This window comes from Streptomyces incarnatus (genome assembly GCF_001027185.1).
Taxonomy (GTDB): Bacteria; Actinomycetota; Actinomycetes; order Streptomycetales; family Streptomycetaceae; genus Streptomyces; species Streptomyces puniciscabiei.
In genome coordinates this window covers 6,399,174-6,625,317 of record NZ_CP011497.1, presented here as the reverse complement: position 1 = coordinate 6,625,317, position 226,144 = coordinate 6,399,174, and the positions used below count along the sequence as shown (strand labels likewise).

The following is a 226,144-nucleotide window of genomic DNA, read 5'->3' as shown; positions in this document are numbered from 1 at the left end:
GCCTGCTGCTGCCAGCCCGGCTGGGGGGCCTGCTGCTGCGCGACCGCCTGGTGCGGTACGGCCTGCTGCGGGGCCGGTGCCTGCTGGGCCTGCGGCGGTGCGGCGGCCTGCCCCGCGGCGGGTGCCTGCTGCGGGGCCTGCTGGGCCCAGCCCGGCGCCCCGGCGCCCCGCGCCGCGTACGGCGCCGGCTGCTGACCGGCCGCGGCACCCGACAGGTTCAGCCGCGGTCCGTCGGTCGCGTTGCCGAGGTGCAGCGACGCCCCCGGCCCGATCTCCAACTGCTGGATCCGCCGGCCCTGCACGAATGTGCCGTTGGTGCTGCCATGGTCCTCGATGACCCAACTGCGGCCGTTGAAGCTGACCGTGGCGTGCCGCCAGGACACCCTGGCGTCGTCGAAGACGATGTCACCCTGCGGATCGCGCCCGAGGGTGTAGGGCCTGGACGGGTCGAGCGTCCAGGTCCGTCCGTTTGATTCCAGTACGAGTTCCGGCACTCCATGCCCCACTGAGTTGTCCCCCGAATTACCCCCATCACAGGGAGTCTAGGGATGTCGAACATCGGGGGGAACTATTTCAGGCCCGGCCCGCTGACCGAAACCCGGGCCTTGTCAACGGGCGCCCGCGCGCGCTTCAACTCACCCCGTTGACGGGGTTGAAACCGGGCCGGAGAGTGGTAATCCCGGCGAGGGGGACAAGCGTGGCTCCGGTGCCGCGCCGCCGATCGGGGGGTCTGCCATGAGGTCTGACACGAGTGCCGAGGCCGCGCGGCGCGCCACGGCGGTGCCCTGGAAGGAGGTTGTGCTGTCCGCGATCACCGCGGTGAGCTGGGCGTTGATCGGGATGGCGGCTACGGCCGCGCTGGGCCTGCACCTTCTGAAGGCGGACTCGGCGGGCGCACTGGGTCCCATGACGGCGGCCGTTGTGGCCCTCGGGGCGGGTGGTTCGGTCCAGCCGTCGGGCGATGTGTCCGTGTTCGGGCTGAAAGGCGCCGAGGCCCACACCGCCATCGACATCACGCCACTCGGGGTGAGCCTCGCCGGTGCCCTGCTGCTGTCGTGGTTCTTCCTGCGGTCCTTGCGTACGGCGGGAGTTGTGATCGCCCCCGCCGAACTCCTCGCCCGCGCGGGCACGATGGTCGCGCTCTTCGTCGCGCTGCTCGGTGGACTCGCCTGGGCCGGCCACGACATCGTCACGATCGACGGCGGCTCGCTCGGGCTGGACAAGCTGCCGGGCGCGGGCGGCGGGGGAGGCGGCGGACTGAGCATCCCCGGCCTCGGCGACGTGGGCGGACTGCTGCCGGACCGGATCGGCGGCCTCGTCCATGCCAGGGCGGCGGTCGGCTTCACCGTGGACCCGGCGGCCACGCTGTCCGGCGGCGCGCTCTGGTGTGCCGGCGTCCTGCTGATCGCCCTGCTCGCCTCCCGGCGCGCTCCCCTGCCACCGGGCTGGTCCGCCGTGCACCGGGTGGTACGGCCGGCGGTCTCGGCCCTCGTCACCGCGCTGCTGGTGACCGTGGCGGCGGGGCTCGCGGCCGCGGCGTACGCGGCGCTCGGCGACGACCGTCCCGGGCGGATCGCCGGCGCGGCCCTGCTCGGCGCGCCGAACGGGGTCTGGCTCGGCCTCCCCCTCGGTCTCTTCGTCCCCTGGGACGGCCACGCCTCGGGCGTACTCGGCCGGTCCCTCCCCCATCCGCTGGACCAGCTCCTCGGTGCGCACACCGATCAGCCCGTGACGCTGGGCCGGCTGGCCGGCCTCGACGGCCGCGTGTGGCTGCTGGCCGTGGCCGCGGCCCTTGCGATGCTGCTGGCCGGTGTCCTGACGGCCGCCCGCACACCGGTCGTACGGCACGCCGACAGCGCCCTGACGTTCGCCGTCCGGTGCGGGCTGCGCCTCGCCGTCACCACCGCGCTCGCCCTTCCCCTGCTCGCCTGGCTGACGGCCGTGTCCCTCACCGCCTCCCTCTCCGTCCTCGGCTTCGACGCCTTCGGCGCGGGCCTCGACCTGCACGGCCACCTCGGCCCGGCCCTGCTGCTCGGCGCCGCGTGGGGCGCGGGCGCCGGCGCGATCGGCGCGCTGACGGCCTGGGCGACCGGGGCGGCGGGGGCACGAGCGGCTTGGGCGGCTCGGGGGGCTCGGGGGACGCCGGGGATCGCGGCGGGCGGGGGTGCCGGTGACGGCGGGGGGTACGGCGGTGGCGGCGGACGTCCGGGGTACGGGGGCGGCGGCGGTGTCGAGGTGGAGGAGGTCGGGTATGGGGGCGCCGGGGGCGGTCAGGCCGGGTCGGTCGGGTACGGGGGCGCCAGCGGCGGTCAGGCCGAGTCGGTCGGCTACGGGGGCGCCAGCGGCGGTCAGGCCGAGTCGGTCGGCTACGGGGGCGCCGACGGCGGTGGGGCCGAGTCGGTCGGGTACGGGGGTGCCGGCGGTGGTGGGGCCGAGGGCTTGAGGTACAGGGGTGCGGCCGGGTCCGCTCCGTACGGGGGTCCCGGTGCCGGGGGCCCGGGGCCGGGCGGCGGTGTCGGGCCGTATGCGCCGGGCACGCCGTACCGGCCGCCGAACCCGGACACGAATCCGTATCTCCGGGTGCCGGAGGATGTCCAGGGGCCGCAGGACCCGGGCGAGGAGGCGCCGGGTGCCGGGCCGCCGGGCGCCGGGGACGACATGTACGGCGCTCCGACCGTCGCCCGGCCGCTCGACGCCGCTCCCCCTCCCGCCCGGCGCCGTCCCACGGCGCGGCGAGGTGATCGCCCGCAGGGGGCGGACAGCACCGAATGGCCACCGCCACCCCCTCCGCCGCCACCCCCGGCACCACCGGGGAAGCCGAAGCGCCACGGGTGAGTCGGCCGAGTCCCGTCCCGCCGCTCCCGCTGCTACCAGCCCTACGTCCCGCTCCCACGTGCCCCGGCCGCCCCAGCTCCGGGCTCGTCTGCATCCCGGGTGACCGCTGCCCCTGCCCGGACGGGCATCTCGTGGCACAGTCGTGGTGGAGCCGGGGAACGCCGTGGGCGAGCGGGCGGTGTCCTCCCGGTGGCAAGATCCCTGACACCGGCGGGACATCCATTGTTCCGTGTCCGTCAGTCGGACCTCGGCGGCGGACGGCACTGGGTGCCGGATACGGTGGTGACACCATGAGCGCTTCGCAGACCTCCGCTTCACAGACCCCCGAGGTCCCCACCCTCCTCGTCAAGATCTTCGGCAAGGACCGGCCGGGCATCACGGCGGGCCTCTTCGACACCCTCGCCGCCTACCTCGTCGACGTGGTCGACATCGAGCAGGTCGTCACCCGGGGTCGCCTGGTGCTGTGCGCGCTGGTGACGCAGCCGCCGGCCGGCCTGGAGGGTGATCTGAGGGCCACCGTGCACAGCTGGGCCGAGTCGATGAAGATGCAGGCGGAGATCATCTCGGGGCACGGCGACAACCGGCCGCGCGGCCTCGGGCGTTCGCTGGTGACGGTCCTCGGCCACCCGCTGACCGCCGAGTCGACGGCCGCCATCGCCGACCGGATCGCGAAGGCCGGCGGCAACATCGACCGCATCTTCCGGCTCGCCAAGTACCCGGTGACGGCAGTGGAGTTCGCGGTCTCCGGCGTGGAGACCGAGCCGCTGCGCACGGCCCTGGTCACGGACGCGGCGGCACTGGGTGTCGATGTCGCGGTCGTCGCGGCGGGCCTGCACCGGCGCGCCCAGCGCCTGGTGGTCATGGACGTGGACTCCACGCTGATCCAGGACGAGGTCATCGAGCTGTTCGCGGCACACGCCGGCTGCGAGGACAAGGTCGCCGAGGTGACGGCGGCGGCGATGCGCGGGGAGCTGGACTTCGAGCAGTCGCTGCACGCACGCGTGGCGCTGTTGAAGGGCCTGGACGCCTCCGTGGTGGAGAAGGTGCGCGAGGAGGTCCGGCTGACGCCGGGCGCCCGCACCCTGATCCGCACGCTGAAGCGGCTCGGTTACCAGGTCGGGGTCGTCTCCGGTGGCTTCACCCAGGTGACGGACGACCTGAAGGAACGGTTGGGCCTGGACTTCGCGCAGGCCAACACGCTGGAGATCGTCGACGGCAGGCTCACCGGCCGGGTCACCGGCGAGATCGTGGACCGCGCGGGCAAGGCGCGGCTGCTGCGCCGGTTCGCCGCGGAGGCCGGGGTGCCGCTGTCGCAGACGGTGGCGATCGGTGACGGCGCCAACGACCTGGACATGCTGAACGCGGCCGGTCTGGGCGTCGCCTTCAACGCCAAGCCGGTGGTCCGCGAGGCGGCGCACACGGCGGTGAACTTCCCCTTCCTCGACACGGTCCTGTATCTGCTGGGCGTCACCCGCGAAGAGGTCGAGGCGGCGGACACGCACGACGAGGGCTGAACCGGTCCGGATGTGTGAGGGCCCGGCACCGGGGCGGTGCCGGGCCCTGGCTCGTGGGCCAGGTCACTCGGCGGGCGCCCAGTAGTCGTCGAGCGTGGCCACGCCCGGCTCCAGGCTCTTCCAGGGGCCGTCGAAGGACAGCAGCACGAAGGCGGCGGCCGGGAACCCGCGGCGGTTCATCCGGTCGCGGGCGTCGCCCTCGGCGGTGCCGGACAGGATGTCGGCCAGGCCGTGGACGCCCGGGTTGTGGCCGATCAGGATCACGTTCCGCACGTCGTCCGGAGTCTCGTTCAGCACGGCGATCAGTTCGCCGGGCGAGGCCTCGTAGACCCGCTCCTCGTAGCTGGTCCTCGGCCGGTGCGCCAGTTCGTGGACGGCGAGTTTCCAGGTCTCGCGGGTCCGGACGGCGGTGGAGCACAGGGCGAGATCGAAGGTGATGCCGGTGTCGGCCAGCTTGCGTCCGGCGACCGCGGCGTCCTTGCGGCCCCGCTCGGCGAGCGGGCGCTCGTGGTCGGACACCTGGGGCCAGTCGGCTTTCGCATGCCGGAGGAGGACGATCGTGCGAGGTTCTGCGGCGCTCATGAGATCCAGCTTCGCATGAAACAGGCCATGCGGCGCAGGGAGTTGACATGCGGATTCACCGCGTACGGGGGCTTGTGATCAGCGCGTGAGGAGTTGGTGGGCGCGCTCGAAGAGATGCGTGATGGCCGGATCGCCACTCGCCGCGTGGGCGTCCGACGGGTTCAGTATCAGCGCCAGCAGTGCGAGGAAGGCGAGCGCGGGGAGGGCGAGGGCCCACCAGGGCAGCCGGATGTCGACGCCGCCCGTGGTCGCCGGGTGGGGCCGGAAGTGGGTGCGGGCCGACATGATCGCCTCCGTGGTCTTCGAGCGGGTCCGTGACCGTGTCGTGCGGTCACCTCTCGAAACTACGGAATCCGGGGCCGCCAACCCATCCGGACTTCCACCCAGTTGACCCTGAGCCTTTCCCCCTAGGGGATGGGGGGGTCAACCCCACCGTCCGCCGGGAGGCGCGGGCCGGACGCGGCCGTCAGGGGGATGCGAGGGTCGCGATGACGGCGATGATCACGAAGATGGCGAAGAACGAGCCGAAGACGATCAGCATCTTCTTCTGGCCGTTCTGCGGGTTCGGGTCGAGGACAGGCTGCATGCGCCCAGTCTCGCACCCCGCGCTCCGCCGAGGCGGACCGGGGGCGGCGGTCGCGCCGCGCGCCGACGGGGCCGGAGCGGCCGCGGCCCCGACCCGGTGGGCCGGGGCCGCGGTCGCGCACGGATCGGGCGGTGCGAGTCGGCCCAGCGCCATCAGCCGCGGTCTCCCCGGCCCCACGCGCCATCCACGCTCCCCCACCGCCCCCGGGGATGGAAAGCGCCCTTCCTAGCGCGTCGCCTCGTCCTCCACCGTGCGGTCACGGCCCGCCAGGAAGCCCACCGCCATCTGCGGCAGCATCAGGCCCGCCATGAGGGCGATCGGCAGGCCCCAGCCGCCGCTCTGCTGGTAGAGCACGCCGACCAGCAGCGGGCCGGGGATGGAGATCAGATACCCGGTGCTCTGCGCGAACGCGGACAGCTGGGCGACGCCCGGCCCGCTCCGGGCCCGCATGCCGACCATGGTCAGGGCCAGCGGGAAGGCGCAGTTGGAGACGCCGAGCAGCAGCGCCCAGGCCCAGGCGCCGGCCGCCGGGGCGACGTACAGCCCGGCGTATCCGGCGAGCCCGCACATGCCCAGGACCAGCACGATCGGCCCCTGATGGGGCAGCCGGGTGGCGACCCGCGGGATGACGAAGGCCAGCGGGACACCCATCACCATGGTGACCGCGAGCAGCACGCCCGCGGTGCCGGCCGGGACACCTGCGTCGCGGAAGATCTGCGGCATCCAGCCCATGGTGATGTAGGCGGCGGTGGCCTGGAGGCCGAAGAAGACGGCGAGCGCCCAGGCGGTGCGGCTGCGGGTGATGCGCAGGGGCGCGTGTTCCCCCGTGCGCTGCTCCCCGGCGGGCTGTTCCCGTGCCGCGCGCTCCCGCCTCCCCGGCTGTGCGGGCGCGGTGTCGCCGCCACGGTCCCGGAGGAGCGGCAGCCAGGGCAGGACGGCGGCACCCGCGAGCGCGGCCCACACGGCGAGGCCGGACCGCCAGCTGCCGCCGAGGGCGTCGGTCAGCGGAACGGTCACCGCTGCGGCGGCGGAGGTGCCGAGGGCGAGGGCCATCGAGTACAGGCCGGTCATGGAGCCGACCCGGTCGGGGAACCAGCGCTTGACGATGACCGGCATGAGCACGTTGCTGACGGCGATGCCCATCAGGGCGAGCGCGCTGGCGGCCAGGAAACCGGCGGTGCTGCCGAGATACGGCCGTATCAGCAGGCCGGTGGTGATGGCGACCATGCCGGCGCACACCACGGCGGCCGGACCGAAGCGGCGGGCCAGCCGGGGCGCGGTGATGCCGAAGACCGCGAAGCAGAGCGGGGGCACGGAGGTGAGCAGGCCGGCCACGCCGCCGCTCATGCCGAGCCCGTCACGGACCTCCTCCAGGAGCGCGCCGAGGCTCGTGATGGCCGGGCGGAGGTTCAGCGCGGACAGGACGATGCCGACGACCACCAGGCGGGGCGCCCACGCGCGCGTGCGGCCCGCGCCGGGCGTCGTCCCGGGCGTGCTCGTCGGGGCGGCCGTACCGCGTTCGGTCGGTGACATCGCCGTACGGGTCTGAGCTGTCCGGGTTTCCTCACGTGCCATGAGGCCATCATAGAATCATGGGATGATTGGTTGTCCATCCCCGTGGCGTCACCGCCCGGGCCTCGCGTGCGAAGGTGTGCCATGCCCCTGAGCCACCCGCGCCGTTCGGCGCTGTCCGAGCAGGTCATCGCCGAACTGCGCAACCAGATCACCTCCGGCGAGTGGCCGGTCGGCTCGCGCATCCCGAGCGAGCCGGAGCTGGTCGAGCAGCTCGGCGTCGCCCGCAACACCGTCCGCGAGGCCGTCCGCGCGCTCGCCCACAACGGGCTGCTGAACATCCGGCAGGGCTCCGGCACCTACGTGGTCGCGACGAGCGAGCTGGCCGGTGTGATGCACCGCCGGTTCGCCGACGCCGATCCCCGGCACATCGCCGAGCTGCGTGCCGCGCTGGAGTCGGCCGCGGCGAGGCTGGCCGCCGAGCGGCGCACCGAGAAGGACCTCAAGCAGCTGGACGCGCTGCTGGACCGGCGCGAGGTCGCCTGGGAGACCGGCGAGGCGGAGGCCTTCGTGGCCGCCGACGCCACCTTCCACCTGGCCGTCGTGGCCGCCTCGCACAACGACGTCATCACCGCGATGTACGCCGATCTGGGCGAGGTGCTGCGGGACTGGCTGCGCGCGGACGTGGGCGCGAAGCTGACGCCGGAGACGTACATGGACCACACGCGCCTGCTGGACGCGATCCGCGCCGGGGACGCGGAGGCGGCGGCCGCCGAGGCCGCGAGCTACCCGTTCCTGTGCCGGCCGGGCCGCTTCGGCGCCCCTGCCGGCGACTGATCCAGCCGGTTCGGCGCCCCCTGGCAGCGACTGGTCCAGCCGGTTCAGCGCTCCTTCTGGTGGCTGATCCAGACCGAGCGGACTTCCTTCCAGCACCGGCCGTTGAGCCGTACGGTCATGGCGGGAAGGGTGTCCACCGGTGCGCTGTCAGTGGCTAGGTCCCACCAGCGGGCGCACTTGATGTGCAGCCGTACGCGATCGGTGTCGACATAGGGATTGTGGCAGTAGGCCACCACATGGGAGCTGTGGACGGTCGTGCGGCAGGCGGCCCCGAAGAGGCTCGGCGCGGGAGGCTTTCCGTCGTGCACGCGCGCGTAGGGCATCGCGTCGTACGGCAGGGAGAGCACGAGGGCCACGGCCACGGTCACCGGGGCCAGGCTTCGGGACAGGCGCACAAGGGGACCTCCTCGGCCGGGCTGGGGAGGGACGCGCGAGGTGAACGCTCAGTCCAGGGTGCGCCGCCCGGGCCGGGTGGCGCCCGGCAGGTGGGCCGAACGGGTGACGCCCCGCTCCCCGCGCGCTGCGGGAAACGGGGCGTCACGTGCGAGGTTCAGGCGCCGATGGCGTGCAGACCGCCGTCGACGTGGATGATCTCACCGGTGGTCTTCGGGAACCAGTCGCTCAGCAGGGCGACGATGCCGCGGCCGGCCGGCTCCGGGTCCTTCAGGTCCCACTCCAGCGGGGAGCGGCTGTCCCACACGGAGGCCAGCTCGCTGAAGCCCGGGATGGACTTGGCGGCCATGGAGCCGATCGGGCCCGCCGAGATGAGGTTGCAGCGGATGTTCTGCTTGCCCAGGTCACGCGCCATGTAGCGGTTGGTCGCCTCCAGGGCGGCCTTGGCCGGGCCCATCCAGTCGTACTGCGGCCAGGCGAACTGGGCGTCGAAGGTGAGGCCGACCACCGAGCCGCCGTTCTGCATCAGCGGCAGGCAGGCCATGGTCAGCGACTTCAGGGAGTAGGCCGAGACGTGCATGGCGGTGGCCACCGACTCGAACGGCGTGTTCAAGAAGTTGCCGCCGAGCGCGTCCTGCGGCGCGAAGCCGATGGAGTGCACGACGCCGTCGAGGCCGCCCAGCTCCTCGCCGACGATGTCGGCCAGCCGGCCCAGGTGCTCGTCGTTGGTGACGTCCAGCTCGATGACCTTGGTGGGCTTCGGCAGCTTCTTGGCGATGCGCTCGGTCAGCGTGGGCCGCGGGAACGCCGTGAGGATGATCTCCGCGCCCTGCTCCTGGGCCAGCTTGGCCGCGTGGAAGGCGATGGAGGACTCCATCAGCACGCCGGTGATCAGGACGCGCTTGCCCTCGAGGATTCCGCTCATGGTGATCAGTGACCCATTCCCAGTCCGCCGTCAACGGGAATGACGGCTCCAGTGATGTACGAGGCGTCGTCCGAGGCGAGGAACCGCACCGTCGCGGCGATCTCCTCCGGCTGCGCGTAACGGCCGAGCGGCACCTGAGAGACGATGTTCTGGCGCTGCTCGTCGCTGAGCACCTTGGTCATGTCGGTGTCGACGAAACCGGGCGCGACGACGTTGAAGGTGATGTTGCGCGACCCCAGCTCACGGGCGAGGGAGCGCGCGAAGCCAATCAGGGCGGCCTTGGAGGCGGCGTAGTTCGCCTGGCCCGCCGAGCCGAGCAGGCCGACCACGGACGAGATCAGGATGACGCGGCCCTTCTTGGCGCGGAGCATGCCGCGGTTGGCGCGCTTGACCACACGGAAGGTGCCGGTGAGGTTGGTGTCGATGACCGAGGCGAAGTCCTCCTCGGACATGCGCATCAGGAGCTGGTCCTTGGTCACACCGGCGTTCGCGATCAGTATCTCGACCGGCCCGTGCTGCTCCTCGATCTCCTTGTAGGCCTGCTCCACCTGCTCCGGGTCGGTGATGTCGCACTTGACCGCCAGGCAGCCCAGATCCGTCAGGGCGGCCGGCGGCTCACCCGAGCGGTATGTGATCGCGACCTTGTCGCCGGCGTCGGCGAACGCGCGGGCGATGGCGAGGCCGATGCCCCGGTTTCCTCCGGTGACGAGAACCGAGCGGCTCAACGGATCACCCTTTCGATAGCGGTCTGCAGATGTCGGACAACCCGCCCGGACACCTGGATGACAGGCGGCTTCATCGAAAACCTATCGGTACGGCCGGGCCGGTGGGCATTCGGGCACCGACAGTGGCGGGCGGGAGTCACTGTCGGGTCCCTACAGAACCACCCCGGTCCGGGCTCGAAACGTGTGGTCCGCCGGGCCGCTCCCGCGACATGATCGGAGCCGACAGGCCACGACAGCAGGGAGACCTCCGTGCCTCATTCCATCGATGAAGCCTTCACGGCGCTTCCGCTACGGTCCCTCGCGGACGCCGCGCTGGCACGCGCGCGTGCGCTCGGGGCCGAGCACGCGGACTTCCGGTTCGAGCGGGTGCGCAGCGCGTCCTGGCGGCTGCGCGACGCCAGGCCCGCCGGCTCGTCGGACACCACCGACCTCGGGTACGCGGTGCGGGTCGTGCACGGCGGCTCGTGGGGCTTCGCCTCCGGGGTGGACCTGACCATGGACGCGGCCGCCAGGGTGGCCTCACAGGCGGTGGCCATGGCCAAGCTGTCCGCACAGGTCATCAAGGCCGCCGGGGCGGACGAGCGCGTCGAGCTGGCCGACGAGCCGGTGCACGCCGACCGGACGTGGGTGTCGTCGTACGAGATCGATCCCTTCTCGGTGCCCGACGAGGAGAAGGCGGGGCTGCTGGCGGAGTGGAGCGCGCGGCTGCTGGCCGCGGACGGCGTCGACCACGTGGACGCCTCGCTGCTCACCGTGCACGAGAACAAGTTCTACGCGGACACCGCCGGGACCGTGACCACCCAGCAGCGGGTACGGCTGCATCCGCAGCTGACCGCGGTCTCGGTCGACGAGTCCAGCGGCGAGTTCGACTCGATGCGCACCCTCGCGCCGCCGGTCGGCCGTGGCTGGGAGTACCTGACCGGCACCGGCTGGGACTGGGACGACGAGCTGGCGCGGATCCCGGAGCTGCTCGCCGAGAAGATGCGGGCGCCGAGCGTGGAGCCGGGGCTGTACGACCTGGTGGTCGACCCGTCCAACCTGTGGCTGACCATCCACGAGTCCATCGGGCACGCGACGGAACTGGACCGCGCGCTCGGCTACGAGGCCGCCTACGCCGGCACCTCCTTCGCCACCTTCGACCAGCTGGGCAAGCTGCGGTACGGCTCCCAGCTGATGAACGTCACCGGGGACCGCACCGCCGAGCACGGCCTCGCGACCATCGGGTACGACGACGAGGGCGTCGAGGGGCAGTCCTGGGACCTGGTGAAGGACGGCACCCTGGTCGGCTACCAACTGGACCGGCGGATCGCCCGGCTCACCGGGTTCGACCGGTCCAACGGGTGTGCGTACGCCGACTCCCCCGCGCATGTGCCGGTGCAGCGCATGGCCAACGTGTCCCTGCGGCCGGATCCGGCGGGGCTGTCCACCGAGGACCTCATCGGCGGCGTCGACCGGGGCATCTACGTGGTCGGCGACCGGTCCTGGTCGATCGACATGCAGCGCTACAACTTCCAGTTCACCGGGCAGCGCTTCTTCAGGATCGAGAACGGCCGGATCACCGGGCAGCTGAAGGACGTGGCCTACCAGGCGAACACGACCGACTTCTGGGGCTCGATGACCGCCGTGGGCGGGCCCCAGACGTACGTCCTGGGCGGCGCCTTCAACTGCGGCAAGGCCCAGCCGGGACAGGTGGCCTCCGTGTCGCACGGGTGCCCGTCGGCCCTGTTCAGGGCAGTGAACATCCTCAACACCACGCAGGAGGCCGGTCGATGAGCGCCCGCACGAACAAGCCGCACGAGATCGTCGAGCAGGCGCTCGGGCTGTCCCGGGCCGACGGCTGTGTCGTCATCGCCGACGAGCACTCCACGGCCAACCTGCGCTGGGCGGGCAACGCGCTGACCACGAACGGTGTGACGCGCGGCCGTACGCTCACCGTGATCGCCACCGTGGACGGCAAGGAGGGCACCGCCTCGGGTGTCGTGTCGCGGTCGGCGGTCACCGCCGAGGAGCTGGAGCCGCTGATGCGGGCCGCCGAGACCGCGGCGCGCGGTGCGGGGCCCGCCGAGGACGCGCAGCCGCTGGTCGGCGATGTGCCGCAGTCGCCGGACTTCACGGACGCGCCCGCCGAGACCTCCTCCGCGGTGTTCGCCGACTTCGCCCCGGCGCTCGGCGAGGCGTTCGCACGCGCGCGTGCGGGCGGCCGTGAGCTGTACGGCTTCGCCAACCACGAGCTGGTGTCGACGTATCTGGGGACGTCCACCGGGCTGCGCCTGAGGCACGACCAGCCCACCGGGACGCTGGAGCTGAACGCCAAGTCGCCCGACCGCACGCGCTCGGCCTGGGCCGGCCGCTCCACGCGGGACTTCAAGGACATCGAGCTTGGCGCGCTCGACGCGGAGCTGGCCGTACGGCTCGGCTGGGCCGAGCGGCGCGTCGAGCTGCCCGCCGGCCGCTACGAGACGCTGCTGCCGCCCACCGCCGTGGCGGACCTGCTGATCTACCAGCTGTGGTCGGCGTCGGGCCGGGACGCGGCCGAGGGCCGGACGGTGTTCTCCAGGCCGGGCGGCGGCACGCGCGTCGGCGAGAAGCTCGCCGAGCTGCCGCTGAACCTCCGCAGCGACCCGAACGAGCCGGGCCTGGAGTGCCCGCCCTTCGTGGTCGCCCACTCTTCCGGCGGGGACCAGTCGGTGTTCGACAACGGGCTGCCGACCCACGCGACGGAGTGGATCAGCGAGGGTGTGCTCAAGCACCTGACCACCACCCGGCACAGCGCGGGCCTGACCGGGCTGCCGGTGGCCCCGGTGCTCGGGAACCTGATCCTCGACGGCGGGAACGACCGCTCGCTGGAGGAGATGGTCGCGGACACCGAGCGCGGGCTGCTGCTGACCTGCCTGTGGTACATCCGCGAGGTCGACCCGGCGACGCTGCTGCTGACGGGCCTGACCCGGGACGGCGTCTACCTCGTGGAGAACGGCGAGGTGACCGGGCAGGTCAACAACTTCCGGTTCAACGAGTCACCGGTGGACCTGCTGGGGCGGGCCACGGAGGCGGGGCGCACGGAAAAGACGCTGCCGAGGGAGTGGAGCGACTGGTTCACTAGGGCTGCGATGCCCGCGCTGCGGATCCCCGATTTCAACATGAGCTCTGTCAGTCAGGGCGTATAACCTCGTAGGCGGTAGTCGCTCGACTGCCCGAGGACCATCAAGGAGATACGAGAACCGTGACGGACATCGTCGACGAGCTGAAGTGGCGAGGGCTCATCGCCCTTTCCACGGACGAGGACGCACTGCGCAAGGCGTTCGCGGACGGCCCCGTCACGTTCTATTGCGGCTTCGACCCGACCGCGCCCAGCCTGCACCTCGGCAACCTGGTGCAGATCCTCACGATGCGCCGCATCCAGGAGGCCGGTAACCGGCCGCTGGCGCTGGTAGGCGGGGCCACGGGTCTCATCGGCGACCCGAAGCCGACGGCCGAGCGCACGCTGAACGCACCGGAGGTCGTGGCGGGCTGGGTGGACCGGCTGCGCGCCCAGATCGAGCCGCTGCTGCACTTCGACGGGCCGCACGCCGCCGTCATGGTCAACAACCTGGACTGGACCCAGGGCCTGTCGGCCATCGAGTTCCTGCGGGACATCGGCAAGCACTTCCGGGTCAACAAGATGATCGCCAAGGAAGCCGTCTCCCGGCGGCTGAACTCCGACGCGGGCATCAGCTACACCGAGTTCAGCTACCAGATCCTGCAGGGCATGGACTTCCTGCAGCTGTACCGGCGGCACGGCTGCACGCTGCAGACCGGCGGCAGCGACCAGTGGGGCAACCTCACCTCGGGCACGGACCTGATCCACCGGGTGGAGCAGAACGCCGTGGTGCACGCGCTGGGCACCCCGCTGATCACCAAGGCGGACGGCACCAAGTTCGGCAAGACCGAGTCCGGCACGGTGTGGCTCGACCCCGAGATGACCACGCCGTACGCGTTCTACCAGTTCTGGGTGAACGCGGACGACCGGGATGTCTCGAAGTTCCTGCGCATCTTCAGCTTCAGGTCCCGGGAGGAGATCGAGGACCTGGAGCGGCAGACCGAGGAGCGGCCGCAGGCCCGGGCCGCGCAGCGCGCGCTCGCCGAGGAGCTGACGACGCTGGTGCACGGCGCCGACCAGACGGCCGCGGTGATCGCCGCGAGCCGTGCCCTGTTCGGGCAGGGCGAGCTGGCGGACCTGGACGGGCGGACGCTGGCGGCGGCGCTGTCGGAGGTGCCGCACATCCAGGTCACCGAGCTGGGCCCGGTGGTGGACCTGTTCGCCGAGGTCGGGCTCGTCGCCAGCAAGTCCGCCGCGCGGCGGACGGTGAAGGAGGGCGGGGCCTACGTGAACAACGTGAAGGTCGCCTCCGAGGACGCGGTGCCCTCGTCCGAGGATCTGCTGGACGGGCGGTGGCTGGTGCTGCGGCGGGGGAAGAAGAACCTGGCCGCGGTGGAGGTCGTGGGCGCCTGAGCGCCGTCGGGGCGTGGGGTGGGCCGGCGACCGCGGCTTCGTTGTGGCTTGTCGCGCCCCCGCGGCGGAGCCGCATGTCGACACAGCCCCGCGCCCCTTCAGGGGCGCTTCACCCCAGCTTGCTTTTCAAACCCCGACCCTCTCCTGCTTCCTCTTCCCCAGCGTCGCCATGTACAGGGCGTCCACGGCCGCGACGATGATGATCGCGGCCACCAGCTGGAAGATGTGGCGGCTCCAGTCGATGCCCCGGGTCGAGGCGACGCCGACGGCGCGGGCGACCGCGTTGCCGACGATGGCGCCGAGCATGCCGCAGATGGTGGTCAGCCAGAGGGGGCTGTGCTGCTTGCCCGGGATGACCGCCTTGGCGATCACGCCGAGCACGAATCCCACGATGATCGCCCACAACCAGCCCATGGCTGCCTCCTCGTACGGCCTCGACGTGAGCAGTACGGCCAGTGTGGGTCGGTGGGCCGTACGGCGCATGTCGGATTCACCCGTGCGCGGCAGGGCCGGGGGCGTTGCCGCAGGCAGCGGGCGACCCGGTCTCGTGGGCAGCGCGGCCGCGGCGTAACGTAAGGAGGTCGGGCAGAGCCGATGCGGGCGGATGGTGGAATGTGATGCGGAAACAGCACGGCGGCAGCGTCCAGGTGTTCCGGATCACCGGAGCCCGGACGGGACTCGCCGAGGACGTGCGGGGCCGGCAGCGCAGGTACGTCATCTCGATGACGATCCGCACGGTGTCGGTGATCCTCGCGGTCTCCCTGTGGAACGTCGAGCGGTACGTCGCCGTCGTGGCGCTCGTCGCCGGAGCGCTGCTCCCCTATATCGCCGTGGTGATCGCGAACGCCGGCCGGGAGCGGCCGCCGTCCCTTCCGTCGACGTTCATCACCGCGCCGATGCGGCCGATGATCACGCCGCGGGCGGAGGAGGCCGAGGCGGAATCCGTACCGGAGGACGCGGCGGCCCGACCGACGGGCGCGCATGGTGAGCGGGCCGACCCCGCGTGACCACGACGGGTACGCCGGAAGCGGAACGCCGCCGCCCGTCAAGCTCAAGAAAAGCTCAGATCAATCGTGTAGTTCCAGTGCCGGGCGGCGGGGTAACCGTGACATACTGCGTACGCGCTCCGCATCCCCCGTCGGAGCGACGGACCGACGCCGGGCAGCTCCCCCCGTGGCTGCTCGGCGTCGCCTTGTTCGGGCCCCTTCTGTACGACGAACCCGAGACGATCCTGTGAGTGACGAGACCCCCATCTGCTCCGCCAAGGGCTGCCGTGCCGACGCCGTGTGGGTGCTGGCGTGGAACAACCCGAAGATCCACACGCCGGAGCGGCGCAAGACGTGGCTCGCCTGCGAGGAGCATCGCGAGCATCTTTCGCAGTTCCTCGGGGTGCGGGGTTTCCTGAAGGACGTCGTGAAGTTCGCCGACTGGCAGGATCCCGAAGGGGCCTAGCCGCCGATCGCCGACATCGGCCGGTCCGGCTGCACGAACGACGGGTCGTCCAGGCCCGCCCCCGCCTTCTTCCCCCACATCGCCAGCTTCCAGATGCGGGCGATCTCCTCGTCGGGGGCACCGCTGCGGAGGGCTGCGCGCAGGTCCGTCTCCTCGGTCGCGAAGAGGCACGTGCGTATCTGACCGTCGGCCGTGAGGCGGGTGCGGTCGCAGGCCGCGCAGAACGGGCGGGTGACCGAGGCGATGACGCCGACCCGGTGCGGGCCGCCGTTCACCAGCCAGCGCTCCGCCGGGGCCGAGCCGCGCGCGTCGGCGCCCTCGGGGGTGAGGTCGAAGCGGGTGCGCAGGGAGGCCAGGATGTCCCCGGCGGTGACCATGCCCTCGCGCTTCCAGCCGTGCTGGGCGTCCAGCGGCATCTGCTCGATGAAGCGCAGTTCGTAGTCCTGCGCCACGGCCCAGGCCAGCAGGTCGGGGGCCTCGTCGTCGTTCAGCCCCGGCATCAGGACCGAGTTGACCTTGACGGGGGTCAGGCCGGCCTCGCGGGCGGCCTCGAGGCCTTCGAGGACATCCTTGTGGCGGTCGCGGCGGGTCAGGGTCTTGAAGACGTCGGCGCGGAGGGTGTCCAGGGAGACGTTGACCCGGTCCAGGCCGGCGGCCTTCAGGGCGGCCGCGGTGCGCCTGAGGCCGATGCCGTTGGTGGTGAGGGACAGCTGCGGGCGGGGGTCGAGCGCCGCCACGCGCTCGACGATGCCGACCAGGCCGGGGCGCAGCAGCGGCTCGCCGCCGGTGAAGCGGACCTCCTCGATGCCGAGCAGGCGCACGGCGATGTCGACGAGGCGGACGATCTCGTCGTCGGTGAGCAGGTCGGGCTTGGCCAGCCACTGCAGGCCCTCCTCGGGCATGCAGTACGTGCAGCGCAGATTGCAGCGGTCGGTCAGCGAGACCCTCAGGTCGGTGGCCACCCGGCCGTAGGTGTCGATGAGCACGTGGGCCCCCTCCCTCGAATCCCGGAACGATTGTCTACCGTCACTGCGAGCCTACGTGACACCACTGACAACGACAGCGGCCCGATCCGACGAGGTACGGCACGGCCGCGTCGTAGGACCGTACAGGCCCGGCACGACGCGGCCGTCGTACGAAGCTCAGTGTGCTCCGGTGCCGGTCAGGGACCGCACCTCCAGTTCGGCGTACTTGCCGGCGTCCGGGACCTCCTTGGACAGCAGGGTGCCCACGACGCCGAGCAGGAACCCGACCGGGATGGAGATGATGCCGGGGTTCTCCAGCGGGAACCAGTGGAAGTCGACGCCGGGGAACATCGAGGCGGGGCTGCCGGAGAGGACCGGGGAGAACAGCACCAGGCCGACCGCGGTGACCAGGCCGCCGTAGATCGACCACAGGGCACCCGAGGTGGTGAACCGCTTCCAGAACAGGCTGTAGAGGATGGTCGGCAGGTTGGCGGAGGCCGCGACCGCGAAGGCAAGGGCGACCAGGCCGGCCACGTTCAGGTCGCGGGCCAGGGCGCCGAGGACGACCGACACCGCGCCGATGCCGACGGTCGCCCAGCGGGCCGCGCCGACCTCCTGCTTCTCGGTGGCCCGGCCCTTCTTGATGACATTGGCGTAGATGTCGTGGGCGAAGGAGGACGACGAGGCCAGGGTGAGGCCCGCGACGACGGCCAGGATGGTGGCGAAGGCGACGGCCGAGATGGTGGCGAGCAGGATCGCGCCCCAGTCGGAGTCGACGCCGCCCAGATGCAGCGCCAGGAGGGGGGCCGCGGTGTTGCCCGCCTTGTTGGAGGTGATGATCTCGTCCGGTTTGATCAGCGCGGCGGCGCCGAAGCCGAGGGCGAGGGTCATCAGGTAGAAGGCGCCGATCAGGCCGATCGCCCAGATGACCGACTTACGGGCGGCCTTGGCCGTGGGCACGGTGTAGAAACGGATCAGGATGTGCGGCAGGCCCGCGGTGCCCAGGACCAGGGCGAGGCCGAGCGAGATGAAGTCCAGCTTGGTGGTGCCGGTGGCGCCGTACTTCAGCCCCGGCTCCAGGAACGCCGTGCCCTTGCCGCTGTTGTCGGCGGCCTTGCCGAGCAGGTCGGAGACGTTGAAGTGGAACTTCAGCAGGACCAGGAAGGTCAGCAGCAGGGCACCGGCGATCAGCAGGACCGCCTTGACCATCTGGACCCAGGTGGTGCCCTTCATGCCGCCGATGGTGACGTAGACGATCATCAGGACGCCGACCAGGGCGACGATGCCGATCTTGCCGCCGTCGCTGGTGATGCCCAGCAGCAGCGAGACGAGGACCCCGGCGCCGGCCATCTGGGCGAGCAGGTAGAAGATCGAGACCACGATCGTGGAGGTGCCGGCGGCCGTGCGGACCGGGCGCTGGCGCATCCGGTAGGCCAGTACGTCGCCCATGGTGTAGCGGCCGGAGTTGCGCAGCGGTTCGGCGACCAGGAGGAGGGCGACGAGCCAGGCGACGAGGAAGCCGATGGAGTACAGGAAGCCGTCGTAGCCGAACAGGGCGATGGCGCCGGCGATGCCGAGGAAGGACGCGGCGGACATGTAGTCGCCGGAGACGGCGAGTCCGTTCTGGAAGCCGGTGAACTGGCGTCCGCCCGCGTAGAAGTCGGCGGCGTCCTTGGTCTGGCGGCCCGCCCAGACGGTGATGACGAGGGTCGCGGCGACGAACACCGAGAACAGGGTGATGATCAGCGGCCGGTGCCGGCTCGCCTCCCCGGCGGCCAGCATGATCGCAGGGCTCATGCGCCGCCCTCCATCCGGGACTTGATGGCCTCCGCCTTGGGGTCGAGCTCGGCGGCGGCGTGCCGGGCGTACCACCACGCGATGAGGAACGTGGTGAGGAACTGGGCGAGGCCCAGGACGAGGGCCACATTGATGTTGCCGGCCACCTTGGTGCCCATGAAGCCGCCCGCGTAGTTGGAGAGCAGCACGTACAGCAGGTACCAGGAGGTGAAGGCGACGGCCAGCGGGAAGGCGAACGAGCGGTGGGCGCGGCGCAGTTCACCGAACTCCGCGCTCTGCTGCACCTCGGCGAACTCCTCGGTGGAGGGAAGTGGGGCCCCCGGTCGGGCGGGGGGCGGTGTCTCGGTGGCCACGGAGTCTCCTCGCGTTGCGGATGCGGTGACGAACGGGGAGCTCGATCGTGCTGGCGCTCCCTGCCCAAGGTCCACGGCGCCACGCGAGGACCGGTTCAAGTCCTATGAGTTGTTTCGCAAGCGGTCTTGGCAAGCCATTGCCAAGACATTGCTGAGAGGTGAGCCATGGGGTTAGCTTCTGCCTGCACCACGCGTCATGTACCTGCCCGAGCACCATCTGTGTCTCGGGCGGTTTCGTATCCGGATGAAGTGGAGACCCCATGGTTCATCTGCGTTCCAGACGCCGGCTCGCGCTCGCCGTGCCCGTCGTGCTCTCCCTGACCGCCTCGCTCGGCTTCCTGCCGGCGGCCGCCTCGGCCGCTCCCGCCGCGGCCGGCGCGGTGCGGACGGCGGACGGACCGAACCTCGCGTACGTGGTCAACACCCGTACGGATCACCGCACGATCGAGTCCGTGCAGCGGGAGATCGTCCGCAACGGCGGCTCGATCGTGGCCAGTTACGCCACGATCGGTGTGATCGTCGTCCACTCGGCGCAGGCGGACTTCGCCGCGCGGATGCGCGCGGTACGCGGGGTGGACTCGGCGGGCGCCACGCGCACGGCGCCGCTGAGTGCCGCGGGGACGACCGACGAGGGCGCGGTGCAGGTCCTGTCGAAGGCGCAGGCCGCGCGGCTCGCCAAGACCGCCGCGCCGGGCGAGGAGCCGCTCGAGGCGGACCAGTGGGACCTGCGGGCGATCGGCGCCGACCGGGCCGCGCGGATCAACCCGGGCAGCGGCAGCGTGACCGTCGGTGTCATCGACACGGGCGTGGACGACACCCACCCGGACATCGCCCCGAACTTCTCCGCCTCCCAGTCGGCGAACTGTGTGAGCGGCAGGGCGGACACGACGTACGGCGCCTGGCGCCCGGCGGACGCCGACCACTACCACGGCACCCATGTGGCCGGTGAGATAGCCGCGGCCCGCAACGGCATAGGCGTGGCCGGTGTGGCGCCCGGCGTGAAGGTCGCGAGCATCACGGTGGCCCAGCCCGACTCGACGCAGCTGTTCTACCCGGAGAGCGTGGTCTGTGCCTTCGTGTTCGCAGCCGACCACGGCATACAGATCACCAACAACAGCTACTACGTTGATCCATGGCTGTACAACTGCATGGACGATCCGGATCAACGTGCCATCGTTGACGCGGTCAACAGGGCCCAGCTGTATGCACAGCGCAAGGGCACGCTCAATGTGGCATCCGCGGGCAACTCCAACGACGACCTGGACGCGCACGCGCTCGTGGACGACTCCAGTCCCGACGACTCGGCGGCCACCACCCGCACGGTCGACCCGCACGAGTGCTTCGACGTGCCGACCCAGCTGCCCGGTGTGGTGACGGTGAGCGCGGTGGGCGTGAAGGGCGCCAAGTCGTACTACTCCAGCTACGGCGAGGGCGTGATCGACGTGGCGGGGCCGGGCGGCGACAAGTACCAGATCCCGGACACGCCGTCGAAGAACGGCCGCATCCTGTCCACGCTGCCGAACGGCCAGTACGGCTTCCTCCAGGGCACCTCGATGGCCTCCCCGCACGTGGCCGCGGTGGCCGCGCTGCTGAAGTCCGCCCATCCGCACGCCACTCCGGCCCAGCTGCAGGCCCTGCTGAAGGCCGAGGCGGACAACCCGGGCTGCCCGAGCGGGCCGTACGACGGCGACGGCGACGGGGTCGTGGACGCGACGTGCGTCGGCGGCAAGCGCGTCAACGGCTTCTACGGCTTCGGCGTCGTCAACGCGCTGCGCGCGGTCGAGTAGGCCGTCGCGGAGATCAAGTAGGGGCGGGCTTAGAGTTGATTGAATCAATATTGATCAATCAATGATGCATAGTGTAGTCATGACGGCTGACATCGAAGTGGCATGGACCGCACTGGGCGGCGACCCCGCCCTCGTCTCCCGCGTGACCACGGAAGAGCGCCCCGGCGCTCTTCCGGCGCGGCTTCCCGTACGGCAGCTGGCGCGCGCGTGCGTCGGCGTCTGCGCGCTGGCCGCCGCGGAACTGGCGGCCCGGCGCGCCGGGCTCACCGAGGTGCCCGGCGTCCGGGTCGACGACGGCGCCGTGGCGGCCGCCTTCCACAGTGAACGGAACCTGCTGGTCGACGGGCGCGCACCGGTCAGCTTCGCGCCGCTGTCGCGGTTCTGGCGGACGGCCGACGGCTGGGTGCGCACCCACGCCAACTACCCGCACCACCGGGCCCGGTTGCTCGGCGCGCTGGGCCTGCCGGCGGACGCCTCGCCGCAGGCGGTGGCCGGGCTGCTCGCCGAGCGGTCCGCGGTGGAGGTCGAGGGGGCGGTGTGCGGCGCCGGCGGCCTCGCCGTGGCCCTGCGCACCCCGACGGAGTGGGCGGCCACCGAGCAGGCCGCCGAGGTGGCCGCACGCCCGCTGGTCGAGCGCGAGCGCCTCGACTCCGCGCACGCACGCGTGCTCGCCCCGCTCGATCCCGCCGCCGCTGCCCTGCTGCCCGCCGCCGGGCTGCGCGTGCTGGACCTGACCCGGGTGCTGGCCGGCCCGGTCGCCACCCGCACCCTCGCCCTGCTCGGCGCGGACGTGCTCCGTGTCGATGCCCCCTGGCTGCCCGAACTCCCCGACCAGCACGCCGACACGGGCTTCGGGAAGCGGTCGGCGACGCTCGACCTCGCCTCCGGCCGCGACACCTTCGAGGAGCTGCTGGCCACGGCCGACGTGGTCGTCACCGGCTACCGGCCGGGCGCCCTCGACCGGTTCGGGCTCTCACCGAAGGCGCTGTGCGCACGCCGGCCCGGACTGGTGGTGGCGCAGGTCTCGGCGTGGGGTGCGCACGGCCCCTGGGGCGGGCGGCGCGGCTTCGACAGCCTGGTGCAGGTCGCGACCGGCATCGCCGTGACCGAGGGCTCGGTGGAGGAGCCCGGCACGCTGCCCGCGCAGGCACTGGACCACGGCACCGGCTACCTGCTGGCGGCGGCCGTGCTGCGGGCGCTGACCGAGCAGTCGTACGACGGGGGCGGCCGGTCGGTGCGGCTGGCGCTGGCCCGGACCGCGCGCTGGCTGACCGACGGGATCCGGCCGGCGGCGGCCACAGGTGCGCCGTACCAGGGCCCGGACGCCTGGCTGGCCGAGACGGACAGCCCGCTCGGCCGGCTGCGGCACGCCCTGCCGCCGGTGTCCTTCGCGGGCGGCCCCGCCGGCTGGGCGCGGCCGCCGGCGCCGTGGGGGTCGGACGGCGCCCACTGGCGGTGAGCGCGCGGGCGGCCGGAAACGCACGTAGGGCGCGTAGGGAGGGAATGCCGTACTGCCGGTTGGTCTCCGGGACTTGCCCGGTTCTGCGGCGGGCGGTGGCACGGCGATCCGGCCCGGGCCGCGCTGCTCGCCCGCTACGCGCGCGTGGCGGCCGTCGTGCTCGGCGCCATCACTGCGACGGGCGTGTGCAGTTCGCTGCACCGCATGCCGTCGGGCACGGTCCTGGACCGGTTGACGACGACGGCGTACGCCCTGGGCGCGGTCGTAGCGGTCCCGGGCCGCTCACCGCGCTGCCGCTGCCGATCCGCCGGAGCGGCGGGTCACCTGTCGCCGGTGACCAGGACCTTGAGGGCGGTGCGCTCGTCCATCGCCTTGTAGCCCCCGGGCACGCCCTCGATGTCCACGGTCATGTCGAACACCGGTGAGGGGTCGATCGTGCCGTCGAGGACGTCGGGGAGCAGGTCCGGGATGTAGGCGCGGACCGGGGCGACGCCGCCGCGCAGGGCGATGTTCCGGTCGAACATGACGCCGAGGTCGAGGCCGGTGCCGCTGCCGTGCGGCACGCCCACGAAGCCGATCGCGCCGCCGTCGCGGGTGATGTTGACGGCCGTACGCATGGACTGCTCGGTGCCGACGGCCTCGACGACGGCGTGCGCGCCCTGGCCGCGGGTGAGCTCGCGGACGGCCTCGACGGCCGCGTCCCCGCGCTCGGCGACGACGTCGGTGGCGCCGAAACGGCGCGCGATGTCGGTGCGGACCTCGTGCCGGCCGAGCGCGATGATCCGCTCGGCGCCCAGCCGCTTGGCGGCCAGCACCGCGCACAGGCCGACCGCGCCGTCTCCGACGACGGCGACCGTGGCACCGGGGCGGGCGCCCGCGCCGAGGGCGGCGTGGTGGCCGGTGCCGAGGACGTCGGAGAGGGTCAGCAGGGCGGACAGCAGGTGGTCGTCGGAGGCCGCGTCCTTGGGGAGCTGGACGAGGGTGCCGTCGGCGAACGGCACCCGCACGGCCTCGCCCTGGCCGCCGTCGTAGCCGACGGAGCCCCAGAAGCCGCCGTGCTCGCAGGACGTCGTCAGGCCCTCGCGGCAGTAGTCGCAGACGCCGTCGGACCACATGAACGGCGCGACCACCAGGTCACCGCGCCGGATGGTGCTCACCTCGGAGCCGGTCTCCTCCACGACGCCGAGGAACTCGTGCCCGATGCGCTGGCCCGGCTGCCGGGCCGCCTCACCCCGGTAGGCCCACAGGTCACTGCCGCAGATGCAGGCACGCAGCACCCGTACGACGGCGTCGGTGGGCAGCTGCACCACGGGCTCGGGGACGTCCTCCACGCGCATGTCGTACGGGGCGTGGATGGTGGTGGCGCGCATGGCGAGGGTCCTTCTCGTGCGGGTCGGTGCGGGCGCTCAGGGGGTGGTCGAGCGCACCTCACGGTACGCCGTCGCCGGCCGGGCCCGTGCGCCCAGGGTCCCCGGCCCGCGTGTCAGACCCCCGCCGCGCCCAGCAGCCGGCCCGCCGCGTAGGTCACGCCCATCGCCAGCGCCCCGCCCACCACGTTGCGCAGCACCGCAGGCTTCGGGTCGGCCGCGCCCAGACGGGCGCTGCTCCACCCCGTCAGGACGAGGGCGGCCAGCACGGAGAGCACGGTCACCGGGAGCCGCCAGCCGGCCGGCGGCAGCACGATGGCCAGCAGCGGCAGCAGCGCGCCCACGGTGAACGACAGAAAGCTCGCCCAGGCCGCGTTCCACGGGTTGGTCAGCTCGTCCGGGTCGATGCCGAGCTCCACGCGCGCGTGCGCCCTGAGCGGGTCCCGGGCGGTGAGCTGTTCGGCGGCCTCCCGCGCCACGTCCCGGGACAGCCCGCGTTCCTCCAGCAGCGTGGTCAGCTCCCGCAGCTCGGCCTCCGGCTGCTCCCGCAGTTCCTGTTTCTCCACGGCCAGCGCGGCCATCTCGGAGTCGCGCTGGGTGGACACGGAGACGTACTCGCCGGCCGCCATGGACATCGACCCGGCGAGCAGGCCGGCCAGTCCGGCGGTGAGCAGGGCGGCCCGGCTCTGGGTCGCGCCGGCCACGCCGACGACGATGCCCGCGGTGGAGACGATGCCGTCGTTCGCGCCGAGCACGGCGGCCCGCAGCCAGTTCAGCCGCGAGCCGAGCGCGCCCCCGTGGGCTTCGTCGTGGGTTGGCTCGGTCACAGGACCGAGGATGGCACCTTCCGGGCCGCCGGACCCGTACGACGCACCTCGTGCCTCACCACACCCGGACCGACGCCCCGCGGGCGAACACCGGGCTGGTCGCGTCCGCCGGAGGTTCCGTCAGGGGCTCGGCGACCTCGGCCACCGTGGGCCCCACCTTCGCCGCCAGGGGGTCGAGGAGCGCGAGGTCGAAGCCGTAGACGCGGGCCGCGTTGCCGCCCAGCATCGCCGCGACCTCCGCGCGCGGCACGCCCGCGTAGGCGAACCGCAGGGCCTCGCGGGTGTACGGATGGGTGCCCTCGTCGTGCGGGTAGTCGCTGCCCCACATGATCTTGTCGACGCCGATGAGGTCCCGCAGCGGCACCTCGTGCGGGCGCATGAAGCTGGCGCCGACGAAGCAGTGGTCCCGCCACACCCGCGAGGGCGCCGCGCCCATGCCGTCGGCCAGGCCGGCCCCGAACTTGGCCTCGGCGGTGCCGGCCTCGGTGGCCGCCGCGACCAGGCGGCCGTGGTAGTAGTCCAGCATGCCGAGCACCCCGGGGATCCAGCCGGAGCCCTGTTCGGTCAGGACCAGCCTCAGCCCGGGATGCCGGCGGAAGGCGCCGCCGAACACCAGGTGCCACAGGGCGCGGTGGGAGAACCAGGTCGTCTCCACCATGAACACCGCGCGGGCGGCCGGTTCCTCGCCGAGCGGCGGGGAGGCGGAGCCGGCGTGGTGGTTGACGGGGACGCCGAGCTCCGCGCACGTGGCCCAGATCGGGTCGTACGTCCGCGAGTACAGCTCGGGCAGCCCCGAGCCGGGCGGGGTGCCGGGCAGCATGAGGCCGCCCTTCAGGCCCGCCGAGGCGGCCCGGCGGATCTCCTTGACGGCCTCCTCGACGTCCCCCAGCAGGATCTGGAAGACACCCGCCCGGCGGCCCGGCGCGGCGGCGCAGAAGTCCGCCAGCCAGCGGTTGTGGGCGCGCAGGCCCGCCCAGCGCCGCTCGAAGTCCGCCGCGGTCGGCGGCGGGGCCATGAGCGAGCCGGACGGGAAGAACGGCGGGATGGTGTTCGGGAAGATCACCTCCGCGACGATCCCGTCCGCCTCCAGCTCCGCGAGGCGCCGCTCGGAGTTCCAGTTGCGGTCGGCGCAGTCGGCGAGCAGGTCCTCGTAGGGGTTGACGTAGGTGGCGGCCCACACGTCGAAGTCGTCGTGGTAGCGCTTCTCCAGGTACGGCCGGTAGTCCAGGAGATCGGCTCCCGCGTGGCAGTCGGCGGAGATCACCGTGTACCGGTCGCTCACCGCGTCACCCCCAGCACCGGGAAGTCCTGGCCGGTCAGCCAGTGCCGGCCCGTCTCGCGCGAGCGCGCCCAGGACGCCTCCACGGCCGTCTGGTCGGCGCTTTGGCCGAGGTCGGCGGGGGTCGGGCCGATGCGGCGGGCGAGCGGGGCCAGCTTCCCGGTGTCGAAGCCGAAGACCTCCGCCGCCGCCAGTCCGAGCATCCGGCGGGTCTCGCTCACCGGGATGTCGTGGAAGGTCCGGCGCAGCCACGCGCGCGTGTCCGGCCAGGTGCCCTCGGGGTGCGGGAAGTCGCTGCCCCAGAGGATGTTGTCGACGCCGATCTCGTAGCGCTGGGCCAGTTCACGCCGTTTGGTGTTGGTGGCGCAGACGAAGACCTGCCGGTCCAGGTACTCGTGCGGCGGGCGCTTCAGCTCCTCGAACGGGGAGAGCTTCTTGCCGCCGTGCGCGCCGAGGTAGAGGCGGTCCATGAACCACAGCAGGTTCGGCAGCCACCAGCAGCCGGACTCGGCGACGCCGAAGCGCAGCAAGGGGTGGCGTTCGAAGACGCCGGACCAGAGCAGGAACCACAGCGGCCGGGCCGGCCACCAGGTCACCTCGCTCACATAGATGCCGAGGTGGTCGCCGTACTCCTCGCGCGGGGCGGCGCCGGAGTGGGTGAGCACCGGCATGCCGCACTCGGCGGCCGCCGCCCACACGGGGTCGTAACGGCGGTCGTGGTACGGCTCCCGGTCCGCCCACAGGGCCGGGATCATCAGGGCACCGAGCCCGGACTCCCGGGCCCGGTGGATCTCGGCGACGACCTGGTCCACGGGGGCGGTGACGGGCAACAGGGCTACTCCGCAGTGCCGTTCGGGGTGCTCGGAGACGAAGTCCGCGAGCCAGCGGTTGTGGGCCCGGCGCCCGCCATGCCCAGTTCGGGGTCGTGGTCGCCGGTCAGGCCGAGGCCCACGCCGAAGGGTGCGGCGGTGCGGCTGTCGACGGCGTCGGCGTCCGGGAAGACCACCTCGGCGGCCACGCCGTCCCCGTCGAGTTCCTTCAGGCGCTGCGCGGTGTCCCAGCCGCCGCGCAGGCCTTCCTCGTTGTCCCGGAACCACCGGTCGGCGAAGGTCTCGTTGCGGATGCCGAGGCGGGTCATCTCCTCGCGGCGCCGGCCCTGGCCCGCGAGGAACTCGTCGAAGTCCCGGTGGAAACGGGACTCCAGGTACGGCCGGTACTCCTCGGTGAGCAGCCCGGCGTGGCAGTCGGAGGAGATGATCAGGTACGGGTCGTCGTATGCGCTCACCAGGGCCTCCTCTCGGTTCAGTCCAGGACGAAGCTTTCGAGGTACGACGGGTTGGCGCGGTCCAGCATCGACCGGGCCCGGGCGCGGATCTGCGCGTCGCTGTGCTCGCTCGCCGGAAGCAGCCAGAAGCGGTCCTCGCGGATGCCGGCCACGACGAGGGCGGCGACCTCCTCGACGGGCGTGAAGCGGACCTCTTGGCCGGCCTCGCGCATCGCCGCCTCCCACTGGTCGAGGCTGCGGTACGGGGTCCTGCGCGGGTGCTGTTTGGCGTAGCGGGCGGGGCGGTTGCGGTGCGACTCCCACAGGCCGGTGCGCAGCATGTGCGGGCCCGGGAAGAGCACCGAGGCGCCCACGCGCGCGTGCTCGGCCCTCAGATGGGCGTACAGGGACTCGGTCAGGGTGACGACGGCCGCCTTGGTGACCGCGTACACGGAGGCGGTCGGGAGGGGTGCGATGCCACCGTCACCGGAGGATGTATTGACCACATGACCGGGTTGACCCGACTTGATCATCCTGGGCACGAACGCCTGCACACCGTGGAAGACGCCCCACACGTTGACGGCGAAGGCCCACCGCCAGTCGTTGGGGTCGTGCTCCCACATCCGGCCCTCGGCGCCCGAGCCGACGCCCGCGTTGTTGCACAGGACGTGCACGGCGCCGTAGGTGTCGTACGCCGCCTCCGCCAGCTCCACGACCTGGGCGCGTTCACCGACGTCGACCACGCGCGCGTGAACCTCGGCGCCCTCGGCCCGCAGGCCGGCGGCGGCCTTGTCCAGGGCGGCCGCCTCCACGTCGGCGAGGACCACCTTCAGGCCCTCGGCGGCGAACCGCCGGGCCATCGCGAGCCCGATCCCGCTCGCCGCCCCGGTGACGACGGCGACCTGCCCGGCTTCGAGGTCCATCAGGCGCTCCCCTCGGGCGAGGCGGACTCCGGTGGGCCGTCGAGGATCTGCAGCGGGTCGTCGTAGCGTTGATGGATGTACGGCAACAGGGCCCGCGCGTCGACCCGTTCGACGACCCGGCCGCTCTGGTCGCTGGTCTTCTCGCCGATGGTGATCTCGCGCAGGCGCAGCACCGGAAGGTCGGCCACGGGGTCGTACGCCGAATCGCGCAGCACGACCTCCCCGGTGACCCGCTCCAGCCGGCGCACCTTCTCGTGGCGCACGCAGTGCACCAGGACCGGGTCGGTGTCGAAGCCGGAACCGTCCACGGCGGGAAGGAACTTGAAGTAGAAGTCGGTCCTGCGGCTCGGCTCCGGCACCGGCAGCTCGGGGCCGGCCGTGCCGCGCACCTCGACGAACGCGATGCCGTGCCGGCTCATCGACGCGCGCACGCCGGAGCCGTCGCGCTCGACCGTCACCTCGCCGAGCTTCTTGGGCTCGCCGAACACCTCACGTCCGCCGGTGAGGGCGCGCTCCTGGGTCATCGGCATGACCAGCGTGTACCAGCCGTCCACCGTGCCGTGCGCGGCGGCGACCGCGACGGAGCCCGCGCCGAGCGGGTACCCGGGCAGGTCGACCTCGCTGATGTTCACCCGGACGAGCGGGCTGCCGGTGGGTTTCAGGGGTGGGGGCAGGACCGCGGCGAGCGCGTCCGGGTCGGTCTCCCAGACGGCCACCACGCCGGTGGACCAGATGTCGGGGAGCCGCGCGCTCGCGGTGCGCGTCGCGGCGATCTCCCGCTCGGTCCGTGCGCCGTACCGTACGCGTGCGCGTGCCATGGGCCGTACCGCCCTTCTTCCGACGGAGCCACGCTTCTGACGGCTCGTCACCTGTAACACAGTTACAGCAGACTCCGTGCGGGGTAAAGGCACGCGTACGGACGGGAGTTGGAGGCATGGCGAGCGGGGCGAGGAGTGCGCTGACCCGGGAGGCGGTGCTGGAGGCCGCCGCCGCTCTGGTGCGGCGGCACGGGCCGGACGCGCTCACCATGCGGGCGCTGGCCGCGGACCTGGGCACCGCCGTGACGTCGATCTACTGGCACGTCGGCGGCCGCGAGGCCCTGCTCGACGCCCTCGTGGAGCGGACCGTGGCCGAGCTCGGCGAGATCCGCCCCTCCGGGCGCACACCCGAGCAGCGGGTGGTCGGCGTCGCCCGCGAGCTGCGCCGGCAACTGCGCGACCATCCGCATCTGGTGGCCCTGGTGCACGAGCGCGGGCTGACCGAGCGGATGTTCCTGCCCGCCCAGCGGGTCCTGGTGCGCGAGGCGCATGCCGCCGGGCTGCGCGGCGCGCGGGCGGCCGAGTTCGTGCGGGCCGTGCAGTTCCAGGTCGTCGGGCACGTGCTGGTGGAACGCAACCGCGAGCGCGCCCCGGTGCAGCAGCCCGGCGAGCGGGAGCTGTGGGGCTCCCAGGCCGCCGGTGACGACCCCGCGCTGGCGCGTGCGCTGGCCCGGCCCGTGGACACCGAGCGGCTGTTCGTGACGGCCGTACGGGCGCTGGTGCGGTCGCTGTTGGCACGGCCCTCGCGCTTGCCCACCCGTGCACCCGACTCGGTCGCCTGAGAAGCGCAGGACAGGCACGCACGCGTGGCAGCGTTTTCCCTGCACGCACTGGCGTGCCACCGCTCCACCCGCGCGTGCGACACATACCGCCGCTCGTCAGGCACCCGGCGGGCGGGCTCGCAGGCCCGCCGCGGCCTTGCCCACTCGGTTCGGCCGAGCCCCTTCACCCTGCGCCTGCCGGCCGGCCGGGACCGGTGGGCGGGCAGAAGACAGCGCACACCCGTGCGGCGGTCGAGCGGCTGAGCGGCGAACCGGCGGAGCCGAGCGCACCTGCCGGACCCCGCTGTCAGTCGCGGCCCGTATCCTCAATGACCATGCTCGAAGACCGTGCGACCGCAGTGTCCTCCCCCACCCAGTGGCCGGCCGCGTATCCGAAGGGATACGCGGTCGTTGACGTGGAGACCACCGGCCTGGCCCGGGACGACCGGATCATCTCGGCGGCCGTCTACCGGCTGGACGAGCGCGGCGAGGTCGAGGACCACTGGTACACACTCGTCAACCCGGAGCGCGACCCGGGACCGGTGTGGATACACGGTCTGACGAGCGAGGTGCTCGAAGGGGCACCGCTCTTCGGGGACATCGCCGAGGAGTTCGCGGCCCGGCTGGACGGCCGGGTGCTGGTCGCGCACAACGCCGTCTTCGACTGGCAGATGATCGCGCGGGAGTACGCGCGCGCGAAGCGCGAGGCGCCGGTCCGTCAGCGGCTGTGCACCATCGCGCTGTCGAAGGAGCTGGGGCTGCCGCTGCCGAACTTCAAGCTGGAGTCGCTGGCGGCGCACTACGGCGTCGTACAGCAGCGGGCGCACCACGCGCTGGACGACGCGCGCGTGCTGGCGGAGGCGTTCCGGCCGAGCCTGCGGGCGGCGGCGGCGGGCGGCGTGCGGCTGCCGCTGCTGGAGTGCCGGCCGCTGACGGAGTGGTCGGACCGCCCGGTGCCCCGGCAGTCGTCGGGCGGCCACGGGGGCTACGGCGGCTATCGGACGACCAGTTGGCGCCCCTCCCGCAAAAGGCCCGCGTGCCCCTATCCCAACCCCGGTCGCTACGAAGACGGCAAACCGCTCAAACAGGGCATGAGGGTGGCGTTCTCCGGGGACACCTCCGTCGACCGCGACCTGCTGGAGGACCGGGCCACCGAGGCCGGTCTGCACGTGGCGTCCAGCATCTCCCGGCTGACCAGCCTGCTGGTGACCAACGACCCTGACTCGGGCACGTCCAAGGTGGTCAAGGCGCGGCAGTTCGGCACGCCGATCGTCGACGAGGCGGCCTTCGGGCAGCTGCTGCGGGACGTCGAGCCCGCCGACGGACAGCGGCACGGAACGGCATGACGACAGGGAACTACGTCACGGCACGGAACGGCGTCACGGCACGGACGGGCCTGACGAAACGACAGGAAATCGTACGAATGGGTGGTTGCGGTACGACTCACCCGGCGCCCGCTCGCCCGTGCGCCGGGTGACGGCCCACCCTGTGGCGCATGGCGAAATGCGAAGTTTGCGGCAATGACTACGGGATGACCTTCGAGGTCCACGCACAGGGCTCGGTGCACGTCTTCGACTGCTTCTCCTGCGCGATCCACCGGATGGCCCCCATCTGCGAGCACTGCCGGGTGCAGATCATCGGCCAGGGCGTGGAGGCCGACGGCCGGTTCTACTGCGGAGCCCACTGCGCCCGCGCGGAGGGAAAGGTGGGCATCGTCGACCGGGTGTGACCCGGTACCCGCCCGAATGCACCCCACGGCCCGGAGGTACCGTCGTGGGGTGCACCGCTACCGCTTCCTGTTGTCCCGCCAGTGGGTGATCCTCACCATCGTCGCGCTCGCGCTGATCCCGACGATGATCAGGCTGGGCTTCTGGCAGCAGCACCGGTACCAGGAGCGCACCGCGCGCAACAACCTGGTCTCCTCGGCGCTGCACGCCAAACCGGTCCCGGTCGAGCGGCTGACCTCCCCCGGGCACGCGGTGACCCGCACCGAGAGGTACCGCACGGTCACCGCGACCGGCACCTTCGACACCGCCAGGGAGGTCGTGGTCCGGCGCCGGACCAACTCCGACGGCGAGGTCGGCTTCCACGTGCTCACCCCCTTCGTCCTGAACGACGGCAGGGTCCTCCTCGTCAACCGCGGCTGGATCCCCGCGAACGGCGCCCAGACCGCCTTCCCGAAGATCCCCGCCCCGCCGTCCGGCCGCACCACCGTCACCGGGCGGCTGATGGCCGACGAGACGACCGCGGCGAGCGGCATCAAGAACGTCAAGGGTCTCCCCGACCGCCAGATCATGCTGATCAACAGCACCGAGGAGGCGCACCGGCTCGGCGCGCGGGTGCTCGGCGGCTATGTCGAGCAGACGGCGCCCACGCCCAAGGACGGCCCGGAGCAGATCTCCGACCCGGGCAGCGAGGACGCCCCGCTCAACTACGCGTACATGATCCAGTGGTGGCTGTTCGCCGCGGGCGTCCCGGTCGGCTGGTGGTTCCTGGTCCGCCGGGAGATCCGGGACCGGGAGGAGGCGGCGGCGCAGACGCAGTCGGCGGAGAGCGCACCGGCCGCCGTATGAGCCCCGCGTGCCTCCGCTGGGCCCCGCGTGCTCCGGCGCGGTGACGTCACTCCCCCGGCGCACCACCTGATTGGCCCTCTGGCCCGCCGGGAAACCGGATCCCGTGAACGCGCGCATCGAGGACTACGCACTCATCGGTGACGAGCAGACCGCGGCGCTGGTCGGCAAGGACGGCTCGATCGACTGGCTGTGCCTGCCCCGCTTCGACTCCGGCGCGTGCTTCGCCCGGCTGCTGGGCGGCGAGGACCACGGCTACTGGCGGATCGCCCCCGAAGGCGCGGACACCTGCACGCGCCGCGCCTACCGGCCCGACACCCTCGTCCTCGACACCGAGTGGGAGACCCCGGACGGCACGGTCCGGGTCACCGACCTGATGCCGCAGCGCGACCGCGCCCCCGACGTCGTACGGATCGTCGAAGGGGTCAGCGGCCGGGTCACCGTCCGCAGCACCCTGCGCCTGCGCTTCGACTACGGGTCGATCATGCCGTGGGTGCGCCGCGCGGACGGGCACCGGGTGGCCGTCGCGGGACCGGACTCGGTCTGGCTGCGCTCCGAGCCGGCCGTGCACACCTGGGGCGAGGACTTCGGCACCCACTCCGAGTTCGGCGTCGCCGAGGGCGAGCGGGTCGCGTTCGTGCTCACCTGGCACCCCTCGCACGAGCAGCGTCCGAAGCTCAACGACCCCTTCGAGGGCCTGGAGTGCAGCGTCGCGGACTGGCAGGGCTGGGCCCGGCAGTGCCGTTACCGGGGGCCGTACCGGGATGCGGTCGTCCGCTCCCTGATCACCCTCAAGGCCCTCACCTACATCCCGACCGGCGGCATCGTCGCCGCGGCGACCACCTCGCTGCCGGAGCAGCCGGGCGGGGTCCGCAACTGGGACTACCGGTACTGCTGGCTGCGCGACTCCACCCTCACCCTCGGGGCGCTGCTCAACGCCGGTTACCACGACGAGGCCGCGGCCTGGCGCGACTGGCTGCTGCGCGCGGTCGCCGGCAACCCGGCCGACCTGCAGATCATGTACGGCGTCGCGGGCGAGCGGCGGCTGCCGGAGATGGAGCTGCCCTGGCTGCCCGGCTTCGCCGACTCCGCCCCCGTACGCATCGGCAACGGCGCGGTCGAGCAGCTCCAGCTCGACGTGTACGGCGAGGTGATGGACTCGCTGGCCCTGGCCCGTAGCTCGGGCCTGTCCCCGCGGCCGCACATGTGGGCGATGCAGCGCGCCCTGATGGGCTTCCTGGAGTCGGCGTGGCGGCAGCCGGACGAGGGGCTGTGGGAGGTGCGCGGCGGCCGGCAGCAGTTCGTGCACTCCAAGGTGATGGTGTGGGTGGCCGCCGACCGGGCCGTGCGGACGCTGGAGCAGTACAAGGACCTCAGGGGCGACCTGGAGGGCTGGCGCAGACTCCGCGACGAGGTCCACCGGGAGGTGTGCGAGAAGGGCTATGACCCCGAGCGCAACACCTTCACCCAGTACTACGGCTCCCGCGAACTCGACGCGGCGCTGCTGCTCATCCCGCGCGTCGGCTTCCTGCCGCCCGACGACCCGCGGGTGGTCGGCACGGTCGACGCGATCCGTGACGACCTCGGGCACGGCGGCTTCCTGCGCCGCTACGACACCGAGGACTCGGTGGTCGACGGGCTGCCCAGCGGCGAGGGCGCCTTCCTGGCCTGCTCGTTCTGGCTGGCCGACGCCCTGTACCTGACCGGCCGGAAGGACGGGGCACGGGAGCTGTTCGGCCGGCTGGTGGGCCTGGCCAACGACGTGGGGCTGCTGGCCGAGGAGTACGACCCCGTCGACGGCCGCCACCTGGGCAACTTCCCGCAGGCCTTCAGTCACATCGGGCTGGTGAACACCGCCCTCACGCTCTTCGGGGACGACCAGGCAGGATAGGGGCCATGGATCTTGGACTGAAGGACCGGGTGTACGTCGTCACCGGGGCGACCCGCGGACTGGGCAACGCCGCCGCGCGGGAACTCGTCGCCGACGGGGCGAAGGTCGTGATCAGCGGCCGGGACGAGAAGCGGGTGGCCGACGCCGCCGCCGAACTGGGCCCCGACGCGGTGGGCGTGGCCGTGGACAACGCCGATCTGCGGGCGCCGGAGCGGCTGATCGCGGCCGCCCGTGAGCACTTCGGCGCGTTCCACGGCGTGCTGGTGAGCGTGGGCGGGCCGGCGCCGGGTTTCGTGGCGGACAACACCGACGAGCAGTGGCGCGACGCGTTCGAGTCGGTGTTCCTCGGTGCGGTGCGGCTCGCGCGGGCGGCGGCCGCGGAGCTGGCGGAGGGCGGCGTCATCGGGTTCGTGCTGTCCGGGTCGGTGCACGAGCCGATCCCGGGGCTGACCATCTCCAACGGGCTGCGGCCCGGCCTCGCCGGGTTCGCCAAGTCGCTCGCCGACGAGCTGGGGCCGCGCGGGATCCGGGTGCTGGGGCTGCTGCCGGCCCGCATCGACACGGATCGCGTGCGCGAGCTGGACGCGCTGTCCGCCGACCCCGAGGCCACCCGGGCCGCCAACGAGTCCCGGATCCCGTTGCGGAGGTACGGCAAGCCGGAGGAGTTCGGTCGCGTGGCGGCGTTCCTGCTGTCTCCTGCGGCTTCTTATCTGAGTGGCGTCATGCTGCCGGTGGACGGGGGCATGCGGCACGGGTTCTGACGTGCGGGCCGGGGTCAAGTGACCCTTTCCGCGGGGTCAAGTGACCCTTTCCGCACGGTGTTTGACCGTCCGGAGCCGTACCTCCGCCGGAAGCGAGGGCAGGCGTGCCGACCGGCGGGCGCGGGTCAGGGCCTCGGCCGTGAACCCGGTCAGGGCCGTCGCCGGGTCCACGTGCGGTTCGAGTTGGAGCCACGCGCTCGCCGTGGGTGCCGTACGGCGGCCCCGCAGGAGGATCTCCGCGTGCGCCACGCCCTCCTGTCGCACGGCGTCCTGGGCCAGGGCCGACTCCAGGGCCCTGGCACGCAGCAGGGCGGACTCGTCGTCGCCGGTGTCGACCAGGATCTCGGTCAGCCGGCGGCGGCGCAGGACCGACGTGAGCCACCACAGGCTGAGCACGACCACGAGGGCGAGACCGGCGATGACCGCCGGCCACCACCAGCCGGCGGACCGCCAGTGGGTCCGCTCGGCCTTCGTGAGCAGCACGTCGTGCGGGCCGCTGTGGATCCACCAGGAGGGCGGCGGCGCGCCCAGGCCGACGGCCAGCACCGCACCGCCGAGCGCGAGCAGGAGCAGGCCGGCCAGGGCCAGCAGGACGCGGTTGAGACCGCCGGCGCGCATCCGTCCTCACCCCTTCCGTCCGGGCCGGGACACCCGCAGCGACAGGGTGGGCGGCCGGGTCAGGCCGAGGCCCCGGATCGCGTCCGTGAGCACCGTGTCCAGGTCGGCGCGTACGTCGTCCAGGTCACGGAAGTGCGCGAGGGCACGGACGTCGGCCTTCCTGCGGCGCATCCGCACCCTCACCGACCGGACCCCGGAGATGTCCATGGCCCGGTCGCGCAGCAGGAGCTCCGCCACGTCGCGCCGGAGCGCGGCGCGGACATCGTGGTGCGGGCGCCGCATGGGCAGCAGTGCGCGCAGGCCGGGCGTGACCGCGAGGGCGATCAGCCACAGGCCGAGGGCGACGGCGACGGCGGCACCGGTCAGCACCCAGGTGTCGTCCAGGGGCCGCTGCGCCAGTTGCCGGGCGAGGGCGCGGCGCCAGTGCATCGCGGGACGGTGGGCGCGTACGGCGGCGATGTCGTACAGCAGCAGGCCGGCGCCGGCCAGCAGCAGGAGCGCGACGACGGCGGCCGGGACGCGGCGCGGCGACCAGAAGCGGCCGCTGCCCTCGGCGGGGGCCGCCTCCGGCGGGGCGGTGCCGGGGTCCTTGTCGAGGGTCGGGGTGGTCGGCTGTGGCTCGCTCATCACGCCCTCCCGTGCGGTTCCGGGTGCAGCCGTTCGACGTGGACGGCGACCTCGGGCACCGCCATGTCCACCAACGCGCCTACCCGCTCGGCGACATGGCGACGCACGGCGGCGCAGTGGGCGCCGATGTCGCAGGGATAGCCGAGTTCGAGGTGGACGCGGACGCGGGCCGCCGCGATGGGGGTCCCCCCGCTCGAGCGAAGCCCAGAGTGGGGGAGGACGACGACCGTGGCGTGCGGGGCGGTCGCGTCGGGGGGCAGCGAAGGCAGCGCCTCGCGGGCCGCCTGCGCCGCGATCTTCGCCACGACCCGGTCGGCGATCCGGATGGCGCCGCGCTCCCCCGGCGGCACGAGGGCCGACGGCGGATGCGCCGCGCCGGTGTCGGCGCTCACCCCTCCGTCACCGCCGCCGGTCGCGCCGGTCGCCGCGGATGCGGAAGAAGTCACCCGGTTCCAGGTCGCCCTCCGCGAACCGGCCGACGACGAACCCGACCGCCCCCAGGGCAGCCACCAGCAGAAACGCACCGAAGCCGCCGAAGTACCCGGCGAAGCCCAGCGCCATTCCGGCGATCATGCCGACCACCGCCATGCTCATGCCTCGCTCCTCCACTCGTCGGGTGTGCGGTCCCGGGCCGCCGGTGCCTCACTGGATCCGGGGCGGCTCGGGCTCCTCTTCCTCCTCCTCGGGCAGCTTGACGTCGCTGACGGCGATGTTGACCTCGACCACCTCGAGTCCGGTCATGCGTTCCACGGCGGCGATCACGTTCTCCCGCACCGCGCGGGCGACATCGGTGATCGAGACGCCGTAGTCCACGACGATCTCCAGGTCGAGCGCGGTCTGCACCTCGCCGACCTCGGCCTTCACGCCCCGGGTGACGGACTTGGAGCCGCCGGGCACCCGGTCGCGCACGGCGCCGAAGGTGCGGGCGAGGCCGCTGCCCAGCGCGTGCACGCCGACCACGTCCCGAGCCGCGAGACCGGCGATCTTCACCACGACGCCGTCGGCGATGGTCGTCCGTCCGCGGGTGGCCGGATCGCCGCCGCCGCGCCGGGTCGTCCTGTGGGCCGAAACCTGTGGCTCCTGGCCGCCCTCGGGGGTCGTCGTCATGTCGGTCATCGCCGTACGTCCCTTTCGGTGGTCCCCGTCGATCGTCCTCCATCCACCGTAAGCAAGGTTGCCCGGCCGCGCGCCGCTGATACGGCAGGCTGGAGGAATGACGGCGGACCGGTGGACAGAGGTGGTACGGCGCCAGGTCGGGCTGGGCAGGCTGCTGCCGCTCGGCGGGCCACTCGACGGCGCCTGGATCGCGGAGAGCGCGGCCGCGGCGGTGCTGGAACGGGCGGTGGCGGACTCGATGCCCGACGTGCGGCTCGGCACGCTGCGGCTCGCGCTGGCCGATCCGGACGAGGCGCCGGAGCCCGTCGTGCCGGCTCCGCCGAGCGCGCTGCCGCCGGGGCCGCTGCGGCTGACGGCGGACTTCGCCGCGGCGGCCGCCGAGCCGCTGCCGACGGTGGCGTCCAGGCTGCGGCTGACCCTGGCGACGGCCGCGACGGAGCGGCTCGGGCTCGCGGTGGCGGAGGTGGACCTGCGGGTCACCGGCCTGCTGGACGCGGTGGAGCCGGGCGCGCGGGTGCGGGCACCGCGGCCGGTGTCCGCGCGCGAGCCCACCGGCGCCGACGAGTCCCGGGTGGCCGCGGCCGCGCTCTCCGTCCCCGGCGTGACCGGGCTGACGGGGTCCCTCGGCGGCCTCGGCCGGGCGGTGCACCTGGAGGAGCGCACGGCCGGTACCGCCCTGCCGCAGCGGCACGTACGCGTGGAGCTGACGACGGGCGCGGACCACCGGGCGGTCGAGGTGGCCCGGCGGGTGCGTACGGCGGTGCGGGCCGCGCTGGAGGACCGGCCGACGGTGGCGGTGCTGATCACGGCCGTCGGCGACACGTCCCGCTAGACGCGCGGGGCCGGATCACGGTCCGGCTCCGCCGCCGCGCCTACTCGCCGAGGCCGGCCAGGTCCCGGAGCCGGCGTGCCTGGGCAGCCCGCTCGGCCGCCCGCTGCTCGTCGTACGTACGGTCCACCGCGCCCCGCAGCAGCGCCTTGGTCTCCACGACCGCGTCCCGCGGCGCGGCCAGCAGCGCCGCGGCCAAGTCCCGTACGGCCGCGTCGAGTTCAGCCTCCGGCACGCTGACGTTGGCCAGCCCGGACGCCACCGACTCCGCCGCGCCGACGAACCGCCCGGTCGCGCAGATCTCGAGCGCGCGGGCATACCCGACGAGACCGACCAGCGGGTGTGTGCCGGTCAGGTCGGGGACGAGGGCCAGGCTGGTCTCGCGCATGGCGAACTGCACGTCGTCCGCGACCACCCGCAGATCGCACGCGAGCGCGAGCTGGAAGCCGGCCCCGATGGCGTGCCCCTGGACGGCGGCGATGGACACGATGTCACTGCGCCGCCACCAGGTGAACGCCTCCTGGAACTCGGCGATGGTCGCGTCGAGCCCGGCGTCGTCACGGCGCGCGAGTTCGATGAAGTTCGGCTCGCCCGGGATCCCCTCCGGCGTGAACATCTGCCGGTCCAGACCGGCGGAGAAGGACCTGCCCTCGCCGCGCAGCACGACGACCCGGACGGAGCCCGGCAGCAGCCGGCCGGCCTCGGTGAGCGCCCGCCACAGGGCGGGGCTCTGCGCGTTGCGCTTGGCCGGGTTGGTCAGCGTCACCGTGGCGAGCGCGTCGTCGACGGTGAGCCGTACGCCGTCCTTGTCGAGTACAGGAGCGAGGTCCTGGTCGGGCGTAGCCATGGGGCGCCTCCGATGGGGTGCGGTCATCACACAGTGCCGTTACGGCATGCTAAGTGACTGCACAGTAACCACCCGGCCGATCAGACCGCCGACCGGGTGGCCACCCATCGAAGCCGATGGCCGCCCGGAGTCAGGACGATGCGGCCTTCTTGCCCCGGGTCGCTCCGCCACGCCCACGAAGCGTGACGCCCGACTCGCTGAGCATCCGGTGCACGAAGCCATACGAGCGGCCGGTCTCCTCGGCCAGCGCCCGGATGCTCGCACCGGAGTCGTACTTCTTCTTCAGGTCTGCCGCGAGCTTGTCGCGCGCGGCGCCGGTCACCCGGCTGCCCTTCTTCAGAGTCTCGGCCACCCGTGCCTCCTCATGGGAAGTGCGCTCTGGTCTCCTCATGATCACCCCTCCTGGGCGTGATGGCCACCCATTCGGCAAGGTCCGTGAGACATCGTTGTGACGACAGGAGTGGATCCGCACAAGCGGAAGACGGGGTTCCAAGGAGTCCCGCCCACGGAGCCGAACGGGTGGATTCGCGAAGCACCAGGTCAGAGACGCGAGGCGGCCGATCCCTTGGCAGTAAAGGGATCGGCCGCGAAATCCGTGTAGGACACACCTCGATACGAGGAGATCTCACACAGATGATGGATCACCGATGAGCCGAATGATCCATACGCAGTGGATCACGCCAGGGCGACGAGATCCGCGTAGTCGGAGCCCCACAGGTCCTCGACGCCGTCCGGCAGCAGGATGATCCGCTCCGGCTGGAGCGCCTCGACGGCGCCCTCGTCGTGCGTGACGAGGACGACCGCGCCCTTGTAGGTGCGCAGGGCGCCCAGGATCTCCTCGCGGCTGGCGGGGTCGAGGTTGTTGGTCGGCTCGTCGAGCAGGAGCACGTTGGCCGAGGAGACGACCAGGGTCGCCAAGGCGAGCCGGGTCTTCTCGCCGCCGGAGAGGACACCGGCCGGCTTGTCGACGTCGTCGCCGGAGAACAGGAAGGAACCCAGCACCTTGCGGACCTCGACCAGGTCCATGTCGGGGGCGGCCGAGCGCATGTTCTCCAGGACCGTGCGGTCGGCGTCCAGGGTCTCGTGCTCCTGGGCGTAGTAGCCGAGCTTGAGGCCGTGGCCGGGGACGACCTGGCCGGTGTCCGGCTGCTCGACGCCGGCGAGCAGGCGCAGCAGCGTGGTCTTGCCCGCGCCGTTGAGCCCGAGGATGACGACCCTGGAGCCCTTGTCGATGGCGAGGTCGACGTCGGTGAAGATCTCCAGCGAGCCGTACGACTTCGACAGGCCCTCGGCCATCAGCGGGGTCTTGCCGCAGGGCGCGGGTTCCGGGAAGCGCAGCTTGGCGACCTTGTCGGACATCCGGACCGCTTCGAGGCCGGAGAGCAGCTTCTCGGCGCGGCGGGCCATGTTCTGCGCGGCGACCGTCTTGGTGGCCTTGGCGCGCATCTTGTCGGCCTGGGCGTTGAGGGCGGCGGCCTTCTTCTCGGCGTTGGCCCGCTCCCGCTTGCGGCGCTTCTCGTCGGCCTCGCGCTGCTGCTGGTAGAGCCTCCAGCCCATGTTGTAGATGTCGATCGCGGACCGGTTGGCGTCCAGGTAGAACACCTTGTTGACCACGGTGTCGACCAGGTCGACGTCGTGGCTGATGACGATGAATCCGCCGCGGTAGGTCTTCAGGTAGTCCCGCAGCCAGATGATCGAGTCCGCGTCGAGGTGGTTGGTCGGCTCGTCGAGGAGCAGGGTGTCCGCGTCGGAGAACAGGATGCGGGCCAGCTCGATACGGCGGCGCTGACCGCCGGAGAGGGTGTGCAGCGGCTGCCCGAGGACGCGGTCGGGCAGGTTCAGCGCGGCGGCGATGGTGGCGGCCTCGGCCTCGGCGGCGTACCCGCCCTTGGTGAGGAACTCGGTCTCCTGGCGCTCGTACTGCTTCATCGCCTTGTCGCGGGTGGCGCCCTTGCCGGTGGCGATGCGCTGCTCGTTCTCGCGCATCTTGCGGATCAGTACGTCGAGGCCGCGCGCGGAGAGGATGCGGTCGCGGGCGAGGACGTCGAGGTCGCCGGTGCGGGGGTCCTGCGGGAGGTAGCCGACCTCGCCGGAGCGGGTGATCTGGCCGGCGGCCGGGATGCCCTCGCCGGCCAGGCACTTCGTGAGGGTGGTCTTCCCGGCGCCGTTGCGGCCGACGAGGCCGATGCGGTCGCCCTTGGCGACACGGAAGGTGGCGTTCTCGATGAGGACGCGCGCACCGGCGCGCAGCTCGATACCGGAGGCGGAGATCACGGACAGACTCCAGGGCGTACAGGAATTGGCGGGTGGGCGGCTGAGGACGTTCCCGCCGTCTAATGCGCGAGGAGAATGGCCATGGGAAGAAGTCTAACGGGGGCGTGCAAGCGGTTTTCCACGTGCGTGCGTTCGGTCCGTGACATCCCCCACTGCCTTGAGGACGCTGGGCTCTCGCTCGTCGCGTGAGGCGTTGTCAGTGGCGGCTGCGACACTGAACGGGACGCCGGAGGACCGACGCACGAAGGAGTGATCGGCATGGCAGGCACGGGCGGCGGACGGCCGAGTCTCTACCCCACGCTGCTGTACGCGGACGCGCAGGCGGCGATCAAGCAGCTCACGGAGGCCCTGGGCTTCACCGAGCTGTCGGTGTACGAGACGGAGGACGGCAAGGTGATGCACGCCGAGCTGGTCCAGGGCAACGGCGCGGTGATGATCGGCTCCAAGGGCCGGGGCGGCCTGTTCGACACGGCGATGAAGGACGCCGGGCCCGCCGGGGTGTACGTCGTCGTGGACGACGTGGACGCCCACCACCAGCGGGCCCTGGAGCACGGCGTGGAGATCCTGATGCCCCCGACGGACCAGGACTACGGCTCGCGCGACTACATGGCCCGGGACACCGAGGGCAACATCTGGAGCTTCGGGACGTACGCCCCCGAGATCGGCGCCTGAGCGGCCCCCGCGCCGCTCATCCCCCGGTGTGCACCTGGAAGGCGGCCCGGCGCACGGCCTTGGCCAGGGCCGGGTCGGGGTGCGCGGCGGCGAGCGCGACCAGGACCTGCACGGTGCGCGGGTGCCCGACGGCGCGGACCTCGTCGAGCAGCTGGGGGACGGTGGGCTGCACCGCGGACTCCAGGTGCCGGACCAGCATCGGCGACTCGCCGTGGTCGGCGACGGCGGCGGCGGTGTCCACCCACAGCCAGGTCGCCTCCCGGCGGGTGAGGACCTCGTGGGCGTCCTCGGGGTCGACCCCGTCGTGCTCGGCGAGCCACAGCAGGGCGTACGGCCGCAGGGCGGGCTCGTCGACGACGGCGCGCACGTCCGGCTCGGCGGGGGCGCCGACCACGCGCAGCGCCTCGAAGGCCAGGCCGCGCAGCAGGGCGTCCTCGCCGCGCGCGGCGTGGATCAGCTCGGTGACGGCGTCGCCGACGGTGCGGGCGGCGAGCCAGGCGCGGTATTCGGCGCGGGCGGCGTTGGGGCGGAGCTGGGCGCAGCCGCGGAGCATGTCCTCGGCGGACTGCTCGATGTTGCCGGCCGGGCTCTGCGCGGCCACGCAGATCTGCTCCAGCTTGACCCACACCGCCCAGCTGCCCAGCGGGGTCAGCGTGGCCTGGCCGTCGCCGTAGGTCAGCGCGCCGACCGTGGCGAGGGCCCGCAGCGCCCAGTCGAGGAGGGGCCCGAGAGGGGTGTCGCCGGCGGGCGCGGGGTCCTCCGGGACGCCGACCCGGAGCTCCGCCGGGCTCGCGGAGTCGCCCGCCGGGCGCCCGGCACCCGGCTCGGACGTCCGCCGCTCCGCCGCCAGGCCCGGCTGCGCGGCCCCGGGCTCGGCGGGGTGCGCGGTGCCCGGCTCGTAGGGCACCTCGCAGCGCTCGGTGCGCAGTTCGGTGACCCGCTGCTGGAGCAGGTCCAGGAGCTGCTCGACCGGGACGGGCCCGGCGGACAGCTGGAGGAAGGAGAGCACCTGGGGCATGGCCGAGACGACCTCGGCGACGGCGGCCGGCTCGTGCTCCTCGGGCTCCGGGGAGGCGAGCGACCAGGCGTCGAAGAGGGCGACCCAGCCGCGCAGCACGGCGCTGTCGTCGCGGTCCCAGGCGCGCAGCCGCCAGCCGGGGCGCGCGCTGTCGCCGTGCACCTCGACGAGTCCGGCGAGGCGGGCGGTGTCCCAGTCGGTGCGGACCTGAGTGACGCTCAGGCCGAGATCGGCGGCGGCACGCCGGGCGGTGGCGTCGGAGAGGGTGGCCTTTCCGTCGGCGGTGGCGCCGTCGCTGCCGGGGCCGAGTGCGGCGTCGGCCCAGCGAGCCACGCGCACCGGGCCGGCCAGCCCGGTGCGGGCCATTCCGGCCAGTTCCGCGGGGGCCGGGGTGCCCTCCGGCGGCCGGGGTGCGAGGCGGCGCGGACGCCGCTGGTTCACAGCTCTGGGGGCGGCGGCCAGGGGTCGCGGTCGGACGAGTCGGAGCCTGGAGTCGCGCGGGATACGGGACGTCACGGGTGCAGTCTTCCGGTTGACGGTCCGAAAACCCAAACGGAATGTCACGGCGGGCGACGGGACTGGCCAAGGCACGGGGTCCGGGAGGGGCGAGGAGCGGTGATCAGGCCAGTCGTACGGCCTTAAACGGAATGCCCGGCACCGGGCCCTCCGCGCCCGCCGGAGGGCCGGGAGCGTCCTCAGAGCAGCGGGGTCAGGAAGCGGCGCAGCCGCTCCTCGTACTCCTTGGGGTCGGCGTTCCACATCGCCGCGTGCGGTGCCTCGGCGACGGTGTGCAGGGCGACCAGGCCCGGGCGGCGGCGGGCGAGCCGGCGGGAGAACTCCCAGGGGGCCACCTGGTCGCCGGGCCCGTGGAAGATCAGGGTCGGCACGGTCAGCACGTCCGGGTCGGTGAGTTCGGGGACCCGGTCGGCGTACAGGCCGGTCCGGCCCTGGGCGGCGCGCACCGCGAGCGGCAGCAGCGGCTGCGGGGTGCGGCGGGCCCGGGCGAGGGCGCGCAGCGTGGCCTCCCAGCTGAGCACCGGGGAGTCCAGGACCAGTCCGGCGACGCGCTCGCGCACCGCGGAGTGCTCGGCGGCGCGCAGGGCCATGGTGGCGCCGGTGGACCAGCCGAGCAGGACGACCCGGCGGGCGCCGTAGCGCACGGCGTAGCGGATCGCCGCGTCCAGGTCGCGCCACTCGGTCTCGCCGAGGTGGTTCAGGCCGTCCGGGGGGCGCGGGGCACCGAGGTCGCCGCGGTAGGCGAGCGCGAGGACCGGCACCCGGCGGGCGTGCAGGGGGGCCATGAGGTTCATGGCCTGTTCCCGGGTGGTGCCGAGGCCGTGCACGGCGATGACCCAGGTGTCCCGGGCCCCGGGCACGAACCAGGCGGGCAGCTCGCCGAGTTCGCCGGGCACGTCGATGTCGGCGTGGTCGAGACCGAGGGCGGTGCCGGGGTTGCCGACGTACAGGTTCGGCGTGAGCCACACCGCGTCGCCGGGGTCGAGGGTGCCGTGGGTGACGCCTTCCAGGCGGCGTACGACGGTGTCGGCCGTGTGCCGGGCCGCGTCCAGGACAGGGCCGACGACCGCGTGGGAGCCGTCGCCGGACAGGCCGTAGGTGCCGGGGCGCAGCGAGGCCAGGTCGCGGGTGAGGGCGATCTGCCCGGGGGCGGTGCCGTGCACGGTGAGGCGGGGTTCGGTGGGCAGGGGACGGCCCGCGGGCGCCTTCAGCGCGGCGTCGCTGGCGATGCGGCCGGCGGCGACGGAAGCCACTGCCAGGCCGGCGGCTATGGCCGTGGTGAGGGCGGTCGCTTTGACGGTGCGCACGGCTCCAGTGTCGTGGGGGCCGTCGTCACCGGCCAGCCGGAGGACGGGACCAGGTGAGAAGCGTCGGGTGCGGGTGGGTTCGGCACCGCCGGAAAGGTGCGTGGTGGCCGAGCGCCGTCGCGGCGGACCGGAACGACCGGCGTCAGCGGCGAGCGGAGCCGCCGGAACCGATCGGCCAGGAGCCGGCGCGGAAACCGGAACCGATCGGCGAGGAGCCGGCGCGGAAAGGCGGGCGAGGCGGTCGAGAAAGTGTCGGAGCGAAGGACTGTGCGGCACGTGGTCACCTCCGTTGGCCGTACCCCTTCAAACGTTCCCCCACCTCCGCCAGTTGTGCCTCCGTCAGCAGGGACGGGGTCAGGCCCGGTACCGAGGACGCCGTCAGCCACAGGCGGCACATCCACTCCAGCTGGGCGGTGCGGTCGTAGGCCTGGTCGAGGCCGGTGCCGTAGGTGAGCGTGCCGTGGTTCTGCAGGAGGCAGCCGGAGCGGCCGGCCAGGGCGCGGAGCATGTGCTCGGCGAGCTCGTCGGTGCCGTACGTGGCGTAGGGGGCGACGCGCACGGGGCCGCCGAGGGCGGCGGCCATGTAGTGGACCAGCGGCAGCTCGGGCACGAGCGTGGAGACCGCCGTCGCGTGCACGGCGTGGGTGTGGACGACCGCGCGCGCGTCGGTGGCGCGGTAGACGGCGAGGTGCATGGGCAGCTCACTGGTCGGCACCAGCGTGCCGAGCACCTGGCGTCCGGTCAGGTCGACGCCGGTGATGTCGTCCGGGCCGAGCCGGTCGTACGGCACGCCGGACGGGGTGACGAGCACCAGGTCGCCGACGCGGGCCGAGACGTTCCCCGAGGTGCCGACCACCAGCCCGTCCGCTACGGTCCGCCGTGCCGTCCCGACCAGCTCCGCCCAGATCCGGTCCCGTTCCGCGTCCCGCCGCTGTTCAGCCATGCCGCGATCCTGCCAGCCGCGCCCGGGGGACGGGGGTGGGCGATCGCTGACGGCCGGAAGCATGCGCCCCCGAATGGGCGAAAGACGGGGTGAATCGCCGCAAAAAGCCGCCGTTCCGGTGATCACCGAGCCTTCAATGGTCACTCTTGCCCGCCGGGCGATCCCTCGTCCGCCGACCCGGGGAGACACATGGCCAGCGAACGCACCCCCCTCCGTCACCGTGCCGGTGTCCTCGCAGCGGCCACCGCGGTGCTCGCCCTCGTGGGCACCGCGGCAGTGGCCGCCGCACCTGAGGCACTCGCCTCGGGCCTGCCCCGGGGGCACGACGTCTCGTCCCACCAGAAGCGCGTCGACTGGGCGGCCGCCCGGTCCAGGGGCGCACGGTTCGTCTACGTCAAGGCGACCGAGTCCACGGACTACCGCAACCCCTACTTCTCCCAGCAGTACAACGGTGCGCGCAAGGCGGGCCTGTACCGGGGCGCGTACCACTTCGCCCGGCCGGACCGGTCCTCCGGCGCCCGGCAGGCCGCGTACTTCGTGCGGCACGGCGGGGGCTGGCGGGCCGACGGCCGGACGCTGCCGCCCGCGCTCGACATCGAATACAACCCGTACAACAAGAAGCACAAGTGCTACGGGCTGGGCTGGAAGCGGATGGTCCGCTGGATCCGGTCCTTCAGCAACGAGGTCAAGCGGGAGACCGGCCGCCGCCCGGTCATCTACACGACGACCCAGTGGTGGCGGATCTGCACCGGCAACAGCCGCGCGTTCGCCAAGAGCCACGCCCTGTGGATCGCCCGGCACGGCACCTCGCGGCCGGGCAAGCTCCCAGGTGGGTGGCGGTACTGGACGTTCTGGCAGTTCGGCAGCAGGGGCCGGCTGCCGGGTGACCAGAATCTCTTCAACGGCTCCTCGAGCCGGCTGCGGACCTTCGCGCGGGGCTGGTAGCCAAGGGGCGCCTGGGCCGCCGGGGCCAAGCGGAACGCCGACACCCCTCTATCGACACCCTGACGCCCGTCCCAGTTCATCTTCCGTTCACCCAGGTTGCCTACGGTCGTCGCACCAATGACCTCGAACGATTGCCTGGGTAAATGGAAAGCTTCTCGCTGATCCTCGCGATAGTGGTGGTAACCGCTCTCGCGTTCGATTTCACGAACGGTTTCCACGACACCGCCAACGCGATGGCCACCACCATCTCCACAGGCGCGCTGAAGCCCAAGATCGCGGTGGCCATGTCCGCCGCGCTCAACCTGCTGGGCGCCTTCCTCTCCGTGGAGGTCGCCAACACGATCTCCAAGGGTCTCGTCGACGAGACCGGCATCCGTCCCGAGGTCATCTTCGCCGCCCTCGTCGGCGCGATCCTCTGGAACCTGCTGACCTGGCTGGTGGGCCTCCCCTCGAGTTCCTCGCACGCCCTGATGGGCGGCCTGATCGGCGCCACCGTCGCCTCCGCCGGCTTCGGCGCGGTGCACGGTGACGTCCTGGTCACCAAGGTGCTGCTCCCGGCGGTCGCCGCGCCGATCGTGGCCGGTCTCGCCTCGATGCTGGCCACCCGGTTCTCCTACGGCATCGGCGGCAAGGCGGAGGGCGAGGCCACCCGCAAGTGCTACCGCGCCGGCCAGATCGCCTCCGCCGGCCTGGTCTCCCTCGCCCACGGCACCAACGACGCCCAGAAGACCATGGGCATCATCACCCTCGCGCTGATCGCGGGCGGCGCCATCGCCCCGGGCTCCAACCCTCCCACCTGGGTCATCCTCTCCGCCGGCCTGGCCATCGCGCTCGGCACCTACATCGGCGGCTGGCGGATCATCCGCACCATGGGCAAGGGCCTGACCGACCTGGAGCCGCGCCAGGGCTTCGCCGCCCAGACCAGCGCCGCCACCGCCATCCTGGCCTCCTCCCACCTCGGCTTCTCCCTCTCCACCACGCACGTCGTCTCCGGCTCGGTGATGGGCGCGGGCCTCGGCCGCAAGGGCGGGGTGGTCCGCTGGTCCACCGCGACCCGCATGGCGATCGCCTGGGTGCTCACCCTCCCGGCCGCCGCGCTGGTCGGCGCGGGCGCCGAGTCCGTCACGGGCCTCGGTGACTGGGGCACCGGGCTGGTCGCCGTCTTCCTGGTCGCCGCGAGCGCCGCGATCTGGAAGATCTCCCGCCGCGAGGTCGTCGACCACACCAACGTGGTGGCCGAGACCGAGGAGCCGGCCGGTGTGGTGACCGCCGCCATCGCCGCGGTGACCCCGCCCCCGGCGGGCACGATCAGCGAGAACCTGACGGCCACGATCCCCTCCCCGGCCGCCACCGAGCCCGCGCCCGAGGCCGCCCCGCCGGCCGCGACCGTCTGACCCCGGCCACACCGGTACCCAAGGAAGCAACCCCATGAAGATCGACTGGTCGGCCCTCGGCTCCGTCTTCGGCACCAGCCTCGTGTTCACCGTGGGCCTGGTGGCCCTGTTCACCCTCGGCATCAACGGTCTGGCGCGGCGCGAGAAGGCCGCGGCGCAGGGCGGCTCCGCCCCCCTCGCGGTCACCGGCGCGTACGCCTGCTTCGCCGCGTGCGCGGCGGCGGTGGCGTACGGCATCTTCCTCATCGTCTCCAAGTCCTGACCCAGCCACACGAATCGGGCATGCCGAAGGCTCCTCTCCGTCCTGGACGGAGAGGAGCCTTCGGCATGCCCGGAGGTCACGGGCGTCCCGCGATGTGGGGATCGGCACACTCTCCCCTCGCAGGTCAACGGCAAGTTGACGGCCGTTCCGGGCGCGTGGTGGACTGCCCAGGCCATGTACGGCGGCAAGGAGAGGAAGCCGGTGCGAATCCGGCGCGGTCCCGCCACTGTCACCGGGGAAGAACATCCCGGGAGCCAGGAACTCTCACCGCCGAATCTCGTCGAACCAGGGCGCGGACACCCTGAGTGAGGACATCGATCGCCATGCCCGGCTGCAGCAGGACAAGGACCGCCACCAAGCGCTCCGCGGGGAGTGCCACAACAAGCCGTCGGTCGTCCGCAGGCCCGTCGTGGCTGGTCGCGCAGTTCCCCGCGCCCCTTCGGGGCGCAGCTGCCACCCACGTCGGCTGAGCCGATGGGTGCCGATCGCATTCACGCGTACGGCGCCGCCGCCGGCCTTCTCGGTGACCTGCTCCTCGGCGATCCGCGCCGCGGGCATCCGGTCGCCGCGTTCGGGCGGGCGGCCGCTGCCGTGGACCGCGCGTTGTGGCACGATCACCGCGGCTGGGGCGCCGTGCACACCGCCGTGTGCGCCGGTGGCGCCGTCGCACTCGGCACGCTGGCCACACGCGCCGTGCGCCCTTCCGCCGCCGCCTCCATCGCGCTGACCGCCGCCGCCACCTGGGCGGTGGTGGGTGGTACGTCGCTCGCCCGGGAGGCCCGCGCCATCGGGCGCGCCCTGGAGTCCGGGGACGTCGACGCGGCCCGCGCCCGGCTGCCGCATCTGTGCGGCCGGGACCCGCAGGCGCTGGACGCCGACGGGATCGCCCGGGCCGTCGTCGAGTCGGTCGCCGAGAACACCTCGGACGCCGTCGTGGGCGCCCTGGTGTGGGGGGCCGTGGCCGGGGTGCCGGGGCTGCTGGGGTTCCGGGCCGTCAACACCCTGGACGCGATGGTCGGTCACAGGTCCCCCCGCTACCGCCGCTACGGCTGGGCCTCGGCCCGGCTGGACGACCTGGCCGGCTGGCCGGGGGCCCGGCTGACCGCCGTACTCGCGGCCGTGGCCGGACCCGAACCGCTCGGTGCCCTGCGCGCCTGGAAGGCGGACGCCCACCGGCACCCGAGCCCCAACGCCGGGCCCGTGGAGGCCTCCTTCGCGGGCGCGCTCGGTGTGCGGCTCGGCGGCACGCTCTCCTACGCCGGCCGCGTCGAGCACCGGCCCGTACTCAACGGGGACACCGGCCGGGCCGTTCGGGTCACCGACATCGACCGGGCCGTACGGCTCTCCCGCCGCGTCGGCCTGCTCGCGCTCGGCACCACGGTCGCCGCCCGCCTCCTCGTCAGCGGCGTCAAGAGCCTCAGGAGCCCGAAGGGACGTGGGAAGTGAACGGGGGACTCCTCGTCGCCGGCACCACCTCCGACGCCGGCAAGAGCGTCGTGACGGCCGGGATCTGCCGGTGGCTGGTGCGTCAGGGCGTGAAGGTCGCGCCGTTCAAGGCGCAGAACATGTCGCTCAACTCCTTCGTGACCCGCGAGGGCGCCGAGATCGGGCGGGCGCAGGCGATGCAGGCCCAGGCGTGCCGGATCGAGCCGACCGCGCTGATGAACCCGGTGCTGCTCAAGCCGGGCGGCGAACAGAGCAGCCAGGTGGTGCTGCTGGGCAAGCCGGTGGGCGAGCTGAGCGCGCGCGGGTACCACGGCGGGCGGCAGCAGAAGCTCCTCGGCACGGTGCTGGACTGCCTGGCCGAGTTGCGGGGCACGTATGACGCGGTGATCTGTGAGGGCGCGGGCTCCCCGGCGGAGATCAATCTGCGCCGGACCGACATCGTGAACATGGGCATCGCGCGGAACGCGCGGCTGCCCGTGCTGGTGGTGGGCGACATCGACCGCGGGGGCGTCTTCGCCTCCTTCTTCGGGACCGTGGCGCTGCTGTCGCCGGAGGACCAGGAGCTGGTCGCCGGGTTCCTCGTGAACAAGTTCCGGGGCGATGTCTCCCTGCTGGAGCCCGGGTTGGACATGCTCCAGGGCCTGACCGGGCGGCGGACGTACGGCGTGCTCCCGTTCCGGCACGGACTCGGCATCGACGAGGAGGACGGGCTGCGGGTCTCCCTGCGCGGAACCGTCCGGGAGTCCACCGTGGCTCCCCCCGTCGGCGTGGACGTACTGCGCGTCGCCGTGTGCGCGATCCCGTTGATGTCCAACTTCACCGATGTCGACGCGCTCGCCGCCGAACCGGGGGTCGTGGTGCGGTTCGTGGACCGGCCGGAGGAGCTGGCGGACGCGGACCTGGTCGTCGTCCCGGGCACCCGCGGCACCGTGCGGGCGCTGGAGTGGCTGCGCGAGCGCGGGCTCGCGGACGCCCTCGTGCGGCGGGCCGCCGAAGGGCGCCCGGTCCTCGGCGTCTGCGGCGGCTTCCAGATCCTCGGCGAGCACATCGAGGACGAGGTCGAGTCGCGGGCCGGCGCGGTCGACGGGCTCGGCGTGCTGCCCGTGCGGGTGCGGTTCGCCCGCGAGAAGACCCTGACCCGGCCGTCCGGCGAGGCCCTCGGCGAACGCGTCGAGGGGTACGAGATCCACCACGGGGTCGCCGAAGTGGCCGGTGGGGAAGCCTTCCTGGACGGCTGCCGGGTCGGCCAGACCTGGGGCACCCACTGGCACGGTTCCCTGGAGTCGGACGGCTTCCGGCGGGCCTTCCTGCGCGAGGTGGCCGCCGCCGCGGGCCGCCGCTTCGTGCCCGCGCCGGACACCTCCTTCGCCGCGCTGCGCGAGGAGCAGCTCGACCGGCTCGGCGACCTGATCGAACAGCACGCGGACACGGACGCGCTGTGGCGGCTCATCGAGTCGGGCGCGCCGCAAGGACTGCCTTTCATCCCACCGGGAGCGCCTGCATGAGCACAGTGTTGTTGTTGTCCACCGCCGACACGGATCTGCTGGCGGCCCGGGCCTCCGGCGCGGACTACCGGATCGGCAACCCGACGCGGGTGGACGTCGAGCAGGAGCTGCCGGGGCTGCTGGCGGGCGCGGACCTCGCCGTCGTACGGCTGCTGGGCGGCAAGCGCGCCTGGGAGAGCGGGCTCGCGGCGCTGAGGGCGGCCCGGATCCCGACCGTGCTGCTGGGCGGCGAGGCCGTGCCGGACGCGGAGCTGATGGCCGAGTCGAGCGTGCCGGCCGGTGTGGTGGCGGAGGCGCTCAGGTACCTGGTCGAGGGCGGTCCCGCGAACCTGCTGGAGCTGTCCCGGTTCCTGTCGGACACCGTGCTGCTCACCGGTGAGGGCTTCGAGGAGCCGCGGAAGATGCCGGAGTACGGCGTCCACGGCTCCTACGAGCTCCGGGAGGACCGTCCGACCGTGGGCGTGCTCTTCTACCGGGCGCACGAACTCAGCGGCAACACCGCCTTCGTGGACACCCTGTGCGACGCCATCGAGGCGAAGGGCGCCAACGCGCTTCCCGTGTACTGCGGTTCGCTGCGCGGCGCGGACGCCGGGCTGTACGAGCTGCTGGGGAAGGCCGACGCGCTGGTCGCGACGGTTCTGGCGGCCGGCGGCACGCACGCCTCGCAGGCCTCGGCGGGCGGCGACGAGGAGTCCTGGGACATCGGCGCCCTCGCCGACCTCGACATCCCTGTGCTGCAGGGACTTTGCCTGACCTCCTCGCGGTCCGCGTGGGAGGAGTCGGACGCCGCCCTCTCCCCCATGGACGCGGCGATGCAGGTCGCGATCCCGGAGTTCGACGGCCGGCTGATCACCGTGCCGTTCTCCTTCAAGGAGCAGGGTCCGGACGAGGTCCCGGTGTACGTCGCCGACCCGGAGCGGGCCGCGCGGGTGGCCGGGATCGCCCTGCGGCACGCGCGGTTGAAGCACAAGCCGAACGCCGAGAAGAAGATCGCGCTGGTCTTCACCGCGTACCCGACCAAGCACTCCCGGGTCGGCAACGCGGTCGGTCTGGACACGCCCGCGTCGGCGGTGCGGGTGCTGGACGCCCTCAGGGAAGCCGGCTACGGCCTCACCGAGTACCCCTCCGGCGGCGACGAGCTGATCCACCGGCTGATCGAGGCCGGCGGCCACGACGTGGAGTGGCTGACCGAGGAGCAGCTGGCGGCGGCGCCCGCGCGGGTGCCGCTGGCGGACTACCGGGCGTGGTTCGAGAAGCTGGACCCGGACCTCAGGGAAGCCATGCTGGAGGCGTGGGGCGAGCCGCCGGGCAGCCTGTACGTCGACGGCGACGACATCGTGCTGGCGTCGCTGCGGTTCGGGAACGTCGTGGTCATGATCCAGCCGCCGCGCGGCTTCGGCGAGAACCCGATCGCGATCTACCACGACCCGGACATGCCGCCCTCGCACCACTACATGGCGGCGTACCGGTGGCTGGAGGCCGCGACATCGGAGGGGGGGTTCGGTGCCGACGCGATCGTGCACATGGGCAAGCACGGCACGATGGAGTGGCTGCCCGGCAAGGGGCTGGGTCTGTCGCGCGGGTGCGCGCCGGACGCCGTCCTCGGCGACCTGCCGCTGATCTACCCGTTCATCGTCAACGACCCCGGTGAGGGCACCCAGGCCAAGCGGCGCGGGCACGCCACGGTGGTCGACCACCTGGTGCCGCCGATGGCCCGCGCCGACACCTACGGCGACCTGGCCAAGCTGGAGCAGCTGCTGGACGAGTACGCGCTCGTCTCCGACCTGGACCCGGCGAAGGCCCCGGCCGTCCGCGCCCAGATCTGGACGCTGGTCAAGGCGGCCGAGCTGCACCACGACCTGCATGTGGACGAGCAGCCGGACGACGCCGAGTTCGACGAGTTCGTCATGCACATCGACGGCTACCTGTGCGAGATCAAGGACGTGCAGATCCGCGACGGCCTGCACATCCTGGGCGGCGGCCCGGTCGGCGAGCCCCGGGTGAACCTGGTGCTGGCCGTGCTGCGCGCCTCGCAGGTGTGGGGCGGGCAGGCGAACGCGCTGCCGGGTCTGCGCTCGTCGCTGGCGGCCCATTTCGGACTGGACGAGAAGGAGTTGCTGGCCGAGCCCGGCGCCCCGGTCAAGGTCCCGGTGGAGCTGACGGACCTGGTGGACGGCCCGGCCCGTACCGCCTCCGACGCGGTCGACCTGCTGGAGCAGCTGTGCCGGCGGATCGCGGAGGGCATGGAGGAGCGGGCCTGGGACCGCGCGGCCGTACCCGCCGTCCTCGGTGACGTGCTCCGGGCCGAACTCCCGGACGCCGTCGCGGTGCTGGAGTTCGCCTGCGCCGAGGTCGTACCCCGCCTCGCGCGCACCACCGACGAGATCGGGCACATCCTGCGGGCGCTGGACGGCGGTTACGTACCGGCAGGTCCCTCCGGCTCCCCGACCCGTGGCCTGGTGAACGTGCTGCCGACCGGCCGGAACTTCTACTCGGTCGACCCCAAGGCCATTCCGTCGCGGCTGAGCTGGGAGGTCGGTCAGTCGCTGGCCGACTCCCTGGTGCAGAGGTACCTGCAGGACACGGGCGAGTACCCGAAGTCGGTGGGCCTGACCGTCTGGGGCACGTCGGCGATGCGCACCCAGGGCGACGACATCGCCGAGATCCTGGCGCTGCTGGGCTGCCGTCCGGTGTGGGACGACGCCTCGCGCCGGGTCACGGGCTTCGAGGTGGTCCCGCTGCAGGAGCTGGGACGGCCGCGCATCGATGTCACGGTCCGTATCTCCGGGTTCTTCCGGGACGCGTTCCCGCACGTCGTCGGCCTGATCGACGACGCCGTACGGGCCGTGGCCGAGCTGGACGAGCCCGCCGGGAGCAACTTCGTGAAGGCCCACGCCGACGAGGACACCGCCGGGCACGGCGACCGGCGGCGCGCGACGGCCCGGATCTTCGGCTCCAAGCCGGGGGCGTACGGCGCGGGTCTGCTGCCGCTGATCGACGCCCGCAACTGGCGCTCGGACGCCGACCTCGCCGAGGTCTACGCGGTGTGGGGCGGTTACGCCTACGGGCGCGGGCTCGACGGGCGGGCGGCGCGCGGGGACATGGAGACGGCGTTCCGGCGGATCGCGGTGGCGGCCAAGAACGTCGACACGCGCGAGCACGACCTGGTCGACGCCGACGACTACTTCCAGTACCACGGCGGCATGGTGGCCATGGTGCGGCACCTGACCGGCGCCAACCCCGAGGCGTACGTGGGTGATTCCGCCGTACCCGACCAGGTGAGGACGCGCACGCTCGGCGAGGAGACCCACCGGGTGTTCCGGGCCCGGGTGGTCAACCCGCGCTGGATGGCGGCCATGCGCCGGCACGGCTACAAGGGTGCCTTCGAGATGGCGGCGACCGTGGACTACCTGTTCGGCTACGACGCCACCGCGGGCGTGGTCGACGACTGGATGTACGAGAAGCTCAGCGCGGAGTACGTCTTCGACCCGGAGAACCGGGACTTCATGAAGAAGTCCAACCCGTGGGCGCTGCGCGGCATCACCGAGCGGCTGCTGGAGGCGGCGGACCGGGGCCTGTGGGCCGAGCCGGACGCCGACACGCTGGAGCGGCTGCGGGCCACCTACCTTGAGCTGGAAGGCGACTTGGAGGGCGACGACCAGTGACCACCCCCTTCCCCTTCACGGCCGTTGTCGGCCAGGACGACCTGCGGCTGGCGCTGTTGCTGAACGCCGTCTCCCCGGCGGTCGGCGGTGTGCTGGTGCGCGGCGAGAAGGGCACGGCCAAGTCGACGGCCGTACGGGCCCTTTCGGCGCTGCTGCCGGAGGTGGCCGTGGTGCCCGGCTGCCGCTTCTCCTGCGACCCGGCGGCACCGGACCCGTCCTGCCCGGACGGCCCCCACGAGCCCGGCGGCGGTACCGGGCGGCCCGCGCGGATGGTCGAGCTGCCGGTCGGCGCCTCCGAGGACCGGCTGGTCGGGGCCCTGGACATCGAGCGGGCGCTCGCCGAGGGGGTCAAGGCGTTCGAGCCGGGCCTGCTGGCCGACGCGCACCGCGGGATCCTCTACGTCGACGAGGTCAACCTCCTCCACGACCACCTGGTGGACCTGCTGCTGGACGCGGCGGCGATGGGTGCCTCGTACGTGGAGCGCGAGGGCGTCTCCGTGCGGCACGCGGCCCGTTTCCTGCTGGTCGGCACCATGAACCCGGAAGAGGGCGAGCTGCGCCCGCAGCTGCTGGACCGGTTCGGGCTGACCGTGGAGGTCGCGGCCTCGCGCGAGCCCGAGCAGCGGGTCGAGGTGGTACGGCGCCGGCTGGCGTACGACGACGACCCGGCCGGTTTCGCCGCGCGGTGGGCCGAGGAGGAGGCCTCCGTACGGCAACGGATCGTCGCGGCACGGCGGTTGCTGCCGCAGGTGCGGCTGGGCGACGGCGCGCTGCGGCAGATCGCGGCGACCTGCGCGGCCTTCGAGGTGGACGGCATGCGCGCCGACATCGTGATGGCGCGTACGGCGACCGCGCTGGCCGCGTGGGCCGGGCGGACCGACGTCCTCGCCGAGGACGTGCGGCAGGCGGCGCTGCTGGCGCTGCCGCACCGCAGGCGGCGCAACCCCTTCGACGCGCCGGGGCTGGACGAGGACAAGCTGGACGAGACGCTGGAGGAGTTCTCCGGCGAGTCCCCCGACGACGATCCCGACCCGGACGGTCCGGGTGGGGGCGGCGGGCAGCCGGCTCCGGACGCCGGTCCGCGGGGCGGCGACGCCGGGGCGCGGCCCGAGGAGGGCGACGGTGGACAGCCGCAGCCGTCCGGCGCGGGCGCGGGTGAGCAGCCGGCCGCACGCGCCTCGGAACCCTTTCGCACGAAGGTGCTGAGCGTTCCGGGCATCGGCGAGGGCGCTGCCGGGCGGCGCTCGCGGGCGCGCACCGAGCAGGGGCGCACTACCGGGGCCCGCCGGCCGCAGGGCGCGCTGACCAAACTGCACCTGGCCGCCACCGTGCAGGCCGCGGCCCCGCACCAGCGGGCGCGCGGCCGGTCCGGGCCGGGGCTGGTGATCCGCCGGGACGATCTGCGGCAGGCGACGCGGGAGGGGCGTGAGGGCAACCTCGTGCTGTTCGTCGTGGACGCCTCGGGGTCGATGGCGGCGCGGCAGCGGATGGGCGCGGTCAAGGGTGCCGTGCTGTCGCTGCTGCTGGACGCCTACCAGCGGCGGGACAAGGTGGGTCTGGTGACCTTCCGGGGCGCCTCGGCGGAGGTCGCGCTGCCGCCGACATCCTCCGTGGAAGCGGCGGCGGCCCGGCTCCAGTCGCTGCCGACCGGGGGCCGTACGCCGCTCGCGGCGGGGCTGCTCAAGGCGCACGAGGTGCTGCGCGTGGAGCGGCTGCGGGATCCGGCGCGGCGGGCGCTGGTCGTGGTGGTGACGGACGGGCGGGCCACGGGTGGTCCGGAGCCGGTGGCGCTGGCCGGACGCGCGGCGCGGCTGTTCGCGGCCGAGGGGGTCGCGTCGGTGGTCGTGGACTGCGAGTCGGGTCCGGTGCGGCTCGGGCTCGCCGGGCAGCTCGCGGGTGAGCTGGGCGGTACGGCCGTCACGCTGGACGAGCTGCGGGCCGACTCGATCGCCGGGCTGGTCAGGGATGTGCAGGGGACTTCGAGGAGGGCCGCGTAGTGCCGCAGGGACAGCCGAGTGTCGTACCGGACGACGGCCTGACGACCCGTCAGCGTCGTAACCGTCCGCTGGTCGTCGTGCACACGGGCATCGGCAAGGGCAAGTCGACGGCCGCCTTCGGGCTCGCGCTGCGGGCCTGGAACCAGGGGTGGCCCATCGGGGTGTTCCAGTTCGTCAAGTCGGCCAAGTGGAAGGTCGGCGAGGAGAACGCGCTGCGGGTGCTCGGAGCCAGTGGTGAGGGCGGGACCGTCGACTGGCACAAGATGGGCGAGGGCTGGTCCTGGGTGCAGCGGGACATCCAGGGTGACAACGCGACCAACGAGGAGAAGGCCCGGGAGGGCTGGGAGCAGGTCAAGCGGGACCTGGCCGCCGAGACGTACCGGCTGTACGTGCTGGACGAGTTCGCCTACCCGATGCACTGGGGGTGGGTGGACACCGACGAGGTCGTGGACGTGCTGCGGAACCGGCCCGGTACCCAGCATGTGGTGATCACCGGGCGGAACGCGCCGGAGAAGCTGGTGGACCTCGCCGACCTCGTCACGGACATGTCCAAGGTCAAGCACCCCATGGACGTGGGGCAGAAGGGCCAGAAGGGCATCGAGTGGTGACGTCGTCGGTGCCTCGGCTGGTCATCGCCGCGCCCTCCTCGGGCAGCGGCAAGACCACCGTCGCCACGGGGCTGATGGCCGCGTTCGCCGCGCGGGGGCTCGCCGTGTCCCCGCACAAGGTCGGGCCGGACTACATCGACCCCGGGTACCACGCCCTCGCGACCGGGCGGGTGGGGCGCAACCTCGACGCGTACCTGTGCGGGCCGGAGCTGGTCGCCCCGCTGTTCCTGCACGGGGCGCGGGGGTGTGACCTCGCCGTCGTCGAGGGCGTGATGGGGCTGTACGACGGGGCGGCGGGCGAGGGTGAACTCGCGTCCACCGCCCATGTGGCCAAGCTGCTGCGGGCGCCGGTGGTGCTCGTCGTCGACGCGTCGTCGCAGTCGCGGTCGGTCGCGGCGCTGGTGCACGGGTTCGCCTCCTGGGATCCGGAGGTGCGGGTCGGGGGCGTGATCCTGAACAAGGTCGCGTCCGACCGGCACGAGGAGTTGCTGCGGGAGGCGCTGGATCAGTCAGGGGTGCCCGTGCTGGGGGTGCTGCGGCGGGTTCCTCAGGTGGACACGCCGTCCCGCCATCTGGGACTGGTACCGGTGGCCGAGCGACGGTCCGGCGCGACGGACGCGGTGGCGGCGATGGCCACCCAGGTGGAGCGCGGTTGCGATCTGGAGGCCCTGCTGGGACTGGCGCGCAGTGCGGGAGACCTGTCCTGCGCCCCGTGGGAACCGCCCGTCACCACGACGCAGAAGCGTGAGGTGGTCGCCGTCGCCGGTGGTTCCGCGTTCACCTTCTCCTACGCCGAGCACACCGAGCTGCTCACCGCCGCCGGTGCCGACATCGTCACCTTCGACCCCCTGCGGGACGAGCAACTGCCGGAAGACACCGCCGGGTTGGTCATCGGGGGCGGTTTCCCCGAGGTGTACGCCGCCGAGCTGTCCGCCAACGAGCCGCTGCGGAAGGCCGTCGCCGAGCTGGCGCTGAGCGGCGGCCCCGTGGCCGCCGAGTGTGCCGGGCTGCTCTACCTGTGCCGGGAGCTGGACGGGCAGCCGATGTGCGGGGTGCTGGACGCCTCCGCGCGGATGACGGACCGGCTCACCCTCGGTTACCGGGACGCCGTGGCCGTCGGGGACAGTGTGCTGGCCGCCGCGGGGACGCGGATGCGGGGGCACGAGTTCCATCGCACGGTCGTCGAGCCGGGGGCCGGCGCCGCTCCGGCGTGGGGGGTGCGGGCGCCCGTCCGGCGGGTCGAGGGTTTCGTACAGCGGGGCGTGCACGCGAGTTATCTGCACACGCACTGGGCGTCCCAGCCCGGTGTCGCCCATCGGTTCGTGGAGAGGTGCCGGACGTCATGAGCAGCAGGCTGGTCGGAGTCGGGGTCGGTCCCGGTGACCCGGAGCTGGTGACCGTCAAGGGGGTCAACGCCCTGCGGGCCGCCGATGTCGTCGTCGTACCGGTGATGGACACCGGGGAGCGCGGGCGGGCCGAGGCGACCGTGTTGCACTACGTGCCCGAGGACAAGGTCGTCCGGGTGGTGTTCGCGCTGAACGAGCGTTCCGACCGGGGGCGCCGGGAGGCCGCCTGGGACGCGGCCGGAGCCACCGTCGCCGGGCTGCTGGAGCGGCACGCGTCCGTCGCCTTCGCCACCATCGGCGATCCCAACGTGTACTCGACGTTCACCTATCTCGCGCAGACGATCGCCGGCCTGGTGCCGGGGGTCGCGGTGGAGACCGTGCCCGGGATCACCGCCATGCAGGACCTGGCGGCCCGCTCCGGCGCGGTGCTGACCGAGGGCACCGAGCCGCTGACGCTGGTGCCGGTGACCGCCGGGTCCGCCGTGCTCAAGGAGGCGCTGGCCGGGCCGGGGACCGTCGTCGCGTACAAGTTCGGGCGGCAGGCCGCCGAGGTCGCCGAGGCGCTGCAGGAGAACGGGCGGCTGGCGGACGCGGTGTGGGGATCGGCGCTGGGCCTGCCGGAGGAGTCGGTGCGGCCGGCCGCCGAGCTGGACGGTACGCCGTTGCCGTACCTGTCGACGCTGATCGCGCCCCCGCGGCGGGACGGCGGACGGGGCGGGAAGCTGTGAGCAACCGCTGCGTCGCCGCACGGTCAGCCGCCGGACAGACCCACCACCAGCCAGATGAAGGCCGCGCCCGCCACCGTGCACAGCAGGGTGGACCGCGCGGGGTGCTCGTGGTGGGCCTCGGGCAGGATCTCGGCGGCGGCGAGGTAGAGCAGGACGCCGCCGAAGAGGCCCAGGTAGCCGCCGAGCACCGGCTCGGGGATGTGGAAGAAGGCGGTCGACAGGGCGCCGAGCAGGGGGGCGCAGGCGTCGGCGACCAGCATGCCGATCGCCCGGCGGCGGGCGTTGCCGTACAGGCTCGTGATGGTGAAGGTGTTGAAGCCGTCGGCGAAGTCGTGCGCGATCACGGCGAGCGCCACGGCCGTGCCCATGCCGCCGCCCACCTGGAAGGCCGCGCCGATCGCCACGCCGTCCATCGCGCTGTGGCCGACCATCGCGGCGGCGGCCGTCAGGCCCACCTCGGGCGCCCGGTGATTGTGTCCCTCGGCACCGCCGTGGGCCGCCTGGCGTGCGGCCAGCGTGCGCTCCACCAGATGGGCCAGCAGGAATCCGGCCACGAACAGCAGCAGCGCGGCGGGTACGCCGAAGATCTCGCGGTCGGCGGCGTGCAGCGCCTCCGGCAGCAGATCCAGGCCGACCACGCCGAGCATCAGACCGCCGGCCAGGCCCAGGACCAGGTGCCGACGGTCGGTCACGCGCTGTGCCGTCCAGCCGCCGGCCAGCGTCATCAGGAACGCGCCGAGCGCGACGAAGACCGCCATAGGCCCTTGCTATCCGATGGAGGTGCCTTCGCGCACATCCGGCCACACCCACATCGACGCGGAACCTGACATTTCCCCCGCTTTTCACTTCGTGATCCCGTACGAGAGGACCCCTCCCATGGCCGATGCCCCCACCGGCAAGGTGACGTTCGTCGGTGCCGGCCCCGGCGCCGCCGACCTGCTGACGTTCCGCGCCGCGCGCGCCATCGCGGAGGCGGACGTGGTGATCTGGGCGGCGAGCCTGGTCCAGGCGGAGGTCCTGGAGCACGCGCGGGCGGACGCGGAGGTCCTGGACTCGGCGACCATGCCCCTGGAAGAGGTCGTCGCCGTCTACCGGCGCGCCCGTGCCGAGGGGCTGAAGGTGGCGCGGATCCACTCCGGCGACCCGGCGCTGTGGGGCGGCACCCAGGAGCAGCTGGACCGGTGCGCGGAGATCGGGATCGCCACCGAGGTCGTACCCGGGGTCTCCGCCTTCTCCGCCGTCGCCGCTCTCGCCCAGCGCGAGCTGACCATTCCCGAGGTCGCGCAGTCCGTCGTCCTCACCCGGCTGGGCGGCGGCAAGACGCCGATGCCGCCCGGCGAGGAGGTCCGCGAGTTCGCCCGGCACGGCACCACCATGGCGATCTTCCTGTCGGCGGCGCGCAGCGGGCAGCTGGTGCGCGAGCTGCTGGAGGGCGGCTACCCGACGGACACGCCCGTGGTCGTCGCCTACCAGGCGACCTGGCCGGAGGAGCTGGTCGTGCGGTGCACGGTCGGCACGCTGGAGGAGACGGTCAAGGAGCACAAGCTCTGGAAGCACACGCTGTTCCTGGTCGGCCCGGCGCTGGACGCGCACGGCACCCGCTCGCACCTGTACCACCCGGGGCACTTCCACGGCTACCGCAAGGCCGACCCGGAGGCCCGGCGGGCCCTGCGCGAGCAGCGGGCGAAGAGTTGATCACGGTCGTCGGCACGGGGACGGGCGCGCCGGTCGCCGAGGACGTCCTCGCGGGGGCCGCGCTGGTGGTCGGCGGGCGCAGGCACCTGGAGGCGGTACGGCTGCCGGAGGGCGCCGAGCGGGTCGTGCTCGGGCCGCTGGCACCCGCCCTGGACACGATCGCCGAGTACGTCGGCAAAGAGCTCCCGGTGCTGGTGCTGGCCTCCGGCGACCCGGGGTTCTTCGGGATCGTGCGGGTGCTGGCCGAGCGGTTCGGCGCGCACCGGCTCGACGTGCGGCCCGGGGTCTCGTCCGTCGCGGCCGCGTTCGCGCGGGTGGGGCTGCCGTGGGACGACGCCGTGGTGGTCAGCGCACACGGCCGGGAGCTGCGTACGGCGGTCAACGTGTGCCGGGCACGGCCGAAGGTGGCGGTGCTGACGGGTCCGGGCGCGGGTCCGGCGGAGCTGGGGGCCGCGCTGCTGCGCGACGCGAGCGTGCCGGGGCGGGCCCTCGTCGTCGTCACCGCCCTCGGCTCCCCGGACGAGCGCGTCGAACGGGTCACGCCCGCCGAGGCCGCCGCCCGGGACTGGGGTACGGCGGTGAGCGTGGTGCTGTGCCTGGACGAGGCACGGGCGCTCGGCGGGGTGCGTACGGTCGCCGGGGTTCCCGCGCGGCCCGACCGGTGGGCGCTGGCCGAGGGCGAGTTCGCCCACCGCGACTCGATGATCACCAAGTTCGAGGTACGGGCGCTGGCCCTGGCCCGGCTGGGGCCCGGCCTCGGCGACCTGGTGTGGGACGTCGGCGCCGGCTCGGGCTCGGTGGCGGTGGAGTGCGCGCGGCTCGGCGCGGCCGTCGTCGCCGTGGAGAAGGCGGCGGACGGGGTGGCGCGGATCCGCGCCAACGCGCAGGCCCACGGTGTGGACGTGGCCGTGGTGCACGGCGCGGCACCGGACGCCCTGGACGGGCTGGTCGGCGATCCCGACGCGGTGTTCGTCGGCGGCGGCGGCCGCGAACTGCCCGCCGTCGTCGGCGCGTGCGCGCGGCGGGCCCGGCGGACGGTGGTCGTCGCCATGGCCGCGCTGGACCGCGTACCGGCCGCGCGCGAGGCGCTCACGGCCGCCGGGTTCGCCTGCGACGGGGTGCTGCTGCAGTCCTCGCGCCTGGCACCGCTGCCGGGGGACGTGACCCGGCTCGCGGCGACCAATCCCGTGTTTCTGCTCTGGGGTGACAGAACCCCGGTATCCAGTGAAGGAGTTGCTCAGTGATCGGCCTGATTTCCGCCACCGCGGCGGGGGCGGCGGCGCGGGACCGGCTGGCGGCGGCCTGGCCGGACCGGACGCGGGTGTACGAGGGTCCCGTCGGAGAGGCGGTGCGGGCCGCGTTCGCCGAGTGCGAGCAGCTGGTGTGCTTCCTGGCGACGGGTGCGGTGGTACGGCTGCTCGCGCCGCTGCTCGGCGACAAGACGGCCGACCCCGGTGTGGTGTGCGTGGACGAGGGCGGCCGGTTCGCGGTGTCGCTGCTCGGCGGGCACGGCGGCGGGGCCAACGAACTCGCCCGGGAAGTGGGCGGGTTGCTGGGCGCCGAGCCGGTGCTGACGACCGCGACGGACTCGGTCGGGCTGGCGGGCCTGGACACGCTGGGGCTGCCGTACGAGGGCTCGGTCGCGACCGTGTCCCGCGCCCTGCTGGACGGCGAACCGGTCGCGCTGGAGGCCGATTTCACGTGGCCGCTGCCGCCGCTGCCGACCGCGCCGCACGGGGCGTACACCATCCGGCTCACCGACCGGGACGTCGCACCGGGCGAGCGCGAGGTGCTGCTGAGGCCGCCGTCGCTGGTGGTCGGGGTCGGCGCGTCCAGGGGTGCCCCGGCGGAGGAGGTTCTCGGGCTGGTCGAGGGGGCGCTGCGCGAGGCGGGGCTCTCGCCGAGGTCCGTGGCCGAGCTCGCCACAGTGGACGCCAAGGCGGAGGAACCGGGCATCGTGGCCGCCGCCGAGCGGCTGGGGGTGCCGCTGGTGACGTACTCCGCCGAGGAGCTGGCCGCCGTCGAGGTGCCCAACCCGTCGGACGCGCCGCTCGCGGCCGTCGGCACCCCGTCGGTCGCGGAGGCCGCCGCACTGCTCCCGGGCGGCGAACTCCTCGTCCCCAAACGGAAGTCGGCGATGGCGACCTGTGCCGTCGTACGGCGGCCGGGGCGCGGGCGGCTCGCGGTGGTCGGGCTCGGACCGGGTGCCCGGGACCTGCTGACCCCGCGCGCGGCCGCCGAGCTGCGCCGGGCCTCGGTGCTGGTCGGGCTCGACCAGTACGTGGACCAGATCCGCGATCTGCTGCGGCCCGGCACCCGGGTGCTGGAGTCGGGGCTCGGCGCGGAGGAGGAGCGGGCGCGTACGGCGGTCGCCCAGGCCCGCGAGGGGCATGCGGTCGCGCTGATCGGCAGCGGGGACGCGGGCGTGTACGCCATGGCCTCCCCCGCGCTCGCCGAGGCCTCGGACGACATCGACGTGGTCGGGGTGCCCGGGGTGACGGCCGCGCTGGCCGCCGGGGCGGTCCTGGGCGCGCCGCTGGGCCACGACCACGTGTCCATCAGCCTGTCCGACCTGCACACGCCGTGGGAGGTCATCGAGCGGCGGGTGCGGGCGGCGGCCGAGGCGGACATCGTCGTGACCTTCTACAACCCGCGCTCCCGGGGCCGGGACTGGCAGTTGCCGAAGGCGCTCGGCATCCTCGCCGAGCACCGGGAGCCGACGACACCGGTGGGTGTCGTCCGCAACGCGTCCCGGCCGGACGAGTCGAGCCGGGTGACCACGCTGGCCGGACTCGACCCGGCGACGGTCGACATGATGACGGTCGTGACCGTGGGCAACACCGCCACCCGGATCATCGCCGGGCGGATGGTGACCCCGCGCGGCTACCGCTGGCAGGAGGAGCCGAAGTGAATCGCGTGGTCCACCCCATCGAGCAGGAGTCCTTCCGGCGGCTGCGGGCCCGCCTGGACACCTCGCACTTCCCGCCGCTGACCCGGGCGGTGGTGGAGCGGGTGATCCACTCGGCCGCCGACCTGGAGTACGCGACCGATCTCGTCATGGCCGAGGACGACCTGGTGACGGCGCACGCGGCGCTGCACGCCGGGGCGCCCGTCGTCGTGGACGTGGAGATGGTCGCGGCCGGCATCACCCGGCGGGAGACCGTCTGCCGGCTCGGGGACGCCGAGTCCGGGCCGGGACTGACCCGTTCGGCCCATGCCGTGCGGCTCGCGTACGAGGAGGTCGGCCCCGGGGCCCTGTGGGTGATCGGCTGTGCGCCGACGGCCCTGGAGGAGCTGCTCACCCTGGACGCCTCCCCCGCACTCGTCATCGGCCTGCCCGTCGGTTTCGTCGGCGCGGCCGAGTCCAAGGCCGCGCTGCGCGAGAGCGGGCTGCCCGCCGTGAGCAACGTGTCCGAGAAGGGCGGGTCGGCGGTCGCCGCCGCCGCGCTCAACGCCCTGCTGTACCACCCCGTTTCACCCGAGGAGACCCTGTGACCACCCCGCCCGCCCTGCTCATCGCCGGCCACGGCACCCGGGACGACGCCGGAGCCGAGGCGTTCCGCGACTTCGTCCGGGAGCTGGGGCGCCGCCACCCCGAGCTGCCCGTCGCGGGCGGCTTCATCGAGCTGTCCCCCCCGCCGCTGGGCGAGGCCGTCACCGAGCTGGTGGAGCGGGGGGTACGGCGGTTCGCGGCCGTACCGCTGATGCTGGTGTCCGCCGGGCACGCCAAGGGCGACATCCCGGCCGCGCTGGCCCGCGAGAAGGAACGGCACCCGGGCATCTCGTACACCTACGGCCGTCCGCTGGGCCCGCATCCGGCGCTGCTGAGCGTGCTGGAGCGGCGGCTGGACGACGCGCTCGGCGGGACCGCCCGGACGCCCCGGGACCGGGCCGATGTGACGGTGCTGCTGGTGGGCCGTGGCTCGACGGACCCCGACGCCAACGCCGAGGTGTACAAGGCCGCCCGGCTGCTGTGGGAGGGCCGTGGGTACGCCGGGGTGGAGACGGCGTTCGTGTCGCTGGCGGCGCCGGACGTGCCGAGCGGGCTCGACCGGTGCAAGGCGCTGGGGGCGCGCCAGATCGTCGTACTGCCCTACTTCCTGTTCACCGGGATCCTGCCGGACCGGGTGCGGCAGCAGACCGAGGGGTGGGCGGCCGCGCACCCGGAGATCGAGGTGCGGTCGGCCGAGGTCATCGGTCCCGAGCCGGAGCTGCTGGACCTGGTGATGGAGCGGTACGAGGAGGCCGTCAAGGGCGATCTGCGCATGAACTGCGACTCGTGCGTGTACCGGATCGCGCTGCCGGGCTTCGAGGACAAGGTGGGGCTGCCGCAGCAGCCGCACTTCCACCCCGACGACGAGGGCCACCACGGCCATGGACACGGGCACGGGCATCACCATCACGGGGGGCACTCGCACAGCCATGCGCACTGAGGGCACGGGACCGGATCTGCGTCATCACGGGGACGCCGAGGTGCGGGACGACGGGGCGGCGCTGGTCGACCTCGCCGTCAACGTCCGTGCGGACACGCCCCCTTCGTGGCTGCGGGAGGAGATCGCCGGCTCGCTGTCGTCGCTCGCGGCCTACCCGGACGGGCGGCTCGCGCGGGCGGCGGTGGCGGCGCGGCACGGGCTGCCGGTGGAGCGGGTACTGCTGACGGCGGGGGCGGCGGAGGCGTTCGTGCTGCTCGCCCGCGCGCTGAAGGTACGGCGGCCGGTCGTCGTCCACCCGCAGTTCACCGAGCCGGAGGCGGCGCTCAGGGACGCGGGGCACACCGTGGAGCGGGTGCTGCTGCGGGAGGAGGACGGGTTCCGGCTGGATCCGGCGGCGGTGCCGGAGGACGCCGACCTGGTGGTGATCGGTAATCCGACCAATCCGACGTCGGTGCTGCACCCGGCGGGCGCGATCGCCGGACTCGCCCGTCCCGGGCGGGTGCTGGTGGTCGACGAGGCGTTCATGGACGCGGTCCCGGGTGAGCGGGAGGCGCTGGCCGGGCGGACCGATGTGCCGGGGCTGGTCGTGCTGCGCAGTCTCACCAAGACGTGGGGGCTGGCCGGGCTGCGGATCGGGTATGTGCTGGCTCCGGCGGAGATCGTCGCCGAGCTGGAGCGGGCTCAGCCGTTGTGGCCGGTCTCCACGCCCGCGCTGGCCGCGGCTCAGGCGTGTGTGACGCCTCGGGCGCTGGCGGAGGCGGGGCACGCGGCGCATCGCATCGCGGCGGACCGGGGCCATCTGGTGGCGGGGCTGTCGGAGTTCGCGTCGCGGGGAGTGCGGGTGGTGTCCCCTGCGGAGGGGCCGTTCGTGCTGGTGCGTATGCCGGGGGCCGCGGGGGTACGGCACCGGTTGCGTGAGCTCGGGTATGCGGTGCGGCGGGGGGACACGTTTCCGGGGCTCGGTCAGGAGTGGGTGCGGGTGGCTGTGCGGGACCGTGGGACGGTGAGCGGGTTTCTGTCGGCGCTGTCCGTTGCGCTCCCGTAGCCGGGGCTCCGCCCCAGACCCCGCCAGGGGGCTCCGCCCCCTGGACCCCCGCCTCGCCCACCCACCACCCGACTCGGTCGGCTGAAAAGGCGCCCACCAAGCCCGACTCGGTCGGCTGGAAACGCGACCACCAGACCCGACTCGGTCGGCTGGAAACGCGCCCACCAAGCCCGACTCGGTCGGCTGGAAAGGCGCTCACCAGGCCCGACTCGGTCGGCTGAGAGGTGCTGTCATGAAAGGTGGGCGGCCATGCTCCGGTCGGGCCGGGATGCCGCTCCCTGCACGGCGTGACGGGCGGGCCACCGTGTGACGGCCGGTCAGGAGCGGCACCGGGAGGTGTGTCAGCCCTTGCGGCGCCGGGCCACCGTCACCGCTCCCCCGCCGAGCAGCACCAGCGCCAGCGCGCCGCCCGCGATGTACGGGGTCGTGGAGCTGCCGCCGGTCTCCGCGAGGTCGTTCCGGGCTCCCTGGGGCTTCACGTCGGCGGCCGGGTCGTGGCTCGGCACCGGGTGGCCGGTGGGCGCGGCCGCCGGGGACTCGCAGGTGGCCTTCGCCAGGGTGACCGTGCCCTCGACGTCGGCCACGTTGAGCTTCAACGGATTGACGGAGACCTTGAGTTCGAGGGCGGTGGCGGCGGCCGTACGGGTCGTGGTGCGCCGCTGGGCGAGGTCGAGGCGGACCTCGCCGACGCCGGGCACCTTCACCTCGGTCGGGCCGCCGGCGGTGAGGGTGACGCGCCTGCCGAGGACCGTGACGGCGCCGAGGACGTTCGCGTCGGCCACGGGCGCCCGGCCCGCCTCGCAGGTCGCCCTGGCGGTGACCGTGCCGACCTCGATCAGGGACAGCAGGGGCAGGCCGGGGACGTGCAGCCTGGCGTCGGCGAGCCGGACCGAGCCCTCGGCGCGCCCGGCGGTCACCGTGGCCTTCGCCGAGGCGACGTCGGCGCCGAGGACCGCGAACGGCTTGCCGCCGGCCACGCCGTCGAGCCGGGCGGACAGGGCCGTCCTGTCGGCGCTGCGCGGTGCCTGGACCTCGTTGAGGGAGACCGCGAGCGGGACGTCGACGGTCTTGTTCAGGAGGGAGACGTCGAGGCCGGTGCGCAGGACGACGGCGGAGGCGCGACCGTGGTCGGTGGTCGCGTGCGCGGCGCCCGCGCCCAGGGCCGCGGGACCGGCGGCCAGGGCGGTGACCGTCGCGACGGTGGCGAGACGGCGTGCGGGCATGCGGAAGTTGTTGCTGTTCAAGGCGGTGGGACCCCCAGACGGAACATGCTTGGGACCCGTCAACCTTGTACCCACTGTGGGTGAACGGTCAGCCATCCAGGGTTACTTCACTCAAACGTGGATTTCTCGCACACCGATTCGGATCACCGGGCACAGGCGTTCCCGCGACCGTCCCCGCGCCCCCTGCGCGGCTACTCGACCACGATCCCGTTCAGCACCACCCGGCGCGGTGCCGCCAGCACCCGTACGTCGGCGCGCGGGTCGCCCTCGTACACCACCAGGTCGGCCGGCGCGCCCTCCTGAAGGCCGGGGCGGCCGAGCCAGGCGCGGGCGCCCCAGCTGGTCGCGGACAGGGCGGCCACGGCGGGGATGCCGGCGGTGACCAGCTCGGCCACCTCGGCCGCGACCAGGCCGTGGGCCAGCGAGCCGCCGGCGTCCGTGCCGACGAACACCGGGATCCCGGCGTCGTAGGCGCCGCGCACGGTGTCGTAGCGGCGCTCGTGGAGCCTGCGCATGTGCGCCGACCAGCGCGGGTACCTGGTCTCACCGCCGGCCGCGAGCCGCGGGAAGGTGGCGATGTTGACGAGGGTGGGGACGATGGCGACCCCGCGCTCGGCGAAGAGCGGGATCAGGTCGTCGGTCAGGCCCGTCGCGTGCTCGATGCAGTCGATGCCCGCCTCGACCAGGTCGCGCAGGGAGCTCTCGGCGAAGCAGTGCGCGGTGACGCGGGCGCCGAGCCGGTGGGCCTCGGCGATGGCCGCCTCGATCGCCTCGCGCGGCCAGCAGGGGGCGAGGTCGCCGAGGTCGCGGTCGATCCAGTCGCCGACCAGCTTGACCCAGCCGTCGCCGCGCCGGGCCTCCTGGGCGACGTAGGCGACCAGGTCGTCCGGCTCGATCTCCCAGGCGAAGTCGCGGATGTAGCGGCGGGTGCGGGCGATGTGCCGGCCGGCCCGGATGATCTTGGGCAGGTCCTCGCGGTCGTCGATCCAGCGGGTGTCGGAGGGGGAGCCCGCGTCCCGGATCAGCAGGGTGCCCGCCTCCCGGTCGGTGAGGGCCTGCTTCTCGGCCACGTCCTTCTCGACCGGGCCGTGGGGGCCGAGGCCGACGTGGCAGTGGGCGTCGACCAGGCCCGGCAGCGCCCAGCCCTCGACGGTGCGGATGTCACGCGCCCCGGCGGGGCGGTCGTACGACACCCTGCCGCCGACCACCCACAGCTCGTCGCGGACGTCCTCGGGCCCGACGAGGACCCGCCCCTTCACGTGCAGCACGGCGCCATCGCTCATGCACGCACACTAACGGCCTGCGGCTGAACGGCCTACGGCTGGTCCTTGCCCACCTGGTCGGAGGTCTCCTCCTCGACCTCGGCCATCGCCGGATCGAGCAGGCGGGACAGGAAGTGGCGGGTGCGTTCGTGCTGCGGGTCGCCGATGACCTGCTCGGGGCTGCCGTCCTCGACGATCACGCCGCCGTCCATGAAGACGACCCGGTCGGCGACCTCGCGGGCGAAGGTCATCTCATGGGTGACGACCATCATGGTCATGCCCTCCCGCGCGAGCCTGCGCATCACCGCGAGGACGTCGCCGACCAGCTCCGGGTCGAGCGCGGAGGTCGGCTCGTCGAAGAGCATCACCTCGGGGCCCATCGCGAGCGCGCGGGCGATGGCCACGCGCTGCTGCTGGCCGCCGGAGAGGGAGGACGGGTAGGCCGCCGCCTTCTCCGAGAGACCGACGCGGGCCAGGTTCTCGGCAGCGATCTCCGCCGCCTTCGCCTTGTCGCGCCCGAGGACCCGGCGCTGCGGCAGCGTGAGGTTCTCGGTGACGCTCAAGTGCGGGAAGAGGTTGAACTGCTGGAAGACCATGCCGATCCGGCGGCGTACGGCGTCGATGTCGACGTCCGGGTCGGTGATCTCGGTGCCGCCGACGAAGACCTGGCCCTTGGTGGGCTCCTCGAGCAGGTTCACGCAGCGCAGCAGCGTGGACTTGCCGGAGCCGGAGGGGCCGATGACGCAGACGACCTCGCCCTGGTCGATCTCCAGGTCGATGCCGCGCAGGACGTGGTTGTCGCCGAAGGACTTGTGCAGGTCCCGGACGCGGATCTCGGGGCGGCTCACTTGATCTCCTCCTGGGCCCTGGCCTCGAGCCGGCGGGCGACGAAGCCGAGCGGGATGGTGACCAGCAGGTAGCACAGGCCCGCGACCAGGATCGGCGTGGAGTTGGCGGTCGTACTGGCCAGGTCCCGGCCGTACTTGGACAGTTCCCGCTCCTCCAGGGTCACGCCGAGCAGGAGCACCAGCGAGGAGTCCTTGAAGAGCATGATCAGCTCGTTGGTGAGCGGCGGGAGGATGATCCGGAAGGCCTGCGGGATGATGATGGAGATCATGGCCCTGGCCGGCGAGAAGCCGAGGGAACGGGCCGCCTCCATCTGCCCCCTGGGTACCGCCTGGATGCCGGCGCGGAACGTCTCCGCCATGTAGGCGGCGCCGATGAGGCCCAGGCCGAGGGCGCCCTTGCCGTAGGTGCCGCCCGGGATCTCGGTCCCGGGGAAGGCCAGCGGCACGGCCACCGCGATGAAGACGAAGATCAGCAGGGCGGGCAGCCCGCGGAAGACCTCGATGTAGATGCCGGCCAGCCAGCGGTACGGTCCGACGGAGGACAGCCGCATCAGCGCGATGACCAGGCCGAGCACCAGTCCGAGGACGAAGCCGGACACCGTGTACAGCACGGTGTTCTTCAGCGCCAGGGTGATGACGTCCGGCCACATCTGCTGCGCGATGCCGCCCTGCGCGAACTGGTTCTGCAGCCGGCCCCAGTCCGCCGTGACCGCGACGGCGATCACGGCGGCGACGAAGACGACGTACTGCACGCCGCGGGACAGCCGACGCTTCTGACGCCGCGTCAGCCCCTTCTTCCTCGGCTGGAGTTCCGTGTCGGTGTCGGTCATGAGGCGGCGGGAGAGGCCACGGAGGCGTTGTACGGGCCGATCCACTGCTCGTAGAGCTTCTTGTAGGTGCCGTCGGCCTTGGCGTCCTTCAGGGCCTTGTCGATGGCTTCGCGCAGCGCCGTGTTGCCCTTCTTGACCGTGAAGCCGTACTGCTCGCCGGTCTTGAGGTTGTCGACGACCTTGAACTTGTCCGCGTTGGCCTTGTCCTTCAGCCAGCCCTGGACGACCGGGTAGTCGATGACGACCGCCTGCACCTGGCCGGTGCGCAGGCCGTTGAGGACCGCGTCGGAGGACTCGAAGGAGATCGGGTCGTAGCCCTTGCCCTTGACGTAGTCCTCGCCGGTGGTCTGCGCCTGGGCGCCGAGCTTCTTGCCCTTGGCCTTGACGTCGGCGAGCGAGGTGATGCCGCTGCTCTTGCTGACGAGCACGGCCTGGGTGGCCTCGAAGTACGGGTCGGAGAAGTCGACGTTCTTCTTGCGCTCGGGCGTGATCGTCATGCCGGCGGCGGCCAGGTCGCACTGGCCGGAGTTCAGGAAGGCGCCGGTCTTGAAGTTCTCGAACGGCGTGTCGACGATTTGCTGCTTGACGCCGAGGTTCTTGGCGACGAGGTCGATGAGGGAGACGTCGAAGCCCTGCACCTTGCCGTTGATCTCCGACTGGAACGGCGGGTACGGCAGGTGGGTGCAGGTGGTCAGCTGACCGGCCTTGACGAGGTGGACCCCCTTGACGGTGGCACCGCCGCTCCCCCCGTCGCCGTTCGAGGAGCAGCCGGCCACGACGAGGGCCAGCCCGGCGGTCGCGGTGGTGGCGGCCAGGAGGCGGGTCCGGCGTCCGAGGAGCGTTTTCATGGGGGGATCTTCTCTGTGGGGGAACTGTGGGTTCCGATTATAAGGAAGAGTTTGAGTCTCTCAAATCAAACCGATGGTTGCGAGGGCCTTGGACCTACGATCGGTGGAGTTGATCCCGACATCGCCCGCCCCCCTTCCGGCCCGGCCGGGTTTGGATGTCAGTGGCCCGTGTCACCCTGCCCGCATGACCACGGACCAGACGCCCCAGGCCCCGCACACCCTCCCCGACGGCCGCCCCATCCCCTCGATGACCGGGCCGGAGCGCCCGATGCTGGAGGGCTGGCTGGACTTTCACCGGGCCACGCTGGAGTTGAAGTGCCGAGGGCTGGACGACGCGCAGGTGCGGCGGGCCTCGGCGGAGCCGTCGGAGCTGACGCTGCTCGGGCTGGTGCAGCACCTGGCCGAGGTCGAGCGGAACTGGTTCCAGCGGGTGCTGGCCGGACTGGACGTGCCGCCGGTGTTCGAGGAGGGGACGGGGTACGCCCTCGATCCGGACCGGGGGCTGGAGGAGGCGCTGGTCGCGTGGCGGCGGGAGGTCGCGCGCGGGCGGGAGCTGCTCGCCGGGCGGTCCCTGGAGGACACCGGGCGGATCGTCGACGCGCCGCTGGCCGGCATCGCGGTCAGTGTGCGCTGGGTGCTGATCCACCTCATCGAGGAGTACGCCCGGCACAACGGACATGCCGACATTATTCGTGAACGAATCGACGGGGTCACCGGAGCCTGAATTCAATTTAGTTTCACAATTCCCGCCAATTTCCCGGGTGGCAGCTTCCCATCCTCTTCTGCCCGCTTTTTGCAAGGCTAAACAGGGAAGTTTCCTGGCGGTTTTCTGACGGTTTCCGTGGTGTGACACACTCCACAGCGCGGTGACTTTGCCCCGATTTCATGCGGGTCAATCCGGGCATTTCGGCATGCCCTCTGTGCGGCACAGCGACGGCGCCCGTGCATTTCCTAATTCGCCTCGCTAAATTCGTGCCGCATGACTGCCGCACCCGCAGACCTGATCGTCGACCAGCCGGCGGTGACGGACGGAGCCTCGCTCTGGCGTCTCGCCAAGGACTCGGAAACCCTCGACCTGAACTCCTCGTACAGCTATCTGCTGTGGTGCCGGGACTTCGCCGGCACCTCGGCGGTGGCGCGCGGTGCGGACGGGGAGCCGGTCGGCTTCGTCACCGGCTATGTGCGGCCGGAGCGCCCCCGCACGCTGCTCGTGTGGCAGGTCGCCGTCGACGCGGCGTACCGGGGGCACGGCATCGCCGCCCGGCTGTTGGACGGGCTGACCGCACGGCTCGCCGCCGAGCGCGGCATCACCGACGTGGAGACCACCATCACGCCCGGCAACACCGCCTCCGAGCGGCTGTTCACCTCGTTCGCCGCCCGCCACGGCGCGCGCCTGGAGCGCGAGGTGCTGTTCCCCGCCGAGCTGTTCCCGGACGGCCCGCACGACCCCGAAGTCCTCTACCGCATCGGCCCGTTGACCGACGCCACCCCCCACTGAAAGCCCACTGAGGAGCGATTCACCGTGACCATCACCCAGCCCGACCTCAGCGTCTTCGAGACACTCGAGTCCGAGGTGCGCAGCTACTGCCGCGGCTGGCCCACGGTCTTCGACCGCGCGCAGGGCAGCCGGATGTTCGACGAGGACGGTCATGTCTACCTCGACTTCTTCGCCGGTGCCGGGTCACTCAACTACGGCCACAACAATCCCGTACTGAAACGGGCGTTGATCGACTATCTGGCGCGTGACGGGGTGACCCACGGGCTCGACATGTCGACCACGGCCAAGCGGTCCTTCCTGCAGACCTTCCAGGATCTGGTGCTGCGCCCGCGCGATCTGCCGTACAAGGTCATGTTCCCGGGGCCGACCGGCACCAACGCGGTCGAGTCGGCGCTGAAGCTGGCGCGGAAGGTGAAGGGGCGCGAGGCGATCGTGTCGTTCACCAACGCCTTCCACGGGATGTCGCTGGGCTCCCTCGCCGTGACCGGCAACGCCTTCAAGCGGGCCGGCGCCGGGATCCCGCTGGTGCACGGCACGCCGATGCCGTTCGACAACTACTTCGACGGCACGGTGCCGGACTTCCTGTGGTTCGAGCGGCTGCTGGAGGACCAGGGCTCCGGCCTCAACAAGCCCGCCGCGGTGATCGTGGAGACCGTGCAGGGCGAGGGCGGCATCAACGTGGCCCGGCCCGAGTGGCTGCGCGCGCTGAAGGAGCTGTGCGAGCGGCAGGACATGCTGCTGATCGTCGACGACATCCAGATGGGGTGCGGGCGGACGGGCGCCTTCTTCTCGTTCGAGGAGGCCGGGATCACGCCCGACATCGTCACCGTGTCCAAGTCCATCAGCGGCTACGGACTGCCGATGTCGCTGTGCCTGTTCAAGCCGGAACTGGACGTCTGGGAGCCGGGCGAGCACAACGGCACCTTCCGCGGCAACAACCCCGCGTTCGTCACCGCCACCGCGGCGCTGGAGACGTACTGGACCGACGGCTCGGCGATGGAGAAGCAGACCCGGGCCCGTGGCGAGCAGGTCGAGCAGGCGCTGATCGCCATCACCGAGGAGAACCTCGCCGACGTGAAGGAGTACCGCGGGCGCGGCCTGGTGTGGGGCATGGAGTTCCACGACAAGGGCCGGGCGTCCCGCATCGCGCGGCGGGCCTTCGAGCTCGGGCTGCTCATCGAGACGTCCGGCCCCGAGGGCGAGGTCGTCAAGCTGCTGCCCGCCCTCACCGTCACCCCCGACGAGCTGGACGAGGGGCTGAGCGTCCTCGCCCGTGCCGTCCGCGAAACCGCCTGATCCGACTAGGAGTTGCACCACTGTGATCGTCCGATCCTTCAAGGACATCGAAGGCACCGACCGGCACGTCAGGGCGAAGTCCGGTACCTGGGAGAGCAAGCGGATCGTCCTCGCCAAGGAGCGGGTCGGCTTCTCCCTGCACGAGACCGTCCTGTACGCCGGGACCGAGACGTCGATGTGGTACGCCAACCACATCGAGGCCGTCGTCTGCACCAAGGGCGAGGCCGAACTGACCGACCACGAGGCCGGGACGACGTACACCATCACGCCCGGCACCATGTACCTCCTCGACGGGCACGAGCGGCACACGCTGCGCGTCAAGGAGGACTTCCACTGCATCTGTGTGTTCAACCCGCCGGTGACCGGACGGGAGGACCACGACGAGAACGGCGTCTACCCGCTGCTCACCGAGCCCGAGGAGGTGTGAGAACCCATGACCACTGCCACGCACACCGCCCCCGTGAGGGATCTCTACCCGACCCGCGGCACCACCGAGGTGACCGTGCCGCGCCAGGACCCGGTCGTCTGGGGCTCCCCGGACACCCCGGGCCCGATCGCCACGGCCGACCTGCAGGCGTACGAGCGTGACGGCTTCCTCGCCGTCGAGGAACTGATCACCCCGGACGAGGTCGAGGTCTACAAGCGCGAGCTGGACCGGCTGGTCACCGACCCGGCGATCCGCGCCGACGAACGCTCCATCGTGGAGCCGAAGTCCAAGGAGATCCGCTCGGTCTTCGAGGTGCACCGGATCAGCGAGGTGTTCGCGAACCTGGTGCGCGACCCGCGGGTCGTCGGGCGCGCCCGGCAGATCCTCGGCTCGGACGTGTACGTCCACCAGTCCCGGATCAACGTCAAGCCCGGCTTCGGCGCGAGCGGCTTCTACTGGCACTCGGACTTCGAGACCTGGCACGCCGAGGACGGCCTGCCCAACATGCGCACGGTGTCCGTCTCGATCGCGCTGACCGAGAACTTCGACACCAACGGCGGCCTGATGATCATGCCGGGCTCGCACCGGACGTTCCTGGGCTGCGCCGGCGCCACGCCCGAGGACAACTACAAGAAGTCGCTGCAGATGCAGGACGCGGGCACGCCCTCGGACGAGGCGCTGACCGCGCTGGCGGGCGAGCACGGCATCCGGCTGTTCACCGGCAGGGCCGGCTCGGCGACCTGGTTCGACTGCAACTGCATGCACGGCTCCGGCGACAACATCACGCCGTACCCGCGCAGCAACGTGTTCATCGTGTTCAACAGCGTGGAGAACACGGCGGTGGAGCCGTTCGCCGCTCCGGTACGGCGCCCGGAGTTCATCGGGGCCCGGGACTTCACGCCGGTGAAGTAGCCCCTCCAGCACCGGGCCGGGGCCTCCTCGTGTGGGACGGGGGGCTCCGGCCCGGTCGTGTCGTCAGCCGGCCAGGGCGTCCAGCAGACGGTCCACGTCCGCCTCCGTGTTGTACAGGTGGAAGGCAGCGCGGAGGTTGCCCGCGCGGTTGGAGACCTCGATGCCCGCCTCGCTCAACTCCGGCTGCCGGGAGCCGAGTTCCGGCACCGAGACGATCGCCGAGCCGGGGGCGGGCACCGGCTCGTGGCCGAGGGCGGCCAGCCCCGCCCGGAACCGGTCGGCGAGGGCGACGTCATGGGCGTGCACGGCGGCCACGCCCAGTTCCTCGATCAGCTCCAGCGAGCGGCGCAGGCCCGCGAAGGTGAACAGGGCGTGGGTGAGGTCGAACCGCCGTGCGGAGTGGGCGAGTTCGGCGACCGGGCCGTAACAGCTGTCCCACGGCCGCTCGGCCGCGACCCAGCCGGCGAGCACCGGGCTCAGCCCGCCGAAGTCCTCGGGGACCGTGAGGAAGGCCGCGCCGTGCGGGCCGAGCAGCCACTTGAACGAGACCGTGGCGGTGAAGTCGTAGGCGTCCGCGTCCACCGGCAGCCAGCCGGCGGCCTGGGAGAAGTCGACGTAGGTGCGTGCCCCGTGCGCGCGGGCGGCCTCCCTGAGGGCGGCCAGGTCGGCGAGGCGCCCGTCGGCGGACTGGGCGGCGCTGACCGCGACCAGCGCGGTGCCCGGACGGACGGACTCGGCGATCCGCTCCAGCGGGACCGTGCGGACCTTGAGGTCGCCGCGGACGTGGAACGGGTTCAGTACGGAGGTGAAGTCGTCCTCGGCGGTGAGGACCTCCGCCCCGGCGGGCAGCGAGGCGGCGATCACCCCGGTGTGCGCGGCGACCGAGGCGCCCGCGGCCACCCGGGTGGCGGGGACCCCGGCGAGCCGGCCGTACCCGGCCCGGCAGGCCTCCACGTCCTCGTACAGCGGGGTCAGCGGCCGGCCCTCGGCCCGCAGCAGCGCCGCCGCGTGCAGGGCGGCGACGGTGCGGGCGGGCAGCAGGCTGTTGCTGGCGGTGTTGAGATAGGTGCTCTTGGGGGCGAACTCGGCGCGGACGAGGCTGTCGAACGTCTCCGTGGTCTCCATGGGACCACTGTGCGGCCCCGTGAAGTCGTAGTCCATTGCGGATTTTTACGTGGATCCGCTTAGGAAGCCTTATACGTCCGCGCCGGCCTGCGGTTTCTCACTGCTGGGGCACCGCGCACCCGTCCGGGCCGCAGGCGTCGGCACCGGTCTGCCCGACCGGCTTCAGCGGGGAGCGCTCCCCCCAGGCCTGGCTCAGCGCCTGGGTGAAGACCTCGGCGGGCTGGGCGCCGGAGACGCCGTACGTGCGGTCCAGGACGAAGAAGGGCACGCCGGTCGCGCCGAGCTGGGCGGCCTCGCGCTCGTCGGCGCGGACCTCGTCGGCGTAGCGGGAGGGGTCGGCGAGCACCGCGCGGGCGGCCTCGGCGTCGAGACCGGCCGCCACGGCGAGCTCGACGAGCCGCTCGTCGCCCTCGGTGAAGACGGACCGCTCCTCGGCGAAGTTGGCCCGGTACAGGAGCTGGATCAGCTCGTCCTGCCTGCCCTGCTCCTTGGCGAAGTGCAGCAGGCGGTGCATGTCGAAGGTGTTGCCGTGGTCGCGGCCCCGGGTGCGGTAGTCCAGGCCCTCGGCGGCGGCCTGCGCACCGAGGTTGTCCTCGCCGGCCTCGGCCTGGGCCTCGCTCATGCCGTACTTCCTGGTCAGCATGGTGATCACCGGCTGGACGTCACCCTTGGCGCGGCCGGGGTCCAGCTCGAAGGAGCGGTGCACGACCTCCACGTGCTCGCGGTGCGGGAAGGCGGCCAGCGCCTTCTCGAAGCGGGCCTTGCCCACGTAGCACCAGGGGCAGGCGATGTCGCTCCAGATCTCGACGCGCATGTCTTCGGCTCTCTTCGGGTCGTACGGGCGCGGAGGCTCTCTCCGGCCGGTACGTGAACGTTCAAGCAGCGCGCTTCATTCCCGGGGCGGCACGGCGTACCTCAGGAAGAGGTGGTGGTCTCCCTCCGCCGGCGGGTTCTCCGGGTCCGGCACCCAGCCCTGGCGGTCGTAGAAGGCCTGGGCCCGCCGGTTGCCCACGTGCACGTCGAGGACGGCCGCCCGCCTGCCGCCGGCCCGCCACTCCTCCACACAGGCCGCGTGCAGGGCCGTACCGATCCCGGAGCGCCAGTGGCCGGGGTCGACGTGGAACTGGAACAGCTTGACGGTGTCGGCGGGGGCGCCGTCCGGGGTGCGGAAGGAGGCGATGCCGACGATCCGGCCCTGTTCGACGGCGCACAGCACCTGGCCGCCGGGGCGCTCGATGGCACCGCGCCAGGCAGCGGTCCAGTCGATGCCGTCGTCCGGGAGGCCGTCCGGGTAGTACGTCGAGCGGGCCCGGACGTGCAGATCGGCGATGAGGTCGGCTTCGGCGGGCAGGGCGGTGCGGATCACGCGGGTGCCCTGCACTCGGTCACTGATCATGCAACGGAGGACGTGCCGTCCCCCGCTCCGGTTCCGATACGGCTGAACCGTGCCCGCTACGCGCTCGGGGTGAGGCCGGTGTGCGCCGGAGCCCGGTCGTCGGCGCGGCCCTGCTCACGGTGACCCTCCCGCTCAGCTTCCGTCTCTCAGGTCGCTCGGCCAGGACGTCCTGAACTCCAGGTGGTCGTACGTGACCACGCACCCCTCCCCCAGGGGCGACTGGGTCATGAAGCCGACCAGCGCGTCCCCGGTCTCCTTCTCGTCGCCGAGGGTGAACAGCCGGACGAAGGTCCAGCGCTCGCCGTCCCGGGAGGCGTGGAAGGCGAAGGCGCGGCCGGTCCGGCTGATCCGCAGCCACACCGAACTCCCCTGCACCGTGAACGAGTTGGCGTCGTCGGAGTGCCCCCGGGTGACCACCGTGCAGACGGTGGGCACGTCCGGGGAGTACTCCAGGCAGAGCTTGGCCCAGGCCCGCTCGCCCACGTGGACGTACAGCACGCCGGCGTCGAAGGAGGCGTTGAACCCGACGGTGACCCGGGCGATCAGCTGGAAGTCCCCTTCCGGCGCCCCCAGCAGCCGGGGCGCGTCGGAGGCGGGGTCCAGGGCCTCCCCGGTGGGCGTGACGAACCGGTCCTGCCGGGGCCCGGCCCACCCGGTGAGCACGCCGTCCTCGTACGACCAGTGCCCGTCGGGACCGTAGGTGCGGAGGGGGAAGGGGAGTTCGGGGAGTTCCACGTCCATGGTCCGATTGTCTCAGCGGGTCTCGGCGGAAGGTCCGGGTCCGGGCTACCGCTCCAGAACCCCGTTGAACCTCCGGGGAAGTCCCAGCGGGTTGTCGTCCCTCAGCTCGGCAGGCAGCAGGGCCGAGGGCGCGTTCTGGTAGGCGACCGGCCTGAGCCACCGCTCGATGGCCGTACCGCCCACGGACGTGGACGTGGAGGTGGTCGCGGGGTAGGGCCCGCCGTGGTGCTGGGCCGGCGCCACCGCGACCCCCGTCGGCCACGCGTTGACCACCACCCGGCCGGCCAGCGGGGTCAGCTCGCGGAGGATCTCCGCACCGCGCCCCTGCCCGGCCGCCTCCTCGGCGGACAGCTGCACCGTCGCCGTCAGGTTGCCCGGCAGACGGGAGAGGACCGCCGCCGCCTCACCCTCGTCCCCGTAGCGGACCACGACGGTGACCGGCCCGAAGCACTCCTCCAGGAGCCGGTCGTGGTCCCCCTCCTCGGCCAGCCTGCTCGCCGGCACGGTCAGGAACCCGGCGCTGACCGTGTGCTCGCCGCCCGCGCCCGGGGTGACCGGGGAGTCCACTTCCGGCAGTTGCGCGCGCTCGGCCACCCCGTGGACGAAATTGTCCCGCATCCGGTGGTCGAGCAGCACCCCCGCCTCGGTGTCGCTCACCGCGGCCGTCAGGGCCTTGACCAGTCCGTCGCCCGCCGCGCCGGACGGCACCAGCACCAGACCGGGCTTCACGCAGAACTGCCCGACGCCCAGCGTCATCGACCCGGCGAGCCCGGTGCCGATCTCCTCGGCCCGCTCGGCGGCGGCGGCCTCGGTCACCAGGACCGGGTTCAGCGAGCCCAGCTCGCCGTGGAACGGGATCGGCACGGGCCGGGCGGCGGCCGCGTCGAAGAGGGCGCGCCCGCCCCGTACCGAGCCGGTGAAGCCGGCCGCGGCGACCAGGGGGTGCCTGATCAGTTCGACGCCCGCCTCGAAGCCGTGCACCAGGCCGACGACGCCCTCGGGGATGCCGTGCTCGGCGGCGGCCCGGCGCAGCACCTTGGCGACCAGCTCGGACAGGGCCGGGTGGTCGGGGTGGGCCTTGACGACCACCGGGCAGCCCGCGGCGAGCGCGCTCGCGGTGTCGCCGCCGGCGACGGAGAAGGCGAAGGGGAAGTTGGAGGCGGAGTAGACGGCGACGACGCCGAGCGGCACCTTGTAGCGGCGCAGGTCCGGGATCGGCGGGGTCGCGGTGTCGTCGGGGTGGTTGATGACGACGTCGAGGAAGGCGCCCTCGTCGACGATGCCGGCGAAGGCCCGCAGCTGGTAGCCGGTGCGGGCGAGTTCGCCGGTCAGCCGGACCGGGCCGAGGGCGGTCTCGGCGTCGGCGGTCTCGACCAGGCCGTCCCTGGCCGCCTCCAGGCCCGCGGCGGCCGAGCGCAGGAAGGCGGAGCGCACCGCGCGGTCGGCGAGGGCGCCGCGTGCGGCGTGGGCCGCCCGGACCGCCGCGTCCACCTCCTGGGCGGTAGCCTCCACCGCAACCTGCTCACGCTGCTTCCCGGTACGCGGGTCGACACTCCAGACTGGTGCTGCTGCCACCGCGGGTCCCTCCAGTAAGGCCGCATTATCTAGGGCTGACTAGGGCCAACCATCAGCCGCGTTCGATATACTGAACACTGTCTCTGATGATGAATATGCTGCTCGGAGACTATTTCCCGGCGATTGAAGGGGTCAAGGGCGATGTCGGCAGGCGAGACAGGCGGAGCGCAGGTCAAGTCCGCGGTACGGACCGTTGAATTGCTCGAGTACTTCGCCGGCAAGCCCGGCATGCACTCCCTCGCGGCCGTGCAGGAGGCCGTCGGATACCCCAAGTCCAGCCTGTACATGCTGCTGCGCACGCTCGTGGAGCTGGGCTGGGTGGAGACCGACGCGACGGGCACGCGGTACGGCATCGGGGTGCGGGCGCTGCTGGTCGGCACCTCGTACATCGACGGCGACGAGGTGGTGGCCGCCGCCCGGCCGACCCTGGACCGCCTCTCCGACGACACGACGGAGACCATCCACCTGGCCCGGCTCGACGGCACCAACGTCGTCTACCTCGCCACCCGGCAGTCCCAGCACTACCTGCGCCCCTTCACCCGGGTCGGGCGCCGGCTCCCGGCCCACTCCACCTCCCTCGGCAAGGCGATCCTCGCCACGTACACCGACGAACAGGTGCGCAAGCTGCTGCCGGAGACGCTGCCCGCGCTCACCGAGAACACCCTCACCGACCGGGAGAAGCTCATCGAGGAGCTGCACCAGGTGCGGGAGCAGGGCTTCGCGGTCGACCGCGAGGAGAACACGCTGGGCCTGCGCTGCTTCGGCGTGGCGATCCCCTACCGCACCCCCGCCCGGGACGCGATCAGCTGCTCGGTGCCGGTGGCCCGGCTGACCCCCGCCCACGAGCAGATGATCAAGGACGCGCTGTTCGACGCCCGCGACCGGCTCACGCTCGCGACGCGCAGGCTCTGAGCGCGGGCGGTCGTGCGCCCGGCGCCCGGCCGTCGTAGGGTCGATTCCCATGGAGATCGCGCTGCGTGTCGTCGAGGACGGTGACCTGCCGGTGTTATTCCGGCAGATGACCGATCCGGAAGCCGTCCGGATGGCCGCGTTCGGCCCGGAGAAGCCCTACGACCGGGAGTCCTTCGCGGCCCACTGGGAGCGGCTGCGCGCCTCCTCCGACATACAGCGCACGATCCTGGCCGACGGGCACGTGGTGGGCAACGCGGCGGTCTACGGGACGGCCGGCGAGCGCGAGGTGACCTACTGGATCGACCGCGCCCACTGGGGCCGGGGCGTGGCCACGGCGGCGCTGCGGGCCCTGCTGGCCGAGGTGCCCGAACGGCCGCTGTACGCGCGGGCGGCGGCCGACAACGCCGCGTCGCTGCGGGTGCTGCAGAAGTGCGGGTTCCGCGAGACGACCCGGGCCCGGGGGTACGCGAGCGGGCGGGGCCGGGAGATCGAGGAGGTCGTGCTCGTCCTGCAGGACTGAGCTCCTCCCCCGCGCGGCGGAGACGGATCGTCGGGCCGCAGGAGGTGAACACCCCGCCCGCGCGGGAGCGTTGAGGCATGACGATCCCAACCGCTCCTGCTCCCGCCGGTGTCGGCGCCGTGCGGCGCTCGCTGCGGCTCGTCGCCGTCGCCGCCTGCCTGCCCTATCTGTCCCTCAAGCTCGCCTGGATCGCCGGCAGCCACCTCGGCATCCCGGACGGCAGCCCGCTCCTGGAGCACCGGCTGACCATGGCGCTCGCCAACGGCCTCACCGTGCTGATGGACGCGGCCGTCGTGGTGCTGGCGCTGCTGCTGACCCGCCCGTGGGGGCGCCGGGTGCCCGCCTGGCTGCTCGCGGTGCCGATGTGGCTCGCCGTGGGACTCCTCGCGCCGATCATGGTGGGCTTCCCGCTGCAGCTCGTCCTGCACGGCGGCCGGGGCGGGGGTGGCGGCGCGGGTGACAGGCCCTTCCTGGCCGACTGGGTCTTCGGGGTGGTGTACGGCGGGTTCATCGTGCAGGGACTGGCGCTCGGCGCGTTGTTCACCGGGTACGCCCGCGAGCGCTGGGGGCACCTGTGGCGGGGGCGGGTACGGGAGCTGCCGGGCACCGGGAGCACGGCGCGGGCAGGGCGGCGGACGGCCGTGGCGGCGGCGCTGGTCGCGCTGGTCCCGGGCGCGGTGCGGCTGCTGCGGGGCTCTGGGGCGATCGGGCTCGACGGGGGCGGGGACCGGTCCATGGAGTTCGTCTACGTGCTCTTCCTCGCCGGCGCCGTCACCGGTGCCTGGCAGCTCGCCTTCCGCCGGGGCGCCGCGCTGCCGCTCGCCGTGCCGCTCGTCCTGGCCTGGACCGGCTCCGGGGCGGTGGCCTGCTGGGGCGGCTGGATGTCGCTGGCGGTGCTGGTGACGGGAAACGAGCCGACACCGCTGACCGGACTCACCTACGCTGGGCAGGTGATCACCGGCATCCTCGCGGCGAGCGTCATCGCCCGCTTCCTCCTGGACCGGCCCGGCAAGGCGCCCCGGTGACAAGGGCGTTGCGGCCGCTGCTGGGCGGGCGGGCACGGCGCCGGTGGATCCATCTGATCCTCGGCGGCGCGCTCGCCATGCCGTACGTCCTCGTCGGCTCGGTGATCGTCGGGCCGCTCACCGGCGTGGACGACGTCTTCCGGTCGCTGCCGCTCCAACTGGGCTCGTTCGCGGTCGGGTTGCCGATCGCCGCCGTCACCGCGCTGTTCCCGCTGACCCGTCCGCTGGAGTCGGCGGCGGTACGGGCCCTGTGCGGGATCGACGCGGACCTGCTCGCCCACGGCCCGGCCCGGACGCGGGCCGAACGGGCCCGTACGGCGGCCTGGTTCACGCTGCACCTCGGCCTCGGCGGGATCGTCGCCGGGATGTCGCTGGCCGTGCCGCCGTTCGCGGTCGTACTGATCGTGCTGCCCCTGTTCGCGGGGCTGCGCCGCTCCCCGCTCGCCCTCCCCCATGTCCTCGACCACGGCTGGGCCTTGGCGCTGTCCCCGGTCGCGGGCCTGGCGATGCTGCTCGCGCTCGCCGCGTGCGCCGCCGGCTGCGGGGCGCTGCTGGCCCGCTGGGCGCCCGCGCTGCTCGGGCCCACCCCCGCGGACCGGCTGGCCGCCGCCGAGGCCCGGGCCGCCGACCTCGCCGTGCGCAACCGGCTCGCCCGCGAGCTGCACGACTCCGTCGGCCACGCGCTGAGCGCGGTCACCCTCCAGGCGGGCGCGGCCCGCCGGCTCCTCGGCAGCGACCCGGAGTTCGTCCGCGAGGCGCTCGCCGCCATCGAGGAGACCACCCGGCGCACGGTCGGCGAACTCGACGCCGTACTCGGCGTGCTGCGGGACGGGGACGCGCCCGGCACCGCGCCCGCGCCGACCCTGGCGAGCGACCTGGAGGGTCTGCTGCGCCGGACCCGGGCCGCCGGGCAGCCCGTGACGGCCACCGTCGCCGCCGACCCCGCCACGCTGCCGCCGCTGGTCTCCCGGGAGGCGTACCGGATCGTGCAGGAGGGGCTGAGCAACGCCCTGAAACACGCCGGCACGCCCGTCACCGTCCACATCGCCACCGCCGCCGGGCACCTGGAGCTCACCGTCGAGAACCCCCTGGGCGCGGCCCCGGCTCCCCGCCCCGGCGGCGGCCACGGTCTGCGGGGCGTCGCCGACCGGGTGCGGCTGCTCGGCGGCACGGCACAGGCGGGGCCGGCGGGAGACACCTGGCGCCTGTGCGTACGACTTCCGTTGACGGCTGCCTGATGCCGCAGCGTGACCGCCGAAAGGACCCGCATGCCCCAGCCCGCGATCCGGACCGTCCTCGCCGACGACGAACGCATGGTCCGCACCGCCCTGCGTGCCATCCTCTCCGTCGAGCCCGATGTGGAGGTGGTCGGTGAGGCGGCGACCGGTGCCGAGGCCGTGTCCGTCGTCCGGGAGCTGCGGCCCGATGTCGTCCTCATGGACGTCCGGATGCCGGAGATCGATGGCATCCGGGCCACCGAGCAGATCCTCGCCTCCCTCGACGAGCCGCCCCGGATCGTGGTCGTGACCACCTTCGAGAACGACTCCTACGTGTACGACGCGCTGCGCGCCGGAGCCTCCGGGTTCCTGCTCAAGCGGGCGGACGCCGACACGCTAGTGCAGGCGGTACGGCTGGTCGCGCGCACCGACAGCCTGCTGTTCCCGTCGGCCGTCCGCGCCCTCGCGGCCGGCCACGGGCGCGGGGCCGCCCCGCCCGCGCCGTGGGTGAGCAAACTCACCGCACGTGAGCGCGATGTGCTGCGGCACATGGCCGAGGGACTGACCAACGCCGAGATCGCCCGGCGGCTGGACGTGGGTCCCGCCACCGTGAAGTCGCACGTCGCGGCGGTGCTGGCCAAGACGGGCACCCGGGACCGCACCCAGGCGGTGATCGCCGCGTACGAGGCCGGTTTCCTGAGCGCGGGGTGAGGCGGTTCCTGAGCGCAGGATGAGAAAACGGGGCGTACGGGAACGATCGGCCCCGTCCCGCTCGTCTTCGGAACGGGATGAACAAGACGATCAGGCGGGCGTCCGTCTTCGCGCTGCTGCTCGTGCTCGCTCTGCTGGTCAGGGCGACCTGGGTGCAGTTCTACGACGGCAAGGCCCTCGCGGACGACAACGACAACCGGCGGAACGTGATCCAGACGTACTCGCGGCCGCTCGGGAACATCATCGTGGCCGGGAACGCGATCACCGGCTCCACCCGGACCAAGGGGAGCGACCTCGCCTACAAGCGGACGTACACGGACGGCAGCCTCTACGCCGCGGTGACGGGCTACGCCTCGCAGGCCTACGCCCCCACCCAGTTGGAGGGCATCTACAAGGACCTGCTCAACGGCACGGACAACCGGCTGAAGACCGTGCTGGACACGCTCACCGGCAAGCGCGCCGATCCGGGCAACGTGCTCACCACGATCGACCCGGACGTGCAGAAGGCGGCCTACCGCGCGCTGAGCGGAAAGAAGGGCGCGGCCGTCGCGATCGACCCGAAGACCGGCAAGATCCTCGCGGTGGTGTCCACGCCGTCGTACGACCCCTCGGAGCTGACCGACGCCAACACGGCCGGGTCCGCCTGGAAGCGGCTCAACGCGGACAAGGACAAGCCGCTCACCAACCGGGCGCTGCGCCAGCCGCTGCCGCCCGGCTCGACCTTCAAGCTGGTCGTGGCGGCGGCCGCGCTGGAGGACGGGCTGTACAAGAACGTGGACGACCCGACCGACAGCCCGGACCCCTACACCCCGCCGGGCACGACGCACGTGCTGGTGAACGAGAACACGTCGGCGCCGTGCAAGAACGCCTCGATCCGCGTGGCCCTGCAGTACTCCTGCAACAACGTCTTCGGCCACATGGCCGTCCAGCTCGGCCAGGACAAGGTGAAGGCCATGGCCGAGAAGTTCGGGTTCAACGACGACAAGCAGGACGTGCCGGTCCGGGCCTACGCCAGCGTGTACCCCTCCGGCATGGACCAGCCGCAGACCGCGTACTCCGGCATCGGCCAGTTCGACGTCACCGCGACCCCGCTGCAGATGGCCATGGTGTCCGCGGCCATAGCCAACGGCGGCAAGCTGGTCTCGCCGCATATGGTGTCGCAGATCACCGACAGCGGCGGTGATGTGCTGCAGAACTACGACGACGGCGCGGACACCAAGGAGATCGTCAGCTCCTCCACCGCCGAGCAGCTCCAGTCGGCGATGGAGACGGTCGTCAAGGACGGCACCGGCACGAACGCCCTGATCGACGGCGCCACCGTCGGCGGCAAGACCGGCACCGCCCAGCACGGCGAGAACAACAGCAAGACGCCGTACGCCTGGTTCACGTCCTTCGCCAAGTCCGGCTCCAACGGCAAGGAGGTCGCCGTCGCCGTGATGGTGGAACAGTCGGACGCGGCTCGGTCCGAGGTGAGCGGCAACGGTCTGGCGGCGCCGGTGGCCAAGGCGATGATGCAGGCGGCGGTGAAGTAGGGCGCCCGTAAGGGGTGTCCCTCACTTCACCCCGAGAGCCTGCTCGACGGGGTCGATCGCGAAGTACACCAGGAACAGCGCCGAGACCCCCCACAGCAGCCAGTTGACCTCCCGCGCCCTTCCCAGCACCGACTTGATGACGACGTAGGACAGGAAACCGGCCCCGATCCCGTCGGTGATGGAGTAGGTGAACGGCATCGCCGCGATGGTGAGGAACGCGGGGATGGCGATCTCGTACCGGTCCCAGTCGATGTGCTTGACGTGGGTCATCATCAGGAAGCCCACCGCGATCAGCGCGGGGGCCGCGGCCTGGAGCGGGACGATGGTGAGCAGCGGGGTGAGGAAGAGGGCGAGGCCGAACAGGCCGCCGGTGACGAGGTTGGCGAGGCCGGTGCGGGCGCCCTCGCCGACGCCGGCCGCGGACTCGATGTAGGCGGTGTTGGAGGAGGCCGAGCCGAGACCGCCGGCGACGGCCGCGGCGCCGTCGATGAACAGCACGCGGCCGATGCCGGGCACCTGCCCCTTCTCGTCCAGCAGTCCGGCCTCCGCGCTGATGCCGACGATCGTGCCCATGGCGTCGAAGAAGTCGGACAGGATCAGGGTGAAGACCAGCAGGACGGCGGTGAGGACGCCGGCCTTGGCGAAGCCGCCGAACAGGCTGAAGTGACCGATGAGCCCGAAGTCCGGTGCGGCCACCAGCTTGTCGGGGACCTTGGGCGTGGTCAGGCCCCAGCTCCTGATGTCGGCGACGGCGTTGATGATGATCGCGACGACGGTCGTCGTCACGATGCTGATGAGGATCGCGCCCTTCACCTTCCGGGCGAGCAGCGCGATGGTCAGCAGGACGCCGAGACAGAAGACGAGCACGGGCCAGCCGGTGAGGCGTCCGACGGCGCCGAGCTGCACCGGCACGGTGGTGTGCGCGGCATCGGGGATGCGGCTGACGAACCCGGCGTCCACGAAGCCGATGAAGGCGATGAACAGGCCGATGCCGACGCCGATGGCCTGCTTCAGCTGCTGCGGGATGGCGTTCATGATGGCCTCCCGCAGTCCGGTGAGGACCAGCAGGCAGATGACCAGACCCTCCAGGACCACCAGGCCCATCGCGTCGGGCCAGCTCATCAGCGGAGCCAGCTGGAAGGCGACGACCGCGTTGAGGCCGAGGCCGGCGGCGATGGCGAGCGGGAGGTTGCCGCCGACGCCCATCACGATCGTCATCACGCACGCCACCAGCGCGGTGGCGGTGACGAGTTGGCCGGTGTCCAGCGTGTGCCCGAACTTGTCCTTGGCGCTGCCCAGGATGATCGGATTCAGGACAAGGATGTAGGCCATGGTGAAGAACGTGGCGAAGCCGCCGCGTATCTCCCGGCCGACGGTGGATCCCCGCTCGGAGATCCTGAAGTACCGGTCCACTGACATGGTCCCACTCCTCGTCATCTGATGATCGGCTTGCGGATGCTGGCTGGATTGTTCCCCTGTTCAACCTGTTTCAGGTTTTCCCCGTGTTACGGAATCCGGTTCGGCGGACCATACGGCGTCCGACGCCCCGTACAGTCACTGCGTGGTCGCCGCCCCCTGGCCCGCACCCGGATCCGCAGCGCGGTGCGCGAACGCGCAGGATCGCCCTGACCGGCGGGGTGTCCTCGACGGGCGCGTGGCGCTCGCTGCCGGAGGGGGGACTTCACCCAGACGGTCGAGGAGCAGGCCGGGTTCGTCGCCTACACATGGCGGCTCAAGGAGGGCTGTGGGTGTTCGCGGGGCAGTACGACCATGCGCGGGGCGGACGTGACGCGAAGGACGACAGCTACCGGATCAGCGGTACTGCCGGGGGGAGCGCTCACACGGTGACCGGTGACTTCGCCGCGCACGGCGGCTCGGGCGGTGACGCGTGAGCCGCGGTCGCCGGCCCCCGCCACGGCACGGTGCTGCCGGTGACGGGGACCGGGTACGAGCGGCTGCTCAGGACGTACGGCCGGCGCTCAGCTGACGAAGTAGGTCGGGTTCGGCAGCTTGTACGTGCGGTCGGCGTAGCCGCCGTCCAGGTCCGAGTACTGGTCGCCGAAGTTGGCGATGATCTCGTAACCCAGGTCGTCCTCGATGTGCTTGCGGGTCCCGGACTTGTACTGCACGGTCGTGCAGTTCCAGGTGCCCGGGGTGGCGCAGTCGCTCAGGTAGGCCGGCGGGTTGGCCTTGTCCTTGAGGAACATGTGGTCGGCGTCGAGGTTCACATCGGCGCCGACCTTCTTCAGGTTCGCGACCGCGGCGGCGCGCTGGGCCTCGCTGAGACCGGAGTTGTAGAAGACCTCGACGCCCTTGGACTCGGCGTACCGGACGAGCTCGGGGCTGCCGAAGACCTCCGGGCGGTCGGCCTTGTTCACGTAGTCGTTCCACGTGGTGGGGTTGAACGTGTAGTTGTAGCGCTTCTCGTAGTCGAGGCTGAGCAGCAGCGTGTCGTCGATGTCGAACACGACGGCCGGCTTCTCGCCGTGGCGGTGCGCCTTGCGGGCCGCCTTGTCGATGTAGCGCCTGGCGTCGGCGTCGATCTGCGCCAGGTCCTGGGCGTACGGGCTGTCCGGGGACGCCTGGTAGACGCCGTTGCTGTCGGCGGCCGTGCCGTAGTAGGTGTCGATGTCCTTCACCAACTGCCCTATGTTGTAGGGCTCGTGGGTGGAGTTCGCCGTCGACTGACCGGCGGTGGCCGCGCCCGCGCCGTACAGCGCGACACCGGCGAGAGCACAGGCGGCACCGGCGGCGACGACTCTGTGGGACTTCCGCATGGATTCTCCGGATCTGGTGGATGAGAGTGATGTACCAGGTCGGAGACTGTCTACGCGCATAACACCGGGCACTGCGAGGCCTGTTACCCGATCGATACACTTTTCTCCGTGATCACTGTGCGACGGGGCCACCGGCCCTCGTGCGGTGCGTGGGAGAGGATCGTGGTCGTGAGATTCGTCAAGACCCACTGGCACGGCCACGGGTTCTCCGTCGACGCCCGTGCCTACCTGACCGAACTGCCCCGGCTGCGTGGTGTTCTGCCGCCCGGGGCCTGGGCGTTCGCCTCGGAGCCGGGGCACTACGACATTCCCGGCGCCGTCAGCTGTGTGAAGGACCTGGAGCTGGCCGGGATCCGCGCTTGCTACATGCGCAGGGTGAAGCGCTTCACCTCTCTCCGTACGGGGGTCAGCCGGCGTACGGGTCCGGCACATGGCCCGGCCGGGCCAGGAACTCGAAGTCGCAGCCGGTGTCGGCCTGGGTGATCTGGCTGTTGTGGAGGACGCCGTAGCCGCGCTCGTACCGGGCGGGCGGCGGGGTCCACGCGGTGCGCCGGCGCTCCAGCTCCGCGGCGTCCACGTGGAGATGGAGGCTGCGCGCCGCGACGTCCAGGGTGATCAGGTCCCCGGTGCGCACGAGGGCCAGGGGGCCGCCGACGTACGACTCCGGGGCCACGTGCAGCACGCAGGCGCCGTAACTCGTGCCGCTCATCCGGGCGTCGGAGATGCGGACCATGTCCCGCACGCCCTGCTCGAGCAGGTGGTCGGGGATCGGGAGCATGCCGTACTCGGGCATGCCCGGGCCGCCCTTGGGTCCGGCGCCCCGCAGCACCAGCACGCTGTCGGCGGTGATGCCGAGCGCGGGGTCGTTGATGGTGCGCTGCATGGTCCGGTAGTCGTCGAAGACGACCGCCGGGCCGGTGTGCTTGAGCAGGTGCGGTTCGGCGGCGATGTGCTTGATGACCGCGCCGTCCGGGCAGAGGTTGCCGCGCAGGACCGCGACCCCGCCCTCGCTCGCGACCGGGTTGCCGCGGGGGCGGATGACGTCGTCGTCGTGCACCTGGGCGCCCTGCAGCTGCTCGCGCAGGGTGTCGTACGACACCGTCGGCCGGTCCAGGTGGAGCAGGTCGGCGATCCGGGACAGGAAGCCGGGCAGGCCGCCCGCGAAGTGGAAGTCCTCCATGAGGTATGTCCGGCCGCCGGGGCGGACGTTGGCGAGGACGGGCACGGTCCGGGCGATGCGGTCGAAGTCGTCGAGAGTGAGCCTCACCCCGGCGCGGCCCGCCATGGCGATCAGGTGGATCACGGCGTTGGTGGAGCCGCCGAGGCCCAGGACGGTCGTGACCGCGTCCTCGAAGGCCTCACGCGTGAGGATCCGCGACAGCCTCCGGTCGCCGCGCACCAGCTCCACGGCCGTCATCCCGGCCCTGGCCGCCATCCGGTCGTGCCCGGAGTCGACGGCGGGAATGCTGGAGGCACCCGGCACGGTCACACCGAGGGCCTCGGCGGCGGCGGTCAGCGTGGACGCCGTACCCATGGTCATGCAGTGCCCCGGGGAGCGCGCGAGCCCGCTCTCCAGCTCGGACATCTCACAGTCGCCGATGAGCCCGGCCCGCTTGTCGTCCCAGTACTTCCACATGTCCGTACCGGACCCGAGCACCTCGCCCCGCCAGTGCCCCGGCAGCATGGGACCGGCCGGCACGAACACGGCGGGCAGGTCGGCGCTGGCCGCGCCCATCAGCAGCGCGGGCGTGGACTTGTCGCAGCCGCCCATCAGCACGGCCCCGTCGACCGGGTAGGACCGCAGCAGTTCCTCGGTCTCCAGCGCCAGCAGGTTCCGGTAGAGCATCGGCGTCGGCTTCTGGAAGGTCTCGCTCAGGGTCGAGACCGGGAACTCCAGCGGAAACCCGCCGGCCTGCCACACGCCCCGCTTCACGGCCTGGGCGCGGTCACGCAGGTGGACGTGGCAGGGGTTGATGTCGGACCAGGTGTTGAGGATCGCGACGACCGGCTTGCCGAGGTGTTCCTCGGGCAGGTAGCCGAGCTGCCGGGTCCGGGCGCGGTGGCTGAAGGAGCGCAGCCCGTCGGTGCCGTACCACTGGTGGCTCCGCAGCTCTTCCGGCTTCTTGCGGGGCGCGCTCATATGGACCACCCCGCGGCGATGGCGGCGACCTCGGCGCGTTCGTCCTCGGGCAGCGGTCTGCTCGGCGGGCGGACGTCCCGGCGGCACAGGCCGAGGGCGGCGAGGGCCTCTTTGACGACGGTGACGTTGTTGGCGGAGCCGTGGGCGGCGCGGAGTTCCTCGAAGCGGCGGATCTGCTCCCAGACCTTCATGGCGCCCGGGTAGTCGCCGGATCGAAGCGCTTCAATCATGTTCAGCGAGACGGCCGGGGCGACGTTCACGAGCCCGGAGGTGAAGCCGGTGGCGCCCGCGGAGAAGTAGGAGGGGGCGTACGGCTCGGCGAGACCGGCGACCCAGACGAACCGGTCGAGGCCGGCGTCGCGGGCGAAGGCGGCGAAGCGTGCGGCGTCCGGGACGGCGTACTTCACGCCGATGACGTTCGGGCAGTGGTCGGCGAGTTCGACGAGCCGGGCGCCGGCCAGCCGGTCGTTGCGGATGTACGGCACCACGCCCAGCTCGGGCACGGCCTCGGCGATGGCGCGGTGGTAGTCGACCCAGCCGGCCGCCGAGACGTACGGGTGGACGGGCTGGTGGACCATGACCATCCCGGCGCCGAGGTCACGGGCGTGCCGGGCGGAGGCGATGGCGGTGGGCAGGTCGTGGCCGACGCCGACGAGGACCGCGGCACGGTCGCCCGCCTCCTCGATGGTCGACTCGGCGACGAGGCGCCGCTCTTCGGGGGTGAGGGCGTAGAACTCGCCGGTGTTGCCGTTCGGGGTGAGGGTTCCGATCCCGCCGTCGAGCAGGCGACGCAGCAGGGCCCGGTGGGCGGCGAGGTCGACGGAGCCGTCCGCGGCGAAGGGAGTCACCGGGATGGCCACCACGTCGGCCAGGGCCGCCCGCTGGGTCTCGAACGTCACGCCGCTCATGAAGGACCTTCCTCTGCGTGGGGGCCGGCGACCGCGGTCTCCTCGGCCGCCTCGGTGTCCGAGGGGAAAGCGCGCCGCACGAAGGAGGCGATGTGGGCGTGCAGGGCGCTCGCCGCGCCGTCGGCGTCGCCATCCAGCGCCAGCCGCAGGATCTCCCGGTGCTCTGCGGCCTCGCGCTCCCAGGAGGGGTCGGCGGCCCAGGCGACGGCGGAGACCAGCGCGGCCTGGTCGCGGACCTCGTCCAGCATCCGGCCGAGCAGCGGGTTGCCGCACGGCAGGTACAGGGCGCGGTGGAACTCCCGGTTGGCGAGCGACCGTTCGGCGGTGTCGGTGGCGTTGTCGGCCCGGTTCAGCGCGTCGCGCGCGGCGTCGAGGGAGGCGCCTCGCCCGACGGCTCTCCTCAGTGCCTCCGGCTCCAGCAGCAGCCGCACGTCGTAGACCTCGCGTGCCATGTCCGCGTCCACCATGCGCACCGTGACGCCCTTGTACTGGCTCATCACGACGAGTCCGGTCCCGGCGAGGGTCTTCAGCGCCTCCCGCACCGGGGTCTTGGACACCCCGAACTGCGCGGCCAGCTCCGTCTCGACCAGGGCCTGACCGGGCGTCAGCTGCCCGGTGAGGATGCGGTGTCTGATCGCGTCCAGCACGTACTGCGTGCGGGACGGGATCGGGGTGGGCACAGAGGTCATGCGGCCCTCTCGGATCTCACATATCGCGTCTCATATATGACGTACGAAGTACGACGCGTTGAAGGTAGGAGGGGGCCCGGGTTTCGTCAATGCTTCTGACAAAGGTCGGCGCTTCTGACGGAGAAGGCAGGCGGCGCGGCCTCAGACGGTGTGGATGTCGCCCTCGACGGCGGTGTGCGTGGGCCGGCCGGAGACGGCTGCGGCGCGCGCGGTGGCCTCCTCGCGGGTGAGCGTGGGTCCCACATGGGTGACGAGCAGTTCGCGCACACGGGCCTCGCGGGCGATCCGTCCGGCGTCCTCCGGCGTCAGATGGACCTGTTCGCTGCCGCGATGTTCGGTGATGTCCGCCTCGCACAGGAACAGGTCGGCGCGCAGGGCGAGTTCACCGAGCGCGGCGCAGGGCCCGCTGTCCCCGGAGTAGGCGAGCACGCTGCCCTGGCATTCGGCGCGCAGCCCGTACGCCTCGGTGTCGTGGGCGACGGCGCGTGCGGTGAGGCGGAGGTTCCAGTGCCGGACGTCATGGCCGTCGTACAGGGCCCGGAAGTCGAAGACGCCCTTGAGGAAGTCGACGTCCGCCCGGCCGAGGAAGCCGGCCAGCCGGCGGGCGCAGTCCTGCGGGGCGTACACCGGGACCGGTGCGGCCGGGGTCATCCCGCCGAAGGCGAAGGCGTAGGCGGCCGACAGCAGATCGGCGCTGTGGTCGGCGTGCAGATGGGAGATCCAGATCGCGGTGAGCCGCGCGGGATCCGTGTGCCGCTGCAACGCGGCGAACGTACCGGGCCCCGCGTCCACCCACACCTCGGCACCCCCGCCGGACAGCAGGTACCCGGAGCAGGGCCGGTCCGGGCCGGGGTGCGGGGAGGCGGCGCCGAGGACGGTGAGGCTGAGGGGCATGGAGGGAGAGTACGGCCCCCGGTGGCGCCGCCGTGCTCCACCCCGACAAGCGGAACCGGAGCCTTCGGTGACCGTGCCCCGTCACGGGGCGGGCAGCGTGAACACCAGGAACAGCACGCCCAGGGGCGGCAGCACGGCGAGGACCGCCGTCCAGGCACGCATCACGGACCAGCGGCGCTGCCAGGGCAGCAGCCAGGCCGTGAGCAGGGCGACGAAGCACAGCGGGCCGCCGAAGCGGAGCAGGCCGAAGATCCAGGACAGGGAGGTGTTCAGCGCGGCCGAGCAGTCGTCGGGGCCGCAGCTGTCCGTGGCCATCACGGAGAACCCGGCGAACAGGACGGCGGCCGGACCGAGCACGCCCAGCAGGACCGTCGCGATCGCCGGCGCCACCCAGGCGCGGGGGTCCCGCTCAGTCCGGTCGGCCGGTGCCGGAAGCGGTGCGATGTGCTGTGTCGTCATGCGAGCAGTGAACCGGCGTCACGGGGGTCGCCACACCGGTGCACGTACTCAGATCGCGGATGCCCTCCTACTCAGTCATGGACGCCACATCGGGTCCCGGCCGCTCAGTCCCACCGCCCGCTCCAGCAGCGGCGCGTCCTCCGCGACCGGGACGACCGGCCCGAAGAGGCCGCCGCCGCGGTCCGGGTCCTCGGCCGCCATGAGCAGGAAGCCGTGGGCCGCGTCCAGGGCGGCGGGGTCGGGGGCGTAGAGGCGTCCGACGGCCTGGGCCAGGTCCCAGCCGTGGATGACCAGTTCGTCGGCGACGACGGCGCCGGCGACCTCGCCCGGCAAGTCCACCCCGCCCGCGCGGGTCATGCCGGTCCAGGCCGCCGGGTCACGCCAGGCGTCGGCGAGTTCGTCCAGGGCCTTGGGCAGCTGTTCGCGCCAGCCGGGGCCGATGTCCGGGACGGCCGCGGCCGGGTCGGTGTCGGTCGTCGGCCCGAGGTCCTTGCGGGCGGCGTCGCGGAAGGCCACGGAGAGCAGGTGGATGTGGCCGAGCAGATTCCGCACCGCGAGGTCCGGGCAGGGCGTGGCGGCCGTGAGCTGTTCGTCGGTCACCGTTTCGACCAGCCCGGCCACCATTCTGGTCTGGGGGCCGAAGTCGATCATGGTCATGCCGTTACTCCTTCACGGTCGCACTCCTCGTACGAAGGGCAGACCGGCCGGGCCGCGAAAACTCATCGGTGCCGCGCGGCCACTCCCACGGCGACCGCCCGCCGCCCAGGCACCACACCGCGATCACCGGGTCGCACAGCGCGCAGCCGAACGAGGAGTCGTGGGCGAACGGGATGATCGGGTGGCCCTTGAGGTGGTGGACGACGTCCCAGGCCGTGTGCAGCAGCCAGCCGACGCCGGTCCAGGCCCAGGAGTCCAGGCCCTTGTAGGCGACCCAGGTGGCCACGGCGGTGAACACGAACTCCCAGCCGCCGAGGCCGCCGCCGCTCAGGTAGGCGGCACCCGCCCCGGCGACCTCCCCCAGTCTCGGCTTCGCTCGACCGGGCGGTGCCCCCATCCGCGTTGAGGCGGCGCCGGTGGGGTTCCGGGACGAGGGACATCAGCAGGACGTAGACGAGGCCGATCAGGATCGGGGCGAGGTAACGCATGCCGCCGTCGGTAGGTCCGGCCCGGTGTACGCCCCAGGGGCATTACCGACAGGTTCCGACGGATTGCCGCCGTCCGCCGGACCTCCGGAATTCAGCCGGCCCTTCGGAATTAAGGCACCTGACCGATCCGCGCCCGCCCGCCTTATCCCCACGCTGAGCGGGCATGACGACTTCCTGGACCCTGCTCCGCGTGCTGCGGGACCGCGACGCGGGGCTGTATCTGGCCGCGGTGGTGGTGTCGGGCTTCGGCGACTCCGCGCTGTTCCTGGCCTCGGGCGTGTGGGTGAAGGACCTCACCGGGTCCGACGGCCTGGCCGCGCTGTGCATGCTCGCCATGTGGGCGCCCACCCTGGCGGGCCCGGCGCTGGGCACGATCGCCGACCGCGTCCGCCGCAAGCCCCTGCTGGTGGGCCTGAACGCGGGCCTGGCGGCCCTGCTGCCCACCCTGTGCACCGTGGACTCCGCGGGCGGCCTGTGGCTGCTCTTCACCGTCCTGCTGGTCTACGGCGCCGCCGAGGTCGTCCATGACGCGGCGGAGTCGGCCCTGGTGACCGCGGCGATCGGCGCCGAGCGCCGCGGTGACTTCAACGGGCTGCGCATGGCCGTCACCGAGGGGATGAAGCTCGTCGCCCCGCTGACCGGGGCGGGCCTGTACACGGCCTGCGGTGGTCCGGCCGTCGCCTGCCTGGACGCGGGCACCTTCGCGGTCGCCGCCGGGCTGTACGCCCTGCTGCGGGTGCGCGAGGAGCGGCCCGTCCGGTCCGGCGGCAGCTGGCGCGAGGAGACCGTGGCGGGCGTCCGGCACCTGTGGGGGCACCCGGGGCTGCGCCCGCTGGTCCGGGCGGGCGGTGCGACGATGCTCCTGACCGCCCTGTGCAGCACGACGCTGTACGCCGTCGTCGACCGGCTCGGTCACTCCCCCGCGTACACGGGCGTGCTGTACGCCGTCCAGGGCGCCGGTTCGGTGACGGCGGGGCTCGTCTCGGGCGCCGCGCTGCGGCGGCTGGGCGCGCTCCGGTTCGCGGCGGCGGGGATCGCGCTGACGGCGCTCGCGGTGGCCGCGCGTGCCGTGCCGTGGGACGCGGTGGCCCTCGCGTCGTCCGCGGCGGGCGGTCTCGGGCTGCCCTGTGTGCTCGTCGCCGCGTTCACCGCCGTCCAGCGGGAGACACCCGGCCCCCTGCTCGGCCGGGCGACGGCCACCGCGAGCACCCTGGTCTTCACGCCCAACGTGATCGGACTCGGCGTCGGCGCCGGCCTGGTCGGACTCGCCCCGCCCGCGGTGCTGTTGCCGGTGTACGGCCTCGCGCTGCTCGGTACGGCGGCGTCCCTGGCTCAGCGCGCCGAGAGCGCCTCGCGCACCGCGGCGAGGTCTCCGTCCGACGCCAACCCGGCGTGATAGAGCCGCAGTTCGGTCGCGCCGTGCGCACGCGCGCGTGCCGCGTCCGCCGCGAGGGTGCCGGGGCTGCCGCCCATGCCGGAGACGACGGTGAGGTTGGCGGCCAGCACCGTCCGCTCCGGGGCCGCTGCGGCGAAGGGCGCCAGCAGGGCCGTACCGCCCGTGCAGGGCACCACCACGCCGTCGGCGACGGCGAGGACGCGGGCGGGGTCGACGCCGGCGTTGGCGCCGCAGTGGTAGGAGACGGGGTCGGCGTGCAGCAGGACCTGGAAGCCGGCCGGTGCGGCGGCGCGTACGGCGGCGACGGCCTCCTCCTGGAGGGTGCCGGCGGTGTCCTCGCGCCACGCGCGCGTGCGGGCCGCGTTCTCCTCGCCGAGCAGCTTCCCGACCGTGGGCCAGCCCTCGTCGTCCGCCGCGCCCCGCCACAGCGGCTCCAGCGCGGCCCGCACGGACGCGGCGAGCTCCCCGGGGTCCAGGCCCTGTCCGGCGTACCCGGCCTGGCAGGACGGGCAGAAGCACAGGGACATCAGGTACTGCCCGGCCTCCCCGAGGGCGACACCGCCGGTCTTGTCGTGGGCGTGCAGGTGCTGGAGCCCGTACCAGCCGAGGGACTCCAGTTCGGTGCCGTGCGCGCCGGGGCGTACGGCGGCCTCGGCGGCCAGGTCGACCAGGTACGCGCGCGTGGCCGACTGGGCGATGCAGGGCGCCCAGGGGTAGCGGTCGCCGTAGGCGTTGACCACCGAGGTGTCCGGGTGCTCGGCGCCCAGGCGGGAGTTGTGGGCGAGGACGACCCAGGTGTGCACCTCGAGGCCCGCCGCGGTCAGGGCCGCCGCCGCCTCGCCGTAGGCGTCGCCGGGGGCCCAGCGGCCGGCGGGGTAGGGCCTGATGCCGCGGCCCGCCCAGCGGTGGTCCGGCGGGTAGAGGACGGCCGCGTACTCGGCGGTGACGATGCGGTGGCGGGGGTGGCGGGGGGTCAGGGCGCGGGTGGAGTGGTAGGCGGCGGCGAGGGTGACCTGCTCCACGCCGAGCCCGGCGATCCGCGCGGGCGCCTCGGGGTCCCCGCCCACGTCCCAGGGGTAGACGAACGCCGACGCCTTCACGCGGCCTCCTCCCAGCCGTACCGACGCGTGCTCACGTGTCGCCCTCCGGACCATGTCACCGTTTGCTCACGCCGCCGGCACGCGCTCACGCGTCCTCCTCCAGCAGCGCGCGGCCCCGCTCGATCAGCTGGGCGAGTTGTTTGACATGCTCCTTTGCCGGCTCGTGCAGCGGGGGCCGGACCTCGCCGACGTCCAGGCCGCGCAGCCGTACGCCCGCCTTGACGAGGGAGACGGCGTAGCCGCGGCCCTGGGCGCGCAGTTCCACGAACGGGCGGTAGAAGCCGTCCAGGAGGCGCCGCAGGGTCGCGCCGTCGCCCGCGGTCAGGGCCCGGTGGTAGGCGAGGGCGATCTCGGGCGCGAAGCAGAAGACGGCCGAGGAGTACAGGGGGACGCCGAGGGCGTGGTAGGCGAGCTGGGTCTGCTCGGCGGTGGGCAGGCCGTTGAAGTACAGGAAGTCGCCGGGGACTTCCGTGCGTACGGCGCTGATGATCCGCTGCATCAGGCCGAGGTCGCCGAGGCCGTCCTTGAGGCCGATGATCCCGTCGGTGCGGGCGAGGCCCACCACCGTGCGCGGGGTGAAGACGGCGTTGTCGCGCTGGTAGACGACGACGGGCAGGGCGGTGGCCGCGGCGACCTCTCGGTAGTGCCGCAGCAGGCCCTCCTGGCCGGCGAGGACGAGGTACGGCGGCATGGCGAGGAGGCCGTCGGCGCCGGCCCGCTCGGCGAGGCGGGCGTAGCGGACGGCGAGCGCGGTGCCGTAGCCGGCGCCCGCGACCACCGGGACGCGCCCCTCGGCAGCCTCCACGGCCGCCCGGACGCAGGCCTCGAACTCCTCCGGCAGCAGGGCGTGGAACTCCCCGGTGCCGCAGCAGGCGAACACGGCGGCGGCACCGGCGGCGACGCCCCGGCGGACGTGGGTGCGGTAGACGTCGAGGTCGGGCGAGCCGTCGGGGCCGAAGGCCGTGACGGGGAAGAAGAGCGGCCCGCTCGGTGCACGGAGCCGTTCGGTGAGCGGGGCTGGCGTCAACGGGCTCTCCCTCGGGGCACGCCGACGCGTCGCACACGCCGGTGCATGCCTCTGATCCTCGTCCATATTTCTGAACGCGACCACGCTACGGGGCCTTCTTGCGGCAGGTCAAGCAGGCAAACCCGCACCACCCGAAGCGAATTCACCGACCTCACGTGACACTTGACGGTGTACGGCGAACCTCTCTAGCGTGTCCACGTATGTGAATACCGGCCGCAAGGAGAACCGAGGATGCCCGCTCCCCGCACCGTTCTGCTCACCGGCGCCGCCGGCGGGCTCGGCACCCTGATGCGGTCCCTGCTGCCGGAGTACGGCTACACGCTGCGCCTGTTCGACGTGCGCCCCCTCGAGGACGAGCCCGACGCGATCACCGCCGACCTCTCCGACACGGCGGCCCTGCGCGAGGCGGTGCGGGGCGTGGACGCCGTCCTGCACCTCGCGGGCATCTCCCTGGAGGCCCCCTTCGAGAAGATCCTGAGGTCGAACATCGAGGGCACCTACAACCTCTACGAGGCCGCCCGCCAGGAGGGCGTGCCCCGGATCGTCTTCGCCTCCTCCAACCACGCCGTCGGCTTCACCCCGGCCCCGCGCCCCGGCGAGCCGCTGATCCCGGTCGGCACCCCGCGCCGCCCGGACACCTTCTACGGCCTGTCCAAGTCCTTCGGCGAGGACCTCGCCCAGCTGTACTGGGACAAGCACGGCCTGGAGACCGTTTCCGTGCGCATCGGCTCCTGCTTCCCGGAGCCGACCAGCGTGCGCATGCTCTCGGTGTGGATGAGCCCGGCCGACGGCGCCCGCCTCTTCCACGCGGCCCTGACCGCCGAGGAGGTCGGCCACACCGTCGTGTACGGCTCCTCCGCCAACACCCGGCTGTGGTGGGACCTGAGCACCGCGCGGGCGCTCGGTTACGAGCCGCAGGACGACTCCGAGCCGTACGCCGGGAAGCTGATCGCCGAGCAGGGCGAGCTGGACCCGCGGAACCCGGCCCACGGCCACCTGGGCGGGCACTTCGTGAGCGACCCGCCGATCTGGCCGTACTGAGCCTCCCGGGCGCCTCGGGCAACCGTCCGAAGCGCTCCCGGTGGCGCGGAACGATCGCTCACGCGCGCGGGCGGGCACCGAACGGGCCCGCCCGCCGCCGCATTCGGGCGTCCGGGACGCCCGCTCCCACCCCGCACGACGCAGCCGCGCAGGTCCGGGCCGGGCACCGCCCTCGGTGAACGGGCACGAACGGGCAGTATCGGGCCCGCAACAGGCCTGGTCAGCGCCGGAGAGCGACGGTAGAACTTCCCCCATGGGCCCGAACGGGCAGCTCCACAGGGAAGTGGGTGACGAGATGACCACCAGGACGGCGGAAGAACGCCAGCGCGAGATCGTGCGGGCCGCGCGCGCCACCGGCCAGGTCGACGTCACCGCGCTGGCCGCGGAGCTGGGCGTGGCCAAGGAGACCATCCGGCGCGATCTGCGCGCCCTGGAGGACCACGGCCTGGTCCGCCGTACGCACGGCGGCGCCTATCCGGTGGAGAGCGCCGGCTTCGAGACGACGCTCGCCTTCCGCGCCACCAGCCATGTGCCCGAGAAGCGCCGGATCGCGGCCGCGGCGGCCGAGCTGCTCGGGGACGCCGAGACGGTCTTCGTCGACGAGGGCTTCACCCCGCAGCTCATCGCCGAGGCCCTGCCGGCGGACCGGCCGCTGACCGTGGTCACCGCGTCCCTGCCGGTCGCGGGCGCCCTGGCGGAGGCCGAGCAGATCCAGGTGCTGCTGCTCGGCGGCCGGGTCCGGGCGGGCACGCTGGCGACCGTCGACCACTGGACGACGAAGATGCTCGCCGGTTTCGTCCTCGACCTCGCCTACATCGGCGCCAACGGCATCTCCCGCGAGCACGGCCTGACCACCCCCGACCCGGCCGTCAGCGAGGTCAAGGCGCAGGCGATACGGGCCGCGCGCCGGACCGTCTTCGCGGGCGTGCACACCAAGTTCGGCGCGGTCAGCTTCTGCCGGTTCGCCGAGGTCGGCGCGCTGGAGACGATCGTGACGAGCACCCAGCTCCCGGCCGCCGAGGCCCACCGCTACTCCCTGCTGGGCCCACAGGTCATCAGGGTCTGAGAAGTCCGAATCCGAACATCCAACTCACTCCCCTTGGGGGCGCTTCGCACCTCCAAGTGCCCCTTATATCCAGATATCTCCAGGAGCGATCCATGCGAACCCAGAGCCGACGGAGGCCGCGAGCCAGACTCGCCATGGCCGCCGCAGGGACGCTGCTCGCCCCGCTGCTCTCCGGCTGCTGGGTCGGTGCGGGCGGGACCGGTTCCGGCGGCGACTCCATCAACGTACTGATGGTCAACAACCCCCAGATGACCGAACTCCAGAAGCTCGCCCCCCGCTTCACCAAGGAGACCGGCATCAAGGTCAACTTCACGGTCCTGCCCGAGAACGACGTCCGCGACAAGATCAGCCAGGACTTCGCCAACCAGGCCGGGCAGTACGACGTGGCGACCCTGAGCAACTACGAGATACCCATCTACGCCCGCAACGGCTGGCTGCACGAGATGAACTCCTACGTCGCCAAGGACCCGTCGTACGACGAACAGGACGTCCTGGGCCCCATGCGCCAGTCCCTGACCGCCTCCGACGGCAAGCTCTACGGCCAGCCCTTCTACGGCGAGTCGTCCTTCCTGATGTACCGCAAGGACGTGTTCGCGGCGAAGGGCCTGACCATGCCGGCCCACCCGACCTGGCAGCAGATCGCCGGCCTCGCCGCGCAGGTCGACGGTGCCAGGCCCGGCATGAAGGGCATCTGCCTGCGCGGCCTGCCCGGCTGGGGCGAGATGATCGCACCACTGACCACCGTGGTGAACACCTTCGGCGGCACCTGGTTCGACAGGAACTGGAAGGCGCACCTCGACTCCCCCGAGTTCGAGAAGGCGACGAAGTTCTATGTCGACCTGGTGCGCGGGCACGGCGAGTCCGGTGCCGCCCAGTCCGGCTTCGCCGAGTGCCTCAACGACATGACCCAGGGCAAGGTCGCCATGTGGTACGACGCCACGTCCGCGGCCGGCCTGCTGGAGGCGAAGGGCTCCCCCGTCAAGGGCGAGCTCGGCTACGCCCCCGCCCCCGTGGAGAAGACGTCGTCCTCCGGCTGGCTCTACACCTGGGCCTGGGGCATCCAGAAGGCGTCCCGCAACCCGGACAAGGCCTGGAAGTTCGTGTCCTGGGCGTCCAGCAAGGAGTACGAGCGGCTGGTCGGCGAGACCAGCGGCTGGCCGAACGTCCCGGCGGGCAAGCGGGCGTCGACGTACACCAACGCCGAGTACCGCGCCTCGGCCGCCGCCTTCCAGGACATGACCAAGCAGGCCATCGAGACCGCCCGCCCGAACGACCCCGGCGTACAGCCGCGGCCCGCGCCCGGCATCCAGTTCGTCGACATCCCCGAGTTCACCGACCTCGGCACCAAGGTCTCCCAGGAGATCAGTGCGGCCATCGCCGGACGCCAGTCCGTCGACACGGCCCTGAAACACGCGCAGGCGCTCGCCGAGAAGATCTCCAAGGAGTACGAGGGACGATGACCGCGACGACAGCACCCCTCGCCACCACACCGGTACGCGCCGCGCGGCAGCCCTCCGCCCGCCTGCGCGCCTGGGCCACCCGGGCCCCCCTCCTGCCCGCCCTCGTCTTCATGATCATCGTGACTCAGCTGCCGTTCGTGGCCACGCTGGTGATCTCCTTCTTCGACTGGAACGCCCTCTATCCCAAGGCCCGCCACTTCACCGGCCTGGACAACTACCGCCAGGTGCTGACCGACGCGGACCTGCGCCACTCGGTCTGGACGACCGTGCTGCTCACGGTGACGGTGGTGCTGGTCAGCCTGGTCCTCGGGCTGGCGCTGGCGCTGCTGCTGAACCGGAGGTTCCACGGCCGGGGCGTCGTACGGACCCTGCTCATCGCGCCCTTCCTGGTGGTACCGGTGGCCGCGGCCCTGCTCTGGAAGCATGTGCTCTACAACCCCGAATACGGCCTTCTCAATGGGTTGTTGCACTATGTGGGCGGCCCACAGCCCGACTGGATCTCGAACACTCCGCTGCTCGCGGTCGAGGCCTCTCTGGTGTGGCAGTGGACGCCGTTCATGATGCTGATCCTGCTCGCCGGGCTGCAGAGCCGTGACCCCGAGCAGATCGAGGCCGCGCGGGTGGACGGCGCGAACGACTGGCAGGTCTTCCGCCATCTGACGCTCCCGCACCTGCGCCGCTACCTCGAACTCGGCGCGCTGCTGGGCTCGATCTACATCGTCCAGAACTTCGACGCGGTCTTCACGATCACGTCCGGCGGACTCGGCACCGCCAACCTGCCCTACACCGTCTACCAGAGCTTCTACCAGGCCCACGAGAACGGCCTCGCCTCGGCCGCCGGCGTCCTGGTGGTCATCGGCTCGATCGTCATCGCGACCTTCGCCCTGCGCGTGGTGTCGTCCCTGTTCCGCGAGGAGGTGTCCCGCGCATGAACGCCGTGCTCCGCCGCAACGGTCTGGGTCTCGTGGCCTGGCTGGCCGGGATCGTGTTCTTCCTGCCCATCGCCTGGATGGCGCTGACGTCCTTCCACTCCGAGGCGGACGCGGCGACCAACCCGCCGTCCTTCGCCGCCTCACTGACCCTCGACGGCTACCGCAAGTTCTTCGGGGCGGGCGGCGGCGCGAGCCCCTGGCCCGCGCTGGTCAACTCCACCGTGGCCTCGGTGGTGTCGACGGTCTGCGTGCTGCTCCTCGCCCTCCCGGCGGCGTACGCGCTGTCCATCCGGCGGGTGCGGAAGTGGACGGACGTCCTGTTCTTCTTCCTGTCCACGAAGATGCTGCCGGTGGTGGCCGGCCTGCTGCCGATCTACCTCTTCGCGAAGAACACCGGGATGCTCGACAACATCTGGCTCCTGGTCATCCTCTACACCTCCATGAACCTGCCGATCGCGGTGTGGATGATGCAGTCCTTCCTCGCCGAGGTCCCGGTGGCGGTGATCGAGGCGGCGCAGATCGACGGCGCCCGGCTGCCCACCATCCTCGCGCGCGTGGTCGCCCCGATCGCCCTGCCCGGCATCGCCGCCACCGCCCTGATCTGCTTCATCTTCAGCTGGAACGAACTGCTCTTCGCCCGAGTCCTCACGGGCGTGGTCGCCGAGACCGCCCCCGTCTTCCTGACCGGCTTCATCACCAGCCAGGGCCTGTTCCTGGCCAAGGTGTGCGCCGCGTCGCTCGTCGTCTCCCTGCCGGTGCTCGCCGCGGGGTTCGCCGCCCAGGACAAGCTGGTCCAGGGCCTGTCGTTGGGAGCCGTGAAATGAAGGCCGCCGTCATCGAGTCCGTGGGCCGCGCCGTCGTCACCGAGGTGCCGGACCCGGCTCCGGGCCCCCGGGAGGTCGTCGTGGAAGTGGCCGCCTGCGGGCTGTGCGGCACCGATCTGCACATCCTCCAGGGCGAGTTCGCGCCCAAGCTGCCGATCGTCCCCGGCCACGAGTTCGCGGGCGAGGTGGTCGGCGTCGGCGCCCAGGTCACCGAGGTCGCGGTCGGCGACCGGGTGGCCGTGGACCCCTCCCTGTACTGCTACGAGTGCCGCTACTGCCGTACCGGCCACAACAACCTGTGCGAACGCTGGGCCGCGATCGGTGTGACCACGGCCGGCGGCGCCGCACAGTACGCGGTCGCGCCCGTGGCCAACTGCGTCAAGCTGCCGGAGCACGTGCGCACCGAGGACGCGGCCCTGGTGGAGCCGCTGTCCTGCGCGGTGCGCGGTTACGACGTCCTGCAGTCCCGCCTCGGCGCCCACGTCCTGATCTACGGCTCCGGCACGATGGGCCTGATGATGCTGGAGCTGGCCAAGCGGACCGGCGCGGCGAGCGTGGACGTGGTCGATGTGAACCCGGCGCGGCTGGAGACCGCCCGGCAGCTGGGTGTGTCCGCCTCGGCGGCGAGCGCGGACGAACTGGACCGGCCCCAGGGCTGGGACGTCGTCGTCGACGCGACCGGCAACGCGGCCGCGATCCAGGACGGCCTGGACCGGGTGGCGAAGGCGGGCACGTTCCTGCAGTTCGGGGTGGCCGACTACGCGACCCGGGTGACGATCGACCCGTACCGCGTCTACAACCAGGAGATCACCATCACCGGCTCCATGGCGGTGCTGCACAGCTTCGAGCGGGCGGCCGAGCTGTTCGCGAACGGGGTGCTGGACCCGCAGGTGTTCATCAGCGACCGGATCCCGCTGGCCCGGTACCCGCAGGCGCTGGAGCAGTTCGCGGCGGGCGTGGGCCGGAAGATCGTGGTCGTACCCTGAGCCGCCTCGGGGTGAGGACCCTGAGCCGAATGGGGGTCGGGTAAGGGAACGGTAAAGCGGTGTCGTTCGTTCATCCGGCATGACAGCTATGACCCCTGGCTCGAACATCCCTCTCCCCGCCGTGCGCGTGACGGTGGACGTCACCGCTCCCGTGCGGCTCGACGTGTCGGGCCTGCTGCTCACCGCCGACGGCAAGGTGCGCTCGGACGACGACTTCATCTTCTACAACCAGCCCACGGGCCCGGGTGTGAACCACGCGTCCGGCGGGGGTACGGCCCCCGACGCGATCACGGTCGACACCGCCGCCGTCCCGCCGGACATCGAGAAGATCGTGGTCACGGCCAGCCCGGACGCGGCCGGCCAGACCTTCCACGGCATCGAGCCGACGGCCACGATCCGCGACGCGGACGGCGGCGCGGTGCTGGCCACGTTCACCCCGCCCCAGCTCGGTGCGGAGACGGCGCTGGTCGTCGTGGAGATCTACCGCCGGGGCGGCGTCTGGAAGGCCCGCGCGGTCGGCCAGGGGTACGCCAACGGGCTGGCCGGCATCGCCACGGACTTCGGAGTGACGGTGGAGGAGCCGGCGACGGCCGCGGCGGCGCCACCGCAGCCGACCGCGCCGCCGCAGCCGGTGGCTCCGCCGGCGCCCACCGTGCGGACACCGGTCACCCCGCCGGCCCCGCCGGTCTCCGCTCCCCCGGCCCCGCCCGCTCCCGCCCCGGGCGCCGGGAAGATCAACCTGGACAAGGGCCGGGTCAGCCTCCAGAAGAACCAGACCGTGTCCCTGATGAAGGGCGGCCGCCCGCTGCTCTCCCAGATCAAGATGGGGCTGGGCTGGGAGCCGGCGTTCCACAGCAGTGACATCGACCTGGACGCCTCGGTCATCGCCTACGGCCCGCAGCGCAATCACATCGACAGCTGCTACTTCGGCAAGCTGACGATCCTGAACGGCGCGATCAGGCACTCCGGCGACAACCTCACCGGCGAGGGCGCGGGCGACGACGAGGTCATCACGGTCGACCTGGGCCGCCTCTCCCAGGAGGTCACCGGACTGGTCTTCACGGTCAACTCCTTCTCCGGCCAGAAGTTCACCGAGGTCGCCAAGGCCTACTGCCGCCTGCTGGACGGCACCACCGGCGAGGAACTGGTCCGCTTCGACCTCACCCACGCCGAGCCCCAGACGGGCGTGCTGATGGCCAAGCTCATCCGCCAGTTCTCCGGCGAGTGGGACATGACGGCGCTGGGCGACTTCGTGAAGGCCCGGACGGTGAGAAACATGGTGGAGCCGGGGGCGCGGGCTCTGTAGACGGCCGTACGACAGCCGGCGGCGCCCCGTCCCCCAGGGGCGCCCGGCTCTCAGGCCTGCCCGCCCGGCCGCAGTCCGTCCATCAGCAGCGACAGATAGCGGCGGATCTGCCTCCCCTGCCCGTCCGCGAGCTCCGACGCCGAGGCCACGCCGTGCGCGAGGCGCAGGACCTCGACCGGCTCGACGTCCCCCCGCAGGCTGCCCTCCCGCTGGGCCGCCTCCACCAGGCGCCGGGCCGCGTCCTTCATATGGGTGCCGCAGGCCGTGTCCGCGACCGAGCCGCCGTCGGTGACGGCCGACCCCAGGAGGGCCTTCAGGCCGCGCACCTGGATCGCCCCGGCACACACCGCGCCCAGCCACTCCACCAGCGCCGCGCCCGGCGGCAGTTGGGCGGCGAACTCGTCGGCCCGGGCCGCCATGGCCTCGATCCGGTCCACGTACGCGGCCTCCAGCAGCGCCTGACGGGTCGGGAAGTGCCGGTAGAGCGTGCCGGAGCCGACGCCCGCGCGCTTGGCGATGTCGTCCAGCGAGGCGTTCTCCCCATGCTCGGCGAAGGCCTCCGCCGCGACCTCCAGCAGTCGCTCGTAGTTGCGGCGAGCGTCCGCGCGCATGGGCCTGACCTGCGGCATCCGGGAACTCCTCGCCAACCGGGGATTCTCCCCGAATCCTACCGGGACCCGGGCGGCCCGCTCAGTGCCGTTCCGGTGGCTCGTACCCGCCGGTCGCCGGATCCGGCCCGAGGTGGTGGCGTACGGCTCCGGTGCCCAGGCCGATCACGGCGCGTGCCCGCATGGGGCCGTCGCCGCGGCGGGACAGCACCACGATCTCGGCCACGCGCGCGTGCAGCACGCCGAGCCGGGCGGCGCATTCGGCCGCGAGGACGCGCGGGGCACGGGTGCGGCCGAGCGAGAGGTGCGGGGTGAAGGTGGGGAAGCGGTCCGTGCAGGACGGGAAGGGCTCCGCCAGCACGCTCCTCAGCCGCGTCCAGGGCGCGGCGCCGGCCGCGGCGGGGTCGAGCCACACGGTGGACCAGGACCGGTGGCGGAAGAAGCGGACCCCGGCGAGGCGGATGTCGAAGGGCGCGCACTCGGCGGCCGCGCCGGCCAGCACCGGGAGCGCCGCCGGGAAGTCCTCCTCCGGCACGAACCCGAAGATCAGGTTCACATGGGGCGGCCAGCGCCGGATCTGCGGGTCGTGCTCGGCACGGATGCCTTGGATGACGGGCCACAGCTCAGCCGGAGGCAGCCAGGCCACGGCGGTCCGGGGAGTGGGAGCCGACTCGACGCGACCGGGGGTGGCGGCCGGACGGGGGTCCTCGACGGGACGGGCCTCCTGGGCCCGGCGGGGGTCCTCGGCCCAGCAGGAGTCCTCCGCCGGACGGGACTCCTCGACCGGACGCGCCTCCCGAGCCTGGCGGGGGTCCTCGGCCCAGCAGGAGTCCTCCGCCGGACGGGACTCCTCGACCGGACGCGCCTCCCGGGCCCGGCTGGGGTCCTCGGCCCAGCGGGGTCCCTCGGTCGAGCGGGGTCCCTCGGCTGAGCGAGGCGTTGGGGGGCGAGGCGTTGGGGCGGTGGGCGTCGAGGGCTGGGGCACACTGCCATCATGGCTCTGCCCGCCGACGGCCGCCGCCCTGGACTCCGGCGGATGATCGAGCCGGCCTCCCACGGCCTGCGCGGAAGCCCCCGCGGACACCTGGTGCGGACCGTCGTTGCCGTCAGAACAGGGCGCTGTAGGCGTTCAGTGCCGGCTGGCCGCCGAGGTGGGCGTAGAGCACGGTGGAGTCCGCGCCGATCTCACCGCGTCCGACGAGATCGACGAGCCCGGCCATCGACTTGCCCTCGTACACGGGGTCGGTGACCATGCCCTCGGTGCGCGCGGCCAGCCGCATCGCCTCCAGGGTGGATTCGTCCGGGATGCCGTACGTCCCCGCGTGGTACCGCTCGTCCAGCTCGATGTCCGCTTCGGTCAACTCGGACCTGAGGCCAATGAGTCGGCCTGTGCCATGGGCGATGCGCGCGATCTGCTCCCGGGTGGCGGCGGGCTTGGCCGACGCGTCGATGCCGATCACCCGGCGCCGCCGTCCGCCCGCCTCCTCGACCGCCCGGAATCCGGCGACCATACCCGCCTGCGTGGACCCCGTCACCGAGCAGACGATCACCGTGTCGAAGAAGACGCCCAACTCCTCCTCCTGCCGGGCGACCTCGTGGGCCCAGCGCGCGAAGCCGAGGCCGCCCAGCGGGTGGTCGGAGGCGCCGGCCGGGATGGCGTACGGCTTGCCACCCGCCGCCTCGACGTCCCGCAGCGCCTGCTCCCAGCTCTCCTTGACCCCGATCCCGAACCCGGCGCGCACCAGCCGCACCTCGGCCCCGGCGAGGCGGCTGATCAGGATGTTGCCGACCCGGTCGTACACGGAGTCCGGCCACTCGACCCAACTCTCCTGCACCAGCACGCACTTGAGTCCGGCACGGGCGGCGACGGCCGCGACCTGGCGGGTGTGGTTGGACTGCACCCCGCCGATCGACACCAGGGTGTCGCAGCCCTGGGCGAGCGCGTCGGCGACCAGGTACTCCAGCTTGCGGGTCTTGTTCCCGCCGTAGGCGATCCCGGAGTTGCAGTCCTCCCGCTTGGCCCACAGCGAGGCACCACCGAGGTGCGCGGTCAGCCGCTCCAGGGGGTGCACCGGGGACGGGCCGAAGAGAAGGGGATAACGCTCGTACGACGCCAGGGACGCGGGCAGGGACACGGGACCTCCAGGGACGCGAGGGATCAAGGGATCAGTCGGGGTCGGCCAGCTCGGTGAGCGTGCGCCAGATCTCCTCCGTGGCACGGACCGCCCCGTCCACGTCACCGGCGGCGCAGGCCGCGATCAGCCGCTCGTGCAGTCCGGCCGAGCGGCACGAGCCGCCCTCGCCGAAGCGCTGCCGCTCCAGGCGGCGGATGAGCGGGGTGTAGCGGGCGACGGTGGCGGCGGCCGCACGGTTGCCGGCCGCCCGGACCAGCACGTCGTGCAGCTCGTCGTCGGCACGCAGGGCCTCGTCCACGTCACCGGCGCGCACGGCGGCGGCGAACTGCTCGTTGGCCGCGCGCATCTCCGCCACGTCCGCCGGGCGCAGCCGGGGCACGGCGACCCGGGTGACCAGCTCGTGCATGGCGCCCACCACGGCGGCCGCGTCGCGTACGTCGGCGGCGACGAGCGGGGTGACCCGGGTGTAGCTCTGCGGCTTGCTCTCCAGCAGCCCCTCGTCCACCAGCCGGGAGAAGGCCTCGCGCACGGGCGCCCGGGACAGCCCCAGCCGCTCGGCGAGGTCGGCGTCGCGCACCACCGCGCCGGGCTCGATCTCCCCGGCCACGATGGCGTCCCGGATCGCGGCGTAGGCGCGGTCCCGCAGGAGGGTGCGGGGGACGGGTCGTAGAGCCTGCATGAACTGAAATGTTAGATGTCAGTCTGCTCCACGACAATCCCACGGCAGAGGCGGAACCCGGCACCCGGGTGGCCCGCACCCCCCGTAGAAGTGCGGGCCACGCTCAGAGCCGGAGGACGGGCCGGGTGATGCCGCTCAGACCTGCCACGGCCAGCGGCTGTCGTGGGCCGCCTCGAGCAGGGGCACCAGCCGGAAGGCCGCGTCCGAGAGGCCCCCGAAGGTGTGCCGGTTCCCGCCTCCCGACGGGCCGTGGCCCGCCCGGTAGCCCTCCAGGTTCCAGGTGTAGACCGGCACATGGGCCGGGATCCGGTCCGTCGGGTCGCCGTGCCGGTTCGGGGCGTACTGCTCGTCGGTGACGATCAGCACCCGGTCGTGCTTCCGGTAGTGCCGGCGCACCGCGTCGGTGGTGTCGGTGCCGCCCAGGTTGCCGAAGCGCTCCAGGATCTTCAGCACCGACTCGCCCTTGCGGAACGTGATCGGGTTGCTGGTCGTACCGAACTCCACGAGGTCGGCGTCGGCCGCCCGCAGCGCGAGCGCCGTGCCGAAGATCGCCGCCGCGTCGGCCCGGGTGAGCTCCGAGCGGTCCCGGGACTGCGCCCAGAACATCGAGCCCGACCGGTCGACCAGGACCAGCGTCCGGCCCGGCAGCGCGGGCACGTTGGCCAGCGAGTGGCCGAGCGCCTGCTCCAGCGGGTACGACCAGCGCAACGACGGCGCGTGGCGGTAGGCGGCGAGGTAGCGGAAGGGGAACTGCCGCGAGCGCGCGACCTGCTCCGGGTCGCTGATCTTCGCCGCGACCCGGGCCGCGACCTCGTCGGACACCCCGGCCTCGTCGAAGTTGCGCAGGTTGCGCACCAGCGCCATGGCGCCCATGGACGGGATCACGGCCTCCCAGGCCGCCTTGTCCATGGGACCCTGGAGCCAGCCGGCCAGCGCCTCCCAGGTGAGTCCCGCCGCCGCGAGCCGCTCGGCGCCGCCGGGCGAGGTGACGACCGCCCGCCGCTCCGGCACCGGCAGCGCCATCAGCTCGCGGTGCGCGGTGAGCACGGGCAGGGACGCGGGCGGCACGGCGGTGTCCGGGCGGTGCCGGCGGTCGAGCGCGTACCGGAACAGCTCGCCCTGCCACGGCTTGTCCGGGTCCGGTGCCGCGTGCACCAGGTTCAGGATGTCGCCGAAGCGGTAGCCCTTGGACGCGGTGTCGTACTTCAGCAGCGACTTGGCGTGGTACAGCCGTCGTACGGCGTCGGCGACCCCGCGCTTGACGGGCTTGGGCAGGGCACGGCCGTACGACGACGTCCAGTACGCGAGCAACTCGCCGGGCTCGTCCGGGCGCTGGAGTACGCGGTCCACGACCTGCCGGTTCGACGGTCCGCCGGTCGCGCCGGCCGTAAGACGCGCCTGCACGTACTCGGCGGCGCCCACGAGCGACGCCGTCCGCATCTGTCCCTCACCCCGCAGCCAGCCGAGCAGTCCGGCCGTCCACTCCGGGTCGCTGACGGCGAGGTCGCGCACGAGCCGGGCGAACCGGTTGTCGCGGTCGGTGCCGGACTCATAGAAGGTGTTCCGGCTGACGAGGTTGGAGACGGCGAGCAGGAAGAGCTCGGAACGCGCGTCGCGCTCCTGACCCCGGCCGCCCTCATGGGTGAGCAGGGTGCGGCCGGTGGTGGTGACCGGCGAGACCGGCTGTGCCTTGGCGGTACGCGTGTTGAATCGCGCCATGGTGAATTCCCCCGAATTCCCTCGTGTTTCGGAGGGAGGCACAGCAAATGGAGGGTGTCCGAGGTCAGGGGTCGGCGGCGGACTTTACCCAGATGCTCTTCCGATTGAGCTACACCGACCCGAAGTCGATGACGGGACTCGAACCCGCAACCGTCCGATCCAATGAAGTAACCGCTGCCTGCGCACCGGACACCCACCATGTGCTGCGCCTCCCGAGATCAAGTCGGCGGCGGTTCCGGGTTCTCTTTGCAAAAGAAGTAACCGCAGCCTGCGCACCGGGAGGTGCATGAAGTTTTCGGTGTCCAGAGATCGAGGTCGGCGGAACCGACGTGTTGGTGCTCTAACCCCTGAGCTACACCGGCCCGTTGAGCCGGTGGCGGGACTCGAACCCGCGGCCTCCCCGTTATGAGCGGAAGTAGGTCCTGCCTGTCGCACCTGGACGAGGATCACTCTAGGAGGGGAGCCGCGGGACGGGCGAGCGAATTAATTCCGGGCCTGCAGGGTTCGAGTGGCCCTCTTTGTTCTACCGCCGCTGCCGCTTCCAGGGCCCCGTGATGGCGAGCATGATGCCCGGCTCCTGGATGTTCGCGAACAGGGTCCGGCCGTCGGGGGAGAAGGTGACGCCGGTGAACTCGCTGTACTCCGGGGCGCCTTCCGTGCCGCCCGCGGTGGCAGCGGCTGATGTCAGCGCGAGCTCGTTGCGGGCGATCGGGTAGGTGCGGCCGCTCTCGGTGGCGCCGAACAGGTGCTGGACGCCCTCGCCGTCCTCGGCGATGACCAGGCCGCCGTACGGGGAGACGGTGATGTTGTCCGGGCCGTCGAAGGCGCCGTCCGTGCCCGGGTCCGGGTTCACGCCGAGCAGGACCTTGAGCGTCAGGGTGCGGCGCCGCGGGTCGTAGAACCAGACCTGGCCGTCGTGCCGGACCGGGCTCTCCGCGCGGGCGTAGGAGGAGACGACGTACGCGCCGCCGTCGCCCCACCACATGCCCTCCAGCTTGCGGGCGCGGGTGACCTGGCCGTCGGTGAACTGCTTGCGGACCGGGACCGTCCGGGCGTCACGGTCGGGGACGTCGATCCAGTCGACGCCGTAGACCGTGCCGATCCTCGTGGCGCGGGACAGGTCGTCCACGAACCTGCCGCCGGAGTCGAAGCACTTGAAGGCCTGGAGCACCCCGGCGTCGTCGGCGAGGGTGCGCAGCCGGCCGCGGCCGTGGCGGAAGCCATCCGGCGGGGTCCAGCGGTAGAGCAGGCCGTTGGGGCCGGCCGCGTCCTCGGTGAGGTAGAGGTGGCCACGCCCGGGGTCGACGACGACGGCCTCGTGGGCGTAACGGCCGAGGGCCTTGACGGGCCGGGGGTCGCGGTTGGCCCGGCGGTCGGCGGGGTCGACCTCGAAGACATAGCCGTGGTCCTTGGTCATGCCGTTCTGGCCGGCCTTGTCCTCGGTCTCCTCGCAGGTCAGCCAGGTGCCCCAGGGGGTGCTGCCGCCCGCGCAGTTGGTGGAGGTGCCGGCGATGCCGACCCACTCGGCGACCTGGTCGCGGCGCACCTCGACGACCGTGCAGCCACCGGCGGCGGCGGGGTCGTAGACCAGGCCCTCGGTGAGCGGCACGGGATACGTCCAGTTGGCGCGCGGGCCCTTCAGCTCGTGGTTGTTGACCAGGAGCGTGGTGCCGCGGGGGCCTTCGAAGGCGGCGGTGCCGTCGTGGTTGGACGGGGTGAACTCGCCGGATTCCAGTCTGGTCCTGCCGCTGTGGGTGACGATCCGGTAGCTGAAGCCCGCGGGCAGGGCCAGGATGCCGTTCGGATCGGGGACCAACGGGCCGTAGCCCACGCCGTGGTCGCCGGCGTGGGCCGACTCCGCCTCGCCGCTGTCGATGTCGATCGCGGCGAGGGCGTTCGGCGCGGTGGCGAGCGCGCCGACGCTGCCCGTCAGGGCGACCCCGGCACCGGTGAACGCGGATTTTCTGGCGAAGTCCCTGCGGGTGAGCGACATGGTGTGTCTCCTGAGACGGTGGGAGTGCCGTGGAGGGTGGCGGACCGCGGTTCCGCGCACACGCTCCCGCCGTACCCTGAACGGGAGTTGAACGCCGGGCTGCTTCGGGGGCCCTCGTTCAAGAATCCGTATGCGCCGGCCCATGACCGTCTCAAGGAGCCGGGTCAGGCCCCGTGTTGCGACCGCGCCTTGAACGCGGCCTTCCGCGCCTCCTTGGCCACCTTCTTGTCCGGGTGCAGCCGCCCCATCGCCTCCAGGACGTCGGCGGTGGCCGGGTGCTCCACCCGCCACGCGGCGGAGAAGAAGCCGCTGTGCTGCGCGGCCAGCCCCTCCACCAGCGCCTGCAGCTCCGCGGAGTTGCCCTCGGCCGCCAGCTGGGCGGCCACCGTGTCGACGGTCAGCCAGAACACCAGCTCCTCGGACGGCGCCGGCACCCCCACCGCACCCCGTTCGCTCAGCCACACCCGGGCCAGACCGCCCAGTTCCGGATCGTCCAGCACCTCCCGCAGCGCCGGCTCGGCCTCCGCGCCGATCAGGGACAGGGCCTGCTGGCAGCGCAGCCGGCGCAGCGGGGCGCCCGCGTCCGCGCCCCGGGCGGCGGCGAGCAACTCCCGTGCCGCGGCGAGCGGTTCGCGTCGGGCGAGCCACTGCTCGGTCTCGGCCTGCGCCGCCGCCTGCCCGAACGCGGCCGTGCCGTCGAGCAGCGCGTCCGCGCCCTTGTCGGCGAGTTCACCGACGGCCGGCGCCTGGAACCCGGCCTCCAGCAGCCGCGCCCGCAGCCCGTACGCGCCGAGCGGGGTGAGCCGGACCATGCCGTACCGGGTGACGTCGGTGTCGTCCGGCGCCGCCGCGGGCTCCTCCTCGGCGTCGGCCATCAGCGCCTCGTCGACCGGCTGGTACTCCACGAGCCCGACCGGCTCCAGCACCCGGAACTGGTCGTCGAGCCGCATCATCGCGTCGGAGACCTGCTCCAGGACGTCGTTGGTGGGCTCGCCCATGCCGTCGGGGACGATCATGGAGGCGGCGAGGGCGGGCAGCGGGACCGGACCCCCGCCGGGGCCGTCCTCACTCACCGTCAGCAGATAGAGGTTGCCGAGGACGCCGTCCAGGAACTCGGCCTCGGCGTCGGGGTCCCAGTCGAGTGACGAGAAATCGATCTCGCCGCCCTCGTCCAGGGCGTCGACCAGATCGTCCAGGTCGGGGACGCTCGCGTCGGCGATGACGGTCTCCAGCGCGGTGAGCCACACGGCGAGCACATCGGCCGGGGCTCCCCCGGTGAGCAGGTTGAGCTCCTCGCCGGTCCGGACCGTCCCGGCCTCCTCGTCCACGATCTCGACCAGTCCGGCGTCCACGGCGACCCGCCAGGCCTCGCTCGCGTACGCGGCGGCGTCCTCGCCGCTCAGTCCGAGCAGTTCGGCGGCGGCGGGGAGCTGCTCCTCGGCCAGTCCGCCGCCGGCGTCGACGCGGGTGTCGGGCCCGGCCCAGCGGGCGAGGCGGGCGGCGCGGGAGAGCAGCGGAGTGGACAGCGCTGCGTGTGCCAGCTCCGCTTCGGGGCGCAGCCGTACGGGCGGCAGGGGCGAGCTGTCTGACATCGGCTGGTTCTCCTCGGACCGTGAACGGGCTCAGCCGCTCAGCCTAGACGGATTTCCACCCATGCCGCCCGGTTCATCTCCCCGTCGGCCACCGTACATGGCCGAAACCTTGACAACTCCCGTCGTCAGGCAGGAGATTGACGCGCGTAGAAGTTGGGGGGACAACTGTTCACTCGGCTCTACGCGTGTCACAGAGGGCTACGAGTCCTCCACGCTCCCGTACCACCCTCGTCCCGGCGCATCGTCACGTCCCCGGAGGGAACCCTTGCCGAGCAGGTCTTCCGCGCGCCTCGCCGCGCTCACCGTCGCCGCCGTCTGCAGCGCGGCGTCCGCCGTCGTCCTCACCTCTCCCGCGCACGCCGACTCGGTGCGCGTCCACGACATTCAGGGCACCACCCGAATATCGCCGTTCGCGGGCCAGAAGGTGACGGACGTGCCCGGCGTCGTCACGGCCACGCGCGCGTACGGCTCCTCCAGAGGCTTCTGGATCCAGGATCCGAACCCGGACGACAACCCGGCCACCAGCGAGGGCGTCTTCGTCTTCACCGGCTCCACGCCGAAGGTCGCGGTCGGCGACTCGGTGACGGTGACCGGCACGGTCTCCGAGTACGTCCCCGGCGGCGCCTCCTCCGGCAACCAGTCGGTCACGGAGATCACCAAGCCGACGGTCACCACCGTCTCCACCGGCAACCCGGTCCCGGCGCCGGTCGTGATCGACGAGGACTCGGTGCCGGACGCGTACGCACCGGCGGGCGACACCGCGGCCGCGGGCTCGATCAACGGCCTGGCCCTGGACCCGTCGGCGGACGCCCTGGACTACTACGAGTCCCTGGAGGGCATGAACGTCCAGGTCGAGGACACCCGCGTGGTCGGCCGCACCGACCCCTACAGCGAACTGTGGGTCACGGTGAAGCCGTGGGAGCACGCGAACCGCCGCGGCGGCACGGTCTACGGCTCCTACGACGCGCAGAACACCGGCCGGCTGCAGATCCAGTCGCTGGGCGCGACCGCCGACTTCCCGAAGGCGAACGTCGGCGACACCCTGGAGGGCACCACCACCGGCCCGCTGGACTTCAACCAGTTCGGCGGCTACACCCTGGTCGCGAGCAAGCTCGGCACGCTGAAGAGCGGCGGCCTGGAGCGCGAGACCACGCGCAAGCAGTCGAGCCGCGAGCTGGCGGTGGCGACGTACAACGTCGAGAACCTCGACCCCTCCGACGCCACCTTCGACGAGCACGCCGCCGCGATCGTGAACAACCTGCAGTCGCCGGACATCGTGTCCCTGGAGGAGATCCAGGACAACAACGGCGCCAAGGACGACGGAACGGTCGACGCGAGTGAGACCGTCAACAAACTGATCGACGCGATCGTCGCGGCGGGCGGCCCCAGGTACGACTGGCGCTCGATCAACCCGGTCAACGACCAGGACGGCGGCGAGCCGGGCGGCAACATCCGCCAGGTGTTCCTGTTCAACCCCGAGCGGGTGTCCTTCGTGGACCGCGCGGGCGGCGACTCCACCACCGCGGTCGGCGTCACCAAGGAGAACGGCAAGGCGGAACTGACGGTCTCCCCGGGCCGGATCGACCCGGCGAACGCGGCCTGGAAGGACAGCCGCAAGCCGCTGGCCGGCCAGTTCGTCTTCCGCGGCAAGACCGTCTTCGTGATCGCCAACCACCTGGTCTCCAAGGGCGGCGACCAGGGCCTGACCTCGCAGTACCAGCCGCCGACGCGCAGCTCGGAGATCCAGCGCCACGCGCAGGCGACCGAGGTGAACGCCTTCGTCAAGGACATCCTGAAGGTCCAGAAGAACGCGGACGTCATCGCGCTCGGCGACATGAACGACTTTGAGTTCTCCGGCACCGCGAAGATCCTCGAGGGCGACGGCGAGCTGTGGTCGGCGATCAAGTCGCTGCCGAGGAGCGAGCGTTACACCTACGACTACCAGGGCAACGAGCAGGTCCTGGACCAGATCCTGATCAGCCCGGCGATCCGGCGCGGCTGCGACTTCGACTACGACTCCGTGCACATCAACGCGGAGTTCAACGACCAGATCAGCGACCACGACCCGCAGGTGCTGCGCTTCCGCCCGTGAGCAAGGCCGTTGTCAGGACTGGCCGAACACCCCGTTCAGCCAGTCCTGCCAGGCGCTCTCGTTCGCCTCGGCGTCGGCGTCCGGCGCGAAGTCGTGGATGCTGATGCCGAGCGGGGCGCCCCAGTGGCCGCGCCCGAAGAAGCGGATGAGGGCGTCGTCGGTGCGCAGCCCGATGAAGTACGGGTTGCGGTAGTCGAGCACGGCGTCGAAGGCCCGCCCGCCGGGTCCCCGCACGCCGACCTTGGTACCCGCGGCCGCGTCGTCGGCGAGTCCGAGGGCGCGGCCGACGGCGGCGAGCGCCTGAGTGGTCCGCGAGGCCGCGGGACCTTCCAGCTGGGCGAAGGTGACCGGCCGGGGCGCGAAGTGCGTCACGTACTCGCACAGGGTGTGCAGATAGAAGTTGGTGTGCTTGCTGGCGCCGTCGTACTGGTTGTTCCAGTCGTCGGTGAAGATGCCGCTGTGCACGTACCGCACCCAGGCGCGGCGGCCCTCGTCGCGGGGCTCGATGGTGTAGTCGAGCTGGTTGGCCGACTGCACCGGGAAGCCGACGTCCTCGCTGCGGTTGGTGTAGCGGTGGGGCGGATCCCAGGCGGTGACGGTCGACCCGAAGGGGCCCTTGCCGCCCTCCCGGGGCTCGGGCGGATCCATCGGCCACAGATAGCCCCCGGTACCGGAGGTGATCGCCTCCCACACCTTCTCGGGCGGGACGTCGACCTCGAACTCGCGGACGATCTCGAATTCCTTGGACATGGCGGGGCTCCTGCTCACTGATCCAGCGCGGGGGTGGGCTGCTGGTCCTTGACCGTGGGGTGGAGGGCCACGACGATCCGGTGGTCGCGGCCGTCCTCGGCGCCGGGGGCGTCGTACTTGCGGATCAGGGCGCTCACGCCCGCCGTCAGCTCCTGCACGAAGGCCGCGCGATCGGCGGCGGAGGCGAAGCGCACCTGCCCGTCCAGGGCATAGGTCGCCAGCCGCTTGCGTGCCCTCGCGGCGCCGCTGATCAGCGCACCGACGTCCCGCACCAGGCGGGCGCCGAGCGCGAGCAGCCAACGCGCCGAGAGCTGGTCCCGGAAGCGGTCCGGGTCCGGCTGCACGGCGGCCAGCGCGAGCGGCGAGATGACGTACGACGCCGCGGTGGCCCGCATCAGCCGCTCGGTGACGTTGCCCTTGCGGCGCTCCCCGGCCAGCTCGACCAGGCCGTGCCGCTCCAGCGCCTTGAGGTGGTAGTTCACCTTCTGCCGGGGCAGCCCGACCTTGCCGGCCAGCATCGCCGCCGACGCGGGCTCGGCGGCCAGCTCGGCGAGCAGCCGGGCCCGGATGGGGTCCAGCGACACGGCCGCCGCCTCGGGGTCCTCGATCACGGTCACGTCCAGCATGCGTCCACCCTCGCACCGAAAACTTTTTTTGTCCAGACGGACAGAGTTTTCGGTACGAGGGTGGACCCGCCGGGCCGCTCAGCCGTGACGCAGCCGGCGCCAGACGATGCCACCGGCGACCGCGGCCAGCACCCCCACGGCGATGACCGGCCCCGGATGACGCAGCGCGGCCCGCAGAGGCTGCGGAACACCGCCCTCACCCGCACGCCCGGCCCGCCCCTGCACGGCGTGCCCGGCCCGGGCGGCCTTCCCGTGCACCACATGCCCAGCGTGCGCGGCCTTGCCCTGCATCACATGCCCAGCATGCGCGGCCTTGCCCTGCACCACATGCCCCGCCTGGGCGGCCCTGCCCTGCACCATGTGCCCGGCCTGAGCCGCCTTGCCCTGCACCATGTGCCCGGCCCTGGCGGCCCGGTCCTGCATGCCGTGGCCGGCCTGGGCGGCACTCACGCGCAGCTGTACGGTCATGGCACCGGCCTTGTCCCTCAGATCGGCGGCCCGCACCCGGGCCCGCCCCTTCACATCGGCCTTGCCGACCAACTGGGCGACGGTGTCGCCGAGTTGATGCCTGGCGTGCTCGATCTGCTGCCGCAGCTCGTCGGGCCCCTTGGCGCCCGACCCGTGCGGAATCCTGTGCCTCATCGATATGCCCTTTCCCTGATCGCGTCGACCACCGAGCGCCTCCCCGGGGGGAGGCCGCGCACGGCGGGGAGGGGACGTGGCGGGTGGTGTCCGCCCGCAGCGGCCGGCGAAAACCCGCGGCGCCCCGCGAGGGACAGTGCGCCGGACCGAGGACGGACACCACCCGGCGCGGCACCGACTCACACACCACCGTAGGCGCGACACCAGCCACAACGCACCCGCACGGGCCGCCGCAGGCACCGACAGGGACCCGCACAGGACCCGCGACAGACACCCGCACACGAGCCGCCACAGGACCCGCCACAGGCACCCGCACACGAGCCGCCACAGGACCCGCCACAGGCACCCACACACGAGCCGCCACAGGACCCGCCACAGGCACCCACACACGAGCCGCCACAGGACCCGCCACAGGCACCCACACACGACCCGCGACAGGCACCCCGTACCCACGCGAGGGCCGCTGTGGGCATCCGCGCCCACGACCCGCGACCCCCGGCCGCCACAACCCCGGGTACCCGGCCCGAAGACGGCCATTCCGTCAGCCCTGCTGCGCTCCCCCGCTCCCCCCGCTCCCCCGCTCACCCAGGCGCGCGAGTTGGCTCTGGAACCAGTCGAGCCGCGCCTGCAACAGCGCCGCCTCGGCAACCAGTTCGGGCACGCCCAACTCCCCGCCGTGCGCCAACCCGGCGGACGGCGACGCCGTACCCCCACCCCCCGCCACGACCCGCAGCCCCTCCCCGGCCAGCCGGCCGAAGCCGGCGAGCGAGACGGACGTACGGCCACGCACACAGCCGGCGCAGACGGGACCGAGAACCCGCCAGCCCGGCCTGCCCCAGCCGGCGTCGGCGAGCGCGACGGCGGCGGCGCCGCAGGCACACGGCCCGGCCGTCGCCGTACGCACCCGCTGCCGGGCATAACGGAAGCCACGCTCGAACCGGATGTAGGCGCCGAGCACGGACACCTCCAGCAGCAGCGCGGCCCGATGCTCGGCCGTGCACCACAGGGCCTCGGCGGCACGGCGATCGTGCACGCAGTGGAACCCGCAGTCACACAACCGCGCCGGCGGCCGGTGCCGCCGCCCGTAGACACACGCGGCGTCGTCGAGCACGGCATACGGCAGCGCGCCGCCGAGCGACACTCCGGTGAACCCCGCCCGGGTGCCGTCCTGGGACAGCACCGGGTGGGCGATCTTGTATCCGGTCGGCGGCTCCATGGGGCGTTCCACCGGGAGCCGCAGTCTCATCGGGCGGCCGGGACCTCTTCACGGGCCGGCTCGGCCGGTTCGACGCGGGCGGCGGTCTCCTCGGGAACCGGGACCCGCTCCTCGCGGACGACCTCTTCGCCGACGAGCGGCCGCTCCTCGGCGACCCCGGTGGCCAGTGCCTTGCCGAGCTTCATGGTGCCTCCCATGACGGACGTCGGTGACCCTCCGGCCATAGTGACCCATGAGGGGCCGAGTTGGACACAGGGCCTCGGGCCACCACCCCGACACATCAGCAATGCTTAGCGATACCGCGTAGAAGAATTAAGTAGAGCTTCACCACCAGCCCGCCGAGACTACTCGTATGACGCCCACACGCACCACCCCCCGCCCCTTCGGCCGCACCCTCTGCGCGATGATCACGCCGTTCACCGAGGAGGGCGCCCTCGACCTGGACGGCGCCCAGGAGCTGGCCGCGCGGCTGGTGGCCGAGGGCTGCGACGGCCTGGTGCTGAACGGCACCACGGGCGAATCGCCCACCACCACGGACACGGAGAAGGCGCGGCTGGTCACGGCCGTACGGGAGGCGGTCGGCGACCGGGTGTCCCTGGTCGCGGGCGTGGGCACCGCCGACACCGGCCACACCGTCGAGCTGGCCCTGGCGGCCGGAAAGGCGGGTGCCGACGGCGTGCTGGTGGTGACGCCGTACTACAGCCGGCCCCCGCAGGAGGCCGTGGAGGCGCACTTCCGCGCGGTCGCCGACGCGAGCGGGCTGCCCGTGATGCTCTACGACATCCCGGGCCGCACCGGCACCAGGATCCAGCCGGAGACGATGATCCGCCTCGCCGCACACCCGCGGATCGTGGCCGTCAAGGACTGCTCCTACGACTTCCTCGGCACCCAGAAGGTGCTGGCCCGCACGGACCTGGCGTACTACGCGGGCTGCGACGAGCACGTACTGGCGCTGTACGCGGTCGGCGCGGCGGGCTGTGTGAGCACGGTCGCGAACGCCGTACCGGTCCGGATCGCCGCGATCCTGGACGCCTTCGACGCCGGTGACACCGCCCTGGCGACCGAACTCCAGCTGCGGGCCACGCCGTTGATCGAGGCGATGATGGACGCGGGCCTGCCCGGCACGGTCACCGCCAAGGCCCTGCTCGCCCGCCTCGGCCTCCCCGCGGGCCCGGTCCGCGCCCCGCTGCTGCCCGCCGACGGCCCGACGGCCGACGCACTACTGGCGCTGCACGACCGGCTCACAACGGCCTGACCGGGGCCCGTGAGCGCCCCGAAGGGGCGCGGGGAACTGCGCGCCCAGCCACGACGGCGCCGCAGACGCCTGACGGCACATCGCGCAGGACACCGCGTACGTGGCCGCCCGTCACCCCGCCCCGGCCCTGCTCCGGCACGTGAACCCCAGGATCGGCCTGCGCGAGTGCGACTTCGCGGCGCCGAGGGACTACGCGGCGACGGCATCCGCATGACGCAGCGCCCTTCACCGCGCGGTGAAGGGCGCTCCGCGAGAGACGCGGTGGGTCAGTTGTGGCTGTGCAGGATGTCGTTCAGGCCGCCCCAGACCGCGTTGTTCGGGCGGGCCTCGACCGTGCCGGTGACCGAGTTGCGGCGGAAGAGGATGTTGGAGGCGCCGTTCAGCTCGCGGGCCTTGACGATCTGGCCGTCGGGCATGGTGACCCGGGTGCCCGCGGTGATGTAGAGGCCGGCCTCGACCACGCACTCGTCGCCGAGGGCGATGCCGACGCCCGCCTCGGCGCCGATGAGGCAGCGCTCGCCGATGGAGATGATCACGTTGCCGCCGCCGGACAGGGTGCCCATGGTGGAGGCGCCGCCGCCGATGTCGGAGCCGTTGCCGACCACGACGCCCGCGGAGATCCGGCCCTCGACCATGGAGGTCCCGAGGGTGCCGGCGTTGAAGTTGACGAAGCCCTCGTGCATGACCGTGGTGCCCTCGGCGAGGTGGGCGCCGAGGCGGACCCGGTCGGCGTCGGCGATGCGGACGCCCTTCGGGGCGACGTAGTCCGTCATGCGCGGGAACTTGTCGATCGAGGTGACCTGGAGGTGCAGGCCCTCCGCGCGGGCGTTGAGCCGCACCTTCTCGATGTCGTCCACGGCGACCGGGCCGAGCGAGGTCCAGGCGACGTTCGCGAGGTGGCCGAAGATGCCGTCCAGGCTCTGGCCGTGCGGCTTGACCAGGCGGTGCGAGAGCAGGTGCAGGCGCAGGTAGACGTCGTGCGCGTCGATCGGCTTCTCGTCCAGGGAGGCGATGACCGTGCGGACCGCGACCACCTCGACGCCCCGGCGGGCGTCCGGGCCGGTCGCCGCGGTGGCGCCGCCGCCCAGCAGCTCGGCCGCCTGCTCGGCGGAGAGCCGCTCGGTGCCGGCCGGGCCCGGCGCCTCGACCAGCTCGGGTGCCGGGAACCAGGTGTCGAGAACGGTGCCGTCGGAGGCGATGGTGGCGAGGCCGGCGGCGACGGCGCCGGTGGTGCGGGAAGCAGAGTCGGTCATGGAGGAAAACCTAACGTGGGCGGGGTGGTCAGGGCGAACCGCGTCTCACGTGCCGGGCGCCGTTTCAGGGGATCACCCGAGCCAGCACGGCACGGGCGTACCCCTCGTCGTAGGAACCGCCCGTCAGCAGCACCTGGAGGCAGATGCCGTCCAGCAGGGCCACCAGCGCCCGCGCCGTCACCGGGTCCACCCGGGCGGCCAGCCGCTGGGCCGTCTCCTCGGCCCACTGTGCGGCCACCGGGCGCAGGGCGGGGCGGCGCAGGGCCGCGAGATACAGCTCGTACTCCAGCTCCACGCCCGGCCGGTCGCGTCCCAGCCACTCGCCGAGGACACGGGCGAGACCGGCCGCGAGGTCGCCGTCGGCGTCGGCCAGGACCCCGCTCGCGTCGAGGACCTGCGCGAACCCCTCGTTGGCCTGGCAGAGGGCGGCCACCAGCAGGTCGTCGAGGGTGGCGAAGTGGTAGGTCGTGGAGCCGAGCGGGACGTCCGCCTCGGCGGCGACCGTACGGTGGCTCAGCCCGGCGATGCCGTCCCGGCCGGCCACACGGAGCGCCGCGTCGATGATCCGCTGGCGTCGCTCCGGGTCGTAGCGCCTGGGCATCAGTGACTCGCCCCGCCGAGGTTCAGCACCACCACTCCGCCGATGATCAGCAGGACCCCGGCGACCTTGGGCAGGCTCAGTCCCTCGCCGAACAGCAGCAGACCGAGGACGGCGATGGTCGCGGTGCCGACGCCGGACCAGATCGCGTAGGCCGTGCCGATCTGCACGCTCTTCAGCGTCTGGGCGAGCAGCGCGAAGGAGACGACGTAGCCCAGAGCCGTCACGAGCGAGGGCCAGAGCCGGCTGAACCCCTCGCTGTACTTCATCGCCGTCGTCGCGGCGACCTCGGCGGCGATGGCGCCGGCGAGTGTCAGGTATCCCATGCGTACGAGCGTACACAACGGATGCGTACGGCCGTACACACGCCGGGGCCACAAGAAAGTTTCACTTTCATAGAAACCGCTCGCTGGATGCCCTCCGGCCACTAATGTGCGGGCCCATGCCCGACCACACCCCCCATCCCTGGGAGACCGGCATGACCGCCGACACCTCCCGGTCCCCCGGCACCCGAAGACTCTGGCTGGCCGGCGTGCTGGCGCTCGCGGTCGTCACCGCCTGCGTCACGGCTCTGCTCGTGGACGACAGGCCCCCGCACAGCACGGCCGCCTCGCAGGCGACCGGCGCGCCCACGGACAACGGCCCCGGCCTGCTCTCCTTCGCCTCACCCTCGGCGCATACGACCGCTTCGCCCGGAGGCAGCACCGCGATGGCGTCCGTGACGCCGCGGGCCGCCGCCCCGCGCACCACAGATCCGCAGCAGGCACCGGCCACGTCACCGTCCCCGCGGGCGAGTTCTCCGAAGCCCGCCGCCACCCGGCGCGCTGTCCGCTCCGTCAACTACCCGGACCGGTACTGGCACGTCAGCGGCGACTACGTGAGGCTGGACCCCGTCAGCACCCCCGGCACCCGCCGGGCCGCGACCTTCATACTGGTCAAGGGCCTTGCGGACGGCGCCTGTTACTCCTTCGCCACGGCCGACGGCGGCTACCTCCGCCACCGCGACTTCCTGCTGCGCGCCGAACCCGACGACGGCACCGCCCTGTTCCGCCAGGACGCCACCTTCTGCCCGCGCCGGTCGTCCTTCACCGGAGCGGTGATGCTGGAGTCGGTCAACTACCCCGGCCGCTTCCTGCGCCACCAGAACTTCCAGCTGAGGCTGGCCCCTTACGAGAACACCGGCCTGTACCGCGCGGACTCGGCGTTCCGGCTCGTGGACGGACTGGGCTGAGAACGAGAAAAGCGGCGGCACCCGGTGGGTGCCGCCGCTTCACGCACGCGGTGTGCTCAGACGTTGAACCCGAGCGCCCGGAGCTGCTCGCGGCCGTCGTCCGTGATCTTGTCGGGGCCCCACGGGGGCATCCAGACCCAGTTGATGCGGAGTTCGTTGACGAGGCCGTCCGTGGCGGACTTGGCCTGGTCCTCGATGACGTCCGTCAGCGGGCAGGCCGCCGAGGTCAGGGTCATGTCGACGGTCGCGATGTTGGACTCGTCGATGTGGATGCCGTAGATCAGGCCGAGGTTGACGACGTCGATGCCCAGCTCGGGGTCGACCACGTCCATCAGGGCCTCGCGAAGCTCCTCCTCCGAGGCGGGCTTCATCTCAGCGGTGTCGGTCATGCCGTCTTCCTTTCGGCGTCGGCGCCACCCAGCGCCTGGGCCGTCGCGTCCTTCCACGCCATCCAGCTCAGGAGGGCGCACTTGACCCGCGCGGGGTACTTGGAGACACCCGCGAACGCGACCGCGTCCTCCAGGACGTCCTCCATCGCGTCGTCCGGCTCGATCCGGCCCTTGGACTGCATCAGCTCCAGGAAGGTCTCCTGGATCTTCTGCGCCTCGGTCAGGTCCTTGCCGACCAGCAGCTCGTTGAGGACCGACGCGCTCGCCTGGCTGATGGAGCAGCCCTGGCCCTCGTAACTGACGTCAGCGATCTTCGTGCCGTCGTACTTCACGCGAAGGGTGATCTCGTCGCCGCACGTCGGGTTCACATGGTGCACCTCGGCGTCGCCATCCCGCAGACCACGCCCGTGGGGGTTCTTGTAGTGGTCCAGGATGACTTCCTGGTACATGGAGTCCAGCTTCACCTTTTCAGCACGCCCTTCAGCCGAAGAAGTTCCGTACGTGCTCCAGCCCCTCGACCAGTGCGTCGATCTCGGCCGGCGTGGAGTACAGATAGAACGACGCTCGCGTGGTCGCAGGAATTCCGTAGCGGAGGCAGACGGGCCGCGCGCAGTGGTGGCCGACGCGGACCGCGATGCCCTGCTCGTCGAGGACCTGGCCCACGTCGTGCGGGTGGATGTCGCCCAGGGTGAAGGAGATCGCGGCACCGCGGTCCTCGGCCGTGGTCGGGCCGATGATCCTCAGGTCCGGGACCTTCTGCAGACGCTGGACCGCGTACTCGGTCAGCGCGTGCTCATGGGCGAGGATCTTCTCCATGCCGATCGACTGGAGGTAGTCGATCGCCGCGCCGAGGCCGACCGCCTGAGCGATCGGGGGCGTACCCGCCTCGAACTTGTGCGGCGCCGGGGCGTAGGTGGACGAGTGCATCGAGACGGTCTCGATCATCTCGCCGCCGCCCAGGAAGGGGGGCAGGTCCTCCAGCAGCTCCTGGCGGCCCCAGAGGACACCGATGCCGGTCGGGCCGCACATCTTGTGACCGGTGAAGGCCACGAAGTCGGCCTGCAGGGCCTGTACGTCCAGCGGCATGTGCGGGGCGGCCTGGGAGGCGTCGACGCAGACCAGGGCGCCGACCTCCTGGGCGCGGCGCACTATCGCCTCGACCGGGTTGACCGTGCCCAGGATGTTCGACACCAGCACGAAGGAGACGATCTTCGTCTTCTCCGTGATGATCTCGTCGATGTTGGACAGGTCCAGCCGGCCGTCGTCGGTGAGGCCGAACCACTTCAGCTTCGCGCCCGTGCGCTGCGCCAGCAGCTGCCACGGCACGATGTTGGAGTGGTGCTCCATCTCCGTGATGACGATCTCGGTCTCGTGGTCCACCCGGTAGGGCTCGTCGGCCCAGCCCAGCATGTTCGCCACGAGGTTCAGCGACTCGGAGGCGTTCTTGGTGAAGATCACCTCGTCGCGGCTGGGCGCGTTGATGAACTCGGCGACCTTGTCGCGCGCGCCCTCGTACAGCGCCGTGGCCTCCTCGGCGAGCACATGCACACCGCGGTGGACGTTGGCGTTGTAGCGCTCGTAGTACTCGCTCAGGGCGTCCAGCACCTGGCGCGGCTTCTGCGAGGTCGCCGCGTTGTCCAGGTACACGAGCTTCCTGTCGTCGTGGACCAGCCGGTCCAGGACGGGGAAGTCCTTGCGGATCGCCTCGGTGTCGAGGAGGCCCGGCAGCTGTGTCACTCGGATGCGCCACCCTTCGTGTAAGCCTCGTAGCCCTCGTTCTCCAGCTTGTCCGCGAGCTCGGGGCCGCCGGACTCGACGATGCGGCCGCCGGCGAACACGTGGACGTGGTCGGGCTTGATGTAGCGCAGGATGCGCGTGTAGTGCGTGATCAGCAGGGTGCCGACCTCGCCGGTCTCGCGGACGCGGTTGACGCCCTCGGAGACGATGCGGAGCGCGTCGACGTCCAGGCCGGAGTCGGTCTCGTCCAGGATCGCGACCTTCGGCTTGAGCAGTTCGAGCTGGAGGATCTCGTGGCGCTTCTTCTCACCGCCGGAGAAGCCCTCGTTGACGTTGCGCTCGGCGAAGGACGGGTCCATGTTGAGGCGCTCCATGGCCTCCTTGACCTCCTTCACCCAGGTGCGCAGCTTGGGGGCCTCGCCGCGGATGGCGGTGGCGGAGGTGCGCAGGAAGTTGGAGACCGAGACGCCGGGGACCTCGACCGGGTACTGCATCGCCAGGAACAGGCCGGCGCGGGCGCGCTCGTCGACGGACATCTCCAGGACGTCCTCGCCGTCGAGCAGCACGGTGCCGCTGGTGATCGTGTACTTCGGGTGACCCGCGAGGGAGTAGGCGAGGGTCGACTTGCCGGAGCCGTTGGGGCCCATGATGGCGTGCGTCTCGCCCTGCTTCACGGTGAGGTCGACGCCCTTGAGGATCTCCTTCGTGGCGTTGTCGGCCTCGACGGTGACGTGCAGGTCTCGGATTTCAAGCGTTGCCATGGGTGCCTCAGGACTCCTGGGTGAGGGAGACGAGAACGTCGTCCCCTTCGATCTTTACGGGGTATACGGGGACGGGGCGCGTGGCCGGGAGGCCGGACGGCTTGCCGGTGCGGAGGTCGAAGGACGAGCCGTGCAGCCAGCACTCGATCTGGCAGTCCTCCACCTCGCCCTCGGAGAGCGAGACGTTCGCGTGGGAGCAGATGTCGTAGATCGCGAACACCTCGCCCTCGGTCTTGACGACCGAGACCGGCGTGCCGTCGAGTTCCACCCGCTTCGGGGTGTCCTCCTCCAGCTCGCTCAGCCCGCAGGCGCGTACGAAGGTCATGCGACCGAAGCCTCCAGCTCCTCCTCGATCTTGGCGAGCAGGCGCTCCTCGACGTCGGCGACGCCGATCTGCTGGACCAGCTCGGCGAAGAAGCCGCGGACCACCAGGCGGCGGGCCTCGTGCTCCGGGATGCCGCGGGCCATCAGGTAGAAGAGCTGCTCGTCGTCGAAGCGGCCGGTCGCGGAGGCGTGGCCGGCGCCGACGATCTCGCCGGTCTCGATCTCCAGGTTCGGCACCGAGTCGACGCGCGCGCCGTCCGTGAGGACCAGGTTGCGGTTCATCTCGTAGGTGTCGGTGCCCTCGGCCTCGGCCTCGATGAGCACGTCACCGATCCAGACCGCGTGCGCGTCGTCGCCCTGGAGCGCGCCCTTGTAGACGACGTTCGACTTGCAGTGCGGGGTGTTGTGGGTGACCAGCAGGCGGTGCTCCTGGTGCTGCCCGGCGTCGGTGAAGTACAGGCCGAACAGCTCGGCCTCGCCGCCGGGGCCGGCGTACGTCACGCGCGGGTGCAGGCGTACGACATCGCCGCCGAAGGTCACGACCACGGACTTGAAGGAGGCGTCGCGGCCGACCAGGGCGTTGTGCTGGGCCACGTGGACGGCCTTGTCGTCCCAGTCCTGGACGGAGACGACGGTCAGCTTGGCGCCGTCGCCGAGGACGTAGTCGACGTTGGCGGCGAGCACCGCGTCACCGGTGTGGTCGATGACCACGACGGCCTCGGCGAAGGCACCCAGCTCGATCACCTGGTGGCCGAAGCGGGTCCCGCCCTGGCCGTGCACCGCGATGCGGATCGGCTCGGTGAGGACGGTCTCCTTCGGGACGGTCACCACGCCGGCCAGCTCGAAGGCGGAGTACGCCTGAGCGGCGATGCGGTCCACCGGCGTGCCCGCCCTGCCGAGCCGCGCGTCGTCACGGCCGACGGTCTCGACGGTGACGCCCTCGGGGGCCTGGACGTCGACCTTCACGCCGTCGCCGTTCGCCACGGCGGTGCCGTCGTGCAGCCCGCGCAGGCGCTCCAGCGGGGTGAACCGCCACTCCTCCTCGCGGCCGTGCGGGACCGGGAAGTCCGCGACGTCGAAGGACGGGGGCGCGCTCATGCGCGAGACGACGGTCGACTCCGCGGCGACCGCGATCGAGCCGGCGGTCGTGGAACCGACCGGGATGTTCTGGGCCTCAGCCATGGCTGTCGTAATGCTCGCTTTCTTACAGGTGGGCTTGACGGGGAGTGCGGACCGGTGGTTAACCGACCGCGCCCTCCATCTGCAGCTCGATCAGCCGGTTGAGCTCCAGCGCGTACTCCATCGGCAGTTCCTTGGCGATCGGCTCGACGAAGCCGCGCACGATCATCGCCATGGCCTCGTCCTCGGAGAGGCCGCGGCTCATCAGGTAGAAGAGCTGGTCCTCGGAGACCTTGGAGACGGTGGCCTCGTGACCCATGGACACGTCGTCCTCGCGGACGTCGACGTACGGGTACGTGTCCGAGCGGGAGATGGTGTCGACCAGCAGCGCGTCGCACAGCACGTTGGACTTCGACCCGGCGGCGCCCTCGCCGATCTCGATCAGACCGCGGTACGACGTACGACCGCCGCCGCGCGCGACCGACTTGGAGACGATGTTGGACGAGGTGTTCGGCGCCATGTGGACCATCTTGGCGCCCGCGTCCTGGTGCTGCCCCTCGCCCGCGAAGGCGATGGAGAGGGTCTCGCCCTTGGCGTGCTCGCCCATCAGGTAGACGGCCGGGTACTTCATCGTCACCTTGGAGCCGATGTTGCCGTCGATCCACTCCATGGTCGCGCCCTCGTAGGCCACGGCGCGCTTGGTGACCAGGTTGTAGACGTTGTTCGACCAGTTCTGGATGGTCGTGTAGCGGCAGCGGGCGTTCTTCTTGACGATGATCTCGACGACCGCGGAGTGCAGCGAGTCCGACTTGTAGATCGGGGCCGTACAACCCTCGACGTAGTGCACGTAGGCACCCTCGTCGACGATGATCAGGGTCCGCTCGAACTGGCCCATGTTCTCCGTGTTGATGCGGAAGTAGGCCTGGAGCGGGATCTCGACGTGCACGCCCTTCGGCACGTAGATGAAGGAGCCGCCCGACCACACGGCGGTGTTCAGCGCGGCGAACTTGTTGTCACCGGCGGGGATGACGGTCCCGAAGTACTCCTTGAAGAGCTCCGGGTGCTCCTTCAGGGCGGTGTCGGTGTCGAGGAAGATGACGCCCTGCTCCTCCAGGTCCTCGCGGATCTGGTGGTAGACGACCTCCGACTCGTACTGGGCGGCGACACCTGCGACGAGGCGCTGCTTCTCGGCCTCCGGGATGCCCAGCTTGTCGTAGGTGTTCTTGATGTCCTCGGGCAGGTCCTCCCAGGACTCCGCCTGCTTCTCCGTGGAGCGCACGAAGTACTTGATGTTGTCGAAGTCGATGCCCGAGAGGTCGGAGCCCCAGTTCGGCATGGGCTTCTTCTCGAAGAGCTTCAGGCCCTTCAGGCGCAGCTTCGTCATCCACTCCGGCTCGGACTTCTTGTCCGAGATGTCGCGGACGACGTCCTCGTTCAGGCCGCGCCTGGCGGAGGCACCGGCCACGTCGGAGTCGGCCCAGCCGTATTCGTACTTGCCCAGGCCCTCGAGCTCAGGGTGGGCAGTCTCCGTGGGGAGAGTCATGCGGGGTTCCTCCCGGCCGTGCTTGCAGGTGCGTTGTCGCTGGTCTTGGAAATCTTGGGGATGAACGTCGTGCAGACGCCGTCGCCATGCGCGATGGTCGCCAGTCGCTGGACGTGGGTACCCAGCAGCTCGGCGAAGATCTCCGTCTCCGCCTCGCACAGCTGGGGGAACTGTTCCGCGACATGGGCGACCGGGCAGTGGTGCTGGCACAGCTGCTCGCCGACCGGTGCGCTGCGCGCCGTAGCAGCGTACCCGTCCACGCTCAAGGCCTTGGCCAGTGCTTCGGCCCGCTTGTCCGGCGTGACCGCCTCGATCGCCTTGCGGTACGCGCGCGCCTGGGCGGCGATCCGGGCGCGGGCGAAGGCGGCGACCGCCTCGGGGCCGCCTCCCTGCTCGGCGATCCAGCGGAGCGCGTCCGCGGCGAGCTTGTCGTAGGACTGGTCGAAGGCGTCCCGGCCGCAGTCGGTCAGCGCGAAGACCTTGGCGGGGCGGCCGCGGGTGCGCGCGCCGTACACGCGCTGCTCGCGGGCCTCCACCACGTTCTCGCCGACCAGGGCGTCCAGGTGGCGCCGGACGGCCGCCTGGGTCAGTCCCAGCCGGCCGGCGAGTTCGGCGACGGTCGACGGGCCGTGGTCCAGGATGGAGCGCGCGACGCGGTTGCGCGTGGAGCGCTCACCGGTCGCGAGTTCCTCCTGCGGGGCCCCCAGGGGGGCCTCCTGAGCCTCGCCGACGTTTTTCACAACGCCATTGTTGCGTAATTCTTCAGGGCCTGACAAGCGCCGTCCGGATCACCGGGCGGTGCCCTGCGTCACTTAGGCATGCCTAATCCGACCTGCGGAAACGATCTTTGATCGATCATTCGGAGCGGCCCTGAGCAGGCAATTCGGTGGCGCGCGGCGACCGAAGTCCGGAAGACTCCCGAACCATGCCGACACCCCCTCCGACCGGCCCTCTCGTCACGCGGGACACCATCGCCACGCAGTTGCGCCTCCTGGGTGTCGAGACCGGCGAGACCCTGCTCGTCCACTCCTCGCTCAGCGCGCTCGGCTGGGTCAACGGGGGCCCGGTCGCGGTCGTCCAGGGCCTCCTCGACGCCCTCGGCCCCGCGGGCACGCTCGTCGTCCCCGCCCAGTCGGCCGACCTGTCCGACCCCGCGCTGTGGAGCAGGCCGCCCGTGCCCCGGGAGTGGTGGGACCGGATCCGGGCCACCATGCCGCCGTACGACCCGCTGACCACCCCCACCCGGGGCGTCGGGGTGATCCCCGAGACGGTACGGACCTGGCCGGGCGCCCGGCGCAGCGCGCACCCGCACACCTCGTTCGCGGCGCTCGGTCCACGGGCGCGGGAGATCACCGACGGCCACGCCCCCGACTGCCGGCTGGGTGAGCGCAGCCCGCTCGCCCGGCTGGAGCGGCTGGGCGCCCGGGTCCTGCTGCTCGGCGCGGGCTACGACGCCTGCACCGCCTTCCACCTCGCCGAGTACCGGATACCCGCGCCCCTGGTCGACGTCGGACGGCCCGCGCCCGGCGGCGGCTGGGAGACGGTGCGGGAGGTGTCGATCACCTCCCACCGGTTCGACGAGCTGGGCCACGACTTCGAACGGGACCGGCCGGTGGTACGCGGGAAGGTCGGCGCGGCCGGCGCACGGCTGTTCCCGGTGGCGGACGCGGTGGCCTACGCCGAGCGGTGGCTGGCGCTGCACCGTCCCCGTGAGGAGGACTTTCACCACCCCCGCGCCTGAGTGGCAAGCGGTCTCCCTAGACTCTGGACCCATGCGAAGTGAGCCTGTCGTCCAGGTCCGGGCCCTGGTGAAGCGGTACGGCACGAAGACCGCGGTGGACGGCCTCGACCTGGTGGCCGAGGCGGGCGTGACCGCCGTGCTCGGTCCCAACGGGGCGGGGAAGACGACCACGGTCGAGACCTGCGAGGGGTACCGGAAGCCGGATTCCGGCACGGTGCGCGTCCTGGGCCTCGACCCGGTACGGCAGTCCGCCGAGCTGCGTCCCCGCATCGGTGTGATGCTCCAGTCCGGCGGCGTGTACTCCGGCGCCCGGGCCGACGAGATGCTGCGGCACGTCGCGAAGCTGCACGCGCACCCGCTGGACGTGGACGCGCTGATCGAGCGGCTGGGCCTGGACAGCTGCGGCCGGACCAGCTACCGGCGGCTGTCCGGCGGCCAGCAGCAGCGGCTCGCGCTCGCCATGGCCGTCGTCGGGCGCCCGGAGCTGGTGTTCCTGGACGAGCCGACGGCCGGCCTGGACCCGCAGGCCCGCCGGGCCACCTGGGACCTGGTGAAGGACCTGCGCGCCGACGGCGTCTCGGTGATCCTCACCACGCACTACATGGAAGAGGCCGAACAGCTCGCCGACGCCGTGGCGATCATCGACGGCGGCCGGGTCATCGCCGAGGGCTCCCCGGAGGAGCTGTGCAAGGGCGGCGCCGAGAACACCCTGCGCTTCACCGGCCGCCCCGGCCTCGACGTGGGTTCCCTGCTGAAGGCCCTCCCGGCCGACTGCACGGCCGCCGAGCTCACCCCGGGCGCCTACCGGGTCGTCGGCAAGGTCGACCCGCAACTGCTGGCCACCGTGACCTCCTGGTGCGCCCAGCACGGAGTGATGCCGGACCGGATCTCGGTGGAGCGGCACACCCTGGAGGACGTTTTTCTGGAGCTGACGGGCAAGGAGTTGCGGTCGTGACTGTTGGTACGTACGCCCCGAAGCCGGGTGCGGCGCCGCTCCCTCGCATGATCGCGGCCCAGGCGGCCCTGGAGACGAAGATGCTGCTCCGCAACGGCGAGCAGCTGCTGCTGACCGTGGTGATCCCGACCCTGCTGCTGGTGCTCTTCAGCTCGGTGGACATCGTGGACACCGGCAGGGGCAGGGCGGTGGACTTCCTCGCCCCCGGCATCCTGGCGCTGGCCGTGATGTCGACGGCGTTCACCGGGCAGGCCATCGCGACCGGCTTCGAGCGCCGCTACGGCGTGCTCAAGCGGCTCGCCTCCTCGCCGCTGCCGCGCTGGGGCCTGATGACCGCCAAGACGGCGTCCGTGCTGGTCACGGAGGTCCTCCAGGTGATCCTGCTGACGGTGATCGCATTCGCGCTGGGCTGGTCCCCGCACGGAAACCCCGCCGCCGTGCTGCTCCTCCTGGTCCTCGGTACGGCCGCCTTCTCCGGCCTGGGACTGCTGATGGCGGGCACGCTGAAGGCGGAGGCGACCCTGGCCGCCGCCAACCTGGTCTTCCTGCTGCTGCTCGTCGGCGGCGGGGTCATCGTGCCGCTGGACAAGTTCGGCCCGGCCGGGCAGCAGGTCCTCGGGCTGCTGCCCATCTCCGCGCTGTCGGACGGCCTGCGGGACGTGCTCCAGCACGGCGCCGGGACGCCGTGGGGCGACCTGGGGATCCTCGCGGTGTGGGCGGTCGTGGGGCTGGCCGCGGCCGGGAAGTTCTTCCGCTGGGAGTGAGCCGTCACGAGGGACCCTCGTGAAAGCGTGCACAAGCGGCGGCCTACGATGGGGGCGTGCCCAAGCTGAACCCCGCCGACGCCGCAGCGGCCGTGCGCAACCCGCTCGCCTTCATCGCCGAACGCTGGACCCCGTCCCCCCGGACCGTCCAGCGGGCGGCCCTCGCCGCGCTCGTGATGTCGGTGGTCATCGTCGTCACCGGCGGCGCCGTCCGGCTGACCGGCTCCGGTCTCGGCTGCCCGACCTGGCCGGAGTGCACCGACGGCTCGCTGACGCCGACGACCGCGCTGAGCTACCACAGCGCGATCGAGTTCGGCAACCGGATGCTGACCTACGTGCTGTGCGCCGCGGTCGGCTGGGCGATCATCGCCGCCCGCGCCGAGAAGCCGTACCGGCGCAGCCTGACCCGGCTGGGCTGGGCGCAGTTCTGGCTGGTGATGAGCAACGCGATCCTCGGCGGCGTCGTCGTGCTCGTGGGCCTCAACCCGTACACCGTCGCGGCCCACTTCCTGCTGGCCACGGCCCTGACCACCGTCGCCGCGGTGATGTGGCAGCGCACCCGCGAGGGCGACGGCGCGCCCCGGCCGCTGGTCGGCACGGCCGTGCAGCAGCTGGTGTGGTTCCTGGTGGCCGCGTCCCTGCTGCTCATCGCCGCCGGCACGGTGGTGACCGGAGCCGGGCCGCACGCGGGTGACTCCAGCGAGGTCAAGCGGATCCCCGTCGACTGGGAGACGGTGGCCAAGCTGCACGCGGTGCTCGCCTGGATCGTGGTGACGCTGACGTTCGCGCTGTGGTTCGTGCTGAAGGCGGTGGACGCGCCGAAGGGGCCGCTCGCCCGCACCCGCGATCTGTTCCTGATCCTGCTCGGCCAGGGCGTGATCGGTTACGTGCAGTACTTCACGCACCTGCCCGAGCTGCTGGTGGGCCTGCACATGTTCGGCTCCTGCCTGGTGTGGATCGGCGTCCTGCGCATCCTGCTGGCGCTCCGCGAACGCCCCGGGGCCGCCCTCGACCTGCCCGGCCCCTCGGCCGAGGTTTCGGTGGGCACGCACGCGTGAGTCACCCGTAGGTGGTGACCAGGGTGTCGATCGCCGGCCCCAGGTACGCCCGGGTCAGCTGCGCGCGGCGGTCGAGCCAGTTCCCGGTGGCCGGGGCGGGGTCCCTGTCGTAACGCCGCCGGGTGATGTCCTCGACGACCTCGGCAGGGGCGCCGAGCCCCGGAAGCTCGGTCACGGCCTCCCGCTTCGAGACCAGCCGGCCGTCCCGCAGGGTCACGGTGGCCCGGGCGAAGGTCAGCAGGCCCGCGTCGACCCAGATGTCCTGCTTCCAGAGCCGGGCCCGGTCGACGTGGGGCCGCCAGAAGTCCCGCTGGTCCCGTACGACGAAGGCGCGCAGCTGCCGCTCCGGCACCGGCGGCAGCAGCCCGGCCGGCGGCTCGCCGTGCAGCACGCGGCCGAAGTCGTGCAGCTCGCGCCGGGTGACGGGGGTGACCGGGCGGCGCAGCACGCGCGCGTGGGCCCAGGTGAGGTGCGAGCGGTCCGGGTCCTCCAGGCCGGCCGGGGCGAGATAGCTGCAGTGCAGCTTCGCGGCGAGCGGCAGGGCGCGCAGCCTCCGGTGCAGGCCGACCACCCGTCGTACGGTCGCCAGGCGCACCGGGCCCGGCAGTACGGCGATCAGGTCGAGGTCGCTCCGGCCCTCCTGATAGTCACCGCCGGCGAGTGAGCCGTGCGCCCATACCGCGCGCGGTCGCAGAGGCAGCAGTTCCTCCAGGAACCGGTCGAGCAGTGATGCGGTCGGCATCCGCTCAGTCTGGACAACTCATCCGAGCCCGTAAACCCGGCGCGCGTTGTCCGCCGCGACCATCCGGGCCACCCGCTGGGCGTCCTCCAGGGACCAGGCGCCCTCGGCGACCCAGGTGCCGAGCACCCGGCCCAGGGACTCGCGGAACAGCCGGGCGCCGACGACGTGCAGCTCGGGCAGGGCGTGGGCGCCGGTGGAGAAGAGGATCTTGCCGAACGGGGCGAGCTCCAGGATCTCGGCGAGGACGGTGGCCGCACGGGCGCCGGTACGGACGAGCGCCGCGCCGGAGTCGGCGTAGACGTGCGGGAAGACACCGGCCAGATGGGCGGCGTGGCGGTGGTACGGGTAGCCGTGCAGCAGGATCAGGTCGGTGCCGAGGCCCGCCGTGGCCCGCACGAAGTCGGTGAGCAGCACCGGGTCGGTACGGTCGATGCGGGTGCCCGGCTCGCCGAGCCCGGCGTGCAGCTGCAGCGGGCGGCCGGAGGCCACCGCGATCCACAGCAGGTGCCGGAGCAGCACCGGGTCGGTGAGCGGCCCGCCGACGCGCCGCCCGGCCAGCCAGCGGCCCGCCGCGCCACGCACCTCCCCCGGCCCCGGCGGCTCGGGCGCGAACGCCAGGCCGTGTCCCAGTCCCGCGACGGAGGTGAAGGCGACCGCGTGCGCGGCGGCGGCGTGCACCGACTCGGCGAGGTTGGCGAGGAAGGACTCGACGGTGCCGGAGGTGTCGGCGACCTGCTCCGCGAGCTGCTCCAGCCGCACGATCTCGTGGGCGTCGGCGTCGCCCGCGCAGGCCAGCTCGGTGGGGCCGGTGAGGTCGCCGGGCAGGCCGGTGTCGACGAGGTAGGTGGTGATGCCGCTGCCGCGCAGCAGCCTGCGGCCCGCTTCCAGGACGCCCAGTTCCCGGCGCCGGGCCAGATAGCGGGCGGGCGGGCAGTGCGGCTCCAGGCCGAGCAGGGGCGGGCACCAGCGCCGTACGGCGAATCCCGTCTGGGTGTCGAAGAGGGTGGTGCCGGGGGCGGGCGGGCCCTCGGTGCGGGCCAGCTGGGCCTCGAAGGTGCCGAGGCCCAGCTCCGTGCGGAGCACTCCGTGGCAGTACTGGTCCACGAGGGACGGCGTTTCGATCATCCGGGCTCCCCGTTAGATGCGTGCTGCCTTACACGTCCTAACGGGTGAACGGGGTTTAAGGTCGCGGATGAGCTCGGGAGCAACGGTTTGTTCGGCGGCTACCGGTCCGTTGTGGTTGCTCGCGCCCACGCGGCGGAGCCGCATATCGATTCAGCCCCGCGCCCCTTTAGGTCGGCTGCCCAACCGTCAGCCGCCAACCTGGATGCCGGCCATCCGCTTCCACTCGTACGACCCCGTCTTCACCTTCGCCGCGAACTCGCCGTCGAAGGACTCGTGGACGGTGATGCCGGACTTCTCGACGGCCTTCTCGGCGATCTCGGTGCTGGGGGCCACGAGGTCGCCCCAGCCGCCGTCCTCGCCGACGAGGACGATGCGGGCGCCGCGTTCGCCGATGTAGGCCACCTGGCCCTCGGCGCCGCCGTGGGCCTTGGCGAAGGCGCTGATCTGGTGGGCGAGCCTGGCCGCCTTGCGCTCGGCCTTGGGGTCAACCTGCTGCGTGTCTGCCATGGCCAGGATGCTACTCGCGGGTAGATCAAACGGCGACGGGAGGGGTGCGTGGCCTTGACCACGCACCCCTCCCGTCCGGAACAGTCCGGGAAGAAAGGGGGTGTCAGCGCAGGAACGGGTCCACCGCGATCGCCACGAACAGCAGCGACACATAGGTGATCGACCAGTGGAACAGCCGCATCTCCTTCAGCTTCGCGCCCGTGACCTCGGCCTTGGCCCGGTTCTGCAGCCCGTGGGCCTCCCACAGCCACCAGCCGCCGGCGGCCAGCGCGACGGCCGTGTAGAACCAGCCGGTGTAGCCGAGCGGGGTGAGGAGCAGGGAGACGGCGACCATCACCCAGCTGTAGACGACGATCTGCCGGGCGACGACCTTGTTGGAGGCGATGACCGGGAGCATCGGCACGCCCACGCGCGCGTAGTCGTCCTTCACCTTCATGGACAGCGGCCAGTAGTGCGGCGGAGTCCAGAAGAAGATCACCAGGAACAGGATGACCGGCGCCCAGGAGAGCGAGTCCGTCACGGCCGACCAGCCGATGAGCACGGGCATGCAGCCCGCGATGCCGCCCCACACGATGTTCTGCGACGTGCGCCGCTTGAGGATCATCGTGTAGACGACGACGTAGAAGAGGAGCGCGCCGAGGGACAGCCAGGCGGACAGCCAGTTGACGGTGAGGCCGAAGAGGAGGGTCGAGACGACCGCGAGGGTGACGCCGAAGGCGAGGCACTCGCGCGGGCTGACCATGCCGGTCACCAGCGGCCGCTGCGAGGTGCGGTCCATCAGGGCGTCGATGTCCCGGTCGATGTACATGTTCAGCGCGTTGGCGCCGCCCGCCGACAGATAGCCGCCGACGCAGGTCAGGAGGACCAGCCCGAGGTCGGGCACGCCCCGCTGGGCCAGGAACATCACCGGAACGGTGGTGATGAGCAGCAGCTCGATGATCCGCGGCTTGGTCAGAGCCACGAACGCCTTGACACGGGCCCCGAACGGCCGGTGAACCGGGCCCTGGCTCGCAGCACCACCCAGCACGCCCTCCCCCAGGGCCTGAAGGGCCTGGGAGGGACCCCCAGGACGTGATTCGACGGCCGTCACGCACACCCCTGACAGAGACATCCCAGCGAGCCTCCCCGGGTGAAGTCGGGGTAAAGGGCTCGCGCGTACCACGCCACTTTAGACGTTGCCCAGACCCCGGCCTTCGCGGGGGTGGGTCGTGTTGGCGGCCCCCCATGAGAGGAGCCCCGGAGGAGCCCCATAAGAGGGGACACGGCACTCGATTGAGCGCTCAGATGACCAGCTCCGTATTCATGTGCCAAATGGCCTCTCGGCCAGTCGGGAGGCGGATCGTGCGGAGTCCCGGCAGTCTGGAAACACTCGAAAAAATGCACGTCCTCACAGGGGTAGGCTCGGCACCGGCCGGCGGGCGACAAGCGCGCCGGCGGCCGGGTGGGCGTATGCCCCGAAGACCGGCGACCGACATGTGGAGAGGAGCCCTGACCCAGGGTGAGCACCAAGCCGACCACCACAGACCTTGAGTGGACCGAGCTGGACCAGCGGGCCGTGGACACCGCCCGGGTCCTGGCCGCAGACGCCGTACAGAAGGTCGGCAACGGCCATCCCGGTACGGCGATGAGCCTGGCCCCGGCCGCCTACACCCTCTTCCAGAAGGTGATGCGGCACGACCCGGCCGACCCCGAGTGGGTCGGGCGCGACCGCTTCGTGCTGTCCGCCGGCCACTCGTCCCTGACCCTCTACACGCAGCTCTACCTCGCCGGCTTCGGCCTGGAGCTCGAGGACCTGGAGTCCTTCCGCACCTGGGGTTCGAAGACCCCGGGCCACCCGGAGTACGGGCACACCAAGGGTGTCGAGACCACCACCGGCCCGCTGGGCCAGGGTGTCGCCAACGCGGTGGGCATGGCGATGGCCGCCCGCTACGAGCGCGGTCTGTTCGACCCGGACGCGGCCGTCGGCGAGTCCCCCTTCGACCACTTCGTCTACTGCATCGCCGGTGACGGCTGCCTGCAGGAGGGCATCTCCGCGGAGGCGTCCTCGCTGGCCGGTCACCAGAAGCTCGGCAACCTGATCCTGCTGTGGGACGACAACCACATCTCGATCGAGGGCGACACCGAGACCGCCGTCTCCGAGGACACCGTCAAGCGCTACGAGGCCTACGGCTGGCACGTGCAGCGCGTGGAGGCCCAGGACAACGGCGACCTGGACCCGCAGGCCATCTACGCCGCGATCCAGGAGGCCAAGGCGGTCACCGACCGGCCGTCCTTCATCGCGATGCGCTCGATCATCGCCTGGCCCGCCCCGAACGCCCAGAACACCGAGGCCGCGCACGGCTCGGCGCTGGGCGAGGAGGAGGTCGCGGCCACCAAGCGCGTCCTCGGCTTCGACCCGGAGAAGAGCTTCGCCGTCGAGGACGAGGTGATCACCCACACCCGCAAGGCCCTGGAGCGCGGTGCGCAGGCGCGTGCCGAGTGGGAGAAGGCGCTGCAGGTGTGGCGGGACGACAACCCCGAGCGTGCCGCCGAGTTCGACCGCATCAGCAAGGGCGAGCTGCCCACCGGCTGGGAGGAGAAGATCCCGGTCTTCGAGCCGGGCAAGGGCGTGGCGACGCGTGCCGCCTCCGGCAAGGTGCTGCAGGCGCTCGGCGCGGTGATCCCCGAGCTGTGGGGCGGCTCCGCCGACCTCGCCGGGTCGAACAACACGACCATCGACAAGGACAGCTCGTTCCTGCCCGCGGGCAACCCGCTGCCCGAGGCCGACCCGTACGGCCGCACCATCCACTTCGGCATCCGCGAGCACTCCATGGGCGCCGAGCTGAACGGCATCACGCTGCACGGCAACACCCGTGTCTACGGCGGTACGTTCCTCGTCTTCTCCGACTACATGCGCAACGCGGTGCGCCTGTCGGCCCTCATGCACCTGCCGGTGACGTACGTGTGGACGCACGACTCCATCGGCCTCGGCGAGGACGGCCCCACCCACCAGCCCGTCGAGCACCTGGCCTCGCTGCGCGCGATCCCCGGCCTGAACGTCGTCCGCCCGGCCGACGCCAACGAGACCGCGATCGCCTGGCGCGAGATCCTCAAGCGGTACACCAAGGAGTTCGGCAAGGGTCAGCCGCACGGTCTGGCGCTCACCCGCCAGGGCGTGCCGACGTACGAGCCCAACGAGGACGCCGCGCGCGGTGGCTATGTCCTGTTCGAGGCCGAGGGCGGCGAGCCGCAGGTGATCCTGATCGCCACCGGTTCCGAGGTGCACGTGGCCGTCGAGGCGCGTGAGCGGCTGCAGGCCGACGGCGTTCCGACGCGGGTCGTGTCGATGCCGTCCGTCGAGTGGTTCGAGGAGCAGGACCAGGGGTACCGGGACTCCGTGCTCCCGCCGTCCGTCCGGGCCCGTGTGGCCGTGGAGGCGGGCATCGGGCTGACCTGGTACCGCTACGTCGGGGACGCCGGCCGCATCGTTTCCCTGGAGCACTTCGGTGCTTCCGCCGATGGCAAGGTGCTCTTCCGCGAGTTCGGCTTCACTGCCGAGAACGTGGCCGCCAAGGCCCGGGAATCCCTCGCCGCCGCCCAGCGCTGACGCTCATATACGACACGTAGGAGATGTAATTCCATGACAGACGCACTCAAGCGCCTCTCCGAGGAAGGCGTCGCGATCTGGCTGGACGACCTGTCGCGCAAGCGGATCACGTCCGGCAACCTCGCCGAGCTGATCGACCAGCAGCACGTCGTGGGCGTCACCACCAACCCGACGATCTTCCAGAAGGCGATCAGCGGCGGCGACGGCTACCAGCAGCAGGTCGCGGACCTGGCCGCCCGCAAGGTCACCGTCGAAGAGGCCATCCGGATGATCACCACGGCGGACGTCCGCGACGCCGCCGACATCCTGCGCCCGGTCTACGACGCCACCGGCGGCAAGGACGGCCGTGTCTCCATCGAGGTGGACCCGCGCCTGGCGCACAACACCCGGGCCACCGTCGCCGAGGCCAAGCAGCTGGCCTGGCTGGTGGACCGCCCCAACACCCTGATCAAGATCCCGGCCACCCAGGCGGGTCTGCCGGCGATCACCGAGACGATCGGCCTCGGCATCAGCGTCAACGTGACGCTGATCTTCTCCCTGGAGCGGTACCGGGCCGTCATGGACGCCTACCTCTCCGGCCTGGAGAAGGCCAAGGAGCGCGGCCTGGACATCTCGCTGATCCACTCCGTGGCGTCCTTCTTCGTGTCCCGCGTGGACACCGAGATCGACAAGCGCCTGGACGGCATCGGCACCGACGAGGCCAAGGCGCTGCGCGGCAAGGCCGCCGTCGCCAACGCGCGCCTCGCCTACCAGGCGTACGAGGAGGTCTTCTCCTCGAGCCGCTGGCAGGCGCTGGAGAACGCCGGCGCCAACAAGCAGCGTCCGCTGTGGGCGTCGACCGGCGTGAAAGACCCGGCGTACCCGGACACCCTGTACGTCACCGAGCTGGTCGCCCCGAACACGGTCAACACCATGCCGGAGGCCACGCTGGAGGCCACCGAGGACCACGGCGAGATCAGCGGGGACACCGTCGCCGGCACCTACGAGCAGGCGCGTGCCGACCTGGACGCGCTGGAGAAGCTCGGCATCTCGTACGACGACGTCGTGCAGGTGCTGGAGGACGAGGGCGTCGAGAAGTTCGAGGCGTCCTGGAACGACCTGCTGAAGTCCACCCAGGCGGAGCTCGAGCGCCTCGCCCCTTCGGAGGGCTGAGTTGTCACCCCTTTCCGGTTCCGGAGCGAACCCGCTTCGTGACCCGGCCGACCGACGGCTCCCGCGCATCGCGGGGCCGTCGGGTCTGGTCATCTTCGGTGTCACGGGCGACCTGTCCCGCAAGAAGCTGATGCCCGCGGTGTACGACCTCGCCAACCGGGGTCTGCTGCCGCCGGGCTTCTCGCTGGTGGGCTTCGCCCGCCGCGAGTGGGCGAACGAGGACTTCGCGCAGGAGGTCCACGACGCCGTCAAGGCGCACGCCCGTACGCCGTTCCGCGAGGAGGTCTGGCAGCAGCTCATCCAGGGGATGCGCTTCGTCCAGGGCACCTTCGACGACGACGACGCGTTCGAGCGGCTGCGCTCCACCATCGAGGAGCTGGACAAGGCCCAGGGCACGGGCGGCAACTTCGCCTTCTACCTGTCGGTGCCGCCGCGCTCCTTCCCGGTGGTCATCCAGCAGCTGAAGAAGCACGGTCTCGCCGAGCAGTCCGGCGGTTCCTGGCGGCGCGCGGTCATCGAGAAGCCGTTCGGGCACGACCTGAAGTCGGCCGAGGAACTGAACAAGGTCGTGCACGAGGTGTTCGAGCCGGACCAGGTGTTCCGGATCGACCACTACCTCGGCAAGGAGACCGTCCAGAACATCCTGGCGCTGCGGTTCGCCAACACGATGTTCGAGCCGATCTGGAACCGGTCCTTCGTGGACCATGTGCAGATCACCATGGCCGAGGACATCGGCATCGGCGGCCGGGCCGGCTACTACGACGGCATCGGCGCCGCCCGTGACGTCATCCAGAACCACCTGCTGCAGCTCATGGCCCTGACGGCGATGGAGGAGCCGGCCTCCTTCGACGCGTCCGCGCTGGCCGCGGAGAAGGAGAAGGTGCTGGGCGCCGTACGGCTGCCCAGGGACCTGGGCCGCAGCACCGTGCGCGGGCAGTACGCGGCCGGCTGGCAGGGCGGCGAGAAGGTCATCGGCTACCTCGAAGAGGACGGCATCGACCCGAAGTCGAAGACCGACACGTACGCCGCGATCAAGCTGGCGATAGACAACCGCCGCTGGGCGGGCGTCCCCTTCTATCTGCGCACCGGCAAGCGCCTCGGCCGCCGGGTGACGGAGATCGCCGTGGTCTTCCAGCGGGCCCCGCACTCCCCCTTCGACACCACGGCGACGGAGGAGCTGGGCCAGAACGCGATCGTGATCCGCGTCCAGCCGGACGAGGGCGTGACCGTGCGGTTCGGTTCGAAGGTGCCGGGCACCTCGATGGAGATCCGGGACGTGTCGATGGACTTCGCCTACGGCGAGTCCTTCACGGAGTCCAGCCCGGAGGCGTACGAGCGGCTGATCCTGGACGTGCTGCTGGGCGACGCCAACCTCTTCCCGCGCACGGAGGAGGTCGAGCTGTCCTGGAAGATCCTCGACCCGATCGAGGAGTACTGGGACAAGCACGGCAGGCCCGCGCAGTACCCGTCGGGCACCTGGGGTCCCGCCGAGGCGGACGAGATGCTCGCACGAGACGGACGGAGCTGGCGCCGGCCATGAAGATAGACCTGACCGACACCACCGCCGGCGACATCAACAAGGCGCTCGTGCGGGGCCGCCGGGCCATCGGCACCCCTGCCGTCGGCATGGTCCTGACCCTCGTCATCGTCACCGACGAGGAGAACGCCTACGACGCGCTGAAGGCCGCCAACGACGCCTCGCGCGAGCACCCCTCGCGCACGCTGGTGGTCATCAAGCGGGTCTCCCGCAGCCCGCGCGACCGCACCTCCTCGCGTCTGGACGCCGAGGTGCGGGTGGGCGCGGACGCGGGCACCGGCGAGACGGTCGTGCTCCGGCTGTACGGCGAGGTCGTGGGCCACGCCGACTCGGTCGTGCTGCCGCTGCTGCTGCCGGACGCGCCGGTGGTCGTGTGGTGGCCGGTGAACGCCCCGCTGGATCCGGCGAAGGACCCGCTGGGCGCGCTCGCCCAGCGCCGGGTCACGGACACCTACACCGCCGAGCAGCCGGTGCGGGAGCTGTCCGCGCGCGCCGAGGCCTACACGCCGGGCGACACCGACCTGTCCTGGACCCGGATCACGCCGTGGCGTTCGATGCTGGCGGCCGCCCTGGACCAGGTCACCTGTGAGGTGACGGCCGTCGAGGTGGAGGGCGAGGAGTTCAACCCGAGCTGTGAGCTGCTGGCGATGTGGCTCGCGGACCGGCTGGACGTACCGGTGAAGCGCTCGCTGTCGGGCGGGCCGGGTCTCACCGCGGTCCGCATGGACACGAGCTGCGGCCCGATCACCCTGGACCGCGCGGACGGCACGCTGGCCACGCTGGCCATCGAGGGCCAGCCGGCCCGCGCGGTGGCGCTGAAGCGGCGGGAGACCGCCGAGCTGATCGCGGAGGAGCTGCGCCGGCTCGACCCGGACGACACCTACGCGTCGGCGCTGCGCTACGGCGTGGAGCGGCTGAACACGGTTCCGGAACAGCAGCCTGCGGCCGGTGAGCCGGTGGCCGAGCCGGAGCCCGTGGAGGAAGCGGTCAAGGCGCCCGCGAAGAAGGCGGCCGCCAGGACCGCGAAGAAGGCACCGGCGAGGAAGGCGGCGGCGAAGTGAGCACTCCGCAGCTGGTCGTCCACCGCGACAAGGACCTGATGGCGCAGGCCGCCGCGGCCCGCCTGATCACGAAGATCGTGGACGCGCAGGCCTCCCGGGGCACCGCGTCCGTGGTCCTCACGGGCGGCCGCAACGGCAACGGCCTGCTGGCCGCGCTGGCGGCGGCCCCGGCCCGGGACGCCATCGACTGGGGCCGGCTCGACCTGTGGTGGGGCGATGAGCGCTACCTGCCCGAGGGCGACCCCGAGCGCAATGTCACGCAGGCCCGCGAGGCCCTGCTCGACTCCGTCCCGCTGGACCCGGAGCGCGTGCACGCCATGCCCGCCTCCGACGGCCCGTACGGCACGGACGTCGGCGCGGCGGCGGAGGCGTACGCGGCGGAGCTGGCGAAGGCGGCCGGACCGGAGAACCACGGCTCGGTGCCGACCTTCGACGTCCTGATGCTGGGCGTCGGCCCGGACACCCACGTGGCCTCGCTGTTCCCGGAGCATCCGGGGGTCCGGGAGACGGAACGCGCGGTGATCGGCGTGCACGGCGCGCCCAAGCCCCCGCCGACCCGGATCTCCCTCACCCTCCCGGCGATCCGTTCGGCCCGCGAGGTCTGGCTGCTCGCGGCCGGCGCGGACAAGGCGGAGGCCGCGGCCATCGCCCTGTCGGGCGCGGGCGAGATCCAGGCCCCGGCGGCGGGTGCGTACGGCCGCTCCCGCACCCTGTGGCTGCTGGACTCGGCCGCGGCTTCGCAGCTGCCGAGGTCGCTGTATCCGCCGGCTTCGCCGTGAGCCACTGAACCACTGAGGTCCCCCCTCAACGGAGCTTCACATTTTCTGCACGAAAAATCCGTGCAACGCTCAACTTTTGGGTAAGCTCCTGGTGCTGTACACCGCACCACTGAGGGGGGACCTCATGCGTATACGCTTCGCGCTGGCCGCTGCCGTCACGGCCGGAACGCTCGCCGTCGTCGTCGCGGCTCCGGCCCAGGCCACCGAGTACTCCTCCGCCCTGAAGATCAAGGGCGTCCAGTACGACGCCCCGGGGCGGGACTCCAACAACTGCCGTACGGGCAACACCCGCGACGAGTACGTGACCATCAAGAACTACTCGCGCAGCACGACCGTCAACCTCAAGGGCTACGTCGTCAAGGACGCCGCCGGGAACCGGTTCACGTTCCCCTCCAACCACTACCTCGAACCCGGCGACTACGTGAAGCTGCGCGGCGGCCACGGCACCGACTCGGACGCGGGCAACGTCGTCTACCGCCAGAACTGCAATTTCATCTGGAACAACGACAAGGACACCATCTACCTCTACAAGCCGTCCGGCGCCCACGCGGACACCCACGCCTACACCAAGTCCCGCGACGACCGGGACGGCAACGGTTACATCACCTTCCACGGCTGACGCCGCGCCGTTCCGGGAGAGTGACCATGCATCCGTACAAGAGTCCGCACCGACGCACGCGGGTGTGGGCCGCCTGCGTCGCCCTGCTGGCCGTCGGCGCGGCCGGCTGTGGCCAGTCCACGCACGACAGCACGGCCAAGGCGTCGGCCCCGCCGCCGCGGCCCACGGTGACCGTCACGGCCACGACCACCGTGACCGCCCGGCCGGAGCCCGGGCCGACGGTCACCAGGACGAAGACCGTCAGAACACCCGGGCCGACCGTCACCGTCACCGAGGCCGCTTCCGGCACCGTGCGCGGTGACGACACCGGCAGCAGCGGAACCGACAGCGGCACCTGCTCCATCGTCTCCAACGCGGGCAACTGCTACCGGGCGGGCCAGTTCTGCCGCGGCAGCGACCACGGGGCGACGACCACCGACGCGTCCGGCACGGCGATCACGTGCTCCTACAGCGGCAGCGCCTGGCGCTGGACGTACGCGTGAGCCCGGCGGGCTCGGTCACTTGACCGAGCCCGCCATCACGCCCTGCACGAAGTGCCGCTGGAAGGCGAAGAACACCACCACCGGCACGATCAGGGACAGGAACGCGCCCGGGGCCAGGACGTCGATGTTGCTGCCGAACTGGCGGATCTGGGACTGGAGTTCCACGGTCAGCGGCTGGGAGGAGCTGTCGGCGAAGAGCAGCGCGACCAGCATGTCGTTCCAGACCCAGAGGAACTGGAAGATCGCGAGCGAGGCGATCGCGGGACGCCCCACCGGCAGGACCAGGCGCGTGAAGATGCGCCACTCGCTGCCGCCGTCCATCCGGGCCGCCTCCAGCATCTCCTTCGGCATCTCCGCGAAGTAGTTGCGCAGCAGGAACACGGCGAAGGGCAGGCCGTAGGCCACGTGGAAGAGGACCACGCCGGGGATCGTGCCGAACAGGCCCAGCGCGCCGAAGAGTTTGGCCACCGGCAGCAGGCCGATCTGGACCGGCACCACCAGCAGGGCCACCACCAGCAGGAAGAGGGGCTCCCGCAGCGGGAAGTCCAGCCAGGCGAAGGCGTATCCGGCGAGGGCGGCGATGACCACGACGAGCGTCGTGGCCGGCACCGAGATCAGCACCGTGTTCCAGAAGGCCTGCGTCATCCCGGAGTTCTTCAGCAGCGCCGAGTAGTTGTCGAAGGACAGCTGGCCGGGGCTGGTGAGCGCGGTCCACCAGCCGCCCTTCGCGGTGTCCTGCGCCGAGCGCAGGGAGGACACGAAGAGGCCTGCGAGCGGGGTCAGCCAGACCAGGCCGATCACCACCAGGAAGGCCTGCACCAGGCCGTTGCCCAGGCCCCGCCTGATCGCGTTCATCGCTGACTCCTCATCGTTGGCTGTTGCGGAAGCGGCGGACGTTGAAGACCATCGCGGGGATCACCAGCAGCAGGAGCAGCACGCCGAGGGCGCTGCCGAGGCCCTGGTTGTTGCCGCCGCCGAAGGACACGAGCCACATCTGGGTGGCGAGCACCGTGGCGTCCTCCTGCACCGGTCCGGGCGCGATGATGTAGACGAGGTCGAAGACCTTCATCACGTTGATCACCAGGGTCACGAAGACGACCGTCAGCACGGGGGCCAGCAGCGGCACGGTGATCCTGCGGAAGATCTGCCACTCGTTCGCGCCGTCCATCCGGGCCGCCTCCAGCGCGTCCCGGGGCAGGGTGGCGAGGCCCGCGCCGATCAGCACCATCGCGAAGCCGGTCCAGATCCACAGGTACGCCCCGATGATCGCCGGGGTGACGAGGGCCGGGCCGAGCCAGGAGACGCCCTGGTAGGGCGGGGCGAAGTTGGACGCGGGCAGTCTCACCGTGTACGAGCCCGCGCGCAGCCCGGGGAAGCGGAAGGAGCCGTCGGCGGCGGTGGTCGCGCTCGCGACCGTGCTGCCGTCGCGCACCGCCTGGACCGTCATGCCGGGCAGGCCGCTCTCCTTGGGGTCGACCTTGCCCTGCCTGCCTCCGCCGCCGGGGGTGAAGTCGAGGTAGACGACCCCGCGCAGCTCGCCGGGCGCCGCCTCGCGCGCGGCCGCCGCGGCTGCGGGTTCGGCGCCCTTGGGCAGGTCCTTGGGCAGCACGCCGACCATCGGGAGCGCCACCGAGTGGCCGGTGGAGGCGGTCGTACGGTACGAGCCGTCGTGGTCCTGGGTCAGCAGGCCCTGGCGGCCGCGCGCCGTCGGGTACGACGAGGTGCCCTCGAAGGCGTCGTGGACGGAGACCACGGCCGCGTTCAGGACGCCCTTGTTCGGGTCCTCGTCGTAGGCGAGCCGGAAGATGATGCCGGCGGCCAGGAAGGACACCGCCATCGGCATGAAGAGCAGCAGCTTGAAGGCGGTGGCCCAGCGGACCTTCTCGACCAGCACGGCCAGGATCAGGCCGAGGCCGGTCAGCAGGGCCGGGGCCACCACCACCCAGATGGCGGTGTTGCGGATGGCCTTCAGGGTGGCCGGGTCGCGGAACATCTCGGCGTAGTTGCCGCCGCCGACGAACCGGGTGCCGGAGGCGTCGAAGAAGCTGCGGCCGACGGAGAACAGCACCGGGTAGACGACGAGCGCGCCGAGCAGGAGCAGCGCGGGGAAGACGAAGAGCAGGGCGATCAGCCGGGCGCGCCGCCGGCTGCGGCGCCCGCGCGCCGCGCCGGCGGCCCGCGGGCCCGCCTGCTGTTTCACGAGAGCGGTGGCGGTCATGATGGCTGCCGCTCAGCCCTGGTAGGCCTTGGCCGCGGCGGCTTCCAGCTTCGCCGCGGTGCCCTTCGGGTCCGACGGGTCGCGCAGGAAGTCCTGGAGGAGCTTCCACTCGCCGGCGCCCTTGGTGCCGCCGAAGGCCGCCGGGGCCTGGTCGGACATGTCGAAGCGGACCGAGTCGCCCGCGTCGATCAGGGACTTGGCGGTGGCGCGGGTGACGTCGTCGCCGTAGGAGGCCGGGTCGAGCTTCTTGTTCGGGGACAGGAAGCCGCCCGCCTTCGCCCACACGGCCGCGGCCTCCGGGGTGGCCAGGTACTCCAGGAGCTTCATGCCGGCCGTGGCGTTCTTGCCGTCCTTGAGGACGACCGCCGCGTCGCCGCCGCTGACCACGGGTGCCGTGCCGCCGTCGACCGCCGGGAACGGGAAGAAGTTCGCGTCCTTGCCGATGGTCTTGCCGAACTGGTCGTGCGCGACGCCGCCCACGAAGTCGCCCTCGTAGACCATGCCGGCCTCGGGCTTGGGTCCGAACACCTTCTCCACCGAGCTGGGGAAGTCGGTGTTCAGGGCCTCCTTCTGGCCGCCCGCGATCAGCTGCTTGTCCTTGAACAGCTTGCCGAGCGTCCCCAGCGCCTTGACCACGCTCGCGTCGGTCCACTTCAGCTTGTGCGCGGCGAGGGCGTCGTACTTCTCGGGTCCGGCCTGGGAGAGGTAGATGTTCTCGAACCAGTCGGTGAGGGTCCAGCCGTCCTCACCGCCGACCGCGAAGGCCGCGAGCCCGGAGTCGGAGACGGTGTGGCCGGCCTTGAGCATCTCGTCGTACGTCTTCGGCGGCTTGACCCCGGCCTGGGAGAGCGCGTCGGGGCTGTACCAGACGGTGGACTTGTGGGCGGCCTTGAAGTAGAGGCCGTACAGGGTGCCGTCGACGCTGCCGTACTTCTTCCACACGGGCGCGTAGTCGGCGGTGATCGTCGACTGCGCCGTCGGGGAGAGCGGCTTGAGCCAGCCCTTCTTCGCGAACTGGTCGAGCACGCCGACCTGCGGGACCATCACGACGTCGGGCGCGTTGCCGCCCTCGATCTTGCTGCCGACGACGGTGGAGACGTTGTCGCCGGTGGAGATGAACTGCGTCTTGGCGCCGGTCTTCGCGGTGAAGGCGTCCAGCACCTTCTGGAAGTTCTTCTGTTCGCTGCCGGTCCAGACGCCCGCCACGGTGACGGTCTGGCCGCTGAGCGCCTTGTCACCGCCGCCGGCCGAGACGGGCCCGCCGCCGCAGGCGGTCGCGCCGAGCGCCAGGGCGAGGGCGGTGCAGCTGGTGAGCAGGGTGGTACGTCGTCGCATCATCGTTGATGTCCCTTCGGGGAGGTGAGGTGACGGTGACGGGGGTCAGAGGTCGCTGAGCCACCAGGCGGCCGTGGCGCCGGGCAGGACGCCGGCCGGGCAGGGGCCGCTGGACAGCAGGGGGGTGCCGGAGACCGGGGCGGGCGCGGGCGCCGTACCGAAGTTGACGGCGCAGACTAGGCCGTCGCCGCGGGTGAAGGCGAGGACGCCGGGCGGGGTGTCCAGCCAGTCGAGCGTGCCCTCGCCCAACTGCGGCAGGTTCGCCCGGAGTTGGAGGCCGTCGCGGTACAGGTGCCAGAACGAGCGGGTGTCGGCGAGGGCGCGGTCGGTGGCGTACTCGGCGAAGTAGTCGGGCTGCGGCAGCCAGGGCTTGGCGCCCTCCACGCCGGAGGTGAAGCCGAACGGGGAGGCCTGTCCGGACCAGGGCAGCGGCACCCGGCAGCCGTCGCGGATGCGGGCCCGGCTGCCGGTGCGGCGGAATATCGGGTCGGTGAGGACGTCGTCGGGCAGGTCGACGACCTCGGGCAGGCCCAGCTCCTCGCCCTGGTAGATGTACGCCGCTCCGGGCAGCGCCAGCATCAGCAGGGCCGCGGCGCGGGCGCGGGCGGCGCCGAGGCCGCTGCCCTCGGGGGCGGGTTCGCCGTAGCGGGTGACGGTGCGGACCTGGTCGTGGTTGTTGAGGACCCAGGTGACCGTGGAGCCGGTGCCGGCGATGTCCTGCATGGCCTCGGTGATGACCTTGCGGAAGGCGTCGGCGTCCCAGGGGGCGCCGAGCAGGTCGAAGAAGAAGGCCTGGTGGAGTTCGTCCGGGCGGACGTACAGGGCGTGTTCGCGGGCGGTGGGGACGGAGACCTCGCCGACGAGGAGGCGCTCGCGGCCGTCGCGGGCCGTGTACTCCTCGCAGGTCGCGCGCCACCGCCGCCACACCTCGTGCACCTCGGGCTGGTTCCAGGCGAGGGGGTTGACCGAGTCGCGGGTGCGGGCGTCGGCCTCCGGGTCGTCGGAGTCGGGCAGTTCGGGGTGCTTGTAGAGGCCGGCGGCGACGTCGATGCGGAAGCCGTCGACGCCCCGGTCGAGCCAGAAGCGCAGGACGCGGTCGAACTCGGCGGCGACCTCGGGGGTGCGCCAGTTCCAGTCGGGCTGTTCGGGCGTGAACATGTGCAGGTACCACTGGCCGTCGCCGACCCTGGTCCAGGCCGGGCCGCCGAACATGGCGTGCCAGTTGTTGGGCGGTTCGGCGCCGTCCGGGCCGCGGCCGTCGGCGAAGTGGAAGCGGGCGCGGGCCGGGCTGCCGGGCGCGCTGCCGAGCGCCTCGCGGAACCACGGGTGCTCGCTGGAGCAGTGGTTGGGCACGATGTCCAGGAGCACCTTGATGCCGAGCCGGTGGGCGGCCGCCATCAGCAGGTCGAACTCGGCGAGGTCGCCGAAGAGCGGGTCGACCCCGCAGTAGTCGGCCACGTCGTAGCCGTGGTCGTGCTGGGGCGAGGGGTAGAACGGGCTCAGCCAGATCCCGTCGACGCCCAGCTTCTTCAGGTACGGCAGCCCGGCCCGGACGCCGGCCAGATCGCCGATGCCGTCGCCGGTGCTGTCGAGAAAGCTGCGGACGTAGACCTGGTAGATCACCGCGTCACGCCACCAGTGGTACTTACTCAGCATGCATGCATGTTAGGTAGGCGTGTCGCGGAGGTGTCAACGAAAAGAACGCAGGCTACTGGTGAGTTGACTGCGCAAAACTGGACTTAAAGGGGCATCGCGCATCGAGATGAGATCTGCGCGTTACTTAACAAGTAACTAGCGACGAGCGATCGCGTCGAGTTCGCGCGCGAGCCGGCGCACGGCCTGTCCGGGCGTCTCCCGCCCGGCGAGCGCGTCCTGCACCACCGCCTGCACCACCAGGCTGACCTGGTCGTAGTGCGGGCTCTTGGGGCGCGGCCGGGCCGTCAGCACGGCGGCGCGCAGGGTCGGGAGGTAGGGGAACCGCCTGATGAGCGCGGGATCCTCGTAGAGCGCGGCGCGCACGGGCGGCAGGGCGCCCCGGGTGAGCACCTGGCGCTGGACCGGCGCGCTGGTGAGGTAGGCGATCAGGCGGGCGGCCGAATCGGGGTGCCGGGCATGGGAGTTCACGGCGAGGTCGGAGCCGCCGAGCACACTGGTCCCCGGTCCGTCGGGTCCGGGCAGCGGTACGGCGCCGATCTTCCCGGCCACCTTGGAGCCCTTGGCCGAGGCCACGGCGTACGCATAGGGCCAGTTGCGCAGGAAGAGCAGCCTGCCGTCCTGGAAGGCCTGCTTGGACTCCTCCTCCTTGTACGTCAGCGCCGCCTTCGGTATCCAGCCCTCGCGGACGCCGCGGGCGAGGAAGCCGATGCCCTCGCGGGCGGCGGCGGAGTCGACGGTGACCCGGGTACCCTCGCCGCCGAGGATCGTGCCGCCCGCCGAGTAGACGGCCTCGGCCGCGTTGACGGTGAGGCCCTCGTACGGCAGGAACTGGCCCGCGTAGCCGCCGAGGTGGTACTTGGGCGCGATGGTCTTCGCGTCGCGCTCCAGCTCGGCCCAGGTGCGCGGCGGCGGCACGCCCTCCTTGGCGAGGATGTCCTTGCGATACAGGAGAAGTCCGGCATTCGTCACGTACGGGACCGCGTACAGCCGGCCGTCGTAGGTGGCCGTGTCCACGACCGGCGGCAGGAAGCTCTTCAGCGGGAAGCGATCAGGGGGCAGCGGGCGGATCCAGCCGGCGGCCGCGAACTCCGAGGTCCAGTTGACGTCGATGTTGAGGACGTCGAAGCGGCCCCGGTCGCCACCGCGCAGGTCGGTGGTCATCTGCGCATGGGTCTCGTCGGCGGAGTCCGGCAGCTCGACGAGGGTGACCTTCTCGCCGGGGTGGGTGCGGTTCCAGCCCTGCAGCAGCGGGGCGAGATAGCCGGTGAGGTCGCCGGCGGTGGCCAGGGTGAGCGGACCGCGGCCGGCTCCCGTACCCTCGTCGGCACGCGCGCCCGAGGCGACGTACCCGGTCATGATCACTACGAGAACGAGAAGGCCCCTACCGGCGGCGCGTATCCACCGCATAGGTTCCTCCCTGAACACATGCACACGGCTCCGGGCACCCTCGCCCGGGAGTCAGAGGCCATGTATACCTGTTAGGTATGGGCGATACTAGGGCCTGGAGCACATTGTGAGCAGACAGGAGGACAGCACGAGTGCGCCTGCCCCTCCTGGCACTCCTCGCCCGTGGCCCGGCCCATGGCTACGAGCTGAAGCAGGACCTTGAGCAACTGCTGGGCTCCGCGTACCCTCAGCCGAACGTCGGCCAGATCTACGTCACCCTCGGCCGCCTCGAGAAGTCGGGACTGATCGAGGGCGAGGACGTCGAGCAGTCCAGCCGGCCCAACAAGAAGGTCTACCACCTCACCGACGCCGGGCGGGAGGCGCTGCACGCCTGGTTCGAGGAGACCGAGGACGAGCCGCGGGTGCGGGACGAGTTCTTCATGAAGCTCGCCCTCGCCCCGCAGACGGGTCTCGCCGACCAGATCGCCCTCATCAACAGGCAGCGGCGCCAGTACCTCAACACCATGCGCGACCTGTCGAAACTGGCCGCGGCCGAGAACCGGGACAACCGCATCGCCCAGCTGCTCATCGAGGGCGCGATGCTGCATCTGCAGGCCGACCTCGACTGGCTCGAGCGGTGCCAGGAGGAACTGGAATGAGCACGGGAATGAGCGAGGACACTGCTCCGGTGCTCCGGGCCGAGGGGCTGGTGAAGACGCACCACGGCGAGGGCGCGCCCGCGCATGCCGTGCGCGGGGTCGACCTGTCCGTGGCGCGGGGCGAGTTCGTGGCGATCACCGGCCCGTCGGGCGCGGGCAAGTCGACCCTGCTGCATCTGCTCGGCGGACTGCAGCGGCCGGACGCGGGCAGCATCTGGCTGGACGGACGCTGCACGGACTCCTTCGGCGAGGCCCGCTGGGCGGTGGAGCGCCGCAAGGCCATCGGGATCGTGTTCCAGTTCTTCAACCTGGTGTCGAACCTGTCCGTCGCCGACAACGTCGAGCTGCCCGCCCTGCTCGCCGGCGTCCCGCCGAAGAAGGCGCGCGCCGAGCGCGAGGAGCTGCTGGCCGAGCTGGGGCTCACGGGCAAGGAGCGCAGCATGCCGGGCGAGCTGTCCGGCGGCGAACAGCAGCGGGTGGCGCTCGCCCGGGCCCTGGTCAACCATCCGCCGCTGCTGCTGGCCGACGAACCCGCCGGCAGCCTGGACAGCAAGGGCACGCGGGAGGTCATGCGGCTGCTGTCCCGCTTCCACGGACGCGGCCAGACGATCGTGCTGGTCACGCATGACGCCCGGCTGGCGAGCGCCGCCGACCGCGTGATCAGCTTCTTCGACGGCCGGATAGCCGACGACGCCGCCCTGGACGGCACCACCGGGTCCCGGAAGCCGGGGATCTCGGGGGTGCTGGAGCTGAGGGACTGATGGCAGGGCATCGGCCGGGCAGCGCCCCGAAGGGGCGCGAGGAACTGCGCGACCAGCCACGACGGCGCCGCACACGACCGACGGCGCATCGCGGGGTTTTCAGCGGCGCAGCCGGTCGGCGCTGGGCGCACTCCGACCTGCGCACCCACCGGGGCGAGGCGCTGTTCCTCGTGCTGGCCACCGCCGGGATCGTCGTCTCGCTGCTGCTGGCCACCGCCCTGTTCGGGTACGCGACCAACCCCTGGCAGCGCGTGTTCACCCAGGCCCGCGGCGCGCATGTGTGGATCCACACCGTGCCGTCGGCCGACGCCCGCGGGCTGGCCCGGCTGGACGGTGTCGACTCCGTGGCCGGCCCCTACCGCACCGAGTCCGCCACTGTCGCCGTACGCGGCACCCGCGCCTCCGTGGAGCTGCGCGGCACGCCGGGGCTGCCGTCCGTCGGGCGGCCGCTGCTCACCGCCGGGCACTGGCTGGATCCGGCCGAACCGGACGGCGTGGTGCTGGAGACCGGCCTGGCCCGGGCGCTGCTGGCCGAGCCCGGGGACACCCTCACGCTGCCGGGCACCGCCCGCACCCTGACCGTCGAGGGCATCGCGGACAGTGCCGAGCCGCGCTACAGCCCGGGCGAGCAGCCGGGGCTGGTGTGGGCCCTGCCCTCCGCCGTACGCGCTCCCGGCGGCCAGGTGATCGGGCTGCGCCTGGCCGACCCGGGCGACACGGACTACGCCGTGCAGCGTGCCGTCACGGTGCTGGGCGCGGGCGCGGTCGGCGAGGTCTCCACCTGGCAGCAGGCGCGCTCCGCCGCCCAGGGCGACAACCGGCTGCTCGGGCAGGTGCTCGGCCTGTTCGGTCTCGGCGCCCTGATCGCCGCCGGGTTCGCCGTGCACGGGGCGATCGCCACCCGCATCCGCGGGCATCTGCGGGACATCTCGGTGCTGAAGGCGATCGGCTTCACCCCCGGCCAGGTCGTCCGGATCTTCCTGCTCCAGCACCTGGCGTACGCGCTGCTCGGCTCGGTGGCCGCCGCGGCGCTCACCCAGGTCCTGGGCAGGAGGATCCCCGGCCGGCTCGGGGACGCCGTGGGCGTGTGGCAGGGGCTGCCGGGGCACACCGTGGCGCTGTTCGTGGTGCCCGTGGGCGCGGTGCTGTTCATCGGCCTGACGACGGGGCTCGCGGCGTGGCGGGCCGGGCGGGTGCCGCCGGTTCCGGTGCCGCGCCGGACCGCGCCGGCCGGCGGGCGGCTGACCGGAGCGGCTCGGCGGGCGCTCGGGCTGCGGCTGCCGGCCGCGCTGGTCCTCGGCTGTCACAAGGCGTTCTCGGGGCGCGGCCGGTCGCTGGCCACCGTGGCCCGGCTGACCCTGCCGCTGCTGCTGATCGTGGTGGCGCTCAGCGCCTGGACCACCATCGACCGCTTCCACAGCAGCCCGGACCACATGGGTCTGCCGACGTCCCTCACCGCCCGCTCCGACGGTGCCCTGGACACGTCCGCCGTACGGGCCCTGCTCACCGGCGATCACCGGGTCGCCGCCGCCTACCCCGGAGTCGAGGTCGCCGCGCTGGTCCCCGGCCAGACCGGCACCATCGCGCTGCGCGGCGTCGGCACCCGCGCCGAGCCCTACCCCTACGCCCTCGCCGAGGGCCGGGCCGCACGCGGACCGGACGAGGCGGTGGCCGGCCAGGGCCTGCTGGACCTGCTGCACGCACGGGTCGGTGACTGGGTGCGGATGACGGTGGGCGACCGGCCGCAGATCCTGCACATCGTCGGCCGCAGCATCGAACCGCAGAACGCCGGCCGGGTGGTGACCACCTCCCTGGACACCCTCCGCGAGAACGACCCCGCGCTGGCCCCCGCCTTCTACGAACTGCGGCTGCGCCCCGGTACCGACCCGCAGCGGGTCACCGCCGCGCTGTCCGCGGCCGGCCGGGGCCACCTGGACGTGCACCCGGTGGAAAACCCCGCCGACGGGCTCTCCCCGCTGCGCGGAGTCGTCGCCGGGCTGATCGCCGTACTGGCGCTGATCGGGCTGGTCGAGCTGCTCACCGCCATCGGCGGCAGCGTCCGCGAGGGCGAGCGGGACGTGCTGGCACTGAAGGCGATCGGCATGTCCCCACGGCAGATCACCGCGATCACCGTCACGGCGACGAGCTGTACGGCCCTGACCGCGGTGATCGCCGGCACGGCGCTGGGGCTGCCGCTGGGGCGCCGGCTGATCGACGCCCAGGGCAGCTCCAGCGGCATCGGCGCGGGGATCGCCCAGTCCCCGTCGCCCACGCTGCTGCTCGCGCTGGGCGCGGCCGCCGTGCTCGGGGCGGCGGCGCTGGCGGCACTGCCCGCGGCCCGCGCGGCACGCAGCCGCCTCGCGGACACGCTGAGCGCGGTGGCCTGACCGGGTCCCTCGGGAACTCAACTCCCGTGGGGATACCCGCTGTTGTACCTGCGGTTGTGGTACGGCCCCTGGGGTGCGCGCAGCGCCGGATGCGCGGTCAGCCGGATGCCGTGTCTCCGCTTGAGCAGCGCCAGCTCGTACAGCGCGATGGCCGAGACCGTCACGGGGGCGCCGAGGACGAACACGATGCCCAGCAGCAGGCCGAGGCCGTGCAGGTCTCCGGTGAGGAGGTCGGGCAGGGCCATCAGCCAGCTGGTGACCATGGCCAGCAGCGGCGGGAGACAGCGGTGCACGGCTGCCGTGCCGAAGAAGTTCCCGTTGATCCGGAGGGCTCCGGCGCCGACGAACCACACCATCCACAGGGTCAGCAGACCCACCGGGACGATGCCCAGGCCGGCGAGCATGGAGTAGCCCAGGGTGTTCATGTTCTGCATCAGCAGGACGGTCGCGACGACCGAGCCGACGAAGATCAGCAGCAGGCCGAGGGCCCTGAGCAGCGCCGGACGCAACGGGCGCAGGCTGCCGGTGCGCCGCCAGACGAGGAGCATCACCCCGACCGTGAGCGGGGTGATGCCCAGCAGGACGGCCGAGGCGATCAGCAGGTTCTGGAGCATCTCCTCGGGAGCGAAGCCGCCCTCGACGAAGGTGTAGACACCGACCGCCGCGACGGTGCCGGCGGCGACGCGGATCCGCTTGAGCTCCTCCACCGCCGGATCGAGCGGTTCGGGTATCCACGCGGGGTGGAACACCGCCCAGGCGGCGTGATGGGCCTTCAGAAAGTTCCGTCCGCGCTCCGCGGATCCGGTGCGGCTCCCCCGCCCAGCGGCCACTGCGCACTCCCCCGAGTCGTGACTCACGTGATCATCGGGGAGTCTACGGGAGCCGGGCGGGCCGGCCCCCGTGCGGGCCGCCGCCCCGTCCGGCCCCCGTGTTCGCCCGTCAGCTACGGCCGCGCAGTTCCCGGTACTTGGCGACCAGTCTCCTCGTCGACGCGTCGAGGCCTTCGACCTCGGCACCCTCGGTCAGGGCCGGCTCGACCCGCTTGGCCAGCACCTTGCCCAGCTCCACGCCCCACTGGTCGAAGGAGTCGATGTGCCACACCGCGCCCTGCACGAACACCTTGTGCTCATAGAGCGCGATCAGCTGGCCGAGGACGGACGGGGTCAGCTCCTTCGCCAGGATGGTCGTCGTCGGCCGGTTGCCTTGGAAGGTCTTGTGCGGGACCAGCTCCTCCGGCACGCCCTCCGCGCGGACCTCCTCGGCGGTCTTGCCGAAGGCCAGCGCCTGGGTCTGCGCGAAGAAGTTGGCCATCAACAGGTCGTGCTGCGCCTTGAGTTGGTCGTTGAGCTCCCCCACCGGCTCGGCGAAGCCGATGAAGTCGGCCGGGATGAGCTTGGTGCCCTGGTGGATCAACTGGTAGTAGGCGTGCTGCCCGTTGGTGCCCGGGGTGCCCCACACGACCGGTCCGGTCTGCCACTCCACCGGCCGGCCGTCCCGCTGCACCGACTTGCCGTTGGACTCCATGTCCAGCTGCTGGAGGTAGGCGGTGAACTTCGACAGGTAGTGGCTGTACGGCAGCACCGCGTGCGACTGGGCGTCGTGGAAGTTGCCGTACCAGATGCCCAGCAGGCCCAGCAGCAGGGGCGCGTTGGCCTCGGCGGGGGCGGTGCGGAAGTGGTCGTCGACCAGCCGGAAGCCGTCGAGCATCTCCCGGAACCGGTCGGGTCCGATGGCGATCATGAGGGACAGGCCGATCGCGGAGTCGTACGAGTAGCGGCCGCCGACCCAGTCCCAGAACTCGAACATGTTGGCCGTGTCGATGCCGAACTCGGCGACCTTTCCGGCGTTCGTGGACAGGGCGACGAAGTGCTTGGCCACTGCCGACTCGTCGCCCAGCGCCTCCACCAGCCACGTCCGCGCGCTCGTCGCGTTGGTGATGGTCTCGATGGTGGTGAAGGTCTTGGAGGCGATGATGAACAGCGTCTCGGCCGGGTCCAGGTCCCGCGTGGCCTCGTGCAGGTCGGCGCCGTCCACGTTGGAGACGAAGCGGACCGTCAGAGCGCGGTCGGTGAAGCTGCGCAGCACCTCGTACGCCATCGCGGGGCCCAGGTCGGAGCCGCCGATGCCGACGTTGACGACGCTCTTGATGCGCTTGCCGGTGTGGCCGGTCCAGGCTCCGGAGCGGACGCGGTCGGCGAAGTCGCTCATCCGGTCGAGGACGGCGTGCACCTTCGGGACCACGTTCTCCCCGTCGACCTCGATCACCGCGTCGCGCGGGGCGCGCAGCGCGGTGTGCAGGACCGCACGGTTCTCGGTGACGTTGATCTTCTCGCCACGGAACATGGCGTCCCGTAGGCCGAACACGTCCGTGGCGGCCGCCAGCTCGCGCAGCAACCGCAGGGTCTCGTCGGTGACCAGGTGCTTCGAGTAGTCGAGGTACAGATCGCCGACCTGGAGCGTGTATCCCTCACCGCGCCCGGGATCGGCGGCGAACAGCTCCCTGAGATGGGTGTCGGCCAGCTCCTCCCGGTGCTTGGCGAGAGCGGTCCACTCGGGCGTCTGGTTGAGCCTGGTACGGCCGTCTGCGTTCATTTCCGACTTCCGCCTTCTTTCGTGCCTGTCCCAGCTGTTCCAACCTAATTGATCACTGCGCGGTACGAGCCGTCATGGCGTCGTCGTGCGGCGCAACAACAGGTACGTCCGGCTTGCGGGCCGGTATCAGCGAGGTGACGGCGAGGGCGAACAGGACGGCGGCGAGCAGGGCCGGACCGTTCAGACCGTACGTCCGGGCCGCCACTCCACCGAGGAGGGCGCCGAGCGGGGCGCCGGAGGTCGAGGCCGTACGGAACGCGGAGGCGATACGGCCCACCATCGCCTCGGGGCTGCGCTGCTGCATCAGGGTGACCTGGTTGACGTTCCACACCATGTTCATGGCACCGAGCAGCAGCATGCCGGTGACGAGCGCGGCCAGGTGCCGGACGGATCCGATGAGCAGCAGTGACGACGTCTGGACGCTGCCGGCGACGAGCAGGGCCCGCACCCGGCCGGTGCGGCGCGCGAGGCGCTGGGCGACGAATCCGCCCGTGATGCTGCCCACCGAGAACGCCGTCATCGCGGCCGCGTATCCGGCGTTGCCCGCGTCCAGCCAGCGCGTCACATGCAGCGCCAGGGTGGCGATCAGGGCGCCCATGCCGATGTTGCACAGCAGCGTGGCCACGCAGGTCGCGCGCAGGGCCCGGTCGCCCCACAGGGCGCGCAGGCCCGCCCCGATCTCCGTCCGCAGGGTGCTGCCCGCGGGGCGGGGCGCGCGCTCCGGCGGACGTGTCCGCAGGGACGCCACGAGGGCGGCGGCCGCCAGGAAGGTGCACGCGTCGGCGGCGAACGGCATGAACGCGCCCGCCGTCAGCAGCAGCGGCACCAGCGGGGCGGCGAGCAGACCGCCGGCGATCTGCTGGCCGGTCATCAGCCGGGCGTTGGCGCCGCCCAGGGCCGCGCGGTCCACGAGCGCGGGCAGCAGGGCCGTGGCGGCGTTGTCGAAGAGGGTCTGGAGCGTCGTCAACGCGAAGGCGAGGGCGAGCAGCAGGGGGATCGAGGCATGGCCCAGTCCCACGGCGACGGCGAACGCGGCCACCAGCAGGCAGCGGACCGTGTCCACGGCCCACATCGCATGCCGCCCGTCGACCCGGTCGGCCACGGCCCCGCCGAGCAGTCCGAACAGCAGCCACGGCACATACCCACAGGCCGTCACCGAGGCGATGACCAGCGGTTCGTCGCTGAGCCGTACGGCGAGCAGGGGCAGCGCCGAGTTCCGCAACGCGTCCCCGAACCGGGACACCACGGCGGCCGTCCACAGCCGCCCGAATCCCCCGCGCCACGCGGGCGCCCCCACGTGCTCTTTCCCGACCCCCGGCACCGCTCCCCCTCACGATCCGTGCCGTCGAAGAACGGCTCACGAAAAACCGTAGAGGGTGCCACTGACAATCGGTCGGCCGCGAGCGGGCGGAGACGGTTCCCACCAGGCACCTCGAGGCGCCCGGCCGGTGTCAAGTGCTAGATCTCGCCCCGCAGTTTGGCGAGCGCCTCGGCGAGGATCGCCTCGCCGTCCGCGTCGCTGCGCCGCTCCCGTACGTACGCCAGGTGCGTCTTGTACGGCTCGGTGCGCGGCGGGTCCGGCGGGTTGTCCCGGTCCTGTCCGGCCGGGAAGCCGCAGCGCGGGCAGTCCCAGGTGTCGGGGACCTGCGCGTCGCTGGCGAAGCTCGGCTGCGTCTCGTGCCCGTTGGAGCACCAGAAGGAGACGCGCAGCCGCGGCGCGGACTCGCCGCGCTCGGCCTCGCCCATCGGCCCCGCCCCGACCCGGCTTCCTCGGATCGCGTTGCCACTTGCCACGGTGTAACTCCCTGCGTGATGGTGCCGCGAAGCGAGTCGGCGTTTCGCTTCGCTGCGAGCGCCTCAGTCTACGTAAGGCCCAACGCGCGTCCAGTGATTGGAGTTACAAGGGCCCCGCTCCTAGACGCAAGCCCCATGATAGGCCGCGCCCAGGAGCGCGTACCGAACATGGGGCCTTACGTACCGAATATGCGTGATGTGTGTGCTGCGCGGGTTGCCAGCTGTACCTCTCAGCTGCGTCCCAGCTGTTCGTCTCAGCTGTTCGTCTTCATCAGGATGCCGAGGACAACGATGCACGCGAACCACAGCAGACCGACCACGATGGTGATCCGGTCGAGGTTGCGCTCGGCGACCGAGGAGCCGCCGACGGACGACGCCATGCCACCACCGAACATGTCGGAGAGGCCGCCGCCCTTCCCCTTGTGCATCAGCACCAGCAGCATCAGCAGCAGGCTGAAGACGATCAGGGCGATCGAGAACCCCAAAACCACGGCTGGACCAACTTCCTCGGATTCGGATGGACGACGGGGGCACAGCACCTCGGCCGTGCCCCCGCAAGCGTACGACGTATCGCCGCTAGCGCCTACTCACAGCATGCGTCACTGATCGCGGAAACGCACGATCTTGACGAACTCGTCGGCGTCCAGCGAGGCGCCGCCGACCAGGGCACCGTCGATGTCGGCCTTGGCCATGATCTCGGCGACGTTGCCCGCCTTCACGGAGCCGCCGTACTGGATGCGGACCTTGTCGGCCACGTCCTGCGAGTACAGCTCGGCGATCTTGGCGCGGATGGCGGCGCAGACCTCCTGGGCGTCGTCGGCACCGCAGACCTTGCCGGTGCCGATGGCCCACACGGGCTCGTAGGCGATCACGATCGTCTCGGCCTGCTCGGCCGGGAGGTCCTTCAGACCGCCCTCGACCTGGGCGAGGGTGTGGGTGACGTGGTTGCCCGCCTCGCGGACGTCCAGCTCCTCGCCGACGCACAGGATCGGGGTCAGACCGTGCTTGTAGGCGGCCTTGACCTTGGCGTTCACCAGTGCGTCGCTCTCGGCGTGGTACTGGCGGCGCTCGGAGTGGCCGATGACCACGTAGGTGCACTTCAGCTTGGCCAGCATCGGGCCGGAGATCTCGCCGGTGTAGGCGCCGGAGTCGTGCTGGGAGATGTCCTGGGCGCCGTACTTGATCCTGAGCTTGTCGCCGTCGACCAGGGTCTGCACGGAGCGCAGGTCGGTGAAGGGCGGCAGGACGGCGACCTCGACGGCCTCGTAGTCCTTGTCGGCCAGGGCGAAGGCGAGCTTCTGGACGTGCGCGATGGCCTCGAGGTGGTTGAGGTTCATCTTCCAGTTGCCCGCCATCAGCGGCGTGCGCGTGCTCAAAGGTCAGTCCTCCAGTGCGGCGAGGCCGGGGAGCGTCTTGCCCTCGAGGTATTCGAGGGAGGCGCCGCCACCGGTCGAGATGTGGCCGAATGCGTTCTCGTCGAAGCCGAGCGTACGCACGGCAGCGGCGGAGTCACCGCCGCCGACGACGGAGAAGCCGTTCGAGTCGACGAGGGCCTGGGCGACCGCTGCGGTGCCCTGGGCGTAGTCGGGGTGCTCGAAGACGCCCATGGGACCGTTCCAGAAGACGGTCGCGGCGTCGGCGAGCTTCGAGGCGTACAGCTCTCGGGTCTTCGGGCCGATGTCCAGGCCCTCCTGGTCGGCGGGGATCTTGTCCGCGTCGACCACGGTGTAGTCGGCCGGCGCCTTGGTCTTCAGGTCCGGGAACTCCCGGGAGACCAGGACGTCGACGGGGAGCACGAGCTCGACGCCCTGCTTCTCGGCGCGCTCCATGTACTCGGTGACGGCCGGGATCTGGTCCTCCTGCAGGAGGGAGATGCCGACCTCGTAGCCCTTGGCCTTGAGGAAGGTGTAGGCCATGCCGCCGCCGATGAGCAGGCGGTCGGCCTTGCCGAGCAGCTGGTCGATGACGGCGAGCTTGTCGGAGACCTTGGCGCCGCCGAGCGCGACGACGTAAGGGCGCTTGACGTCCTCGGTGAGCTGCTTCAGGACGCCGACCTCGGTGGCGATGAGGTAGCCGGCGTAGTGCGGCAGCTTCTTCGCCAGGTCGTAGACGGAGGCGTGCTTGCGGTGTACCGCGCCGAAGCCGTCACCGACGTAGACGTCGGCGAGGGCGGCGAGCTGGTCGGCGAAGGCACCGCGCTCGGCGTCGTCCTTGGAGGTCTCCCCGGGGTTGAAGCGGAGGTTCTCCAGGACGGCGACATGGCCGTCGGTGAGGCCGGCGACCGTGTCCTGGGCGGACCGGCCGACGGTGTCGGTCGCGAAGGCCACGGCGGAGCCGAGGAGTTCACCCAGGCGGGAGGCGGCCGGCGCGAGGGAGAAGGCGGGGTCCGGGGCGCCCTTGGGGCGGCCCAGGTGGGAGGCGACGACCACCTTGGCGCCCGCGTCCGCGAGGGCCTTGACGGTGGGCAGCACGGCGCGGATCCGGCCGTCGTCGGTGATGGTGCCGCTCTCCAGCGGCACGTTGAGGTCGGCGCGGACGAAGACCCGCTTGCCGCTCACGCCGGCGGCGAGAAGTTCGTCGATCGTCTTCATTGAGTGGACTCCAAAGGAGGGCTCGTGGTGCACCTGATCGTAAAAGGACGTGGTCCGGGCGCGAGACAGGGCCCGGACAGCGCGGCGGTGCGCTGCCCGGGCCCTGTTCTCACTTCGAGGTCCTGCTGCCGCGATCTGCGGCGATCAGAGCTGGTTGCCGACGAAGACCGTGAGGTCGACGAGACGGTTGGAGTAGCCCCACTCGTTGTCGTACCAACCGATGACCTTCACGTTCTTGCCCTCCTGGACCATGGTCAGGGAGGAGTCGAAGGTGCAGGACGCCGGGGCGTTGACGATGTCGGAGGAGACGATCTGGTCCTCGGTGTAGTCGAGGAGACCCTTGAGCTCGCCCTCGGCGGCCTTCTGGAAGGCGGCGTTGACCTCTTCCTTGGTGACCTCGCGGGAGAGCTCCACGACCAGGTCGGTGACCGAGCCGGTCGGGACCGGGACGCGCATGGCGATGCCGTCCAGCTTGCCCTTGAGCTGCGGCAGGACCAGGGCGGTGGCCTTGGCGGCACCGGTGGTGGTCGGGATGATGTTCTCGGCGGCGGCACGGGCGCGGCGCAGGTCCTTGTGCGGGAAGTCCAGGATGCGCTGGTCGTTCGTGTACGCGTGCACCGTCGTCATCAGGCCCTTGACGATGCCGAAGTTCTCGTCGAGGACCTTCGCCATCGGCGCCACACAGTTGGTGGTGCAGGAGGCGTTGGAGATGACGTGGTGGTTCGCCGGGTCGTACTTGTCCTGGTTGACGCCCATCACGATGGTGATGTCCTCGTCCTTGGCCGGGGCCGAGATGAGGACCTTCTTGGCGCCACCGGCGAGGTGCTTGGCGGCGTCTTCCTTCTTGGTGAAGATGCCGGTCGACTCGATGACGATGTCGACGCCCAGCTCGCCCCAGGGGATGTCGGCCGGGTTGCGCTCGGAGAGCACCTTGATGGTGTGGCCGTCCACGGTGATGGTGTCAGCGGTGTGGGAGACCTCCTGCTTGAGGCGACCCAGGATCGTGTCGTACTTGAGCAGGTGAGCCGTGGTCGCGGTGTCACCCAGGTCGTTGACAGCCACAACCTCGATGTCCGCCCCCTGCTCCAGCAGCGCGCGGAAGTAGTTACGACCGATGCGGCCGAAGCCGTTGATGCCTACGCGGATCGTCACGAACCGATCTCCTCGTTGGTACGCCGGCCATGCGGTGCCGGCGAGCTCTGTTTGGGATGTCCCCGACCACCACCGACCCTACCTCCCGGAGGGCCCCTGAGTGACATCGAGATGGCGCATACACGGGCAGGTATTCCGTACCCGCCAGTAGGGGTACGGACCCTCCCGGATCGGCAGTGGATTCACTCGTATTTAGTACGGAATGCCGGGCGGTTTTCGCGCCGTCTTCACTCGTTCGTGAGCGGGTCGGCTCACTTGATCAGGACCCCTTCCGCGCACCGTTGAGAGGCCTCCCGCTCACCTGTTGGAACAAGGTGAGCGGGATCTGTCAACGTGGCGGCCCTCACGCGTCGGGCGTGGCGGCCCTCACACGCCGGGCGTGGTGCCCCTCACCCGCCGAGGGCCGCGAACGCCTTCCTCAGCAGGGCTGCCCGGCCGTCCGCCGACGACACCTGCTCCAGGCCGAAACCGAGCAGCACGGTGTCGTCCGTGGTGACCGCTCCGTACGTCTGGAACAACGCCCCGGAGCGTGCCCAGTCCTTCACGACCGGCGGACTGCCCGCGGGCGGTCCGGCCACGTGCCAGGCGCCCAGGGACGACTCGAATCCCTCGGTCCCCTTCGCCGTCCCGCCGACGACGAGCGAGGTGTCGTCGGCGAGGACCCCGTGGCCGCCGGTGCCCGGGTCGGTGATGTAGCTGATCGAGACCTCGACGGACTTCCCGGCGTAGGCGCTCAGATCGAAGCCGACCTGCTGCCAGCCGCCGGAGCTGCCGGTGAGGCTGTTCCAGGAGCCGGTCGTCCCGGTCGCGGTGCAGGCGTTGTTCGCGAGCGTCAGGTAGTGCTTCAGCCACGGATGCTCGGCGATCAGGAACCCCTGCCCGCAGTCCGCCGGCACGGCCGTCCTCGTGGCGCCTCCGGTCTCCGGCAGCGTCGTCCAGTCGTCGGCGCCGACGGTGTGCGCCTCGACCACCGCGTGGTCGTAGCCCGGCTCGGTGTCCCACATCAGCCGGGTGCGCAGGGCCGGTTTGTCGGCGGCGCTGACACCGGTGAGGTCGATGGTGCGGGTGAGGCGCTTGTAGGCGTCGTCGGTGTGCACGGCGGCGGCCATGTACGAGCCGGAGTACGGCCCGTAGGGACTGGCCGCCCCGCCGAACCGGCCCGCACCCGCGCTCTTGAACTGCGGATACGCGGACGCCGGGAGCTCGTCGGTGGTGACGCCGTAGGTGCCGGCCGCGTCCAGCGGATTGCCGGGCGCGTCGCCGAGGGCACCGGAGTAGCCGTCCAGGGCGCCGGTGCCGGTGAACCCGGTGGCTCCCTTGGTCGACGTACGGCTGTAGGCGCCCAGGTAGTACTGGCTGAAGTCGTCCGAGAGGGTGCCGTCGCCCAGGTCGACGCTGCCGCCGGCCAGCTCACCGGCCTCGATCAGCCTGCCGCCCTCGTTGAGGTAGGCGCGCAGCTGGAGCTGGGTGGCGTTGCCGGGGCCGTGCGCGCCGGAGTAGTGCACGACCGTGCGGAAGTGCTTCAGCACGCCGAGCGCGTCCGGGGCGCCCTGGGTGGCGACGTCCCAGACGATCGCCCGGTGCCCGGCGGCCCGGACCGCGTCCACGTACTTCTGCGCCTGCGTGGCGGCCGCGCCCTCCTCGGCGACGACGAGCGTGTCGGCCTTCGGCCGCTCGGCGACGGTGTACGTGAAGTGCGGGCTGGAGACCTTCCTGCCGTTCTTCGTCTCGCCGGTGAACCACACCTCCACCCGGTCGCCCGGTTCGCCGCCCCGCACGCCGGCCCGGTACTCGTCGAAGTACAGGTCGTCGTGGCCGCCGTAGGTCCTGCCGCCCTGCCAGTGCCGGAGCGCCCGGTCGTGCGTACGGCCGCCGTTCACGCGGTACTTCAGCTGCTTGTCGCGGATCGCCTTGCGGACGACGACGGAGACCTCCTGGTCCGCGCCCCGCGCGTACGACGTGGGGAACGCGGCCGGGGTGAAGTCGGCGGCGCTCAGCCCGACCGAGGAGACCGGGTGGTCCGGGTGTACGGCGGTCTCGGCGACGGAGAGCGCGAACGGGATGTTCTTGGCGAACTCCTGCTGGATCAGCTTCTCGTCGTCGGGGAAGTTGAAGACCGACTGGCAGTCCTCGGGTTTCCAGGCGTCGTTCGGGTCGATCTGCGACGCGGTCTGGCAGGTCGACATCTCGGGGGTGAACATCGCGATGCCGTTGACGTTCGACGCGTGTCCGTCCGCCTCGCCGTTGGTGGTGTACAGCTCCGAGGAGACCTGCGAACGGTAGCCGGGGATGGCCGGTTTGTCCGGGGTGCCGGCGAGCGCCTTGTAGACGATGTCGTCCGGGGTGGGGGTGGCGACCTGCCAGCCGACGCCGTAGAGGAGGAGTTCGGCGGCGGAGTGGTAGTTGACGGCGTACCGGAACCCGATGCGCTTCTCGAAGCCGTCCAGCGCCCTGGTCTCGGGCTCGGACTCGGGGCTCGCGCCGCGGTAGGTCTCGCTGGTGGGGTTGGGCGACGAGCCCTCGTCGTCGTAGCCCCACTTGTAGGGGAAGTTGCGGTTGAGGTCGACGCCGTCGCCGGTGCCGATCACGCCGTCGCCGTTGACGTCCCGCAGGTTCTTGCGCCACAGGCGGGTCGTGGAGTTCTTGAACGTGTAGTCGTAGCCGTCGGGGTTGGCCGAGATGACGAACCACAGCTCGGTGGTGTCGACGATCTTCCGGATGCGCCTGTCGGTCGTGTAGTGGTCCAGGTAGTAGTGCATCAGACGCCGGGTCATCTCCGGTGTGATCCACTCGCGCGCGTGCTGGTTGGACAGATACAGCACGGACGGCTTGGAGCCGTCCTTCGCCTTCCTGGCACCCCTGGTCAGTTTGAGGGCGAGGATGTCCTGGCCGTTGACGGTCTTCCCGATGGACTCGACCTTGGTCAGGCCGGGGTGGGCCTGGGCGGTCCGCAGGATCTCCTCCTTGAGGCCGCCCCGTCCGCCGTAGGGGCGGAACACGCCCTGGGACGCCTTCTCGATGAGCGCCTCGGCCTTGGCCGGCACGGTGTGCTCGGTCAGGGTCACGCCCTGTTTCCGGAGCTTCGCGGCCTGTTGCTCGGTGAGGTAGACCTCGACCTGGGACTTCCCGCTGCCGGTGACCTGCTCGGCGAGTTCCTCACCGTCCTGGCCGGCCTTGAGAAGCAGGGGTACCTGCTGGTTGGTGACGTCGGCGCGGAAGACCTTGACCGCGTCCGGATCGGACGTCGCCGGACTTCCGCTCCGCGCCTGGGCCACGGGTGCGAGGCTCGCTCCGCCGATCAGGAGCGCGCCGACAGCGAGGATCGATCTCGCTCTGTGTCTCATGAACCCCCCTAGCGGTGGTCCGCCACAGCGGCGAACGGTTGCCAGGTTCATGCCACCCCTTGATCGAGTCAAGAGCGCCTCATAGCCATGCAAATGAGGGGCTGTCAGGTACACGGAGGCCGGCGCCCGAGCCCCGACTGGGCCTCGGCACCGGCCTGTTGGCGAGGGGACCGGTCAGCCGGCCAGGTTGTCCGCCAGCTCCTCGGTGAGGTTGGCCTCCGTGCCCGGGATGCCGAGGTCGGCGGCCCGCTTGTCGGCCATGGCGAGCAGGCGGCGGATACGGCCCGCGACCGCGTCCTTCGTCAGCGGCGGGTCGGCGAGCGCGCCCAGCTCCTCCAGCGAGGCCTGCTTGTGCTCCATGCGCAGGCGTCCGGCGGCGGCGAGGTGCTCGGGGACCTCGTCGCCCAGGATCTCCAGCGCACGCTGCACCCGCGCACCGGCGGCCACGGCGGCCCGGGCCGAACGGCGCAGGTTCGCGTCGTCGAAGTTGGCGAGCCGGTTGGCCGTGGCCCGCACCTCGCGGCGCATCCGGCGCTCCTCCCAGGCCAGCACCGACTCGTGCGCGCCGAGGCGGGTCAGCAGCGCGCCGATCGCGTCGCCGTCGCGGACGACCACCCGGTCCACGCCGCGCACCTCGCGGGCCTTCGCGGCGATCGACAGCCGGCGGGCGGCGCCGACCAGCGCGAGCGCGGCCTCCGGGCCCGGGCAGGTCACCTCCAGGGAGGAGGAACGGCCGGGCTCGGTCAGCGAGCCGTGTGCCAGGAAGGCCCCACGCCAGGCCGCCTCCGCGTCGCAGGTGGCCCCGGAGACCACCTGCGGAGGCAGTCCGCGGATCGGGCGGCCCCGGCCGTCCACGAGCCCCGTCTGGCGGGCCAGCTGGTCACCGCCCGCGACGACCCGCACCACATACCGCGAGCCCCGGCGCAGCCCGCCGGGCGCCATCACGATCAGCTCGGAGCTGTGGCCGAAGATCTCCAGGATGTCCCGCTTGAGACGGCGGGCCGCCATCGCGGTGTCCAGCTCCGCCTCGATCACGATGCGCCCGCTCACCAGGTGAAGGCCGCCGGCGAACCGCAGAATGGCGGAGACCTCCGCCTTCCTGCAGCAGGTCCGGGTGACGGGGAGCCGGGAGATCTCGTCCTTCACCGCTGCCGTCATCGCCATGGGCCGATCCTTCCATGCATCCGAAAAATACGGTCGTACGCGGCGGCCAACAGCTCCGGGTCGTGCCGGGGTGTTCCGTCGGTCCGGGCCACCGGCGCCAGCTCGATCGCGGCTCCCAGCCGTTTGGCGGCCTCGGTGAGCGAGTCGCGGTCGGGCACGGCGGCCTCGTCGGCCAGCACCACGTCCAGGGCGAGTTTAGGGGCGTGTCGCCCCAAAACCTCCAAATGACGCTGCGGGGAGAAGCCCTCGGTTTCTCCCGGCTGCGGCGCGAGGTTCAGGGACAGCACCTTGCGTGCCTTGGTCTCGGTGAGGGCGTCCAGCAACTCGGGGACGAGCAGGTGCGGGATCACCGAGGAGAACCAGGAGCCGGGGCCGAGCACCACCCAGTCCGCGTCGAGGACCGCGGCCACGGCCTCGGGCACGGCCGGCGGGTCGTGCGGCACGAGGTGCACCGACTGGACCTCGCCGGGCGTGAGCGCGACGTTCGCCTGCCCGCGCACGGTGTCCACGTCCTCCGGGCGCTCCGGGTCGTGGCCCTTGACCAGGGCCTGCAGCTCCAGCGGTACGGCGGACATGGGCAGCACCCGGCCGTGCGCGCCGAGCAGCTTGCCGACCAGGTCCAGGGCCTGCACATGGTCGCCGAGCTGCTCCCACAGGGCGACGATCAGCAGATTGCCGACCGCGTGCTCGTGCAGATCGCCCTGGGACTGGAAGCGGTGCTGGATGACCCGGGCCCAGGTCTGGCCCCACTCGTCGTCGCCGCACAGCGCGGCCAGTGCCTTGCGCAGGTCGCCGGGCGGCAGCACACCCAGCTCGTCGCGCAGCCGGCCGCTGGAACCGCCGTCGTCGGCCACGGTGACGACGGCGGTGAGGTCGCCGGTGATCCGGCGCAGCGCCGCGAGCGAGGCGGACAGGCCCATGCCGCCGCCGAGCGCGACCACCTTGGGCTGCGCGCCCCGGCGGCGGGACCGGCCGCCGCGGGCCTCGGCGGGGCGGGCCGTCCCCTCGGCCGTGGCGCGGCCGGTGCGCCCCTCCGGCACCATCCGGCGCAGCCGGCCCAGCCGCCGTGTACGTTCCGTCATTCCCGTCCCATGTCCCGGTGTACGACCACCGTCTCCACGCCCTCGGCCGCCAGGCGCGCGGCGAGCTTCTCCGACATCGCGACCGAGCGGTGCTTGCCGCCGGTACAGCCGATGGCGATGGTCACATACCGCTTGCCCTCGCGCCGGTAGCCGGCGGCGATGAGCCGCAGCAGTTCGGCGTACCGGTCGAGGAACTCCTTCGCGCCGGGCTGGTTGAAGACGTACGCCGACACCTCCTCGTTCAGGCCGGTGAACGGGCGCAGCTCCGGGACCCAGTGCGGGTTGGGCAGGAACCGCATGTCCGCGACCAGGTCGGCGTCGACCGGGAGGCCGTACTTGAAGCCGAACGACATCACGGTGGCCCGCAGCTCGGGCTCCTCCTCGCCGGCGAACTGGGCGTCCATCTTGGCGCGCAGCTCGTGCACGTTCAGGCTGGAGGTGTCGATCACCAGGTCGGCGTCTCCGCGCAGCTCGCGCAGCAGCTCGCGCTCGGCGGCGATGCCGTCCACGATGCGGCCGTCGCCCTGCAGCGGGTGCGGGCGGCGCACCGACTCGAAGCGGCGCACCAGAGCCTCGTCGGAGGACTCGAGGAAGACGATCCGCCGGGTGACGCCCCGGGTGTCGAGGTCGGCGAGGGACTCGCGCAGATTGTCGAAGAAGCGCCGGCCGCGGACGTCCACGACGACCGCGATCCGCGCCACGTTGCCCTGGGAGCGGGCGCCCAGCTCCACCATGGTGGGGATGAGGGCGGGCGGGAGGTTGTCCACGACGAACCAGCCGAGGTCCTCCAGACACTTCGCCGCCGTCGACCGTCCCGCTCCGGACATACCGGAGATGATCACCAGCTCGGGGATGGCCGCTTCCGGGACCGAGGCCGGCGTACCGTCCGTGCTCACCTGTGCTCCGTTTTCCTGGGCGGCGGGCTGCTCGCCGGCCGCGGGGTGCGGCTGATCCCGCCCCGCTTCCGTGTGGGCCCGATCTCGCGCCGCTGTGGGTTGTGCGTCGTGCTCCGTCATCTCTCCTGCCCCCGTCGTTCGTCCGGGAGGCCCGCGGTCACGGGCTCTCCCGGGGGACCCGCCGTCGTCTCGGGTTCCCCGTCATCAATGATCTCTCCAGTCGCCGTGTTCACGGCGGGTGCGGCCGGAGCCGCCTGGGCGAGGGCCGCGGCGATGGTCTCGGCCGTCTTCCGGCCTATCCCCGGGACCTCCTGGATCTGCTCGATTGTGGCGGACCGAAGCCTCTTCACCGAGCCGAAATGCTTGACGAGCGCCTGTTTGCGGGTCTCGCCGAGGCCCGGGACGTCGTCCAGGGGGCCGGCCCGGAAGCGCTTGGCGCGCTTGGTGCGCTGGTAGGTGATCGCGAACCGGTGGGCCTCGTCCCGCACCCGCTGGAGCAGATACAGCCCCTCGCTGGTGCGGGGCAGTACCACCGGGTCGTCGTCGCCGGGCAGCCAGACCTCCTCCAGGCGCTTGGCGAGGCCGCAGACGGCGATGTCGTCGATGCCCAGCTCGTCCAGGGCGCGCCGGGCGGCGGCGACCTGGGGCTGCCCGCCGTCGACGACGACCAGCTGGGGCGGGTACGCGAACTTCTTGGGGCGGCCGTCGTCGTCCTTGAGGGAGTCGGTGACCACTTCGGTGCCGGTGAGCGCGCCGTCGCCGTCGGGGCGGGAGTCCTCGGAGCCCTCGGCCCACTCTCCCGTCCTCTCCTTCTCGGCGAGGTACCGCTTGAAGCGGCGGGTGATCACCTCGTGCATGGAGCGGACGTCGTCCTGGCCCGCGAAGCCCTTGATCTGGAAGCGGCGGTACTCGCTCTTGCGCTGCAGGCCGTCCTCGAAGACGACCATGGAGGCGACCACGTCGTCCCCCTGGAGATGCGAGATGTCGTAGCACTCGATGCGCAGCGGGGCGCTGTCCAAGTCGAGGGCCTCGGCGATCTCCTCCAGGGCGCGCGAGCGCGTGGTCAGGTCGGAGGCGCGCTTGGTCTTGTGCAGCGCGAGGGCCTGCTGGGCGTTGCGCTGCACGGTCTCCATGAGCGCCTTCTTGTCGCCGCGCTGCGGGATGCGCAGCGAGACGTTCGCCCCGCGGCGGCCGGTCAGCCACTCCTGGACGGGCTCGACGGGCTCGGGCAGCGCCGGGACCAGGACCTCCTTGGGCACGGCGTCCCCGGTCTCCTCGCCGTACAGCTGCTGCAGGGCGTGCTCGACCAGGGCGCCGGTGGTGACCTCCTCCACCTTGTCGGTCACCCAGCCGCGCTGGCCGCGCACCCGGCCACCGCGCACATGGAAGATCTGCACGGCCGCCTCCAGCTCGTCCTCGGCGACGGCGATGAGGTCGGCGTCCGTCGCGTCGGCGAGCACGACGGCGTTCTTCTCCATGGCCTTCTTCAGGGCCTCGATGTCGTCGCGCAGCCGCGCCGCCCGCTCGTACTCCATCTCCTCGGCCGCCTCCATCATCTGCTTCTCCAGACGGCGGAGGTAGGTGCCAGTGCGGCCGGCCATGAAGTCGCAGAACTCCTCGGCCAGCTCCCGGTGGTCCTCGGGGCTGATCCGGGCGACGCAGGGGGCGGAGCACTTGCCGATGTAGCCGAGCAGGCAGGGGCGGCCGGTGCGGGCGGCGTTCTTGAACACCCCGGCCGAGCAGGTGCGCACCGGGAACACGCGCAGCAGCAGGTCGACGGTGTCCCGGATGGCCCACGCGTGCGCGTACGGCCCGAAGTACCGGACGCCCTTCTTCTTGTGACCGCGCATCACCTGCACGCGCGGAAACTCCTCGTTCATGGTCACCGCGAGGTACGGGTAGCTCTTGTCGTCGCGGTACTTGACGTTGAACCGGGGGTCGTACTCCTTGATCCAGGAGTACTCCAGCTGGAGGGCCTCGACCTCCGTGGACACCACGGTCCACTCCACCGACGCGGCGGTGGTCACCATCGTCCGGGTGCGCGGGTGCAGGTTCGCCAGGTCCTGGAAGTAGTTCGCCAGGCGCTGGCGCAGGCTTTTCGCCTTTCCGACGTAGATCACCCGGCGGTGCTCGTCACGGAACCTGTACACCCCGGGGGAGTCCGGGATCTCACCCGGCCTGGGGCGGTAGCTGGAGGGGTCGGCCATGTCTCACACCCTACTGGCGAGCACCGACACCGCGTCGGGCCTGTGGACAACGCCGACGCCCGTGCCGCTCACCTGTCCACAGCCCATCCGGTGTCCGCCGGCGGCCGGCCCGTGCCGATCAGGCTCCGGACGATCCGGAACGCCTCGTCGAGCGGCACGGTGTCCTCGTCGGGGGACGCGTCGCACTGCCCGCTCGCCGTCCGGAGAACCCCCGCTCAGCCCTGCGGCTCTCGCGGAGACTGCGTGCGCGCCCGGGTCGTCCTCTTCGTCGAGGAACATCACCAGGACGCACTCGGCGTTGGTCACCACGGGACGCACTCGGCGTTGGTCACCACAGGGCGCGCTCGGCGTTGCTCACCACGGACAGCAGGCGTCCGGCGGAGCTGGTCAGCCAGGTTTCGAGACGGCCCTCGGCGATCCGCCGCTGCAGCACGGTGACCGCTTCCTCCGCCGTCACGGCCGTGCGATCACCGTCGAAGGTCCAGGTCTGCGTCACGCGTCGATCTTCGCATCGGCCGGCCAGGGAGGGCGTGGCGCTCGTGGCCTCAGGGCCCGGCGCGGAGCCACGACCGGAGCAGGGTGGCCATGGCGGGTTCGAGGTGTTGTCGGGGTCTGGTCAACACGCTTCAATGCGGGGGAACTCGGGGCCGTGCACGCACCCGAACAGGCACCGCGTGCGCAGCCAGGGGCGTCCGCGACGTCCACGGGGGTGGCCCCGACACACCAGCGCAGACGGCCTGACCAGCCGTAGCGAGACTCACAGAAAGGCGCCCCGGCATGCGGCATGCCACAGAGCACGCGCATCTCCCCACCGCGGAGCTGGACACGGCCCTGCGGGGCGGCCCCTTCCATGTGGCGCTGCGCGCCGCGATCGCCGCACGCGGGCTGCCGCTCCAGCGCGTCCAGCACCACCTGTCCCGGCACGGCGTCAAGGTGGGTGTCACCAGCCTGAGTTACTGGCAGCAGGGGGCCCGCCGCCCCCAGCGCCCGGAGTCCCTGCGGGCCGTACGAGCCCTGGAGGAGATCCTTCAGCTGCCGGACGAGTCGCTGATCCGGCTGCTCGCCGAGGCCGACGGCCGCGCGACGGCCGGCCGACCGGCGGGGCGCTCCTACCGCTCCCTGATCCAGGCCTCGGACGTCCTGGACCGGCTCCGGGCCGAGCTCGGCTGCTCCCTCGACGGCGGGCTGCACACCCTGGGCCACCACGAATGCGTCCGCATCGGCGCCCGGCGCGAGCTGGCCGGGCGGGATGCGCACCACATCGTGCGCGCCCACCGCGACGGCGTCGACCGCTTCATCGCCGTGCACCACGGCGACCCCGGCTGCCGCCCGCACGACATCAGGGTGCGGGCACTGGAGAACTGCCGCACGGGCCGCGTCCGCTGGGACCAGGACACCGGTGTGCTGGTCGCGGAACTCCTCTTCGGGACCCGGCTGCGCGCAGGCGACACCTTCCTCTTCCGGTACGGCATCGAGGACGGCACGGCCGGACCCTGCCGCGAGTACCTCCACCGCTTCGGCTCCCCCGGCGGCCAGTACGCCCTCCAGGTGCGGTTCGACGCGGCCGCGCTGCCGGCCCGCTGCCACCGCTTCACCCAGCACTCCACGGCGGCCCCCCGCAGCGGCCGCCACGAACTGCGGCTCACCGGCCCCCACCACTGCGTCCACGTGGTGGAGCCACGGATCCGCCCGGGGATCGTCGGTATCGCGTGGGAGTGGGAATGAACTCGGCACGGAATTGCGGGGGCTGAGGCGTCTCGGATACGGGGCGGGGTTGAGGGTGGGGGTCGGGCTGGGCGTGGGCGGGGCCGTGGGGGTGGGGCGTGGTGGGGCTCGGGGTGGAGCGCGAGGCGGGCGCCCTGGCGCGGGAGGTGCGGCTGCCGGGTGAAGCGCCGGGAGGGGTGCGGTCTGCGGGGGCGTGCGTAGATGTGAGGTCGTCCGGGTCGTGGGCCCCCGGGGGTGTTACGCCGGGCGTGAGGTCCGTGCGGCGGCTGAATGGTCGGGCGTGGTGACACTGCCGGCCGGAGGCCGCACGCCGGGGCCGGGGGCTGGGGCCCGTGGGTCGGTCCGGCCGGAGGCCCGACGCTGCGCCGGCGGTGGTGGGTGGGCGTACACCCTGTTGACACGCCCGCGGCGAGAGCGCGGCGTTCGTTCAGGCCCCCGGGCCTGCGATGATCCTGCCGTTCTTGGTCTTCACGGGCAGCTCGGCCAGGGGTTCGGTGGCCGGTGACTGGACCACCTTGCCCGTCACGGCGTCGAACTGGCTGCCGTGACAGGGGCAGATCAGGGTCGTCCCCTGGAGCTTGTTGATCGGGCACCCCGCGTGCGTGCAGATCGTGCTGTAGGCCTTCAGCGTGCCGTTCCCTTCCCGGCTGACGACCACGTTGTGGTCCCGGTAGAGCTTGGCGCCGCCCTTCGAGACCTCGCTCTCGGCGCCGAGGTCCACCGGCGCGGTAGGCGTGGCAGCGACCGGGTTGCTCTGGCCCGGGGCGGAGCACGCGGTCAGGCCGAGCCCGGCGACCGGGGCCACGGCGGCCCCTCGAAGAACGGTACGACGGCTCGCGGACGGTCGGGCGGGCATCTGGGACTCCACTGCTCAAGGGGTGTGCGGGGCGACGATACCCGGGCACAACGGCCGACGCGGAGGCGGGGGCGGCGGCTGATGGGGATGCGGTGCCGATAGGGGCGTTCGGAGCGAAAGGGCACCTGGAGAGCAGCGCGGAGAAGGAGGGCGAGAGCGAGGGCGAGGGTGCGTAAACGCTTGCGTAAGCGTTTACGCGAGGGCACTCGATGAGATAGCGTCCCGGCCGGAAGGATTGCGTTCGATCGGGTCAAGAGGGAGATGCGATGCCCACGATGGCGGACGTCGCGCGGAGCGCCGGGGTTTCCGTGGCGACCGTCTCCCACGTGCTGAACGGCACCCGCCCGGTGCTGCCCCACACCCGCCAGGCCGTGCTCGACGCCATCGACGCCCTCGGCTACACCCCCAACACCCTCGCGCGGTCCCTGGTGACCTCGCGCACCCGCTCCCTCGGGCTGGCAGTGTCGGCGATCAGCAACCCGTACTTCACGGAGATCCTCCAGGGCGTCGAGGCCGCCGCCCTGGAGGCGGGCTACAGCCTGCTCATCGCGGACCCGCACGACGACCCCGGGCATGAACGCAAGGTCGTGCAGCTTCTCCATGAACGCCGGGTGGACGGCCTGATCGTCGCTCCCTCCGCGCGTCCCCACGAACTGGTCGGATATCTGCGCCGCCACGCGGTGCCGACCGTGTTCCTGGACCGGATGATCGACACGGGCGCGACGGACGGCTCAGCGGTGGCTGCCGGAGCCGGTGCGGCCCGCGACGAGGACACGCCCTGGTACGACCAGGTCTGCGCCGACAGCGCCGAGCCGACCGCCCGTCTGGTCACCCATCTAGCCGGCCTGGGCCACTCCAGGATCGGCCTGGTCGCGGGCCTGCCCGGGCTCAGCACCACCAGTGAGCGTGTCTCCGGTTACCGGGACGGCCTGAGCGCCGCCGGCCTGGATGCCGATGAACGGCTCCTCGTGTCCGGCCACTCCGAGTCCTCGGGTGCCGAGCAGGCCACGGCCGCCCTGCTCGCACTCCCCGAACCGCCCACGGCACTCGTCACCGCCAACAACGCCATGACCATCGGCGCCCTGCGCGCTCTGCGCCGGCACGGACTGGCCGTCCCGGACGACATCGCCCTGTGCTGCTTCGACGACTTCGCCTGGGCCGATCTGTTCTCCCCCCGGCTCACCGCCATCGCCCAGCCCAGCAGGGAGTTGGGCGCGCAGGCCGTCGAGGTGCTCCTGACGCGTCTCGACGAGCCGCGTCGGCCGACCCGGACCGTGCGGCTGCCGTGCACGTTCGTCCATCGCACGTCCTGCGGGTGCCCGGAGGATCCGGGAGGGTCCGAGGAGCCCAGGCACGCCGCATCATCCACGCCGTCGGAGAAGGGAACCGCCTCGTGATCGTCGTCGCCGGTGAGGCACTGATCGACCTGGTACCGCAGGGCTCCGGCGCCCTTGCGGCCCTGAAGCCGGCGCTCGGCGGCGGCCCGTACAACACCGCCGTGGCCCTTGGCCGGCTCGGCTCCCGCACCGCTTTCTGCTCCCGGACCTCGCACGACGCCTTCGGCGAGGCCCTGCTGGACGGGCTGCGACGCGCGGGAGTGGACGTGTCGGGCGTGCAGCGCGGGACGGAGCCGACGACGCTGGCGGTGGCCACGATCGACGGCAGCGGCTCTGCCGCCTATTCCTTTTATGTGGACGGCACCGCCGACCGTCTGTTCACCGCCCCCGCCGCGCTGCCCGACGCTACGCGCGCGGTGTCCTTCGGCACCTGCTCGCTCGTCCTGGAACCGGGGGCAAGTGCCTATCAGGAGCTGATGCGCGCGGCGGCCGGGCAGGGGCTGTTCACCGCCCTCGACCCCAACATCCGGGCGGGGCTGATCCCGGACGCGGACGCCTACCGGGCGCGCTTCAAGAGCTGGCTGCCCTCGGTGACGCTGCTGAAGCTGTCGGCGGAGGACGCCGAATGGCTGGGCGGCACCCCGCGGGAGTGGCTGGCCGCGGGACCGGCGGCCGTGGTGGTGACCCGGGGCGGGGACGGGCTGACCGCGTTCACCCGGGACGGCGCGGAGCACTCCGTACCCGGTGAGAAGGTCGCCGTGGTGGACACCATCGGCGCCGGTGACACGGTGAACGCGGCCCTGCTGCACGGGCTTTCCGCCCTGGATGCGCTGTCGGAGGAAGCGCTCGCCGCCCTCGGGACGGAGGGCTGGACGCGGCTGCTGCGCTTCGCGGCACGCGCGGCTGCGATCACCTGCTCGCGGGCGGGGGCCGAGCCGCCGTTCGCGGCCGAGCTCGGTGATCTCTGAGGGGCCTTCTTCTCCGCCTGCTCTCTCTGCTGTTCTCGTCTCTGTTGTTTTCGTCTCTGTTGTTGTCAAGGTGCGGCCCGGTGCGGGGTGCTGGGGATCTGGCGGACCTCGCGGCCGGGGTGGCTGATGGTGGAACGAGCGGCGCCCCGCGGGAAGTTCCCGCGGGGCGCCGTTTTTCTGGCGTTGTGTCAGGCCTTGCGGGTCCGCGTCGTCTTCTTCGCGGTCGCCACCTTCTTCGTGGCCGCGTCGGCCTTCTTGGTGGCCGTGCTGTTGGCCTTGGCCGTCACCGTCTTCTTCGCCGCCGTCTTCGCCGCGGCCGTCCTCCTGGCCGTGCCGTTCCGCGGCGCCTTCACCGGTTCGGCGTCGCTGACGCGGTCGGCGCCGAGGATCTCGCGCAGGAACTTGCCGGTGTGGCTGGCCGGAACCCCGGCGACCTCCTCGGGGGTGCCCTCGGCGACCACGAGGCCACCGCCGGCGCCGCCCTCCGGGCCCATGTCGACGATCCAGTCGGCGGTCTTGATCACGTCGAGGTTGTGCTCGATGACGATGACCGTGTTGCCCTTGTCGACCAGGCCGCCGAGGACCTTCAGCAGCTTGCTGATGTCCTCGAAGTGCAGACCGGTGGTCGGCTCGTCCAGGACGTAGACCGTGCGTCCGGTGGAGCGCTTCTGCAGCTCGCTGGCGAGCTTCACGCGCTGGGCCTCACCGCCGGAGAGCGTGGTGGCGGACTGGCCGAGGCGGACGTAGCCGAGGCCGACGTCCTTCAGCGTCCTCAGGTGGCGCGAGATGGCCGGGACGGCCTCGAAGAAGTCGGTGGCCTCCTCGATCGGCATGTTCAGCACATCGGCGATGGACTTGCCCTTGTAGTGGACCTCCAGGGTCTCCCGGTTGTACCGGGCGCCGTGGCAGACCTCGCACGGGACGTAGACGTCCGGGAGGAAGTTCATCTCGATCTTGATGGTGCCGTCGCCCGCGCAGTTCTCGCAGCGGCCGCCCTTGACGTTGAAGGAGAAGCGGCCGGGCAGGTAGCCGCGGACCTTCGCCTCGGTGGTCTCGGCGAACAGCTTGCGGATGTGGTCGAAGACGCCGGTGTACGTCGCCGGGTTGGACCGCGGGGTGCGGCCGATCGGCGACTGGTCGACGTGCACGACCTTGTCGACCAGGTCGTCGCCGTCCACGCGCGTGTGCCGTCCAGGGACGTTCCTCGCGCCGTTCAGCTCGCGGGCCAGGTGGGTGTAGAGGATGTCGTTGACCAGCGTCGACTTGCCGGATCCGGAGACGCCCGTGACGGCCGTGAACACACCCAGCGGGAAGGACACGTCGATGTCCTGCAGGTTGTTCTCACGGGCGCCGTGCACGGTCAGCTGACGGGACGGGTCGCGAGGCCGCCGGATGTCCGGCAGCGGGATCGCCTTGCGGCCCGAGAGGTACGCGCCGGTCTGCGACTCGGTGTTGTCGAGCAGTTCCTGCAGCGAGCCGCTGTGCACGACCTTGCCGCCGTGCTCGCCGGCGCCGGGGCCGATGTCCACGACCCAGTCGGCGACCTTGATGGTGTCCTCGTCGTGCTCCACGACGATGAGCGTGTTGCCCATGTCGCGCAGCCGGACCAGGGTCTCGATCAGCCGGTGGTTGTCCCGCTGGTGCAGGCCGATGGACGGCTCGTCCAGCACGTACAGGACGCCGACCAGGCCGGAGCCGATCTGGGTGGCCAGTCGGATGCGCTGGGCCTCGCCGCCGGAGAGCGTGCCGGCCGCGCGGTTCAGCGAGAGGTAGTCCAGGCCGACGTCGACCAGGAAGCGAAGTCGTTCGTTGACCTCCTTCAGCACCCGCTCGGCGATCTTCTTGTCGCGGGCGCTCAGTTTCAGCTGCCCCAGGAACTCCGCGCAGTCGCTGATCGACATCCCGGAGACCTCGGCGATCGACTTCTCCATGATGGTGACCGCGAGGACGATCGGCTTCAGGCGCGTGCCCTCGCAGGAGGGGCAGGGCACCTCGCGCATGTAGCCCTCGAAGCGCTCGCGGCTTGCGTCGCTCTCGGCCTCGCTGTGGCGGCGCTTCACGAACGGCACCGCGCCCTCGAAGGGCGTGGTGTACACGCGCTCGCGGCCGTACCGGTTGCGGTAGCGGACCTCGATCTGGGTCTTGTGGCCGTGGAGCAGGGCCTTCTTGGCGCGCTGCGGCAGGCCCGCGAACGGGATGTCCGTGCGGAAGCCGAGCGCGTCCGCGAGGGCGCCGATCAGGCGGCCGAAGTAGTCCTTGGTGTGCCCGTGCGACCAGGGGTGGATGGCGCCCTCGTCCAGGGACTTGTCCTCGTCCGGGACGATCAGCTCGGGGTCGACCTCCATACGCGTGCCGATGCCGGTGCAGTCGGGGCAGGCGCCGAAGGGCGAGTTGAAGGAGAAGGAGCGGGGCTCCAGCTCCTCGAAGGACAGGTCGTCGTACGGGCAGTACAGGTGCTCGGAGTACATGCGCTCGCGCTCCGGGTCGTCCTCGGGGAGGTCGACGAAGTCGAGCACGACCATACCGCCGGACAGGCCGAGGGCGGTCTCCACGGAGTCGGTCAGGCGGCGCTTGGCGGACTCCTTCACCGTGAGGCGGTCCACGACCACCTCGATGGTGTGCTTCTCCTGCTTCTTCAGCGCCGGCGGGTCGGACAGCTGGATGGTCTGCCCGTCCACGCGCGCGCGGGAGTAGCCCTTGGTCTGCAGGTCGGCGAAGAGATCGACGAACTCGCCCTTGCGCTCGCGCACGAGCGGCGACAGCACCTGGAAGCGGCTCCCCTCCGGCAGCTCCAGGACCTTGTCGACGATGGCCTGCGGCGACTGGCGGGAGATCGGGCGGCCGCACTCGGGGCAGTGCGGCTTGCCGATGCGCGCGAAGAGCAGACGCAGGTAGTCGTAGACCTCGGTGATGGTGCCGACCGTCGAGCGGGGGTTGCGCGAGGTCGACTTCTGGTCGATGGAGACCGCCGGGGACAGGCCCTCGATGAAGTCGACGTCCGGCTTGTCCATCTGGCCGAGGAACTGCCGGGCGTACGAGGAGAGCGACTCCACGTAGCGCCGCTGGCCCTCCGCGAAGATCGTGTCGAAGGCCAGGGAGGACTTGCCCGACCCGGACAGGCCCGTGAAGACGATGAGCGAGTCACGAGGCAGGTCGAGCGAGACATTCTTCAGGTTGTGCTCGCGCGCGCCACGGACGATGAGACGGTCGGCCACGCCGGTCCGCACCTTTCTTGAGAGAAGTGACAGGGGCGGGGCCCCCGTGCTTCTTCAGACTAGGGGGAGCCACTGACAACGCCGGTCGGATTGCCCGGTTGCATAACAACCTCCGGCCATCCAGCATGCCCGACGCCGCCCTCGACGATATAGCACGTGCTTTCGATTTGAGGGCGGGGTTCACCACCTTCACCCAAAGGAGTGGCGGGGCTAGTGTCAGGCCCATGATTGATCACGCCCATGACCTGGCCTGTGTACAGGACGCGACCGAACGGCTCCTCAGCGCCGTCGCCGAACTGGACAACGCATCGCTCGCCGAGCCGTCACGGCTTCCGGGATGGACCCGCGGGCACGTCCTCGCCCACCTCGCCCGCAACGCGGACGCGCTCGTGAACGTTCTCGAGGGCCGGCCCATGTATGTGAGCGCCGAAGCCCGGGACGCCGACATCGAGCGTGACGCCCCGCGCCCCCTCGGCGAACAGCTCGCCGATCTGCGGGAGAGCGCGGCCCGCTTCCAGGCGGCGGGGGACGCGCCGGCGGACTGGTCGCGCACGGTCGAGCTGCGCAACGGGGTCACCGACTCGGCGGCCCAGGTGCCGTTCCGGCGGTGGGCCGAGGTGGAGCTGCACCATGTCGACCTCGGCATCGGATACGAGCTGGAGGATCTTCCGGCCGAGTTCACGGACCGCGAGATCGACTTCCTGGCGCAGCGCTTCACCGGCCACAAGGAGGTGCCGTCGATCAGTCTGACCGGCGGCAACGGCCGGATCTGGACCACCGGCGGCGGCGCGGAGGGCGGCCCCGTCGAGGTCGAGGGCGCGGCCGCCGACCTGCTGGGCTGGCTCGCCGGGCGGCGCGACGGCTCCGGCCTGTCCACGAAGGGCACGCTGCCCGAGCTGCCTCCGTTGTAGTCCGCTGCGGTCCGCGGGCCCTCCCCCGCTATAGGCTGATCACCATGACGTACACCGGAGAGGTCAGGGTCGGCGGACCTGCGGATGTGCACGAGCTGAAAGACCTGATGATCACGAAGATCGCGGTCGGCCCGATGGACAACAACGCCTATCTGCTGCGCTGCCGGGCCACCGACGAACAGCTTCTGATCGACGCCGCCAACGAGGCGCAGACGCTTCTCGGCATGATCGGTGACGACGGCATCGCGTCCGTCGTCACCACGCATCAGCACGGCGACCACTGGCAGGCGCTCGCCGAGGTCGTCGCGGCCACGGGCGCGCGTACGTACGCCGGCCGCGAGGACGCCCCTGGCATCCCCGTGCCCACGGACGTCCTGGTGGACGACGGCGACGTGATCAGGGTGGGCCAGGTGGAGCTCACCGCGCGGCACCTCGTCGGGCACACCCCGGGTTCGATCGCGCTGGTCTACGACGATCCGCACGGCCACCCGCACGTGTTCACCGGCGACTGCCTCTTCCCGGGCGGCGTCGGCAACACGCGCAAGAACGCGAAGGCCTTCGCCAGCCTGATCCACGACGTGGAGACGAAGATCTTCGACGTGCTGCCCGATGAGACCTGGGTCTACCCCGGGCACGGCAACGACACGACCCTGGGTGCGGAGCGGCCGCATCTTCCGGAGTGGCACGCGCGCGGGTGGTGAGCCCCGGGCGCTTTCCACTCCTGAGCGCGGGGCACACTTCTCGCTGCGCGCGCCCCGTGTGAACGTTTCACACACGCCGGGGGCGCGTGCGCGCTCCCCGCGCGCCCTTTCACGCGGTCAACTGATGGCAACTCCGCAGAGGATGACGGTTCCTCTGCGGCAGGGCCGCCGGTCTCCCACCCCGCCCTCGACCGGCGGCCCAGGCCGCGACTCGCGCCCTGAGGGATGTTCACATTCCCGCAACACCCGCTCCCACTATGCGGACAGTTATGGTCGTGACCTGGACAAACGCGGGGTTCGCTGCCAATCTCCCGCCATGTACCCAGCCCCTCGCCTCCTGCGCCGTGCGGCAGCCGCCGCCACCGTAGCCCTGCTCGCCACCGCCGTCGGCTGTGCTCCGCAGCCCGAGAAGAAGGCGTCGGCCGCCTCCTCCGGCTCGGCGGCGCAGACCTGCGCCAAGGGCAAGTTGGCCACCAGGACGTCCGGAAAGCTGACGATCGCGACGGACGAACCGGCGTACGAGCCCTGGTTCAAGGACGACAAGCCCGCCAACGGCAAGGGTTTCGAGTCGGCCGTCGCATACGCCGTGGCCGACCGGCTCGGCTACGGCAAGAACGCCGTGGTCTGGCAGAGCGTGCCGTTCAACAAGGCGTTCGCGCCCGGCGAGAAGACCTTCGACTTCGACATCAACCAGGTGTCGATCAGTGCCGAGCGCAAGAAGGCCGTCGACTTCTCCTCCGGCTACTACGACGTGCGCCAGGCCGTCATCGCGCTGAAGGGCGGCAAGGCCGCCAAGGCGACGAGCATCGCGGACCTGAAGGGCCTCAAGCTGGGCGCCCAGGTGGGCACCACGAGCCTCGACTACATCAGCGACGTGGTGAAGCCGTCGCAGGAGGCGGCCGCGTACTCCAAGAACGACCAGGCCATCTCCGCGCTCAGGAACGGCCAGGTGGACGCGATCGTCACCGACCTGCCGACCGCCTTCTACGTCACCTCGGCCCAGGTGACCAACGCCAGGATCGTCGGCCAGTTCGAGAACCAGGGCGGCACGCCCGAGCAGTTCGGGCTCGTCCTCGACAAGGGCAGCGGCCTCACGTCGTGCGTGACGGCGGCCGTGGACGCCCTGCGCAAGGACGGCACGCTGGCGAAGCTGGAGAAGCAGTGGCTGTCCGACGCCGTCGACGCTCCGGTGCTCAAGTGACGGTCACGAAGGAGGAGTCCGGGGAGGCCTCCGGCGAGGGCGTGCCGCACGACGGGTACGTCCCGTCCGAGCGGCGGCTGGAGCGCGAGCGCCACAAGCGCGCGCGTGCCCGCCGCGCGACCGCGATCGCCGCACTCTCGACCCTGGTCACCGGCGTCGTTCTCTACCTGGTCGTCGTCAACGCGCCCGGCTGGCCGCGCACCGAGGAGACGTTCTTCGACGGGCAGTACGCGCGCGAGGCCTTCCCCAAGGTCCTCCAAGGGCTGTGGCTCAATGTCCGGCTGCTGCTGATCTGCGGCGTGCTGGTGCTCGTCCTGGGCATGCTGATCGCCATCGCCCGCACCCTGCCCGGCCCCGTGTTCTTCCCCCTGCGGGTACTTGCGGCCGCGTACACGGACTTCTTCCGCGGACTGCCACTGATCATCAACCTGCTGATCGTGGTCTTCGGGGTGCCCGCGCTGCGCCTCCAGGGCGTGACCGTCGATCCCGTACTGCTCGGCGGTACGGCGCTGACGCTGACCTACTCCGCCTACGTCGCCGAGGTGTTCCGCGCCGGCATCGAGTCCGTGCACCCCTCGCAGCGCGCCGCGGCCCGCTCGCTGGGCCTGACCAACCGCCAGGCGCTGCGGTACGTGGTGCTCCCCCAGGCCGTACGCCGTCAGGTGCCGCCCCTGCTGAACGACCTCGTGTCCCTGCAGAAGGACACCGGGCTCGTGTCGATCGGCGGCGCGGTCGACGCCGTACGGGCGGCCGACATCATCGCCCAGCGCAGCCTCAACTACACGCCGTACATCGTCGCGGGCCTGGTCTTCGTCGCACTGACCATTCCGATGACCCGCTTCACGGACTGGGTGACGGCCCGCATGGACCGGCAGCGGGCCCAGGGAGGATCGCTATGAGCGACGCAGTCGCGCCCGTGCTGCGCATGGAGTCCGTCCGCAAGACGTTCGGCGGCTCCGTCGTGCTGCGCGACGTCGGCCTGGAGGTCGCCCCGCACACGGTGACCGCGCTGATCGGCGCCTCCGGTTCGGGCAAGTCCACGCTGCTGCGCTGCGCCAACCTCCTGGAGGAGATCGACGACGGCGCGATCTGGCTGGACGGCGAGGAGATCACCGATCCCCGCGTCGACCAGGACGCGGTGCGGCGCCGGATCGGCGTGGTCTTCCAGGCGTACAACCTCTTCCCCCACATGTCGGTGCTGGACAACATCACGCTGGCGCCCCGCAGGGTGCACGGCGTCCCCCGCACGGAGGCCGAGGAACAGGCCAGGGAGCTGCTGGAGCGCCTCGGACTGGCCGTGAAGGCGGATGCCTACCCCGACCGGCTCAGCGGCGGCCAGCAGCAGCGTGTGGCCATCGCACGGGCGCTCGCCGTGCGGCCCCGGCTGTTGCTGCTGGACGAGATCACGGCGGCGCTCGATCCCGAACTCGTGGGCGAGGTGCTGGAGGTGGTCCGGGACCTGAAGGATGACGGCATGACCATGGTGCTGGCGACACATGAGATGGGCTTCGCCCGGGACGTCGCCGACCAAGTTTGTTTTCTGGACGGTGGCGTGGTGTTGGAGCGCGGTACCGCCGAGCAGGTCTTCGGCGAGCCGCAGCAGGAGCGCACGCGGCGCTTCCTGCGGCGGCTCGTGGAGGCAGGCCGGCTGTGAAGCCCCCGGCCTACGCCTCGGCCTGGGCCGCGCCCACCAGGGCGGCGACCCGCTCCACTCCGAACACGTAGCCCTGCACGCCGCATCCGGCGATCACACCGTCGGCGCGCAGCGAGACATAGGAGTGGTGCCGGAACGACTCGCGCTGGTGGATGTTGGAGATGTGGACCTCCAGCACGGGCATGCCGTCACAGGTGTTGAGTGCGTCCAGAATCGCAACCGACGTGTGGGAGTAGGCGCCGGGGTTGATGACGATCCCGCAGTGGTTCAGGCGCGCCTCGTGGATCCAGTCGACCAACTGACCCTCGTGGTTGGACTGCCGGAAGTCCACCGTGCCGCCGTGCGCGGCCGCGGCCTTGGCGCACAGCGCCTCGATGTCGGCCAGGGTGTCCCTGCCATAGATCTCGGGCTGGCGCTGGCCGAGCAGGTTCAGGTTGGGCCCGTTGAGGATCATGATCGGGGCGTTGGCCAGGGTGCGGGGCACGTTTCCTCCGGTCCGTTCGGGCGGTACGTCGACGACCGCCGCTCGCACCCGGTCTATCACGGCGGCCGGAGCGCGACGGGCCACGTGCGCCGGGGTCTCGGCGCACACCACGGCCGCTTCGGTCACCTCCGCGCGCCCCGTAACTCTTGATCACGGTGGGTGGTTGACGCGGCATGCAGCCTGTACGTGCCATGAGCGCCCCTTCGATGCCGAGACTCGCCGCCGCGTCCCTGGCGGGGACCGCGATCGAGTTCTACGACTTCTTCGTCTACGGGACCGCGGCGGCCCTCGTCCTGGGACCGCTGTTCTTCCCGACGTTCTCGCCGGTCGCGGGGACGCTGGCGGCGTTCGTGACGTTCGGGGCGGGGTTCGTGGCCCGGCCGCTGGGCTCGGTGGTGTTCGGGCATCTCGGTGACCGGCATGGACGGCGACCCGTGCTCGTCGTCTCTCTGCTGCTCACGGGCGCCTCGACCGTCGCGGTGGGCTGTGTGCCGTCGTACGGGACGATCGGCGTGGCCGCGCCCCTGTTGCTGCTCGTGCTGCGCTTCCTGCAGGGTCTCGGGCTCGGCGGGGAATGGGGCGGGGCGGTGCTGCTGACCGCCGAGCATGCCCCGGCCGGGCGACGTGCCCTGTGGTCGAGCTTCCCTCAAGTGGGGCCCGCGGTGGGCTTCGTGCTCGCCAACGGGGTGATGCTCGCCCTGTCGGCGGCGCTCTCCGACACGGAGTTCGCGCGGTGGGGCTGGCGCGTGCCGTTCTGGGTCGCCGGTGCGCCGGCGCTCGCCGGGCTGTGGCTGCGCTCGTCGCTCGCCGAGAGCCCCCGGTTCCTGGAAATCGACGACCACGCGCGCGTGCCGCTCGTCGAGGTCGTACGGCATCACGGGCGGCTGGTGCTGCTGACGGCCGGGGCACTGGCCATCGGGTACGCGGTGTTCTACGCGGTGACGACCTGGTCGCTGGCGTATGCGACGGAACGGCTCGGGGTGAGCCGGACGGTGATGCTGAGCTGCGTCATGGCCGCGGTGGTCGTGAAGGGGGCCCTCACGCCCTTGATGGCGCTGCTCGGCGACCGCTACGGTCGGCGGCCGATGTGTCTGACCGGGTGCGCGGCCTGCGTTCTGTGGATGCTCCCGATGGTGGCGCTGTTGGCCACCGGCCGACCGCTGCTGATGTTCCTCGGGATCCTGGGCGCGCTGATCGCCTTCATCACCATGTTCGCGGTCATCGCCGCCTACCTGCCGGAACTCTACGAGACGCGGGTGCGCTGCACGGGTGCCGCGGTGGGCTACAACCTCGGTGGGGTCCTCGGCGGCGCGCTCACCCCGATCGTGGCCACGGCGCTCGCGGAGCGGAGCGGGCGTGTGCCCTGGGCCGTGGGTGTGTATCTGACGGGCATCGGACTGGTCAGCCTGGTGTGCTTCGCGCTGCTTCCGGAGACGCGGCCGGTGCCCGTGCCGGCCGTGGAACCGGCGACGGGCTGACCGCCCTGGACCTGACGACCCCGGGACCTGACGACAGTGACGGCCACCAGCCTCCTTCTGAAGGAGCGGCCGGGCGCGCGGCTACGGGTTGATGGCCAGCTCCAGGTAGGCCGCGAAGAGCACCAGGTGGACACCGCCCTGCAGGGGGGTGGCCCGTCCCGGCACCACTGTCAGGGAGCTGACCACGACGGTCAGCGCGAGCAGCAGCATGTGCGTGGAGCCGAGGCCGAGGACGAGCGGTCCGGACAGCCAGACGGAGGCGAGGGCGACGGCCGGGATGGTCAGGCCGATGCTGGCCATGGCCGAGCCGAGTGCGAGGTTGAGGCTGGTCTGCACCCGGTCACGGCGTGCGGCGCGCAGCGCGGAGATCGTCTCCGGCAGCAGGACCAGCAGGGCGATGATCACACCGACGACGGCTTGATGAAGGCCGGCCGCCTTCACACCCGACTCGATGGTGGGCGACACGCCCTTGGCCAGGCCGACCACGCCGATCAGGGCCAGGCCGAGCAGACCGAGGCTGGTCCAGGCGGTGCGCGCGGACGGGGGCGGGGCGTGATGGTCGGCGGCGATGACCTCGCCCTGCCGGGTGATCGGCAGGAAGTAGTCGCGGTGGCGCACGGTCTGGGTGGCCACGAACAGCCCGTACAGGATCAGTGAGGACAGCGCGGCGAAGGTCAGCTGCACCGAGGAGAACTCGGGTCCGGGCTTGCTGGTGGTGAAGGTCGGCAGCACCAGGCTGAGGGTGGCGAGCGTCGCGACGGTCGCCAGCGCCGCGCCGGTGCCCTCGGGGTTGAAGACCGCGGTGCCGTGCCGCAGGGAGGCGACGAGCAGACAGAGCCCGACGATGCCGTTGCAGGTGATCATCACGGCGGCGAAGACGGTGTCCCTGGCCAGGGTGGAGCTCTTGGCGCCGCCGTCGGCCATGAGGGTGACGATCAGGGCCACCTCGATGATCGTGACGGCGAGGGCGAGCACCAGGGAGCCGAAGGGCTCGCCGACGCGGTGGGCGACGACCTCGGCGTGGTGGACGGCCGCCAGGACGGAGGCGGCGAGCACCAGGGTGACCAGGGCGACGACCGCGCCCGGCAGGTGACGGCCCCAGGTGAAGACCAGGAGGACGACCGCGAGGACGGGCACGAAGATCGTCCATTGCCAGGTGAGCGCCCCGAGCCGAGTGATCATGCCGCGATGGTCGCAGAGACGTACAGGATTCGCATTTCGTTCAGTTCCGGAATTTCTCGTCTCCTTTCCGATGCTTCCGTTCCCGCACCGACCGTGGCCGCCACAGGTCCGGTCAGGCGTCGATGCTGTCCTTCGCAGCGGCTTCGCCGCCGGCGTGCGCCGCCTCGGCGGCGGCCTGCTTCCTGGTGGCCATCAGACTGGTGACGGTCGTGACGACCAGGACCGCGCAGATCACGCCGAGCGAGAGCGGGATGCTGATCTCGGGGACGTGGACGCCGGACTCGTGCAGCGCGTGCAGCACCAGCTTGACGCCGATGAAGCCGAGGATGATCGACAGGCCGTACGAGAGGTGGACCAGCTTCTTCAGCAGGCCGCCGATGAGGAAGTACAGCTGCCGCAGCCCCATGAGGGCGAAGGCGTTGGCGGTGAAGACGATGTACGGGTCCTGGGTCAGACCGAAGATCGCGGGTATGGAGTCCAGGGCGAACAGGACGTCCGTGGTGCCGATGGCGAGCATCACGACCAGCATCGGCGTCATGACCCGCTTGCCGTTCTGCCGTATCCACAGCCTGGTGCCGTGGTACCGGTCCGCGACACCGAACTTGCGCTCCGCGGCCTTCAGCAGCTTGTTCTCCTCGTACTCCTCGTCCTCCTCGTCCGTGCGGGCTTCCTGGATGAGCTTCCAGGCGGTCCAGATCAGGAAGGCACCGAAGAGGTAGAAGACCCAGGAGAAGCTGGCAATGATCGCGGCTCCCGCGGCGATGAAGACGGCCCGCAGGACCAGCGCTATGAGCACGCCGACAAGAAGGACGCGCTGCTGGTACCGCGTGGGCACCGCGAACTTCGCCATGATCAGGACGAAGACGAAGAGGTTGTCGACGCTCAGTGACTTCTCGGTGATGAACCCCGCGAAGAACTCGCCGGCCGGCTGTCCGCCGCCGAAGACGAGAAGACCAAGGCCGAACAGCCCGGCCAGGGCGATCCAGACGACGGTCCAGATGCCGGCTTCCTTGATCGACACCTCATGGGGCTTGCGCCCGATGAAGAAGTCGACCGCGATCAGTGCGGCGAGACCCACGATGGTGAGGACCCACAGGGTCATGGAGACTTCCACTGCACCTCCGGCATTACGTCACGGCAAACACGTCAGCGTCGTCGCTGCCGGAGGTCTCTTCCACCCGCGCCGGGCCGGCGCCCCGGGACCGGAACCGGTCCGTACTGACGGGTGCGCCGCAGTCAGGGAGTACTCCCCTCCGTACGGAAGACAGTACCCAATCACCAAGCGAAGGTAAAGAGAAAAGTAAAATAAAGACCAAGATGCCTGGTCAGCGGCACTTTAACTGCGCTTGGTCAGGGCTCGCGCCACCTCGGTGAGCACCTGGTGCACGATCTGGCTCCCGGTCGGCACCAGCGACGGTTCGTAGGTCCAGGCATGACCCACCCAGGGATCGGCGAAGTGATCGTCGGGTACAGGCGTGAGTCGCATCAGCGAACGCCACAGCGGATCGAGCAGGGGGCCGTAGGCGGCGGCGTCCTCGCGGTCGGCCACCAGCAGGAGGTGCACGCCGACGCCCGGCCCCTCATCGGCGAGATAGCGCAGCCGGGTCACCGCCCGCTCGTCGAAGCCGTGCGGGAAGTCGTTGACGATCAGCAGCTGACGCGCGGTGTCTACGTCCGCCGGCAGCGATTCGGGCGCGCCGCCGCGCAGCGCCATCTGCACCAGGTCGACCCGCCGGGTGAGCCGCTCCAGCAGCTCCGTCACACCGGCCGCACCGGTCGCGGGAGGCGCGGCGAGCACGCCGGTCCGCGTGAGCGGGGCGAACGCCGCCGCCCCGGTGCCGGCCGGGTCGATGACCTGCACGGCGAAGTCCCCCGCCGGATGCACGGCGAGCAGCCGCGCCGCGAGCGCCACGGCCGCCTCCATGGCCAGGCGCCGCAGCTCGGCGGCGTCCGCGTCCGGGAAGCCGCCGGACGCCACGGGGCCGCTGTCGAGCCACAGGCCGCGTTCCAACGGCAGCCTGACCAGCAGAGGGATGCGCAGCGACAGGCTCTCGGGCAGACGGAGGTCGCCGAGGCGCAGCGCCATCGGCGGCTCGGCCGGCACGCGATAGCCGTGCCAGACGGGGTTGTCCCAGCGTGCGCAGGCCGGCGGAAGCGCGGGCTCGACCACCTCGGACTCGGCGGTGAGCTGCGCGATGTCACGGTCGAGGACCGCACGCGCCTGGTCCACCAGCTGCGCGCGGCGGGCGTGGGCCGCCGCACGCGCGGCGTCGCCCGCGGTGCCGAGTCTGCCGCGGGGGTCGGTGAGTACCTGGTCGAGCTCCTTCTCCAGGCGGGAGTCGGCGAAGTCGACGGCGCTGCGGTACGCGGCGGTCGTGCGGGCCAGGTCCTCGAACATGCCCCAGACCTGGTTGTACAGCCGCTCCTCCATCGACCAGCCCACGGCATCGCCCGCGACGGGCTGCGCCGGCCGGCCGTCGTCGGCAGGGGGAGCCGCCGGGAGCGGTGTCCCGTGCGCGCGACGGCCGGGGTGCGTGTAGTCGACCCGGGTGCCGCGGTCTCGCGGGGCCGTGCCGGACGTCTGGGTGCCGTGCGGGTTCTCCGCTTCGTACGGCGTCGTCGGCTCCGGCTGCCCCGGGGCGCAGGCGGGCGTCGGCCCGGACGTCCCGGTCGCAGCGGTGTCCCGGGGCTCGGGCGCGTCGGTGTCGTACGGCCCTGCAGCCGGGGTGACGCGCGTGGCGGAGGCAGACGGCTCGGGCTGTGGGGCCGGGCAGGTGTCCTGCGGCGCGCGGGCCGGAGTCTCGTGCGCCGACGGAGCGGAGGCCGGGGCCGGCACTGGGCCGGACGGACCGTGCGCGGCCGCCTCACTGTGCGCCACCGCCTCACCAGCCGCCACCGCCTCGCCATGCGCCGCCACCTCGCCGACGGCCGTCGCCGCCTCGCCGTGCGCCGCCGCATGGGCGGCGGTCGCGACATCGGCGGCCTCGCGCAGGCCCTGGTCGGCGAGGAGTGCGATGAGCCCGGCCGCGTAGCCCTGGCCCACGGCACGCACCTTCCAGGCGCCCTGTCTGCGGTACAGCTCCAGGGCGAGCACGGCCGTCTCGCGGTCCAGGCCGGTGAGGGTGTAGCAGGCGAGTTCGGTGCCGTCGAGGCTCTCGACCGTCGCGTGCGGGGCGGCGACGGCACCGAACCGGAGCGGTGCACCGGGCCCGGTGGGCAGGGCGAGGAAGACGTCGACACGGTGGACGGCCTCGGGCAGGGCGTCCAGATCGACGACGAGCCGGTGTTCGGTCGCGGCCTTCCGAGGCACCTCGACACCGGACAGGGCGGGCGCGCCGGGGTGGGCCACCCACGGCGGGCCGTGCACCGTACCGTTCTCGTCGCCGAGCGTGGCTCCGGCCAGGACCGGCACCCCGGCCGAGATCCGGATCGTCAGCCGGACCTGGGACAGCGGGTGGTTCTGCCCCCGCACCAGCTCGGCCGTCATCGCCGTCGCCCCCCGTGTCGTTGTCGTTCTCTCCGTACGCCCTGCCGGTCGAGCAGGCGGTCCTACAGGTGCTGCTGGATCGCCGGCATCAGGTCCTGGAACGTACGGCCGCGAGCCGGGGCGCCCAGCGCGGTCATCGTCCAGCCCGAGCCCGCGCGGTGCACCTTCGCCATGATCTGGGCGGTGTAGTCGCCGCCGCCGTCCAGCGTGTAGCGGGCCAGTTCCTGGCCGTTGGTCTCGTCCACCAGACGGCAGAACGCGTTCTGCACCTCCTGGAAGGTCTGGCCCGTGAAGGAGTTCACGGTGAAGACGATCTGGTCGACGTGGACCGGAACGCGCTGCAGGTCCACGAGGATCGCCTCGTCGTCACCGCCCTGTCCGGCGCCGCCGACGAGGTTGTCACCGGTGTGGCGGACGGAACCGTCGTCGCTCACCAGGTGGCGGAAGAAGACGACATCGACCGGCTGGTTCTCGGCGAAGAGAACGGCCGACGCGTCCAGGTCGATCTCGCGCGTGCGGGAGCCGAACAGGCCGCGCCGCTTCGCCGCCTGCCATCCGAGCCCCATACGGACCGCGGTCAGGGTGCCCCCGTCCTTCTTCTCCAGGCTGATGGCCTGACCCTTGCTCAAGTTGACGGACACCGCTGAATCCCCTCTCGAAGGTCCCCTGTTGCCGCGCAACGCGCGGTTGTCCAGAACCCTACGCAGGGGCACCGACAGTGCCGAACCCCGGCCCGCGCTTTGTGTCGGTGTTGCAACACTTGGCGCATATACCGAGGTCCGGCACGGTGGCGGGACTCAGGCGAGACCGGCTTCCCGCATCTGGCGCAGCTCCTTCTTCATCTCCGAGACCTCGTCACGCAGCCGGGCCGCGATCTCGAACTGCAGCTCCGCCGCGGCGGCGCGCATGCGCTCGGTCATCTCCTCGATCTGCTCGGCCAGTTCGGCCGCGGGGCGGTCCGTGGGAACCGTGGCCACCGCCTTGCCCTTGGCGGCCTTCCCGGCCTTGGCCGCCTTGTCGCCCAGCGCCGGGACTGGCGCCTTGGCGCCCTTGCCGTCCTTGGACTTGCGGTAGCCGGTGCCGAGCAGCTGCTCGGTGTCGACCTCCTCGCGGGCGATCTGCGCGACGATGTCGTTGATCTTCTTGCGCAGCGGCTGCGGGTCGATGCCGTTGGCCTTGTTGTAGGCGATCTGCTTCTCCCGGCGGCGGTTGGTCTCCTCGATGGCCTTCTCCATCGCCGGGGTGATCTTGTCGGCGTACATGTGGACCTGGCCGGAGACATTGCGCGCCGCGCGGCCGATGGTCTGGATCAGCGAGGTGCCCGAGCGCAGGAAGCCCTCCTTGTCGGCGTCGAGGATCGCCACCAGGGACACCTCGGGCAGGTCGAGGCCCTCACGGAGGAGGTTGATGCCGACCAGGACGTCGTACTCGCCGGAGCGCAGCTCGCGCAGCAGCTCGACGCGGCGCAGGGTGTCGACGTCGCTGTGCAGATAGCGCACCTGGATGCCGAGTTCCAGGAAGTAGTCGGTGAGGTCCTCGGCCATCTTCTTGGTGAGCGTGGTGACCAGGACGCGCTCGTCCTTCTCGGTGCGCTTGCGGATCTCGTGCACCAGGTCGTCGATCTGGCCCTCGGTGGGCTTGACCACGACCTCCGGGTCGACCAGGCCGGTGGGGCGGATGATCTGCTCGACGACGCCGTCGGAGCGGGACAGCTCGTAGGTGCCCGGGGTCGCCGACAGATAGACGGTCTGGCCGATGCGCTCCTGGAACTCCTCCCACTTCAGGGGACGGTTGTCCAGCGCGGAGGGCAGGCGGAAGCCGTGCTCCACGAGGGTGCGCTTGCGGGAGGCGTCGCCCTCGTACATCGCGCCGATCTGCGGGACGGTGACATGCGACTCGTCGATGACGAGCAGGAAGTCGTCCGGGAAGTAGTCCAGCAGGGTGTTGGGCGGCGAGCCGGGTGAGCGGCCGTCGAAGTGCATCGAGTAGTTCTCCACGCCGGAGCAGGTGCCGATCTGGCGGAGCATCTCGATGTCGTACGTGGTGCGCATCCGCAGGCGCTGGGCCTCCAGGAGCTTGCCCTGCTTCTCCAGCTCGGCCAGGCGCTCCCCCAGCTCCTTCTCGATGTCGTTGACGGCCCGCTCCATGCGCTCGGGGCCGGCGACGTAGTGCGAGGCCGGGAAGACGTACAGCTGCTGGTCGTCGCTGATGATCTCGCCGGTCAGCGGGTGCAGCGTGGACAGCGCCTCGATCTCGTCGCCGAACATCTCGATGCGGACGGCCAGCTCCTCGTAGACCGGGAAGATCTCGATGGTGTCGCCGCGGACCCGGAAGGTGCCGCGTGCGAAGGCCATGTCGTTGCGCGTGTACTGGATGTCGACGAAGCGGCGGAGCAGTTCGTCCCGGTCGATCTCGTCGCCGACCCTGAGGGGGACCATCCGGTCCACGTACTCCTGCGGAGTACCGAGGCCGTAGATGCAGGACACCGAGGCGACCACGACGACGTCACGACGGGTGAGCAGCGAGTTCGTCGCCGAGTGACGCAGCCGCTCGACCTCCTCGTTGATCGAGGAGTCCTTCTCGATGTAGGTGTCCGACTGCGGGACGTAGGCCTCGGGCTGGTAGTAGTCGTAGTACGAGACGAAGTATTCGACCGCGTTGTTCGGCAGGAGCTCGCGGAACTCGTTCGCCAGCTGGGCGGCCAGCGTCTTGTTCGGCGCCATCACCAGGGTGGGGCGCTGGAGCTTCTCGATCATCCACGCCGTGGTGGCGGACTTGCCGGTGCCGGTCGCGCCCAGCAGGACGACGTCCTTCTCACCGGACTGGATGCGCTTGGCCAGGTCGGCGATGGCCGTCGGCTGGTCACCGCTGGGCTGGTAGGAGCTGACGACCTCGAAGGGCGCCACCGTGCGTTCGATGTGGGAAACGGGCCGCATGTCATCCACCGTACGACCCCGCACTGACAACGGGTCCCGATCAGCGGTTCTGCGGAGTCCGGGAGACGGGGCGCCCCGGCCGGTGCCCATGGTGGAGGGCGGGACGCCGGGGCGGGTGGGAGGCGACGGCCGAGGCCGGGACACCCGGTTTGTGCTCGACGGGCCCGGAAGCCGGCCGGCCCATGATCATCAGCGGGTCGAAGACCACCACGACTCCCGCGAGGAGCAGGAAGGCGAGCGGGCCGATCAGCATGGGCGCGAGCACGGACGGCTCGGGCGCGCCTCCGCCGGTGTGGGCGGTGCCGTCGAGGTGGACGCCGAGGGCGGCCATACCGGTGTAGTGCATGCCGCTGACCGCGAGCCCCATGACGAGGCTCGCTCCGACGCTCCACATGAAGCCCCGGACGCGTCCGGCGGCCCACAGCGCCGCGGTGGCGGCCACGACCGCTATGACGACGGAGGCGGCGACGGTGAGCGTGTTGTAGGTGAACCGCCCGTGGAAGCGCACGCCGGCCATGCCGAGGTAGTGCATCGAGGCGACGCCCAGACCGGTGATCGTGCCGCCGGTGAACAGCGCGGTGCCGGTGGCGCCCCGGTATCCGACGATGAAGATCCCGACGCCGACCATGACGATGGCGAGGCCGAGGCTCGCATAGGTGATCGGCTTGTCGTAGTGGATCGGCGTCTCCTTGACGGTGAAGCCCATCATGGCGACGAAGTGCATGGTCCAGATGCCGGAGCCGATCGCGGCCGAGCCGAGGGCCAGCCAGGCGGGCCGCCGGGAGTGCGTGACCAGCAGGGACCGGGTGGTGCAGCGCAGGCCGAGGGCGCCGCCGAGGCAGGCCATCAGGTAGGCCACCACCGGGGTGACGGCCCCGTAGCTGAATCCGTCGACCGTGCCTTGCATCCGCGGCTGCCCTTCCGCCCTCTTGCGCCCTGGAATCCCTCGAAATGTTCCCCCGCCCAGGACCGCCTGGGCGGTCAGGGTTGTCGCAGAGAGTATGACCCCCACCGGAATGGTCGAACGATTTTCCGGCAAAGAAACACGGCCTTGCCGCAGTTGTGGGGCACCGGTGAGCGGCCTCGGGACAGATCCATTCAGTCTGTGGCTTTCGTGCGCCGAGTGGCGGTGACTTTCTGCTGTCAATCTGGTTGCTGTCCGTGATCGCCAGATGCGAGGAGTCTGCATGCACGCGCGCGTAGTTGCCACCACCGCCGCCGCGGTCCTGGGCACGGCGGCCCTGCTGGCCCCCGGCTCCGATGCCCGGGCCGGCGTCGTCCGCGAGCCGACGGTGATCGCCCACCGGGGCGCCTCCGCCTATGCCCCCGAGAACACGCTGGCCTCGATCGACAAGGCGGCGCGGCTGGGCTTCTCCTGGGTCGAGAACGACGTCCAGCGCACCAAGGACGGCGAGCTGGTTGTCATCCACGACGACAGTCTGCAGCGCACCACGAACGTCGAGCAGGTCTTCCCCGGCCGGGCGCCGTGGAAGGTGAAGGACTTCACCGCGGCCGAGATCGCCCGGCTGGACGCGGGCAGCTGGTACTCCCCCGCCTACGCGGGCACGCGCGTGCCGACGCTGAAGCAGTACATGCGCCGGATCGAGCACAACCACGAGAAGCTGCTCCTGGAGATCAAGAACCCCGAGCTGTATCCGGGCATCGAGCAGCAGACCCTGAAGCTCCTCGGGAACGAGGGCTGGCTGGACCAGAAACACCTGAACCGGCTGGTCGTGCAGAGCTTCAGCGCCGACAGCATCCGGACCGTGCACCAGCTGAAGCCCGCGATCACCACCGGCTATCTCGGCTCGCCCACCGCGACGCAGCTGCACCAGTACGCGCGCTTCACCGATCTCGTCAACCCCTCGTACGCCTCGCTCTCCACGGCGTACGTCACGGCCGTGCACGCCGTGGACGGGCCGCACGGCAGGCCGCTCAGAGTGTTCGCCTGGACGGTGAACGACGCGTCCACCGCGTGCAAGGTCGCGGGCTACGGCGTCGACGGGATCATCACCAACAAGCCCGACGTGGTGCGGGCGGCACTCGGCTCGCACTGAGTGCGCAGGGCGTTGTCAGTGGCGGGCCGTACCGTGGGCGCATGGACAGCCATGGGCAGGATGAGCAGCGGGTCGTATGGACCGTGGTGGGCACGGGCATCGGGCCGCTGATGCTGGCGGCGACCCGTGACGGCCTGGTCAACGTCGTCTTCCACGCCACGGACGCGGTGCGCGAGCGCGCCCTGGAGCGTCTGTCGGCCCGGCTGGGCGCCGCAGCCGTGGAGGACCCGCACTCGCCGCTGCTGGCGGAGGCGATACGCCAGCTGCGGGCCTACTTCGCGGGCGAGCGGCACGACTTCGACCTGCCGCTGGACTGGTCGCTGATCTCCGGTTTCAACCGGCAGGTGCTGCGCGAGCTGGCGACCGGTGTGCCGTACGGCACGGTGGTGGGGTACGGCGATCTCGCCGGGCGCGTCGGGCAGCCCGGCGGGGCGCAGGCGGTCGGCGCGGCCATGGGTGCCAATCCGCTGCCGGTCGTCGTTCCGTGTCACCGGGTGGTGGAGAGCGACGGCGGGATAGGCGGCTTCGGGGGCGGGCTGGAGACCAAGCGGAAGCTGCTGGCCCTTGAGGGGGTCCTGCCCGAGCCGCTGTTCTGACCCGGCGCGGCTGCCCGTGATCCGGCCGGCGCCGGCCACCCGTGTCCGATCGGTCCCGGCCGCCCGTGTCCGATCGGTCCCGGCCGCCCGTGTCCGGCCGGGACCGGCTACGCGTCGTAGTGCCGGGCCTCGAAGACGTTGCCGTCAGGGTCGCGGAAGTAGAAGCTGCGCGTGGCGTTGCCGCGGGCGCCGGAAAGGTCGTGATCGATGCCGGACACGGCGACGCCGCGTTCCTCCAGGCGGGCGCGCAGGGCGTCGAAGTCGTCGGCCGGCAGGGACAGGCAGATGTGGTTGACGGGATGGCCCGCGCTCTCGGCCGCACCGGGCAGCATCTTCATGCGGGCGGCCATGGTGAGCGGAGCGAGGTCGAGGATGGTCTCCTCGTTGACGCGCACCGAGGGGAAGGCCACCTCTCCCCCGGCGAACTCGGCGACCCTGATCGGCTCCAGACCGACGGCCTCGCGGTAGAAGCCGGCCGCCGCCACGGGATCGGCCACCCACAGGACGACGTGGTCGAGACGCGTGCTGTTCCTGGTCATGGGCCCCAGGCTGGTGGCGTCCCCCACAGTCCGCAAGCGGACCGGCCGCAGGCGTTTAACGGCGGCCTGGGCCCGCCAGAGATGAGGAAGGGCCGACGGACAGGAGGCGGTGCACGTGGTGCTGGTGGTGTCGGAAGAAGTCCGGGAAGCGATCGGTGCGGGGCGGCCGGTGGTGGCCCTGGAGTCCACGATCATCGCGCACGGCCTGCCCCGCCCGCGCAACCTGCAGGTGGCGCGGGAGCTGGAGGACGCGGTGCGGCGCGAGGGCGCCGTACCGGCGACCATCGCCGTGCTCGACGGTCGTCCCTGTGTCGGCCTGGACAAGGAGCAACTGGAGCGGGTCGCGAACGAGGACGGCATCCGCAAGCTGGGCCACCGCGATCTGCCGCTCGCCGTGGCGGCGGGGGCGAGCGGGGCGACCACGGTGTCGGCGACGGCACAGCTGGCCGCGCTCGCGGGCCTCAGGGTGTTCGCGACCGGCGGGCTGGGCGGTGTGCACCGGGAGTGGACGGTGACCCAGGACGAGTCGGCCGATCTGGGGCTGCTGGCCCGCACCCGGATCACGGTGGTCTGCGCGGGCGTGAAGTCGATCCTGGACGTGCCGGCGACCCTGCAGCGGCTGGAGACGCTGGGCGTGGCCGTCGCCGGGTACGGCACGGACCGGTTCCCCGGCTTCTACCTGTCCGACTCGGGGCATCCGGTCGACTGGAGGCTGGACACCCCGGAGCAGGTCGCGGACGTCATGCGGGCCCAGGACGCGCTCGACGCGCCGCCCTCGGCACTGATCGTCGCCCAGCCCGTCCCCGAGGCCGAGCAGCTCGATCCGGAGCTGCACGCGCGCGTACTGGCCGACGGCCTGCGCGCCTGCGCGGACCAGGGCGTGTCCGGACAGGCGGTGACCCCGTTCCTGCTGGACTACCTGGTCCAGCACACCGACGGGGCCTCCCTGACCGCCAATCTGGCAGCCGTGCGCGGCAATGTACGGCTGGCGGCGCGGATCGCCACCGCGTGGACCAGGGGGTGACCACGGACCGGGACCGCGCCCTGCTGGTCGTCGGTGACGTGGTCACGGATGTGATCGCCCGGCACCGGGGGCCGCTCGCGGCCGGCACCGACACCGCCGCGGCGATCCGCACGCTGCCGGGCGGCGCGGGCGCGAACGTGGCCTGCTGGGCCGCGTACGCGGGATGTGCGGACGTACGTCTGCTCGCGCGGGTCGGCGAGGACGCGTCCGCGTGGCACGAGCGTGAGCTGGTCGCGGCCGGGGTACGGCCCCGGCTAGTGGTCGATCCGACAGCGGCGACCGGCACGGTGATCTGCCTCGTCGATACAGGTGCGGCGGCCGAGCGCACGTTCCTCACGGACAGCGGGTCCTCCTTGCGACTCGAACCCGCCGACTGGTCGGACGCGTTGCTCGACGGCGTCGGCAGACTGCATCTGTCGGGCTATCTGCTGTTCACGGAGCCGAGCCGGGAGCTCGCGCGGACCGCGCTCGCGGCGGCACGCGCGCGTGGCGTGCCGGTCAGCCTCGATCCGGCGTCGGCCGGCTTCCTGGTGCGGCTGGGGCTGGACCGCTTCCTGGCCTTCGCGGAGGGGCTGGACGTGTTGCTGCCCAGCCGGGACGAGGCGTGCCTGCTGACAGGGCTGCCGGATCCGGCGGACGCGGCCGCCAAGTTGAGCCGTCTCGCCCCGCTGGTGGTCGTCAAGGCCGGTGCGGACGGTGCGCTGGTGGCCCGCTCCGGCGGCGCACCGGCCAGGATCCCGGCCACACCGGCGGTCCCCCGGGACACCACGGGTGCCGGTGACGCCTTCACCGGCGCGTTCCTCGCCGGCCTGCTCGCAGGCGCGGACCCGGAGGAGGCGGCGGCACGCGGCTGTCGGGCGGGCGCGGAAGCGGTCGAACGGGTCGGCGCCAGACCGCCGCGCCCGGGAAGCGACGGCTGACCACCGGTCGGCGGCACGAGGGCAGCGAAAGCGGAGACTCGGCTCTCGCCGCACCGCTGGCGCCATGGCGCGGGGCGGCTGGGACCCGTGCCGCACCGAGGCGCGGGCGCCGGGCCTTCTTCCCTGTCAGCCCTTCCTCCCCCCTTAACCCCCTTATCCCCTTTAGTCCTTCTTCTCCCCTTGGCCCTCTTAGTCCTTCTTCCCTCTTAGTCCTTCCTCCCCCACGCCGAGATCATCGGCGAGGTGGCCAGATCCATGCCGCCGGTCTCGACGTTGGTCAAGTGCTGGTCGATGTCCTCATCGGTGGCGAGCCCCGCGCTGACGAGCCGGTCCCGGATCTGGCGGACCGTCGCGGCCTCCAGGGCGGTGCAGGCAGGTGACGTCACCGGGAAGTACGCGTCGGCCTCCACCTCGCTCAGACCGGCCTCGCGGAGCAGACGCGGGAGTTTGCGGCCGTAGGACAGATCGGCGCCACGCTCGGCGAGCAGCTTGCGGAACCCCTGACGCAGGCGGTTGGCGAGCCGCTGCTCGGGACCGTACTCGTCGGGGCAGATCAGGGGCTGGAGAGCGGGATCGGCGTCCTCGATCAGCAGCCGCCCGCCGGGCCGCAGGGCTTGGATCATGGACCGCAACGCCCTCTCCCGGTCCGGTACATGGACGAGGACGAGCCGGGCGTGGACCAGGTCGAAGCCCTCACCCGGCGGTTCCTCGGCACCCACGTCGTGAACGCGGACCTCCACCGGCGGACGGGCAGCGGCGGTGATCCGCGAGGTGTCGATGTCGGTGGCGACGACCTGTCCGGTGAGGCCCACCTTCCCGGCGAGCCAGGAGACCACCGAGGTGCCGCCGGCGCCGACTTCCCAGCAGCGCCAGCCGGGCCCGATGCCGAACGCCTCGATGTGCCGGAAGGTCGTGGGATCGAAGAGGTCGGCGAAGGCGTCGAAGCGCTCTGCGGCCTCGTTCTGCCGGTTGTCCAGGAGGTATCCGTCGGATGAGGTCATGCCTCGATCATCCCAGTCGCCTTCGTCCACAGCCGGGAACCAAGCGGAACATGCCGTTCCCACAGGCTTACCCGCGCTTTGCCCTCGGCTGGCAGACTTGCCGGGCAAGGCGCGAAAGCGTCGCGTGAGGAGATCCAGGCGAGGGGATCCAGATGTCCATGGCGGGGAATCTGCGGAAGGTCACAGAGCTGGGCAGGGTCGGAGGCCTGCGCAAGGTGGCGCGGCTGGCCCGGCGGCGGCCGCGCGTGGACCTGAGTCATCCCGCCCGGTCACCCCTGGGTTCCTCGGTGGTCAACTGCGTGACGTACCAGGACGGCGTGCGCGTGCCGCAGTGCACGGACCTGGTGGATGCCGTGCGGATGGTGCGCAAGACGGGCGAGGGATTCGTCTGGCTCGGGCTGCACGAGCCGACGGACCGTGAGTTCGCGGGCATCGCCGAGCTGTTCGACCTGCATCCCCTGGCGGTGGAGGACGCGGTCGAGGCTCATCAGCGTCCCAAGCTCGAGCACTACGGCAACACGCTCTTCGCGGTGTTCAAGACGGTCTGCTATGTGGAGCACGAACAGCTGACGGCGACCAGCGAAGTGGTCAACACCGGCGAGATCATGGTGTTCGTCGGCGAGGACTTCGTCATCACGGTGCGGCACGGCCGGCACGGCTCTCTGGGACCGCTCCGCGAGGAGCTGGAGGCGCATCCGCACCAGCTCGCCAAGGGGCCGGCGGCGGTGCTGCACGCGATCGCCGACCATGTCGTCGACGACTATCTGAACGTCACGGACGCGGTGCAGGCCGACATCGACCAGGTCGAAACCGAGGTGTTCTCGGAGAACGGAGCACGGCTCGACCCCGGCCGCATCTACCAGATGAAGCGCGAACTGCTGGAGCTGAAGCGGGCGGTGGTGCCGCTCGGGCGCCCGGTGGAGGACCTCGCCACCCGGCCCATACGGGTCGTGGCCCCCGAGATACAGGCCTACTTCCGGGACGTGCTCGACCACCTGATACGGGCCAAGGAACAGATCGCCGCCTTCGACGAACTGCTCAACTCGATCCTGCAGGCCCACCTCGCGCAGGTGACCGTCGCGCAGAACGAGGACATGCGGAAGATCACGGCCTGGGCCGCGGTGATCGCCGTGCCGACGATGGTGTGCGGGGTGTACGGCATGAACTTCGACAACATGCCGGAGTTGCACTGGCGGTTCGGCTATCCGCTGGTCATGGTCGTCATGGCGGCGGCGTGTCTGGTGCTGTACCGGGGCTTCCGGCGCAACGGCTGGCTCTGAGCCGCGGGTGGCGCCCTGCCGGGCCGCTCTGATCAGCCGCTCCAGGCCGGATGGCGCGGGTCGTCGGCGCGTACCAGGACGTCCGCCGTGCCGGCGGGGTCGGTCTCGGACTCGTATCGCTCGAAGGCGGGGAGCGTCCAGTGCTCGGTCTCGGGGGTGCGGCGGCGCAGGGCAGCCGGGGAGAGGAGGAGATGCACCGTCAGATCGAAGGGGAACCAGTGCCGCAGCAGGAGGGGTCCGTGGAGCAACAGGACCCCACCGGGCGGGAGTTGGACATAGGGGCTGCGGGTGGCCCGGTCGGTGGCCGGATCCCACAGGTCGGGCAGGACGCGCCCGCTGCCGCCGGGGTCGAGCGGGCCGAAGACCTCGCGCCACAGCGCGCCGGTGTCGAACCAACCGCCGTAGTACGACTCCGCGTCGCGCCGCCCGTGTTCCAGGCGTAGCGAGGCCGGGCGCAGGAAGCCCTCGGCGCCGACCACGAGTGAGGGCCGGCCCCGCACCCGCAACGCGTCCCCGACCCATTCGGCGAGGTCACCGGGCCGGGCGGCCGGGGCTCCGTCGAAACCGACACGCAGCCAGGCGCTTCCATCGGCCGGCTCCGACCCGGCCAGCCGATCTGCCAGCAGTCCGGCGAGCCGGTCCCAGGTGATCGCTTCGAGTCGCACAGGGCCATGATGCCGGGTGACGGAAGGTGAGGTGACAGCGGCCGCCGGGGGCGGGCCCGGTCGGCGGAGAGAGCGAGGTACTGAAGGCTGCCAGGCGAGCTGCGCGCTGGGGCCGGGAAGGGCCTGCCTGAAGTGGTGCGGGATCCGGTGCGGTATCCGGATCCCGGCAGGGAGGGGGGCACCGTCGTACGAGGCGACGTCACGGATCCGGCGTCGGTTGCCGTGGCCGCCACCGGGCATGCCGGTGCCGTGCATGCCGGTGCCGTGCATGCCGGTGCCGTGGATGCCGCCGCCGGGCATGCCGGTGCCGTGCACGCCGTCTCGCCGTTCGGCGGGGGCGAAGAAGGAGTAGGCAGGCGTGGGAGGCGTGGGCGGGGCGGGGAAAGTACCGCGTATGGCGCTTCCCTCAACTCCCCACTCCCCTGGTCGGCTTGTCGTCATCCAGGCGCAGAAGCCCAAGCGGTGCGCCGCATGCCGGCGTGGGCCGCTGTCGTTGCTCGTGCTGGAGGACGGGGCACCGCGCTGCCTGGAGTGCGCGGACCTCGGGCACCTGGTGTTCCTGCCGCGCGGGGACACCGCGCTGACCCGCAGGTCGAGGGAGGAGAGCGGGCTGTCGGTCGTCGTGGTGCGGTTCAACCGGCGCAAGAGCCGTTACGAGCGGCAGGGCGTGCTCGTGGAGGAGGCGGCGCTCGCCCGGGCCGAGGCACGCTGCCTGGCGGACGCGGAGGCGCGGCGCAGGCGGCGGGCGCGGGACGCACGGCGCCGGGTGGCGGAGGACGAGCGGTTCGCGGCGGCGTTCGCGGCCGAGATCCTGCGGCTCTTTCCCGGCTGCCCTCCCGATCGCGCGCGGGCCATCGCGGCCCACGCGTCCGTGCGCGGCAGTGGGCGGGTCGGGCGCAGTGCGGCCGGACGGGCGCTGTCGGAGGGAGCGGTGTTCTCGGCGGTGGTGGCGGCCGTACGGCACGTCGACACGCCGTATGACCAGCTGCTGATGAGCGGAGTGTCACGGTACGAGGCACGGCGCCGGATCGCCCCGGCCGTGGAGAGCGTGCTGCGGGCCTGGCTGGACGCGGGGGCGGAAGCAGGCTGAGCGGGAAGGGGAAGACGCTCGCGGGAGAGGGAAACCGCTCGCGGGAGAGGGAGAGGGAGAGGGAGAGGGAGAACCCACGCGGGAGAGGGAAGACGCTCGCGCAGGATGTCGCCTTCCTCGGCCATGGTCAAGGACCGTTTCTGGGCATTCACTGGGGTGACGGTGCATGCCGGGCGCATGCTGGGCGGAACGACCGGGCGCGTCCTGGGCGGAACGAGACGAGAGGGGGGCGTGGAGATGATCGACGGGCCGTTCTTCGTCCTGGTCGTGGTGGCGATTGTCGGCACCGGGCTGATGGCGGGGGTCTTCTGCGCGTTCTCGACCTTTGTGATGCGGGGGCTCGCCACACTGCCGCCGGCGCAGGGCGCCGCGGCGATGAACGCGATCAACGCCGCGGCGGTCCGGCCGGCCTTCATGGCGGTGTTCACCGGCTCGGCGGTGCTGAGCGCGATGATCGCGGTGGTGACGTTCGTGGTCTGGCCGGACGAGGGGAAGCTCGCTCTGCTGCTGGGCAGCGCGCTGTACCTCTTGGGCTCGTTCGGGCTGACGATCGTCGCCAACGTCCCGCGCAACGCCAGGCTCGCCCGCATGCCCCCGGGCGCCCCGGAGGCCGCCGTGTACTGGACGGCGTATGTGCGCGAGTGGACGTGGTGGAACCACGTCCGCGCCGCCGCGTCCGCAGCGGCCACCCTGGTCTACGTGCTGGCGCTCGCCTGACCTGCACGCGGGTCCTTGTTCGAGCAGTCCTGACGACCGCGTTCGACCAGTCCTGACGACCGCCGCCTGATGAGGTCCTGACAACCACTGACGGCGCCGGAAGGTGTCGGGTGCCGGCAGGGGCTGCCGCCCTGGAAGAAAGCGCTGTCCGCCGGTCTGCGCGGTGGTCGGTGCGGACGTATCGTGGCCGAAAGAGTGCCGGAGGATGCCGCACGATGGCGTACGGCCCGTCGTACACCCGATACCCGCGCGGTATCCGTACGCGAGGAAGACGACCATGGCCGATCCCAAGGGGTTCATGACCACGCCGCGCCAGGAGTGGCCGCGGCGGCCCGTCGAGGAGCGGGTGCGGGACTGGGACGAGGTGTACGTCCCGGGAGCGCTGCTGCCCATCATCAGCAAGCAGGCCGACCGGTGCATGGACTGCGGCATCCCGTTCTGCCACCAGGCCTGTCCGCTGGGCAACCTGATCCCGGAGTGGAACGACCTGGTCTCGCGGGAGGACTGGCGGGCGGCCAGCGACCGGCTCCACGCGACGAACAACTTCCCGGAGTTCACCGGGCGGTTGTGTCCGGCGCCCTGTGAGGCGGGGTGCGTGCTCGCGATCAACCAGCCGGCCGTCACCATCAAGAACGTCGAGTGCGCGATCGCCGACCGGGCCTGGGAGGAAGGTTTCACCCAGGCACGGCCGCCCGAGCGGCTGTCCGGGAAGACGGTGGCCGTCATCGGCTCCGGGCCCACCGGGCTCGCCGCGGCACAGCAGCTGACCCGGGCCGGGCACACAGTCGCCGTGTACGAGAAGGACGACCGGATCGGCGGGCTGATGCGGTACGGGATCCCCGAGTTCAAGATGGAGAAGCGGCATCTGGAGCGGCGGATCGAGCAGATGCGGGCCGAGGGGACGAAGTTCCGTACGTCGACGGCGGTCGGGCGGGATGTCGGGGCGGAGGAGCTGCGGGGTCGGTACGACGCCGTCGTCATCGCCACGGGGGCCACGGCGTGGCGGGAACTTCCGGTGCCCGGCCGGGAGTTGAACGGGATACACCAGGCGATGGAGTATCTGCCGTTGGCGAACCGGGTGTGTGAGGGGGACCTGGCGGTGTCACCGCTGTCCGCGGCCGGCAAGCATGTGGTGATCGTCGGCGGCGGGGACACCGGGGCGGACTGTCTGGGGACCGCGGTGCGCGAGGGGGCCGCGTCCGTCACCCAGCTGGACATCTACGCGCAGCCGGGTGCCGAGCGCGACGAGGACACCGAGCCGTGGCCGACGTACCCGAAGATCTACCGGCTGTCGGCCGCGCACGAGGAGGCCCGGGACCTGCGTACGGCACCGGCGGCGGACGCGGACGCCCGGCTGTTCGCGGCGTCCACGCTCCACTTCTCCGGGGACGGCAGCGGGCGGGTGCGCTCGCTGCACCTGGTGGAGGTCGACGAGTCGCGCCGACCGGTGGCGGGCACCGGGCGGACGCTTCCGGCCGACCTCGTGCTGCTCGCCCTCGGGTTCTCCGGGCCGGACCAGGAGGACGGACTGATCGGGCAGTTGGGGCTGACGCTGCAACCGCGCGGCACGATCGCCCGGGACGACGGCTTCGCGACCAACGTCCCCGGGGTGTTCGCCGCCGGGGACGCGGCGCGCGGGCAGTCGCTCATCGTCTGGGCGATCGCGGAGGGGCGGGCGGTGGCGGCGGCCGTCGACCGTTATCTGACCGGTCGTTCGCGGCTGCCGGCGCCGGTCTCTCCGAGGGATCGGCCGATGACGGTATGAACGTGGCCGACGGATTCTTTGTGACCCCTCGCTGCTGTCGACCCCGTGGTTGCGGCGTTGCCGACCCCGTGGTTGCGGCTCTTCGGCGCCGCCGGGCCACGCCGTGATGGTTGCTCGCCGTCGCGGCGGGACGTGAGGGGCGGCACGGTCGAGAGGGGCTGCGCGGTCAGAAGGGCTGCGCGGTCAAGAGGGGGCTGCGCCGTCAAGAGAGGCGGCACGGTCAAGAGAGGCGGCGCGATCAAGAGGCGCGCGGTCAAGAGGGGCGCGCGGTCAAGAGGGCAGCGGTGCCGCAGCGCGGCGGGCATGGCGGCGGCTCCGCAGAGAGTCGGTCATCCCTTCCGCTCGTCCGTCCCGGCCACCTTGCCCGTCGCCAGGGCCACCCTGTTCCAGGTGTTGATCGTGCAGATCAGGGCGATGACATGGGCCAGTTCGGCCTCGTCGAAGTGGGCCGCGGCCTGGGCGTAGACGGGGTCGGGGACGCCCGCGTCGGCGACGAGGGTCAGGGCCTCCGTGAGGGCGAGGGCGGCCTGCTCCTTGGGGGTGAAGAAGTGCCGGGCCTCGCGCCAGACGGCGACCATGTGCAGCCGGTCCTCGTGCTCGCCGGCCTTGCGGGCGTCGTTCGTGTGCATGTGCAGGCAGTAGGCGCAGTGGTTGAGGAGGGAGGAGCGGATCTGGATCAGCTCGACCAGCGCCGGGTCGAGGCCGGCGCGGGCGGCGGCGTCGAGGCCGATGACGGCGCGGAAGGCCTTCGGGGCGGACTGCGCGAAGTCCAGTCGGCTGCGGGCGCCCTCGGCCTCGGCGATCGCGGTGGTGAGGTCGGCTGCGGTGGCTGTGGTGTTCGTCGTCATGGCTTCAACCTACGGGCCCGATAGACCGGCTGTAGGGTGCATTTCCATGACGGAATCGTGGGTCAATTCCGCGGAGCGGATCGGCGCCGATCTGCATCTGGAGCTGTCGGGTCCGGGCGGACGGCGGGCGGCGCTGACCCGGGCGCTGCGGGAGGCCGTGCGCAGCGGGCGGCTGGCGCCGGGCACCCGGTTGCCGCCGTACCGGTCGCTCGCCGCCGATCTGGGCGTGGCCCGCAACACGGTCGCCGACGCCTACGCGGAACTGGTCGCGGAGGGCTGGCTGACCGCCCGCCAGGGTTCGGGCACCCGGGTCGCGGACCGCAGTGAACCGCTGCGGAACGTCGTACGGACCCCCGTGCAGGCGCCGCCACGCGCGCGTGGCCCGCGGCACGATCTGCGGCAGGGCAGGCCGGACGCGTCGGCGTTCCCGCGGGCGGCCTGGTCGGCCTGCTATCGGCGGGCGCTGCAGGCGGCGCCGAACGAGGCCTTCGGGCCGGGGGATCCCGCGGGGCGCCGGGAGCTGCGGGAGGCGCTGGCCGCATATCTGGCACGCGCGCGTGGCGTGCGGACCGAGCCGGACCGGATCGTGATCTGCTCGGGCTTCGCGCACGCGCTGCGGCTGCTGTTCGGCCAGGGCGCGGGCGGGGTGCTGCGCGGCCCGCTGGGCGTGGAGGCGTACGGGCTGGACTTCCATCGGGGGCTGCTCACGACGGCCGGGGTGCGGACGGTGCCGCTGCCGCTGGACGAGCACGGCGCGCGGGTGGACGTACTGGGCCGGGAGCGGGCCGTGCTGCTCACGCCGGCGCACCAGTTCCCGACCGGTGGTCCCCTGCACCCGGAGCGCCGGGCGGCGGTGATCGACTGGGCACGCGCGCGGGGGACAGTGGTGCTGGAGGACGACTACGACGGCGAGTTCCGGTACGACCGCAAGCCGGTCGGCGCGCTCCAGGGCCTCGATCCGGAGCGGGTGATCCACCTCGGGTCGGTCAGCAAGAGCCTGTCACCGGCGCTGCGGCTGGGCTGGATGGTGCTGCCGGAGCGGTACGTCGGGCCCGTGCTGGCGGCGAAGGGCGAGCGGGAGGGCTGGGCGAGCGTCCTGGACCAGCTGGCGTTGGCGGAGTTCATCGTCTCCGGGGCGTACGACCGTCATGTGCGGAGCATGCGGCAGCGCTACCGGCACCGGCGTGACCGGCTCGTCGCCGCGCTCGCCGAACACGCGCCGCATGTCGAGGTGACGGGCATCGCGGCCGGGCTGCACGCGGTGCTGCGGCTGCCGCCGGGCACCGAGCGGTCCACGGTGAAGGCCGCCGCGTGGCAGGGCATCGCCCTGGATGGACTCGCCGCGTTCCGGCATCCGGATGCGGCGGAGGCGACCATGGGGGACGGACTGGTCGTGGGCTACGCGGCCGCCGCCGAGCACGCCTACGGCGCGGCGTTGGAGGCGCTGTGCGGGGTGCTGCCACCGAAGCCCCCGAGCCGACCGAGCCCACCGGAGCCTGCCGAGCAGGCCGGATCCGCTGAGCCCACCGAGCCGACCGAGCCCGCTGAGCCCGCCGAGCAGGCCGGATCCGCTGAGCCCGCCGAGCCGACCGAGCCCACTGAGCCCGCCGAGCAGGCCAGGCCCACTGAGCCCGCCGAGTGATGAGCGGTGGTTCAGAGATCGGGGTCGGCGGCGGTGACGTAAACCTTCGCGATGCCGGTCGTCGGGCACCGAGCTTCGAGGCACCGAGCTTGAAGGCACTGAGCCGCAAGGTACCGAACCTCAAAGCATCGAGCCGCAAAGCATCGAAACCTCGGCGACCGGCATGACCGGTCGGCCGGAACGGATCCGGCCCACCGGGGGGTAGCGATGACTCGCGACAGAAGTATCCGCTGCCTGCGCACCTGAACCACGGTCACCATAGGCGCCGTGCGGGCGTCCGCGCAGCGGAATTACGGTGCCAGGGCTACCGCTTCCGTGCCACCGCCCCGTACCCCGGGATCGTGATCGCGTCCGGATCGCGCGCGTCGGCCTGCAGGTACTCGGTCGCGCCCGCCAGTCGCGAACGTCCGGCGCGATGGATGGTCAAGTCGTCACCACGGTAAGGAAGTTGAGCGAAAAACAACACAGGGGTCTTGGTCAGGACAGCAGGAAGTCGGCCTCCCCCGCCTTGGCGCCCTCGATGAACGCGCTGATCTCGGCCGTGGTGTAGATCAGCGCCGGACCGTCCGGGTCGGTGGACTGGCGTACGGCGATCCGGCCGTCGGCCAGCTTCATCGCCTCCAGGCAGTTTCCGCCGTTGCCGCCGCTCCAGGGCTTGTGCCAGCCCTCGCTGCCCAGCTCCCGCGCGGGCATGCCGTTGTAGACGTGTCCGCGCGGCGTGATGCGATCCATTCACAGCTCCTTGCGGAGATCCCGCAGGATCTCCTTCGTGCGTTGTGCCGTAGCGGCCTGCGCCGCCATGCGGTCCATGACCTCGAGGTGGGTCGCCACCTCCCTGCGCCCGTCCAGGTAGACGGCGCCGGTCAGGTACTCGCTGTAGACCATGTCCGGCAGCTCCGGCACGGCGAATCGGAACAGCACGAAGGGCCCGTACGTCCCCGGGTGCGGCCCGCTCGCGAACGGGGCGACCTGGAGCGTCACATGGGGCAGCTTCGTGGCCTCGAGCAACTTGTCGATCTGCGCGCGCATCACCTCCGGAGGGCCGACCGGGCGGCGCAGGGCGGTCTCGTCCATCACCGCCCAGAAGCGGGGGGCGTCGGGGCGGGTGAGCAGCTGCTGGCGTTGCATGCGCAGCGCGACGTGCCGCTCGATGTCGTCCGGGCTGGTCTGGCCGATGGCGCCGGACTTGAGCACACCGCGCGCGTAGTCCTCGGTCTGGAGCAGGCCGGGGACGAAGTGCGGCTCGTAGGAGCGGATGAGGCCGGCCGCGCCCTCCAGGCTGACGTACATCGAGAACCAGCCGGGCAGGATGTCGTGGAAGCGCTGCCACCAGCCGGGCTTGTTGGCCTCCTCGGCCAGCTGGACGAAGAGTTCGGCCTCGTCGTCGGGTACGCCGTAGGCCCTGAGCAGCAGTTGCAGGTACGGGATCTTGAGGGCGACCTCGGCCATCTCCATGCGGCGGACGGTGGCGGGCGCGACCCGCAGGACGCGGGCGGCCTCCTCGCGCTTGAGTCCGGCGCGTTCCCGCAGGTCCAACAGGCGTCGGCCGAGGACCACCTGGCCCACCGTGGGTGCGGACCGCGGTTCGCTCACGCTCTGACCTCCACCGGACGCCGCCTCCACCGAACGTTTCCTGACAGATGTTTCCCCTGTTCCCCGACAGCCCTGCGGCGCCGTTCGAAGGTTCATTCGAAGGCCGGGCCGGCTCTTCGATGACCCCAATTGGCGCCGCGCGACGTGCTGTTGCGAGCAGTGTGCCACGGCCTTGGACCGCGTCACACGGCACTCTGCAATTTTCAGAGTGACACTTGCCAAGTGTTCACGGCGGGGAGATAGTGGCAAGCGTGATTCCGTCCGCGCCCTTAGGAACAGACACCGCCGCAGACCGTCCCGGTCTCGGTGCGGCCACGGAAGCAGCCCCCGACGGGGCCGCTGCCGGGCGCCGGTTCCGCTTCGAGCTGGCCGCGCATCCGGGTTCCGTCGCCCAGGCGAGACGCCTCGCGCATGCCCGGCTGACCGGCTGGTCGGTGTGCGCGGACACCTGCGAGAGCGCAATCCTGGTCATGTCCGAGCTGGTCACGAACGCGATCGTGCACACAGCGAGCAGCCGCGTGGTGTGCGAGCTGCACGACCAGGACGACACCGTGCGCATAGCCGTACGGGACGAGGGCTGTGCCCCCGGCGAACCCCACCCGTCCCCGCAGCGACCCGACGAGGAGCACGGGAGGGGATTGCTCCTCGTCGGCGCGCTGTGCCGGGCCTGGGGCGCGCAGGAACACGGGTCCGGGCTACTCGTCTGGGCCGAGCTGGCCCGGCGGACCGAGGCGGCCCCCGACACCACCGCTCCGCGGGGCGACCTGGGCTGGGGCGCCCGCCCCAAGCCGGACCGCCCGGACGACTCCGGCGAGGACGAGACACCGGAGGGCCGGCAACGGGCCACCGGGCACCCGCATCTGCCCCACCCCGCTCACCCACCCGAGCATCAGCCCCGCCACCCGAGACCGGATCCACATCAGCCCCACCACGAAGGGCCGGACCCGCATCAGCCCCACCACGAAGGGCCGGATCCACACCAGCCCCACCACGAGGGGCCGGACCCGCACCAGCACCGTCACACGGCACCGGATCCGCACCGGCACCGAACCCTCGACCGGCCCCCGCACCAGCCGGCGCACCGGACCCCCGAGCAGCGACGCGCCGGGGAGCGTCCGTGACCTCACGGCACGGCTCCGGCGGCCGCAGCCCCGCAGGCCACGGCTCCGAGGGGTATGACTCCGCCGCCCCCGGCACCGGCAGGTACGACTCCGGCCACCACGGCGCCGGCGGGTACGACCACGAACCACAGCGGAACCCCATCCCGCCCGGCGCCGCCGGCGCCATCGGCCGGGGTCCCGAGGGGGCCCTCGGTCTGGACACCCTGGTGCGGCTGCAGCGGCGCAGGTCCGTGCCGGACGCGCCGCGTCGGCTCGCCGTGCCGGACGGCATGACCGCTCCGCTCGGCTGCGACGCCGTGGCCGTGCCCGACCGCCTCGGCCCGCTAGTCGTACCCCGGCTTCCTCGGCTGGGCTGTGTCTACACCGACGGCGCCCGCTGGTGGTGGATCGTTCCGTCGGACTCCGACTACGCCCTCCCCTGGCCGTCCCCGGCCCACTACGCCCCCGGCGCCCTGGTGACCGGCACCGCCCGGCTCATCCACCGCCCGGAGGGCACGGTGCCGTACACCCCGCCGATCCCGCTGTACCTGGCGCTGTGCCGGGTGACCGGGACGACGCCGGACTGGCTCTGACACCTGCCGAGGAACCGCCGGTGGGGGCGCGAGGTCACTCGGTGTTGTCGCCGCCGCGCACGATCACCAGGAACGTGTCCGTGGCGAGGTCCATGACGACCTCCGCCGGCAGGCCTTCCTGACGCCGCGCGTGCGCGAACTCCTCCGCGGGCCAGGATCCGCGCGGACCACCGGCGGGAAAGCGCTCGAGCACCGTTCGCCCGTTCACCATCTCGCACCTCCAGAAAGCGTCGTACTTGTAGGAGTTAACGCCCTGGGGGAGTCAAACGCCTCGCTCGGTGACGGGACTGAGACATTACCTACACTCGTTCGGCGCGGAGCGTGAGAAACCGTTCACTTTGTGACACGCTCCGCACCTTGCGTGTCAGTAGTCGTACGCGTCGTGAAGGCGCAGCCGGTCACTGCCGGCGGGGTTGCGGCCGAACGGGGTCAGGTCGAGCAGACCGGCGAGCGTGCCGAGTCCGTCCAGCCCGTCGTCGTACGCCGAATAGGTGTGGAAGACCCGGTCGTGGTCGCGCAGGAAGCAACTGACGCCGGGCCGCTCGACCGGGCCCCGGTCCGTCTCCACCGTGGCGTCGAAGTCGAGGTTGAAGTCGCCCTGGGACGACGCGCACGACGAGGAGTACCAGGGCACCGTCCAGCCCATGCGCGCCTTGAACGGCAGGATCCGGGTGAACGGCGCGCGGGAGACGGCCGCGAAGGAGGTGTTCCGGGCCCGCAGGTGGGCGAGGGGGCCGACCTGGTCCAGGAAGGCCGCGCAGCACGGGCAGCCGGTCTCCCACTCGGGGGCGAACATGAAGTGATGGACGATCAGCTGGGCCCGGTCCTCGAAGAGGTCCAGGAGGGTGGCCTTGCCGTCGCCGCCCTCGAAGACGTACTCCGCCTCGACCTCGACCATGGGCAGCCGGCGCCGCTCCTCCCCGAGCGCCTCGCGGGCCCGTCCGACCGCCTCCTCCTTGCGCAGCAGTTCCTCGCGCGCGGCGCGCCACCGCTCGCGCGAGACGATCTCCGGAAGCGACATGAGCCCTCCTGTCCGACGGTCCGTCCGGGGTGGTGACCGTCGCCGGGCGCGGAACTCATCGCCGGGCGCGAAGATTTTTTGTCACTCATTCAGGCTCATTCAGGCTCATTCAGGCGAGCAGGGAGTCAGTACGTCACCGGCAGCGCCATCAGCCCCCGCGCCCGCATCGACGGCCGCCACCGCAACTCCCCGGGGCCCAGGGCGAGATCGGGGAACCGTTCGAGCAGGGCGGCGAGGGCGATCTCCGTCTCGGCGCGGGCCAGCGGGGCGCCCAGGCAGTAGTGGATGCCGTGGCCGAGGGCGAGATGGCCGGAGGGGTCGCGGGAGAGGTCGAGGCGGTCGGGGTCGGGGAACCGGGCGGGGTCACGGTTGGCGGCGGCCAGGGAGACCCAGACCGTCTCCCCGGCGGGGACGGTGACACCGGAGATCGTCACCTCCTCCACCGCGAAACGCCGGATACCGAACAGGGCCGGGCCCTCGTAACGGGTCAGCTCCTCCACCGCCGCCGGGAGTCGCGCCGGGTCCTTGCGCAGGGCGGCGAGCTGGTCCGGGTGCCGCAGCAGGGCGAGCACGGAGTTGCCGATGAGCTGGACCGTGTTCTCGTACCCGGCGAAGAGGATGAGGAACGCCAGCGACATCAGCTCGTCCTCGCTGAGCCGGTCGCCCTCGTCGCGTACGGCGATCAGGTCGGAGAGGAGGTCGTCGGCGGGCTGCTCGCGCTTGGCGGCGAGGAGGCGCGTGAAGAAGCCGAGCATCGCCGCCACCGCTTCCCGGCCGGCCTCGGGACGCGCGGGGTCGGGGGCGACCAGGGTGTCGGTCCAGACCCGGAAGTCCAGCCGGTGTTCGTCCGGCACGCCGAGCAGGTCGCAGATGACGGTGATGGGCAGCGGGGCGGCGTACGAGGCGATGAGGTCGGTGCTGCCGTGCGTGCCGAGGGCGTCCAGGAGCCGGTCGGCGGTACGGCGCACGGGCTCGCGGAGCTGCTGGATCCGGCGCGGTGTGAAGGCGCGGCCGACCAGGCGCCGGATCCGGGTGTGGTCCGGCGGGTCCATGTTGAGGAGGTTGGCGTCGAGGGCGGGCGGCAGCGAGAAGCCCTTGCAGGTGCCGGGGGTGGCGTGCCGCTTGTCGAGCGAGAGACGGGGGTCGGCGAGCGCGGCCCGGACGTCCTCGTACCGGGTGACCAGCCAGGCGGGGGTGCCGTCGGGCCCGGTGATGCGCTGCACGGGCGCGGTGTCGCGCAGCCGCCGGTAGATGTCGTAGGGCTGCGTGATGAGGCCGTCCGCGAGATCCATGACGGTCAGGTTACGCGGCCTCAGGTGCCGTACTCCTGGACGCGCCGCCCGTGTCCGCGGTCGGTCAGCACGGGCGGCCGTGCCGTCAACTCCCCTACGGACGACGGCACATCGACCGTGAGGAGACACCGGTCACGCATCAGGACCCGGCCGTCCACGACGGCCGTGCGGACGGCCCCAGGAGCGCGCGCTGTGCACGAGGGTGGCGGCGAGGTCGTGGACGGGCCGGGTGTGCGGGCCGGTGAGGTCGACGACGCGGCTCCGTCCGTGGCGCGGCCGACGGGGACGCCGGCCGCGCGCGGGGAGAGGTGGGACTCGACCGGCCGGACGACGTCGTTGAACCCTGGCGGGCATGGGCCCCACCGTACGGCTACGCGGCGGCGGGCAGGGGCACCTCGACCCCCTGGAGCCTCAACTCGTCGAGCGCGGCGCGCAGTTGGCGGACGTGCCGGGGCGTGAGGCGGCCCGTCTCGTCGAGGTGGACGGCGCAGGCCGTGGTCGTGTCGACAAGTCGCTCCAGGACGACCGCGACGGTGTCCGTGCCCGCGGTGTGCCGGGCGAGGGCGGGCAGTTCGGCGGCGGCCAGGGCGATGGCGGTCCGGGCCTCGGCGAGGGTGCGGTAGGCCTCCCGGCGCAGCGCCCACCGCTCGGCGCGGTCGCCGGACTCGCCGAGGACGTGCACGAGATAGGCGTGCGCGGCGCTCCCGGCCGTGGCGAGCCGCGCCCGGACCCCGCCGCCGCGCTCCCCCGGCATCGGCAGGTGCCCGACGACCAGCACGAGCGCGCAGGCCAGCAGGGTCTCGCCGATCCGGCTGACGGAGGCCTGCGGCTCGCCGCCGGCCATGACCAGGGCGAGGACGAGGACAGTGACGACGGCGGTCAGCGCGGCGAAGTGCCGGGTGGCGACCGGCACGAGCGCCCCGCAGACCGCGACCAGCGCGATCAGCCCGGCGGGCCTCGGCAGCAGCGCGGCGAGCCCGGCGAACACCAGGGCACCCAGCACGGTCCCGGCGGCCCGGCACAGCACGCGGGAGGCGAGCGGCCCGAGGTCGGGCTTGACGAGGAAGACGGCGGTGGCGGGCAGCCAGTACCAGTGCTGGTGCTGGCCGTACCAGCGGGTGTGGTGCAGGGCCTGGGCGATGGCGGCGCTGGCTCCGAAGCACAGGGCGACCCGCAGCCCGTATTCGCGGCCGCCGGTGCCGAGCGCGGCGCGGACGGCGTGCCGTACGTCCCGGCGCCTGGCGGGTGGCCGCTGGTGTGCGTCCCCGGCCCGGTCGAAGGCCTCGGCGGCGCGCAGCAGGGCGTCGTCGAGGGCGCGCAGGGCGGGAGCGGACCGGTGGGGGGAGGGCAGCGGGCCGGTGCCGGTGTTGCCGCGGACGGCGGCGGCGAGCCGCCGGGGCCCTTCGGCGGCCCGCACGGAGACGGGCTCCCCCGCCCAGAACAGGGCGGTGGCGGCCTCGGCGAGCGGGAGGGCGGCCACGTACTGCGCGTGCAGCCGGCGCTCGGCGGCGGAGCCGGCCCGCCGCCGCAACCGGGGTCCGGCGAGGGCGTCCTGGGCATGGTCGAGGGCGGCGGTGAGCGCGGCCCGCCGGGCGGTGGCCCGCTCGCCGCCCACGGCGTCGAGGAGCGCGGCGATGGCGTCGTACACCTCGGCGACCGCGGCCCGCTCCCCGTCGAACCGGAAGTCGAACCGGGAGTGCCCGGCGAGCGAACCGGGCGTGGGCAGGGCGAGCCGCAGCAGGAGCAGCCAGCCGGCCCCGGCGAGGAAGGCGAGCGCCCGCTGCCAGCCGCTCGCGGCCGCCGGCATCCCGGCGCCGATCGCGGCGCCGACGAGCAGGTGCGTTCCGGCGGCGGAGGCGACGGGCCCGACCGCGCTGATGCCGCCTGCGAGCAGCCCGAGCAGGGTGAGCACCAGGGTCAGCGGTACGGCGGCCAGCCCCTGCCCCGCGTACGTCCCCGCGAGCAGCCCGAGCGCCCCGGCCAGCGCGGGCACCCCGAGCCGCCGCACGGAGGCCCGCCGGCTGCCGGGCCGGTCGTTGATGCCGGCGAGCATCGCGGCGATGGCGGCGAGGACGCCGGGGGCGGTGTGTCCCGTGCCGACCCCGGCGAGCAGCAGCGGCCCGGCGGCGAGGGCGCCCCGGGTCATCGCGCTCCAGGGGACGGGTCCGCGCTGGGCGCGCAGGGCGTGGGCGAGCCAGAGGGGTGCGGCGGGCCGGGACACGGGCCTCCTGTCGTTCGCGGGCGGGATGTGCCTTGCCTTCGGACGACGGTGGCCGGGCGGGCTGTGCTTCCACGGTAGGGGGCGCTCCGGGTACGGACCGGGCGATCACGTTTCGGACGTGTGAAAGGTGCCCGGACGGCCGGTTTCTTTATGAACGCAATGCGCCCGCTGCTCTGTGCACGCGATGCGCCCGCTGCTCTGTGCACGCGAATCGCCGGCCCCTCTGTGAACGCGATGCACCGGCCCTCTACGCGCGCGATGAGCCGGCCCCTCTACGCGCGCAATGCACCGGCCCCTCTGTGCACGCGATGAGCCGGCCCCTCTACGAGCGCGATGCGCCGGCGACAATCTCCTCGGCCTCGGTCACGGCGGCGACGAGGGTCTCCGGTGCGGCCCGCAGCTCGGCGACCACCGCGTCGATCCCCCGCAGCCCGGCCCGCTCCAGCAGGCGCTTCTCGTTCGTGACCCACTCACCGCGTGCGGCGAGCACGCCGTGCGCGGCCTGGGCGGCGGCCGTCGCGATGGCGCCGGCGGTCTCCGTGAGGCGGCCGTGGGGGGCGTGGTTGGCCTTGGCGTAGGCGAGGGTGGCGCGGGCGGTGCCGTGCCAGCGCTCGGCGGCGGTGTCGCGCAACCGGGCCGGGTAGCCCGCCGGGCGGGGCAGGGTGCCGCGGAGCACCCGGTTGACGGCGAGTTCGGCCACGACCAGATAGGTGGGGATGCCGGCGAGATGGAAGAGCAGCGGCTCCACCCGGAACCGTCCCTCCGCCGCCTCCGCCAGCTCGTGCTCGACCACGTCGAGGTCCCGGTAGTGCACATCGACCCGACGCCCGTCGACCGTCAGCCAGGCGCCGCCGTTGAAGACCCCGCCGCCCCAGCCACCGATCTCGGAGACCTCGCCCTCCCAGCCGAGGGCGCGCAGGTCGTCGGGGTCGAAGGGGCCGCGGTAGTAGACGGCCAGGTCCCAGTCGCTGTCGTCCCGGTGGGTGCCCTGGGCGCGGGAACCGCCGAGGGCGACGGCCCGGACGGTGGGGAGGGCGGCGAGGCGGTCGGCCACGGCGTCGAGGAAGAGCGGGTCGGGAGAGTGAGGCATGCGCTCAGCCTGCCGCGGCCACCTCGTGGTCCGCACCCGGGATGTGTTTCCTGCACTGTCCGTCAGGTCTGGCGGGCCATGATTCCCTTCCACACCTATCGCAGCCTTCGTGCCGCCCTCTTCCCTCCCGGGCCTGCCCTCGACACGTGGCGTACGCGCCGAGGGCTCCCTCATGGTCAGACCGCCGCGAACTCCACGAACGCGCTCCACGCGGCGGGCTCCACGGTCAGCGCAGGTCGGCTCGTGTCCTTGGAGTCACGGACGTGCACCGCGTCCGAGGTGGCGGCGACCTCGACACACTCACCGCCGGAGCCGGTGCTGTAGCTGCTCTTGATCCAGGTCAGCGATTCGACGTTCATACCTCTCCCAGCAACTTCTCAACGAGGGCCAGCGACTCGCGCGGAGTGAGAGCCTGGGCCCGGAGGATGCCGTACTGCTCCTCGATCTCGCGCACCGACCTCCGCTCCGTGTAGAGGCGGCTGTCCTTGTACGCCTCCACGTACGCGATCCTCTGTCCTTCCTGCGTCTCGATCAAGCTGAAGGGGCCATCCAAACCAGCGTGCTCCTCCCGCTCGATCGGCATCACCTGGATTTCGACGTTACGCCGCTGCCCGTACAGAAGGAGTTGCTCCAACTGGCCCCGCATCACTGCCCATCCACCCAGAGGGCGCCGCAGCACGAACTCCTCGATGACGAAGCTGATGGTGGGCAACGGCGTGCGGGAGAAGATCTCCTGACGCGCCGGGCGAGCCGCGACCCGCTGACCGATGGTCTCCTCATCCAGCAAGGGCCGCCACATGGTGAAGACCGCCCGCGCGTAATCCTCCGTCTGCAACAGACCCGGCACAGCCTTCGTGGCGTACACGTGGAGGGCCGCCGCCTTCGTCTCCAACCTGGCCGCATCCCGAAAGAACGCCGGATACTGAGCCCGAGCCACCTCCTCCTTCCCCGCGCTCAACACCCCACCCGCACCCAGCACTTCATCCGCCTGGTCAATAAACTTGGGCGGCGGAATCCGTCTCCCCTGCTCGAACGAAGCAATCGTCGACGCGGAGTACCCCACCATCGACCCGAACGTCGCCCGATCCAGCCCCGCCCGCTCCCGGAACAGCTTCAGTTGCCGGCCGAACACCGCCAGCATCCCCGTGCCGACCTCGAACTCACCCTCCGTCGCCCGCACTTCCTCGCTCACGCAGGCAGCACCTCCCCTACCGCACCCACCAGTCACGCCCCGCCTTGCCTACAGGCTCTACACCGACACGTACAGCCCGGACGCGTCAGCGCTTCACCTCTGTAAACGTTACTCACAGTGCATCACCGTTGACCGCATGAAGTCGGAAACTCATGAGTTCGCCATGCGGTTCACCTCCACCCCGCGCGGCGCCCGCCTCGCCCGCCGTCTCGTCTCGCACCGGCTGGACGAGTGGGGCCACCCGTACACCGGCCCGCTCAACGAGACGCTCACCCTGATCACCGCCGAGCTCACCGCGAACGCCGTACGCCACGGCCACGTACCCGGACGCGACTTCCACGTACGGCTCACCCTGGCCGGCGACACCTGCCGTATTGAGGTGACCGACACCAGAGGCGAACGGCTTCCCTGTCTCACCCAACCGCAGGCAGACGCCGGTACCGAGTCCGGCCGGGGCCTGCTCCTCGTGGACGCGCTGGCCGACAAGTGGGGCGTGGCCCCTCGTCCGCCCGCCCCGGGGAAGACGGTGTGGGCGGAGATCCTCACGCCGCCGACGACGTACCGCCTCTTGACCGGCACCTGAGGCATCGTCAAGGCAAATGCGGGCCAAGAGAGTTGGTGAAGGCGACCACCACCCGCCAACTGGGACCCGACTTTCACATCGTCCGCCGACGCGCAGAGCGCTCGGCAGCGTCAGCGGAGCCGCCAGGCATGACTGGGCCGATCCGCCGGACAAGCGCCAACGGAGCGCGTCCGGCACGTCAGGGAAGCCAGCGGCGCGCCTGCTCGCGTGTGACACGGGCGGCATCGACGTACCAGAGCTTGTTCGGCTTGTCCCACCTGGCACCGAGCAATTTCTTGGCCTCGTCCTTCTCAGCGAACGGGACGTCGAGGTAGAGACGTCCGTTGACCACGGCCCCCGGGCTGATGCCGCTCGCCGACGGGGTGGCGGCATCGGCCATGCCCTGTGAGACGCCGGAGACTCCGCCCGGCGTGGCGCCTCGGCCCCCCGACGCGCGCGGGTTCCAGGCAGGCCTGTCCTTGCGGGCCCGTTCGATGACACGGCTGACGCGCTCGCAGGACGTGGGGTCCGTGAACCGCATCATCAGGTCGGTGGGTCCGGTGTTCGCGAGCAGGTTGAGCGATCCGTGCCACAGAACGGTGCCGTCGAGGATGAGCACCTTCTCGTGCATGCGCTCGCGGAAGTCCACCTCACAGCCTGCCGCCCGGAGTTCATCGATGCGCTGCTGATGGCGCTCGGCCGCGGCATCGTCGCGCTGTTCCTCGGCGGCGCGGGTGTAGACCACCACTCGGACTCCGTCGTCCACTCGCCGCCCGAGCAGCGCGGACCACTTTCGGACCGGGTTCGGGTCGAGGAAGGGGCAGTAGATCTCGATGCTGGTCGTCGCCCGCTCGATGTCCCACTCCACAGCCTTGTGGACCTCATCCGCGGGGAAGAAGGCCGGCCGTTGCAGTTCCTCCTCGGTGAGGGCGGAGAGCTGGGCGGCGTCCCGGATGGGGACGAGCTGATCGGCCGACATCACCTGGGCGTGACTCTCCAGGTGGTCGAGCATGAGCCGGGCCTCGCTGTGCGGTGCCAGATGGCGGCGCAGATGGGCGAGGTCGGCCACGACGATCAGGTGGTCCTGGGCGCGGCTGAGGCGACGTTCAGGAGCCGGCAGGTATGGGAGGAGAGCCCGGACCCCCTGTAGAAGAACCCGGGGTCCTTGCCGGCGCCGACAGCGGTGTCGAAGATGACGATCGGGCGCTGGCTTCCCTGGAACCGGTGAATCGTGTCGACGAGGCCTTCGTACTCCTCCCCGAAGCGGTACTTGAGACTGCCCTGCAATGCCTTGACCTGCGCACGGTAGGGGGCGATGACGGCGAGCCGGTCCGTCGCACGCTCACCCTGCGAGAGCTCCACGCTGTCCCACTTGCGGCCGGGGAGGACGTCCTCGTACTGAAGTCCCCGTACGAGTTCGTGGACCACGGCCTCGTTCACCGTGTTGGCCTTGTTGTCGGGTCCCGCGATCCGCTGTTTCGAGGTGTCGACGAGGATGACCGGGGAATCGACCAGCGAATTGAAGGGAATGCGACTTCGGTCGTCTCGGCCTGTCGTCAGCGGAGCGTCCGGGTAGGCGACGACGTTCACCACGTCGCAGATCGGCTCACGCATGCGGTACTGGGTGTCCAGAGACACGAGCCGGGGATCCTGTCGCACCGCCCCGGACTCGGCGACCAGACCCGCCGCATGGAAGGCGTCCCGGGACGCCCACTGCCGGGAGTGCGCACGTTCCTCCTCCGTGGCCTTCCGGTCGCCCTCGCCCTTCGTGACGGCGGGAAGCTGCCGGAAGTCCCCTGCGACGACCACCCGTTTCCCGGCGAGGCCCGCGACCAGCCATGCCGAGGGCAGATCCACCATGCCCGCCTCGTCGATCACGACGACGTCCACACGGTCCAGCAGTTTCCGCGATTGCACGGCTTTCGCGACGGTGGCCCCCATGACCCGGCACCTGGCGCGCACCGTGTCCTGGATCTTCTTGCGCTGCTGGTCCAGCTCGTCGAGCAGCTTCTGCGTGGCATCCGCCTGCTGTGCGAGCACGGTCCGGGCAGGGACTCCGGCAAGCCGTGCCCTGGCGCCGGCCAGGCGCCCGCTCAACTCGTCGATCTGCTGGGCGGCCTGACTCGCTCGGCGGCCGGCGTCGACGTTCAGCTGACGGGCGCCCCGGATCGCAGCGTCGGCCTGTAGGAGTTCGTTCCCCAGGTCGGCCAGCTGGCCCTCTTTGCGCTTGGCGAAGAGGCCGCCGGGTGTTCCCAGTCGGCTGATCTTCAAGCGCAGCTGTGCGGCGTGCGCCTCCGCCCGCAGCGCGTCCTGCTCGGCGGCCGCCCTCCGTGTCCTGGCATCGATGTGAGCCGCACGAGCGGTCGCAAGCTGTTCCACCAAAGAGGTCACATCGTCGTGAAGAGCGACGAGAGCCCGTATGTCCTTGAGGGTTTGCGTCGCACCAGTGAGGGCCTCGTCCAGCTGAGCCGAGACCCGGGCAGTGATCTGCGCGGCGTCTACGTACTCGCCGTACCGCTCACGCAGAGAGGGAACCTCGATGTCACCAGCCCGCTGCACCAGTCCCTCGGCAAACCCCTCCTGGGCCGAGAGGAGGTCGCAGATGCGCTCAAGCGCCTGGTCCACCGCCACCTTTGTCGGGGCGAGGAAGAGCACGTTGTGCCCCTGTCGGAAGCTTCCCTCGACGATATACCCCACTACATCCGTCTTGCCCGTTCCCGGTGGCCCCCACAGGAAGAGGATCTGACTCGCCAGCGCCTGCTCGATGGCCAGCCTTTGGCGTGAATTCAACCTCAGCGCCTGCCAGTTCGCGACCCAGCGGCTCGGATCGGAGTCACGCGCAGTCTGCGGATTTCCCTGACCGACTATCCATCCGGCGCTTTCCGTGCGTATCGGGCTGTCGGCTTCTCCTGCCGACTCGAGACGCTCGGCGAGGACAACCAGTCCTGCAGAGTCGTCCTTTCTGATCTGGGCGTTGCGCACCGACTGGCCGAGACTCTCCGCGACGACGAGCCGCACGGTCCCATCAGGCATCCGGAACGCTTCCGCCGCCGACCAGGGACCGCGGGAATGCGACGCCCGGACGAGCACCGGGGCGCCGTCCAGCGACTCGTACCACTTCTTGCAGACGAAGAGGTACTCGAAACGTTCAGCACCGGACGACACGAGGCGGCCACCGGAAAGTGACACCTTCTGCGCGTCGCTGGCGTCACTGCGGCGCTCCGCCAGAATCTCCGAACGCACGGCGGCCAGCAGTTCGGTCACCGGATAGGGCTTCTTGACCTGCGCCATAAGCGATTCCCCCGAGTCCTCTCCGCACGCTTTCCGTGATCGTTTCACCAACCGGCCGGCCGACTCTATGTGCGGCCCGCCGAAGAGCAAGCCTCTTTCAGTCATGCGCACTGTGGAAAGGCTCCGCGCCGTCGCTGTCGTACACACGAGGGCATGCACCGGACGTGAGGAGTCGGTTGCGCAGGGCCGGCAGCCGGCTCGACTCGGGCTCGTCGGGTGCGGTGTCCCGCAGGACGCGGATGCCCATGCCGCGTTCACTCAGGAAGGCCAGGACCGGTACGTACAACGGCTCGACCATCGCGGCTTTCTCCGCCCCGCTGCATCGCGCATCGCCCCTAGTGACAGGGTGATTGGGAATTCTTCGTAACGTAAGAGAGCGCTCCCGCGACGCGCTCGCCGTCTTCTGGCACGGCGAACCGAGCCGTTTCCTCGAACCGCTGCTGCGTGCCGGGAAAACCGGGTGCGTCCGCGCGGCCGGGCGCGGATGATCGGGAGGTTGTCCCAGCCTCTCCCCCAGGAGCCGCCGTGATCCGCCGAGTGACTGTGCCCGGCCTCTTCCCGCCGCCCACCTATGCGCACGCCTCGGTGGTGGAAGCGGGCACCAGACTCGCCTTTCTCGCCGGCGCCGTGCCGCTCGACGAGAAGGGGGAGATCGTGGGCCCGGGGGATCCGGTGCGCCAGGCCGAGCAGGTGATCGCCAATCTGCGGGAGCAACTCGGCGCCGTCGGGAGCGACTTGGCGCATGTCGTCGCGACGGACGTGTACGTGGTGAGCGGCGAGCCCTCGGTGCTGTCCGCGGTGTGGGAGGTCGTGGAGGCCTCCGGGCTGAGCGCGGGTCCGCACTCGTCCACGCTGCTCGGGGTCGCCTGCCTCGGTTACACCGGGCAGCTGGTGGAGATCACGGCCACGGCCGTGGTGCCGGAGCGGGAGGAGCACCGGTGACCGACGGGGTCGTGCTGCGCCGGGCCGTGGCGGCGGACGCGCGTGCCGCCGCGGAGGTGTATCTGCGGTCCTTCGACGCCGCCCTGCCCAGCGTCGTCCGGCCGCACACCGACGACGAGGTGCGGGAGTACATCCGGGATGTCGTGGTGCCGCTGCGGGAGACCTGGGTGGCGGAGGCCGACGGTCACGGGATCGTCGGACTGATGGTGCTGGACGGGGAGTTGCTGTCCCAGCTGTACCTGGACCCGGAGTGGCGTGGGCGCGGTGTCGGTGACCGGTTCGTCGCACTGGCCAAGGAGCGCAGCCCGGGCGGGCTGACCCTGTGGACCTTCCAGGTCAACAAGCCCGCCCACCGCTTCTACGAGCGGCACGGCTTCACCGCGGTCGAGTTCACCGACGGCAGCGGGAACGAGGAACGGGAGCCGGACGTACGGTACGTCTGGCGTCCGTGAGCCCTGCCGTTCCGGGCCCACTGCGGCGGTCGGGGTCACACCCCGCCGTGGCGCTCGCGGCCACGTGCCCCGCCGTCGCGGTCGGGGGCATCCCCGCCGCCACGGCCGGTCGGGATCACGCCCCGCCGTGGTGGTCGCGGTCACGCCCCACCGTGGCGGTCGCGGCCACGTGCCCCACCGTCGCGGTCGGGGGCATGCCCGCCGCGGCGGTCGGTCGGGATCACGCCCCCGCCGTGGCGGTCGCGGCCACGCGCCCCACCATCGCGGTCGGGGACATGCCCGCCGCCGTGGCGGTCGGGATCACGCGCCTCACCATCGCGGTCCGGGTCATGCGCCCCACCGAGGCGGTCCGGGTCACGCGCCCCA

At 71.9% G+C, this 226,144-nt stretch carries 215 protein-coding genes, 4 pseudogenes and 1 riboswitch (2 of these 220 only partly in view); of the genes and pseudogenes, 94 read left to right on the top strand and 125 right to left on the bottom strand.

The genetic code is table 11. The annotated features are described in order from the left end of the window. Positions 1-494 carry the 5' portion of an ABC transporter ATP-binding protein/permease gene (locus tag ABB07_RS29970; protein WP_208901641.1) on the bottom strand. The gene continues 2,104 nt to the left of window position 1, outside the view, so only the first 494 of its 2,598 coding nucleotides appear in the window; it begins with the start codon at positions 492-494; its stop codon lies off the left edge, out of view. 241 nt (positions 495-735) lie between these two features. On the opposite strand from ABB07_RS29970, the gene ABB07_RS29965 reads away from it, so the two are divergent. Continuing rightward, positions 736-2,835, top strand: a complete 2,100-nt coding sequence (locus tag ABB07_RS29965; protein WP_208901640.1) for a streptophobe family protein — start codon at positions 736-738, stop codon at positions 2,833-2,835. A 290-nt stretch (positions 2,836-3,125) separates the two neighbouring features. After that, positions 3,126-4,349, top strand: a complete 1,224-nt coding sequence (gene serB / locus ABB07_RS29960; RefSeq protein WP_055710231.1) for a phosphoserine phosphatase SerB — start codon at positions 3,126-3,128, stop codon at positions 4,347-4,349. 63 nt (positions 4,350-4,412) lie between these two features. Here the strand turns inward: serB and ABB07_RS29955 are convergent, their stop codons facing one another. The 4 genes from ABB07_RS29955 to ABB07_RS29945 all read right to left on the bottom strand — a co-directional run bounded on the left by ABB07_RS29955 (position 4,413) and on the right by ABB07_RS29945 (position 7,050). Beyond that, positions 4,413-4,931: a SixA phosphatase family protein gene (locus tag ABB07_RS29955; protein WP_208901639.1), complete on the bottom strand. Its 519-nt coding sequence runs from the start codon at positions 4,929-4,931 to the stop codon at positions 4,413-4,415. 78 nt (positions 4,932-5,009) lie between these two features. Continuing rightward, the gene (locus tag ABB07_RS29950) at positions 5,010-5,216 is read right to left on the bottom strand and encodes a hypothetical protein (protein WP_208901638.1); all 207 of its coding nucleotides are present in this window, start codon (positions 5,214-5,216) and stop codon (positions 5,010-5,012) included. 181 nt (positions 5,217-5,397) lie between these two features. Next, a complete protein-coding gene (locus ABB07_RS41585; protein WP_279617406.1) occupies positions 5,398-5,517 on the bottom strand; it encodes an SGM_5486 family transporter-associated protein in 120 nt (39 codons plus the stop codon). 225 nt (positions 5,518-5,742) lie between these two features. Beyond that, positions 5,743-7,050 (bottom strand): CynX/NimT family MFS transporter, encoded by a 1,308-nt coding sequence (locus ABB07_RS29945; protein ID WP_208903677.1) that lies wholly within the window; start codon positions 7,048-7,050, stop codon positions 5,743-5,745. A 123-nt stretch (positions 7,051-7,173) separates the two neighbouring features. Here ABB07_RS29945 and ABB07_RS29940 point away from each other — a divergent pair, with 123 nt between their 5' ends. After that, positions 7,174-7,866 (top strand): FadR/GntR family transcriptional regulator, encoded by a 693-nt coding sequence (locus ABB07_RS29940; protein WP_208901637.1) that lies wholly within the window; start codon positions 7,174-7,176, stop codon positions 7,864-7,866. Positions 7,867-7,910: 44 nt separating this feature from the next. On the opposite strand, the gene ABB07_RS29935 is transcribed toward ABB07_RS29940, so the two are convergent. The 3 genes from ABB07_RS29935 to fabG form a co-directional block, all read right to left on the bottom strand. After that, positions 7,911-8,261: a hypothetical protein gene (locus ABB07_RS29935; RefSeq protein WP_208901636.1), complete on the bottom strand. Its 351-nt coding sequence runs from the start codon at positions 8,259-8,261 to the stop codon at positions 7,911-7,913. 155 nt (positions 8,262-8,416) lie between these two features. Further along, positions 8,417-9,184 carry an enoyl-ACP reductase FabI gene (fabI, locus tag ABB07_RS29930; RefSeq protein ID WP_208901635.1) on the bottom strand — a complete coding sequence of 256 codons (768 nt, stop codon included), beginning with the start codon at positions 9,182-9,184 and terminating at the stop codon, positions 8,417-8,419. Positions 9,185-9,189: 5 nt separating this feature from the next. Next, positions 9,190-9,909, bottom strand: a complete 720-nt coding sequence (gene fabG, locus ABB07_RS29925) for a 3-oxoacyl-[acyl-carrier-protein] reductase (protein ID WP_208901634.1) — start codon at positions 9,907-9,909, stop codon at positions 9,190-9,192. Positions 9,910-10,158: 249 nt separating this feature from the next. Here fabG and ABB07_RS29920 point away from each other — a divergent pair, with 249 nt between their 5' ends. Genes ABB07_RS29920 through tyrS form a run of 3 tightly spaced genes read left to right on the top strand, consistent with a single transcriptional unit; the run spans position 10,159 to position 14,398 of the window. Beyond that, complete coding sequence (locus ABB07_RS29920) at positions 10,159-11,682, top strand: TldD/PmbA family protein (protein WP_208901633.1); 1,524 nt, start codon at positions 10,159-10,161, stop codon at positions 11,680-11,682. Continuing rightward, positions 11,679-13,073: a TldD/PmbA family protein gene (locus ABB07_RS29915; protein ID WP_208901632.1), complete on the top strand. Its 1,395-nt coding sequence runs from the start codon at positions 11,679-11,681 to the stop codon at positions 13,071-13,073. Before ABB07_RS29920 ends, ABB07_RS29915 begins: the two co-directional genes overlap by 4 nt. Positions 13,074-13,129: 56 nt before the next feature. After that, on the top strand, positions 13,130-14,398 hold the full coding sequence (gene tyrS / locus ABB07_RS29910) for a tyrosine--tRNA ligase (RefSeq protein WP_208901631.1): 1,269 nt from the start codon (positions 13,130-13,132) through the stop codon (positions 14,396-14,398). Between the two features lie 126 nt (positions 14,399-14,524). On the opposite strand, the gene ABB07_RS29905 is transcribed toward tyrS, so the two are convergent. Continuing rightward, positions 14,525-14,812, bottom strand: coding sequence for a GlsB/YeaQ/YmgE family stress response membrane protein (locus ABB07_RS29905; RefSeq protein ID WP_055710242.1), 288 nt, complete (start codon positions 14,810-14,812; stop codon positions 14,525-14,527). Positions 14,813-15,015: 203 nt separating this feature from the next. On the opposite strand from ABB07_RS29905, the gene ABB07_RS29900 reads away from it, so the two are divergent. Both ABB07_RS29900 and ABB07_RS29895 read left to right on the top strand, forming a co-directional pair. Further along, positions 15,016-15,405, top strand: coding sequence for a DUF3099 domain-containing protein (locus tag ABB07_RS29900; RefSeq protein WP_208901630.1), 390 nt, complete (start codon positions 15,016-15,018; stop codon positions 15,403-15,405). Positions 15,406-15,631: 226 nt separating this feature from the next. Beyond that, entirely contained in the window at positions 15,632-15,850 is a 219-nt protein-coding gene (locus ABB07_RS29895) for a hypothetical protein (RefSeq protein WP_208901629.1), read from the top strand. Here the strand turns inward: ABB07_RS29895 and moaA are convergent. The 3 genes from moaA to ABB07_RS29880 all read right to left on the bottom strand — a co-directional run bounded on the left by moaA (position 15,847) and on the right by ABB07_RS29880 (position 18,965). Beyond that, the gene (gene moaA, locus ABB07_RS29890) at positions 15,847-16,836 is read right to left on the bottom strand and encodes a GTP 3',8-cyclase MoaA (RefSeq protein WP_208901628.1); all 990 of its coding nucleotides are present in this window, start codon (positions 16,834-16,836) and stop codon (positions 15,847-15,849) included. The two genes, ABB07_RS29895 and moaA, sit on opposite strands and share 4 nt — an antisense overlap. A 156-nt stretch (positions 16,837-16,992) precedes the next feature. After that, a complete protein-coding gene (locus ABB07_RS29885) occupies positions 16,993-18,612 on the bottom strand; it encodes a solute symporter family protein (protein WP_208901627.1) in 1,620 nt (539 codons plus the stop codon). After that, complete coding sequence (locus ABB07_RS29880) at positions 18,609-18,965, bottom strand: DUF485 domain-containing protein (protein WP_208901626.1); 357 nt, start codon at positions 18,963-18,965, stop codon at positions 18,609-18,611. Before ABB07_RS29880 ends, ABB07_RS29885 begins: the two co-directional genes overlap by 4 nt. A gap of 260 nt (positions 18,966-19,225) precedes the next feature. Here ABB07_RS29880 and ABB07_RS29875 point away from each other — a divergent pair, with 260 nt between their 5' ends. Together ABB07_RS29875 and ABB07_RS29870 are read left to right on the top strand one after the other, a co-directional pair. After that, the gene (locus ABB07_RS29875; protein WP_208901625.1) at positions 19,226-20,752 is read left to right on the top strand and encodes a S8 family peptidase; all 1,527 of its coding nucleotides are present in this window, start codon (positions 19,226-19,228) and stop codon (positions 20,750-20,752) included. A gap of 79 nt (positions 20,753-20,831) precedes the next feature. Further along, positions 20,832-22,211, top strand: coding sequence for a CoA transferase (locus tag ABB07_RS29870; RefSeq protein ID WP_208901624.1), 1,380 nt, complete (start codon positions 20,832-20,834; stop codon positions 22,209-22,211). 320 nt (positions 22,212-22,531) lie between these two features. On the opposite strand, the gene ABB07_RS29865 is transcribed toward ABB07_RS29870, so the two are convergent. The 6 genes and pseudogenes from ABB07_RS29865 to ABB07_RS29840 form a co-directional block, all read right to left on the bottom strand. Beyond that, the gene (locus ABB07_RS29865; RefSeq protein ID WP_208901623.1) at positions 22,532-23,581 is read right to left on the bottom strand and encodes a zinc-dependent alcohol dehydrogenase family protein; all 1,050 of its coding nucleotides are present in this window, start codon (positions 23,579-23,581) and stop codon (positions 22,532-22,534) included. A 113-nt stretch (positions 23,582-23,694) separates the two neighbouring features. Next, the gene (locus tag ABB07_RS29860; protein ID WP_208901622.1) at positions 23,695-24,405 is read right to left on the bottom strand and encodes a VIT1/CCC1 transporter family protein; all 711 of its coding nucleotides are present in this window, start codon (positions 24,403-24,405) and stop codon (positions 23,695-23,697) included. A 55-nt stretch (positions 24,406-24,460) separates the two neighbouring features. Beyond that, on the bottom strand, positions 24,461-25,687 hold the full coding sequence (locus ABB07_RS29855) for an amidohydrolase family protein (protein ID WP_208901621.1): 1,227 nt from the start codon (positions 25,685-25,687) through the stop codon (positions 24,461-24,463). Beyond that, positions 25,684-26,969 (bottom strand): annotated as a pseudogene (locus ABB07_RS29850) (amidohydrolase family protein). Before ABB07_RS29850 ends, ABB07_RS29855 begins: the two are co-directional and overlap by 4 nt. 17 nt (positions 26,970-26,986) lie before the next feature. After that, entirely contained in the window at positions 26,987-27,871 is an 885-nt protein-coding gene (locus ABB07_RS29845; RefSeq protein ID WP_208901620.1) for an SDR family NAD(P)-dependent oxidoreductase, read from the bottom strand. Then, positions 27,871-28,689, bottom strand: coding sequence for an acetoacetate decarboxylase family protein (locus ABB07_RS29840; RefSeq protein WP_208901619.1), 819 nt, complete (start codon positions 28,687-28,689; stop codon positions 27,871-27,873). Before ABB07_RS29840 ends, ABB07_RS29845 begins: the two co-directional genes overlap by 1 nt. A gap of 116 nt (positions 28,690-28,805) precedes the next feature. Here ABB07_RS29840 and ABB07_RS29835 point away from each other — a divergent pair, with 116 nt between their 5' ends. From ABB07_RS29835 to ABB07_RS29810, 6 genes are all read left to right on the top strand, one after another. Next, complete coding sequence (locus ABB07_RS29835; protein ID WP_208901618.1) at positions 28,806-29,471, top strand: TetR/AcrR family transcriptional regulator; 666 nt, start codon at positions 28,806-28,808, stop codon at positions 29,469-29,471. Positions 29,472-29,785: 314 nt separating this feature from the next. Continuing rightward, entirely contained in the window at positions 29,786-30,796 is a 1,011-nt protein-coding gene (locus ABB07_RS29830; RefSeq protein WP_208901617.1) for a DEDDh family exonuclease, read from the top strand. A 149-nt stretch (positions 30,797-30,945) separates the two neighbouring features. After that, entirely contained in the window at positions 30,946-31,179 is a 234-nt protein-coding gene (locus ABB07_RS29825) for a hypothetical protein (protein WP_153535354.1), read from the top strand. 49 nt (positions 31,180-31,228) lie between these two features. Further along, a complete protein-coding gene (locus ABB07_RS29820) occupies positions 31,229-32,023 on the top strand; it encodes an SURF1 family cytochrome oxidase biogenesis protein (protein ID WP_482269073.1) in 795 nt (264 codons plus the stop codon). Between the two features lie 103 nt (positions 32,024-32,126). Next, positions 32,127-33,911, top strand: coding sequence for a glycoside hydrolase family 15 protein (locus ABB07_RS29815; protein WP_208901615.1), 1,785 nt, complete (start codon positions 32,127-32,129; stop codon positions 33,909-33,911). A 5-nt stretch (positions 33,912-33,916) separates the two neighbouring features. Beyond that, on the top strand, positions 33,917-34,672 hold the full coding sequence (locus tag ABB07_RS29810; RefSeq protein ID WP_208901614.1) for an SDR family oxidoreductase: 756 nt from the start codon (positions 33,917-33,919) through the stop codon (positions 34,670-34,672). Between the two features lie 36 nt (positions 34,673-34,708). On the opposite strand, the gene amaP is transcribed toward ABB07_RS29810, so the two are convergent. From amaP to ABB07_RS29785, 5 genes are read right to left on the bottom strand one after another with little or no spacing between them, the layout of a single operon-like run. Further along, positions 34,709-35,290 carry an alkaline shock response membrane anchor protein AmaP gene (amaP, locus tag ABB07_RS29805; RefSeq protein ID WP_208901613.1) on the bottom strand — a complete coding sequence of 194 codons (582 nt, stop codon included), beginning with the start codon at positions 35,288-35,290 and terminating at the stop codon, positions 34,709-34,711. Positions 35,291-35,296: 6 nt separating this feature from the next. Further along, positions 35,297-35,917 carry a DUF6286 domain-containing protein gene (locus ABB07_RS29800; protein WP_208901612.1) on the bottom strand — a complete coding sequence of 207 codons (621 nt, stop codon included), beginning with the start codon at positions 35,915-35,917 and terminating at the stop codon, positions 35,297-35,299. Continuing rightward, positions 35,917-36,309, bottom strand: coding sequence for an Asp23/Gls24 family envelope stress response protein (locus ABB07_RS29795; RefSeq protein WP_208901611.1), 393 nt, complete (start codon positions 36,307-36,309; stop codon positions 35,917-35,919). Before ABB07_RS29795 ends, ABB07_RS29800 begins: the two co-directional genes overlap by 1 nt. Positions 36,310-36,316: 7 nt before the next feature. Further along, on the bottom strand, positions 36,317-36,511 hold the full coding sequence (locus tag ABB07_RS29790; RefSeq protein ID WP_208901610.1) for a hypothetical protein: 195 nt from the start codon (positions 36,509-36,511) through the stop codon (positions 36,317-36,319). Positions 36,512-36,559: 48 nt separating this feature from the next. After that, a complete protein-coding gene (locus ABB07_RS29785) occupies positions 36,560-37,033 on the bottom strand; it encodes an Asp23/Gls24 family envelope stress response protein (protein ID WP_208901609.1) in 474 nt (157 codons plus the stop codon). 97 nt (positions 37,034-37,130) lie between these two features. Here ABB07_RS29785 and ABB07_RS29780 point away from each other — a divergent pair, with 97 nt between their 5' ends. After that, the gene (locus ABB07_RS29780) at positions 37,131-37,865 is read left to right on the top strand and encodes a nucleopolyhedrovirus P10 family protein (protein WP_208901608.1); all 735 of its coding nucleotides are present in this window, start codon (positions 37,131-37,133) and stop codon (positions 37,863-37,865) included. A gap of 40 nt (positions 37,866-37,905) precedes the next feature. Here ABB07_RS29780 and ABB07_RS29775 read toward each other — a convergent pair whose 3' ends face one another. The 3 genes from ABB07_RS29775 to abc-f form a co-directional block, all read right to left on the bottom strand. Further along, positions 37,906-38,709 (bottom strand): enoyl-CoA hydratase/isomerase family protein, encoded by an 804-nt coding sequence (locus tag ABB07_RS29775; RefSeq protein ID WP_208901607.1) that lies wholly within the window; start codon positions 38,707-38,709, stop codon positions 37,906-37,908. Between the two features lie 130 nt (positions 38,710-38,839). Further along, a complete protein-coding gene (locus ABB07_RS29770; RefSeq protein WP_004002281.1) occupies positions 38,840-39,061 on the bottom strand; it encodes a helix-turn-helix domain-containing protein in 222 nt (73 codons plus the stop codon). Positions 39,062-39,384: 323 nt separating this feature from the next. Further along, positions 39,385-40,983, bottom strand: a complete 1,599-nt coding sequence (gene abc-f, locus ABB07_RS29765) for a ribosomal protection-like ABC-F family protein (protein ID WP_208901606.1) — start codon at positions 40,981-40,983, stop codon at positions 39,385-39,387. A gap of 258 nt (positions 40,984-41,241) precedes the next feature. Between abc-f and ABB07_RS29760 the strand changes: the two genes are divergently transcribed. Beyond that, positions 41,242-41,655 (top strand): VOC family protein, encoded by a 414-nt coding sequence (locus ABB07_RS29760; RefSeq protein WP_208901605.1) that lies wholly within the window; start codon positions 41,242-41,244, stop codon positions 41,653-41,655. A 16-nt stretch (positions 41,656-41,671) separates the two neighbouring features. Here the strand turns inward: ABB07_RS29760 and ABB07_RS29755 are convergent, their stop codons facing one another. From ABB07_RS29755 to ABB07_RS29745, 3 genes are all read right to left on the bottom strand, one after another. Next, complete coding sequence (locus tag ABB07_RS29755) at positions 41,672-43,039, bottom strand: hypothetical protein (RefSeq protein WP_244189807.1); 1,368 nt, start codon at positions 43,037-43,039, stop codon at positions 41,672-41,674. A 329-nt stretch (positions 43,040-43,368) separates the two neighbouring features. Further along, a complete protein-coding gene (locus ABB07_RS29750; RefSeq protein WP_208901603.1) occupies positions 43,369-44,496 on the bottom strand; it encodes an alpha/beta hydrolase in 1,128 nt (375 codons plus the stop codon). Between the two features lie 280 nt (positions 44,497-44,776). After that, positions 44,777-45,439, bottom strand: a complete 663-nt coding sequence (locus ABB07_RS29745; protein WP_208901602.1) for a class II aldolase/adducin family protein — start codon at positions 45,437-45,439, stop codon at positions 44,777-44,779. A gap of 189 nt (positions 45,440-45,628) precedes the next feature. Between ABB07_RS29745 and ABB07_RS29740 the strand changes: the two genes are divergently transcribed. The 10 genes from ABB07_RS29740 to cobI all read left to right on the top strand — a co-directional run bounded on the left by ABB07_RS29740 (position 45,629) and on the right by cobI (position 59,335). Then, complete coding sequence (locus tag ABB07_RS29740) at positions 45,629-46,384, top strand: lysozyme (RefSeq protein ID WP_208901601.1); 756 nt, start codon at positions 45,629-45,631, stop codon at positions 46,382-46,384. A gap of 143 nt (positions 46,385-46,527) precedes the next feature. Then, positions 46,528-47,778 carry an inorganic phosphate transporter gene (locus ABB07_RS29735; protein WP_208901600.1) on the top strand — a complete coding sequence of 417 codons (1,251 nt, stop codon included), beginning with the start codon at positions 46,528-46,530 and terminating at the stop codon, positions 47,776-47,778. Positions 47,779-47,812: 34 nt separating this feature from the next. Then, positions 47,813-48,040, top strand: a complete 228-nt coding sequence (locus ABB07_RS29730; RefSeq protein ID WP_208901599.1) for a hypothetical protein — start codon at positions 47,813-47,815, stop codon at positions 48,038-48,040. Positions 48,041-48,182: 142 nt separating this feature from the next. Further along, positions 48,183-48,326, top strand: a riboswitch (cobalamin riboswitch). A 188-nt stretch (positions 48,327-48,514) separates the two neighbouring features. Then, positions 48,515-49,486 (top strand): cobalamin biosynthesis protein, encoded by a 972-nt coding sequence (locus ABB07_RS29725; protein ID WP_208901598.1) that lies wholly within the window; start codon positions 48,515-48,517, stop codon positions 49,484-49,486. After that, positions 49,483-50,991, top strand: a complete 1,509-nt coding sequence (locus ABB07_RS29720) for a cobyric acid synthase (RefSeq protein WP_208901597.1) — start codon at positions 49,483-49,485, stop codon at positions 50,989-50,991. Before ABB07_RS29725 ends, ABB07_RS29720 begins: the two co-directional genes overlap by 4 nt. After that, positions 50,988-54,656: a cobaltochelatase subunit CobN gene (gene cobN / locus ABB07_RS29715; protein ID WP_208901596.1), complete on the top strand. Its 3,669-nt coding sequence runs from the start codon at positions 50,988-50,990 to the stop codon at positions 54,654-54,656. The genes ABB07_RS29720 and cobN overlap by 4 nt, the downstream gene beginning before the upstream one ends. Beyond that, positions 54,653-56,653: a putative cobaltochelatase gene (locus ABB07_RS29710; protein ID WP_208901595.1), complete on the top strand. Its 2,001-nt coding sequence runs from the start codon at positions 54,653-54,655 to the stop codon at positions 56,651-56,653. The genes cobN and ABB07_RS29710 overlap by 4 nt, the downstream gene beginning before the upstream one ends. Beyond that, complete coding sequence (gene cobO / locus ABB07_RS29705) at positions 56,653-57,261, top strand: cob(I)yrinic acid a,c-diamide adenosyltransferase (RefSeq protein ID WP_208901594.1); 609 nt, start codon at positions 56,653-56,655, stop codon at positions 57,259-57,261. Before ABB07_RS29710 ends, cobO begins: the two co-directional genes overlap by 1 nt. Next, positions 57,258-58,607, top strand: coding sequence for a cobyrinic acid a,c-diamide synthase CobB (locus tag ABB07_RS29700; RefSeq protein WP_208901593.1), 1,350 nt, complete (start codon positions 57,258-57,260; stop codon positions 58,605-58,607). Before cobO ends, ABB07_RS29700 begins: the two co-directional genes overlap by 4 nt. Next, positions 58,604-59,335 carry a precorrin-2 C(20)-methyltransferase gene (gene cobI, locus ABB07_RS29695; protein ID WP_208901592.1) on the top strand — a complete coding sequence of 244 codons (732 nt, stop codon included), beginning with the start codon at positions 58,604-58,606 and terminating at the stop codon, positions 59,333-59,335. Before ABB07_RS29700 ends, cobI begins: the two co-directional genes overlap by 4 nt. A gap of 23 nt (positions 59,336-59,358) precedes the next feature. Here the strand turns inward: cobI and ABB07_RS29690 are convergent, their stop codons facing one another. Then, on the bottom strand, positions 59,359-60,093 hold the full coding sequence (locus ABB07_RS29690) for a ZIP family metal transporter (RefSeq protein WP_208901591.1): 735 nt from the start codon (positions 60,091-60,093) through the stop codon (positions 59,359-59,361). 118 nt (positions 60,094-60,211) lie between these two features. Here ABB07_RS29690 and cobM point away from each other — a divergent pair, with 118 nt between their 5' ends. The 6 genes from cobM to cobC are packed head-to-tail and all read left to right on the top strand — an operon-like array spanning position 60,212 to position 66,508. Continuing rightward, positions 60,212-61,030, top strand: a complete 819-nt coding sequence (gene cobM / locus ABB07_RS29685) for a precorrin-4 C(11)-methyltransferase (protein WP_208901590.1) — start codon at positions 60,212-60,214, stop codon at positions 61,028-61,030. Then, positions 61,027-62,274, top strand: coding sequence for a precorrin-6y C5,15-methyltransferase (decarboxylating) subunit CbiE (cbiE, locus tag ABB07_RS29680; protein ID WP_208901589.1), 1,248 nt, complete (start codon positions 61,027-61,029; stop codon positions 62,272-62,274). The genes cobM and cbiE overlap by 4 nt, the downstream gene beginning before the upstream one ends. Further along, positions 62,271-63,941, top strand: coding sequence for a precorrin-3B C(17)-methyltransferase (cobJ, locus tag ABB07_RS29675; protein WP_208901588.1), 1,671 nt, complete (start codon positions 62,271-62,273; stop codon positions 63,939-63,941). Before cbiE ends, cobJ begins: the two co-directional genes overlap by 4 nt. Further along, positions 63,938-64,525, top strand: a complete 588-nt coding sequence (locus ABB07_RS29670) for a precorrin-8X methylmutase (protein ID WP_208901587.1) — start codon at positions 63,938-63,940, stop codon at positions 64,523-64,525. The genes cobJ and ABB07_RS29670 overlap by 4 nt, the downstream gene beginning before the upstream one ends. Further along, complete coding sequence (locus ABB07_RS29665) at positions 64,522-65,463, top strand: sirohydrochlorin chelatase (protein ID WP_208901586.1); 942 nt, start codon at positions 64,522-64,524, stop codon at positions 65,461-65,463. Before ABB07_RS29670 ends, ABB07_RS29665 begins: the two co-directional genes overlap by 4 nt. Beyond that, positions 65,453-66,508 carry an Rv2231c family histidinol phosphate aminotransferase CobC gene (gene cobC / locus ABB07_RS29660; protein ID WP_208901585.1) on the top strand — a complete coding sequence of 352 codons (1,056 nt, stop codon included), beginning with the start codon at positions 65,453-65,455 and terminating at the stop codon, positions 66,506-66,508. Before ABB07_RS29665 ends, cobC begins: the two co-directional genes overlap by 11 nt. A gap of 341 nt (positions 66,509-66,849) precedes the next feature. Here the strand turns inward: cobC and ABB07_RS29655 are convergent, their stop codons facing one another. The 5 genes from ABB07_RS29655 to ABB07_RS29635 form a co-directional block, all read right to left on the bottom strand. Further along, positions 66,850-67,752 carry an SCO1860 family LAETG-anchored protein gene (locus ABB07_RS29655; protein WP_208901584.1) on the bottom strand — a complete coding sequence of 301 codons (903 nt, stop codon included), beginning with the start codon at positions 67,750-67,752 and terminating at the stop codon, positions 66,850-66,852. 170 nt (positions 67,753-67,922) lie between these two features. Further along, a complete protein-coding gene (locus tag ABB07_RS29650) occupies positions 67,923-69,014 on the bottom strand; it encodes an amidohydrolase family protein (RefSeq protein ID WP_208901583.1) in 1,092 nt (363 codons plus the stop codon). A gap of 32 nt (positions 69,015-69,046) precedes the next feature. Beyond that, positions 69,047-69,841 carry an amino acid ABC transporter ATP-binding protein gene (locus tag ABB07_RS29645; protein WP_208901582.1) on the bottom strand — a complete coding sequence of 265 codons (795 nt, stop codon included), beginning with the start codon at positions 69,839-69,841 and terminating at the stop codon, positions 69,047-69,049. Then, positions 69,838-70,671, bottom strand: a complete 834-nt coding sequence (locus ABB07_RS29640; RefSeq protein WP_208901581.1) for an amino acid ABC transporter permease — start codon at positions 70,669-70,671, stop codon at positions 69,838-69,840. The genes ABB07_RS29645 and ABB07_RS29640 overlap by 4 nt, the downstream gene beginning before the upstream one ends. After that, positions 70,668-71,519 (bottom strand): transporter substrate-binding domain-containing protein, encoded by an 852-nt coding sequence (locus tag ABB07_RS29635; RefSeq protein ID WP_208901580.1) that lies wholly within the window; start codon positions 71,517-71,519, stop codon positions 70,668-70,670. The genes ABB07_RS29640 and ABB07_RS29635 overlap by 4 nt, the downstream gene beginning before the upstream one ends. A gap of 184 nt (positions 71,520-71,703) precedes the next feature. Between ABB07_RS29635 and ABB07_RS29630 the strand changes: the two genes are divergently transcribed. From ABB07_RS29630 to thpD, 5 genes are all read left to right on the top strand, one after another. Then, the gene (locus ABB07_RS29630; RefSeq protein ID WP_208901579.1) at positions 71,704-72,243 is read left to right on the top strand and encodes a DinB family protein; all 540 of its coding nucleotides are present in this window, start codon (positions 71,704-71,706) and stop codon (positions 72,241-72,243) included. A 255-nt stretch (positions 72,244-72,498) separates the two neighbouring features. Next, positions 72,499-73,017 (top strand): diaminobutyrate acetyltransferase, encoded by a 519-nt coding sequence (ectA, locus tag ABB07_RS29625; RefSeq protein WP_208901578.1) that lies wholly within the window; start codon positions 72,499-72,501, stop codon positions 73,015-73,017. Positions 73,018-73,041: 24 nt separating this feature from the next. After that, positions 73,042-74,313 carry a diaminobutyrate--2-oxoglutarate transaminase gene (gene ectB, locus ABB07_RS29620; RefSeq protein WP_055707919.1) on the top strand — a complete coding sequence of 424 codons (1,272 nt, stop codon included), beginning with the start codon at positions 73,042-73,044 and terminating at the stop codon, positions 74,311-74,313. 22 nt (positions 74,314-74,335) lie between these two features. Further along, entirely contained in the window at positions 74,336-74,740 is a 405-nt protein-coding gene (locus ABB07_RS29615) for an ectoine synthase (protein ID WP_208901577.1), read from the top strand. A gap of 6 nt (positions 74,741-74,746) precedes the next feature. Continuing rightward, entirely contained in the window at positions 74,747-75,652 is a 906-nt protein-coding gene (gene thpD / locus ABB07_RS29610; protein ID WP_208901576.1) for an ectoine hydroxylase, read from the top strand. A gap of 63 nt (positions 75,653-75,715) precedes the next feature. On the opposite strand, the gene ABB07_RS29605 is transcribed toward thpD, so the two are convergent. The 5 genes from ABB07_RS29605 to ABB07_RS29585 all read right to left on the bottom strand — a co-directional run bounded on the left by ABB07_RS29605 (position 75,716) and on the right by ABB07_RS29585 (position 80,489). Further along, positions 75,716-76,777, bottom strand: coding sequence for an aminotransferase class V-fold PLP-dependent enzyme (locus ABB07_RS29605; protein WP_208901575.1), 1,062 nt, complete (start codon positions 76,775-76,777; stop codon positions 75,716-75,718). A 97-nt stretch (positions 76,778-76,874) separates the two neighbouring features. After that, a complete protein-coding gene (locus tag ABB07_RS29600) occupies positions 76,875-77,591 on the bottom strand; it encodes a DsbA family oxidoreductase (protein WP_208901574.1) in 717 nt (238 codons plus the stop codon). 75 nt (positions 77,592-77,666) lie between these two features. Then, on the bottom strand, positions 77,667-78,173 hold the full coding sequence (locus tag ABB07_RS29595; RefSeq protein WP_208901573.1) for a GNAT family N-acetyltransferase: 507 nt from the start codon (positions 78,171-78,173) through the stop codon (positions 77,667-77,669). Between the two features lie 132 nt (positions 78,174-78,305). Further along, entirely contained in the window at positions 78,306-78,914 is a 609-nt protein-coding gene (locus tag ABB07_RS29590) for a DUF1349 domain-containing protein (protein WP_208901572.1), read from the bottom strand. A gap of 45 nt (positions 78,915-78,959) precedes the next feature. After that, entirely contained in the window at positions 78,960-80,489 is a 1,530-nt protein-coding gene (locus tag ABB07_RS29585; protein WP_208901571.1) for an aldehyde dehydrogenase (NADP(+)), read from the bottom strand. Positions 80,490-80,630: 141 nt separating this feature from the next. Between ABB07_RS29585 and ABB07_RS29580 the strand changes: the two genes are divergently transcribed. The 6 genes from ABB07_RS29580 to ABB07_RS29555 all read left to right on the top strand — a co-directional run bounded on the left by ABB07_RS29580 (position 80,631) and on the right by ABB07_RS29555 (position 86,406). Next, entirely contained in the window at positions 80,631-81,401 is a 771-nt protein-coding gene (locus ABB07_RS29580) for an IclR family transcriptional regulator (RefSeq protein ID WP_055707927.1), read from the top strand. A gap of 49 nt (positions 81,402-81,450) precedes the next feature. Then, positions 81,451-81,921, top strand: coding sequence for a GNAT family N-acetyltransferase (locus ABB07_RS29575; protein WP_208901570.1), 471 nt, complete (start codon positions 81,451-81,453; stop codon positions 81,919-81,921). A 77-nt stretch (positions 81,922-81,998) separates the two neighbouring features. Further along, complete coding sequence (locus ABB07_RS29570) at positions 81,999-82,946, top strand: hypothetical protein (RefSeq protein ID WP_208901569.1); 948 nt, start codon at positions 81,999-82,001, stop codon at positions 82,944-82,946. Then, on the top strand, positions 82,943-84,184 hold the full coding sequence (locus ABB07_RS29565) for a sensor histidine kinase (RefSeq protein WP_244189555.1): 1,242 nt from the start codon (positions 82,943-82,945) through the stop codon (positions 84,182-84,184). Before ABB07_RS29570 ends, ABB07_RS29565 begins: the two co-directional genes overlap by 4 nt. A 30-nt stretch (positions 84,185-84,214) precedes the next feature. Beyond that, entirely contained in the window at positions 84,215-84,874 is a 660-nt protein-coding gene (locus ABB07_RS29560; RefSeq protein WP_208901568.1) for a response regulator transcription factor, read from the top strand. A 77-nt stretch (positions 84,875-84,951) separates the two neighbouring features. Then, complete coding sequence (locus ABB07_RS29555; RefSeq protein ID WP_208901567.1) at positions 84,952-86,406, top strand: peptidoglycan D,D-transpeptidase FtsI family protein; 1,455 nt, start codon at positions 84,952-84,954, stop codon at positions 86,404-86,406. Between the two features lie 21 nt (positions 86,407-86,427). On the opposite strand, the gene ABB07_RS29550 is transcribed toward ABB07_RS29555, so the two are convergent. Next, on the bottom strand, positions 86,428-87,825 hold the full coding sequence (locus ABB07_RS29550; RefSeq protein WP_208901566.1) for an NCS2 family permease: 1,398 nt from the start codon (positions 87,823-87,825) through the stop codon (positions 86,428-86,430). Between the two features lie 329 nt (positions 87,826-88,154). Between ABB07_RS29550 and ABB07_RS42075 the strand changes: the two genes are divergently transcribed. Continuing rightward, a complete protein-coding gene (locus tag ABB07_RS42075) occupies positions 88,155-88,298 on the top strand; it encodes a hypothetical protein (RefSeq protein WP_425264772.1) in 144 nt (47 codons plus the stop codon). Between the two features lie 87 nt (positions 88,299-88,385). Here the strand turns inward: ABB07_RS42075 and ABB07_RS29540 are convergent, their stop codons facing one another. From ABB07_RS29540 to ABB07_RS29505, 8 genes and pseudogenes are all read right to left on the bottom strand, one after another. Then, entirely contained in the window at positions 88,386-89,183 is a 798-nt protein-coding gene (locus ABB07_RS29540) for an HAD family acid phosphatase (RefSeq protein WP_208901565.1), read from the bottom strand. A gap of 406 nt (positions 89,184-89,589) precedes the next feature. Next, positions 89,590-91,323, bottom strand: a complete 1,734-nt coding sequence (gene araD, locus ABB07_RS29535) for an L-arabinonate dehydratase (protein WP_208901564.1) — start codon at positions 91,321-91,323, stop codon at positions 89,590-89,592. Further along, positions 91,320-92,231 (bottom strand): dihydrodipicolinate synthase family protein, encoded by a 912-nt coding sequence (locus ABB07_RS29530; protein ID WP_208901563.1) that lies wholly within the window; start codon positions 92,229-92,231, stop codon positions 91,320-91,322. The genes araD and ABB07_RS29530 overlap by 4 nt, the downstream gene beginning before the upstream one ends. Further along, positions 92,228-92,920 carry a GntR family transcriptional regulator gene (locus ABB07_RS29525; RefSeq protein WP_208901562.1) on the bottom strand — a complete coding sequence of 231 codons (693 nt, stop codon included), beginning with the start codon at positions 92,918-92,920 and terminating at the stop codon, positions 92,228-92,230. The genes ABB07_RS29530 and ABB07_RS29525 overlap by 4 nt, the downstream gene beginning before the upstream one ends. Before the next feature lie 141 nt (positions 92,921-93,061). Continuing rightward, the gene (locus ABB07_RS29520) at positions 93,062-93,814 is read right to left on the bottom strand and encodes an MBL fold metallo-hydrolase (protein WP_208901561.1); all 753 of its coding nucleotides are present in this window, start codon (positions 93,812-93,814) and stop codon (positions 93,062-93,064) included. 81 nt (positions 93,815-93,895) lie between these two features. Then, positions 93,896-94,273, bottom strand: a complete 378-nt coding sequence (locus ABB07_RS29515) for a hypothetical protein (RefSeq protein ID WP_208901560.1) — start codon at positions 94,271-94,273, stop codon at positions 93,896-93,898. Positions 94,274-94,348: 75 nt separating this feature from the next. Further along, complete coding sequence (locus ABB07_RS29510; protein ID WP_208901559.1) at positions 94,349-94,930, bottom strand: TIGR03086 family metal-binding protein; 582 nt, start codon at positions 94,928-94,930, stop codon at positions 94,349-94,351. 4 nt (positions 94,931-94,934) lie between these two features. Beyond that, positions 94,935-95,418 (bottom strand): annotated as a pseudogene (locus tag ABB07_RS29505) (DUF6010 family protein). Between the two features lie 163 nt (positions 95,419-95,581). Between ABB07_RS29505 and ABB07_RS29500 the strand changes: the two are divergent. Then, the gene (locus ABB07_RS29500; protein WP_208901558.1) at positions 95,582-96,814 is read left to right on the top strand and encodes an MFS transporter; all 1,233 of its coding nucleotides are present in this window, start codon (positions 95,582-95,584) and stop codon (positions 96,812-96,814) included. Here ABB07_RS29500 and ABB07_RS29495 read toward each other — a convergent pair. After that, positions 96,751-97,914 carry a hypothetical protein gene (locus ABB07_RS29495; protein WP_208901557.1) on the bottom strand — a complete coding sequence of 388 codons (1,164 nt, stop codon included), beginning with the start codon at positions 97,912-97,914 and terminating at the stop codon, positions 96,751-96,753. The two genes, ABB07_RS29500 and ABB07_RS29495, sit on opposite strands and share 64 nt — an antisense overlap. Positions 97,915-97,999: 85 nt before the next feature. Next, positions 98,000-98,941 (bottom strand): 5-dehydro-4-deoxyglucarate dehydratase, encoded by a 942-nt coding sequence (locus ABB07_RS29490; protein WP_208901556.1) that lies wholly within the window; start codon positions 98,939-98,941, stop codon positions 98,000-98,002. Positions 98,942-99,172: 231 nt separating this feature from the next. Here ABB07_RS29490 and ABB07_RS29485 point away from each other — a divergent pair, with 231 nt between their 5' ends. The 7 genes from ABB07_RS29485 to ABB07_RS29455 all read left to right on the top strand — a co-directional run bounded on the left by ABB07_RS29485 (position 99,173) and on the right by ABB07_RS29455 (position 106,556). Beyond that, the gene (locus tag ABB07_RS29485) at positions 99,173-99,982 is read left to right on the top strand and encodes an NAD-dependent epimerase/dehydratase family protein (RefSeq protein ID WP_208901555.1); all 810 of its coding nucleotides are present in this window, start codon (positions 99,173-99,175) and stop codon (positions 99,980-99,982) included. A 295-nt stretch (positions 99,983-100,277) separates the two neighbouring features. Next, the gene (locus tag ABB07_RS29480) at positions 100,278-101,048 is read left to right on the top strand and encodes a DeoR/GlpR family DNA-binding transcription regulator (protein WP_208901554.1); all 771 of its coding nucleotides are present in this window, start codon (positions 100,278-100,280) and stop codon (positions 101,046-101,048) included. Between the two features lie 92 nt (positions 101,049-101,140). Next, the gene (locus ABB07_RS29475; protein ID WP_208901553.1) at positions 101,141-102,508 is read left to right on the top strand and encodes an ABC transporter substrate-binding protein; all 1,368 of its coding nucleotides are present in this window, start codon (positions 101,141-101,143) and stop codon (positions 102,506-102,508) included. Continuing rightward, the gene (locus ABB07_RS29470) at positions 102,505-103,440 is read left to right on the top strand and encodes a carbohydrate ABC transporter permease (RefSeq protein ID WP_208901552.1); all 936 of its coding nucleotides are present in this window, start codon (positions 102,505-102,507) and stop codon (positions 103,438-103,440) included. Before ABB07_RS29475 ends, ABB07_RS29470 begins: the two co-directional genes overlap by 4 nt. Beyond that, positions 103,437-104,264: a carbohydrate ABC transporter permease gene (locus ABB07_RS29465; RefSeq protein WP_208901551.1), complete on the top strand. Its 828-nt coding sequence runs from the start codon at positions 103,437-103,439 to the stop codon at positions 104,262-104,264. The genes ABB07_RS29470 and ABB07_RS29465 overlap by 4 nt, the downstream gene beginning before the upstream one ends. Then, entirely contained in the window at positions 104,261-105,250 is a 990-nt protein-coding gene (locus ABB07_RS29460; protein WP_208901550.1) for a zinc-dependent alcohol dehydrogenase family protein, read from the top strand. The genes ABB07_RS29465 and ABB07_RS29460 overlap by 4 nt, the downstream gene beginning before the upstream one ends. An 88-nt stretch (positions 105,251-105,338) precedes the next feature. Beyond that, positions 105,339-106,556 (top strand): TerD family protein, encoded by a 1,218-nt coding sequence (locus ABB07_RS29455; protein ID WP_208901549.1) that lies wholly within the window; start codon positions 105,339-105,341, stop codon positions 106,554-106,556. A 50-nt stretch (positions 106,557-106,606) separates the two neighbouring features. Here the strand turns inward: ABB07_RS29455 and ABB07_RS29450 are convergent, their stop codons facing one another. From ABB07_RS29450 to ABB07_RS29420, 7 genes are all read right to left on the bottom strand, one after another. Further along, entirely contained in the window at positions 106,607-107,185 is a 579-nt protein-coding gene (locus ABB07_RS29450; RefSeq protein ID WP_208901548.1) for a TetR/AcrR family transcriptional regulator, read from the bottom strand. Between the two features lie 61 nt (positions 107,186-107,246). After that, a complete protein-coding gene (locus tag ABB07_RS41060; RefSeq protein WP_244189554.1) occupies positions 107,247-108,149 on the bottom strand; it encodes a 2'-5' RNA ligase family protein in 903 nt (300 codons plus the stop codon). Between the two features lie 121 nt (positions 108,150-108,270). Beyond that, positions 108,271-109,299: a 1-aminocyclopropane-1-carboxylate deaminase gene (locus ABB07_RS29440; protein ID WP_425264771.1), complete on the bottom strand. Its 1,029-nt coding sequence runs from the start codon at positions 109,297-109,299 to the stop codon at positions 108,271-108,273. Positions 109,300-109,330: 31 nt separating this feature from the next. Next, positions 109,331-109,978 (bottom strand): GntR family transcriptional regulator, encoded by a 648-nt coding sequence (locus ABB07_RS29435; protein WP_208901547.1) that lies wholly within the window; start codon positions 109,976-109,978, stop codon positions 109,331-109,333. Between the two features lie 135 nt (positions 109,979-110,113). Next, the gene (locus tag ABB07_RS29430) at positions 110,114-111,697 is read right to left on the bottom strand and encodes a TROVE domain-containing protein (protein WP_208901546.1); all 1,584 of its coding nucleotides are present in this window, start codon (positions 111,695-111,697) and stop codon (positions 110,114-110,116) included. 523 nt (positions 111,698-112,220) lie between these two features. After that, a complete protein-coding gene (locus ABB07_RS29425; RefSeq protein ID WP_208901545.1) occupies positions 112,221-113,690 on the bottom strand; it encodes an alkaline phosphatase PhoX in 1,470 nt (489 codons plus the stop codon). A 164-nt stretch (positions 113,691-113,854) separates the two neighbouring features. Beyond that, a complete protein-coding gene (locus ABB07_RS29420; RefSeq protein WP_208901544.1) occupies positions 113,855-115,282 on the bottom strand; it encodes a hypothetical protein in 1,428 nt (475 codons plus the stop codon). 265 nt (positions 115,283-115,547) lie between these two features. Here ABB07_RS29420 and ABB07_RS29415 point away from each other — a divergent pair, with 265 nt between their 5' ends. Further along, entirely contained in the window at positions 115,548-117,374 is a 1,827-nt protein-coding gene (locus tag ABB07_RS29415; protein WP_208901543.1) for an endonuclease/exonuclease/phosphatase family protein, read from the top strand. A gap of 12 nt (positions 117,375-117,386) precedes the next feature. On the opposite strand, the gene ABB07_RS29410 is transcribed toward ABB07_RS29415, so the two are convergent. The 5 genes from ABB07_RS29410 to ABB07_RS29390 form a co-directional block, all read right to left on the bottom strand. Continuing rightward, entirely contained in the window at positions 117,387-118,124 is a 738-nt protein-coding gene (locus tag ABB07_RS29410; protein ID WP_208901542.1) for an SRPBCC family protein, read from the bottom strand. A 14-nt stretch (positions 118,125-118,138) separates the two neighbouring features. Continuing rightward, positions 118,139-118,750, bottom strand: coding sequence for an ArsR/SmtB family transcription factor (locus ABB07_RS29405; RefSeq protein WP_208901541.1), 612 nt, complete (start codon positions 118,748-118,750; stop codon positions 118,139-118,141). Between the two features lie 78 nt (positions 118,751-118,828). Beyond that, positions 118,829-119,392, bottom strand: coding sequence for a DUF3618 domain-containing protein (locus ABB07_RS29400; RefSeq protein ID WP_208901540.1), 564 nt, complete (start codon positions 119,390-119,392; stop codon positions 118,829-118,831). Positions 119,393-119,933: 541 nt separating this feature from the next. After that, positions 119,934-120,638 carry a hypothetical protein gene (locus ABB07_RS29395; RefSeq protein ID WP_208901539.1) on the bottom strand — a complete coding sequence of 235 codons (705 nt, stop codon included), beginning with the start codon at positions 120,636-120,638 and terminating at the stop codon, positions 119,934-119,936. Beyond that, a complete protein-coding gene (locus ABB07_RS29390) occupies positions 120,635-120,793 on the bottom strand; it encodes a hypothetical protein (protein WP_208901538.1) in 159 nt (52 codons plus the stop codon). Before ABB07_RS29390 ends, ABB07_RS29395 begins: the two co-directional genes overlap by 4 nt. A gap of 167 nt (positions 120,794-120,960) precedes the next feature. Between ABB07_RS29390 and dapA the strand changes: the two genes are divergently transcribed. After that, positions 120,961-121,863 carry a 4-hydroxy-tetrahydrodipicolinate synthase gene (dapA, locus tag ABB07_RS29385; protein ID WP_208901537.1) on the top strand — a complete coding sequence of 301 codons (903 nt, stop codon included), beginning with the start codon at positions 120,961-120,963 and terminating at the stop codon, positions 121,861-121,863. 266 nt (positions 121,864-122,129) lie between these two features. Here the strand turns inward: dapA and dapD are convergent, their stop codons facing one another. The 3 genes from dapD to ABB07_RS29370 all read right to left on the bottom strand — a co-directional run bounded on the left by dapD (position 122,130) and on the right by ABB07_RS29370 (position 124,040). Then, the gene (dapD, locus tag ABB07_RS29380; RefSeq protein ID WP_208901536.1) at positions 122,130-123,116 is read right to left on the bottom strand and encodes a 2,3,4,5-tetrahydropyridine-2,6-dicarboxylate N-succinyltransferase; all 987 of its coding nucleotides are present in this window, start codon (positions 123,114-123,116) and stop codon (positions 122,130-122,132) included. 64 nt (positions 123,117-123,180) lie between these two features. After that, on the bottom strand, positions 123,181-123,717 hold the full coding sequence (locus tag ABB07_RS29375; RefSeq protein ID WP_208901535.1) for a TetR/AcrR family transcriptional regulator: 537 nt from the start codon (positions 123,715-123,717) through the stop codon (positions 123,181-123,183). Then, positions 123,717-124,040, bottom strand: a complete 324-nt coding sequence (locus ABB07_RS29370) for a DMT family transporter (protein ID WP_208901534.1) — start codon at positions 124,038-124,040, stop codon at positions 123,717-123,719. The genes ABB07_RS29375 and ABB07_RS29370 overlap by 1 nt, the downstream gene beginning before the upstream one ends. A gap of 116 nt (positions 124,041-124,156) precedes the next feature. Here ABB07_RS29370 and ABB07_RS29365 point away from each other — a divergent pair, with 116 nt between their 5' ends. Beyond that, the gene (locus ABB07_RS29365) at positions 124,157-124,945 is read left to right on the top strand and encodes an AbfB domain-containing protein (protein WP_208901533.1); all 789 of its coding nucleotides are present in this window, start codon (positions 124,157-124,159) and stop codon (positions 124,943-124,945) included. 56 nt (positions 124,946-125,001) lie between these two features. Here the strand turns inward: ABB07_RS29365 and ABB07_RS29360 are convergent, their stop codons facing one another. The 8 genes from ABB07_RS29360 to ABB07_RS29325 are packed head-to-tail and all read right to left on the bottom strand — an operon-like array spanning position 125,002 to position 131,558. Next, on the bottom strand, positions 125,002-125,334 hold the full coding sequence (locus ABB07_RS29360) for a metal-sulfur cluster assembly factor (protein ID WP_208901532.1): 333 nt from the start codon (positions 125,332-125,334) through the stop codon (positions 125,002-125,004). Beyond that, positions 125,331-125,798 (bottom strand): Fe-S cluster assembly sulfur transfer protein SufU, encoded by a 468-nt coding sequence (sufU, locus tag ABB07_RS29355; RefSeq protein WP_208901531.1) that lies wholly within the window; start codon positions 125,796-125,798, stop codon positions 125,331-125,333. The genes ABB07_RS29360 and sufU overlap by 4 nt, the downstream gene beginning before the upstream one ends. A 16-nt stretch (positions 125,799-125,814) precedes the next feature. Then, on the bottom strand, positions 125,815-127,071 hold the full coding sequence (locus ABB07_RS29350; RefSeq protein ID WP_208901530.1) for a cysteine desulfurase: 1,257 nt from the start codon (positions 127,069-127,071) through the stop codon (positions 125,815-125,817). Then, entirely contained in the window at positions 127,068-127,832 is a 765-nt protein-coding gene (sufC, locus tag ABB07_RS29345; protein ID WP_208901529.1) for a Fe-S cluster assembly ATPase SufC, read from the bottom strand. Before sufC ends, ABB07_RS29350 begins: the two co-directional genes overlap by 4 nt. A 7-nt stretch (positions 127,833-127,839) precedes the next feature. Then, positions 127,840-128,157 (bottom strand): non-heme iron oxygenase ferredoxin subunit, encoded by a 318-nt coding sequence (locus tag ABB07_RS29340; protein WP_055707850.1) that lies wholly within the window; start codon positions 128,155-128,157, stop codon positions 127,840-127,842. Then, a complete protein-coding gene (sufD, locus tag ABB07_RS29335) occupies positions 128,154-129,338 on the bottom strand; it encodes a Fe-S cluster assembly protein SufD (protein ID WP_208901528.1) in 1,185 nt (394 codons plus the stop codon). The genes ABB07_RS29340 and sufD overlap by 4 nt, the downstream gene beginning before the upstream one ends. Before the next feature lie 58 nt (positions 129,339-129,396). Continuing rightward, the gene (gene sufB / locus ABB07_RS29330; RefSeq protein WP_058080090.1) at positions 129,397-130,818 is read right to left on the bottom strand and encodes a Fe-S cluster assembly protein SufB; all 1,422 of its coding nucleotides are present in this window, start codon (positions 130,816-130,818) and stop codon (positions 129,397-129,399) included. After that, on the bottom strand, positions 130,815-131,558 hold the full coding sequence (locus ABB07_RS29325; protein ID WP_208901527.1) for a helix-turn-helix transcriptional regulator: 744 nt from the start codon (positions 131,556-131,558) through the stop codon (positions 130,815-130,817). Before ABB07_RS29325 ends, sufB begins: the two co-directional genes overlap by 4 nt. Before the next feature lie 185 nt (positions 131,559-131,743). On the opposite strand from ABB07_RS29325, the gene ABB07_RS29320 reads away from it, so the two are divergent. The 4 genes from ABB07_RS29320 (at position 131,744) to ABB07_RS29305 (ending at position 135,336) form a co-directional block, all read left to right on the top strand. After that, positions 131,744-132,559: an AAC(3) family N-acetyltransferase gene (locus ABB07_RS29320; RefSeq protein WP_208901526.1), complete on the top strand. Its 816-nt coding sequence runs from the start codon at positions 131,744-131,746 to the stop codon at positions 132,557-132,559. 31 nt (positions 132,560-132,590) lie between these two features. Next, positions 132,591-133,514: an ABC transporter ATP-binding protein gene (locus ABB07_RS29315; RefSeq protein WP_208901525.1), complete on the top strand. Its 924-nt coding sequence runs from the start codon at positions 132,591-132,593 to the stop codon at positions 133,512-133,514. Between the two features lie 47 nt (positions 133,515-133,561). After that, positions 133,562-134,278 carry an ABC transporter permease gene (locus ABB07_RS29310; RefSeq protein ID WP_244189806.1) on the top strand — a complete coding sequence of 239 codons (717 nt, stop codon included), beginning with the start codon at positions 133,562-133,564 and terminating at the stop codon, positions 134,276-134,278. A 65-nt stretch (positions 134,279-134,343) separates the two neighbouring features. Beyond that, positions 134,344-135,336 (top strand): COX15/CtaA family protein, encoded by a 993-nt coding sequence (locus ABB07_RS29305; RefSeq protein WP_208903673.1) that lies wholly within the window; start codon positions 134,344-134,346, stop codon positions 135,334-135,336. 1 nt (position 135,337) lies between these two features. Here ABB07_RS29305 and ABB07_RS29300 read toward each other — a convergent pair whose 3' ends face one another. From ABB07_RS29300 to ABB07_RS29285, 4 genes are all read right to left on the bottom strand, one after another. Then, the gene (locus tag ABB07_RS29300) at positions 135,338-136,078 is read right to left on the bottom strand and encodes a nucleotidyltransferase domain-containing protein (protein ID WP_208901523.1); all 741 of its coding nucleotides are present in this window, start codon (positions 136,076-136,078) and stop codon (positions 135,338-135,340) included. Between the two features lie 18 nt (positions 136,079-136,096). Then, positions 136,097-137,203 carry an amidohydrolase family protein gene (locus tag ABB07_RS29295; RefSeq protein WP_208901522.1) on the bottom strand — a complete coding sequence of 369 codons (1,107 nt, stop codon included), beginning with the start codon at positions 137,201-137,203 and terminating at the stop codon, positions 136,097-136,099. A gap of 186 nt (positions 137,204-137,389) precedes the next feature. Then, on the bottom strand, positions 137,390-137,710 hold the full coding sequence (locus ABB07_RS29290) for a hypothetical protein (RefSeq protein ID WP_208901521.1): 321 nt from the start codon (positions 137,708-137,710) through the stop codon (positions 137,390-137,392). A gap of 103 nt (positions 137,711-137,813) precedes the next feature. Beyond that, positions 137,814-138,821, bottom strand: coding sequence for a heme o synthase (locus ABB07_RS29285; protein ID WP_425264770.1), 1,008 nt, complete (start codon positions 138,819-138,821; stop codon positions 137,814-137,816). Between the two features lie 387 nt (positions 138,822-139,208). On the opposite strand from ABB07_RS29285, the gene tkt reads away from it, so the two are divergent. The 7 genes from tkt (at position 139,209) to ABB07_RS29250 (ending at position 146,926) form a co-directional block, all read left to right on the top strand. After that, a complete protein-coding gene (gene tkt / locus ABB07_RS29280; RefSeq protein WP_208901519.1) occupies positions 139,209-141,296 on the top strand; it encodes a transketolase in 2,088 nt (695 codons plus the stop codon). Positions 141,297-141,329: 33 nt separating this feature from the next. Continuing rightward, positions 141,330-142,448, top strand: a complete 1,119-nt coding sequence (gene tal, locus ABB07_RS29275) for a transaldolase (protein WP_208901518.1) — start codon at positions 141,330-141,332, stop codon at positions 142,446-142,448. 1 nt (position 142,449) lies between these two features. Continuing rightward, positions 142,450-143,988 carry a glucose-6-phosphate dehydrogenase gene (gene zwf / locus ABB07_RS29270; protein WP_208901517.1) on the top strand — a complete coding sequence of 513 codons (1,539 nt, stop codon included), beginning with the start codon at positions 142,450-142,452 and terminating at the stop codon, positions 143,986-143,988. Then, complete coding sequence (opcA, locus tag ABB07_RS29265) at positions 143,985-145,046, top strand: glucose-6-phosphate dehydrogenase assembly protein OpcA (protein WP_208901516.1); 1,062 nt, start codon at positions 143,985-143,987, stop codon at positions 145,044-145,046. Before zwf ends, opcA begins: the two co-directional genes overlap by 4 nt. Beyond that, the gene (pgl, locus tag ABB07_RS29260) at positions 145,043-145,825 is read left to right on the top strand and encodes a 6-phosphogluconolactonase (RefSeq protein WP_208901515.1); all 783 of its coding nucleotides are present in this window, start codon (positions 145,043-145,045) and stop codon (positions 145,823-145,825) included. Before opcA ends, pgl begins: the two co-directional genes overlap by 4 nt. Before the next feature lie 124 nt (positions 145,826-145,949). Continuing rightward, positions 145,950-146,444 (top strand): lamin tail domain-containing protein, encoded by a 495-nt coding sequence (locus ABB07_RS29255; RefSeq protein ID WP_208901514.1) that lies wholly within the window; start codon positions 145,950-145,952, stop codon positions 146,442-146,444. Between the two features lie 26 nt (positions 146,445-146,470). Beyond that, a complete protein-coding gene (locus tag ABB07_RS29250) occupies positions 146,471-146,926 on the top strand; it encodes a hypothetical protein (protein WP_208901513.1) in 456 nt (151 codons plus the stop codon). Between the two features lie 15 nt (positions 146,927-146,941). Here the strand turns inward: ABB07_RS29250 and ABB07_RS29245 are convergent, their stop codons facing one another. The 5 genes from ABB07_RS29245 to ABB07_RS29225 form a co-directional block, all read right to left on the bottom strand. Beyond that, positions 146,942-147,781 carry a carbohydrate ABC transporter permease gene (locus ABB07_RS29245; protein ID WP_055707831.1) on the bottom strand — a complete coding sequence of 280 codons (840 nt, stop codon included), beginning with the start codon at positions 147,779-147,781 and terminating at the stop codon, positions 146,942-146,944. 10 nt (positions 147,782-147,791) lie between these two features. Then, positions 147,792-149,144 carry an ABC transporter permease subunit gene (locus ABB07_RS29240; RefSeq protein WP_208901512.1) on the bottom strand — a complete coding sequence of 451 codons (1,353 nt, stop codon included), beginning with the start codon at positions 149,142-149,144 and terminating at the stop codon, positions 147,792-147,794. Positions 149,145-149,156: 12 nt separating this feature from the next. Then, positions 149,157-150,482, bottom strand: a complete 1,326-nt coding sequence (locus tag ABB07_RS29235; RefSeq protein ID WP_208901511.1) for an ABC transporter substrate-binding protein — start codon at positions 150,480-150,482, stop codon at positions 149,157-149,159. Positions 150,483-150,524: 42 nt separating this feature from the next. Then, entirely contained in the window at positions 150,525-152,135 is a 1,611-nt protein-coding gene (locus ABB07_RS29230; RefSeq protein ID WP_208901510.1) for a glycoside hydrolase family 13 protein, read from the bottom strand. Between the two features lie 135 nt (positions 152,136-152,270). After that, positions 152,271-153,542, bottom strand: coding sequence for an ABC transporter substrate-binding protein (locus ABB07_RS29225; protein ID WP_208901509.1), 1,272 nt, complete (start codon positions 153,540-153,542; stop codon positions 152,271-152,273). Between the two features lie 131 nt (positions 153,543-153,673). On the opposite strand from ABB07_RS29225, the gene ABB07_RS29220 reads away from it, so the two are divergent. From ABB07_RS29220 to ABB07_RS29210, 3 genes are read left to right on the top strand one after another with little or no spacing between them, the layout of a single operon-like run. Beyond that, positions 153,674-154,180: a PadR family transcriptional regulator gene (locus ABB07_RS29220; protein WP_208901508.1), complete on the top strand. Its 507-nt coding sequence runs from the start codon at positions 153,674-153,676 to the stop codon at positions 154,178-154,180. Positions 154,181-154,188: 8 nt separating this feature from the next. Continuing rightward, on the top strand, positions 154,189-154,941 hold the full coding sequence (locus tag ABB07_RS29215) for an ABC transporter ATP-binding protein (RefSeq protein WP_208901507.1): 753 nt from the start codon (positions 154,189-154,191) through the stop codon (positions 154,939-154,941). After that, on the top strand, positions 154,941-157,328 hold the full coding sequence (locus ABB07_RS29210; protein ID WP_208901506.1) for an ABC transporter permease: 2,388 nt from the start codon (positions 154,941-154,943) through the stop codon (positions 157,326-157,328). The genes ABB07_RS29215 and ABB07_RS29210 overlap by 1 nt, the downstream gene beginning before the upstream one ends. A gap of 17 nt (positions 157,329-157,345) precedes the next feature. Here ABB07_RS29210 and ABB07_RS29205 read toward each other — a convergent pair whose 3' ends face one another. The 14 genes from ABB07_RS29205 to ABB07_RS29140 form a co-directional block, all read right to left on the bottom strand. Continuing rightward, positions 157,346-158,158 (bottom strand): hypothetical protein, encoded by an 813-nt coding sequence (locus ABB07_RS29205; protein WP_208901505.1) that lies wholly within the window; start codon positions 158,156-158,158, stop codon positions 157,346-157,348. A 109-nt stretch (positions 158,159-158,267) separates the two neighbouring features. Further along, positions 158,268-159,920, bottom strand: a complete 1,653-nt coding sequence (pgi, locus tag ABB07_RS29200) for a glucose-6-phosphate isomerase (RefSeq protein WP_208901504.1) — start codon at positions 159,918-159,920, stop codon at positions 158,268-158,270. Between the two features lie 52 nt (positions 159,921-159,972). Further along, entirely contained in the window at positions 159,973-161,217 is a 1,245-nt protein-coding gene (locus ABB07_RS29195) for an MFS transporter (RefSeq protein ID WP_208901503.1), read from the bottom strand. Between the two features lie 161 nt (positions 161,218-161,378). Then, positions 161,379-161,666, bottom strand: coding sequence for an RNA polymerase-binding protein RbpA (locus ABB07_RS29190; protein ID WP_028422638.1), 288 nt, complete (start codon positions 161,664-161,666; stop codon positions 161,379-161,381). 302 nt (positions 161,667-161,968) lie between these two features. Then, positions 161,969-162,199: a preprotein translocase subunit SecG gene (gene secG, locus ABB07_RS29185; RefSeq protein ID WP_208903672.1), complete on the bottom strand. Its 231-nt coding sequence runs from the start codon at positions 162,197-162,199 to the stop codon at positions 161,969-161,971. Between the two features lie 114 nt (positions 162,200-162,313). Further along, positions 162,314-163,090, bottom strand: coding sequence for a triose-phosphate isomerase (gene tpiA, locus ABB07_RS29180; RefSeq protein ID WP_208901502.1), 777 nt, complete (start codon positions 163,088-163,090; stop codon positions 162,314-162,316). Positions 163,091-163,093: 3 nt separating this feature from the next. Continuing rightward, positions 163,094-164,305 carry a phosphoglycerate kinase gene (locus ABB07_RS29175; RefSeq protein WP_208901501.1) on the bottom strand — a complete coding sequence of 404 codons (1,212 nt, stop codon included), beginning with the start codon at positions 164,303-164,305 and terminating at the stop codon, positions 163,094-163,096. A 144-nt stretch (positions 164,306-164,449) separates the two neighbouring features. After that, positions 164,450-165,457, bottom strand: a complete 1,008-nt coding sequence (gap, locus tag ABB07_RS29170) for a type I glyceraldehyde-3-phosphate dehydrogenase (RefSeq protein ID WP_055709530.1) — start codon at positions 165,455-165,457, stop codon at positions 164,450-164,452. Positions 165,458-165,846: 389 nt separating this feature from the next. Beyond that, positions 165,847-168,801 carry a M14 family metallopeptidase gene (locus tag ABB07_RS29165; RefSeq protein WP_208901500.1) on the bottom strand — a complete coding sequence of 985 codons (2,955 nt, stop codon included), beginning with the start codon at positions 168,799-168,801 and terminating at the stop codon, positions 165,847-165,849. Positions 168,802-168,975: 174 nt separating this feature from the next. Next, positions 168,976-169,965, bottom strand: coding sequence for a DNA-binding protein WhiA (whiA, locus tag ABB07_RS29160; RefSeq protein WP_014672011.1), 990 nt, complete (start codon positions 169,963-169,965; stop codon positions 168,976-168,978). Continuing rightward, entirely contained in the window at positions 169,956-171,047 is a 1,092-nt protein-coding gene (locus tag ABB07_RS29155) for a gluconeogenesis factor YvcK family protein (protein WP_208901499.1), read from the bottom strand. The genes whiA and ABB07_RS29155 overlap by 10 nt, the downstream gene beginning before the upstream one ends. Continuing rightward, a complete protein-coding gene (rapZ, locus tag ABB07_RS29150; RefSeq protein ID WP_208901498.1) occupies positions 171,044-172,063 on the bottom strand; it encodes an RNase adapter RapZ in 1,020 nt (339 codons plus the stop codon). The genes ABB07_RS29155 and rapZ overlap by 4 nt, the downstream gene beginning before the upstream one ends. Further along, positions 172,060-174,150, bottom strand: a complete 2,091-nt coding sequence (gene uvrC / locus ABB07_RS29145; protein WP_208901497.1) for an excinuclease ABC subunit UvrC — start codon at positions 174,148-174,150, stop codon at positions 172,060-172,062. The genes rapZ and uvrC overlap by 4 nt, the downstream gene beginning before the upstream one ends. Positions 174,151-174,478: 328 nt before the next feature. Further along, the gene (locus tag ABB07_RS29140; RefSeq protein WP_208901496.1) at positions 174,479-174,646 is read right to left on the bottom strand and encodes a hypothetical protein; all 168 of its coding nucleotides are present in this window, start codon (positions 174,644-174,646) and stop codon (positions 174,479-174,481) included. Between the two features lie 281 nt (positions 174,647-174,927). On the opposite strand from ABB07_RS29140, the gene ABB07_RS29135 reads away from it, so the two are divergent. Continuing rightward, entirely contained in the window at positions 174,928-175,875 is a 948-nt protein-coding gene (locus ABB07_RS29135; RefSeq protein ID WP_208901495.1) for a hypothetical protein, read from the top strand. A 427-nt stretch (positions 175,876-176,302) separates the two neighbouring features. Here the strand turns inward: ABB07_RS29135 and ABB07_RS29130 are convergent, their stop codons facing one another. Further along, the gene (locus ABB07_RS29130) at positions 176,303-176,731 is read right to left on the bottom strand and encodes a Rieske (2Fe-2S) protein (RefSeq protein ID WP_208901494.1); all 429 of its coding nucleotides are present in this window, start codon (positions 176,729-176,731) and stop codon (positions 176,303-176,305) included. Positions 176,732-176,997: 266 nt separating this feature from the next. Between ABB07_RS29130 and ABB07_RS29125 the strand changes: the two genes are divergently transcribed. Then, complete coding sequence (locus ABB07_RS29125) at positions 176,998-178,128, top strand: LacI family DNA-binding transcriptional regulator (RefSeq protein ID WP_208901493.1); 1,131 nt, start codon at positions 176,998-177,000, stop codon at positions 178,126-178,128. Further along, positions 178,125-179,036 carry a carbohydrate kinase family protein gene (locus ABB07_RS29120; RefSeq protein WP_208901492.1) on the top strand — a complete coding sequence of 304 codons (912 nt, stop codon included), beginning with the start codon at positions 178,125-178,127 and terminating at the stop codon, positions 179,034-179,036. Before ABB07_RS29125 ends, ABB07_RS29120 begins: the two co-directional genes overlap by 4 nt. A 188-nt stretch (positions 179,037-179,224) precedes the next feature. Here ABB07_RS29120 and uvrA read toward each other — a convergent pair whose 3' ends face one another. Beyond that, a complete protein-coding gene (gene uvrA, locus ABB07_RS29115; protein ID WP_208901491.1) occupies positions 179,225-182,251 on the bottom strand; it encodes an excinuclease ABC subunit UvrA in 3,027 nt (1,008 codons plus the stop codon). A 224-nt stretch (positions 182,252-182,475) separates the two neighbouring features. Between uvrA and ABB07_RS29110 the strand changes: the two genes are divergently transcribed. From ABB07_RS29110 to ABB07_RS29090, 5 genes are all read left to right on the top strand, one after another. Then, a complete protein-coding gene (locus tag ABB07_RS29110; protein WP_208901490.1) occupies positions 182,476-183,162 on the top strand; it encodes a maleylpyruvate isomerase family mycothiol-dependent enzyme in 687 nt (228 codons plus the stop codon). 44 nt (positions 183,163-183,206) lie between these two features. Further along, positions 183,207-183,863, top strand: a complete 657-nt coding sequence (locus ABB07_RS29105) for an MBL fold metallo-hydrolase (protein ID WP_208901489.1) — start codon at positions 183,207-183,209, stop codon at positions 183,861-183,863. Positions 183,864-184,179: 316 nt separating this feature from the next. Further along, the gene (locus tag ABB07_RS29100) at positions 184,180-185,064 is read left to right on the top strand and encodes an ABC transporter substrate-binding protein (RefSeq protein WP_208901488.1); all 885 of its coding nucleotides are present in this window, start codon (positions 184,180-184,182) and stop codon (positions 185,062-185,064) included. Continuing rightward, positions 185,061-185,963: an amino acid ABC transporter permease gene (locus ABB07_RS29095; protein WP_208901487.1), complete on the top strand. Its 903-nt coding sequence runs from the start codon at positions 185,061-185,063 to the stop codon at positions 185,961-185,963. The genes ABB07_RS29100 and ABB07_RS29095 overlap by 4 nt, the downstream gene beginning before the upstream one ends. Further along, positions 185,960-186,718 (top strand): amino acid ABC transporter ATP-binding protein, encoded by a 759-nt coding sequence (locus ABB07_RS29090; RefSeq protein WP_208901486.1) that lies wholly within the window; start codon positions 185,960-185,962, stop codon positions 186,716-186,718. Before ABB07_RS29095 ends, ABB07_RS29090 begins: the two co-directional genes overlap by 4 nt. 10 nt (positions 186,719-186,728) lie before the next feature. Here the strand turns inward: ABB07_RS29090 and aroQ are convergent, their stop codons facing one another. Next, a complete protein-coding gene (gene aroQ / locus ABB07_RS29085) occupies positions 186,729-187,202 on the bottom strand; it encodes a type II 3-dehydroquinate dehydratase (RefSeq protein ID WP_208903671.1) in 474 nt (157 codons plus the stop codon). Positions 187,203-187,408: 206 nt separating this feature from the next. On the opposite strand from aroQ, the gene ABB07_RS29080 reads away from it, so the two are divergent. Beyond that, on the top strand, positions 187,409-188,680 hold the full coding sequence (locus ABB07_RS29080) for an MFS transporter (RefSeq protein ID WP_208903670.1): 1,272 nt from the start codon (positions 187,409-187,411) through the stop codon (positions 188,678-188,680). Between the two features lie 81 nt (positions 188,681-188,761). On the opposite strand, the gene ABB07_RS29075 is transcribed toward ABB07_RS29080, so the two are convergent. The 6 genes from ABB07_RS29075 to ABB07_RS29050 all read right to left on the bottom strand — a co-directional run bounded on the left by ABB07_RS29075 (position 188,762) and on the right by ABB07_RS29050 (position 197,192). Beyond that, a complete protein-coding gene (locus ABB07_RS29075) occupies positions 188,762-189,862 on the bottom strand; it encodes a calcium:cation antiporter (protein ID WP_208901485.1) in 1,101 nt (366 codons plus the stop codon). A gap of 112 nt (positions 189,863-189,974) precedes the next feature. After that, complete coding sequence (locus ABB07_RS29070; protein ID WP_208901484.1) at positions 189,975-190,976, bottom strand: TerC/Alx family metal homeostasis membrane protein; 1,002 nt, start codon at positions 190,974-190,976, stop codon at positions 189,975-189,977. Between the two features lie 222 nt (positions 190,977-191,198). After that, a complete protein-coding gene (locus tag ABB07_RS29065; protein ID WP_208901483.1) occupies positions 191,199-193,349 on the bottom strand; it encodes a TerD family protein in 2,151 nt (716 codons plus the stop codon). A gap of 62 nt (positions 193,350-193,411) precedes the next feature. Beyond that, positions 193,412-193,990, bottom strand: a complete 579-nt coding sequence (locus ABB07_RS29060) for a TerD family protein (RefSeq protein ID WP_208901482.1) — start codon at positions 193,988-193,990, stop codon at positions 193,412-193,414. Positions 193,991-194,146: 156 nt separating this feature from the next. Further along, positions 194,147-196,285 carry an excinuclease ABC subunit UvrB gene (gene uvrB, locus ABB07_RS29055; protein ID WP_208901481.1) on the bottom strand — a complete coding sequence of 713 codons (2,139 nt, stop codon included), beginning with the start codon at positions 196,283-196,285 and terminating at the stop codon, positions 194,147-194,149. 40 nt (positions 196,286-196,325) lie between these two features. Then, positions 196,326-197,192 carry an MHYT domain-containing protein gene (locus ABB07_RS29050; protein ID WP_208901480.1) on the bottom strand — a complete coding sequence of 289 codons (867 nt, stop codon included), beginning with the start codon at positions 197,190-197,192 and terminating at the stop codon, positions 196,326-196,328. Between the two features lie 280 nt (positions 197,193-197,472). Between ABB07_RS29050 and ABB07_RS29045 the strand changes: the two genes are divergently transcribed. Then, the gene (locus ABB07_RS29045; RefSeq protein WP_208901479.1) at positions 197,473-198,342 is read left to right on the top strand and encodes a glycerophosphodiester phosphodiesterase; all 870 of its coding nucleotides are present in this window, start codon (positions 197,473-197,475) and stop codon (positions 198,340-198,342) included. Positions 198,343-198,383: 41 nt separating this feature from the next. Continuing rightward, a complete protein-coding gene (locus tag ABB07_RS29040) occupies positions 198,384-198,938 on the top strand; it encodes a methylated-DNA--[protein]-cysteine S-methyltransferase (RefSeq protein ID WP_208901478.1) in 555 nt (184 codons plus the stop codon). 107 nt (positions 198,939-199,045) lie between these two features. Here the strand turns inward: ABB07_RS29040 and ABB07_RS29035 are convergent, their stop codons facing one another. Next, on the bottom strand, positions 199,046-199,477 hold the full coding sequence (locus tag ABB07_RS29035; protein WP_208901477.1) for a VOC family protein: 432 nt from the start codon (positions 199,475-199,477) through the stop codon (positions 199,046-199,048). 115 nt (positions 199,478-199,592) lie between these two features. Between ABB07_RS29035 and ABB07_RS29030 the strand changes: the two genes are divergently transcribed. Beyond that, the gene (locus tag ABB07_RS29030) at positions 199,593-200,501 is read left to right on the top strand and encodes a pseudouridine-5'-phosphate glycosidase (RefSeq protein ID WP_208903669.1); all 909 of its coding nucleotides are present in this window, start codon (positions 199,593-199,595) and stop codon (positions 200,499-200,501) included. Beyond that, positions 200,486-201,421, top strand: coding sequence for a carbohydrate kinase family protein (locus tag ABB07_RS29025; RefSeq protein WP_208901476.1), 936 nt, complete (start codon positions 200,486-200,488; stop codon positions 201,419-201,421). The genes ABB07_RS29030 and ABB07_RS29025 overlap by 16 nt, the downstream gene beginning before the upstream one ends. 206 nt (positions 201,422-201,627) lie before the next feature. Here ABB07_RS29025 and ABB07_RS29020 read toward each other — a convergent pair whose 3' ends face one another. Continuing rightward, positions 201,628-202,422: a class I SAM-dependent methyltransferase gene (locus ABB07_RS29020; protein WP_208901475.1), complete on the bottom strand. Its 795-nt coding sequence runs from the start codon at positions 202,420-202,422 to the stop codon at positions 201,628-201,630. Between the two features lie 152 nt (positions 202,423-202,574). On the opposite strand from ABB07_RS29020, the gene corA reads away from it, so the two are divergent. Further along, a complete protein-coding gene (corA, locus tag ABB07_RS29015; protein WP_208901474.1) occupies positions 202,575-203,702 on the top strand; it encodes a magnesium/cobalt transporter CorA in 1,128 nt (375 codons plus the stop codon). 32 nt (positions 203,703-203,734) lie between these two features. Here the strand turns inward: corA and ABB07_RS29010 are convergent, their stop codons facing one another. Then, entirely contained in the window at positions 203,735-204,367 is a 633-nt protein-coding gene (locus ABB07_RS29010; protein ID WP_208901473.1) for a nucleoside/nucleotide kinase family protein, read from the bottom strand. A 394-nt stretch (positions 204,368-204,761) separates the two neighbouring features. On the opposite strand from ABB07_RS29010, the gene ABB07_RS29005 reads away from it, so the two are divergent. From ABB07_RS29005 to ABB07_RS28995, 3 genes are all read left to right on the top strand, one after another. Beyond that, a complete protein-coding gene (locus tag ABB07_RS29005; RefSeq protein ID WP_208901472.1) occupies positions 204,762-205,457 on the top strand; it encodes a DUF2293 domain-containing protein in 696 nt (231 codons plus the stop codon). 237 nt (positions 205,458-205,694) lie between these two features. Beyond that, the gene (locus tag ABB07_RS29000) at positions 205,695-206,174 is read left to right on the top strand and encodes an anthrone oxygenase family protein (RefSeq protein WP_208903668.1); all 480 of its coding nucleotides are present in this window, start codon (positions 205,695-205,697) and stop codon (positions 206,172-206,174) included. Positions 206,175-206,451: 277 nt separating this feature from the next. Then, a complete protein-coding gene (locus ABB07_RS28995) occupies positions 206,452-207,939 on the top strand; it encodes a glutamate synthase subunit beta (protein WP_208901471.1) in 1,488 nt (495 codons plus the stop codon). Positions 207,940-208,268: 329 nt separating this feature from the next. Here the strand turns inward: ABB07_RS28995 and ABB07_RS28990 are convergent, their stop codons facing one another. Continuing rightward, the gene (locus ABB07_RS28990; protein WP_208901470.1) at positions 208,269-208,787 is read right to left on the bottom strand and encodes a carboxymuconolactone decarboxylase family protein; all 519 of its coding nucleotides are present in this window, start codon (positions 208,785-208,787) and stop codon (positions 208,269-208,271) included. 46 nt (positions 208,788-208,833) lie between these two features. Here ABB07_RS28990 and pdxR point away from each other — a divergent pair, with 46 nt between their 5' ends. Then, on the top strand, positions 208,834-210,429 hold the full coding sequence (gene pdxR / locus ABB07_RS28985; protein ID WP_244189552.1) for a MocR-like pyridoxine biosynthesis transcription factor PdxR: 1,596 nt from the start codon (positions 208,834-208,836) through the stop codon (positions 210,427-210,429). A gap of 304 nt (positions 210,430-210,733) precedes the next feature. Here the strand turns inward: pdxR and ABB07_RS41580 are convergent, their stop codons facing one another. From ABB07_RS41580 to ABB07_RS28975, 3 genes are read right to left on the bottom strand one after another with little or no spacing between them, the layout of a single operon-like run. Continuing rightward, positions 210,734-210,856, bottom strand: a complete 123-nt coding sequence (locus ABB07_RS41580; RefSeq protein ID WP_279617405.1) for a hypothetical protein — start codon at positions 210,854-210,856, stop codon at positions 210,734-210,736. Between the two features lie 50 nt (positions 210,857-210,906). Then, positions 210,907-211,161 carry a DUF397 domain-containing protein gene (locus ABB07_RS28980; RefSeq protein ID WP_055707036.1) on the bottom strand — a complete coding sequence of 85 codons (255 nt, stop codon included), beginning with the start codon at positions 211,159-211,161 and terminating at the stop codon, positions 210,907-210,909. Next, the gene (locus ABB07_RS28975; protein ID WP_208901469.1) at positions 211,162-212,022 is read right to left on the bottom strand and encodes a helix-turn-helix domain-containing protein; all 861 of its coding nucleotides are present in this window, start codon (positions 212,020-212,022) and stop codon (positions 211,162-211,164) included. 215 nt (positions 212,023-212,237) lie between these two features. Between ABB07_RS28975 and ABB07_RS28970 the strand changes: the two are divergent. After that, positions 212,238-212,867, top strand: a pseudogene (locus ABB07_RS28970) (ATP-binding protein); the annotation flags it as partial. Positions 212,868-213,307: 440 nt separating this feature from the next. Next, entirely contained in the window at positions 213,308-213,715 is a 408-nt protein-coding gene (locus ABB07_RS28965) for a hypothetical protein (RefSeq protein ID WP_208903667.1), read from the top strand. Positions 213,716-213,749: 34 nt separating this feature from the next. On the opposite strand, the gene ABB07_RS28960 is transcribed toward ABB07_RS28965, so the two are convergent. From ABB07_RS28960 to ABB07_RS28930, 8 genes and pseudogenes are all read right to left on the bottom strand, one after another. Continuing rightward, positions 213,750-213,926, bottom strand: a complete 177-nt coding sequence (locus ABB07_RS28960) for a hypothetical protein (RefSeq protein WP_167528510.1) — start codon at positions 213,924-213,926, stop codon at positions 213,750-213,752. Positions 213,927-214,079: 153 nt separating this feature from the next. Beyond that, positions 214,080-214,736 (bottom strand): DUF899 domain-containing protein, encoded by a 657-nt coding sequence (locus ABB07_RS28955; protein WP_208901468.1) that lies wholly within the window; start codon positions 214,734-214,736, stop codon positions 214,080-214,082. A gap of 125 nt (positions 214,737-214,861) precedes the next feature. Then, entirely contained in the window at positions 214,862-216,028 is a 1,167-nt protein-coding gene (locus ABB07_RS28950; protein ID WP_208901467.1) for a cytochrome P450 family protein, read from the bottom strand. 20 nt (positions 216,029-216,048) lie between these two features. Further along, positions 216,049-216,283: pseudogene (locus ABB07_RS41055) on the bottom strand (amidohydrolase); the annotation flags it as partial. 115 nt (positions 216,284-216,398) lie between these two features. Further along, entirely contained in the window at positions 216,399-218,174 is a 1,776-nt protein-coding gene (locus ABB07_RS28945; protein WP_244189805.1) for an FUSC family protein, read from the bottom strand. A gap of 397 nt (positions 218,175-218,571) precedes the next feature. Continuing rightward, a complete protein-coding gene (locus ABB07_RS28940) occupies positions 218,572-219,339 on the bottom strand; it encodes a nucleotidyltransferase domain-containing protein (protein WP_208901465.1) in 768 nt (255 codons plus the stop codon). Positions 219,340-219,515: 176 nt separating this feature from the next. Further along, entirely contained in the window at positions 219,516-219,698 is a 183-nt protein-coding gene (locus ABB07_RS28935) for a DUF397 domain-containing protein (RefSeq protein ID WP_208901464.1), read from the bottom strand. After that, entirely contained in the window at positions 219,695-220,480 is a 786-nt protein-coding gene (locus ABB07_RS28930) for a helix-turn-helix domain-containing protein (protein ID WP_208903666.1), read from the bottom strand. The genes ABB07_RS28935 and ABB07_RS28930 overlap by 4 nt, the downstream gene beginning before the upstream one ends. A 187-nt stretch (positions 220,481-220,667) precedes the next feature. Here ABB07_RS28930 and ABB07_RS28925 point away from each other — a divergent pair, with 187 nt between their 5' ends. Continuing rightward, positions 220,668-221,114, top strand: coding sequence for an ATP-binding protein (locus ABB07_RS28925; protein WP_244189551.1), 447 nt, complete (start codon positions 220,668-220,670; stop codon positions 221,112-221,114). A gap of 178 nt (positions 221,115-221,292) precedes the next feature. Here ABB07_RS28925 and ABB07_RS28920 read toward each other — a convergent pair whose 3' ends face one another. From ABB07_RS28920 to ABB07_RS28910, 3 genes are all read right to left on the bottom strand, one after another. After that, on the bottom strand, positions 221,293-222,162 hold the full coding sequence (locus ABB07_RS28920; RefSeq protein ID WP_208901463.1) for a DUF5710 domain-containing protein: 870 nt from the start codon (positions 222,160-222,162) through the stop codon (positions 221,293-221,295). 5 nt (positions 222,163-222,167) lie between these two features. Then, positions 222,168-224,384 (bottom strand): DEAD/DEAH box helicase, encoded by a 2,217-nt coding sequence (locus tag ABB07_RS28915; RefSeq protein WP_208901462.1) that lies wholly within the window; start codon positions 224,382-224,384, stop codon positions 222,168-222,170. Between the two features lie 97 nt (positions 224,385-224,481). Next, complete coding sequence (locus ABB07_RS28910) at positions 224,482-224,682, bottom strand: hypothetical protein (protein ID WP_208901461.1); 201 nt, start codon at positions 224,680-224,682, stop codon at positions 224,482-224,484. A 227-nt stretch (positions 224,683-224,909) separates the two neighbouring features. On the opposite strand from ABB07_RS28910, the gene ABB07_RS28905 reads away from it, so the two are divergent. Both ABB07_RS28905 and ABB07_RS28900 read left to right on the top strand, forming a co-directional pair. Continuing rightward, positions 224,910-225,326, top strand: coding sequence for a RidA family protein (locus ABB07_RS28905; protein WP_208901460.1), 417 nt, complete (start codon positions 224,910-224,912; stop codon positions 225,324-225,326). Next, on the top strand, positions 225,323-225,778 hold the full coding sequence (locus ABB07_RS28900) for a GNAT family N-acetyltransferase (protein ID WP_208901459.1): 456 nt from the start codon (positions 225,323-225,325) through the stop codon (positions 225,776-225,778). Before ABB07_RS28905 ends, ABB07_RS28900 begins: the two co-directional genes overlap by 4 nt. 220 nt (positions 225,779-225,998) lie before the next feature. Here the strand turns inward: ABB07_RS28900 and ABB07_RS28895 are convergent, their stop codons facing one another. After that, on the bottom strand, positions 225,999-226,144 hold the 3' portion of the coding sequence (locus ABB07_RS28895) for a hypothetical protein (protein WP_208901458.1). It continues 19 nt past the right edge of the window; only the last 146 of its 165 coding nucleotides appear in the window; the start codon falls outside the window, past its right edge; the stop codon is at positions 225,999-226,001.

Bases quoted from the DNA above. Each gene is read 5' to 3' on its own strand.
- ABB07_RS29965 (WP_208901640.1), top strand. From the start codon at position 736: ATGAGGTCTGACACGAGTGCCGAGGCCGCGCGGCGCGCCACGGCGGTG.
- serB (WP_055710231.1), top strand. From the start codon at position 3,126: ATGAGCGCTTCGCAGACCTCCGCTTCACAGACCCCCGAGGTCCCCACC.
- ABB07_RS29955 (WP_208901639.1), bottom strand. From the start codon at position 4,931: ATGAGCGCCGCAGAACCTCGCACGATCGTCCTCCTCCGGCATGCGAAA.
- ABB07_RS29950 (WP_208901638.1), bottom strand. From the start codon at position 5,216: ATGTCGGCCCGCACCCACTTCCGGCCCCACCCGGCGACCACGGGCGGC.
- ABB07_RS41585 (WP_279617406.1), bottom strand. From the start codon at position 5,517: ATGCAGCCTGTCCTCGACCCGAACCCGCAGAACGGCCAGAAGAAGATG.
- ABB07_RS29945 (WP_208903677.1), bottom strand. From the start codon at position 7,050: ATGTCACCGACCGAACGCGGTACGGCCGCCCCGACGAGCACGCCCGGG.
- ABB07_RS29940 (WP_208901637.1), top strand. From the start codon at position 7,174: ATGCCCCTGAGCCACCCGCGCCGTTCGGCGCTGTCCGAGCAGGTCATC.
- fabI (WP_208901635.1), bottom strand. From the start codon at position 9,184: ATGAGCGGAATCCTCGAGGGCAAGCGCGTCCTGATCACCGGCGTGCTG.
- ABB07_RS29915 (WP_208901632.1), top strand. From the start codon at position 11,679: ATGAGCGCCCGCACGAACAAGCCGCACGAGATCGTCGAGCAGGCGCTC.
- ABB07_RS29905 (WP_055710242.1), bottom strand. From the start codon at position 14,812: ATGGGCTGGTTGTGGGCGATCATCGTGGGATTCGTGCTCGGCGTGATC.
- ABB07_RS29900 (WP_208901630.1), top strand. From the start codon at position 15,016: ATGCGGAAACAGCACGGCGGCAGCGTCCAGGTGTTCCGGATCACCGGA.
- ABB07_RS29885 (WP_208901627.1), bottom strand. From the start codon at position 18,612: ATGAGCCCTGCGATCATGCTGGCCGCCGGGGAGGCGAGCCGGCACCGG.
- ABB07_RS29875 (WP_208901625.1), top strand. From the start codon at position 19,226: ATGGTTCATCTGCGTTCCAGACGCCGGCTCGCGCTCGCCGTGCCCGTC.
- ABB07_RS29870 (WP_208901624.1), top strand. From the start codon at position 20,832: ATGACGGCTGACATCGAAGTGGCATGGACCGCACTGGGCGGCGACCCC.
- ABB07_RS29865 (WP_208901623.1), bottom strand. From the start codon at position 23,581: ATGCGCGCCACCACCATCCACGCCCCGTACGACATGCGCGTGGAGGAC.
- ABB07_RS29845 (WP_208901620.1), bottom strand. From the start codon at position 27,871: ATGGACCTCGAAGCCGGGCAGGTCGCCGTCGTCACCGGGGCGGCGAGC.
- ABB07_RS29840 (WP_208901619.1), bottom strand. From the start codon at position 28,689: ATGGCACGCGCACGCGTACGGTACGGCGCACGGACCGAGCGGGAGATC.
- ABB07_RS29835 (WP_208901618.1), top strand. From the start codon at position 28,806: ATGGCGAGCGGGGCGAGGAGTGCGCTGACCCGGGAGGCGGTGCTGGAG.
- ABB07_RS29830 (WP_208901617.1), top strand. From the start codon at position 29,786: ATGCTCGAAGACCGTGCGACCGCAGTGTCCTCCCCCACCCAGTGGCCG.
- ABB07_RS29825 (WP_153535354.1), top strand. From the start codon at position 30,946: ATGGCGAAATGCGAAGTTTGCGGCAATGACTACGGGATGACCTTCGAG.
- ABB07_RS29810 (WP_208901614.1), top strand. From the start codon at position 33,917: ATGGATCTTGGACTGAAGGACCGGGTGTACGTCGTCACCGGGGCGACC.
- amaP (WP_208901613.1), bottom strand. From the start codon at position 35,290: ATGCGCGCCGGCGGTCTCAACCGCGTCCTGCTGGCCCTGGCCGGCCTG.
- ABB07_RS29800 (WP_208901612.1), bottom strand. From the start codon at position 35,917: ATGAGCGAGCCACAGCCGACCACCCCGACCCTCGACAAGGACCCCGGC.
- ABB07_RS29790 (WP_208901610.1), bottom strand. From the start codon at position 36,511: ATGAGCATGGCGGTGGTCGGCATGATCGCCGGAATGGCGCTGGGCTTC.
- ABB07_RS29785 (WP_208901609.1), bottom strand. From the start codon at position 37,033: ATGACCGACATGACGACGACCCCCGAGGGCGGCCAGGAGCCACAGGTT.
- ABB07_RS29780 (WP_208901608.1), top strand. From the start codon at position 37,131: ATGACGGCGGACCGGTGGACAGAGGTGGTACGGCGCCAGGTCGGGCTG.
- ABB07_RS29775 (WP_208901607.1), bottom strand. From the start codon at position 38,709: ATGGCTACGCCCGACCAGGACCTCGCTCCTGTACTCGACAAGGACGGC.
- ABB07_RS29760 (WP_208901605.1), top strand. From the start codon at position 41,242: ATGGCAGGCACGGGCGGCGGACGGCCGAGTCTCTACCCCACGCTGCTG.
- ABB07_RS29755 (WP_244189807.1), bottom strand. From the start codon at position 43,039: ATGGCCCGCACCGGGCTGGCCGGCCCGGTGCGCGTGGCTCGCTGGGCC.
- ABB07_RS29745 (WP_208901602.1), bottom strand. From the start codon at position 45,439: ATGGCTGAACAGCGGCGGGACGCGGAACGGGACCGGATCTGGGCGGAG.
- ABB07_RS29740 (WP_208901601.1), top strand. From the start codon at position 45,629: ATGGCCAGCGAACGCACCCCCCTCCGTCACCGTGCCGGTGTCCTCGCA.
- ABB07_RS29735 (WP_208901600.1), top strand. From the start codon at position 46,528: ATGGAAAGCTTCTCGCTGATCCTCGCGATAGTGGTGGTAACCGCTCTC.
- ABB07_RS29730 (WP_208901599.1), top strand. From the start codon at position 47,813: ATGAAGATCGACTGGTCGGCCCTCGGCTCCGTCTTCGGCACCAGCCTC.
- ABB07_RS29725 (WP_208901598.1), top strand. From the start codon at position 48,515: ATGGGTGCCGATCGCATTCACGCGTACGGCGCCGCCGCCGGCCTTCTC.
- cobN (WP_208901596.1), top strand. From the start codon at position 50,988: ATGAGCACAGTGTTGTTGTTGTCCACCGCCGACACGGATCTGCTGGCG.
- cobI (WP_208901592.1), top strand. From the start codon at position 58,604: ATGAGCAGCAGGCTGGTCGGAGTCGGGGTCGGTCCCGGTGACCCGGAG.
- ABB07_RS29690 (WP_208901591.1), bottom strand. From the start codon at position 60,093: ATGGCGGTCTTCGTCGCGCTCGGCGCGTTCCTGATGACGCTGGCCGGC.
- cobM (WP_208901590.1), top strand. From the start codon at position 60,212: ATGGCCGATGCCCCCACCGGCAAGGTGACGTTCGTCGGTGCCGGCCCC.
- cobC (WP_208901585.1), top strand. From the start codon at position 65,453: ATGCGCACTGAGGGCACGGGACCGGATCTGCGTCATCACGGGGACGCC.
- ABB07_RS29650 (WP_208901583.1), bottom strand. From the start codon at position 69,014: ATGAGCGATGGCGCCGTGCTGCACGTGAAGGGGCGGGTCCTCGTCGGG.
- ABB07_RS29640 (WP_208901581.1), bottom strand. From the start codon at position 70,671: ATGACCGACACCGACACGGAACTCCAGCCGAGGAAGAAGGGGCTGACG.
- ABB07_RS29635 (WP_208901580.1), bottom strand. From the start codon at position 71,519: ATGAAAACGCTCCTCGGACGCCGGACCCGCCTCCTGGCCGCCACCACC.
- ABB07_RS29630 (WP_208901579.1), top strand. From the start codon at position 71,704: ATGACCACGGACCAGACGCCCCAGGCCCCGCACACCCTCCCCGACGGC.
- ectA (WP_208901578.1), top strand. From the start codon at position 72,499: ATGACTGCCGCACCCGCAGACCTGATCGTCGACCAGCCGGCGGTGACG.
- thpD (WP_208901576.1), top strand. From the start codon at position 74,747: ATGACCACTGCCACGCACACCGCCCCCGTGAGGGATCTCTACCCGACC.
- ABB07_RS29605 (WP_208901575.1), bottom strand. From the start codon at position 76,777: ATGGAGACCACGGAGACGTTCGACAGCCTCGTCCGCGCCGAGTTCGCC.
- ABB07_RS29600 (WP_208901574.1), bottom strand. From the start codon at position 77,591: ATGCGCGTCGAGATCTGGAGCGACATCGCCTGCCCCTGGTGCTACGTG.
- ABB07_RS29595 (WP_208901573.1), bottom strand. From the start codon at position 78,173: ATGATCAGTGACCGAGTGCAGGGCACCCGCGTGATCCGCACCGCCCTG.
- ABB07_RS29590 (WP_208901572.1), bottom strand. From the start codon at position 78,914: ATGGACGTGGAACTCCCCGAACTCCCCTTCCCCCTCCGCACCTACGGT.
- ABB07_RS29580 (WP_055707927.1), top strand. From the start codon at position 80,631: ATGTCGGCAGGCGAGACAGGCGGAGCGCAGGTCAAGTCCGCGGTACGG.
- ABB07_RS29575 (WP_208901570.1), top strand. From the start codon at position 81,451: ATGGAGATCGCGCTGCGTGTCGTCGAGGACGGTGACCTGCCGGTGTTA.
- ABB07_RS29570 (WP_208901569.1), top strand. From the start codon at position 81,999: ATGACGATCCCAACCGCTCCTGCTCCCGCCGGTGTCGGCGCCGTGCGG.
- ABB07_RS29560 (WP_208901568.1), top strand. From the start codon at position 84,215: ATGCCCCAGCCCGCGATCCGGACCGTCCTCGCCGACGACGAACGCATG.
- ABB07_RS29555 (WP_208901567.1), top strand. From the start codon at position 84,952: ATGAACAAGACGATCAGGCGGGCGTCCGTCTTCGCGCTGCTGCTCGTG.
- ABB07_RS29550 (WP_208901566.1), bottom strand. From the start codon at position 87,825: ATGTCAGTGGACCGGTACTTCAGGATCTCCGAGCGGGGATCCACCGTC.
- ABB07_RS29540 (WP_208901565.1), bottom strand. From the start codon at position 89,183: ATGCGGAAGTCCCACAGAGTCGTCGCCGCCGGTGCCGCCTGTGCTCTC.
- araD (WP_208901564.1), bottom strand. From the start codon at position 91,323: ATGAGCGCGCCCCGCAAGAAGCCGGAAGAGCTGCGGAGCCACCAGTGG.
- ABB07_RS29530 (WP_208901563.1), bottom strand. From the start codon at position 92,231: ATGAGCGGCGTGACGTTCGAGACCCAGCGGGCGGCCCTGGCCGACGTG.
- ABB07_RS29525 (WP_208901562.1), bottom strand. From the start codon at position 92,920: ATGACCTCTGTGCCCACCCCGATCCCGTCCCGCACGCAGTACGTGCTG.
- ABB07_RS29520 (WP_208901561.1), bottom strand. From the start codon at position 93,814: ATGCCCCTCAGCCTCACCGTCCTCGGCGCCGCCTCCCCGCACCCCGGC.
- ABB07_RS29515 (WP_208901560.1), bottom strand. From the start codon at position 94,273: ATGACGACACAGCACATCGCACCGCTTCCGGCACCGGCCGACCGGACT.
- ABB07_RS29510 (WP_208901559.1), bottom strand. From the start codon at position 94,930: ATGACCATGATCGACTTCGGCCCCCAGACCAGAATGGTGGCCGGGCTG.
- ABB07_RS29500 (WP_208901558.1), top strand. From the start codon at position 95,582: ATGACGACTTCCTGGACCCTGCTCCGCGTGCTGCGGGACCGCGACGCG.
- ABB07_RS29485 (WP_208901555.1), top strand. From the start codon at position 99,173: ATGCCCGCTCCCCGCACCGTTCTGCTCACCGGCGCCGCCGGCGGGCTC.
- ABB07_RS29480 (WP_208901554.1), top strand. From the start codon at position 100,278: ATGACCACCAGGACGGCGGAAGAACGCCAGCGCGAGATCGTGCGGGCC.
- ABB07_RS29475 (WP_208901553.1), top strand. From the start codon at position 101,141: ATGCGAACCCAGAGCCGACGGAGGCCGCGAGCCAGACTCGCCATGGCC.
- ABB07_RS29470 (WP_208901552.1), top strand. From the start codon at position 102,505: ATGACCGCGACGACAGCACCCCTCGCCACCACACCGGTACGCGCCGCG.
- ABB07_RS29465 (WP_208901551.1), top strand. From the start codon at position 103,437: ATGAACGCCGTGCTCCGCCGCAACGGTCTGGGTCTCGTGGCCTGGCTG.
- ABB07_RS29460 (WP_208901550.1), top strand. From the start codon at position 104,261: ATGAAGGCCGCCGTCATCGAGTCCGTGGGCCGCGCCGTCGTCACCGAG.
- ABB07_RS29455 (WP_208901549.1), top strand. From the start codon at position 105,339: ATGACCCCTGGCTCGAACATCCCTCTCCCCGCCGTGCGCGTGACGGTG.
- ABB07_RS29450 (WP_208901548.1), bottom strand. From the start codon at position 107,185: ATGCCGCAGGTCAGGCCCATGCGCGCGGACGCTCGCCGCAACTACGAG.
- ABB07_RS29435 (WP_208901547.1), bottom strand. From the start codon at position 109,978: ATGCAGGCTCTACGACCCGTCCCCCGCACCCTCCTGCGGGACCGCGCC.
- ABB07_RS29430 (WP_208901546.1), bottom strand. From the start codon at position 111,697: ATGGCGCGATTCAACACGCGTACCGCCAAGGCACAGCCGGTCTCGCCG.
- ABB07_RS29425 (WP_208901545.1), bottom strand. From the start codon at position 113,690: ATGTCGCTCACCCGCAGGGACTTCGCCAGAAAATCCGCGTTCACCGGT.
- ABB07_RS29420 (WP_208901544.1), bottom strand. From the start codon at position 115,282: ATGTCAGACAGCTCGCCCCTGCCGCCCGTACGGCTGCGCCCCGAAGCG.
- ABB07_RS29410 (WP_208901542.1), bottom strand. From the start codon at position 118,124: ATGTCCAAGGAATTCGAGATCGTCCGCGAGTTCGAGGTCGACGTCCCG.
- ABB07_RS29405 (WP_208901541.1), bottom strand. From the start codon at position 118,750: ATGCTGGACGTGACCGTGATCGAGGACCCCGAGGCGGCGGCCGTGTCG.
- ABB07_RS29400 (WP_208901540.1), bottom strand. From the start codon at position 119,392: ATGAGGCACAGGATTCCGCACGGGTCGGGCGCCAAGGGGCCCGACGAG.
- ABB07_RS29395 (WP_208901539.1), bottom strand. From the start codon at position 120,638: ATGAGACTGCGGCTCCCGGTGGAACGCCCCATGGAGCCGCCGACCGGA.
- ABB07_RS29390 (WP_208901538.1), bottom strand. From the start codon at position 120,793: ATGAAGCTCGGCAAGGCACTGGCCACCGGGGTCGCCGAGGAGCGGCCG.
- dapA (WP_208901537.1), top strand. From the start codon at position 120,961: ATGACGCCCACACGCACCACCCCCCGCCCCTTCGGCCGCACCCTCTGC.
- dapD (WP_208901536.1), bottom strand. From the start codon at position 123,116: ATGACCGACTCTGCTTCCCGCACCACCGGCGCCGTCGCCGCCGGCCTC.
- ABB07_RS29375 (WP_208901535.1), bottom strand. From the start codon at position 123,717: ATGCCCAGGCGCTACGACCCGGAGCGACGCCAGCGGATCATCGACGCG.
- ABB07_RS29370 (WP_208901534.1), bottom strand. From the start codon at position 124,040: ATGGGATACCTGACACTCGCCGGCGCCATCGCCGCCGAGGTCGCCGCG.
- ABB07_RS29365 (WP_208901533.1), top strand. From the start codon at position 124,157: ATGCCCGACCACACCCCCCATCCCTGGGAGACCGGCATGACCGCCGAC.
- ABB07_RS29360 (WP_208901532.1), bottom strand. From the start codon at position 125,334: ATGACCGACACCGCTGAGATGAAGCCCGCCTCGGAGGAGGAGCTTCGC.
- sufC (WP_208901529.1), bottom strand. From the start codon at position 127,832: ATGGCAACGCTTGAAATCCGAGACCTGCACGTCACCGTCGAGGCCGAC.
- ABB07_RS29340 (WP_055707850.1), bottom strand. From the start codon at position 128,157: ATGACCTTCGTACGCGCCTGCGGGCTGAGCGAGCTGGAGGAGGACACC.
- sufD (WP_208901528.1), bottom strand. From the start codon at position 129,338: ATGGCTGAGGCCCAGAACATCCCGGTCGGTTCCACGACCGCCGGCTCG.
- sufB (WP_058080090.1), bottom strand. From the start codon at position 130,818: ATGACTCTCCCCACGGAGACTGCCCACCCTGAGCTCGAGGGCCTGGGC.
- ABB07_RS29320 (WP_208901526.1), top strand. From the start codon at position 131,744: ATGCCGACACCCCCTCCGACCGGCCCTCTCGTCACGCGGGACACCATC.
- ABB07_RS29315 (WP_208901525.1), top strand. From the start codon at position 132,591: ATGCGAAGTGAGCCTGTCGTCCAGGTCCGGGCCCTGGTGAAGCGGTAC.
- ABB07_RS29310 (WP_244189806.1), top strand. From the start codon at position 133,562: ATGATCGCGGCCCAGGCGGCCCTGGAGACGAAGATGCTGCTCCGCAAC.
- ABB07_RS29300 (WP_208901523.1), bottom strand. From the start codon at position 136,078: ATGCCGACCGCATCACTGCTCGACCGGTTCCTGGAGGAACTGCTGCCT.
- ABB07_RS29295 (WP_208901522.1), bottom strand. From the start codon at position 137,203: ATGATCGAAACGCCGTCCCTCGTGGACCAGTACTGCCACGGAGTGCTC.
- ABB07_RS29290 (WP_208901521.1), bottom strand. From the start codon at position 137,710: ATGGCAGACACGCAGCAGGTTGACCCCAAGGCCGAGCGCAAGGCGGCC.
- ABB07_RS29285 (WP_425264770.1), bottom strand. From the start codon at position 138,821: ATGTCTCTGTCAGGGGTGTGCGTGACGGCCGTCGAATCACGTCCTGGG.
- tal (WP_208901518.1), top strand. From the start codon at position 141,330: ATGACAGACGCACTCAAGCGCCTCTCCGAGGAAGGCGTCGCGATCTGG.
- opcA (WP_208901516.1), top strand. From the start codon at position 143,985: ATGAAGATAGACCTGACCGACACCACCGCCGGCGACATCAACAAGGCG.
- ABB07_RS29255 (WP_208901514.1), top strand. From the start codon at position 145,950: ATGCGTATACGCTTCGCGCTGGCCGCTGCCGTCACGGCCGGAACGCTC.
- ABB07_RS29250 (WP_208901513.1), top strand. From the start codon at position 146,471: ATGCATCCGTACAAGAGTCCGCACCGACGCACGCGGGTGTGGGCCGCC.
- ABB07_RS29245 (WP_055707831.1), bottom strand. From the start codon at position 147,781: ATGAACGCGATCAGGCGGGGCCTGGGCAACGGCCTGGTGCAGGCCTTC.
- ABB07_RS29240 (WP_208901512.1), bottom strand. From the start codon at position 149,144: ATGACCGCCACCGCTCTCGTGAAACAGCAGGCGGGCCCGCGGGCCGCC.
- ABB07_RS29235 (WP_208901511.1), bottom strand. From the start codon at position 150,482: ATGATGCGACGACGTACCACCCTGCTCACCAGCTGCACCGCCCTCGCC.
- ABB07_RS29230 (WP_208901510.1), bottom strand. From the start codon at position 152,135: ATGCTGAGTAAGTACCACTGGTGGCGTGACGCGGTGATCTACCAGGTC.
- ABB07_RS29225 (WP_208901509.1), bottom strand. From the start codon at position 153,542: ATGCGGTGGATACGCGCCGCCGGTAGGGGCCTTCTCGTTCTCGTAGTG.
- ABB07_RS29215 (WP_208901507.1), top strand. From the start codon at position 154,189: ATGAGCGAGGACACTGCTCCGGTGCTCCGGGCCGAGGGGCTGGTGAAG.
- ABB07_RS29210 (WP_208901506.1), top strand. From the start codon at position 154,941: ATGGCAGGGCATCGGCCGGGCAGCGCCCCGAAGGGGCGCGAGGAACTG.
- pgi (WP_208901504.1), bottom strand. From the start codon at position 159,920: ATGAACGCAGACGGCCGTACCAGGCTCAACCAGACGCCCGAGTGGACC.
- ABB07_RS29190 (WP_028422638.1), bottom strand. From the start codon at position 161,666: ATGGGCGAGGCCGAGCGCGGCGAGTCCGCGCCGCGGCTGCGCGTCTCC.
- ABB07_RS29175 (WP_208901501.1), bottom strand. From the start codon at position 164,305: ATGAAGACGATCGACGAACTTCTCGCCGCCGGCGTGAGCGGCAAGCGG.
- ABB07_RS29165 (WP_208901500.1), bottom strand. From the start codon at position 168,801: ATGAGACACAGAGCGAGATCGATCCTCGCTGTCGGCGCGCTCCTGATC.
- whiA (WP_014672011.1), bottom strand. From the start codon at position 169,965: ATGGCGATGACGGCAGCGGTGAAGGACGAGATCTCCCGGCTCCCCGTC.
- ABB07_RS29155 (WP_208901499.1), bottom strand. From the start codon at position 171,047: ATGACGGAACGTACACGGCGGCTGGGCCGGCTGCGCCGGATGGTGCCG.
- rapZ (WP_208901498.1), bottom strand. From the start codon at position 172,063: ATGACGGAGCACGACGCACAACCCACAGCGGCGCGAGATCGGGCCCAC.
- uvrC (WP_208901497.1), bottom strand. From the start codon at position 174,150: ATGGCCGACCCCTCCAGCTACCGCCCCAGGCCGGGTGAGATCCCGGAC.
- ABB07_RS29135 (WP_208901495.1), top strand. From the start codon at position 174,928: ATGCGGCATGCCACAGAGCACGCGCATCTCCCCACCGCGGAGCTGGAC.
- ABB07_RS29130 (WP_208901494.1), bottom strand. From the start codon at position 176,731: ATGCCCGCCCGACCGTCCGCGAGCCGTCGTACCGTTCTTCGAGGGGCC.
- ABB07_RS29125 (WP_208901493.1), top strand. From the start codon at position 176,998: ATGCCCACGATGGCGGACGTCGCGCGGAGCGCCGGGGTTTCCGTGGCG.
- ABB07_RS29110 (WP_208901490.1), top strand. From the start codon at position 182,476: ATGATTGATCACGCCCATGACCTGGCCTGTGTACAGGACGCGACCGAA.
- ABB07_RS29105 (WP_208901489.1), top strand. From the start codon at position 183,207: ATGACGTACACCGGAGAGGTCAGGGTCGGCGGACCTGCGGATGTGCAC.
- ABB07_RS29100 (WP_208901488.1), top strand. From the start codon at position 184,180: ATGTACCCAGCCCCTCGCCTCCTGCGCCGTGCGGCAGCCGCCGCCACC.
- ABB07_RS29090 (WP_208901486.1), top strand. From the start codon at position 185,960: ATGAGCGACGCAGTCGCGCCCGTGCTGCGCATGGAGTCCGTCCGCAAG.
- ABB07_RS29080 (WP_208903670.1), top strand. From the start codon at position 187,409: ATGCCGAGACTCGCCGCCGCGTCCCTGGCGGGGACCGCGATCGAGTTC.
- ABB07_RS29075 (WP_208901485.1), bottom strand. From the start codon at position 189,862: ATGATCACTCGGCTCGGGGCGCTCACCTGGCAATGGACGATCTTCGTG.
- ABB07_RS29065 (WP_208901483.1), bottom strand. From the start codon at position 193,349: ATGACGGCCGAGCTGGTGCGGGGGCAGAACCACCCGCTGTCCCAGGTC.
- uvrB (WP_208901481.1), bottom strand. From the start codon at position 196,285: ATGCGGCCCGTTTCCCACATCGAACGCACGGTGGCGCCCTTCGAGGTC.
- ABB07_RS29050 (WP_208901480.1), bottom strand. From the start codon at position 197,192: ATGCAAGGCACGGTCGACGGATTCAGCTACGGGGCCGTCACCCCGGTG.
- ABB07_RS29045 (WP_208901479.1), top strand. From the start codon at position 197,473: ATGCACGCGCGCGTAGTTGCCACCACCGCCGCCGCGGTCCTGGGCACG.
- ABB07_RS29040 (WP_208901478.1), top strand. From the start codon at position 198,384: ATGGACAGCCATGGGCAGGATGAGCAGCGGGTCGTATGGACCGTGGTG.
- ABB07_RS29035 (WP_208901477.1), bottom strand. From the start codon at position 199,477: ATGACCAGGAACAGCACGCGTCTCGACCACGTCGTCCTGTGGGTGGCC.
- ABB07_RS29020 (WP_208901475.1), bottom strand. From the start codon at position 202,422: ATGACCTCATCCGACGGATACCTCCTGGACAACCGGCAGAACGAGGCC.
- corA (WP_208901474.1), top strand. From the start codon at position 202,575: ATGTCCATGGCGGGGAATCTGCGGAAGGTCACAGAGCTGGGCAGGGTC.
- ABB07_RS29005 (WP_208901472.1), top strand. From the start codon at position 204,762: ATGGCGCTTCCCTCAACTCCCCACTCCCCTGGTCGGCTTGTCGTCATC.
- ABB07_RS29000 (WP_208903668.1), top strand. From the start codon at position 205,695: ATGATCGACGGGCCGTTCTTCGTCCTGGTCGTGGTGGCGATTGTCGGC.
- ABB07_RS28995 (WP_208901471.1), top strand. From the start codon at position 206,452: ATGGCCGATCCCAAGGGGTTCATGACCACGCCGCGCCAGGAGTGGCCG.
- ABB07_RS28990 (WP_208901470.1), bottom strand. From the start codon at position 208,787: ATGACGACGAACACCACAGCCACCGCAGCCGACCTCACCACCGCGATC.
- pdxR (WP_244189552.1), top strand. From the start codon at position 208,834: ATGACGGAATCGTGGGTCAATTCCGCGGAGCGGATCGGCGCCGATCTG.
- ABB07_RS28980 (WP_055707036.1), bottom strand. From the start codon at position 211,161: ATGGATCGCATCACGCCGCGCGGACACGTCTACAACGGCATGCCCGCG.
- ABB07_RS28960 (WP_167528510.1), bottom strand. From the start codon at position 213,926: ATGGTGAACGGGCGAACGGTGCTCGAGCGCTTTCCCGCCGGTGGTCCG.
- ABB07_RS28955 (WP_208901468.1), bottom strand. From the start codon at position 214,736: ATGTCGCTTCCGGAGATCGTCTCGCGCGAGCGGTGGCGCGCCGCGCGC.
- ABB07_RS28950 (WP_208901467.1), bottom strand. From the start codon at position 216,028: ATGGATCTCGCGGACGGCCTCATCACGCAGCCCTACGACATCTACCGG.
- ABB07_RS28945 (WP_244189805.1), bottom strand. From the start codon at position 218,174: ATGACCCGGGGCGCCCTCGCCGCCGGGCCGCTGCTGCTCGCCGGGGTC.
- ABB07_RS28940 (WP_208901465.1), bottom strand. From the start codon at position 219,339: ATGCCTCACTCTCCCGACCCGCTCTTCCTCGACGCCGTGGCCGACCGC.
- ABB07_RS28935 (WP_208901464.1), bottom strand. From the start codon at position 219,698: ATGAACGTCGAATCGCTGACCTGGATCAAGAGCAGCTACAGCACCGGC.
- ABB07_RS28930 (WP_208903666.1), bottom strand. From the start codon at position 220,480: ATGCTGGCGGTGTTCGGCCGGCAACTGAAGCTGTTCCGGGAGCGGGCG.
- ABB07_RS28925 (WP_244189551.1), top strand. From the start codon at position 220,668: ATGAAGTCGGAAACTCATGAGTTCGCCATGCGGTTCACCTCCACCCCG.
- ABB07_RS28915 (WP_208901462.1), bottom strand. From the start codon at position 224,384: ATGGCGCAGGTCAAGAAGCCCTATCCGGTGACCGAACTGCTGGCCGCC.
- ABB07_RS28910 (WP_208901461.1), bottom strand. From the start codon at position 224,682: ATGGTCGAGCCGTTGTACGTACCGGTCCTGGCCTTCCTGAGTGAACGC.